Here is a 228,556-nt window from a genome sequence, read left to right on the forward strand (position 1 = left end):
GGCGACGGCGATGACCTTCGCGTAGCCCCACTCGTCGAGTTCGACCAGGTGGGGTGCGTGTTCCTGGCACAGTCCGTAGCCCTGGCAGCGGGTGGAGTCCAGCAGGAGGTTCACGGTGTTCCTTTCAGCACGGGCGAGCGGGGTACGGTCCTGTCGCCCACGGCCGTGCCGGTGATCTCCGGTACGGCCACGGTGAGGCGGCGCCCTTGACCGCCCGCGGGGGAGGAGACGGCGGCGCAGCCGGGGCAGGGCCCGCGCAGGTGGGACCGGACGGGTTCGGGGAAGGAGCGCAGCAGGCTCCCGGCGATGCCCGCGGCGGCGTCGAGCAGGCCGCACGCGCCGCGCCCGGGCAGGCCCCGCGACCACCGGTCCAGGTGGAGGAGGGTGTCGGGGCCGGCGGTCCCCGTGGCGAGGGCGTACACGGCGTCGCGGACGGCCGCGGTGCCCGAGACGCAGACCCCGCACTGCCGTGCGCTCTGCGCCGCGAGGTGGCCGACGGCATCGGCGGCGGTGCTCACCGGGCAGGCTCCGGCGGCGAGGAAGCGGATCGCCCCGCAGCCCAGTGCCGTGCCCGCCGCGGTGAGCGCGCCGGGTTCGAGGGGGAGATCCAGGGCGCGGGCGTCGATGAACCCGCCGAACAGTCCGCCCATCAGGGCCCCGGCCGCGTCCGGGACGCCGAGAGCGGCGGCCAGTTCACGCAGGGGGACGCCGTAGGGGACCTCGGTGAGGACGGGGGCGGCGCCGCCGCCGGACAGGGTCACCAGGGTGGAGCGGGCGATCGACTGCCGCAGGCCGGGGCTGGTGGCGATGAGGGCGATTCGGGCGAGGGTCTCGACGTTGGAGACGAGGGTCGGCGCGCCGCCGACGCCGCGCTCGAAGGGGCGGGGAGGCTTGGCGGTGGGCAGGGCCGGCCCGCCGTCGATCCGGCGGACGACCGCGCTCTCCTCCCCGGCGACGTAGGTGTGCGCGGTCTCGACGACCTCGACGGGAAGGTCCGGCTCCCGTTCGGCTAGGGCCCGGCGGACGCGGTCGGCGGCCACCGGGTCCGAGAGGTAGACGTAGCCGCGTACGGCGCCGGTGACCGCGGCGGCGCGGGCGAGGCCGTCGAGGACCAGATGGGGCCTGGCCCGCAGCAGCCAGCGGTCCTTGACCGAGCCGGGCTCGCCCTCCTCGCCGTTCGCCACCACCACCGGGACGCCGCCGCGCTCGCGGACGGCACGCAGCTTGACGGCGGCCGGGAAGCCGGCCCCGCCGCGCCCGCGCAGACCGGATGAGGCGAGGTGGCCCAGCAGCTCGTCCGGGCCGGTGGCTTCGGCGTAGCCGCCGGTGGCGAGGTACGCCTCGACGCCTTCCGGCGCGCCCGGAGCGGCTCCGAGTACGGAACCCGGTGGCTGCCCCGCAGGGAGTCGAATCGCGGTCATCGGATGCTTTCTGTGCGGGAGTTGGAGTGCAGTGTCCGAACGGCACGCTCAAGTGCGGCGCGGTCCGAGGCGGTTCGGGCGTATCCCGGTCCCGAGAGCCCGACGAGCATGCGGTGGTGGTCGAGGACCACCTCGCCGGCGAGCAGGGCGGCCGGGTGGTCGCCCTGCCCGGCGCCGTCGGCGGCGGCGGTCACCAGCGCGGCGACTTCGGCCAGGTAACGCAGCCAGTCGCGCCGGCCGCCCCGCAGGATCAGGTGCTCCAGGCGGCGTCGCTCGGAGGCGACGAGCTCGGCCGGTGGCGGCGGTGCGGGGTCTGTGGGCCCCGTGGGTTCCGTAGGGGGATGGTGCGAGGAAGCGCGCAGGGCGGCGACCGCAGCGGGCAGTTCCCGCTCCGGTTCGGGGGTGAGCCCGAGCCAGTCCAGACGCCGACGACCGCTCATGCGTGCCTCCGGGAGGAGTGGGGGTGCCGTGAGCGACCGGGCCGGATGCGGGGCCGGGGGCGGTGTGGGGATGCCCGGGGCTCACCGCGGGGACGCCGATGGCGTGCGGCAGGAGATGGGGGGAGGGGGGGAGGGGTGAAGGGGGTGCGAGCCCGGGCGGGTGCCGGGGCGGCGGGGCCGCATCGGGTCAGACAAATGGCTCAGAAGAGGATGAACTCCGGTGCGGCGACGAGAATTACGCTAGCTGACCGATCGGTCAGCGTACAAGTCTTGACCCAGCGGAAATCAGCCAGCAATCTGACTGTCCAATCGGTCAGCAAGGCCTCGGCGTCCGCCCGGCCCGCTGCCCGCCGCCGGGTCGTCTCGCTGCCCTTCGCCGAGACCGATCGCCGCACCGCCGGTACGGAGGAGTCACCCGATGCACTCCAGAGCACCCGAAAGGCCCCCGGCCGACCAGCCGGTCCCGCACCTCCCCGGGCCCGCCCTGTCGGCCCGCTACTACACCGATCCCGACATCGCCGCCGAGGAGATCCGGCTCGTCTTCGCCAAGTCCTGGCAGCTCGTCTGCCACGAGTCCGACCTGCCGAACCCGGGCGCCCGGCTCGCCGCCACCGTGGCCGGCCGCGAGGTGCTCGTCGTCCGTACCGAGGACGGTGCCCTCGCCGCCCACCTCAACGTGTGCCGCCACCGAGGAACGCGCCTGGTCACCGCCCCCGAACCGGCCGGCAAAGCGATCCGCTGCCCTTACCACGGCTGGACCTACCGCCTCGACGGAAGCCTGGTCGGAGCCCCGGAGGCACGGCAGATCCCCTGCCTCGACAAGCCCGCGCTCGGCCTGTTCCCGGCCCGAGTCGAATCGTTCCTCGGCTTCGTCTTCGTCAACCTCGACCTCGATGCGGTACCCCTGGCCGAGCAGTGCGCCGGGCTCGCGGAGGCCGTCGGCCACTACGCCGGGGCCGGCCTGGTGCCGGTCGGCCGCGCCCGGATCCACGACCTGGCCGCGGCCGAGGTGCAGGAGGCCAACTGGAAGGTGACGGTCGACAATTACCTGGAGGGCTACCACGTACCGGTGGCCCACCCGGGACTGATGCGGCTGCTCGACTACCAGGGCTACACCTGCGAGATCGAGGGGTCCTACGCGCTGTTCGCCTCGCCCCTGCGGGACAAGCCGTCCTCGAACTGGGCCGAACGCCTCTACCAGCGCATCGCCGCACCCATGCCCGGCCTCACCGAAGCCGACCGGCGGGTCTGGCGGTACGCGGTCATCTACCCGAACACCCTCATCGACTTCTACCCCGACCACGTCCTGGCCTGGACCGCGATCCCGACGGCGGTGGACCGGGTGGCGGTCCCCGGCGCGTTCTACACCCGCCGCGGTACGAGCCTGCGCACCCGCATCGCCCGCCGCCTGAACATCCACATCGGCTGGATCACCAACGACGAGGACGTCGAGCTGGTCGCCCGCGTGCAGAAGGGGCTCTCCACCCCCGGTTTCGAGCCCGGCCCGCTGTCCCGCCGCGAGTCGGCGGTCGGCTGGTTCGCCGGCCGTATCCGAGCGGAGCTGGACGCCGTCGCGGATCCCGACACGGCCGACGCCGAGCACTGAACCGCGCCTGAGACACCTTTCGTCCCCCACGGCCCCCCACGGCCCCCCTACGGAGAGGACCCCGCATGTCCCCCGAGGCACACCCCCTGTCCAGACGCTCCCTCCTCCGCGCCGGCACCGCCGCCGCACTCGGCCTCGCCGCGGCCGGCTGCGGGTTCGCGGCCGGTGAGGACCCGGCCGGCGAAGCGGCCGCGCAGACGCCGATCGACGTCAAGGTCGACGGCGACCTCGTCTACTTCAACTGGGCCGACTTCGTCGACCCGGCCGTCTTCGAAGGCTTCGAGAAGGAGTACGGCGTCAAGGTCGTCCAGTCGAACTTCGACTCGATGGAAGGCATGGCCGCCAAGCTCAACTCCGGGAACCGGTACGACATCATCTTCCCCACGGCGAAATGGTCCCAGCGCCTCGCCACCGGGGGGAAGCTGCGGACGATCGACCACACCCGGCTGAAGAACGCCGAGGCGGTGTTCGCCGGCTACGACTACTTCGCCGACCCCTGGTACGACCCCCGCTCCCGGCACACCGTGCCCTTCACCATGTACAAGACCGGCATCGGCTGGCGCCGCGACCGGCTCGGTGACCTGACCGGTTCCTGGGACGACCTGTGGAACGAGCGGGCCAAGGGCAAGGTCTTCGTACTCGACGACCGTGACGAGGTGCTCGGCGTGGGGGCGCTGAAGCTCGGCCTCGGCCTCACCACCGACGACCAGGACGAGCTCGCGCGCGTCACCGACACCCTGCGCTCGCTCCGCCCCCGCCTGCGCGGCTTCTCCAGCGACAGCTACAACAACCTGCTCAACGGCAACGCCGACATGACGCAGGCGTGGAGCGGGGACATGGCCGCCATGCTCGCCCAGGCCGAGGACCCCGCCGTCTTCGGCTTCGAGGTCGCGCGCGAGGGCGCTCCCCTCAACTCCGACTGTTACGCGATCCCCGCCAACGCGCAGCACCCCGGCACGGCGATGCTCTTCATCGACTACATGCTCCGCCCGGAGAACGCGAAGAAGAACATCGAGTACATCGGCTACCCCATGCCGGTCCGCGGCACCGAGGACACCTACACCGCGCTCGTGGAGCCGTTCCCCCAGTGCCAGGTGACGGCGGCCGACCTCAAGGACGACCTCTACTTCCGCAACGGCACGGCCAAGGGCGAGCAGCACCGCGACGCCGCCTGGACCGATGTGAAGGCCGGCTGACATGCCACGACCTGATCTTCGGGGTCCGCGGAGCCGATCCCTCCCGCCCCCTCCGCCACGCGCAGGACGTGCGGGGCAGGAGGCGAGGCTGTGGACCTGGTTCATGCTCCCGGGCACCCTGTGGATGACCGGGTTCCTCGTCGCGTCCCTGCTCCTGGTGGCCACCCTCGCCCTCGGCACCACCGACCCGCTCGGGAACCCGCGCTTCGGGCTCAACTTCGAGAACTTCGCCGCGCTCGCCGATCCGGCCTACCGCACCGTCCTGCTGCGCTCGCTCGGCTACGCGCTGATCACCTGCCTCATCTGCCTGGCCGTGGCCTACCCGGTCGCCTACGCCATCGCCCTGCGCGGCGGCCGCTTCAAGAGCCTGCTGATCGCCGCGATCGTCGTGCCGTTCTTCGCCAACTACCTGGTACGGATGTACGGCTGGTCCGTGGTGCTCTCCGATGACGGGCCGGTGCTGAAGGCCCTGCGCGCGATCGGCCTCGCCGACACCGACACCAAGATCCTCCAGACCGCCCCGGGAGTCATCGCCGGCCTCGTCTACGGCTTCGTCGTCTTCATGATCATCCCGCTGTACGCGGCCATGGAGCGGATGGACACCTCGCTCATCGAGGCCGGGCGGGACCTCTACGGCGGCCCCTTGAGGACCTTCCTCTTCGTCACCGTGCCCGCCACCCGCCAGGGCGCGGCGGCGGGCTGCGTCCTCGTCTTCCTGCCCGCCATGGGCGACTTCGTCAGCGCACAGCTCATGGGAGGCCCCGACCAGATCATGATCGGCAACCTGATCCAGGACAAGTTCTTCCAGGGCCAGAACTGGCCGCTCGGCTCGGCCCTGACCATCCTGCTGATGGCGGTCCTGCTCCTCGGGATGCTCGGCTACCTGAGGCGCACCCGCAAGGACGAGGCGGAGGCGGTCCGATGACCCCGCGCCCGGTCCCCCGTACGGCACCTTCGCTTCGTACGGCACCGTCACCCGGTACGGCTCCGTCACCCGGTACGGCTCCGTCACCTCGTACCCCGCGCGGCAGGCGGCGCCGCGGCGCAGACCGCCGGCCCCGGTTCGCCATCGCCGTCACCGCGGTCTTCTTCGCGCTGCTCTACCTCCCCGTCGGCGTCGTCGTCCTCTTCTCCTTCAACGCGCAGAAGTCCCTCACCGTCTTCGACGGCGCGAGCCTGCGCTGGTACCGCGCGTTCCTCCGCGACGACGCACTCGTCGGCTCGCTCGGCATGAGCCTGAGGGTGTCCCTGGTCGCGATGGCCGTCTCGCTCGTCCTCGGAGTGCTCCTCGCCCTCGGACTGGTCCGCGGCCGCGGCCGCCTCGGCTCCTTCGCCGGCCTGGTCATGCTCGTACCGCTGGTCACCCCGGAGATCGTCACCGGCGTCGCATCGATGATGCTCTTCAAGGGCCTCGGCATCACCCTGTCCACCACCACCGTGATGCTCGCCGAGGTCACCTTCTCCATCTCCTACGTCACGGTCATCCTGCGCTCCCGCATCGCGGCCCTCAACCCGGAGGTCGAGGAGGCGGCGATGGACCTCGGAGCCACCCGCCGCCAAGCCCTGCGCCTGGTGACCCTGCCCGCACTGCTCCCCGGCATCCTCGCGTCCGGGGTACTGATCTTCGCCCTGGTCTTCGACGACTTCGTCCTCGCCTACTTCACCACCGGCGTCGACCCGCAGCCGCTTTCCGTCCGCATCTACTCGGCGATCCGGTTCGGCGTCCAGCCCACCATCAACGCCGTCGGCACCCTGATGCTCGTCGGGTCCATCGCCCTCATCGCCTTCGCCCTTGCCATCCCGCGCCTCTTCGGCCGCCGGGGCGGCCTCGATCTGCTCCCGGGGAAGTGACACCGATGCACCACCCGAACCCACAGCCCGCCGTCCGGCTCGACCGGGTCGCCAAGCGGTACCGCACCACGGACACCTACGCCGTCCACGACGTCACCCTCGACATCGCCCCGGGCGAGTTCTTCTCCCTCCTCGGCCCCTCCGGCTGCGGGAAGACCACCCTCCTGCGCATGACCGGAGGCTTCACCGACCCCACGGAGGGCAGCGTCCTGCTCGGCGGCGAGGACGTCACGGGTCTGCCGCCCAACAAGCGCGACGTCAACACCGTCTTCCAGAGCTACGCCCTCTTCGACCACCTCTCGCTCGCCGACAACGTGGCCTTCGGCCTCAAGCGCAGCGGCGTGCCCCGCGCCGAGATCCGCCAACGGGTCGGCGACATGCTGGACCTCGTACAGCTCGGGGAACTGGCCGGCCGCAAACCGCCCACCCTCTCCGGCGGCCAGCGCCAGCGCGTCGCCCTCGCCCGCGCCCTGGTCAACCGGCCCCAAGTGCTGCTCCTGGACGAGCCGTTGGCCGCCCTCGACCTGAAACTGCGGCGCCGGATGCAGGTCGAGCTCAAGCAGATCCAGCGGGAGGTCGGCATCACCTTCGTCTTCGTCACCCACGACCAGGACGAGGCCCTGACCATGTCGGACCGCCTCGCCGTCATGAACGAGGGCCGCATCGAGCAGTGCGGCACGCCGGAGGACGTGTACGAGCGCCCCACGAGCAGCTTCACGGCCACCTTCATGGGCACCTCCAACCTGGTCCCGGGGACCTACCGCTCCGGTCGCGTCGTCCTCGACCAGGGGCCGGCCCTGCCCGTCGGTCCCCGGTCCGGCGTCCCCGACGGCAGCCGGGTCAGCCTCTCGATCCGCCCCGAGAAGATCTGGCTCTCCGGATTCGAACCGGGCATGGCCAAGGTCGGCGGAGTCGTCCGGGAGACCGTCTACTCCGGCCCGACCACCACCTACCTCATCGAACTGGCCCCCGGCGTCACGGTGTCCGTACTGGAGCAGAACACCGTCCGCTCCCGCATGGAGGACCGCTGGAGCGGCGGCGAGCAGGTCGAGATCGGCTGGAACCCCGAACACTGCCTGGTCCTCGACTGACCGGCGTCCTCGACTGACCGGTCAGTCGAGGACCGGTCCTCCCCTCGCTCCCGCCGCCATCCGGCACCGACCGAAGGAAGCACACCCCATGAACCACGACGTCATCGTGCTCGGCGCCGGACTGGCGGGTCTCGCCGCCGCGCGCGACCTGGCCGCGGGCGGGGCCGACGTCCTCGTCGTCGAGGCACGCGACCGCGTCGGCGGACGCGTCGAACAGACCACCCTCCCCGACGGCCGGCTGGTTCAGCTCGGCGGGGAGGTGGTGGGCCGCGCCCACACCGCCTACACCGCCCTGGTCGCGGAACTGGGCCTGACCCTGGTCCCCAGCTACGTCTCCGAGCCCGGCGCCCTCGTCCGCGCCACCGCCGAAGGAGTCTCCGCCACGGATCCGCCCCACTGGTTCGGCCCCGGTGACGACTCCTGCCACGCCAAGGTCACCGCCGCCTTCACGGTGCTCGCCGCGACCGTCGACCCCGCCGACCCCTGGTCCCACCCCGAGGCCGCGCACCTCGACCGGCTGTCCGTCGGCACCTGGCTCCGTGCCCAGGGCGCCACCCAGGCCGTCGTCCGCCTCTGGGAGATCGGCCAACTCGCCCTCGCCGACGGCTCCTGCGAACGGACCTCCCTGCTCGCGGCCCTCCGCAAACACGCCGCCGTACCCGGCACCGGCCACTACGAGTACGAGGCGTGGGAGGGCCTGCGCGTCGCCGAGGGCTCGGCCACCGTGGCCCTGCGCATGGCCGAGGCCCTCGGCGGCCGGATCCGTACGGGCTCACCCGTCGAGGCGGTCGCGATACACCGGCCCGGCCGCAGCTCCGTACGCCTGGCCGGTGGCGAAACCCTCACCGCCGCCGCCGTGGTCAGCGCGCTCCCGGTGGGGCCGCTCCGGGCGGTCGCCGTCACCGGGGTCACGGACGAACGCCTCTCCTCCCTGCACCGCCAACGCCACGCCCTCGCGGCCAAGTTCACCGCCGCCTACGCCCGGCCCTTCTGGCGCGACCGGGGCCTCAGCGGCCTCTCCGAAAGCGAAGGGATCCTCGGCAGCACCTGGCCGCAGAGCGAAGGCATCCTCTCCGCCCTCGTCCCGCCCGAACGCTACGGCGTCCTCCTCGGTACGCCCGCACCCCTGCGCACCCCCGAACTGCTGGCCGACATCGCGCGCCTCTACGGCGACGAGGCCAACCGGCCGCTCGCCGCGTTCATCCGCATGTGGGGCACCGACCCGTGGACCCAGGGCTACGTCACCCAGTGGACCCCCGGCGACGTCATGGCCGTCGGCCCCCGCCACGGCACCCACGAACCCCCCTTCTACGTCTGCGGATCCGACCAGTGGGTGGCCGGCTACATGGAAGGCGCCGTCCGCACCGGACGAGCCGCCGCCGAGGAGGCCCTGCGCCGTGGCTGACACCCCGCACCACCGCACGGGACCCGTGGACCACCACACCGGGCCCCTCCACAACGACACCGGGCCCCTCCACAACCACATCGGGGGAGTGGACCAGCCGGCTGCCTCGGGCGAGACCATGCCCCTCACCGACCCCGCCACCGGCCGCGTGCACGGCCACGCCCCGCGCTCGGGCCCCGCCGACACGGACGCGGCCTGCCTCGCGGCAGCGGCCGCGTACGGACAGTGGTCCCTCACCACCCCGGCGATCCGGCAGCGCGCCCTCCTCGCCGTGGCCGATGCCATCGAGGCGCACGCCGACGCCTTCACCGCCGCCGAGACCGGGGACACCGGCAAGCCCGCCGAGCGGTTCAGGGACGACGAGCTGCCCGCGATCGCCGACGCCGTCCGCTACTTCGCCGGAGCCGCGCGGAACCTCCCGGGCGCCGCCGCGGCCGAGTACACCGAGGGCCGCACCTCCCTGCTGCGCCGCGAACCGGTCGGCGTCTGCGCCCAGATCACCCCCTGGAACTACCCGCTGATGATGGCCGCGTGGAAGATCGCTCCGGCCATCGCCGCCGGAAACACCACCGTGCTCAAGCCCGCCGACACCACCCCCTCCTCGTCCGTGCTCCTGGCCCGGATCGCCGCGGAGCACCTGCCGCCGGGCGTGCTCAACGTCGTCTGCGGGGACCGCGACGCGGGCCGCGCCCTCACCGCCCATCCGGCGGTCGCCCTGATCGCGGTCACCGGCAGCGTCCGAGCCGGACGGGAGATCGCGGCGGCCGCCGCGGCCGGCCTCAAGCGGGTCCACTTGGAGCTCGGCGGGAACGCACCCGTCATCGTCCACGAGGACGTGGACGTGGAAGCCACCGCCGCCGCCCTCGCCGCGGTCGCCTACTACAACGCCGGCCAGGACTGCACCGCGCCCACCCGGTTCCTGGTCCACCGCCGGATCCACGACGCGTTCCTCGCGGCCTTCGCCGCCGAGGCGGCCGGGCTCCGCGCCGGCGCCGACTTCGGTCCCCTCAACAACGCCGGCCAACTCGCCTCCGTACGAGGACTGCTGGACCGGCTGCCGCCCCACGCCCGAATCGTCACCGGCGGCAGCCGGTTCGCGGGCCCCGGCTTCTTCCACGAGCCCACCGTGATCGCGGGCGTCCGCCAGGACGACGAGATCGTGCAGGAGGAGATCTTCGGACCCGTCGTGACCGTCCAGTCCTTCGCGGACGAGGCCGAGGCCCTGCACCTCGCCAACGGAGTGCGCTTCGGCCTGGCCGCGAGCGTGTGGACCACCGGCCACGAGCGCGCGATGCGCGCCACCCGCGCCCTGCACACCGGCATCGTCTGGGTGAACACCCACGGCACCACGGTCTCCGAGATGCCGCACGGCGGAGTCAAACACTCCGGCTACGGCAGCGACCTCTCCCTGTCAGGCCTCCTGGACTACACCCAGGCCAAGCACGTCATGCTGTGAGCGGGTCGTCGGCGCCAGCGGGGTCGTCCAGGGCCAGGAGCGTCAGCGGTACGTTGCCGCGTACTGCCTGCGAGTAGGGGCAGACCGCGTCCCCCGGTGCAGCAGCGGCTGGAGGTCTGCCGCCCGCCACCCGGGCAGGCTGACGGTGAGGGCCACCGCCAGACCGTAGCCCGCAGGCGTGTCCGTGGTGCCGAGCTGCACCTCGCACGCCACGCGTGCGGCGGAGGCGTCCGCCCCGAACTCGGCGGCGACCTCCGCGAGCGCGGAGGTGAAGCAGGCGGCGAAACCGGCCGCGAACAGCTGCTCGGGGTTGGTGGTGCCGGGGACGTTCTTGCGGGGCGGGGCGAGACGGACGTCCACGCGGCCGTCTTCGGTGCGGACGGATCCGGTGCGGCCCCCGGCGGCGTGCGCGGTCGTCCGGTACAGGCTGCGGGTGAGTGGCACGGTCATGGCGTTCGGCCCATCTTGCTCGACGAGGACGCTGCCCGGGTGCGGACAGCGGAAGGCGCCGCTGGTGCGGCACCTCGCGCGTCGTCGTGCGTAACCGGGTACGGCGCATCTCGTCCGGGGCCTGGGTTCGGCCGCCGGACAATCTAGCAACGGAGACGGCCGGCCGGGGCGTCGCCCGCGGTGACCCTCCTCACCCGTGGCAGGCCGCGTCGCGCTCCTCGGCCCGGGGCCGTTGCCGGCTGCGGTACGCCCCCGGAGGCATGCCCTCCCACCGGTTGAAGGCGCGGACCAGGGCCGTCGCACCGCTCAGGCCGACGAGCGGCGCGATCCGGTCCAGCGGCAGGTCCGTGGTCTCCAGCAGCCGCCCGGCCCGGCCGTGGCGGGCGGTGTCGAGGAGCGCGCGCCACGACGTGCCCTCCGCGTGCAGGGCCCTGCGCAGGGTACGGACGCTGAGGCTGAGCTCCTTGGCGGGGCCGTCGGGGCCCGCGTCCGCGAGCGGGGCCTCCTCCAGCCACTGCCGTACGCGCTCGGCGACGGTCGAGGTCACGGCCGTGGACAGCCGGCGCAGGAGCCGGTCGGCGTAGGCCCGGTGCAGGGCGTTGAGCGCCGGGTCGTAGAGCGGGCGGCGCCGGTCGAGGTCGTCGTCGGCGACCGTGATCGCGGTCTCCGGGGCATCGAAGACGACGGGGCAGCCGAGGACGTCGGCGTACGGCTCCGCCGAGCCCCTGCGGGGGTGGGTGAAGGACACGGCCAGGGGCGCCCAGCCGTCGCCGGCGATCCAGCGGCCCGCCCGCACCATGCTGCTGACGACCGCCTCCACCTGCTGCGGGTGCATGGCCTCCGGCGCGACGTTCGGCCGGTAGCAGACCCGCCCGACGCCGGCGCGGCGCTGCAGGGTCACCGCGCCCGCCTGGCTCACCAGGGGGTGGTAGCGCTCGGCCGCCCGCGCGGCGTCCGCGAGGCTGGCACACGTGAGGACGAGGTGGCCCAGGATGTGCAGTCCCTCGGGCCTGATGCGGTCGCCCACGAGGAGTCCGGTGTGCGGGCCGGCGCCCACGGCGCCCAGTACTTCGTCCCACAGGGCACGCATCTCGCCGAACTCCAGCCGGTCCGTGGGCAGGGCCCGGGCGGCCGACCCGCCGGTGCCCTCCGCCGTGGCGCTCAGGACGGCGAGGGCGTAGCACGCGGCGACTGAGGGCGGCTCGATGGCTGACACATCGGTCAGTCAATGCGGACGCGCCGCCCGCGTCAACACCGCCCGCGTCACCGCGGCCCCGGCACGGCGCCCCGGCACGGCGCTCCGCGGCACCGCCCGCGGGACGACGCCGGGGCCGGTCCGGAGAGTCAACGGGTTGGCCGCCGAAGTCAATGACGGCGCCGGGGGCTGCTCCTAAGGTCGGCCTTCGGGCACCAAGAGCGGCACGCTCCAGCGCCCCCCCGCTCGGGGAGCGTGCCGCTCTTGCTGTCGCGATCGCCACCGCTCAGAGGAGTACGCCGTGATTCTCTTCCTGCTCCCCGCGGGAGACTACGACCCCACCGAGGCGGCGGTGCCCTGGGCCGCCCTGCGGAAGGCCGGCTTCGAGGTGCGGTTCGCGACCCCGGGCGGCAAGGCCGCGTACGCCGACCCCCGGCTCACGGACCTCGGCTTCTCCTGGCTGTCGCCCTGGCTGATGACCCGCCGCGCCGAGCTCGCCGCCTACCGGGACCTCACCGAGGACCCCCATTTCCTCGCCCCCTCCCCGTACGAGGAGGTGGACCCGGCCGACGTCACGGGCCTGTTCGTCCCCGGCGGCCACGCCCCGGGCATGCGCACCCTGCTCGAGGACGCCACCGCCCAGCACCTGTTCGCCCGGGTCTTCACCCAGGGGCTGCCGATGGGGGCCGTCTGCCACGGAGTGCTCCTCGCCGCCCGGGCCAAGGATCCCGCCACCGGGCGCTCGGTCCTCCACGGCCGGCGGACGACGGCCTTGACGTCCCTGCTGGAGCTGACCGGGTGGAACCTCACCCGGTTCTGGCTGGGGCGCTACTACCGGACCTACCGCACCACCGTGCAGCAGGAGGTCACCGCGGCGCTCGCCGATCCGGCCCACTTCCTCACCGGCCCGCCGCTGCCCCTCCGCGACACCGCCGCCCGGCCCGGACGCGGCTTCACCGTCAAGGACGGCAACTACGTCTCCGCGCGGTGGCCAGGCGACTGCCATCGCCTGGCGGCCGAGTACCTGGCCCTGGTCCGTACCCATGTCATGTCATGAACGCACTGTGAAGGAGAAGGAGAAAGGGATGGGGATGAACCGTCGAAGAGCCCCCGGGCGAAGCCGGTACTTGTTAGCCGGCCTGGTCCTCGCACTGGTCACCCTGCTGCTCGGCCCCCCGGCCGTCGGCGCGGCGGCGGGCCCGCAGTGGTGGGAGCCCGTGGCGCGCCCGGCCCCGGACTCGCAGGTCAACGTCACCGGGGAGCCGTTCACCGGCACCGACGCCCAGGGCCGGGTCCGCGGATACGTCGACGGGCACGTCCACCTGATGTCCGACGAGGCCTTCGGCGGACGGCTGGTCTGCGGAAAGACCTTCTCCGCGGCGGGGGTGGCGGACGCCCTCAGGGACTGTCCCGAGCACTACCCGAACGGTGTCCTCGCCCTCTTCGACATGATCACCAAGGGTGGTGACGGCCGGCACGACCCGACCGGCTGGCCGACGTTCCGCGACTGGCCGGCCCACGACTCCGCCACCCACCAGCAGACCTACTACGCCTGGGTGGAGCGGGCGTGGCGGGGCGGCCAGCGGATCCTGGTGAACGACATGGTCACCAACGGGGTCATCTGCTCGATGCACTTCTTCAAGGACCGCGGCTGTGACGAGATGACCGCGATCAGGCTCCAGATCCAGAAGACGTACGAACTCCAGAACCACGTGGACACGATGTACGGCGGCCCCGGCAAGGGCTGGTTCCGGGTGGTCACCGAGCCCGACCAGGCCCGCAAGGTCATCCAGGAGGGCAAACTGGCCGTCGTCCTCGGGGTGGAGACCTCCGAACCGTTCGGCTGCAAACAGGTACTGGACGGCGCCCGCTGCACCATGGCCGACATCGACCGCGGCCTCGACGAACTGCACGCTCTGGGCGTGCGCAGCATGTTCCTGTGCCACAAGTTCGACAACGCCCTGTGCGGCGTCCGGTTCGACTCGGGCACCCAGGGCATGGCCATCAACGCCGGCCAGTTCCTGTCGACGGGCACCTTCTGGAGCACGGAGCCCTGCCCCGGCGCCGAGCACGACAACCCGATCGGCTTCGGACTGGCCGCCGAGGGCCATGCGGAGGCGGGGGCCGCCGTGAAGGCCTCGGACCCCGGCACCTCCGAAGCGCAGGCGCAGGCCGAGGCCGAGGCCGAGGCCCGGATTCGGGAATCTCTGCCGGAAGGCGTCGAACTTCCCCAGTACGAAGCCTCCTTGCAGGCCGCACAGTGCAACCGCCGGGGCCTGACCGCGCTGGGCGAGTACGCGGTACTGGGCATGACCAAGCGCAACATGATGCTGGAAATCGACCACATGAGTGTCAAGGCGGCCAACCGGGCGCTGCGCGTGCTCGAAGCCGAACGCTACTCCGGCGTGCTCTCCACCCACGGCTGGATGGACGACAACTGGACCGAGCGGGTCTACCGCCTGGGCGGCTTCATCACGGGCCACATGTACGAGGCGCCCGCGTTCACCGCCGAGGCGCGCAGGCATGCCGCGCTGCGCGCCGAGTACGGCGCCGGGTACGGGATCGGCACCGACATGAACGGCTTCGCCTGGCTCCCCGGCCCCCGGGCCGCGGCCGGGAACCCCGTCCGCTACCCCTTCCGCAGCCCCGACGGCGGCTCGGTCCTCGACCGGCAGGTCACCGGCTCGCGCGTCTGGGACGTCAACACCGACGGCGGCGGCACCCATTACGGCCTCGTACCCGACTGGATCGAGGACATCCGGGTCACCGGCGGCCAGGACGTGGTGGACGAGCTCATGCGGGGAGCCGAGGGCTACCTGCGCACCTGGGAGGGAGCCGGTCGCCACACCACCCCGTACGTACCGCTGGTCCGCGGCCACCGACCCCACGCCGGGCACGTGGCGTCCTCGCGCTCCCTGCCCTCCGGGTTCACCCACGAAGGGGTCTGGAAGGTGCTGAGGGACCCCGCGCCCGGCACCGTCCGCCTCTACGAGTGCAAGGTGGCGAACCACTCGCTGCTGACCGCCGACCCGGGGTGCGAGGGCCAACAGCCCCTCGGCGCGGTCGGATACGTGTACACCAGGGCGGTGCCGGGCTCGGTGCCCCTCTACCGGTGTTACGCCCCCTCCGTGTTCGACCACTTCGTCTCCAACAGGGCCGACTGCGAGGGGCCTTATACGAAGGAGGGCCTGCTCGGCCACGTCATGCCCGTGGCCGCGTCGTAGCGGCGTACACAAGGAGCGTCCGTCACGGTCCTGCCGCGCGATGATCTGCCGATGGTGCCTGGCCTGGGGAAAACGCCAGGTCAGGCACCATTTCTCGTGCCTCTAGAAGAAGCCGAGCTTCTGTGGCGAGTACGACACGAGGAGATTCTTGGTCTGCTGGTAGTGCTCCAGCATCATCTTGTGGGTCTCGCGGCCGATGCCCGACTGCTTGTAGCCGCCGAAGGCGGCGTGGGCGGGGTAGGCGTGGTAGCAGTTCGTCCAGACGCGGCCCGCCTGGATCGCGCGGCCCGCGCGGTAGGCCGTGTTGATGTCGCGGGTCCAGACGCCGGCGCCCAAGCCGTACGCCGTGTCGTTCGCGATGCGCACCGCGTCGTCGAAGTCCTGGAAGGAGGTCACCGACACCACCGGGCCGAAGATCTCCTCCTGGAAGATCCGCATGCGGTTGTCGCCCTCGAAGATGGTCGGCTGGACGTAGAAGCCGCCCGCCAGTTCCCCGCCGTGGTCGATGCGCCCGCCGCCGGTCAGGAGCTTCGCGCCCTCCCGCTGGCCGATCTCCACGTAGGACAGGACCTTCTTCAGCTGCTCCGCCGAGGCCTGTGCGCCGATCATCGTGTCGGTGTCCAACGGGTGCCCCGGCACGATCAGTTCGGTGCGGGCCACGGCCGCGTCGAGGAAGTCGCCGTAGCGGCCGCGCTCGATCAGGGCGCGCGACGGGCTGGTGCACACCTCGCCCTGGTTGAGGGCGAACATCGTGAAGCCTTCCAGGGCCTTGTCCCGCAGGTCGTCGTCGGCGGTCCAGATGTCGTCGAAGAAGAGGTTGGGGCTCTTGCCGCCCAACTCCAGCGTGACCGGCTTGAGGTGCTCCGCCGCGTACTGCATGATCAGCCGCCCGGTGGAGGTCTCCCCGGTGAAGGCCACCTTCGCCACGCGCGGGCTGGACGCGAGCGGCTTGCCCGCCTCCTCGCCGAAGCCGTTGACGATGTTCACCACGCCCGGCGGCAGCAGGTCCGCGATCAGGCTCATCAGGTAGTGCACCGACACCGGGGTCTGTTCGGCCGGCTTCAGGACCACCGTGTTGCCCGCGGCCAGGGCCGGCGCCAGTTTCCACACGGCCATCAGGATGGGGAAGTTCCACGGGATGATCTGGGCGACCACACCCAGCGGCTCGTGGAAGTGGTAGGCCACCGTGTCCTCGTCGATCTGGCTGAGGGCTCCCTCCTGGGCCCGCAGCGCGCCCGCGAAGTAGCAGAACTGGTCCACGGCGAGCGGCATGTCGGCGGCCAGGGTCTCGCGGATCGGCTTGCCGTTCTCCCAGGTCTCCGCGACCGCGAGTGCTTCCAGGTTCCGCTCCATGCGGTCCGCGATGCGCAGCAGGATCGTGGACCGCTCGGTGGTCGAGGTGCGTCCCCACGCGGGCGCGGCGGCGTGCGCCGCGTCCAGCGCGCGCTCGATGTCCTCGGCCGTTCCGCGCGCCACCTCGGTGAAGGTCTCGCCGGTCACGGGGGAGGGGTTGGCGAAGTACCGCCCGAGGGCGGGTTCGACGTACTCGCCGCCTATGAAGTGGCCGTAGCGGGACGCGTACGACATCAGCGCGCCTTCGGTACCGGGCGCAGCGTAACGGGCCATGGAAGGTCTCCCCTTGCCGGGCGCCGGCCGCCATCGGCCGGTGCTCGCCGTGAGGCTAGGGGCGGGCAGGTTGCCGGTACGTTGCACGGCCGCGCGGTGAACGGCCCGCGGGCGGCGGTGCGGTGGGGGCCGTGGCGCTCCCCGCCGGGGTGTCGCGGCGCCGCGCCGGTGATCCGGGGACCGGGACGTGCGCCGGTGGCGTCCCGAGTTCCGCGTCGATGGCCCGTACGCGGGCCAGCGCGGCCGTCCGGCCGGCAGGCGGGAGGACGGCCGCCAGGGCCCGCCAGACTTCGGCGTCCTCCGTGCCCCACGGGCCGCACACCCAGTCCGTCAGCAGCCCGGGGTCGGCCCGCGCGATCACCGCGGCCCGCGCCTGCTCCTCGATGCGGCGCCGGAGCCGGACGATGCCGGGCGCCGTCGAGGCGGGCAGGAGCGGGCCCGGGTAGCCGGCCAGGGCCGCCGAGACGGCGCCGGAGGCCAGGTGGCGGGTGACGGCGGTGAAGTCGGCCTCCAGCGGGGCCGCCGTGCGGTACGGGCGGGAGAGCGGGGCCCGGGGGCCCAACAGGCCGCGCAGCCGTGACATTTCGGCGCGCAGGGTGACCGGTGACACCGACTCGTCCTCGTACAGGGCGATCGCCAGTTCCTCCCCCGACAGCCCCTCGGGGTGGTGCGCGAGCAGCGCCATGATCTCGCTGTGCCGCCGCCCGAGCCGGAGCTCACGGCCCCCTCCGGTCAGCAGCGCCTCCTCACGGCCCAGTGCCGTGAGGCAGTCCCCGGGTGCCCCGGGCCGCGGATCCAGCAGGGCGAGCCGGGCCTCCGCCGCGCACGCCACCGCACGCACGAAGGCCAGGGAGTGCGGATGGGCCAGCCAGTCGCCACCGGTGACGTCGACGGCGCCGAGCAGCCTTCCGGTGTGCGGATCGCGGACCGGAGCCGCCGCACAGGTCCACGGGTGCACCCGACGGCTGAAGTGCTCGGCGCCGAAGACCTGGACCGGCTCCCCGACCGCCACCGCCGTGCCGGGGGCGTTGGTGCCCATCGCCGTCTCCGCCCAGCGGGCCCCCGGCACGAAGCCGAGGCCCTCCGCACGCCGCATCGTGGCGGGTTCGCCCTCCACCCAGAGCAGGCTGCCCCGGGCGTCGCACACCGCCAGCAGGTGGGCCCCGTCCGAGGCGAAGGCGCCCACCAGGTCCCGGAACAGCGGCAGCACCCGGGCCAGCGGATGCTGCTCCCGGTACGACCGCAGTTCCGCCCCGGCCAGCTCCAGACGGGGCGTGCACTCCGGGCTGACCCGGGCCCGGGCGCAGCGGCGCCAGGACCTCGCGATGACCGCCCGCACCGGGGCCTCGAGCCGCCCGTCCCGGGTGAACGCGGCGTGCGCCGCCCGTAGTTCCCGCGTCCGCTCGGCGGGGTCGGCCCCGCCCGGCAGAGCCACCGAAGGATCGTCCATGTCGCCCTCTCGCGGTGCCTTGGTACCCGGAGCGCCCCATCGTCGTACCGGCCCGCCGCCCCGGCAAGCGGTGCGTCGGCCAGTGCGGGACGAACTCGGCCGGTCCCGATCGGTGCGAGCCCCGGGGAGGCCGCGCTAGGCCGTCTCCTCCGGGTCCAGCGCCGCCAGCGCGGCCGCGGGGTCCGGGGACGGTGGGCCCGCCGGGAGCCAGTGGTCCGCCGCGCAGCGGTACGGCCACCAGCGGCCGTCGCGGCCCAGGCGGAGCTGGCGGTCGCCGCCCGGTTCGGTCCAGCGGGACCGGATCCGGCGCAGCACCGGGGCGTCGACGTCGGGGCCGGCGTCCGCGGTGGCTTCCGCGGTGGCTTCCGCCCCGTCGGGCCATGCCGACGCCAGCGCGGCCCTGGCCCGGGCGAGCGACGCCCGGTCCGGGGTCCAGTCCTCCTCCAGTACCGCGACGGCCTGTGCCCCGCCGAAGCCCCAGGCGAGTACGGCCCGGTCCATGGCGGCCCGGTCCCTGTCGGAAGCCGCCGACAGGCGGGAGCGGACCCGAAGGTCGTGAGCCTGCGCCGTGAGCCGTACGGCGTCCTGCGCGAGCGTGGGACCGGGCCGCGGGGCGCGCTCCGCGTGGGCCGGAGCGAGCGCCTCCGCGAGCAGCCCGTACGCCTGCGTCGCGGCCGCCTGCGCCAGGAACTCCACCCCGTCCACATCCAGGCCCGGCGGCTCCGTCCCCGACTCCGTGTCCAGCGTCGGAGGCTGGCCCGGCGCGTCCGGCAGCCGCGCGGGCGGGGGCAGCGGGGGCAGGGCGGAAGCCGCCGCGTAGACCTCGGAGGCGGGGACACCGGCGTCGGGCGCGGAGCCGGGGGATCCCGCGCCCGCTTCCGCGCCCGCTTCCGCGCCCGCTTCCGCTTCCGCCGTGCTGCGCTCCTCCAGCTCGGCCACCAGGCCGGCCTCCGCCCGCCCGCGGAGCAGCAGCAGCACGAAGGGGTCCTCGTCCAGCAGCCGCGCCACCTGGTAGCAGAGCGCCGCCGTGTGCGGGCAGTGGTCCCACTCCTCGCAGTCGCAGCGCGGGTCGAGGTCCCCTATCCCGGGCAACAGGTCCACCCCGGCCGCCGCCGCGTCCTCCGCCAGCTCCGGCGGAACCTCCCGGTCGAGCAGCGCAGCGATGTGGCCGGACTCGGCGGCGGCCATCCCGAGCAGCCGGTCCCATTCCGCTTCCGTGAACTCCTGCACCAGCACGTCGGTCCGGTGCGCCGTCCCGTCCGGGTCGCGCACCACGGCCGTCAGCCCGCCCGGGCGTACGGACACGGCCCCGACCGCGCCCGAACGCGCGTACCGGCGGCCCTGCTTGACCTGCTGACCGTCGATCGCGCTGTCCTCCAGGGCGCGCAGCCAGGCATGGCCCCACCAGGTATGGGCGAAGCCGCGGCCCGGGGAGGGCGGGAACGGCGGGAAGGTCTTCTCGTACGGGTCCCGCTCGTACGGGTCCCGCTCGTAGGAGTTCCTCTCGTAGGAGTCCTGCGTGTTCATCCGTGTCACTCCCCGGAGGCGGTCGGGCGGAGGGCGACGAGTTCGGCCAGCTCCGCGTCGCTCAGTTCGGTCAGCGCGGCCTCGCCGCCCGCGAGCACGGCGTCGGCCAGCGCCCTTTTGCGTGCGAGGAGTTCGGCGATGCGGTCCTCGACGGTGCCTTCGGCGATGATCCGGTGGACCTGGACGGGCTGGGTCTGGCCGATGCGGTAGGCGCGGTCGGTGGCCTGTTCCTCGACGGCCGGGTTCCACCAGCGGTCGTAGTGGATGACGTGCCCGGCCCGGGTCAGGTTGAGGCCGGTGCCGGCCGCCTTGAGGGAGAGCAGGAACACGGGCACCTCGCCCGCCTGGAACCGGTCCACGAGCTCCTCGCGACGCGGCACGGGCGTCCCCCCGTACAGCAGTTGGGACGCGACGCCGCGCGCGGTCAGATGGCGTTCGATGATGCGGGCCATCGTCACGTACTGGGTGAAGACCAGAACCGAGCCGCCCTCGGCCAGGATCGTGTCGAGCAGCTCGTCGAGGAGCTCCAGCTTGCCGGAGCCCGTCCCGGTGGACTTCTTGGGGCCGTACTGCTCCTTCGTATAAGGCTCTTTCGTGTACTGGGCGGGGTGGTTGCAGATCTGCTTGAGCGAGGTCAGCAGTTTGACGACGAGTCCGCGGCGCTCCATGCCGTTCGCCCCGGCGATCGCCGCGAGGGTCTCGCGCACGACCGCCTCGTACAGCCCGGCCTGTTCGCGGGTCAGGGGCACGGCGTGGTCGGTCTCGGTCTTGGGCGGCAGTTCGGGCGCGATCCCCGGGTCGGACTTCTTGCGGCGGAGCAGGAACGGCCTGACGAGCGCCCCGAGCCGGGCCGCCGCCCGCGGGTCGCGGCCGCTCTCGACCGGATCGGCGTACCGCGTGCGGAAGGTGCCGAGGCGGCCGAGGAGGCCGGGCGTGGTCCAGTCGAGGACGGCCCACAGCTCGGACAGGTTGTTCTCGACCGGGGTACCGGTGAGGGCCACGCGGGCGGCCGAGGGGATGGTGCGCAGGGCCTTGGCGGTCGAGGAGCGCGGGTTCTTGACGTGCTGGGCCTCGTCGGCGACGACCATGCCCCAGCGCACGGCGGCGAGTCGGGGCGCGTCCAGGCGCATGGTGCCGTAGGTGGTGAGGACGAATCCCCCGACCCCTCCTACGCCTTGGCCGGTCACCCCGTCGAGCTCGCGGCCGGCGCCGTGGAAGCGTTGCACCGGCGTACCGGGGGCGAACCTCTCGATCTCCCGCTGCCAGTTGCCCAGCAGCGAGGCCGGGCAGACCACGAGCGTCGGTCCCTCGTGCCCGTGCTCCTGGCGGTGTAGGTGCAGGGCGATCAGCGTGACCGTCTTGCCGAGGCCCATGTCGTCGGCGAGGCAGGCGCCGAAGCCCAGCCCGGTGAGGCGGGCGAGCCAGCGCAGGCCGCGGAGCTGGTAGTCGCGCAGGGTCGCGCGGAGGGCGGCCGGAGCTTGTACGTCGGCCCGCGCCTCGGAAGGCCCCGGGTCGCCGGGCCCGGGACCCGCCTGCTCGGGGTCGGTGGTGAGGAGCGTGCGGAGCCGTTCCAGCGGACCGGTGGCCTCTACGTCGTACCGCGTGCCGTCGAGCTCCGCGGAGCCGGTCAGTACGGCCGCCAGCGCGTCGGCGGCCGTCACCTCGCGGAGCTGGCGGGCGAGGGCACGGGTCCGGCGGGCCGCGGCCGGATCGATCAGGACCCACTGGTCGCGCAGCCGGACCAGGGGCCGCTTCGCCTCGGCTAGCCGGTCCAGCTCATCGGCGGTCAGATCGCCCCGGCCGCCCAGGCCGTAGCGCCAGCCGACGGGGTGCGCCGAGGTGGCGGAGGGCGGCCCGGACAGGCCCGGCGGGCCGGAGCCGGTGGCGGGCCTGCCCACGACGGCCCGCGCGGTGAGCGTACGGGCGAGCCCGCGCGGCCAGTGCACCTGCACCCCGTCGGCCGCCAGGGCTCCGGCGGCCTCCCCGAGCAGCTCCACGACCTCCTCGTCGGCGAGGTCCACGGCGTCGGGGACGGCGGCGCCGAGCAGGGGCGCGAGCGGCGGCCACAGCCGGGCGGCGCGGCGCAGGGCCCGGAGCGCGTCCAGGCGGGCACGGGGCGGGAAGGCCGCCGCGGCGGGTCCGGAGCCGGCCCAGACGTCTGCGGCGTCCGCGACGAGGGTGGCGTCGGCGAGGCCGTGCATCTGCAGGACGGCACGGAAGGCGGGGGGCTGGGCGTCCGGGTCCACCTCGATGCGGAGCGAGACGCGGACCCCGGCGTCGTGCCCGGCCGCGACCTCCGCGGCCCAGTCGCGCAGTTCGGGGTGGAGCCGGGCCGGGCGGGCGGCGTAGGCGGATCCGCCGGCGGCGGCGGGCGCGGCGGGGGAGCGGGGCAGGGTGTCGGCGACGGCGTCGAGGAAGGCGCGCAGCAGCGGCTCCGGAGCGGGCAGCCGCGGGGGTGCGGCGGTGCCTCCACCGGCCCGGTCGTTGCCGTCGGTGTCGGTGTCGGTGTCGGTGTCGGTGTCGGAGCCGGCGCCTGGGCCGACCGGTACGCAGTGCGCGGCGGGCGGCATCGCCGCCGCCAGCTCCCGGACCTCCTCCAGATCGGCGGCTTCCAGCGGCCCGAGCCGCCAGGCGTCGTACCCGGCGGGGCTCAGGCCGGGCAGCAGCAGCCCTCGGGCGGCGAGGCGCAGGGCCAGCAGGGCCGCGGCGCCCCAGAAGGGAGCGGCCCCGGCCGATGCGGCGGACCGGACCCGGGTGAGCAGGGGCAGGGCTTCGGCGAGGGGCAGGACGAGGGCGGTGACGCTGGTGTGCCGCAGGTCGGGCGTGACGACGGTGAGCTGCTCGGTGGTGCCCCGGCCTTCGAGGTGGAGGACCTCGTCCGGGTCCGGCGGCCAGAAGGCGATGCGGCCGTCGCGGGCCGGCTCGGCGGGGAGGAAGACGGCGGAGCAAGGGATGAGACCGGAGATCGTCGGGAGCACACATTCCTCAAACTTGACTACCGAATACGGGGTGGCCGAGAGTAACCCACCCGCGGCCGCCCCGGCCCGTGGCGACACCGTGACCCGGGTCACGTCCTTTCTCCGTCCGTGCGAGCGGGAAGCGGGGAGCGGGGGGCAGGGGGCAGCGAGCAGCGAGCGAGAGGACGGGGACGGGGACGGGGACGGGGACGCGATACTGCGGGGCCGGGAAGCCGGGACGGAAAAGTGAGAGCGGGACGGTGGGGCGGGAACGCGGGGGTGGGAGCACGCGTTGTGTGGGGTAGTGGCCGACGGAGAAAGAGGGTGCCGCAGATGTCCACGAGCGGAAAGATCGCGGTTGCCGGTGTGGTGGCAGCCATCGTGCTGTTCTGGGCGGTCGGCTTCTGGGCCGGGTTGCTGGTCCTGATCGGCGTCCCCGTAGCCGCCTACCTGCTGTTGGACTCCTCCCAGCGTCGTAGGCTGCGGGGTATATCCAGGAAACAGATCGGCCGCTGACGGCGGCAGGGGGGTCAACCATGAGGACGGGGATTACGACCGGCGCGGCGCAGGTCGCGGCGGTCAGCAGCAACGGGGTCTATTCGTTCACCAAGCCCACGCGCGAGAGCATCACGCTCCTCGAAGGGCTCGGGGTCGAGGGAGACGTCCATGCGGGAGTCACGGTCAAGCACCGTTCGCGTGTGGCCCAGGACCCCACGCAGCCGAACCTCCGTCAGGTGCACCTGATCCACCGGGAGCTCTTCGAGGAGGTGGCCGAGGCCGGCCACCAGGTCGAACCGGGCCAGCTCGGGGAGAACGTCACCACCGCGGGCATAGACCTGCTCGCCCTGCCGACCGGCACCTTGCTGCGCCTCGGTGCGGACGCGGTGGTCGAGGTCACCGGGCTGCGCAACCCGTGCCTGCAGATCGACAACTTCCAGCACGGGCTGCTCAAGCAGGTGGTGAGCAGGGACGACGAGGGCAACCTGCTCCGCAAGGCCGGAATCATGGGCGTGGTCCACCGGGGCGGCACCATCCACCCCGGCGACACCATCGAGGTCACGCTCCCCCCGACCCCTCACATCCCGCTCGAACGGGTCTGACCCACCGGGCCAGGGGCCCGGCCCGGCCACACCATGGACCGGGCGGTCCCTCTCGGCCGGTCCTAGTTGGTCGCGGCCGGTCTCCGTCGGTATCGGTCGGTATCGGCGGGTGTCTCAGCCGATCCACGCTCGGAGACGCTCGCTGAGCACCACGTCATGGGGCAGCCGCTCCAGCTCGCGCGCGGGCACGTCCACCCCGTGCTGCCCCAGGACGCCGGCCAGGTAGCCCCAGTGCCCGGCCGCCATCTGGTCCCGTGTCCTGTCGCCGAAGGGCTCGTCCGGACCGACCACCGTCCGGGCCGTCTCCGCGATGTCCTCGGCGGAGGTGCACGCGGGGATGCCTGCCGGACCGGAGGTGCTCCAGCCGCGATCGTCGAGCAACACCACGTTGCGGCCGTCGGCGAGTACGGCCTCCAGCCGTGCCGACACGGCCAACTGCCGAGCGTCCGTATGGCCGGCGTCCAGATCGGTGTAAGTGACCAAGCGAGTCACCACGGTCATGCCGCACTCCTGTCGGCTCGTCCCAAGCCCGGCCCTGTTCCTCGAGCGCCCCACTACGGTCTGCGGACCTGCCGACGTACCGACCTGCCGACGTACCGACCTGCCGACGTACCGACCTGCCGCGCGTGCTCAGGGAATCCCGGAGCCTACACTCGGCGCCCCGCCCCGCCCCGCCCCGCGCGACTCAGTAGTAGTCGCGCATCAGCTCCGTCGCCCACTCCGGCTGGCGGTGTTCGCCGCGCGGGCCGAATTCCGTCATGTACGGCTTGAGGTCGAGCACCGGCGTGCCCGCGACCGCGTCCAGGCCCTCCACGTGCAACTCCGGGCCGTCCGCCGCCCGTACGTCCACCTTCAGGACGCGACAGCGCGAGAGCCCCAGCCGGTTGGGCCGGTTCTTGCCGCGCTGGGCGAAGATGCCGACGAGCGGCCAGTCGGGATTGCCCCGGGGGCGCCGCGCACCCGTCTCGATCCTGTCCTCGGGCACCCGGTCGAAGTGGAAGACCACCTCGACGTGCGAGAAGTCCTCCAGTCCGTAGAGGGCTTCCGGACCGAACCGCTCCCGGTCCAGGCGGATCACCGCGACCTCCCGCCCCCAGTCGTCGTCGACGACCTCTACACGACCACCCACCACCGTGCCCACCGGGACCAGTTCCAACGGGACCACTTCCACGGGATCCATCAGCGTTTCCTCCCCCTCCAGCCCAGCCCAGCACCGCAAGCGCTCACCCGCGCGAGCAGACCCCGCTCAAGCAGGCCGCACGGCGACCCGGTCCAGCGCCGCCAGCAGCTCCGACAGCTCCGGAAGCTCTCCGTGGGCCTCGTGCGGTACGGCCAGCACCTCGCTCGGCTCTTCGTCGAGCAGGACGAAGGCGGCCCCGTCCGTACGGGCCACCAGCGACCACCCCGGCCCGTCGACGCGCAGCGTCCGCGCCTCGTCGCCCGCGAAGGCCGACCGCACCCTGCCGGGTGGCGGCGGGCTCTGCGTGTACCCCAGGGCCTCCTCCAGGGCCCGCGCCAGCCCCGGGTGCGCGGCCGCCGCGGCCCCGCCGTCCGTCGCCACGCGCTCGCTCCAGTCGGTCCACTCCCGGGCGATCTGGTCGGCTCCCATGCGCCGCTGCACCGGACCCCAGGCCTCGGCCGACGGCGGGGCCAGCGGCACCCGCCCCGTGCCGTCCGCGCCCTGCTCGGGGTCGTGTGGATCGGGTATCCCGGCCGTGGCCACCGAGAGGTCCAGCGGCCAGCCCGCCAGCGAGACCACGATGGACCGTTCGTCGGGGGACAGGTCGTATTCCATCCCGCAGTCCCACGAGGCGATGGCCACGGCCACGAGCGAGACGTCGTCGACCACGACCGTCCAGCGCGCGCCCTCCTCGTCCTGTCCCAGCACCAGGCCGTACCCGGCGGCCGTCGGCGACACGCCCAGCAGCGAGCAGGCCTCGGGGTAGTCGTCACCCAGGATGCTCGGGAACTGCGCGGCGGTCAGCAGCACGGCGGTCAGCACGTACAGCGAACCGCCGTCCTCCTCTTCGGACACGTGGCCTCCCGGTCGTTCTCTCGTCGGCGCACCCTAACCAGCGAGTAACCACCGCGTCGAGAGCTGACGGGAGCCGATTTCCGAGCCCGCCACCTGCACGGAGGGCCGGCCGCCCCGGCACGGACACGGTTCGGCGCACCGGCGGCGGCGTGCCCCGGTGCTCGGGAGTCGTGCCGCGCCGCTCAGGGCGTACGGACCGCCAGCGCGAGGAAGCGGGTGTCCTCGTCGGCGTACGAGGTCAGCTGCCAGCCCGAACCGGCGAGCAGCGGGCCCAGGTTGTGCTCGGCACGCATGTCGTCCGGGGTCAGCTCGCGGCCGTGGCGCGCCGCGAGGGCGGCCCGGCCGATCGGGTGGAATAGTGCGAGCCGGCCGCCCGGGCGGACGACCCGGGCGAGCTCGCGCAAGTTGGCCCCGGGGTCGGGAAGATGGGCGACGAGGCCGGCGGCGAACACGGCGTCCAGCACCCCGTCGCGCAACGGCAGCAGGGCCACGTCCGCCAGCAGCAGGGAGCCCTCCGCGTCCCGGCCGGCCTCGCGCGCGGCGGCGAGCATCTGCGGGGTGACATCGGCGCCGAGCACCGTTCCCGACGGACCGACGGCCGCGCGGAGCGCGGTCAGTGCCCGCCCGGTGCCGCAGCCCGCGTCGAGCACACGGTCCCCGGGACGCAGTCCGAACTCACCCACGGCGGTCGCGAAGGCGGGCCCGTCCCCGGGGAACTTGCGGTCCCAGGCGGCGGCGCGCGCCCCGAAGAACTCCTGGACGTGGCCGCGGTCCCGCGTCTGATCCCGGGGCCGGTCCCGAGCAGGGTCCTGAGTCCGATCCTGAGCCGGGTCCGGAGCGGGGCCCTGAGCCCGGTCCTGCGACCCGTTCCGGGTGTGGTCCTGTGTGCGGTCTTCGCTCATGTGCCCATGATCCCTCACCGACGCTCCGGCACTTGCCTGCGGAACGTGTGCAAGGTGGTACGTGGCGTGATCGAAGATGAACGTATCTCTGTCATATTCCAGCAGTTCCAGTGGCTTTCGAAATGCGGCCCGTGTTCGCTCCCTCACCCGGACTAGCTTCCGTGGCCATGGGACACCTGGACCACGCCGCCTACGGCTGGCTTACCCCCGCGCTGTCATACGTGATGGCTTCGATCGGCGCCGCCCTCGGCCTGCGCTGCACCGTTCGCGCGCTCGCCGCGACGACCGGAGCCTCCCGCCGCAACTGGCTCCTCACGGCGGCCTCGGCCATCGGCACGGGGATCTGGACGATGCACTTCGTCGCCATGCTCGGCTTCCACGTCACCGGGACCGAGATCCGCTACAACGTGCCGCTGACCATCCTCAGCCTCCTCGTCGCGATGATCGTCGTCGGCGCCGGGGTCTTCGCCGTCGGCTACGGGAAGGACCGCGGCCGGTCCCTCGTCGTCGGCGGCCTCACCACCGGCCTCGGCGTCGCCAGCATGCACTACCTCGGCATGGCGGCCCTGCGCCTGCACGGCTCGGTCTCCTACGCGCCGCTCACCGTCGGGCTCTCCGTGGCCATCGCCGTCGTCGCGGCCACGGCAGCCCTCTGGGCGGCCCTCAACATCAAGTCCCCGGTGGCCGTGGCCGTCGCCTCGCTCGTCATGGGCGCCGCCGTCAGCAGCATGCACTACACCGGCATGCTCGCCGTCGCCGTCGAGGTCACCCCCTCGGACGCGGCCCTGCCGGGCGCCACCGCCATGCAGTTCATCTTCCCGCTCGCCGTCGGCCTCGGCTCCTACCTCTTCATCACCTCCGCGTTCGTCGCTCTCTCACCGACCGCCGACGAGCGGGAGGCCTCGGCGGCGGCCTCCGCCGACCTGCGCCTGAAAGAGCGGGCCGCCGCTGCCGCCGCCCCCGCGCCCACCGGCTGAGGCGCGGCCACCCCAGGCGCCGCCGCGCCGCACCACCGCCCCCGCGACCGTCACGTACGTACGCACCGCCCGGAACGAGGAGCCCATGCGCAGACCCCGCAGAACACCGGAAGCAGCGGCGTCGCGGCCGCCCGCGCCCGCGCCGGCGGGTGGCCGCGGCAAGGGTCCGGGCCGCCGGGCGCACGCCGGACCGCCCGCCGAGGAGCCGGCGGAGCGCGCGGCGTCCGACGCGCTCGCGGCGATATCCGGCGCCGCCGGGGGCGGTGGCGGCGGTCCGCGGCTCCGCCTGCGTCCCGCCACCGTCCGGGCGAAGATCGTCTCGCTGCTGATGGTGCCGGTGGTTTCGCTCCTCGCCCTCTGGGCCTTCGCCACCGTCGACGCGGCCCAGGACGTCGCCCGCCTCGGCCGGGTCCAGCGCGTCGACCGGGAGCTACGGGCACCGGTCGAGGCCGCCATCACCGCGTTGCAGGCCGAACGGCGCACGGCCGTACGGTTGCTGGCCGATCCCACCGGCGGTCAGGCGGCCGCCGCACAGGCCCCCGGTCAGGCCGCCGCCCTGGAGGAACAGGCGCGCCGGACCGACGGCTCGCTACGGGCCCTGCGGCTCGGCGACCGCAACACCGTGGCCGACTCCGGCGACTACCGCACCGACATCGTGATCCGGATGCGCGCCTTCGTCGCCGGCGCCGAGGGACTGGGCCCGGTCCGCAAGGACGTCGCCGACCACCGGGCGACCCCGGAAGCGGCGTACGAGACGTACAGCCGGGTGATCGACGCGGCGCTGGAGGTCGGCGGAGCCCTCTCCGGAGGAGGCCAGGACGCCGAACTGGGCGTCGACGCCAGGATCCTGCTGGAATTCGCGCGGGCCGCGGAGCAACTGTCGCGGGAGGACGCCCTGCTGACGGCGCCGGGGCCGCGCACCGCCGAAACGCTTCGCCGCCTGACCGGCGCGGTCGAGACCCGGCGGGCCCTGACCGCCTCCGCCGCCCGGGACCTGCCCGCCGCACAGCAGGACGCCTGGCAGTCCGTGGCCAAGAGCGCCGCCTACGCCGACCTCACCGGTGCCGAGGACCGGGCGCTGGCCGCCGCGGCCGGTGCCGGGACCGCCGGCCCGCCCGCCGGCTGGGAGGCCGCGTACACCTCGGTCGCCGGTTCGATGCGGGAGATCGGGGACGCCGCCCACGCCGCCTCCGCGGACCGCGGCGACCCGTTCGGCGCGGGCGCGCTGAGTCCCGCCGGAGCGGCCGTCCTCCTGGGCCTGGCCGCCGTGGCCGCCTCGCTCGTCATCTCGGTCCGCATCGGCCGGGCCCTCGTCGTCGAACTGGTCTCGCTGCGCAACACCGCGCTGGAGATCGCGCACCGCAAACTCCCGCAGGCCATGGACCGGTTGCGGGCCGGACAGGACATCGACGTGGCTGCCGAAACCCCGCGGGGACCGGCCGCCGACGACGAGATCGCCCAGGTCGGCGAGGCCCTGGACACGGTCCACCGGGCCGCCCTCAGCGCCGCCGTCGAACGCGCCGAACTGGCCAGCGGCGTGAGCGGGGTCTTCGTCAACCTCGCCCGGCGCAGCCAGGTCCTGGTGCACAAGCAGCTCACCCTGCTCGACTCGATGGAGCGGCGCGCCGACGACCCGAACGAGCTCGGCGACCTCTTCCGGCTGGACCACCTCACCACCCGGATGCGGCGGCACGCGGAAAGCCTGATCATCCTGTCGGGAGCCGCTCCCGGGCGCGCCTGGCGGATGCCGATCCCGCTGACGAACGTCGTACGGGCCGCCGTCTCCGAGATCGAGGACTACCCGCGCGTCGAGGTCCGCCAGCTCGCCGAGGCGGCCGTCGTCGGCGGAGCGGTCGCCGACCTCACCCACCTGCTGGCCGAACTCATCGAGAACGCCACCCAGTTCTCCCCGCCCCACACCAAGGTCCGGGTCAGCGGAGAACCCGTCGGCGCCGGCTACGTCCTGGAGGTCGAGGACCGGGGGCTCGGCATGGGCCGCGAATCCCTCCAGGAGGCCAACCGGCGCATCGAGCAGTCCGAGGCCCTGGACCTCTTCGACAGCGACCGGCTCGGGCTCTTCGTGGTCAGCCGCCTCTCGGCCCGCCACGGTGTGAAGGTGCACCTGCGCATGTCACCGTACGGCGGCACCACCGCCGTGGTACTCCTCCCCAACTCCCTGCTCCAGGGCGCCCTGACGGCCGCCTCCCCACAGCCCGAGGAGGAGCGCACCGCCGCTCCGGCCCCGACCCCGGCTCCGGAGCCGGTCACCGAGCCGGTACGGGAGCGGTTCCGGGAGACGTCCCAGGTCATCAGCGTCGTACGGGACGACGCGCGCGGGGTGCCGGTCCCGGACCGGAGCCCCGTACGGGAGGAACCGCGGCCTTCCCCGGTGGCCCCGCTGCGGCCGCGCGGCTCCGCGGGGGCGGCCCCCCGTACGCCCGCCACGGCGGTCGCGCCCGCCCCGGCGGTCACGGCGGCGCCCTCGGGCCCGTCGGCATCCCCGGGCCCGGCCGCCTCGGTCACCGAACTGCCGCGCCGGGTCCGGCAGGCAAGCCTCGTCCCACAGCTGCGCGAGGCTCCCGCTCCCAAGGCCCCGGCCGGTGTCCGGGGGGCGGAGGGGCCGCCCGGCCGGAGCCCCGAGCAGGCGCGCGAGCGGATGGCGGCGTACCGGGCCGGCTGGGTGCGGGGCACGCAGGCGAGCGGCGAGTCCCGCGCGGACGGTCCGGGCGGCGAAGGCGCCGCGGGGTCCGCGGGCGGTACGGGCGGCACAGGCAGTACTGGCGAAGGTGAAGGAGCACGATGATGATCGAACATCAGAGGATCGACCTCGACGGCGTCCGCAGGTCGGGCGAACTCGACTGGCTCCTGGACGACCTCGTGGTCCGGGTGCGCGAGGTCCGGCACGCCGTGGTCCTGTCCAACGACGGCCTGGCGGTGGGTGCCTCCAGCGCGCTCAGCCGGGAGGACGCCGAGCACCTGGCGGCAGTGGCCTCCGGCTTCCACAGCCTGGCCAAGGGCGCGGGCCGGCACTTCCACGCCGGAGGCGTGCGCCAGACGATGGTGGAGATGGACGAGGGCTACCTCTTCGTGGCGGCCGCCGGAGACGGCTCCTGCCTGGCCGTGCTCAGCGGGGCCGGCGCCGACATGGGGCTGATCGCCTACGAGATGGCCAGGCTGGTCAAGCGGGTCGGCGAGCACCTGTACACCCCGGCCCGGTTCGCGGCGCGGCCGCCGGCCGCCGGTTGAGGGCGGCGGCCTTGAGCACGAACGGCCGGTGGTACGACGCCGACGCGGGCCCGCTCGTCCGTCCGTACGCCATGACGGGCGGGCGCACGAAGCCGGGACCCCACGGGGTCCGGTTCGACCTGATCGCGCTGGTCGCCGTGGACCCGGCGGGAACGGACGAGGCTGCCGAGTCGCTGCTGGGCCCGGAGCACCGGGCGCTCCTCGGCCTGTGCCGGGACGAGACCCAGTCGGTGGCCGAACTCGCGGCGGACGCGGACCTGCCCGTGGGCGTGGTGCGCGTGCTGCTCGGGGACCTGCTGGAGGCCGGGCACGTCAAGGTCAGCCGGCCGGTGCCGCCCGCACAGCTGCCGGACGAGCGGATTCTGCGTGAAGTCATCGAGGGATTGCGAGCGCTGTGATGGGACTGCACGACAACGGGCCGGCGCCGGCCGCCGAAGGCGGCGAGGAACTGGCCGCGCTCGCCCTGAAGATACTCGTGGCGGGCGGCTTCGGAGTCGGGAAGACGACCCTCGTCGGCGCCGTCAGCGAGATCCGGCCGCTGCGGACCGAGGAACTGCTCAGCGAGGCCGGGGAGCTGGTCGACGACACGGGAGGGGTCGACCAGAAGACGACGACCACCGTGGCCATGGACTTCGGGCGGATCACGATCAGGTCGGGGCTGTCGCTCTACCTGTTCGGGACCCCGGGGCAGGACCGGTTCTGGTTCCTGTGGGACGAGCTGTCACAGGGCGCGCTGGGCGCGGTGGTCCTCGCCGACACGCGACGGCTGGAGGACTGCTTCCCCGCGGTGGACTACTTCGAGCACCGCAAGATCCCGTTCGTCGTGGCCGTCAATTGCTGGGCCAACGCGCGGCGGTACGCCTCGAACGAGGTCGCGCGGGCGCTGGACCTGGATCAGGGGACGCCGGTGGTGCTGTGCGACGCGCGGGACAAGGACTCGGGGAAGGAAGTGCTGATCCGGCTCGTGGAGTACGCGGGGCGGGTGCACACGGCGCGGCTGCTGGAGTCGGTGGAGCCGCGGGCCGACTCGGTGTGAACCGGCCCGCGGTGAAGGGGTGTTGCGGCTATGGGTCTGTGTGCAGACGGCGGAACGTCAGTCGGCCACGCCGGCGGCCGAGATCACCTTGTCGATGCGGACGCGCACGAGGAGCTCGCCGGGGACCGCGTTGCGGCGGCCGAAGGCCTCGCCGTGCTCCGCTCCCATGTAGCGGGCGCCGATCCGGGTCGACCAGGGGAGCATCGCGTCCAGGTCCTCGCTGATCTCCGCCCGGCCCTGGAGGACGACGTAGGAGAAGGGCGGCCGGTCGTCGTCCACGCAGAGGGCGACGCGGCCGTCGCGGGCCAGATTGCGCCCCTTGACGGTGTCCTTCCCGGTGTTGAACACGAAGGAGTCGCCGTCGAGAACGAACCAGATGGGAGCGATGTGCGGGCTTCCGTCCTCGCGGACGGTGGACAGCTTTCCGGTGCGGGTGGAGTGGGAGACGAACTCCCGCCATTCCTCTTGAGTCATCTTCTTCACCATGGGCCCATCCTCCTTGCCGGAAAGCCCCTGGTGGGGAAGGCTGGCGGCACGACCATGCGGGGTGGGGCGCGGCCGGACCGGCCGCGTCGACGGGGAGGGACTGTATATGGCGCTGGACAAGCAGCTGGACTGGCTGCTGGACGACTTGACGCGGCGGGTGCAGCAGGTGCGGCACGCCGTGGTGCTCTCCAACGACGGCCTGGTGACGGGCGCGAGCGCGGGGCTGGCACGGGAGGACGCGGAGCACCTGGCGGCCGTCGCGGCGGGGCTGCAGAGCCTGGCGAAGGGCTCGGGGCGGCACTTCCGGGCGGGTGAGGTCCGCCAGACGATGGTCGAGTACGACGACGGGGTCCTCTTCGTCATGGCGGCGGGCGCGGGCAGTTGCCTGTGCGTGCTGAGCGCCTCCGAGGCCGATATCGGGCACGTGGCGTACGAGATGACGCTGCTGGTGAACCGGGTGGGGGAGCACCTCGGGGTCGCGGAGCGGCGGATCACCGGCGGCTGAGGTGGACGGCCAAGGCGGGCGGCGGGTTCGGCCTTTCCGGGTTGTCCACAGCCCCTGCGGGGTGTCGTAGCTCTGAGTTACGTTCTTCACACACAGTAATCACTCTGGTGGGGAGAGCGCGATGACACAGACGGTTCAGGCGCCGTGGACGACGGCTACGACGGCTACGACGGCGGCGACGGAGGCGACGGAGGCGACGGCGACGGCGGAGTCCGTGGTGGCGGAGTGCGGCGAGGTCGCCGGACTGCTGGGCGGCGGGCGCGCCGCGGGGGAACTGGGTCTGACCCGAGTCGAGTTCGCCCGCGCCGTGCAGCTGGGCCTCGTACGGGCCGGCCCCCCAGGGGTCGCCGGAGCGGCTCGGTACACCCGGACCGAGCTCGACCGGGTCCGGTCGGCCGAGGGGTTCCCGCAGACGCTGATCGAGCGCGTGGAGACGGTCGCGGGAGCGGAGGCCGCGGCGGCCGTCCTGGGGGTCGGCCCGAGCCGGTTCACCCGGCTCGCCCGCTGCGGACACCTCACCCCGGTGGGATATCGGATCAACCGCTACCGGGCGGTGGTGTGGCTCTATCTGACCGCGGAGCTACGGGACTTCGCGGCCCGCGAGCCCGCGATGCTGACGGGGAGCGCGCCCCCGGCGGACCGGGAGCTGATGGCGGCCAGGGCCGACCTGCGCCCCCGGAAGTGGCGCGAGCGGCACGTCGGGCTGTTGCTGAGACGGACCGCCGACCCCTGGGAGCGGGCCGCCGTACTGGCCTCCGTGCTGCCCGGGGACGACGTGCGCGCGACCGTGCCCGACCCCGCGGAGCGGATCCTGCTCTGCGCGCTGGCCCCGCCCCCGCCCTACGGGCACCCGCAGGTCCCGGCGGCCGCCGAGGTGGCGGCCCGGCTGCTGAGGGCCGGGCCACCGGACGAGATCGGGTGGTACCGCACCAGCCTCGACTTCGCCCTGACCGGAGCGAGGGGTCAGTCGAAGTCGACGGGGGAGAGGGGGCCGACGTAGACCCAGGCCCCGTTCTCCCGGGCGAAGGAACTGTGTTCGTGCAGCGAGCCGGTGTGCCGGCCCTCGCGGTAGTGGGCCCGGAACTCCACCGAGCCCTCCGTCTCGAACATCCCGCCGCGCTCGGTGGCCAGGATCTCCAGCCGTTCCCAGCGCTGCCCGGGATCCAGGTCGAGCACGCCCGGCCGGGTGGACGGGTGCCAGGAGCGCAGGAGATAGGCGGTGTCGCCGACGGCGAAGGCGCTGAACCGGGAGCGCATCAGCAGCTCGGCGGTGGGCGCCTGCCGCTCGCCGGAGTGGAAGCGGCCGCAGCACTCCGGGTAGGCGGCGGGCAGCCCGCAGGGGCAGGGAACGGCTGGAGCGGGAGCCGGGCTGGGCATGGAAGCACTCAGTTCTTCGGGGAGGTGAGGGACTACTGCGGGGAAACGGCCGGCTTGGAGGCCTTGGCGCCGTACGGGCGGAAGAGACCTTCCTGGACCACCGACACCAGCAGCTTGCCTTCGAGGTCGTAGATGCGGCCGCGTGCCAGGCCCCGGCCGCCGTGCGCGATGGGCGACTCCTGGTCGTACAGGAACCACTCGTCCGCCCGGAACGGCCGGTGGAACCACATGGCGTGGTCCAGGGAGGCCATGTCGAAACCGCGCATGCCCCACAGGGGCTCCACGGGGATGCGCACGGCGTCGAGGAGGGTCATGTCACTGGCGTAGGTGAGGGCGCAGGTGTGCACGAGCGGGTCGTCGCCCAGCGGGCCGACGGCGCGCATCCACACCGCGCTGCGCGGATCGGCGTCCTTGAGCTCCTCGGGGGTCCAGCGGAGCCGGTCCACGTAGCGGATGTCGAAGGGCTGGCGGCGGGCCATCCGTTCCAGCGCCTCCGGCAGCGTGCCCAAGTGCTCGCGGATCTCGTCCACGACCTTCGGGAGCGTGTCCGGGTGCGGGAAGTCGAGGCGGGGAGGCAGCTGGTGCTCGATGCTGCCCTCCTCCGGCTGATGGAAGGAGGCGGTCAGATTGAAGATGGTCTTGCCCTGCTGGACCGCGGTGACCCGGCGGGTGGTGAAGGAGCGCCCGTCGCGCACCCGCTCCACCTGGTACACGATCGGCACTCCGGGGATGCCGGGGCGCAGGAAGTACGAGTGGAGGGAGTGGACGGGCCGGTCGCCCTCCGTGGTGCGGCCCGCCGCCACCAGCGCCTGGCCGGCGACCTGGCCGCCGAAGACGCGCTGGAGGGACTCCTGGGGGCTGGCGCCCCGGAAGATGTTGACCTCGATCTGCTCCAGGTCGAGCAGATCGACCAGCCTCTCGGCGGGGTTCGTCATCAGAGGATCTCCACTGTCGGGCCCGGCCGCCGCGGCGGCGCCGGTCGGTTGCGGGTCGGGGTTCGGTGGCGGGTGGGGTGCCCGCCCGGGCGGAACCGGAGGGGGGTCAGAGCTGTCCGAGTTCGCCGACCGAGGTGACGCGCAGGACCGCGCGGCCCTCCTCGTCGGAGGCGGCGAGGTCCACCTCGGCGCTGATGCCCCAGCCATGGTCCCCGTTCGGGTCGGCGAAGGTCTGGCGGACGCGCCACAGGCCGTGCGCCGCGTCCTCCTCGATCTGGAGCAGCTTGGGGCCGCGCGCGTCGGGACCCGTGCCCAGGTCGTCGTACTCGTCCCAGTAGCCGTCCATGGCCTCGCCCCAGGCGTCGGCGTCCCAGCCGGAGTCGCCGTCCAGCTCGCCCAGGACGTTGACGTGGTCCAGGGCCGCCAGCTCCACCCGGCGGAACATGGCGTTGCGGACCAGGACGCGGAAGGCGCGGGCGTTCGCGGTGACCGGCTTGACCTGGTCGGCCTTCTCCTGGGCCTGCTCCGCCGTCTCCACCTCCGGGTTCGCCAGTTGCTCCCACTCGTCGAGCAGGCTGGAGTCGACCTGGCGGACCAGCTCGCCGAGCCACTCGATCAGGTCCTGGAGGTCCTCGGACTTGAGGTCGTCGGGGATGGTGTGGTCCAGCGCCTTGAAGGCGCCGGCCAGGTAGCGCAGCACGATGCCCTCGGTGCGCGCCAGCTCGTAGTACGAGGTGAACTCGGTGAAGGTCATCGCGCGCTCGTACATGTCGCGGATGATCGACTTCGGCGAGACCGGGTGGTCACGGACCCACGGGTGGCTCTTGCTGTACACGTCGTACGCGTGCAGGAGGAGCTCTTCGAGGGGCTTGGGATAGGTGATCTCCTGGAGCCGCTCCATCCGCTCCTCGTACTCGACCCCGTCGGCCTTCATCGCGCCCACGGCCATGCCGCGTTCCTTGTTCTGCTGGGCCGCGAGGATCTGGCGCGGGTCGTCCAGCGTGGACTCCACCACCGAGACCATGTCCAGCGCGTAGGAAGGGGACTCCGGGTCCAGCAGGTCGAAGGAGGCCAGCGCGAAGGTGGACAGCGGCTGGTTCAGCGCGAAGTCCTGCTGGAGGTCGACGGTCAGCCGGATCGTGCGGCCCTCGGCGTCCGGGGTGTCGAGCTTCTCGACGACACCGCCGTCCAGCAGCGAGCGGTAGATGGCGATGGCCCGGCGGATGTGGCGCAGCTGGGCCTTGCGCGGCTCGTGGTTGTCCTCCAGCAGGTGGCGCATCGCCTTGAAGGCGTCGCCGGGCCGGGCGATGACCGACAGGAGCATGATGTTGGTGACCTTGAAGCGCGAGGTCAGCGCCTCCGGGTCGGCGCCGATGAGCTTCTCGAAGGTGATGTCCGACCAGGCCACGAAGCCCTCGGGGGCCTTCTTGCGGACCACCTTGCGGCGCTTCTTCGGGTCGTCGCCGGCCTTGGCGAGGGCCTTCTCGTTCTCGATGACGTGCTCGGGCGCCTGGGCGACCACGTAGCCGGCGGTGTCGAAGCCGGCCCGGCCGGCGCGGCCGGCGATCTGGTGGAACTCGCGGGCGCGCAGCGTGCGGACCCGGGTGCCGTCGTACTTGGTCAGCGCCGTGAACAGCACGGTGCGGATCGGGACGTTGACGCCGACGCCGAGGGTGTCGGTGCCGCAGATGACCTTCAGCAGACCGGCCTGGGCCAGCTTCTCCACCAGGCGGCGGTACTTGGGCAGCATGCCCGCGTGGTGCACGCCGATGCCGTGGCGGACGTAACGGGAGAGGTTCTGGCCGAACTTGGTGGTGAAGCGGAAGTTGCCGATCAGCTCGGCGATCTTGTCCTTCTCCTCGCGGGTGCACATGTTGATGCTCATCAGCGACTGCGCCCGCTCGACCGCCTGGGCCTGGGTGAAGTGCACGATGTAGACCGGCGCCTGCCGGGTCTCCAGCAGCTCGGTGATGGTGTCGGTGATCGGCGTGGTGACGTACTCGTACGACAGCGGAACGGGCCGGGTCGCGGAGCGCACCATCGAGGTGGGCCGGCCGGTGCGCCGGGTCAGGTCCTCCTCGAACCGCTTCATGTCGCCGAGCGTCGCCGACATCAGGATGAACTGCGCCTGCGGCAGCTCCAGGATCGGGATCTGCCAGGCCCAGCCGCGGTCCGGCTCAGCGTAGAAGTGGAACTCGTCCATCACGACCTGGCCGATGTCGGCGTACTTGCCGTCGCGCAGCGCGATCGAGGCCAGCACCTCTGCGGTGCAGCAGATCACCGGGGCGTCCGAGTTCACCGATGCGTCGCCGGTCAGCATGCCGACGTTCTCGGTGCCGAAGAGCTTGCACAGGTCGAAGAACTTCTCCGAGACCAGCGCCTTGATCGGCGCGGTGTAGAAGGTGACCTTGTCCTGCGCCAGGGCCGTGAAGTGCGCGCCGGCCGCCACCAGGCTCTTGCCGGAGCCGGTCGGGGTGGAAAGGATCACGTTCGCGCCGGTGACCACCTCCATCAGCGCTTCCTCCTGAGCCGGGTACAGGGTGATGCCCTGGTTCTCCGCCCACGAGGAGAAAGCCTCGAAGAGGGCGTCGGGGTCGGCGTTCGGCGGGAGCTGATCAATGAGGGTCACACCCCCCATCTTGCCTGGCTTCGCCCCGGATCAGGGAACCGGAGGACAGAAGGAAGATCATCGGCGGTACGCTGTGCCGTCGATGCGGCCCGAACGACACCGTCAACAGGGTCCGACCAGCACACCACCGGGGCGGGGAACGACCATGATGGGTCCGGCGCACTCACTGTCCGGGGCGGCGGCCTGGCTGGGGGTGGGCGCCGCGGCTGCGGCCGCCGGGCACCCGATGCCCTGGCCCGTCCTCGTCGTCGGCGCGCTCATCTGCGCCGGAGCGGCCCTCGCCCCCGACCTGGACCACAAGTCGGCGACGATCTCCCGCGCCTTCGGCCCGCTCTCCCGGGTCCTGTGCGAGGTGGTCGACAAGATCTCCTACGGGGTCTACAAGGCGACCCGCTCGCCGCGCGACGCCCGCCGCACCGGAGGTCACCGCACCCTGACCCACACCTGGGTCTGGGCCGTCCTGATCGGCGCCGGTTCCTCCGCGATCGCCGTCACCGCGGACCGGTGGGGCGTCCTCGCCCTCCTCTTCGTCCACCTGGTCCTCGCCGTCGAAGGCCTGCTGTGGCGGGCCGCCCGCATGTCCAGCGACATCCTGGTCTGGCTGCTCGGCGCGACCAGCGCCTGGATACTGGCCGGCGTGCTCGACCAGCCCGGCAACGGCTCCGACTGGCTCTTCACCGCCCCCGGCCAGGAATACCTGTGGCTCGGCATCCCGATCGTGCTCGGCGCACTGGTCCACGACATCGGCGACGCCCTGACCGTCTCCGGCTGCCCGATCCTGTGGCCCCTGCCCATCGGGGGCAAGCGCTGGTACCCGATCGGCCCGCCGAAGATGATGCGCTTCCGTGCCGGCAGCTGGGTGGAGCTGAAGGTCCTCATGCCCGTCTTCATGCTCCTCGGCGGAGTGGGCGGAGCCTCGGCCCTCGGCTTCTTCTGACAGGCGGGCCCGCTCGCCGGGCCGCCGGCCGATCCCGTTCCGGTCACCGGACTACGTCAGGACGAGAGGCACGGTGATGGTGAGATGGCCGTCGCTGGTCGCCGCAGTGGCGGAAAGAGCGTTCATACGTGCCGCGAGGTGGCCGATCACCCGGCTGGTCAGCTCCTCGTCCCAATGCGCCGTGCCTTCCGGCGGCAGGCGCATCTCCTCCACGGCCGGCGGGCTGCCACCCAGATAGCGCGCGGTGTCCTTGTTGACGACCCAGCAGGACAGTGCGATCTTGACCTGCCCGGGTGCCGCCCACTGCGCCCGCACGTGGGCGCACATGCTGAAGTCGTCCCCGCCGAGTGAGACCGTGGTGGAGAACGACCTGCCCCGGGGGTATCGCCGCACCAGCTCGAGTACCGCTGGTTCCACAACGGCTCGCGCCATGGGTTCCGTGAACACCGTCCGCCCCCCGTCCGACCCGGCCTTCAATATCCCAGATGGGTCCCGCGTCGGATAGACCCGGCCAGGAGCCCCCGGCAGGCCCCACGTGGGGCCAGTAGGTCCGGTTCCTCACCACGCGCAGCGGGGCCGTCCGCCGGCCCTGGACCACGTAGGCGGGTCCAGGGCCAGGCGGCCCGGCGCCGGTCAGCCGTGCCAGGAGCGCCACAGAGCGGCGTACGCGCCGTCGGCCTCGACCAGGGCGTCGTGCGAGCCGAGCTCGGTGATGCGGCCGCCCTCGACCACCGCGATCACGTCCGCGTCGTGCGCGGTGTGCAGCCGGTGCGCGATCGCGATCACCGTCCGGCCGTCCAGCACCCGGGCCAGCGAGCGCTCCAAATGCCGTGCCGCACGCGGGTCCAGCAGCGAGGTGGCCTCGTCCAGCACCAGCGTGTGCGGATCGGCCAGCACCAGCCGGGCCAGCGCGATCTGCTGCGCCTGCGCCGGGGTCAGCGCCGAGGCGCCCGAGCCGACCTCGGTGTCCAGACCGGCGTCCAGCGCCCGCGCCCAGCCCTCCGCGTCGACCGCGCCGAGCGCCGCCCACAGCTCGGCGTCACCCGCCTCCGTACGAGCCAGCCGCAGGTTGTCCCGCAGGGAGCCCACGAACACGTGGTGCTCCTGGTTGACCAGGGCCACGTGCTCGCGCACCCGCTCCGCGGGCATCTGCGACAGTCGCGCCCCGCCGAGGGTGATCTCACCGGTCCGCGGCGCGTAGATGCCCGCCAGGAGCCGCCCCAGCGTGGACTTGCCCGCGCCCGAGGGCCCCACCAGCGCCATCCGGGTGCCCGGCGGCACCGACATCGACACCTGGTGCAGTACGTCGACGCCCTCCCGGTATCCGAAGTGCACCCGGTCGGCCCGGACGTCCCGGCCGTCGGGGGAGACGCCGGCGTCGCCCGCGTCGGGCTCGATCTCCCGCACGCCCACCAGCCGGGCCAGCGAGACCTGCGCGATCTGGAGCTCGTCGTACCAGCGCAGGATCAGACCGATCGGGTCGACCATCATCTGCGCGAGCAGGGCGCCCGTGGTCAGCTGCCCCACCGACATCCAGCCCTGGATCACGCAGTACCCGCCGATCATCAGGACGGAGCCGAGGATCGTCACGTAGGTGACGTTGACGACGGGGAAGAGGACCGTGCGCAGGAACAGCGTGTACCGCTCCCACGCCGTCCACTCCTTGATCCGCCGCTCCGACAGCTCGATCCGGCGCCCGCCCAGGCGGTGCGCCTCGATGGTGCGGCCCGCGTCCACCGTCTCGGTGAGCACGGCCGCGACCGCCGCGTACCCCGCCGCCTCGGACCGGTAGGCCCGGGGCGCCCGCTTGAAGTACCAGCGGCAGCCGATCACCAGCACCGGCAGCGCCACCAGCGCGGCGAGCGCCAGCGGCGGCGCGGTCAGGGCGAGCGCCCCGTAGAGCAGGCTCGCCCACACCACACCGATGGCCAGCTGCGGTACGGCCTCGCGCATGGCGTTGGCCAGCCGGTCGATGTCCGTGGTGATCCGCGACAGCAGGTCACCGGTTCCCGCGCGCTCCAGCACGCCCGGCGGCAGGCCCACCGACCGCACGAGGAAGTCCTCGCGCAGGTCGGCCAGCATCTCCTCGCCTAGCATCGCCCCGCGCAGCCGGACCAGCCGCACGAACACGGTCTGGATCCCGAGCGCCAGGGCGAACAGCAGCCCCACCCGGCCCAGATGGAGGTCGCGCGCCCCTTCCGAGAGCCGGTCCACGACCTGGCCCAGCAGGTACGGGCCGACCATGGAAGCGATCACCGCGACCGTGTTGACCCCCACCAGGACCAGGAAGGCCCGCCGGTGGCGGCGGAACAGGCCGCGCACGTAGTCCCGTACCGTCGCGGAGCTGCCCACGGGCAGGGTCGCGGCCGTTTCCGGGGCGGCCGGATCGTAGTCCGGCGGCGCCACGCCGATCATGCGGATTCCTCGATCTCTGTCAGTACGGATTCCAGCCGCGGGAGCCGCTGTTCTTCCTCGGTGCGCTGTTCTTCCTCGGTCTGGCGGGTGACGACCGACCGGTAGCGGGGGTCGCCGTGCAGCAGCTCGCGGTGCGTGCCGCTCGCCGCCGCCTTGCCCCCGTGGATCAGGACGACCAGGTCGGCGCGGTCCAGCAGCAGCGGCGAGGACGCCAGCACCACCGTCGTGCGACCGGAGCGCAGGGCGGAGATCCCGTCCGCGATCCGGGCCTCGGTGTGCGAGTCGACCGCCGAGGTCGGCTCGTCCAGCACCAGCACCTCGGGGTCGGTCACCAGGGACCGCGCCAGCGCCAGCCGCTGTCGCTGCCCGCCGGAGAGCGAGCGGCCGCGCTCGGTGATCCTGGCGTCCATCGGGTCGTCCACCCCGTCCGGGGCGGACTGCAGGAGGGCGTCCAGTACGTCCGCGCACTGGGCCGCCGCGAGCGCCGCCGGCGGTGCGACCGCACCGGACGCCGGTACGTCGAACAGCTCGCGCAGCGTCCCGGACAGCAGGACCGGATCCTTGTCCTGTACGAGGACCAGCTCGCGCGCGGTGGCGAGCGCGAGCTCGTCCAGCGCGACCCCGCCCAGCAGGACGGAGGGCCCGGTCGCGGCGTCCATCGGGTGCCCGCCCAGGCGCTCGGCGAGCCGGCCCGCCAGGTCGGGGTCCCCGCACACCACGGCGGTGAGCCGGCCCGCCGGGACCAGCAGCCCGGTCTCGGGGTCGTACAGGTCAGCGCCGGGGGCCGGGGCCCGCGGCACCTCGGTGGCGACGGCCGGCTCGGCGGCGACCACGGACTGCGCGCCGACCTCCGCCTCCGCACCGACTTCCGCCTCCGCACCGGCATCCGCCATCGCGCCGGTCCGCGTCAGCGACAGCACCCGCGCCGCCCGCTTGGCGGAGGGGCGGGAGAAGGAGTACGCCATCGCGATCTCCTCGAAGTGCCGCAGCGGGTAGAGCATGGTCGCCACCGCGCTGAACGCGGCGACGAGTTCGCCGACGTCCAGCCGGCCGTCCAGCACGAGCGAGGATCCGTACCAGACCACCGTGACCAGCAGGCCGCCCGGCAGCAGCACCTGGATCGCGGAGATCAGCGCCCACATCCGGGCGCTGTGCACGGCGGCCTCGCGGACCTGCTGCGAGGCCTCGCGATAGCGGCCGAGGAACAGTTCCTCGCCGCCGATGCCGCGCAGCACCCGCAGCCCCGCCACGGTGTCCGAGGCCAGCTCGGTGGCCTTGCCCGCCTTCTCCCGCTGGACGTCCGCGCGCCGGGTGGCGCGCGGCAGCAGGGGAAGGACGGCCAGGGCGAGCACCGGCATGCCGACGGCCACGACCACGCCGATCGTCGGCGCGTAGAAGAGCAGGACGACACAGCCGATGACCAGGCTCAGCGCGGCGGCCAGGAAGCGGGAGACCGCCTCGACGAACCAGCCGATCTTCTCCACGTCGCCCGTGGACACCGCCACCACCTCGCCCGCCGCTACCCGCCGGGTCAGGGCGGAGCCCAGCTCGGCGGTCTTGCGGGCGAGCAGCTGCTGGACCCGCGCGGCGGCGGTGATCCAGTTGGTGACGGCCGTACGGTGCAGCATCGCGTCGCCGAGCGAGATCGCGACGCCGAGCAGCGCGATCAGTCCGCCGACCCACAGCAGCCGGCGGCCGTCGCCGTCCACGACGGCGTCGATGCCCAGGCCCACGGTGTACGGCAGCCCCGCGATGCCGCCGAAGTGGAGCAGCCCCCAGCCCAGGCTTTTGGCCTGTCCGCCGAGTTGGCCCCGCCCCAGCCACCAGAGGAAGCGGGGGCCGGAGCGAGCATCGGGTACCCCTGGGTCCGGATACGGAAGATCGCTGATCTGCATGACGCCCCATGACTGGTCGAGAGTTCCAAACCGTGCAAGGTTCGCGTTCCGGACCGGTACGGGGCAATCGATTTTCCGTCGGCCGGAGCTCTGCGCCGCAGGCTCTGCTCACCCGGCGAGCGCGAACCGTCCTTCATTGCGGCCGTGTTGCAGGTTCATGGCCATCCGGGCGAGGAGGTTCCCGCAGGTGGGGCCCGGCTTCTACGGTCCGTCGGGAATCACGACCAAGGAGTGTCCCGCCATGCCCCTCGACCTGTCGGACGAGAGCCAGTACGACCGTGCGCGCCTGCGGCAGTGGGCGCGTGGCCGCGCCCGCTCCTCCGGGGTGGACCGCCGCGACCTGCTGAAGCTGTTCGCTGCGGGGGCCGCGGCCGGATCCCTGGGCCTGGGCGCCGCCGGAACCGCCGAAGCCTCCGCAACGGGCGCGGCCGAAAAGGGCGGAGCCGCCGGAGCCGCCGCCGCGCCGACCGCCGCCGCGCCCGGGACCGTGAAGCCGCTGCCGCCGGAGCTGTTCACCATCCGGGGCACCAACGCGGAGACGAACTTCGCCGCCCTGCGCGACACGGGCCCCCTGACCCCCATCGACCGGTTCTTCGTACGCAACCACACCGTCACCCCGCGCCTCGACGCGCACGACTGGCGGCTGAAGGTGTGGGGCGACGCCCTGACCGGCGGGCCGGTCGAGTTCTCCTACGACCAGCTGCGCGCGCTGCCTGCCGTCGAGCGGACCCTGTTCATCGAGTGCGCGGGCAACGGCCGGAGCTTCTACACCACCCAGCAGGGGCAGCAGGTGACCGGGACCGCGTGGACCCTCGGCGCGATCGGCGTGGCGCGCTGGCGCGGCGCCCGGCTGTCCGACGTCCTCAGGCGCGCGGGCCTGGCCCGCGGGGCCGTGGACGTACTGCCCCGCGGGCTGGACGACGAGGTTGTTACGAACGGGGTGAACCTGGGCCGGGTGCGGCGCCCGCTGCCCGTGTCCAAGGCCCTCGACGACGTGATCCTCGCGTACGAGATGAACGGCGAGCCGCTGCCGCCCGACCACGGCGGTCCGGTCCGGGTGGTCGTACCGAGCTGGATCGGGATCTCCTCGATCAAGTGGGTCGGGGACATCGAGGTGAGCGGGCAGCCCCTCTACACACCGTGGAACACCGACCTGTACCGGCTCTTCGGGCCCGACCAGCCTCCGCAGGGCAGCGCCCCGCTGACCCGCCAGACCCTCAAGAGCGCCTTCGAGCTGGAGCACGGTGCGACCGTCCCGGCCCACCGGACGCGGCTGCTGACCGGGCGCTCGTGGTCGGGCGCGGCGGCCGTGCACCGGGTGGAGGTCAGTACCGACGGCGGGGTCCGCTGGCAGCGGGCCCGGCTGCACGATGCCCCGCACCGGGGCGGCTGGGTGCGCTGGTCACTGCCGTGGACCCCGCGGGCCACCGGTCCGACCGCGCTGCTCGCACGGGCCACCGACACCACCGGACGGACGCAGCCGGCGACCACGCCCCACAACACGCAGGGCTACCTGTTCGACGCGGTGGTGCACCACCAGGTCACCGTGGTCTGACCGGAACGGCCGAGCGGGCCGCGCCACCCGCCCCTACGGGCGGGTGGCGCGTTCCAGTTCCAGCAGCGCCGAGTAGTAGCTGCGGCCCGTGGCCCGGTCCATGCCCACCTCGCACATCCGGTTCGCCGACAGGTGCGCGTCGAACTCCCGCGCCGTCACCTCGGCGGCCTCGCGCGCCGTCGCCGACTCCGTCAGCTCCGGGTGCAGCATCCCGCGGTCGCCGGCGAAGGCGCAGCACCCCGCGTCGTACGGGACCACCACCTCGTCGGCGCAGGCCTCGGCCACCGCCCGCAGTTGCGCCTCGTCGTCCAGGTGCCGCATCGAGCAGGTGGGGTGGAGCACCGCCGAGCCGACCGTCCGCCGTACCTCCAGGTGCGGCAGCAGCTCCTCGGCGGCCCAGACGATGGAGTCGACGATCCGCAGCTCGGAGTGGAGCGAGCGGTTGTCGTCCGTCAGGTAGGGGACCACCTCGTGCGCGATGCCCAGGGTGCAGGAGGACGCGTCGACCACCAGCGGCAGCCGCCCGCCGGCCGTCCAGCCCCAGGCCGCCTCCACGATCCGGTTGGCCATCACGCGGTTGCCGGCGTCGTACCCCTTGGAGTGCCAGATCGTCGCGCAGCAGGTGCCCCGGACGTCCCCGGGGATCCACACCGGCCTGCCGGCCCGCTCCGACACCGCCACCACCGCCTCGGGCAGGGAGGGCCCGGACCCACCGTCGGGGCCGCCGAAGATCCGGTTGACGCAGGCCGGGTAGTAGACCGCGGCGGCGCCCACGCGCCGGGTGTCGGGGAGCTCGCGGGCCGCCGCGCCCGGGATCTGCGCAAGCCACTCCGGAACCAGGTCGGGCCGTACGGCCTTGCGCGCGGCCCCCGTCACGGCCCGCAGGATCCCGTCCCCGACGGCGTCGGTGATCTTGTCGGCGGCGGCCACGGCCAGCCGCGCGGCCACCTCGACCGCGCCGAACCGCAGGGCGGCGAGCTCGGCGGCGCGCTCCTCGCGCGGGCTGTGCCGGCGGTGGCGGAAGTCCTTCATCAGGGCGCCGGTGTCGATGCCGACGGGACACGCGAGCTTGCAGGTGGAGTCGCCGGCGCAGGTGTCCACGGCGTCGTACCCGTAGGCGTCGAGCAGGCCGTCGAGCACCGGGGAGCCGGGCTGCTGGCGCATCATCTCCCGGCGCAGCACGATCCGCTGGCGCGGGGTGGTCGTCAGGTCCTCGCTGGGGCAGGTCGGTTCGCAGAACCCGCACTCGATGCAGGGGTCGGCGACGGCCTCCACCTGCGGGATCGTCTTGAGGCCGCGCAGGTGTGCCTTCGGGTCGCGGTCCAGGAGGATCCGCGGGGCGAGGACCAGGTCGGGGTCGATGACCCGCTTGGTGCGCCACATCATCTCGGTGGCCCGGGGCCCCCACTCCAGTTCCAGGAAGGGGGCCATGTTGCGGCCGGTGGAGTGCTCGGCCTTCAGCGAGCCGTCGAACCGCTCCACGGTGAGCCGGCAGAAGGCGTCCATGAACGCGGCGTACCGTTCCACGTCCGCGGGCCGGGCGGCGTCGAAGGCGAGCAGGAAGTGCAGGTTGCCGTGGGAGGCGTGGCCCGCGACGGCGGCGTCGAAGCCGTGCTCCGCCTGGAGTTCGAGGAGGGCCTCGCAGGCCTCGGCCAGCCGGGACGGGGGGACGGCGAAGTCCTCGGTGATCAGGGTGGTGCCGGAGGCGCGGGCGCCGCCGACAGCCGTGACGAAGGCCTTGCGGGCCTTCCAGTAGCCGGAGATGGTCTTGGCGTCGCGGGTGAAGGCATTGGTCACCGAGGCCACCGGGGCCACCAGGTCCAGCCCGGCCAGCACCCCGGCGGCCAGCCGCTCGTACTCCGCGCGGCCGGCCTCGTCGGGGGCCCGGAACTCCACCAGCAGCGCGGTGGTGTCCTTGGGCAGCTCGGCCCAGTCGGCGGGGACGCCCGCGACGCTCACCGAGGCGCGCAGGGTGTTGCCGTCCATCAGCTCGACGGCCAGCGCCCCCGCGTCGTTGAAGAGCGGTACGGCGGCGGCCGCGGCGGGCAGCGAGGGGAAGAAGAGCAGGGCGCTGGTGAGCTCGCGGTCCAGCGGCAGGGTGTCGAAGACGACCTCGGCGATGAAGCCGAGCGTGCCCTCGGAGCCGACCATCAGCCCGCGCAGGATCTCCACCGGGGTGGCGCCGTCGAGGTAGGCGTCGAGTCGGTAGCCGGTGGTGTTCTTGATCTCGTACTTGGCCCGGATGCGGGCGACGAGTTCCGGATCCGCCTCGATCTCCTTCTTGATCTCCATCAGTCCGTGGCAGAGGGAGGGCTCGGCGTGCGCCAGCTCCTCGTCGGCGAGCGGGTCGGCGGTGTCCACGACGGTGCCGCTCGGCAGGACGAAGGTGAGGGAGGACAGGGTGCGGTACGAGTTCCTCGTGGTGCCCGCCGTCATGCCCGAGGCGTTGTTCGCGACGACTCCGCCGAGGGTGCAGGCGATGGCACTGGCCGGGTCCGGGCCGAGGACGCGGCCGTGCCGGGCGAGCGCGGCATTGGCGCGCACGACGGTGGTGCCGGGCTGGATCCGGGCCCGCAGGCCCTCCTCCAGCACCTCGACCCCGGCCCAGTGGCGGCGGACGTCGACGAGGATGTCCTCGCCCTGGGCCTGACCGTTGAGGGAGGTCCCGGCGGCCCGGAAGACCACCTCGCGCTGTTTGCCGTGGGCGTAGGACAGGACGGCGGAGACGTCGTCGATGTCCTCGGCGATCACGACGACCTGCGGCAGGAACCGGTACGGGGACGCGTCGGAGGCGTAGCGGACCAGGTCGGAGACGCCCGAGAGCACCTTGCCGGCGCCCAGCAGTTCGGCCAGCTCGCTCCGCAGCGGCTCGGGGGTGCCCGTGGACCTGCGGTCCGGCACCCGGTCGGGGGCGGGACCGCTGATGGTGCGCGGGCGCAGGGCCCCCGGCTTCGGTTCCAGCAGTGGCATCTGCAGCCCCTCAACTCGCGCCGTGTCGGTCGTTCTCACTCGTTCGGCGCAGCCCCGGCCCGGTCCCGGCCGGACCGTCGCCCGTCAGCAGCCGTGCTCCGCCGGAGCGTCCGCCAGAGCGTTCAGCAGCCCGCCGAGCACCTCGCGCTGATCGGCGGTCAATGGAGCCAGGATCTCCTCTGCGGCGCCGGTTCGCGCGTTGCGCAGACGGCGCAGCGTGGCGCGGCCGGTGTCGGTGAGCTCGATCCTTATGACGCGGCGGTTCTCCGGGTCGGGCACGCGGCGGACGCAGTCTGCGCTCTCCAGGCCGTCGACCAGCGTGGTCACGGCGCGGGGCACCACCTCCAGGCGGGCGGCGAGATCCGCCATCCGGGGCGGCCGCACCGCGGAGAGGTGGGCGACGGTGCGCAGCAGCCGGGACTGGGCCGGGGTGATGCCGAGCGGCTCCAGATGGCGCTTCTGGATGCGGTGCAGCCGCCGGGTCAGGCGGAGCAGCTGCTCGGCGAGCACGCCGTCCGTGGTGTCGGTGCCATCGGCGCCGGCGCCCTGGCTGCTGTCGGTCTCGGAAGCGGTGCTCATGCTGCGGTCCTCATAATGGGAACGATATCAGGACCAGATTCATTGTGAGTATAGGTAACAATGAGCTATGCTCATTCGAGTCTCGTCACCTGTCATGAAGGAGGCCCATGCGCCCCAAGGAACCCGAGTGGGAGCCCTCGAAGGAATCCCTGGACCCCAGCGGTCCCGCCCCGGACGAGCGGCCGCGCGAGCTGCGCCGCATCGTCGGCCTGTTCCGGCCCTACCGGGGCCGCCTCGCCGTCGTCGGCGTACTGGTCGCCGCCTCCTCGCTGGTCGGGGTCGCCACCCCCTTCCTGCTGAAGGAGATCCTCGACGTCGCGATCCCGCAGGGCCGTACCGGGCTGCTCAGCCTGCTCGCCCTCGGCATGATCGCGACCGCCGTCGTCACCAGCATCTTCGGCGTGCTCCAGACCCTGATATCCACCACCGTCGGCCAGCGCGTCATGCACGATCTGCGCACCGCCGTCTACGCACAGCTCCAGCGGATGCCGCTGGCCTTCTTCACCCGTACGCGCACCGGCGAGGTGCAGTCCCGCATCGCCAATGACATCGGCGGCATGCAGGCCACGGTCACCTCCACGGCGACCTCCCTCGTCTCGAACGCGACGGCCGTCATCGCCTCCGTCGTCGCGATGCTCGCGCTCGACTGGCGGCTCACGCTCGTCTCGCTCGCCCTGCTGCCCGTCTTCGTGTGGATCAGCCGCCGCGTCGGCGGCGAGCGCAAGAAGATCACCGCGCAGCGTCAGAAGCAGATGGCCGCGATGGCCGCGACGGTCACCGAGTCCCTGTCGGTCAGCGGCATCCTGCTCGGCCGCACCATGGGCCGCGCCGATTCGCTCACCAGCTCCTTCGCGGAGGAGTCCGAGAAGCTCGTCGACCTCGAAGTGCGCTCCAGCATGGCCGGACGCTGGCGGATGTCCACCATCGGCATCGTCATGGCCGCCATGCCCGCGCTCATCTACTGGGCGGCCGGCATAGCCTTGCAGACCGGAGCCCCTTCGCTCTCGGTCGGCACCCTCGTCGCCTTCGTCACCCTCCAGCAGGGCCTGTTCCGGCCCGCCGTGAGCCTGTTGTCGACCGGCGTCCAGATCCAGACCTCCCTGGCGCTCTTCGCCCGCATCTTCGAGTACCTCGACCTGCCGGTGGACATCACCGAGCGCGAGGATCCCGTCCGCCTCGACCGCGCCAAGGGCGAGGTCCGCCTGGAGGACGTCCACTTCGCCTACGACGCCAAGAGCGGCCCCACCCTCACCGGCATCGACATCACGGTCCCGGCCGGCGGTTCCCTCGCGGTGGTCGGCCCGACCGGATCAGGCAAGAGCACGCTGAGCTACCTCGTGCCCCGGCTCTACGACGTCACCGGCGGCCGGGTCGTCCTCGACGGCGTGGACGTGCGCGACCTCGACTTCGACTCCCTGGCCCGCTCCATCGGCGTGGTGTCCCAGGAGACCTACCTCTTCCACGCCTCCGTCGCCGACAACCTGCGCTTCGCCAAGCCGGACGCCACCGACGAGGAGATAGCGGAGGCGGCCCGCGCGGCCCAGATCCACGACCACATCGAGTCCCTGCCCGACGGATACGACACCCTCGTCGGCGAGCGGGGCTACCGGTTCTCCGGCGGAGAGAAGCAGCGCCTGGCCATCGCGCGCACCATCCTGCGCGACCCGCCGGTGCTGATCCTCGACGAGGCCACCAGCGCGCTGGACACCCGCACCGAGCACGCCGTGCAGCGGGCCATCGACAATCTCTCCGAGGGTCGCACCACCATCACCATCGCCCACCGTCTCTCCACCGTCCGCGACGCCGACCAGATCGTCGTCCTCGACGGCGGCCGGATAGCGGAGCGCGGCACCCATGAGGAACTGCTGAAGGCCGACGGCCGCTACGCCGCCCTCGTGCGCCGCGACCGGGAGACCACGCTCAAGCCGGAGACCCCCGCGTCCGGAGGGCTGCTGTCCGGGGCGCCCGGTTCCGCGTTGCGCACGGCCGGCCTGCTCAAGCCCGGGACGTTCAAGCCGGACACCCTGCGCGGCACCGAGCCGACCCCGGTGAACGTGTGATCGTATGACCGGCACACGGGTCGGATGTCGGGAATCCGACGGTTCGCGGGTTAGCGTGCCCGCATGCGTCATGAGAACCGGCCGCCGTCACCGCGCCGTTCCCGGCTCACCCGCCGGGGCAGGCTGGCGCTCTTCCTCGGAACCGTCCTGGGGCTCGGGGCAGCCCTCCTGATCCCCCTGATCCCCGGGGAGCAAGCGCCCGAGAAGCCGCGCCAGTTGCTGATCCCCGAGGGCTGGCGGGCCCCACAGGTCTACGCCGCCATCGACCGCGAACTGAAGCTCCCCGCCGGCTCCGCCAAGGCCGCGGCCGCCACGACCGCCCTGCCGCTGCCCGCCGAGGCGAAGGGCAACCCGGAGGGGTACCTCTTCCCGGCCACCTACCCGGTGACCTCGAAGTCCACCCCGGCAGCACTGCTCACCTACATGGTCGAGACGGCCAACAAGAGCCTCGCCACCCAGGCCGTCGCGGACGGCGGCAAGGCCCACGGAATGACCCCGTACCAGACGGCCACCCTCGCCAGCATCATCGAGGCGGAGGCCGAGACCCGCGGGGACATGGGCAAGGTCGCCCGGGTGGTGCACAACCGGCTGGCGAAATCGATGCCGCTCCAGATGGACTCCACCATCAACTACGCGCTGAACCGTTCCACGGTGGACACCAAGCTGAGCGAGACGAAGATCGACAGCCCCTTCAACACGTACGAGCGCCAGGGCCTGCCGCCCACCCCGATCGACAGTCCCGGCCTGCAGGCCATGGCCGCCGCGGTGGCCCCGACGCCCGGAAACTGGCTCTTCTTCGTCACGGTGAAGCAGGGGGATACCCGCTTCTCGGCGACGTACGAGGAACACAAGCGGCACGTGGCCGAGTTCAACCGGCTCCGGTCGGCCTCGCGCGCGACTTGAGCAGGCCGCGCGCTCCGGCCCGGGGCAGGCCGGCCTAGCGGATACCGGCCCCGGTGCGGGCGAGCAGGCGGCGGATCTCACGGACCGCGGCGCCGCCGGCCCGGTTGGCGCCGATGGTGGAGGCCGAGGGGCCGTATCCGACCAGGTGGATCCGCTCGTCGCGGACCGCCCGGGTGCCGTCGAGGCGGATGCCGCCGCCCGGCTCGCGCAGGCGCAGCGGAGCCAGGTGGTCGATGGCGGGCCGGAAGCCGGTGGCCCACAGGATCACGTCGGCCTCCACCCGGCTGCCGTCCGACCAGGCGACCCCCGTGCTCGTGAGGTGGTCGAACATCGGGAGGCGGTCCAGGACCCCCGACTCCAGCCCGCCCCGGACGGCCTCGTTCAGCGGCAGCCCGGTGACGCTGACCACGCTCCGGGGCGGCAGGCCCTGCCGTACCCGGTCCTCCACCAGGGCCACCGCCGCACGGCCCTGCTCCTCGCCGAAGCTCCCGTCGCGGAAGACCGGAGGCCGGCGGGTGACCCAGGTGGTGCGCGCCGCCACCTCGGCGATCTCCAGCAGGTGCTGCACCGCCGAGGTGCCTCCGCCCACCACGACGACCCGTGCTCCGGCGAATTCCGCCGGGCCCGGGTAGTTCGCCGTGTGCAGCTGGCGGCCCCGGAAGAGCTCCTGTCCCGGGTAGCGCGGCCAGAACGGTCGGTCCCAGGTCCCGGTGGCGTTGATCAGCGCCCGCGCCGACCAGGTCCCCGACCGGGATTCCACCAGGAGCCGGCCGTCCTGCCCGTCGCGTACGGCGGTGACGTCCACGGGTCGGCGTACGCGCAGGTCGAAGCGGTCCTCGTAGGCGGCGAAGTACTCCGCGATCACCTCCGAGGACGGCCGCAGGGGATCGGCGCCGGTCAGTTCCATCCCGGGCAGGGCGTGCATCCCGTGGACCTTGCCGTAGGTGAGCGAGGGCCAGCGGAACTGCCACGCACCGCCCGGGCGCGGCGCATGGTCCAGGACCGCGTGGCCGATGCCCGCCCGCGCCAGGTGGTAGGCGCTGGACAGTCCCGCCTGTCCCGCGCCCACGACCACCACGTCCACCACGTTCAGGTCCTGCACCGCGAATTCGTTCACGGTTCTACCAACTGGGAGCGGCGCCGAGATCTTCCCGTCCCCGGCTCAGCGCGCGAGCAGGCCGCGCGCCGCGAGCTCCGGGGTCACCCCCTCGCCGAACCAGTACGCCTCCTCCAGGTGCGGATAGCCCGACAGCACGAAGTTCTCGATCCCGAGCGCGTGGTACTCCTCGATCCGGTCCGCCACGTCCCCGTGGCTGCCGACCAGGGCGGTGCCGGCGCCCCCGCGTACCAGGCCGACCCCGGCCCACAGGTTCGGCGAAATCTCCAGCTTGTCGCGCGAGCCGCCGTGCAGGGCCAGCATCCGCTGCTGGCCGACCGACTCGCTCGCGCCCAGCGCCGTCTGCGCCGCGGCGATGGACGCGTCGTCCAGGTCGCCGAGCAGCCGGTCCGCCGCCGCCCAGGCCTCCTTCGCCGAATCCCGGGAGATGGTGTGCAGCCGGATGCCGAACTTCACCGTCCGGCCCCGCTCCTCGGCCAGCGAACGGATCCAGTCGATCTTCTCCTTCACCTCCTGCGGCCGCTCGCCCCACGTCAGGTACACGTCCGCGTGCTCGGCGGCCACCGGACCCGCCGCCGCCGAGGACCCGCCGAAGAAGATCTCCGGCAGCGGGTCGGGCGGCAGCGCCGTCAGTCCGCCGTCGATCCGGTAGTGCTCGCCGTGGAAGTCGAAGGGCTGCCCGCCCCAGACGCCGCGGACGACCGAGAGGAACTCGGCCGTGCGCGCGTAGCGCAGATCGTGGCCGAGGTGGTCGCCGAAGCGCCGCTGCTCCGCCGAGTCGCCGCCCGTCACCACGTTGAGCAGCAGCCGGCCGCGCGTGATCCGCTGGTACGTCGCCGCCATCTGCGCGGCCAGCGTCGGCGAGATCACCCCCGGCCGGAAGGCCACCAGGAACTTCAGCCGCTCGGTGTGCTGCGCCAGCGCCACCGTCGTCAGCCAGGCGTCCTCGCACCAGGTGCCGGTCGGGGTCAGCACCGCCTCGAAGCCGAGCCGCTCGGCCGCCTTCGCGATCTGGGCGAGGTACTCGATGTCGGGCTCGCGCACCCCGGCCGCGGCGTGGTTGTTGGCGTAGGCGTGCCGGTCGACCAGGGTGCGGCCGTCGCCACCGGTCGGCAGGAACCAGTGCAGTCGTACCGTCATCAGGAGTCCTTCCCGTACGTGCGCGCGGGGGTGGTGGAGGGCGGCAGGTTCTTGTTGAAGCGGGTGTCGACGAAGTCCTTGAAGACGACCTTGCCCGGGATCAGCTTCAGCTCGGTGAAGGTGTCGGCGATCTTCTGCTCGGAGGCCACGGCCGCGTCGTCCACGGCGACCGGCACCCGGGTGCCGTTGCTCCGCTTCACCGCGTCGAAGGCCACCTCGTACGGCAGTCCCGTCTCCTTCGACCAGACCTTGGCCCACTCCTCCGGGTGCTTGAACACCCAGTCCTGGGCGCGCTGGAGACGCTCGAGGTAGTCCCCGATGGCCGTGCTCTTGGCCTCGTCGGCCAGCGCGCCGGGCGCCGCCACCTGGAAGCCGAGCCCGTTGACGATTCCCTCGCCGCTGGTCAGGACGCGGGCGCCGGAACGCAGCACCTGGGAGGTGTACGGGTCCCAGACCGCCCAGGCGTCGACCTTGCCGCTGTTGAAGGCGGCCAGCGCGTCGGCCGGCTGGAGCAGGGTGATCTGGACGTCGGCCGGGGTCAGGCCGGCCTGCTGGAGGCTCGCGATCAGCTGGAAGTGGGCCGAACTGCCCTGCGCCACAGCGATCTTCTTGCCGCGCAGCTCGGCGGGGGTCTGGAGGGCGGAGCCCTTGGGTACGAGGATCGCCTCGCCGGTGGAGGACCCGTGGGTGGCGCCCACCACCACGATCTTCGACTTGGCGGCGGCGGCGAAGACGGGCGGGGTGTTGCCTACGCCGCCGATGTCGACGGCCTTGGCGTTGACGGCCTCCAGCAGCGGCGGCCCGGAGGTGAAGGTGGACCACTTGATCTGGTAGTCGAGCCTGTCCAGTTCACCGGCGGCCCGCAGCAGCGACTCGTAACCGCCCTTCTGGTCACCCACGTTGAGGGTGACCTTGGCGCCGCTCTTGGCGCCGTCCTTCGAACCGGAACCGGTGTCGGCGGCCGAACTGCCGCCGCAGGCGGTCAGGACCAGCGACAGCGGAAGCAGCGCGGCGAGCAGGGGCAGGGTGTGACGTCTCATGTCGCTTCTCTTCGATCTCTCGTACGGGAATCAGGGCGGGGAAGGCGGAGGGGGTCGGTCGGAGCTCAGCTGACGCCGAGCTCGGCCAGCAGCCGGGCCCGCAGCGCGGCGAACCCGGGGTCGCCGACCGAGCGCGGCCGCTCCAGCTGGACCTCGGTGTCGTGGGCGATGCGGCCCTCGTCCATCACGAGCACGCGGTCGGCCAGCAGCACCGCCTCGTCGACGTCGTGCGTGACCAGCAGCACCGCGCAGCCGCGCCGCTGCCACAGCTCGGCGACCAGTCGCTGGGCATTGATCCGGGTCAGCGCGTCGAGCGCGCCGAACGGCTCGTCCAGCAGCAGCAGATCGGGCTCCCGGACCAGGGCGCGGGCCAGGGAGGCCCGCTGCGCCTCGCCGCCGGACAGGGTCTTCGGCCAGGCATCGGTCCGGTGTTCCAGCCCGACCTCGGCCAACGCCCGCTCCGCTCGGTCCCGTTCGGGGCGCCCGGGCAGGCCGAGCAGTACATTGCGCCAGACCTTCTTCCAGGGCATCAGCCGGGGAGCCTGGAAGGCCACCGCCCGGCGCTCGGGCACCAGGACCTCGCCCTCGATCTCCCGGTCCAGACCGGCGAGCACCCGCAGCAGGGTGGACTTCCCGCAGCCGCTGCGGCCGAGGAGCACGGTGAACTGACCGGCCCGCAAGGTCAGATCGAGTCCGTCGATGGCGGCCCGGCCGTCGAAGGACCGGGTCAGGCCCCGGACCCGTACGGCGGTATCGGCCGGGTCGCTCGGGTTGGTCGGGTCGGTCGGGTCCGCCGTGACGGTGCCGGTGGCGGCGGCAGCGGTCACTGGCCGGTGAAGGTCGGTCGCCATTGCAGCAGCAGCCTTTCGAGAGCGCGGACGATGAGGTCGGCGGTGAGGCCGAGGAAGGCGTAGACGACGAGGCAGACGACGATGACGTCCGTGCGGAAGAACTCGCGGGCCTGGTTCATCAGGAACCCGATCCCGGCATCGGCGTTGATGGACTCCCCGAACACCAGGGCCAGCCAGCCGGTGGCGAGGGAGTACCGCAGCCCGGTCATGAACCCGGGCAGCGCGCCGGGCAGCACCACGTGCCGTACCAGGCCCCAACGGCCCAGCCCCAATGCCCTGCCCGCTTCGATGAGTTGCTCGTCCACTCCGCGGATTCCGGCGTACACGTTCAGGTACAGGTGGAAGGCCGTTCCGAGGGCGATGAGCGCCACCTTCGGCGCCTCCCCGATGCCCATCCAGATGATGAACAGCGGGATGAGCCCCACCCAGGGCACGGTGCGCAGCATCTGCACGCTCGCGTCGATCAGGTCCTCGCCCAGCCGCGAGAGCCCGGACAGCAGCGCCAGTACCGTCCCCACCGTGCCGCCCAGGACCAGGCCGATCGCCACGCGCTGGAGCGACACCCCCATCGCGGCGGGTAGGGTGCCGTCCCCGATCAGGCCGGCGGCGGCGCGCGCGATGGTCGAGGGCGGTGCGAGCACGTCGGCGGGCAACCAGCCCAGGCTGCTGGCCAGTTGCCACGCGGCCAGGAGCAGGAGCGGTCCGATGGTGCGCCGTACCCAGCGGGGCGGGGAGCGCCGTTTCGCCGAGGCGGGTACGACGGGTACGAGTACGGGGGCGGCGCCGACCGAGTGCACGGATGCTCTTTTGACGGATATATCCGGTCGAGCATGGCTGGTGAGAGTCATGGGTGCTCCACGGAAGGGGAGAGGGAGGGGAGGTCCGGGGGGTGGGGCAGGAGGAAGCGCACGCCCGTCGGCCTCCACGCCCATCGGCCCCACCCGCCGTGTACGGCGGCGGAGTTCGTGGGGCAGCGGGGGTACGGAGGGCCGGAGCCGCCGGAGGCGCCGGAGCCCGGGCCGCGGAGGGCCGGGGCTCAGGGGATCAGCGGATCAGGGCGTGCGAAAGGAGAGCGCGGAGCGCTCGTGTCACAGGTGAAAGGGCGTCAGCAGCCGCGACAACACGCGGCGGAGGCCACCCGCAGCAGGTCGATGTGACCGCGCGTGGTGAGCATGACTGAACGCAACATGCGGCGAAACTTAGCCATTCGCCCGCGCCGGGTCAATGGCGTCTCGCGCTCTGGGACGGCGATCTCTCCCGCCGGGACGAGATCGGTCAGGGGCGGTGTGCGCGGAGGGTGGCCAGGACCGGGTCGCGGGGCTGGAGGGTGAGGCCCGGGAGGACCCTCGCGCGGGTCGGGCCGCTGTCCAGGTGGAAGCGCTGGGCCACGACGGCCAGCACCAGAGCGGCCTCGACGAGGGCGAAGCGGGCGCCCAGGCAGGCGCGCGGGCCGCCGCCGAAGGGGAACCAGGCGTGCTCCGGGATCTGGTGGGCGGCGGTCCCTTCGGCGGACCACCGCTCGGGGCGGAAGGCCTCCGGCTCCGGGAACCAGCGCGCGTCCCGGTGCATCGACCACGGGCTGATCCACACCGACAGGCCGGCCGGGATCGGACGGCCGCCGAGCGTGGCGCCTTCCCCGGCCACCGCGGAGAGCAGCCAGATCGGCGGGTAGATCCGCAGCGCTTCCTTGACCACCTGCTGGGTCCAGGGCAGCCGCGCGTAGTCCTCGTACGTCGGCAGCCGGCCGCCGAGCACCCGGTCCAGCTCCTCCGTCAGCCGCGCGCGGGCCTCCGGTGCCCCCGAGAGCAACTGCCAGGCCCAGGTCAAGGTGGTCGACGTGGTCTCGTGGCCGCCGATGTAGAGGGTGATCGACTCGTCCCGCAGCTCCGTGCGCGACAGTGGCGCGCCGTTCTCGTCGCGGGCGGAGAGAAGCCTGCTGAGGAGGTCGTCCCGCTCCTCGGCGGCCGCCGAGGCCGCCTCGTGCTCCCGTATGACGTGCTCGATCTCGCGGTCGAGCACGTCCACGGCCGCCCGCATCCGGCGCCGGCCCGGAGTCTGGACCCAGGGCGGCAGGAACATCGTCACGCCCCGGAACTCGGCGCTGAGTTCGCGCTGCGCGGTGGCCATGGCCGCGCTGATGGGCGCCTCCCGGCCGGCGGCGTCGCTCCCGAACAGGGTCCGCACCGCGATGCGTTGGGTGAGTCCGGCCATCTCCCGGTGCACATCGATCCGCGCGCCGTCGCTCCAGCGGGAGACCAGCGCGTCGGTGCACTCCACCATCGTGCCGGCGTACGAGCGCACTTGGCGCGGGCGTACCGAGGGCTGGACCAGGGCCCGCTTGCGCCGCCAGTCCTCGCCGGTGGCCACGACCACCCCATTGCCCAGCAACTGACGGAACGCCCAGCCCAGTTCGGTCGGGCTGAAGGTGGACTCCACCGCGCCGAGCAGCTCGCCGGCGTGCTCCGGCCGCGAGACCAGGACGTTGCGCTGCGGGCCGAGTGCCCAGGGCACCCAGTCCCCGTACTCGTCGCGCAGCGACTCGAAGAAGGCCAGCGGATCGCGGGCGAAGGCGGGCAGGTTCCCCACCAGGGGCCAGCGGCGCGGTCCGCGCTCGGAGCCCGGGGGCGTCAGGGTGGCGGTCACCCCGGCATGGTGACAGCGCCGCCGCCAGGACGCCAGAGCACGTCAGGGCGCGCCGAAGCGTGCCGGGCCCCGGGCCGTCGGCGAAGACCGTCGGCGACGACTGGCGGCGAAGACCCCCGGGCCCGGGGCCGTCCGGACGGCTCAGGCCGCCTGCGCGGCGGTCAGCCAGCTGTAGGCGCTCTCCGCGCTGAACTCCGCCTGCCCGGAGGGGAAGAGCAGTCCGGCCGCCGCGAAGGCCGGGTCGTCGGCCATGGCCGCCACGTACGGGATCGCCACGCACCGCATGCCCGCCGCCCGGGCGGCCAGAGCGCCCGGCGCCGCGTCCTCCACGACCACGCAGTCGGCGGGCTCCGCGCCCAGCCGGCGCGCCGCCTCCAGGAACACGTCCGGGGCGGGCTTGCCCTGCGCGACCTCCTCGGCGGAGACCACCGTGGTCAGCAGCGCGTCCAGCCCGGTGCCCGCCAGGACCGCGTCGATCGCCTCGAGCGAGGAACCCGAGGCCACCGCCATCGGGACGCCCTCGGAGTGCAGCCGCCGCACGAACGCGCGCATCTCGGGGTAGGCCTCGGTGTGGGTCCGGGCCAGCTCCAGATAGGCGGCGTTCTGCTCGGCGAGCAGCTGCTCCACCGGCGCCGTGATCCCGTACTCGTCCCGGAGGATCTCCAGGGTTTCCAGGGTGCCGATGCCGATGTACCGGGCGTGCTGCTCCCAGGTGAAATCGGGGACGCCGTGGCGCTCGAGGGTGCGCCGCCCGGACTCGTAGTAGTTCGGCTCGCTGTCCACGAGGGTGCCGTCGAGATCGAATATGACGGAGATCATCCGTTGTGCCCGTCCTGCCGGTGCCGGTCCTGCCGGTGCCTGTCCTGTTCCTGTCCCGTCCATCTTGTCAGCATTTCTAGCGTTTCCGCGCCGCCCGTCCCACGGACTCGACCAGGGGGAGGAGCCGGTGCGGGACCCGCTCGCGCAGTGCGACCTCGGTACGGGTGCGCACCACGCCGGGCAGCCGGATCAGCCGCTGGATGACGTCCTCCAGATGCGCGTTGTCCCGCGCGGCCACCCGGGTCAGCAGGTCCCCGCCGCCGGTGATGGAGAAGGCCTCGATGATCTCCGGTACGGAGGCCAGCGCGTCGCCGACCTCGTCCAGGTGCCCCTGGGTGACCTCGATGTGCACGAAGGCCAGGACCGGATGCCCGAGGGCGGCGGGGGAGAGCGCCGGCCCGGTCCCGGTGATCACCCCGGTGCGCTCCAGCCGGTCGATCCGGGCCTGGAGGGTGCCGCGCGCGACGCCGAGGATCCGGGCGTACTCCCGGACGCTGGTGCGCGGCTGCTCGATCAGCAGGCGCAGGATCCGTGTGTCGAGCTCGTCCACCGCCATGCCGCGACTGTACCAACGCGTCCCGATATCGGTAGGTGGCCGATCACACCCGCTCCGACCCGCCATGACGGCGCGGCCGGCGGGGCGGCAGCGGCAGGAAACCGCTGGTACGGGCCCGGTAGGCGGCGTAGCCGGGCCGGTCCGCCATGTGCCGCTCCAGCAGCCGCTTCCCGCTGCCGCCGATCAGCAGGTACGACATCACGAGCGGGGAGACCACCGACACCGCCACCGCGCCGCCCGAGGTCCAGGCGGTCAGCGACAGCCCCCACCACACGCAGAAGTCGCCGAAGTAGTTCGGGTGCCGGGTCCAGGACCACAGGCCCCGGTCCATGATCCGCTCCCGGTTCGCGGGATCGGCCTTGAAGCGGGCCAGCTGGTGGTCGCCGACCGCCTCGAAGAGCAGCCCGCACAGCCACAGCGCCGTGCCCGCCACCGCCAGGGCCCCGGGCCGCCCGGTCGCGTACGCGGCCGCCTGCACGGGCAGCGAGACCAGCCAGACCAGGCCCGCCTGGAGCAGGTAGACCATGCGCAGCGCGTACAGGTCGCGGCGGCCCGGAGCCTTGGCGAGCATCCGTTGGTAGCGCGGGTCCTCGCCGTGGCCCCGGCCCCGCCACGCGATGTGCCCGGCCAGCCGCAGGCCCCACACCACCGCCAGGACCGCCGGGAGCGGGTGCCGGCCGCCCGACTGCGCGTACGTGGCCACCGCGACGGCCACGAAGCCCAGGCCCCAGGCCACGTCCACCCCGCGGTGCCGGCGCAGCCGGACCCCGACGGCGAAGGCGGCCAGCATCACGGCGAGGGCCGCCCCCGCCGAGACGGCCAGGTTGAGCCCGAAGGCGCCCCAGTTCACCGGGCACCACCGCCCGCGGCGAGCCCCTCCGGGGCCGAGCGCGTCAGCAGGAACTGGTGCACGTCCAGGTAGCCCGAGGCGAAGCCGGCCTCGCAGTAGGCCAGGTAGAAGGTCCACATCCGCCGGAACGTGGCGTCGAAGCCCAGCTCCGCCACCCGGTCCGCCCGCTCGGCGAAGCGCTCCCGCCACAGCCGCAGCGTCTGCGCGTAGTGGGCCCCGTAGGCCGTGGAGCGGGTCACGCGCAGTCCGGTGTGCGAGCGCGCCGTCTCCTCCACCACCCGCACCGACGGCAGCATGCCGCCGGGGAAGATGTACTTGTGGATCCAGGTGTACGTGTCCCTGGTGGCGAGCATCCGCTCGTGCGGCATGGTGATCGCCTGGAGCGCGACCCGCCCGCCGGGCGCCAGCAGCCGGTCCAGCGTGGCGAAGTACACCGGCCAGTACTCGGCGCCGACCGCCTCGATCATCTCGACGCTCACGATGGCGTCGTAGCTCCCCTCGGCCTCCCGGTAGTCGCACAGCCGCACCTCGACGCGGTCGGACAGCCCGGCGGCCGCGATCCGGCGCAGGGCCAGCTCCCGCTGCTCCCGGGAGAGGGTCAGGGTGACCACGTGCGCACCGCGCCGGGCGGCCCGGACGGCCAGCTCGCCCCAGCCCGTGCCGATCTCCAGCAGCCGGGTCCCCGGACCGGTCTCCGCCAGGTCCAGCAGCATGTCGATCTTGCGGTGCTGGGCCTCGGCGAGCAGCTCCGGGGAGGCGGGCAGGGCGGCGAACACCGCCGAGGAGTAGGTCATCGTCGAGTCGAGGAACTCGGCGAAGAGCTCGTTCGACAGGTCGTAGTGGCGCTGGATGTTCGTCCGCGAGCCGTCCGGGGTGTTGCGGTCCGAGGCCGGGTGCCGGGAGGCCCACAGGCCGCGCAGCCGCTGGAGCGGAGCCGGCACCAGCCCCGTCACGTGCCCGGCCAGGACCGTCAGGACGGCCACCGGGTCGCGTGCGTCCCACTCCCCGGCCAGGTACGACTCGCCGAACCCGATCAGCCCCTCGGCCGCGATCCGGCGCTCGAACGCGTCGGGGTCGTACACCGCCATCGCGGGGCCGCCCCGCCCCAGGGTCCCGTCGGGGCCCATCCGGACCTGGAGCGGCAGCCGGTCCAGGGCCCGGCGGATCAGCAGCCGCCCGACGGCGGCCCTGGCCCGGGAACAGGGCGGCACCGCCGGTGCGGTGGCGGTGGTGGTGCTGGTGGTCGACGTGCTCACTTCAAGCCCTCCTGGGGTACGTGTATGGGGCGCGGCCGGACGGGCTGACCGCGCAGCCACAGCCGGACGCCGTGGAAACGGATGCCGACGCTGACGGCGGCGGTGGACCAGGGCCGGCGCAGCGCGGCGCGCAGCAGCCCGCGGGCGCCGGCGGGGCGGCGGTCGCCGCGGACGGTCGCGGTCAGGCGGGCACCGTCGGTCCCGCCGGCCAGCCGGACGGTCAGTGCGAGGTGTTCGCCCGGTTCGGGCAGCCGCATGCGGTAGGCGCCTTCCACGGCGAGGAAGGGGGAGACGTAGAACTCCTTGGCGACGGGGGACACTTCGAGATCGCCGCGGTCGCCGCGCTCGCTGAGGTCACCGCGCTCGCCCCTGTCGCCCCTGGCGGTCTCCGGCGGGAGCAGGTAGCAGTGCCGTTCGCCGTAGGTGTTGTGCACCTCGGCGACCACTTGGCGCAGGGAGCCGTCCGGGCCGCGGCACCAGTACACGGTCAGCGGGTTGAAGACGTGGCCGAGGACGCGGGCGTGCGCCAGCATCAACACCCGGGAACCCGGCGGGAGTCCGGCGCCGCGCGCCGCCAGGAACGCGTCCAGTCCGGCCCGGATCGAGGGGGCGCCGCCGCCGAAGTGGTCACGCGCGTCGAACCGGGCGAGCGACCGCAGCGGTCGGGGGAGGTCGGGCAGCCGGTCGAGGTCGACCAGCCACAGGTACGTACGGTGCCGCAGCCGGTAGCGGCTCCCGCCCGACCGGACGTGCCGGATGTCGGCCAGGTAGAGGCAGGGCTCTGCCGGACGGGGCTCTGCCGGACGGGGCTCCGCCGGACGGGGCTCTGTCGGACGCGGGTCCGCCGGGTCGGGGCTCACCACGACACCCCCAGCGCGGCGGCGGCTTCCACGCCCGAACGGCAGCCGTCCTCGTGGAACCCCCACCCGTGATAGGCCCCGGCGAAGGCCGTCACCGGCCCCGACAGGGCCGGCAGGAGCCGCTGGGCCGCCACCGACTCCGTGGTGTAGACGGGATGTTCGTACTCCATCTCGGCCAGGACCGACCCCGGCCGTACGGCCTCGCCCGCGTTCAGCGTGACCACGTACGGCTCCGGCCCGTCCAGCCCCTGGAGCCGGTTCATGTCGTAGCTGACCCGTACGTGCGCGTCGTCCGGCCGGCACCCCGACAGCCGGTAGTTCCAGCAGCCCCGGGCGCCGGGCGCGCTCGGCAGCACCGAGGCGTCGGTGTGCAGCACGGTCCGGTTGCGGGAGTAGCGGAAGGCGCCGAGCGCGGCGCGCTCCGCGTCCGTCGGATCGGCCAGCAGGCGCAGCGCCTGATCGGCGTGGACGGCGACGACCACCGCGTCGTAGAGATCGGTGGCCCCGCCGGCGGTGGTGACCGACACGCCCCGCGGGGTGCGCGCGAGGGCCCGTACGGGCGTGGCCGTGTACACGGCGTCCAGCCGCTCGCGGACCCGCTCCACGTAGCGCGCCGAGCCGCCCTCGACCGTACGCCAGGCCGGCGAGCCGCCCACCGACAGCAGGCCGTGGTGGTCCAGGAACCGGAACAGGTACCGGGCCGGGTACCCGAGCGCCGTGTCCGGCGGGCAGGACCACACCGAGGCGACCAGCGGGATCGCGAAGTGGGCGGTGAAGTAGGCCCCGAAGCGGCCCTGTTCGAGGAACTCGGCGAGGGTGATCTCGCCGCCGCCCGCCGCTTCCGTTCCGGCGGTGCCGGCGGTGCCGACGGTGCCGGCCGTGGCCAGCAGCCGCCTCGCCCGCCGGTGGAACGCCGGGATCCGTGCCAGCATCCGCAGGTACCGCGGGTTCACGGCGGACCGGCTCCCGGCGAAGAGCCCGCGCGGCCCGCGCGCACCCGCGTACTCCAGCCCGCACCCCTCGCAGTGGACCGACAGGCTCATCGTCGTCGGCCGGGTGGCCACCCCCAGCTCGCCGAAGAGCCGCAGGAGATGCGGGTAGGTGCGGTCGTTGTGCACGATGAACCCCGAATCCACCGCCCGCACCACCCCGTCCGGCCCTTTGACCTCGTGGGTGTGCGCGTGCCCGCCCAGCCGGTCGTCCGCCTCGTAGACGGTCACCTCGTGCGAGCGCGCCAGCACGTACGCCGCCGTCAGCCCCGATACGCCCCCGCCGATCACGGCCGTCCGCGGGCGCGGCGCCCCTCGCTCGGTCATCGTGTTCCCCTCTCGTCGCCCGCCACCCGTCACCCCCTCTTCGGAGCCGAGGGGGGTCTTGGATGTGCCGTACGGGGGAATCCCGCATCCGATCCGGCGCGCCGCGGGGAACCGGAGGCAGGGGGTCGGGGTACCGAAGGACAGGGATCGAGGAGCGGAGACAGCCATGACGGGCAAGAACTGCCTGGTCACCGGGGCCAGCGGATACATCGGCGGACGCCTCGTACCGGACCTCCTGGAGGCCGGGCACCGGGTCCGCTGCCTGGCCCGCACCCCGGAAAAACTGCGCGACCACCCCTGGGCCGGGGACACCGAGATCGTCCGGGGAGACGTCACCGACCGCGCGTCCCTCGCCGCCGCGATGGACGGCATCGACGTCGCCTACTACCTCGTGCACTCCCTGGGCACCGGATCCCGCTTCGAGGAACGCGACCGGGAAGCCGCCCGGGCCTTCGCGGACGAGGCCCGCGCCGCCGGGGTCGGCCGCATCGTCTACCTCGGCGGGCTCACCCCCGTGGACGTCCCGCCGCGGAACCTCTCACCGCACCTGCGCTCCCGCGCCGAGGTCGGGGAGATCTTCCTCGCGGGCGCCGTTCCGGCCACCGTGCTGCGCGCCGCCGTGGTCATCGGGTCCGGGTCCGCGTCCTTCGAGATGCTGCGCTACCTGACCGAACGCCTGCCCGTCATGGTCACCCCCAGCTGGGTCGGCACCCGCTGCCAGCCGATCGCCGTCCGCGACGTGCTGCGCTACCTCGTCGGCAGCGCCGGCATGCCGCCCGAGGTGAACCGGCCCTTCGACATCGGCGGGCCCGACGTGCTCACGTACGAGGAGATGATGCGCCGCTACGCCACCGTCGCGCACCTCCCCGCCCGCCTCATCCTGCGGGTCCCGATGCTCACCCCGAGGCTGTCCAGCCACTGGATCGGCCTGGTCACCCCCGTGCCGAGGGCGCTGGCCCGGCCGCTCGCGGAATCCCTGCGGCACGAGGTGGTGTGCGCGGAGCACGACATCGCCGCCCACGTCCCGGACCCGCCGGGCGCGCCCATCGGCTTCGACGAGGCCCTCGCGCTGGCCCTCCGGCGGATCCGCGAGGCCAAGGTGACCACCCGCTGGTCCTCCGCCGCCGTCCCCGGCGCGCCGAGCGACCCGCTGCCCACCGACCCCGACTGGGCGGGCGGCAGCCTCTACACCGACAGCCGGGAGCTGGCGGTCGAGGCCCCGGCCGCGGAGCTGTGGCGGGTGGTGGAGGGCATCGGCGGGGAGAACGGCTGGTACTCCTTCCCGCTGGCCTGGGCCGTACGGGGCTGGCTGGACCGGCTCGTCGGCGGAGTCGGCATCCGGCGCGGCCGCCGGGACGCGGCGCGGCTGCGGGTGGGGGACTCCCTGGACTTCTGGCGGGTGGAGGAGATCGAACCGGGCCGGCTGCTGCGGCTGCGCGCCGAGATGCGGCTGCCGGGGCTGGCCTGGCTGGAACTCCACGCCGATCCGCCGGCCCCCGGGGAGACCGGATCTCGCTACCGCCAGCGGGCCCTCTTCCATCCGCACGGCCTGCTGGGCCACCTGTACTGGTGGAGCGTGTCACCGTTCCACGCCGTCGTCTTCGGCGGCATGGCCCGCAACATCGCCCGCGCGGCGAAGCGAGCGGACACCGAGCGCACGGGTGCGACGTAGCCTCCGTCGGGCGGGGGACCCCCGCCGCCGACCGCCCTGCCGGCGGTAGCCGGTGAGGTCGGGGCGAAGCCCCGGGGGCTCGCCACTACCCGGGCGCCGCGCGCCGGCGCCACCGCATCCAGGACGGTGCGGCGTCGGTGACCCCTCGGGGGGCGAGGCGCGCCCGCCGCGCCGGGCCCCGGGCGGCCCAGGCGGCCCCCGTGCGGGACCCCGGAGCCCCACCGCATACGGCCCCCGGGCGGCCCCCGGGAGCCCCACCGCATACGGTCCCGGGTGGCCGAGCCCGTGCGGCCCGGGGCCCAACCCCGTACGCCCCCCGGGCCGAACCCCGGTGCCATCCCCGCGGCGGAGCCGGTGCGGTCGGGGCGAAGCCGGGGGGTTCCCGGCGGCTCCCGGGCACTGCGCGGCAGTGTCATCGCATCCGGGACGGGGTCCGGGGGCGAAGTAGCTCGTGAGACCCAGCCCGTACCCCCATCCCCACGCGGAGCGAACCCCATGAACGTCGCGGTGGTCCTCTACACCTCCGACCTCCGGCTGCACGACCATCCGCCGCTGCGGGCCGCCCTGTCCTCCTCCGGGCAGGTCGTGCCGCTCTTCGTGCGCGATCCGGCCGTCGACGCCCCGCCCAACCGGCTCGCCTTCCTCGCCGACTGCCTCGCCGGCCTCGACGACGGGCTGCGCGCCCGCGGCGGCCGTCTCGTCGTACGGTCCGGCGATCCGGTCGCCGCGGTCATGGCGGTCGTACGGGAGGCCGACGCCGACGAGGTGCACATGGCGGCCGGGGTGAGCGCCTACGCCCACGCACGCGAGGCGCGGCTGCGCGAGGCCCTCGAAGCGGAGGGCCGGCGGTTCCACGTCCACGACGCGGTGATCACCGCGGTCGCCCCCGGGGCCGTCACCCCCTCCGGGTCGGGCGCCGACCACTTCGCCGTCTTCACCCCGTACCACCGCCACTGGTCGGAGCACCCCCTGCGGGCCGCCGCACCCGCGCCCCGCGGCGTCCCGGTGCCCGACGCGATCCGCTCCGAGCCCCTGCCCGAGCGCGCCGCCGTCACCGGTACCTCCCCGGGCCTCGCCCCGGGCGGCGAGCCCGAGGCGCGCCGGCTGCTCGCCCGGTGGCTGCGCTCCGGCATCGACCGCTATTCCGAGACCCACGACGACATGGTCGGCGACGCCACCTCCCGGCTCTCCCCGCACCTGCACTTCGGCACGCTCTCGCCCACCGAGGCCGTCCACCGGGCCCGCGCCGCCGGTGGTCCCGGTGCGGAGGCCTTCGTACGGCAGCTGTGCTGGCGCGACTTCCACCACCAGGTGCTCGCCGCCCGGCCGGCCGCCGCCGCCGCGGACTACCGGGACCGGGGCGACCGCTGGCGCACCGGCGCCGCCGCCGAGGAGGAGACCCGGGCCTGGAAGGAGGGCCGCACCGGCTACCCGGTCGTGGACGCGGCCATGCGCCAACTGGCCCACGAGGGCTGGATGCACAACCGCGGCCGACTGCTGGTCGCGAGCTTCCTCACCAAGACCCTGTACGTCGACTGGCGCGTCGGAGCCCGCCACTTCATGGACCTCCTCGTCGACGGGGACCTCGCCAACAACCAGCTCAACTGGCAGTGGGCGGCGGGCACCGGCACCGACACCCGCCCCAACCGGGTCCTCAACCCCGTGCGCCAGGGCCTGCGTTACGACCCCGACGGCGGATACGTCCACCGCTGGGTCCCCGAACTGGCCGGACTGCCCGCGCCGCGCGTGCACGAGCCCTGGCGGCTCCCCGGCCTGGAACGGGCCCGCTACGACTATCCCGACCCGGTGGTCGGCCTCGCCGACGGGCTGGACCGCTTCCGCCGGGGCCGCGAGGCGGGCGAGGGGCCCGGGTGACCCCCCGACGGCCCGCCGCGCCGTACGGTGGAACGGTGGAGTCCGGACCCCCGCAGCCCCAGACGCAGCGCCAGCCCCAGCAGCCCCAGCCCCAGCCCGAGCCCGAGCCCGTCGCCCTCGGCACCGGGGCGGTCGCCCGGCGCCTCGGGGTCTCGCCGACCACGCTGCGCTCCTGGGAGCGCCGCTACGCCATCGGCCCGGAGGACCGCCGCCAAGCGGGCCGCCACCGGCGCTGGACGCCCGCCGACATCGCCCGCCTGGAGCTGATGTGCCGGCTCACCGCCCAGGGCGCACCCCCGTCGGAAGCCGCCCGGGTGGCCCGGGGAGCCCCCGCGGACGGCCCGGCCGCTTCGGCCGCCCCGACCCCCGGAGGGCCCCGCGAGCTGCGCCTCGGGGACGTCCGCCCGGAGTGCCGGGGGCTCGCGCGGGCCGCCGTACGACTGGACGCGGCGGCCGTGGAGGACCTGCTGGCGTCCGTGCTCGCCGAGCTGGGCCCGGTCACCGCCTGGGAGGAGGTCATCGCGCCGACGCTGCACGCCGTGGGCCGCAAGTGGGCTTCGGCGGGCGAGCGTTACGTTGAGGTCGAGCATCTCCTGTCCTGGTACGTCTCCGCGGCCCTGCACCGGATCCGGCCCGCTACTCGTCCGCTCCCGGCCCCGCCCGTGCTGCTGGCCTGTGCGCCCGGCGAGCAACACAGCCTGCCGATGGAGGCGTTGGCCGCGGCCCTCGGCGAACGGGCCCTGCCCGTACGGATGTTCGGAGCGGCCCTACCCGCCGACGCCCTGTGCGAGGCCGTCCGGCGGACGGGTCCGCGGGCCGTCGTCCTGTGGGCGCAGTCCCGTACCACCGCGGACGCCGCGCTCGCCAGGGCGGTTGCGGGCATCGAGTGGGGTCCGCGCGGCGCCCGCGGCCACTCGGCGCTGCTGCTCGCGGGACCCGGATGGGGCGCGGGAGCCGCCGCCCCGCCCGCCCGCGCCGAGCGGCTGTTCGGGCTCCGCTCGGGGCTGGCCGTCATCGAATCGGTTGTGGCACGGCCCCGGCCTCCCGGGACTGCTCCAGGGAATGCCGCATGACGTGCAGCGCCCGCCGCATGTGGCTCTTGACCGTGCCCAGCGGGAGCCCCGTGCGGTCCGCGATCTGCGACTGGGTCAGGTCCGCGTAGAAGGCCAGCCGCAGCACCCGCTGCTGCGCCGACGGCAGCCGGGCCAGCTCGCCGAGCAGCACCACCCGTTCCACGGCCCGCTCCGGTCCCGGCTCCGGTTCCGGCCGGACCTGGGCGCAGACCCGTACGGCGGCCTCGACCGCCCGGGCCCGCCGGGTGCGGGCCTCCAGGGCATCGGCCACCTTGTGCCGGGTGATGCCGGTCAGCCAGGCCCCGAGGCCACCCGGCCCGGGCCGGTACCCGCCGCGGCCCCGCCACGCGGCGAGGAAGACCTGCTGGGTCACGTCCTCGGCCTCCCGCTCGTCGCCGAGCGAGCGCCGCGCGAGCGCGTGCACCAGCGGCCGCCAGCGCCGGTAGACCGCCGCCACGCACTCCTCGTCGCCCGCCGCGAAATCCGCCGCCAGCCGGGCGTCGTCCTGGTCGTCCATGCCCCGAGCCTCGCGAGCGCGCGGGCGCCGGCCAAGTTGCACCGCTTCCGCATCGATTCGACACCGACGCGTCGATCGATTCCACGGCACGGTCCGCGGGGCCCCGCGGACCGCGCCGCGATGCCGCGCGGACGTGCAGGGACTAGGGTCCGGAGAGTGAGCGATCTGCTGCTGGTGAGGCACGGCGAGACCGCCTGGAGCGCGACCGGACGGCACACCGGGCGCACCGACGTCCCGTTGACCCCGCACGGGGTCGAAGAGGCCATCTCCCTCTTCCCGTACTTCCAGGACAAGCACCCCGCCCTGGTGCTGACCAGCCCGCTCCGCCGGGCCGCCGCCACCGCCGAGCTGGCCGGCCTGAGCGGGGGCGTCACGGACCCCGACCTGTACGAGTGGGACTACGGCGGCTACGAGGGCGTCACCACCGTCGAGATCCAGCGCGAGCACCCCACCTGGTCCCTGTGGACCGACGGGGTACCGCCCGGGGACGCGGAGCACCCCGGCGAGAACGCCGCCCAGGTCGGCGCCCGCGCGGACCGGGTGCTCGCCCGGGTGGCCGGAGTGCTGGGCGAAGACCGGGGCAATGTCGTCCTCGTCGCCCACGGGCACCTGCTGCGCGTGCTGACCGCCCGCTACCTCGGTCTGCCGCCCGAGGCCGGACGGCTCTTCATGCTCCGGACGGGCACCTTCAGCGCGTTGTCCACGGAGCACGGCCTGCCGGTCATCGCGAGCTGGAACTCCCGCCCCTGGGGCACGCGGCCCGCGCCCGTCCCTCCCGCCTCGCCTGCCCTGTCGCCTCCCGCCTCGCCTCCCGCCTCGCCTCGCGCGCGGCCGCCTTCTGCGTGACGATGCGTACATGGCGCACCATGGCTCGGACGGCGTGCCCCCTGAGCCCCCGGAACCGGTTCCGGGAGCGAGGGCCGTCACGGACCCCGCCGACGCCGCGGGGGAACCCGGGCTCAAGGCCAACGCGATCGGCTTCCTCGACGCGCTCGTCATCGGCCTGAACTCGACCTCGCCCGCCTACTCCCTGGCCGCGGTCATCGGGCCGATCGTCGCGCTCGCCGGCATCTACGCCCCCGGCGTCATGCTGGCCTCCTTCGTCCCGATGCTGCTGATCGCCGCCGCCTTCTACTACCTGAACAAGGTCGACCAGGACTGCGGGACCACCTTCTCCTGGGTGACGCGCGCCATGGGCCCCTGGGCGGGCTGGCTCGGCGGCTGGGCCATCGCGATGACCGGCGTCCTCGTCATCGGCTCGCTGGCCGACGTGGCCGTCCACTTCGGACTGCTGGCCGCCGGACTCGACGGCTGGGCGGCGAACGAGGCACTGCGCCAGACCCTGACCGTCGTCGTGATCCTGGCCATGACCGCCGTCTGCGTCATCGGCACCGAGATGTCGGCGCGGCTCCAGGACGTCCTGATCCTCGCCCAGGTCTTCTTCCTGCTGGTCTTCGCCGTGGTCGCCCTCTACCGCGTCTACGCCGGCACCAGCAGCCTCGACGGCACCAGACCGGCGATCGAGTGGCTCAACCCCTTCGGCGCCGGCGGCGCCGCCCTCACCGGCGGACTGCTGCTCGGCGTGTTCATCTACTGGGGCTGGGAGTCGGCGGTCAACCTCACCGAGGAGGTCGAGAACTCGGCCACCGCACCCGGCAAGGCCGGCATCTGGTCCACCGTCGTCCTGCTGGTCACGTACCTGTCCGTCGGCTTCGCGGTCGTCGCCTACGCCGGTACGGAGTTCCTCGCCGCGAACGCCGGCGAGGAGGAGGCCGTCTTCGCGGTCCTCGCCCACGAGGTCATGGGCGGCTGGGACTGGATCGTCCTGCTCGCCGTCTGCACCTCCGCCCTCGCCTCCACCCAGACCACGATCATCCCCGCCTCCCGTACCGCCCTGTCGATGGCCCGCCGGCACGCGCTGCCGCCGAAGCTCTCGCACATCCACCCCCGGTTCCGGACCCCGGACGTGAGCACCTGGTGGGTGGCCGCCATCGCGATCGTCTGGTACCTCGCCGTCAACCAGATCAGCGAGAACGCCCTCCTGGACTCCCTGACCGCCCTGTCCCTGCTGATCTCCTTCTACTACGCGCTCACGGGCCTGGCCTGCGCCGTCTACTACCGCCGCCACCTGCTGGAGAGCGTGCACAACTTCCTGTTGATCGGACTCGGTCCGGTGCTCGGCGCCGGTCTGCTGACCTGGCTGCTCGTGCAGTCGGTCGGTGACATGTCCGACCCGGAGAACTCGGCCGGCGGCGTCTCCTGGTTCGGACTCGGCCCGCCGCTGGTCATCGGGATCGGCATCGCCGTCGTCGGCGTGCTCGTCATGTGCTTCTGGCGGATCAGGGACGGCCGCTTCTGGCTGGAGCGCCGCGGCGTCGCCGACCCGGCCCTCGTGCACGCGGTCAGGAAGCCCTGACCCACGGAATCACCGAGAGGAGCCCCGATGTCCGTCGTCCTCGGGTACGACGAGTCGCCCGGCGCCGAGCGCGCCCTGCGCGTGGCCCTGGAGGTGGCCACCGCCTTCGGCGAGCCGCTCGTCCTCGTCTACGGGGCCGCCGCCCCGGGCCTCACCGGCGAGGAGTACCGCGCGCACCAGGCGGCCGTCCGGGAGGCCGGCCGCAGCGCGCTCGCCCGGGCGGTGGAGGCCGCCGACGAGGCGGGCGTGCCGTCCATGGTCGAGGTGGCCGACGCGAAACCGGCCCAGGCGCTCCTGGACGCCGCCGAACGGCACGACGCCCGGGTGATCATCGTGGGGAGCTGGGGCGACAGCCCGATCCGCGGCGCCCTGCTCGGATCCACCCCGCACAAACTCCTGCACCTCTCCCCGGTCCCGGTCCTGTGCGTCCCGACGGAGCACGCTCCCGGGGACTGAGCCGCCGCGGCGGGTCCGTTGGCCTCCCCGTGGCCGAAGATCGCCGTTTCCTCCTGTACCAATGGCCCACTCAGTACGGCCCGAGTTGAGCCATTGCCCCTGTGGATGCTTATCTGTGTCCTATCCATGTATCTACGGCGCCACGCAGCGCCGGACGGCAACGAGGCCGCTCCGGACCGTGGCGCCTTCGCCGTGCCCGTGTGCCGCCCACCACCCCCGGGCGGACGCGGGTCCGGCGTGCTCCATCGCAAGGGGGGCGGCACACCGCCGTGAAGAGGATGTTCGTGGCTCCGGATCCGGGGCGGGCAAGACTCAGGAACGCGTCGCGGGCCGTCATCGGCGTCGCCCTCGCGGTGGCCGTGGCCGAGCTCTGCGGGCTTTCGCTCGTCGCGTCGATCACCGGGGGACTGGCGGCCCTGCTCGCCCTGTTCACGGTGACCGACTCGACCGTGCGCGCCCAGCGGGTGACCACCCTCCTGCTGCCGGCCGCCGGTTTCCCCGTACTGGCCCTGGCCACCACCCTGCACGGCGTACCGCTCGCCCGTGACGCGGTGTTCGTCGCGGTGGTGTTCGCCGGCGTCTACGCCCGCCGGTGGGGGGTGCGCGGCCACGCCCTCGGCATCTTCGCGTTCATGAACTTCTTCATCACGCAGTTCCTGCACGCCCGGCCCGCGCAGCTGCCCGAGCTCTACGCGGCCGTCGGACTGGCCCTCCTGTCGGCCGGCGCCGTGCGGTTCGTGCTGTGGCCGATCGAGCGCCGCGTACCGCCCGCCGCCGTACCGCCCGCGCCGCCCGGGACCGGGCTGGCCCGGCCGACCACCCGCCAGGCCTTCCAGGCCACCGCGGCCTGCGCGGTCGCGCTGGGCATCGGCCAGAGCCTGTCGGAGGACCGCTGGTACTGGGCGGTCGGCACCGCCTGGTGGATCTTCGTCAACACCGCCTCGCGCGGCGAGACCCTGGTCCGCGGCTTCCGCCGGGTCCTCGGCACGGTGTTCGGGATCGGCGCGGGCCTGCTGATCGCCATCCCGCTGAACGGGGCGCCGGCGCCCACGGCCGTCCTCGTGGCGCTCTGCGTCTTCGGGATCTTCTACACCGCCGCCGTGTCCTACAGCTGGATGATGCTGGCCGTGACGGTGATGGCCGGCCTGCTCTACGGACTGCTGGGCGTGCTCGACCCCGGTCTGCTCGTGCTGCGCCTGGAGCAGACGGCCGTCGGCGCGGTGTGCGCCGGGCTGGCCGTGATCCTGGTGCTCCCGGTGACCACCCACGCGACCAACGACATGTGGATCCAGCGCGCCCTGCGCTGCGTGCGGACCTGCACCGCCGAGGCCGCGGCCCGGCTGGCGGGCTCCCCGGTCGCCGACCCGGCGCCGCACGCCGCGGAACTGGAGCTGTTCCTGGGCCGGGTACGGCTCTCCCTGGCTCCGCTGGTCCACCCGCTGAGCCCCTACCGGGGCCGCAAGGCCAGGGCCCGCCGGGTGCTCGCGCTGCTCGACGAGTGCGCCGTGGAGGTCCGCGGGCTGGTCTCGGTGGCGGCGGACCCGGACGCGAGCCACGACGCCCGGCTCGCGGCGGCGTGCTGGCGCGTGGAGGCCGCCGTGGAAGCCCTGCTGGCACCGGAAGCGGAGCGCGACACGGAGCACCGCCCGGCCGCTCCGTCGGTGAACCCGGCGCGGGCCGCCGCGGAGCCCGCGCTGGCGCACCTGCACGGTCTGGAGCGGCTCCTCGCACAGCTCGACGGACCGCTGCGCAGTGCGTCACGCTCTTCGCTGGTCGGCGCCTGACCCCGGCGTTCCGGGCACGTCCCGGCCGCCGTCGAGGACCCCGGCCTTCGCGAGGCTGAAACCGAGTTCGGCCCGGCTGCGGCTTCCCAAGCGGGTCGAAGCGCGTTTGATGTGCGCACCGATGGTGCGGGTGCTCAGGCCGAGCCGTTTGGAAATGGCCTCGTCCGTATGCCCCCTCACCATGAGTTCGAGAATCGCGTACTGGATTTCGTCGGTGAGCCGGGGAGGACGTTGTCCCGTCGTGTCGAACTCGACGGGGACCGCCCGTTCCCACACGGCCTCGAAGGTTTTCGTGAGGTATTGGATCAGGCCGGGTTCGCGGATTTCCAGGGCGTACGCCTCCTTTCCGCTCTCGGTGAGCACCGCGATGAACGCCGCCGACCGATCGCACACGATCAGCCGCTCGAACCTCTCGCCCACCGTCCGCACCTCGGCGCCCTCCTGGGTGACCCGCTCGATGTGGGCGAGCGTCGGGCCGTGCGCGCGGACGGTGTGTCCGTAGACCGTGCGCTGGCGAACTCCCCGGCCGGCCAGGGCGAGGTCGCGGGGCAGCGCGTCCGCCAGCGCCCCGGAGGGGCGGCCGCCCTCGGGGTGCGCGCTGAGCAGCTCCTGCGAGCAGGTCTCCAGGGCTCCCTGGACGGCGGTGTCGATGACCTCGCGGCCGATCAGCGGCTGTACGTGGGCCTTGTGGCGCTGGCGTTCGTGCCGGTAGACGGCGTCCAGCGGGGAGAGGGAGGCGATCAGCGTGTCGAGCGCCGCCCGCTGGTCCAGGATGGCCTGCTTGATCGGCCGCGCGAGGGTGATCGCGGCGACCGAGGGCGGTACCGGGAGGTGTTCGGGGGAGCCCTCCAGTTTCCGCAACAGCCCGAAAGCGACCAGGCACTTCGGAACGGTCCCCGATAAGCCGCCTTCGCGCAATGCCCTGCGGTAAGCGGCCGCGCAGTCGCCGCAGACCGACGTGCAGCCGTCCATGTCGGGATGTGCGGTGTTGGTGTTCATCTGGACCCCCTTCTTGTTCCGGCAATGCAAGATCAGGATGCCCCGGCCCGTTGGTCGCGGGGGAGGGGAACGGCAGGATCCTTCCTGCCTGGTGATCGCGAAATGACCTACATGACCGGTGGCGGGAGTGGCGACGGTGAAGCGAAACATTCGTTCCGAGCGCAGGGTTCCGCCGGCGGGACTGACCGAGGCGCTGGACATGCTGGCCCGGGCGCGCAAAGCCGTGGACGACGCGTACGGCTCCGAGGAGCAACTCGCCCGGGTGGCATTGCACTTGATCGACTGCGCCGCCGACGCCTCGGCCCTGCTCTCCGGCGAAGGCGGCCTGGAGGCGGCCCGCGAGGCGCTGGGCTCCGCCCGCTCCGCGGTGGTCGCCGCCACCGCCGCGGTCCACGTGATCCACGACGCGACGCGCGTCGTCGTGCCCACGGAAGCCGTCGGTGAGGCACAGGGCCCCACTGGTGCAAACTCCAAGTTTTAGGCATGGGTTGTAGGCGAGCATAGGGATATGGCGGGATGGGCGAGAGCGTGCTGGTGGGGCCTGTCGGTCGTCGAGGTCGTCGCGGCGGTGGGGTTGGTGGTGTGGGCGTCGGTCGGACACCCTGAGGGGTCCGATCAGGGCTGGGGCATCGCCGGGGGCGACGTCGATGGATCCGGCGCCCACCGGGGCCCGTGAAGCCCCGCTGGTGGCGGCGCGCGGCCGGCTCTGCCGACGCCGTCCCGACACCCCCCGAAGTCGATGGGCCTCCCCGGGCCGACGGCCTCCCAGGGGTCGATCTCGGCGAGCCGCGACGTCGTCAACTCGGTCGCGGTGTAGGCGGAGCGGGTGCTGCCGGCCGAGGCGTACGGGCCGATCCCCGCGAACGCCGAGGGCCACGGGGTGTCGAACATTCCGGCGGCCGCCGGGTTCGTCGGCCGCGGCGCGGCGCTGGACGCGTTGGACGCGGCATTCGCAGACGGTGCGGGCGGCGTGGTGCTGCACGCCGTGCACGGGCTGGGCGGGGTCGGGAAGTCCGCGCTGGCCGCGCACTGGGCCGCGCACCGGGCGACCGAACGCGTGCGGTGGTGGATCACCGCGGACGGACCGGACGCGGTCACCGCAGGACTGGCCTCACTGGCACGTGCGCTCCAGCCGGGGCTGGAAGAGCTGTCCGCCGAGCTCCAGACCGAGCGCGCGGTGCAATGGCTGGCCGCGCACGGCGACTGGCTGGTCGTCCTGGACAACGTCGACCGGATCGACGACATCGGCGCGGTTCTCGACCGGGTCGCGGACCGGGGCCGGTTCCTGGTCACCACGCGACGTGCGACCGGATGGCACCGTTACGCGGCCACCGTCCGCCTGGACGTCTTCGAGCCGGCCGAATCGCTCGCGCTGTTCACCCGGGTCCTGACCCACCACGGTCCGCGCGACACCGACGGCGCCGACGCGCTGTGCGCGGAGCTGGGGCACCTGGCCCTCGCCGTCGAGCAGGCCGCCGCGTACTGCGCGGAGACCGGCACCAGCGCCCGTACCTACCTCGACATGCTGGCCCGATGGCCCGCCGCGATGTTCGCCGCGACCGCGGAAGGCGGCGACTTCGAACGCACCGTCGCGAGGATCTGGCGTCTGACCCTCGACCGGCTGACCGATACGCCGCCCGCCGGCAACCTCCTGCGGATCCTGACCTGGTACGCCCCCACCGGCATCCCCCGCAATCTGCTGTACGGCACGGCCACGCCTGATCTGGCGGCCGCGCTCGGAAGGCTCGTCGCCTACAGCATGGTCACCGACCACCACGACGGCACCCTGGCCGTGCACCGCCTCGTCCAGGCCCTGGCCCGCACCCCCGACCCGGAGGGCGCGCTCGCTCCGGCCATCGAGTCCTGCGAACGCGTACGCGCGACCCGGGAGCGGGTATTGGGCGTCGACCATCCCAACACCCTGGTCGCCGTCAACAACCTCGCGTACGCGTACGCGACGGCCGGGGACCTCGGCCGGGCGGTACGTCTGTACGAGCGGACCCTCAACGGCTGCGAGCGGGTGCTCAGTCCAGGTCATCCGCTGACGGCGAAGGTGCGGAAGAATCTGGAACGGGCGCGGTCCTCGTAGCCTCCCGGCGCTGCCGCGGATGGTACGACCCCTCAAGTCCCCTCCGCAGGCAGATCGATGAAGATCACACGGAGGAGTGTTCCGGGCGCGCCTTCCGTACGCCGCTGACCTGCGACGTGTACAACGGGTGATTGTTCATTGCACATTCATCCGGCAGGGCGCCGCTTCCCGGCGCGCGGGGTGGACCTGGTCGGACAGGGGGTAACCGCCCGGAATGGAAATACTTCAAGAGCGTTCCAGCACCGCTCAGGTGTGGGAAGCGGCCGAGGAGTTCATCCGCCTGTTCCACAGGGAGAATCCGGCCGCGGGTGATCCGCGCGAGCGGCTCGCCGCCGTACGGGCCGAGCTCGCCGGGACGGACACGTACCGGCACACTCCCGAGGAACTGGAGCACGGCGCCCGCGTCGCGTGGCGCAACAGCAACCGCTGCATAGGCAGGCTGTACTGGAACTCGCTGCGCGTCCGCGACCGCCGCGGGCTCACCGACGCCGACGGGATCGCCGAGGAGTGCTTCGAGCACCTCCGGGAGGCCACCAACGGCGGCCGGGTCCGGCCCACCATCACGGTCTTCGCCCCCGACACCCCGGACCGCCCCGGCCCGGTCATCTGGAGCGAGCAGCTGGTCCGGTACGCCGGGTACGGAGACCACCACTCGATAACCGTCGGCGATGCCCGCAACGCCGAGCTCACGAGCGCGTTGCTCGCGCTGGGCTGGTCCCGCGGCCCCGGCACCCCCTTCGACCTCCTTCCGCTGGTCGTGCAGGGGGTAGACGACAAACCCCGCTGGTTCGACGTCCCCCCGGACGCCGTCCTGGAGGTGCCCATCGAGCACCCCGACGGAGCGGCCGGCGGTGACGGCTGGTCGGACTGGGGCCTGCGCTGGCACGCCGTACCCGCGATCTCCAACATGTGCCTGGAGATCGGCGGCATCCACTATCCGGCGGCCCCCTTCAACGGCTGGTACATGGGCACCGAGATCGGCGCCCGCAACCTCGCCGACACCGACCGCTACAACCTCCTCCCCGCGGTCGCCCGCCGCATGGGCCTCGACACCGCCAGCGACCGTTCCCTCTGGAAGGACCGCGCCCTCGTCGAGCTCAACCGGGCGGTGCTGCACTCCTTCGACCGCGCCAAGGTCACCATCGCCGACCACCACACGGAGTCCCGGCGCTTCCTGACCCACCTGGAGAAGGAGGAGCGCAAGGGCCGTGACGTGGGCGCGGACTGGTCCTGGATCGTGCCGCCCATCTCCGGGTCCGCGACCCCGGTCTTCCACCGCACCTTCGAGGACCGGCCGAGCTCGACCGCCTACGTCCACCATCCCGGCGCCCAGGAACGGGCCCAGGGGCGGGACTTGGTCTAGACCTTCTGCTACCGTCGCTCACAGGGGGTACCTCCCAGCGTTAGCTGGGGGAGGATCCGGAACGGCGGAGAGGGGCCTCCCGTGGGCGACGCGGACAGTGGTGTGGGCGGTACGGACCGTACGGCCGACAGCGGCGGACACCTGGCCTGGATCGGCTCGTTCACCTCGGGGGGCGGCCGCGGTGTCACCACCGCGGCCGTGGATCCGGCCACCGGAGCGCTGACCCCGCTCTCGGCCACCGACGCCGTCGCGGAGCCCTCGTACCTGGCCCGCGACCCCGCGACCGGCGTGCTGTACGCCGTGAGCGAGGCCGAACAGGGCGCCGTGGGCGCCTTCCGGACCACCGTCGCGGGGCTCGTCCCCCTCGGGGCGGCCGTCCGCGTCGGCGGCGCCGGCCCCACCCACCTCAGCGTGGCCGGGCGCAGGCTGCTGACCGCCAACTACACCTCCGGCAGCGTCAGCAGCCTGCCGCTCGCCGCCGACGGCTCGATCGGGGAGCCCGCCGCCGTCCTGGCCCACCGGGGCTCCGGCCCCGACTCCGGCCGCCAGAAGGGCCCGCACGCCCACCAGGTGCTGCCCGCCCCCGGCGGCCGCTGGGTGCTCAGCGTCGACCTCGGCACCGACTCGGTACGGGTCTGCGCGCTCGACCCCGCCACCGGAGCCCCGGTGCTCCACGCCGAGACCGCGCTGCGCGCCGGGACCGGGCCCCGGCACCTCGCCTTCCACCCCTCCGGCGAGGTGGTCTACGTCCTGCACGAGCTGGAGCCGCAGCTGACCGTCTGCCGCTGGAACGGGGAGTCGGGTGACCTGGAACCGGTCGCCGAGGTTCCGGTCGCTCCCACGGGCGCTCCAGGGGCTCCGACGCCCTACCCCTCGGCGATCGTGGCTTCCCCGGACGGCCGTTTCGTCTGGGCGGCCGTCCGCGGAGCCGACACGATCGTCACCCTCTCCCTCGCCGACGGGGCGGAGAAACCGCAGCTCACGGGCACCGTGCCGTGCGGGGGCAGTTGGCCGCGCGATCTCGCCGCCGACCCGTCGGGCCGCCGGCTGTACGCGGCCAACGAGCGCTCCGGCGACGTCACCTGGTTCGACGTGGACCCCCTGACCGGCGAACCGCGCCGGGCCGGCGCGGTGTCCGTCCCCGCCGCCACCTGCGTGGTCTTCGGCTGACACCGGGGCCGCCCCCGTTCCGGCGCCGTACGTACGAGGGCCCGCGCCCCGGACCGTTCCGAATCGAACGAGCCGGGGCGCGGGCCCTCGTACGTACGGCATGAGCCGGGGAGGTCAGTGGGCGGCGGCGCCCTGGGTGATGCCGAGGGCGGCGGAGTACTGCGCGACGGCCAGCTTGCCGAGCGCGGAGTACGCGCCGAGCACGTCGGCGGAGCTGCAGCCGGCCTCCTTGCAGGCGGTGTCGAGGAGCCCCTCGGCGGCCTCCGGCCCGACCAGGTACGGGGCCAGCGCGAGCTGCGTCGAACCCTCGCGGCGGAGCTGGTCGGCGATGGCGGCCACCGAACCCTCCTCGTCCAGCGCGGCGGCCATCACCGGCACCGCGAGGCGGGCGGCCAGCAGCATGCCGGTGATGCCCGCGGCCTGCACGGCCTCCTCGCCGCCGGTGGTGACCAGGACGATGCCGTCGGCGGCCGTGGTCACGCTGAAGAGCCTGGCCCGGTCGGCGCGGGCGAGACCGGCCTCGGACAGCCGCACGTGCAGGCCCTCGGCGAGCAGCGGGTGCGGACCCAGCGGGTCGGCGAGCTCGGCGGCGGCCGAGGAGTCCATGAGGGCCTGGCGCATGCGGCGCAGCAGGTCCCCGTCGGGGCCGGCCAGCAGCGGAACGACCACGGCGTCCGGGCCGGTCGGCGCGGGCACCTCCTGCCCGGCGGCGCGGGCGGACTCCGCGCGCGCGGCGCGGTCCTGGGCGACGGTGGTCAGCACGCCCGACAGGGACGGGAACTCGGTGGCGTCGTCACCGTCGAGGAAACCGACCCGGGCGTCCAGGCCGGGCAGCTCGGAGCGGCCGATGCTGATGATCTCTTCCGCGACTCCCCGCGAGGCGGCCGAAGGGGCACCGGGCACGGCGAGCACCAGCGCGGGCGCGCCCTCGGGCGCCACCGCGGGCTCGGGCCGGCGGTGCCGTCCGGTCTGGCGGGGTCGCGGCATTCGTACGGGCAGGCCATTTGCGGGCCCAGTGGGGGAGCTCATGGCGCCGCATGCTACTGGTTTATCGAAACCGGGTGTTCGGGCAGGGCCTTCTCCGGCGGCATCTGTCCGTATTTATCCGGTGAATGTCAGATACCGTTCGGCTCTCCGGTCACCCGGTCGGTGACGCGGCCGGTCACCCCGTGGCGGGAAGCCGCCAGTCCACGGGCTGCGCGCCCTGGCGGACCAGTAGGTCGTTGGCCTTGCTGAACGGCCGTGACCCGAAGAACCCGTTGTCCGCGGACATCGGGGACGGATGCACCGATTCCACGGCCGGCAGATCGCCCAGCAGCGGTCGCAGGTTGCGCGCCTCGCGCCCCCACAGCACCGACACCAGGGGCTTGCCGCGGGCGGCGAGCGCGCGGATGGCCTGCTCCGTCACGGCCTCCCAGCCCTTGCCGCGATGGGCGTTGGGCTTGCGCGGGGCCGTGGTGAGCGAGCGGTTCAGCAGCAGGACGCCCTGCCGCGTCCACGGGGTCAGGTCCCCGTTCAGGGGCTTGCCCGTGCCGAGATCGGCGTGCAGTTCGCGGAAGATGTTGTCGAGGCTCGGCGGCCACGGACTGACGTCGGGGGCGACGGAGAAGGACAGGCCGATCGCGTGCCCCGGCGTCGGGTACGGATCCTGCCCGACGATCAGCACCTTGACCTCGTCGAAGGGCTGTTGGAACGCGCGCAGCACGTTCGCCCCCGCGGGTACGTAGGTCCTGCCCGCCGCGATCTCCGCGCGCAGGAAGTCGCCCATGGCGGCGATGTGCGCCGCCACCGGCTCCAGAGCCCGGGCCCAGCCCGGCTCGACGATCTCGTTCAACGGTCGTGCTGCCACGGTGGATCACTCTACTGGCCCAGTCCGCCGCCCGCCGCCACCCGTCACGGGACCGGCCTCAGGCGTTCTCGACGCCGCGGCCGGGGGCGCGCATGTCGCCTGTTCCGGGAGTGCCGTCGGCGAGCCCGTAGCGCAGGTACACCGTTCCCTTGGCGCCGGTGGCCGGGGGTGCGAGCAGCGCGAGGTTGGTGGGCACGGCGCCGTCGTCGAACACCTTCTTCCCGACACCGAGCACGATCGGGTGCACCCACAGGTCGAGGCGGTCGAAGAGCTTCTCCCGCAGCAGCGTCTGGACGAGGTTCAGGCTGCCGACGACCTTCACGTGCTCGTGCCGGTCACGGATCTCGCGCACCGCGCCGGCCAGGTCCGGGCCGAGGTGGGTGGACCCGGCCCACGCGAGGTCGGGCCTGCCGCGCGAGGCCACGTACTTCGGGACGCTGTTGAAGAGCGTGGCGATCTCGCCGTCCTCGCCGCCCTTCTGGTGCGGCCAGTAGGCGGCGAAGATGTCGTACGTCCGCCGGCCGAGCAGCAGGGCGTCCGTGCCCTCGTACGCGGCTGCGACCTGCGCCCCGGTGACCTCGTCCAGCAGGGGTGCCTGCCAGCCGCCGAAGGGGAACCCCGCCGGGTCCTCGTCGGGGCCGCCGGGGGCCTGCCCGACGAGGTCGAGGGTCGAGAACAGCTCGATGTGGATGAGGCCCATGGCGTACTCCCGGTGCGTTGGACGGTGTCTTCACAGGGATAGACCCTCCGGCGTGCGAAAACTCATCGCCACGACGGAGCGGTCCTGCCTTCGGCGGCGGGAACCCCGGCCCCCGTTGTCGCTTCGATACCTGTTCGCAACAGGTTCGATTGCTCCAACTCCACGTCCCGGGCGTCCCATTCAGCACCGATGACGTTCGAGGGAGACCGTATGGAGCCCCACGAGGACCGCACGCACAGCGCACCCCGCACGCCCGGAGCACCCCGCGGAGGCGGCCCGGGACGGCGGAGAACCCGCGGCAGACTGGCCGCCGCGGTCCTCGCCGGCGGCCTCCTGCTCGCCGGCTGCGGAAGCGGCGGCTCGAACCGCAGCGCCGACGGGGGGTGGAACGGCGGCGACGCCGGGCCGCGGCCGTCCGCCACCCGCCCCGGCGGAGAAGCCACGGAGGGCGAGAGCGACGGGCGGCGCCCGACCGGACCGCCCGCCGACTACCTCTCCACCTTCGCGCTCGACGTGGACACCGCCAGCTACGGGTACGCCCGCCGCACCCTCGCGGACGGCAAGCTCCCCGACCCCGCCACCGTCCGCCCCGAGGAGTTCGTCAACAGCTTCCGGCAGGACTACCAGGAGCCCGACGGCGACGGCTTCTCCGTCACCGTGGACGGAGCCCGCACCACCGAGCCGAACTGGTCGCTGGTCCGCGTCGGCCTCGCCACCCGGGTCGGCAACGGCGGGGCGGACGGCGCCGAGGCCCGGCCGCCCGCGGCGCTCACCTTCGTCGTGGACGTCTCCGGTTCCATGGCCGAGCCGGGCCGCCTCGACCTCGTCCGCAGCTCCATGGGCCTGATGACCGACCAGCTCCGCGAAGACGACTCGGTCGCCGTCGTCACCTTCAGCGGCAAGGCCCAGACCCGGCTGCCGATGACCGGTGTCGAAGGCAACCGCGACCGCATCCACGAGGTGATCTCCGCGCTGCGCACCGCCGACTCCACCAACGTGGAGGCCGGGGTCACCACCGGGTACGAGGTCGCGGTCGCGTCGCTGCGCCCCGGGGCCACCAACCGGGTCGTCCTGCTCTCCGACGCCCTGGCCAACACCGGGGCCACCTCCGCCGACACCATCCTGAAGCGGATCGGCGAGGCCCGGACCAAGCACGGGATCACCCTGTTCGGGGTGGGCGTGGGCAGCGAGTACAACGACGCCTTCATGGAACGGCTCGCCGACAAGGGCGACGGGCACACCGCCTACGTCTCCGACAAGGAGGGCGCCCGCAAGGTGTTCTGCGAGGACCTCCCGGCGCAGGTGCAGCTGCGGGCCCGCGACGCGAAGGCCCAGGTCGCCTTCGATCCGGGGACCGTCGAACGGTTCCGGCTGATCGGCTACGACGACCGCCGCGTCGCCGACGGCGACTTCAGGAACAACGCGGTGGACGGGGGAGAGGTCGGCTCCGGCCACTCCGTGACCGCCCTGTACGCGGTACGGCTGCGCCCCGGAGCCGCCGGACACCTGGTGACGGCGACGGTGCGCTGGCTGGACCCGCGCACCCGGGCGCCGCACGAGGAGTCCGGCCGGATCGAGGCGGAGGCCCTGTCCGGCGACGTGTGGACCGCGGCGTCCCCGCGGTTCCAGGTCACCGCGGTGGCCGCCTACTTCGCCTCCGCCCTGCGCGAGCGCGACGGCGGCTGGGAGCGGGTGCCTGGCTCCGTACCGCTGGCGAGCCTGGCCGGGCACGCGGAACGGCTGGCCGGGAGCACCGAGGATCCGGCCGTACGCGACCTGGCGCAGGCCGTGTACCAGGCCCGCGGGCTCACCGGCTGAGGTCACCGGCCAGGGTCCGGGTCCAGCGCCCGGCCCCGGGCCGCCGCCGCTAGGTCGTCTCTTTCGGATCTTGTCGGCCGAGTCCGCGGCGTCTGGTGCCGTGCCTGGGCGTGCTGTCGGGGCGCTCGCGTGCTGGGTGTACGTGGTCGCCTCGGCAGTGCGGCCAGGCGCGGTGCCAGGCGTCGCGGGCCCGGCAAGATCCGAAAGAGACGGCCTAGCCGTTCAGCACGGCGGCCCGTACGCACAGGACGTCGGGCAGGTGCTCCGCCAGCAACTGCCAGCTGTCGCCGTCGTCATGGCTGGCGTACAGCTCGCCGTTGCGGTTGCCGAAGTAGATGCCGGCCGGGTCCGCGTCGTCGGTGCAGAGCGCGTCGCGCAGCACGGTGCCGTAGTGGTCCCCGGCCGGCAGCCCCTTCGTCAGGGGCTCCCAGGTCGCGCCCGCGTCCCGCGTCCGGAAGACCCGGCAGCGGTGTTCCGCCGGGACGCGGTCGATGTCGGCGTTGAGCGGGAAGACGTAGGCGGTGCCGGGCCGGTGCGGGTGGGCGGCCACCGCGAAGCCGAAGTCGGACGGCAGGCCGGCGCCGATGTCCGTCCAGCGGGTCCCGGCGTCGTCGCTGCGGTACACGCCCCAGTGGTTCTGCAGGTACAGCCGGTCGGTGTCGCCCGCGTCCTGGGCGATCTTGTGCACGCACTGGCCGAACTCGGGATCCGGATCGGGCAGGAACACCGCCGAGACCCCGCGGTTGGACGGGGCCCAGCTCGCCCCGCCGTCCGTGGTCCGGAACACCCCGGCCGTGGAGACCGCCACCGTGACCAGGTCCGGGTCGCCCGGGTCGGTGATCACCGTGTGCAGGCCCTCGCCGCCGCCGCCCGGGACCCACTTGTCCCGGGTCGGGTGCTCCCACAGGGGGCGGACCAGCTCGAAGGACTCGCCGCGGTCGGCCGAGCGGAACAGCGCGGCCGGCTCGGTCCCCGCGTAGACCACGCCGGGGGCCTCGGGGCCGGCCGGATGGAGCTGCCAGACCCGCTCCAGGGAGGCTCCGGTGTCCTCGGGGAACTTGACGGCGGCCGCGGCGGGCTCCTGCCAGGTCGCGCCCAGGTCGTCGGAGCTGAAGACGGAGGGACCCCAGTGGGTGCTGTCCCCGGCGACCAGGAGCCGGGGCGCGCCGCCCCGCCGGTCGATGGCGACGGCCGAGACCGCCTGGGCGTTGAAGTGCGGATCGCCGAACTCCCAAGTGCCGCCGGAACCCCGGCGGCCGATGAACAGTCCCTTGCGGGTCCCCGCGAGCAGTAGCACGTCGGTCATGGCCGACACCTCCGGACGTCTTTGTCCTGCACGACAGCTTTTTTGTCAGTCTGCACCCGGCCACTGACAGCGGCAGGTCGCCGCGCGCGGGCCCGCTGCGGGCCCCCGCCCGGTCATACGAAGGGTCTCGTACTACGAGAGATTTCGTAGTACGGTGAATCTCGTACTTAGCGGCGCCGATTCCCCGGTGCGCTTCCAGTCGCCTCTGGAGACCCCTCATGAGTGCTGCCCCCGTTTCCTTCGCCGCGCTGTTCCAGCCGTGGACCATCCGCTCGGTCACCGTCCCGAACCGGGTGTGGATGGCCGCGATGTGCCAGTACAGTGCCGAGCCCTCCGGCCCGGACGCGGGCGTGGCCAACGACTGGCACTTCGCGCACTACGCGGCCCGGGCCACCGGCGGCACCGGCCTGATCATCCAGGAGGCCACGGCCGTCGCTCCCGAGGGGCGGATCTCGCCGTACGACCTCGGCATCTGGAACGACACCCAGGTCGAGGCGCTGCGCCGGATCACCTCCTTCGTCGCCGGCCAGGGCGCGGTTCCCGGCATCCAGCTCGCCCACGCCGGCCGCAAGGCCTCCACCGACCGCACCTGGAAGGGCGGGCAGCCCGTCGGCCCCGAGGCGCACGGCTGGCTGCCCAGCGCCCCGAGCCCCGTGCCGTTCTCCTCGGACCACCCGGTCCCGCACGAACTGACGATCGGTGAGATCCGGGACGTCGTCGGGCAGTTCGCGGCCGCCGCCCGGCGCTCGCTCGCCGCCGGCTACCGGGTCGTCGAGATCCACGGCGCCCACGGGTACCTGATCGGCGAGTTCCTCTCCCCGCACAGCAACAAGCGCACCGACGAGTACGGCGGATCCTTCGAGAACCGCACCCGCCTCGCCCTCGAAGTCACCGACGCCGTACGGGCGGTGTGGCCCGAGGAGCTGCCGCTGTTCTTCCGGATCTCCGCCACCGACTGGCTGGAGGAGGACGGCTGGACCGCCGACGAGACCGTCCGGCTGGCCGGACTGCTCCAGGAGCACGGAGTGGACCTCCTCGACGTCTCCACCGGCGGCCTCGCCCCCGGGGTGACGATCCCCGTCGGCCCCGGCTACCAGGTGCCCTTCGCGGCCCGGGTCAAGGCCGAGACCACCCTCCCCGTCGCCGCCGTGGGTCTGATCACCGAGCCGGAGCAGGCCGAGAAGATCCTGGCCAACGGCGAGGCGGACGCCGTCCTGCTGGGCCGCGAGCTGCTGCGCGACCCGTTCTGGGCCCGCCGCGCGGCCGCCGAGCTCGGCGCGCGGATCCGTACACCCGAGCAGTACCACCGCTCCTGGTGAACCGGTGCGGTGCGGGGACGGGGGTCCCGCACCGCACCCACCGTTCGGATCCGCTCCTACGATGGTTCTCGTACGATGGGGCACAGCAGCAAGCGCGGCATCACCCAGTGAGTGGAGTACGGACATGACGGAACGTGAAGCGGCCCGTGTCCTCGTCCACCCCGAGGCCGCCGAGATCCGGCTCGAAGGGGTCCTGCACGCCCTCTCCGACCCGGTCCGGCTCTCCATCGTCCGCGATCTCGCGGCCACGGAAGCAGAGCTGGCCTGCTCGTACTTCGAGCTCCCGGTCACCAAGTCCACGACCACGCACCACTTCCGGGTCCTGCGCGAGAGCGGTGTCGTGCGCCAGTGCTACCGCGGCACGGCCAAGATGAACGGGCTGCGCCGCGCGGAGCTGGCGGAGCTGTTCCCCGGGCTCCTCGACGGCGTCCTGGCCGCGGCCGCCGCCGAGCAGGCGCGCGACGACGGCTGAGCCGGCCGGACCCCGGCCGGGGAGTCAGTCCGTGCCGCCCGCCGCGCCCAGCAGCCCCGCCCAGTCGGGGATCTTGACGGAGCGCCGGCCCAGGGAGCGCCCCAGTTCCGCCTCCGCCGCCTCGATGGCCAGCCACCCCGGCCACCGGACGGGTCGCAGCCCGGCCTCCCGCAGGGCCTCCAGCGGGTCCCGCTCCCGGTCGCGCCGGGCCAGCGCCCCCGCGTCCTGGAGCAGGGAGGAGGCCGTCTCCTTCGCGCAGGGCCGGTTGGTGCCGATGACCCCGGTCGGGCCGCGCTTGATCCAGCCCGCCACGTACTCGCCGACGGAGGCGCGGCCCTCCCTGAGCACCCGCCCCGCGGCGTGCGGGACGGTACCGCGCCGCTCGTCGAAGGGCAGCCCGGCCAGCGGCACGCCCTGGTACCCCACCGAGCGCAGCACCAGCTGCGCCGGCACGTCCTCGTAGACCCCGGTGCCCGTGACCCCGCCCAGGCCGTCGGGGGCGGTCCGCTCGAAGCGCATCCCGCTGACCCGGCCGTCCGGGCCGCCGAGCACCTCCACCGGGCGCAGGAAGAACCGCAGTGCGATCCGCCGGTCCCCGCCGCTCGCCGGATCCGCGGCCCAGCCGCGCAGCACCTCCACGTTGCGCCGGTTCACCGCGGGCAGGGCCGCGCCAGGGTCCGCGTACGCCGGGTCGAGGGCCAGTTCCGCCGGGTCGGCCCCCGCGTCCACGCCCGGCAGGGTGGCCAGCTCGCGCAGCTCCTTGGTGGTGAACTTGCCCTGGGAGGGCCCGCGCCGGGCCACCATGTGGACCGTGCGCACCCCGCTCGCGCCGAGTGCGCCCAGGGCCGGCTGCGGCATGTCGGTGGGGGCCAGCTCCGGTACGCCCCGGGCCAGGATCCGCGTCACGTCGACCGCCACGTTCCCGGCGCCGACCACGATCGCCGCATCCACCCCGGGCAGCCCGAACGCCTCGGCCGCGGCGTCCGGATGGCCGCTGTACCAGGACACGAAGGCCGTCGCGGAATGCACCCCGGCGAGGTCCTCGCCGGGGATGCCGAGCATCCGGTCCCGGGCGGCGCCGACGCAGTAGACCACCGCGTGGTACAGCTCCAGCAGCCGGGCGGTGGGCAGGGCCTCCCCGCCGACCTCGACGTTCCCGAGGAAACGGATCCGCTCGTCCTCCAGCACGGTGCGCAGGCTGCCCTGGAGGGACTTGATCTTCTCGTGGTCGGGGGCCACCCCGTACCGCACGAGCCCGTACGGAGCCGGCAGCCGGTCGATCACGTCGACCCGGATCCCCGGCACCTCACGCTGCTGTACGAGTGTCTGTGCGGCGTAGACCCCGCTGGGGCCCGATCCGACGACGGCGATACGAAGCACGGCGGAGCTCCTCCCGCAGGTGTTCCCAGCATGACACCGGGTGCCGGGGCCGTCAGCCCATCGCGCGCATCCGGTGGATCTCGGCGCTCTGGGTGGCCGCCACCTCGTTGGCCATCTCCTCCACGGCGGCGTTGTTGCCCGCGGCCAGCACCTCGCCGGTCATCTTCAGGGCGCCCTCGTGGTGGGCGGTCATCAGGGCTAGGAAGAGCCGGTCGAAGTCCGGCCCCCTGGCGGCGGTCAGCTCCTTCAGCTGCTGCTCGGTGGCCATCCCGGGCATCGCCGCGTGGTCGTGGCCTCCGGGGGCGCTGCCGGGCGCCGGGTTGCGGGCGGTCCATCCCTCCATCGCGCCGATCTCGGGCCTCTGCGCGGCCGCGATCCGCTCGGCGAGCCGTTTGACCCCGTCGGCCGAGGCCCGGTCGGGGGCCAGCGCGCTCATGGTCAGCGCCTGCCCGTGGTGTTCGATCATGTTCCGCACGTACGCTCGGTCCGCCGCGTTGGGGCTGTCGTCGGGCAGTTCCTTCGCCGCCTGTTCGGGGGAGAGGGTGCGCGCCTTCTCGCCGGGTTTGCCGGGAGCGATGACCGCCTGCCCGCCGCCGGCCGCCGCGTCCGCGGCGCCGCCGTCGCGGCAGCCGGTGAGGGGGAGCAGGAGCCCGAGGGCCAGGGCCGCTCCGACGATTCGCCCGAGTGAGACTTTCGCCATGTCCATGCAAAGGACCATACTGCCGGGGTCCGCGTTCCGTTCCCACCACGGGCGGAACCGACCGGACCTTTGGGAGGGCACAGTGACCTCGATGCACACCAGCAGAGCGCGGCGCACATCCCTGGGAGTGGCCGTGGCAGCGGCCGGACTCCTCACCTCGTTACTGGCGGCCGGACCCGCGGCCGCCACCCCGGACCCGGGCGACCTCGTCCCGGGCGCGGGTGCGCCGCAGAGCGCCGCCACCGCGGCCGGCGCGGGACGGGAACTGGCACCCGGCGAGATACCCGGCCAGGACGAGATCGTCCACAGCCGCAACATCAAACCCCTGGCCAACATCCCGAGCACCGACCCGAACCAGATCAACTCCGACATGACGTTCCAGGGCAAGTACGCCTATGCGGGCAACTACAACGGCTTCGTGATCTACGACATCGGCAACCCCAAGGCGCCGAAGAAGGTCACCGAAGTGCTCTGCCCCGGCGGGCAGAACGACGTCTCGGTCGACGGGGACCTGCTCTTCCTGTCCACCGACTCCTCGCGCAGCGACGACTCCTGCACCAGCGTCTCGCAGCCCGCCACGGAGAAGTCCTCGTGGGAGGGCATCAGGATCTTCGACATCAAGGACAAGAAGAACCCCAAGTACGTCAAGTCCGTCGAGACCCCGTGCGGCTCCCACACCCACACGCTGGTGCCGGGCGGCCGGGACGACTACCTCTACGTCTCCTCGTACAACCCGAGCGACGCCTTCCCCGACTGCAAGCCGCCGCACGACGGCATCTCGGTCGTGAAGGTTCCCAAGAAGAACCCGACGCAGGCCGCGGTCGTGGCCTTCCCGATCCTCTTCCCCGACGGCGGCAACCCGGGCGCGCCCACCAACCCGGGCGTCTCCAAGACCACCGGCTGCCACGACATCACCGTGCTGCCCTCGAAGGATCTCGCGGCGGGCGCCTGCATGGGCGACGGCATCCTCTTCGACATCAGCAAGCCCGAGGAGCCGCGCGTCATCGACCGCGTCCAGGACAACGTGAACTTCGCGTTCTGGCACTCGGCCACCTTCAACGAGCGTGCGAACAAGGTGGTGTTCACCGACGAGCTGGGCGGCGGTGGCGGCCCCACCTGCAACGAGGCCACCGGACCCACCCGGGGAGCCGACGGCATCTACGAGATCACCGGCCGCGGCGACCAGCGCAAGCTCGTCTTCAAGAGCTACTTCAAGATCCCGCGCATGCAGGCCGACACCGAGAACTGCGTGGCCCACAACGGCTCGCTGATCCCCGTCGGCGGCGGCCGCGACATCATGGTCCAGGCCTGGTACCAGGGCGGCATCTCCGTCTGGGAGTTCACCGACTCCACCCGCCCGAAGGAGATCGCCTACTTCGAGCGGGGCCCGCTGACCACCGACAAGCTCGGTCTCGGCGGCTCCTGGTCCGCGTACTACTACAACGGGCACATCTACTCGAACGACATCGTCAAGGGCCTCGACGTGCTGCGGCTCGACGACTGGCGCACCGACAGCGCCAAGTGGGTGTGGCTGGACCGGCTCAACGTGCAGACACAGCCCGACTACCGCTGACGCGGCCCGACTTCCGCTGAGGCACCCAGATCACCGCTGACGCGGTGAGGGAAACGTCCCGCCGGGCGGCCCACCGTCCGGCGGGACACCCAGCTCCCAGTCCAGCCCGTACCGCTGGAACAGCTCGGCCCGCAGCCGGGCCGCCGGCATCGGCGCTCCCGGCAGCAGCACCGCCACCACCGCGCCCATCAACAGGGCCCGCAGCAGCGGATAGTCCGTGTCCACGTCGGCCGATCCGTACCGTACGACGGTGTCCCGCAGCAGCTCCGCGAGCCGCTGCTGCTCGGCACACTGGACGAAACCCTCCGCCTGCAGGATCCCCGCCATGTGGGTCCGCATCAGCCGGGGCCGCTCCATCGCCAGTCCGAGGATCGCGTCGATGGCCCGTGCCATGAGTTCCCGGCCGGCGTCGGGCCCGTCGGGGCGCGGCTGCCGCTCCAGGGCCGCTTCCAGCGTGAGGTGCATCAGCCGGTGCACGGCGGACTGGAGCAGCTGGCGCTTGCCCGGGAAGTAGTAGGACACCAGGCCACGGGCGGTTCCCGCCCGGTCGGCGATGTCGCCGAGGGTGGTGGCCTCGAAGCCGCGCTCCGCGACGAGCTCGACCGTGGCCTGCAGCAGTCGCTCCCGGGAACGCCTGCGCAATTCTTCATTGACCGATGCGCTGCGCGGGGACATGCTTGCTCCTGCGTTGACTGGCTCGCGGCCAGTATACTCAGCGCGCCGGACCGCCTGCTCTGGGCGACACGGGGGATCGCCCAGAGCAGGCACCGTCCGAGACGGCGAGCGCCACGAGCACCGCGCCCAGCAGCCAGCCCGCCAGGACGTCCGAGAACCAGTGGACGCCGAGGTAGATCCGGGTGAAGCCGACCCCGAGGACCGAGACCGAGGCCAGGGCGCCGAGCAGCGCCGGGCCGCGGCGGGGGCGGGTGAGCGGGTGGGAGGACGGCCGCGCCGGCCCGCGTGCGGCCAGCCACACGAGCAGGCCGCAGACCACCGTCGCCGTCAGGGCGTGCCCCGACGGATAGGCGGCGTAGTCCGCGGAGACGACCGGATCCGGCCAAACCGGCCGCTCCCGCCCCACCAGGAACTTCAGCCCCTGACTCACCGCCGAGGCCGCGAGGGTGGCCAGCGCGATCCGCACCGCGCACCGGACCTCGCCCCGCCACCACAGCCACAGGCAGGCCGCGCCCGCCAGGGCCCGCATGGTCCACGGGTCCCAGACCCAGTCGCTGAGCACCCGTACCGGCCGGGTGACCCCGGGGTGGGAGACGGCGTAGGAGTGCAGCCCCCGCGCGATCCGGCCGTCGAAGGACATCAGGGGACCCCAGCGGACGGCCACCAGGACCGTCAGGACGGCCGAGGCGACGAGGAGAGCGCCCAACAGTCGGCCCACAGGCGGGTTCCGCAACCGCACGCGATCGTTCCGCATGCGGTGATCCTTGCACGGGAGCCCCGTACCGGGACGTCGTCCGGCCGCGGGTCAGTCCACGAAGTCCAGGGGCACGCTGCGGTACCCCTTGACCTCCTCCGGTACCTGGAGCTGCTGCACGCGGGCGGAGGCGACCAGGGAGTTCAGGAGGCTGCTCATCGCCTCGGACAGCGCCTCGCCGGTGGACTGGGCCTCGTCCTCCGCGAGGTAGGCGGCCACCGTGGCCATGCTGCGCAGCATGGACTCGGACGCGGCGCCGAACCCGTACGTGATGACGTGCGGGCGGGGTTTCCAGGCGGGGTCCCGCAACGCGTCCAGGTCCTGGTGCCAGATGCCCGTCGGCGCGTCGGTGGGGGCCCCGTCGGTGAGCAGGAAGACGACCGGGCGCAGCACCTTGACGCCCTTCGCCGACAGCTTCTCGACGTCCTCGGTGATGCGGGTACGGAGCAGCCGCAGCATCGGCCCTACGTTGGTGAGGCCTTCGCAGGTGACGGTCGGCAGGCTCTCCATCTCCTCTATGTCCGTCATCTCGGTGACCACGTGCGGCTGCGTGTTGAAGGAGATCACGGAGAGGTGGATGAACTCCGAGAGCAGCGGGCTGGTGTAGAGCGTGTCGTAGATCTTGAGCAGGGTCGCGTTCAGCAGCGGCTCGTACTTCGCCATCGAACCTGACGTGTCGAGCACGACGTACGCGGGCAGCCCTTTGGAGCCGAACCCGGGCGGCCGGGTGTCCTGGGTCTCGGTCATGGTTGTTCCTCTCTGCTCCGGTGTGTGGGTCACACCAGGCCGTAGCCGAAGTGCGTGATGCAGTAGACGATGGCCAGCAGGGCCAGGAGCCAGCCCGTCACGGCACGGGCCCGGCGTCCGCGCGGGCGGGCGACGGGCGGGCTGTACGACGTCGGTCGCCACGGCTCCCCGGCCGTCGGCTCGGCGGCTGTCGGTCCGGCGGTTGTCGGTCCGGCGGTTGTCGGTCCGGCGGTTGTCGGACGGCCGCGCGGAGCAGTGGTCCCTCCGGCCGGTGCGGTGCCCGGGGAAGGGGCCGTCGGGGCCGCCGCACCACGCGTCGGTGTCGTGCCCGTCCCCCGGGCCGCGGCCGGGCCCACCTTGATCCGCCCCGTGACGTTGCTGCTCGGAGCCCGGCCGGCGGGCGCGGTGGCCGCGGCGCCGGTCCGCTCCCGCACGGTCAGCAGCAGCGCGTGCATCAGCTGCTCCGGGCTCGGCCGGCCCGTCTCGTGCACACTGGTCAGCGCCTGTTCGAGTGCCGAGGTGAAGTGGCTCACCCCGTGGGCGGCCACGAGCCGGGCGTGCGCCACCAGAGGGTCGTCGCGGACTCCGGTGAGGCAGCGCACCGTCAGCATGGCGATCTTGTACCGGTCGCTGTACGGGGTGAGGGGCCGCCCGGGCGCGGCGAAGAGCGGGTCCTCCCACTGGGGAGACTCCACCCAGTCGCGCGTTCCGATGCCACAGGTGTCCATGTCGATGACGAACGGGTCACCCGTGCGCTCGTCCCAGAAGGCATTGCGGTAGGACCAGTCGGCATAGACCACGTCGTGACGGGCGAACAGGGACGCGACGGCGAGGAGTTGGTGCATGGTGCGGAGCCGCACCTGCTCAGAGGCAGGGGTGATCCCGCGTTTGGCGCAGGCCTCGTCGTCCTGTACCAGCCAGTCGAGCAGGAGCGGGGCCGGCTCGTGCACACCCCACGGAGTCCGCAGCCGGGCGTAGAAGCGCTCGGGCGCCTTCGCCATCACCACGCCGACGACCTCGCCGCCGTCGATGATCCGCGAGACGGGCCAGGACACGCACCGGTCCACGAGGTCCAGGTCCGCCGGGGACATCAGGCCCGGCATGGCGACGATCCTGCTCAAGGCCTCGACCTGGGCGGGTCTCGGCGGAGACTTGTACAGCTTGGCGAGCCAGCCGGGACGGCCGTCGATCTCGTGGACGAGCCGCGATTCGCCGTTCTCCTTGGCGACGGTCGCCCCCTCCGGTACCCCGGAGAGCGGGACGGCCGGCCCGAACGGGTTCTGCGACCAGGTCTTCACGCGGTCTCCTCGTCCGCGCACCAGACGACCACGGCGGTGCGGTCGTCCTGCATCTGAACCTGTTCGAACCCCACGTCCATGAGGAACCGGCCGACCTCGGGCGGGCCGGCCCAGCGGTCGGCGAACCACTCGCGGGCCGTCGGCCCCGATTCGAGGGCGTCACCCACCCCGTCGGTGGTGACGGCCAAGGCGCTGCCGGAGCGCAGTTCGACCGTCTCGTACGTGGCCAGATCCGGTGTGTGGGGGAGGAAGCTCGACACCGAAGAGGGGTCGTAGCCGCTCTTGCCGTCCCCGATGAGCCGGTCCCACGCGCCCTTCTCCAGCCGCCACGCCGTCGCGTCGGCGATCGCGCCCAGCCAGACCCGGCGCGCGGTCCCGGGCTCCGCGGCGGCCGGAATCACGGCGACCGCCGCCACGGCCCGTACGTCGTCCGCCGTCCAGCCCCGGGCGTCGGCCGCCGCGTACATCTGCTTGGCCGCGGCGAGGAACACCTGCACCCGGGCGAGCGACTCCGGGTCCGTGCCCGAGTCGAGCGCCTCGCGCACCGCGCCGACCAGCGCGGACACGGCGACCTGGGCTCCGATGTCGGAGTGCGGGCTGTCGGACATGCCGTCCGCGACGGCCACGATCAGATGGTCTCCCGAACGGTCGCGGCCGATCCGGTAGGCGTCCTGGCGCGGGCGGGCGAGGGCCCGGTGCCCGGGGCCGATCACCGAGGCCGCCCGCAGGACGAGTCCGCCGAGTTCGGCCCGGTCGGCCACCAGCCCGTGCGGTGCCGGCTGCTCCGGCAGGAGCCAGGACGCGTGGAACGCGCGCGAGGGCGTCGCCAGTACGGGGAACCCCTCGATCTCCGTCCGGGGCCGCTCGTGCGGTACGGGTTCGGGCCCGGCCGGTGCCCCGATGCCGGTGTCGGGGCTGGTGCCGGGGTGGGGACGGGGAGCGGGCTCCGGGCGGCGGGCCGGCCCGGATGCGGACCCGGGGCCCTCGGCCTCCGGGTGTGCGGAGCCGCCGGTGGAGGAACCGTCCGGGCGGAACTCCGGCCGTGGTGCCCGGAGTACGAGGTCACGGGAAGGCGTTCGGCCGGTCCCCCCGGAGCGGTCCGCCTCCTGCGCGGGGAGCGGCGACCGGCCCTGCTCGTACGGACCGCTGCCGCCACCCGCGCCCCGGTCGGACATGTTCCGGCCGGACATGTTCCGGCCGCCAGCGCCCGGACCGGCCGCGTCCGCGCCCGCGGTGGCCGCGTCATCGGCGTGCGCGTTCCGGACCTCTTCGCCCGGCGTCCGGGCGAGCCGGTGCCACGCCGCCGTGACCAGAGCGCCGCCCACTACGAGGGCGCCGGCGAATCCGCTGGCACCGAACATCAGGGTCCCTCCCGAGAGCAGTGCGGTGAAGACGATCGTGAGCGTGAGCGCCAGCCGGCCGAGCCGGCCGGTCCGGCGGGCGCGGCGCGCCGGACCGGCCGGGGGCAGGGCCCGGTGCTGACCCCGGCGCCCGCTCACCCGGCCCCGCCGCGCGGTCCGCGCCGCCGGACACCCACCGCGGTCGTCCCCGTGACGTTCGAGCCGGTGTCCCGGTCGGGAGCGGAGCCGGAGCCTTCGTCGGCGACGGGTTCCGGAGCCGGGGTGGCGGCCGGTTCGTACTGCGCCGGGTGCGGCGGCTCGGCGGCAGCGGGTGCCGGGTCCGGAGCGGGTGACCGCGGCGGTTCGGGCACGGGCACGGGCACGGGTACGGGCCCGGGAACGGGTTCGGGCGCGTGCGTGGGAGCGGGAGTGGGAGCAGGAGCGGGTACCGGACCGGCCGCGGCGGGCTCCGCGGCGGCAGTGTCACCGCCCTGCGGGCGATGGCGCGGCCGGGGCGGCGCGGTGGCCGTCGCCTGCGGCACCAGCAGGCCCGGAATCACGGAGGGCGTGGCGGCGCCGTTCTGGTGCGGCGCCGGACCGCCCGGCTGGGCGGCCGTGGTCAGAGCGGTCTGTCCCGACGGTTCACCCGTCTGCGGTCCGAACAGCGGCGCCGGGCGGTGCATCTCCTCCCACATCCGCTGCGCCTCGGCCGGCTGGATCAGACCGGCGTCGATCATCTGCTTGAGCATCTTCGACTTCTGTTCCACCGCGATGTCGTTGCGGTTGCCGACCTCCACCATGATGTCGTGGAGCTTGGACGGGTCCTGGCCGATGAGGTGGATGAAGAGGCCTCCGTCCCCGCGGGCCGCCGCCAGCAGGGCCTCCTCCCGCTTCGTCTGGCGTACGGCGGCCAGGTCCTGGGAGGTGGTCTCCTTGACGTGGACCGCCTGCACCATCACCGTGTCGAACTCGGTCTGCTTCAGGGCGCGAAGGTGCTCGGTCGCCTGCGCGTCGAGGGAGAGCCGGACGATCAGGGCATCGACGGTGATCCCCGTCGGCAGTTCCCTCGGCTGTGCGCAAAGGATGCCGCGCACGAACTCGTCGAACTCCATGAGCTGTTCAATGCCGTACCGAGCCGCGCAGGGCCACAACACCGTGCGCATCGCGACGGACACCTCGTTGTGCGCCTTCGCCACGGTCTCCATGCGGCGCCGCACCACCTCGGCCGGGTCGGTCACCCGCCAGCGGGCCTCGAAGGTGGCCTGGAAGGGGAAGCCGCCGGTCGCGCTGGGCAGCGCCGCGTGCCACGTGATGGTGTGATCGCCGAGGTCGACCTCGTACCGGTAGCGGTACTTCTTGATGCTGATCAGCGAGGGCACGCGGTCGAGGTGGACGAGCCTGCCGTCCTTGGTGCTGTACAGCAGGGCCTGACCGGGTTCCGCGGTGAGTCCCCGGTCGGCCATGCCTATGGGCGCCGGGCCGGTGAAGAGCCGGTGTGACTGGAGATCGCTCACGGCGACGGGTTCCTTCCGTCCAGATGGGCCAGGACTGCTTGTCCGGTGAGGGGTGCGCTGCGGCCGTCGGTCCCCTTGACCCACTGCTCCGCGCGGTGGCGCAGGAGCAGCAGGGTGCGCGGATCGGACGCGATCTCGCCGATCAGCAGGGCCAGTACGGCGCGTCCACGGGGGAAGTTCTCGACGAGCTGAGCCCATTCGGTCAGTGCCTCGTGCGCGAGCTCGAACAGCACGGATCCGATGGCCGCGCGCCACAACCCGGCTATTTCGCCTCGGAGTTCACCGTCGAACTCGGTGACGGCGAGCAGGGTGTGCCACAGCGCGGTGGTGCCCGTGTCCGGTTCCGCGGCGGGCCGGTGTTCGACGAGGTCCGAAGTGGCGCAGAGGAACGCCACGATGCCGGTCAGGCGGCGTTCGGTGCCGTGGAATCCGGAGATCCACTGGTCGAGCAGGTCCAGCGCGTCCCGCCGGTGCCGGCCGTCGTCGAACGCGATGTACTCGGTGATGCTCCGGCAGAGCGCCGCGATGACCGGGACCTCCTCCACCTCCGCGAGCTGGTGCATCCAGTCCCAGGTGCGATCGACGCCGTCGCGCTCGAAGACGACCCGCCAGGCGCGGGCGGCCGTCGCCTGGAACTCGGGTTCGCTCCGGCTCCAGGCCATCACCAGGTTGTAGGCCGCCTGTGCGTGTCCGCTCTCACGGGCGGCCACGCCCAGTGTGATCGCGGCGGCGTCGCGCAGCTCCGAGTCCTCGGACTCGGCCCAGGGCAGCAGGATCTCGGCCCGCACGGTCTCGAACGCGTGCTCGGCGAGCACTCCGGCGGTGACGGCCGCGCGTACGCCCACCGTGGAGAGCGGGCCTCCGGCGGAGTCCCGCAGCCATTCGGGCAGGGCCGTACGCATCTCGTCGTACTCGTTCCACACGTGCTCCAGCACCTTGAGCGCGGTCTCGGGATCCTGGAACCGGACCACCTTGCCGCGGGCTCCGCCGTGCCGCGTGGAGACCTCGGATTCGACGAGCGCGCCGTCGACGGTGGCGAGCCGGGCGGTCCGGGTGCCGCCGAGGGCGGTGCCGCGAGGACGGTCGGGATTGTCCGGGCTCTCCTCGGTCTGGAGCCTGTCCTCCAGGTCCCGGGCGAGTGCGGCGACGATCTCGTACGCCTCGCCGCCGAAGACGGAGACCGCGACGGCCAGGCACTGCTCGGTCAGCTGAGGCATGCGCTCCAGCCAGGTGGCCAGGTCCTGGCCGCTCCGCCGTTCCCGTCGTTCCCGTCGTTCCCGGACCCTGGCGGCGATGTCCTCGTCGGGCAGGGCGGACGCGGCGTCCGCGATCTCCCGTCCCAGCTCGGCGGCGACCGTCAGGTGTGTGCCGTCGAGTTCGTCCAGGAGCTCGGCGATGTCGGGACGGGCCAGGATCCGGCGGCCGCGGGCGGTGGCCGCCAGTCCCAGGTGCCACAGGCAGTGGGACTCGGCGACGGCCGGTCCGTGGGCGGTGTCGCCCAGCCCGACGGCATCGCGCAGCACCTCGTGGTCGGGGACGTGCGTGTGCTCTCCGAGGGTGATGACGAGCCGGCAGTTCCGGGCGCGCAACTGGGCTTCAAGGCGGCGCAGTTCGAAGGCGCTGAGCCGATCGGCCGAGGACTGGGGCAGGTCGGCGAGGACCAGTCCGGCGCCCTCGGCGAGATCGGCCGCCTCGACGCGCCACAGCTCCGTTTCGCCGGAGACCATCAACAGGACGCGGTGGCCCAGCTGGTCGAGCGAGGCGAGGGCCGCGGCGGCCTTGCCCGAGCCCGAGCCCGCACGCAGCAGGAGGAGGGAACGGTTGCGGACGGCGGAGACGAGGGGATCGAAGCCCGCGGGGCGGACGAAGGCGCTGCGCACCTCGTCCAGGGCCTCGTCGGAGAGCCGGTAGGAGCGTAGTGCGGCTCCTTCGGGCGACAGGTTGTACACGTTGTTGTCGCCGCCGAACACCTGGGTGGCCTGCACGCGCAGGCTGTTGACGGCGTCGCGTTCGGCATCGAGGCGTTCGCCGGAGGCCCCCCGGGTGCCGCGCAGCCCGGAGAGTCCCTCGCGCAGACCGTGGCGGGCGTCGCCGGCCGCCGCGTCCCCGCCGCCGGGTGCCGGTGCGGGGGCCGCGACCGGGGCCGCGGCCCGGGGAGCGGCTGGGGGAGCGGCCGGGGGGGCCGCCGCTTCGTTTCCCATCACTCACCCCTGTCTTCGGTCTCAGCACGGCGGGGACCGCCGGAGCCGCCGGTCCCCGGTCCACCGGTGAACTCCCCTCCGGCGGCGTCCGGCAGGAGGTCGGCGAAGTTGAAGGTCTGCGGGCTGTGGACGTGCTGGTCCCCGCCGAAGACCTGGCCGACGCGTTCGAAGGTGGCCCCGGCGAACGGGCCGCCCGTGGCAGGGCCGCCCCCGGCAGGGCCGCCGCCCCCGGGCGCCCCACCCGGTGGGGGCCCGCCGTCGCCGGTCGAGGGCGGCTCGCCGTCGATGCCGGGCGGGACGCTGTAGCCGGGGACCCGGACCCAAGCGCGGGCCCCCTGGATCTCCTTGGCTTCGAAGGCCACCCGGCGGAAGGACTCCCGTACGACCGAGGGGTCGTCGTGCCGCACCACCCGGCGGTACCACTCGTCCGAGACCGCGAGCGCGAGTCCGGAGCGGACCCCCTCGGCGAGCGCCGTCCGCAGCGGTGCGATGTCCGCGAGCCGGCAGGCCGTGTTCAGCTCCTCCCCGACCCAGCCGTGGCCGTCTGCGGCCACGTCGCCGTCGTGCAGGGCGACGCGCAACCGCATCGCGCCCTCGTCGCTGCTCAGCACGGCGTGCTCGCGAAGGCGGTGGTGCAGCAGCTCGACGAAACGGCCCGTCAGGTCGGTCTTGTCGACATCGGCGGGCAGCAGCCAGAAGAAGCCGTCGCCCCGGTCGACGGGCGGCGGACCGCTCTCGTGGTCGATGCCTGCCTCGCGGAACGCGGAGTCCACGAGGGCGTAGAGGGCGGATCGCAGCCGGACCTGTACCGGATTGCGCCGCTTGCCGAACTTCTCGATGTCGACGACCAGGATGCAGTAGTGCTGGGACTTGGGTCTCATGTGCTCCGTCCTTCTCTGTCCGTACGGCGCCGCGGACGACCGGCCCCCCTCCTGCCGGTGGTCCGCGGCGCCCACCGTCAGGTCTACGCGCCGTCGGCGGGGGCCACAGCGTCAGATGGCGCACAGGGCGCACGGGACGCACAGGATGCGACGGGCGTAGCAGGCGTTCCGTGCGTGCGGGGTGGCCCGCGGTGGGGGACCGGCCGGGTCACTCCTGTGACCGGAGCCGCATCCCCTGGAGATCGAGGACGAGGGTGCGCCCCCGGCTGGTGCTGACGAGGCCGGAGCTCTGCAACGCGCGCAGGCAACGCACCACCGATTCCCTGGAGATGCCCGCGGCGCCCGCCAGCTCCTGCTGGTTCATCCTCACCTCGATGGCTCCCGGCGGTTCCGGTACGCCGACGCCGTGCCGCACGGCGGTTTCGAGGAGTACGCGCGCGAGCATCGCCGCGGCGGTCCGGGCCCCGTGCTCGGCGCGCAGGCCGTCGGAGTGGCGGAGCCGGGCGATGACGCTGCGCAGGACGGCCAGGGTGAGCGTGGCGTGCAGGCTCAGGACGCGCTGGAAGGCCTCGGCGCCGATGACCACGCCCTCGAGGCGTTCGAGCGCGGTGACCGTGGCGGAGCGCACGGTGCCGTCCAGGCAGGAGAGTTCACCGACGAGTTCGCCCGGTCCGCGCAGCGCCAGGACACTGGTGTACCCGTTGTCCGACTCCGCGGTGATCTTGGCGAGTCCGCTGATGACGAGGACGACGGAGTCGGGAGGTCCGCCCTCCCGCATGAGGCGGTCGTGGCGGTTCCATACGCGGACCCGGCCGGCTCCGCGAAGGAGCAGCAACTCGTCCGCCGTGAACGGCTCGTACGCTCCGGACCGGCCGTTTCCGGCTCCGTGTGGTGCCACTGGTTCTCCCCCCTCGGGCCCAGGCGCTCGAACGGTAGTACGTGGATCGGGGGGTGGGCCGCTCAACCGCCCTTCTGAGTCGGCTGACGCAGATCATTGCGCCGCGCGGCGCAATACTGCGGCGTGGTACCGGACCTTCGGTGAGGAGAGGTAAATGTCTGATCCAGCCCCGGTTTCGCCGCCGCCGCAGGCTCCTCCCCAATCGGCGCAGAACGCTACAGAGACGGCGTGGCGCGTCCACGCCGCGTTGATCGACTGGACCGGAAAAGTTGACGCGAAAGCGGCGTTCGCGCTGACCATCGAATCGGCCGTGCTGGCCCTGGCCGCGACCCTGTCGCGCCCCCTCGCCGACCTCGGCGGCAGCCGGCGCGCCGTCTTCCTCGCGGGTGGGGCGGTGGTCGCCGCGGCCGCGCTGTTCGCGATGGTCGCGGTCTTCCCCCGGATGAACGGGCGTACGGTGCGCCGCGTTTCAGCCGGTGACCTCGTCTACTTCGGCCACATCCGGCACTGGGATCCGGCCGAGCTCGCCCTCACCCTGAGGACGACGGACCCGCTCCCCGCCCTCAGCCGTCAGCTCGTCGCGATGGCACGGGTCGTGTGGCGCAAGCACCGCTGCGTGCAGGCGTCGTTGTGCGCCGCGGCGCTCGGGGCCGCGCTCCTCGCGGTGTCCGTGGCCGTTCCCTGAGCCCCGCGAAGCCCGGGGCGCGGCCCTCAGGACAGCGCGCCGAGTCCCGGTCCGAACGCCACCAGCAGCGGGATCGCCGGAGCCAGGGTCGCCAGGGCCGTCAGCCGCATCCGGCGCACGGCCGACAGCCGGGGGGCGGCCGCCAGCAGCCGCCGGACCCGCTGGGGGACGTGTGCGTGCGGCGCGGGGGACGGGCCGAAGACCCCGCGGTCCTCGTTCAGGCCGATCAGGGCGAGGGCGGTGGTCAGGCGCCCGTACCGCCGCGAGGCCACGTCGTCGGCCGCCAGCTCCACCAGCCGGTGCATCTGCGCCTCGAACGCGGCGAAGACCGGGACCCGCGGGAACCCCCCGGACAGCGCCCGCGAGCAGTGCAGCAGCCAGTCGTGCCGGGCCGCCGCGTGCCCCTGCTCGTGGGCCAGTACGGCGTCCAGCTGACTCCCCTTGAGCCGGCCCAGCGCCGCCGTCGTGACCACCAGCTGCGGCAGCGGACCCGGCAGCCACCAGCTGTCGGGCCGCTGCCCCTCCAGTACCACGAGCCGCGCCCCGGTGGCCTGCTCGCCGGGCAACAGCGGTGCCCGCAGCAGCAGTTCGGCGCCCTGCGCACGCCGTCGGGCGCGGGCCCGCAGGATCTCCCGGGCCAGCATCGCCCCGGTCCACAGCCCGCCGCCGGCCAGCGCGACGGCGGTGCCCGCGGCCCAGAGCCCGCCCGCGGCGTCCAGCGCGTAGGCGTCGACCACGCCGTGCGGGGCCGGGGCGAACAGGCGGCCCCGCACGGCGTGCCAGGCGGCGGCCGCGCTCAGCAGCATCGACAGGGCGAAGCACAGGAGCACGGCGCCCACCACGCACTGCCACGCCCAGAGGGCCACGACGGGCTCGCGCTCGGGCCATTCGGCCCGAGCCAGCAGGCGGGGTGCGAGCACCGCGGTCAGGGCGCCGAGCAGCAGGAGAACGGCGGGGACCATCATGGGTCCAGCCTAGGAGCGTGCGACTACCTGCGGGTATGGTCCGGGCCAAGGGTGACGCAGGACACGTTTGGCCGTCCCGCTCCGTCCCCCTCCGTTCCGTCCGTGGCTCCGCGGCCTCACATCGTGAGCAGCATCGCCAACATGCCGATTCCCATGGCGAGTCGGCAGGCCCGGATCACTTCCGCCGGTCCGGCGGGAGCGCCGGCGCCGACCGCGCCGACCGCGGCACCCCCGGCACCCGTGGTGCCTGCGGCGCCCGAGGCGCCGACGGTGACCAGCCGGGCGCCGCCCAGCACCACGTACCCCGCGTAGTAGACGAGCAGCAGGCCGGTGAGCAGCGGCAGCCCGGCGCCCTGCCCGTGGGCGTGGCCCGAGGATCCCGGCGCCGCGCCCGCGCCCGTCCCGGCGGCCAGCGCCATGTAGACCATGGTCAGCGAGCCCACCAGATGGTGCGCGTGGTGCGGGCCCCCGCGCAGCAGCCACAGGGCGTGCAGCGCCGCCCCGCAGAAGACCGCGCCCAGCACGGGCGCCTGCCAGCCGCCGCCCAGCCGCAGTGGCACCGCCATCAGGGCCATGCCGAAACCCATCGCCGCCTCCCCGGCCGCCGCTCCGCCGCCGGCTCTCCCCGCGCGCCGCAGACAGTACGCCCCGCTCACCGCGCAGAGCAGGACGAGGAGCCAGGCGGAGACGGTGGTGGAGAGGGACGTGGCGGGACCGTGCACGGCGGAACCTCCCGGTTCGTCGGCTTCACCGGAAGAGATGCCCCCTTCACACGGCCATCACGCCGGGCGAGGTTAGGCTCTGTGCGACCACCGGAAGACGCATATCGCATGACCTCGCGTGACCCAGCGCAGAACGGAGCCCTCGATGCCGAGCGCCGCCCCCCAGGCCTTGACCTACCGCAGTGCCGTGGAGGCGGACATCCCGGAGCTCGTGGAGCTCGTGGAATCGGCGTACCGGGGGGATGCGAGCCGCGGCGGCTGGACCACCGAGGCGGACTTCCTGGACGGACAGCGGACCGACGCCGAGGACGTGGCCCGGATCGTCGGCCACCCCGACGGCATGCTCCTCGTCGTGGAGCGTGCCGGCGAGATCGTTTCCTGCTGTCACCTCGAACACCGCGGTGACCACGTCTACTTCGGCATGTTCGCGGTCCGTCCCGGGCAGCAGGGCGGCGGGCTGGGCAAGGCGGTCATGCTGGAGGCCGAGCGCCGCGCGCGTGAGCAGTGGGCGGCCAAGGAGATGCGGATGACCGTGATCAACGTACGGGAGGAGCTCATCGCCTTCTACGTGCGCCGCGGTTACGAGCGCACCGGCGAGATGAGCCCCTTCCCCTACGGGGACGAGCGGTTCGGCGTTCCGCTCCGCGACGACCTGGCCTTCGAACTGCTGGTCAAGACGCTGTAGTCGCGGGGGCGGGGGCGGGGCCCACGGGACGGGCCGTCCGTGGGCCGACCGCCGTGCGTGCCGGTCTCGCTCCGGGGGGTCAGGCGGTGAAGCGGCCCGTGGAGCGGATCTCCGGGAAGTCGGTGAGCACGCCGTCGAGTTCGAGGGCCCGCGCGAGGCGCAGCCGCTCCAGCGTGTTGACCGTCCATCCCGTCACGCGCAGTCCGGCCTCGTGCGCCGCCTCCACGGTGTGCAGGGTGAGGTGGCCGATGTTCAGGGCCACCGTCTCCGCGCCGGCCAGCGCGGCCCGGGCGACGACCTCCGCGGCGTCCGCCGGGGTCTGGTTCGCGTAGAGCACGGTCCGTACGCCCGGCACCAGCCGGGCCGCCTCCACGAGCACCTCGTCGCGGAAGGAGGCCACTTCCACCCGGCCGGTCAGGTCGCGGCGCTGCAGCAGCTCCGCGAAGGTCCCGACGGCGGCGAGGTCGTGGACCTGGATCCGGAGCGGGGCGCGGACCGCGTCGAGGACCTCGTCCAGGACCGGCACGTGCTCGCCGTCCCCGGCGTCCAGTTCGCGCAGTTCGGCCAGGGTCAGGTCGGCCACGGCTCCCGAACCGTCGGTGGTCCGGTCGACCTCGGCGTCGTGCAGGACGACGAGGGCGCCGTCCTTGCTGAGCCGCACGTCCAGCGCGACGACGTCCATGCCGGAGCGTTCCGCGCGGACGAACGAGCGCAGCGTGTTCTCCGGTTCGACACCCATGACCCCGCGGTGTCCGATGGTGAGGAAAGTCAAGGTTCTCATCCTTCCGTCGACGGCGGCTCCCCGCGCGGTCGCGGTGTCCCGACCGGCCGCGCGTGATGTGAGGCGCATGCTAGTGCGCCCCGCATGCGATGAAACCGCCTTTGCGGGGCCTCGGCAATGCCGTCCGGCCGCTCCCCGACGGGCCCGCCGGGGGTTGGGGAGCCCCCGGCGCGGCCCACGTGGTCACCCGGGCGTGGGCGCGTCCCCACCGGCTTGACGTTCCCGCGCGTGCGGGCCCTGCGGACCGTCCAGGTCCGCGAGCAGGGCGCGCGTCAGCTCCAGTTCGGCCAGGTGCTGGCGTTCGCTCCAGCGCAGGGCGAGCACGGGGAACGCCCAGTCGGGCTCGGTGGCCGCGTGCGCCATGGCCTCCCGTACGGAGGCCAACTCCTCGGTGGTGCGCTCCAGATGCTCCGTCACCATCGTGCGCAGCCGCTCCGGCTCGGCCAGGTGCCCGAGCCAGACCCGCAGCAGCAGACCGTGTTTGAGCACCGGGGGGCCCGCCTCGGCGACGTCGGAGGCCCAGCCGGCCAGCGCCTCGCGCCCGGCGGGGGTGATGCCGTAGCGGCGCTTGGCCCGCGCCTCTTCGGGTCCGGAGCGCACGGAGGCCGCGTAGCCGAGCTCCTCCAGGCGGCGCAGTTCGGCGTAGATCTGGCTGATGGCCGGGGACCAGTAGAAGAAGCGCAGCGAGGAGTCCGCCCACTTCTTCAGCTCGTAGCCGGTCCGCTCCCCGGGGAAGGAGAGCAGACCGAGGACCGCCCACGCGGTCGGTGGAAGCTCTTGCTTCTTCGACGTCTGACTACTAGTCATATTCCGAATAGAAGTGAGACCGGGTACGGGACGCAACCCTGGGGGCACCGTGAAATTCTCCGTGATCTTCGAAGCTCAGCTCGCCGACCCGACCGTGGAACGGGAGCACCAGGTCATCCGGGACTGCGTCGAGCAGGCGGTGCTCGCCGAGCGGATGGGGTTCGACCGGATCTGGGCCGTGGAGCACCACTCCTTGAAGTGGTACGCCCACATGAGTGCTCCCGAGATCTTCCTGACCTGGGTGGCGGCCCGGACCAACACCATACGCATCGGCCACGGCGTCGTGTGCATGCCCTTCGCCTTCAATCACCCCGTCCGGGTCGCCGAGCGCGCCGCGATGCTCGACCTGCTGTCCGGCGGGCGGGTCGACCTCGGGGCCGGTCGGGGCGGCACCGTGCAGGAGACCTCGCTGTGCGGGGTGGACAGGGACCGCACCACGGCGGAGGTGGAGGAGGCGCTGCGCATCATCGGGAAGGCCTGGCAGGAGGAGGAGCTGGAGTACCACGGGGAGCTCATCGACATCGATCCGCACCCGATCCTGCCGCGGCCGAGCCAGCGGCCCCATCCGCCGCTGTTCCTCGCGTGCAGCCGGGCCGAGACCCTGGTGCAGGCCGCGGAACTGGGCGTCGGAGCGCTCGTCATGGGATTCGCCGGGCCGGATTCCATCGCGGGGATGCGCTCCGTCTACGACGCCGCGATCGCCGGCCGGGACGGCGGCCGGTTCGTCTCGACGGCCGTCAACGACCACTTCTCGGTGCTCTGCCCGACGATCGTGCTCGACGACCCGGAGGAGGCGCGGCGGATCGGGATCCGGGGGCAGCGGTTCTTCGCGCAGTCGATCGGCCACTGGTACGGCGGGGCGGGGGTGCCGGACGAGGCGGTGGTCGCGGGCGCCGACGAGGGGGCGGAGATGCGCAGGGCGGCCGAGCAGGTGGTGGCCCGGCTGCACGAGCAGGACATCCCGGTACGGCCGACCGCGACGGCCACCTTCAACGCGGACCACGCCTACGGCAGCGCGGACGAGGCGATCGCGTACGTGGAGCGGCTCCGGGAGGCGGGGGCCGACGAGATCATGTGCCTGATCCAGATGGGCACCGTGCCGCAGGAGGCCTGTCTGGAGACCCTGCGCCAGTGGGGCGAGAAGGTCATCCCGCACTTCGCGGACCAGCGGGCGTAGGGCCGCCGCGATGGCCGCCGGGGCTGGTAAAGCAGATCGGGTCCACGGGGCCGAGGGGGCCGACGGGTCCCACGGGTCCCACGGGGCAGGCAGGGCCCACGGGGCTGGTGGGCTCGCCGGGCGGGCCAGGGGCGATGGGGTCAACGGGCCTGATGGGGGCGTAAGGGGCACGGGGGCCGCCGGGCCCGGCCGGCCCGACCGGCTCGATCCCGGCGCCCGGCCCTACGCCGACGCGCTCGCCTCCCTCTTTCCCGACCTCGGCGGGCGCGTCACCGATGCCGACGAGGCCCGGCGGATCCTCGCCGCGGTGCCCGCGACGGCCCGGCCGGCCGTCGTGGGGGCCGTGGAGGACCGGGAGGTCCCCGGCCCGGCCGGGGCGCCGCCGGTCCCCGTACGCGTCTACTACCCGGACCCCGAGCGGTGGCCCGGGCCCCGGCCGACCGTGGTGTTCTGTCACGGCGGCGGCTGGGTCCTCGGCGACCTCGACGGCTACGACGCCACCGTGCGGGCGCTGTGCCGGGCCTCCGGCGCCGTCCTGCTCTCCGTGGACTACCGGCGGGCGCCCGAGGCCCGATTCCCCGCCGCGGTCCACGACGCGTACGCCGCCCTGTGCTGGGCGGCCGCGCACCTCGACGAGCTCGGCGGGGATCCGGACGCCCTGGTCGTGGCCGGCGACAGCGCGGGCGGGAACCTCGCCGCCGCCTGCTGCCTGCTGGCGCGCGACCACGGGGGCCCCGCCGTCGCGCTCCAGGTGCTGATCTACCCCTGCCTGGACGCCGGGCAGGACACCGGGTCCTACCGGAGCAACGCCGAGGGGTACTTCCTGACCGCCGCGCACCTGCGCTGGTTCTGGGAGCAGTACCTCGGCCCCGGCGGCGACGGCGGCCATCCGCTGGCCTCCCCGCTCGCCGGGGACCCGCAGGGGCTGCCGCCCGCCCACGTGGTGGTCGCCGGCTGCGATCCGCTGCGGGACGAGGGCGAGGCGTACCACCACCGGCTGCTCGGCGCCGGGGTCCGTTCGGCCCTTGACTCCCACCCCGGGATGTTCCACGGATTCCTCGCGCTGGACGGAGTGCTCCCCGAGGCCCGCCAGGCCTTGGCGCGCCTGGGCGAAGCAATCGCCTCCACGCATGACAACGGGAAGACTTCCCGTGAAACTGGGGGTGACGCAGGATAATTTCCCGGATCTCCTCTTGAGTGGAAGAGCCTCACCCGCTTACGCTGTGCCGACGTGAGGTTCTCCTGTGGAGGAAGTGACATGACGGAAACTCTTGTGCCGGGTATCGGCGGTGCCGTGATAACCGCCGGTGTACGGGTGGTCGACTACCCGGCGTGGCCCGAGCTCAAGGCCGCCGTGGAGGAGATCCGGCCCTGGCAGTCGGCCGACGGCTCCATCGACTTCGAGGCCGAGGGTGAGCACGCCCGTGCCACCGTCCAGGCCGCGGTCGAGCGCGTGATCGAGGGCATCGAGGCGCTGTCGCCGCTGCTCCCGCACGCGGCCGCGTACCACCGCGCCCTCGTCGGCGACCTGCGCAAGTGGGCCGACGGCGGCTTCGGCGTGCCGGACTTCCTCGACTCCCTGCTGGCCTTCGCCCCGGCCGCCGAGCGCGCCGACGGGCTCCAGCACCTCGTGGTCTTCCCGATGTACACCCAGAACGGCAACCCGGACCGCAACCTCGAAGCCGTCGTGCTGAAGATGGTGTGGCCCGAGTGGCTCTCCGAGCTGGAGCGCACCCGGTACGACAACCCGCTCTTCCTCGGCATCACCTTCGAGGACTTCACCCCGGGCTACGACACCCACTCCGCGGTGCTCTTCCCGGAGACCATCGCGGTGCGCGAGGCCCCCGAGCGCTTCACCTGGGGCGGCATCTTCTGCGACCGCGAGGCCGCCCGCTACCGCAAGGTCACCGAGGCCGCCGTCGACATCCTGGGCATCGACCTGCCCGAGGACATCGCCCGGATGGTCGAGGACCAGGAGCGCTGCGAGAAGGCCTTCGTCCTGTGGGACATGGTCCACGACCGCACGCACAGCCACGGCGACCTGCCGTTCGACCCCTTCATGATCAAGCAGCGCCAGCCGTTCTGGATGTACGGCCTCGAAGAGCTGCGCTGTGACCTCACCGCCTTCAAGGAGGCCGTGAAGCTGGAGTCCGAGGGCAACGAGCACGGCCGCGACGTGCAGTACGCCGTCCTCTTCGACCGGATGTTCCGATTCCCGGTCTCCGGCGACCGCAACCGCAACTACGACGGCCTCGGCGGCCAGCTCCTCTTCGCGTACCTCCACAAGCACGACGTGGTGCGCTGGACGGACAACAAGCTGAAGATCGACTGGATGCGTGCCCCGCAGGTCACCAACCAGCTGTGCGCCGACATCGAGGACCTCTACCGGGCCGGCATCGACCGCCCGAAGCTCGTCCACTGGTTCAAGGCGTACGACCTGGTCGCCGAATACCTCGCTCCCCACCCGGGCTCCAAGTGGGCCAAGGGCCCCGACGCCCTGGACCTGACGCAGCCGCCGCGCAAACTCGTGGACGACGTGCTTCCGGACGAGTTTCCGCTGAGCATGTTCTATGAGGCCCTGGCCAAGAAGCTCAAGGGCGTGATCGCCTCGACCAAGGGCATCACGGCAGGGAACGCCGCGGAACGCGAGACCGCCGCGCGGGTCGCCGCGTGAGCGCTCGCCCACAGGAGGCTGCACAGATGAACGGCTCCGGTAACGGAAACGGGAAGCTCCACGGGGCGGTAGTGGCGGTGGCGGGGGCCGGCGGGCCCGCGGGCCGCGCCACCCTGCTCCGCCTCGCCGAGGCGGGAGCCGTGGTCATCGCGTCCGACGCCGACGCGGCCCGCCTCGCCGAGGCGGTGGACGCCGCGCGCTACGCCCACGGCGGCGCCACCATCACCGGTGACACCGTGGACCTGCTCGACCTGGAGGCCACCAAGGCCTGGGCCGAGCAGACCGAGAAGGAGTTCGGCCGCATCGACGGCGTGGTCCACCTCGTCGGCGGCTGGCGCGGCAGCAAGACCTTCACCGACGTGGACCTCGCGGACTGGGACTTCCTGGAGAAGCTCCTCATCCGCACCGTCCAGCACACCTCGCTCGCATTCCACGACGGGCTGCTGCGCAGCGACCGCGGACGCTACGTCCTGGTCAGCCAGTCCGGTGCGCACAAGCCGGTCGCCAACAACGCCGCGTACAACGCGGGCAAGGCGGCGGCCGAGGCCTGGACGCTCGCGATGGCGGATTCCTTCCGCAAGGCGGGTGGCGAGGACGGTCCGCAGGCCGCTGCTGCGATCCTGGTGATCAAGGCATTGGTACACGACGCGATGCGCGCCGAGCGTCCCACTGCGAAGTTCGCGGGCTTCACCGACGTCAAGGAGCTGGCCGAGGCCATCGCCGGCGTCTGGGAGCGGCCCGCCACCGATGTGAACGGACAGCGCCTGTGGCTCACCCCCCAACCGTGAAGACCGGTGCCGCGAAGGCCGGTGCCGTGAAGACCGCGATACGCAAGTCCGCCGCGCGGACCGACGCCCGCCGGCACCACGACCCGGCGGTGCGCGGTTTCGCGAGCGACAACTACGCCGGGATCCACCCGGAGATCCTCGCGGCCATCGCGCTCGCCAACGGCGGCCACCAGGTCTCCTACGGCGACGACCAGTACACCGAGAACCTGCGGCAGGTCTTCCGCGGCCACTTCGGCGCGGACGCCGAGGCCTACCCGGTCTTCAACGGCACCGGCGCCAACGTGACCGCCCTGCAGGCGCTCACCGACCGCTGGGGCGCCGTGATCTGCGCCGAGTCGGCGCACATCAACGTGGACGAGGGCGGTGCGCCCGAGCGGATGGCGGGCCTCAAGCTGCTCACCGTCCCCACGCCGGACGGCAAGCTCACCCCCGAGCTCATCGACCGGCAGGCCTGGGGCTGGGAGGACGAGCACCGGGCGATGCCGCAGGTCGTCTCGATCACCCAGAACACCGAGCTCGGCACGGTCTACACCGTGGACGAGGTCCGTGCCATCTGCGAGCACGCGCACGCCAAGGGCATGAAGGTCCACCTCGACGGTGCCCGGATAGCCAACGCCGCGGCCTCGCTCGACGTACCGATGCGCAGCTTCACCAACGCGGTCGGCGTGGACGTGCTGTCCTACGGCGGCACCAAGAACGGCATGATGGCCGGCGAGGCCGTCGTGGTGCTGAACCCGGACTCCGTCCGGCAGATGAAGCACATCCGCAAGATGTCGATGCAGCTCGCCTCCAAGATGCGCTTCGTGTCGGTACAGCTCGAAGCGCTGCTCGCGAAGGACCTGTGGCTGCGCAACGCCCGCCACGCCAACGCGATGGCGCAGCGGCTGGCGGCCGGAGTGCGGGAGACCGACGGGGTGGAGATCCTTTACCCGGTGCAGGCCAACGCCGTGTTCGCACGGCTCCCGCACGAGGTCTCGCGACGGCTGCAGGAGCGCTACCGCTTCTACTTCTGGGACGAGATCGCGGGCGACGTCCGGTGGATGTGCAGCTACGACACCCAGGAGGAGGACGTGGACGGCTTCCTCCAGGCCCTCAAGGAAGAGCTGGCCCGCTAGACTCGCCGGCCTTCCTCGAATCCTGCGTCATAAATCTATAGGCATGCAGTCGAATGCATCAGTATGCTCCTGGATCATGGAATTGATCCAGGAGCATACTGATCTTGCCGCCTATCTGGCCGCCGATGACGTGGTCGATCACGGGCATCCCCTGGTCGAAGAGACCGCCGACGCCCTGTGGACCGCCACCGGCGATGCATATTCATACGCCAAAGCGGCCTTCGAATTCGTCCGTGACACCATCCCGCACTCCGCCGACTCCGGCGACGACCGCGTCGCCTGGCGCGCCTCCGACGTCCTCGGTACGCGCAACGGGATCTGCTACGCCAAGGCGCACGCGCTGACCGCGCTGCTGCGCGCCCGGGGCATCCCGGCCGGCCTCTGCTACCAGCTGCTGGGCGACGACGACGGAACCAACCTCGTCCTCCACGGCCTCGTCGCACTGCGCCTGCCCGGCGGCGAGGGCTGGTCCCGGGTGGACCCCCGGGGCAACAAGCCCGGTGTGGACGCCCAGTTCACCCTGGACCGCGAACAACTCGCCTTCCCCGTGCGCCCGGAGCTCGGCGAGATCGATTACCCCGGGCTGTACGCGGCCGCGCACCCGGCCACCCTCAAGGCGCTCCAGGAGTCCGCGGACCGGGCGCGGTTGTGGCGGAACCTGCCGACGGGGCTGTAGCCGACGGGTCCAAGGCCGACGGTCCCGTAGGCGACGGACCCGTAGGTGCCGGCCCGGTAGGTGCCAGTCCCGCGGCCGCCAGTCCTGCGGCCGCCAGTCCTGCGGCCGCCGGTTCGGCGACCGCCGCCGGGTCGGCAGCCGCGGAGCCGGCGGCCGTGGCCGCGTCCGGCCCCCGGTCGGGGCCGCGCGCCGCCACGGCGGTGTGCAGCAGGGCCGCGGCCAGTTGCAGGGCGGCGATCGTGAGGACCAGGATCCAGGGCGGCGCGTCGGCGGCGAGCCCCACGAGGGCGGCGCCCGTGGACGCGGCCGTCACCTTCAGTCCGGCGCCGAGCGTGAACACCTGGGTCCGCGTCCCGTCGGGTGCGAACTCCGAGCGGATCCGCAGGGTGGCCGTCAGCAGCGGCCCGTCGCACACCCCCGCCGCGGCGAACGCGACGGCCGCGAGCGGGAGGGACGGGGTGAACGCCGCCACCGTGAGCGCCACCCCGGTCGCCGCCATGGCCCAGCGGGCGAGCCGGCCCGGGGGGACGGTCGTGATCCTGCCCAGCGTCAGGGAGCCGGTGAGGGCGCCCAGGGCGAATGCGGTCATCAGTACGCCGCCGCCGCCCGGGCTGCCGAGTGAGGTCGCCAGGAGGACCGAGGTCACGGTGAGCGCCCCGAGGCCCAGGAAGGCCAGGGTCGTGGCCGAGGTGATGGCCCGCAGCTGCCGGATCCGCCACAGGGCGGCCAGCCCGGCGCCCATCCCGACCCGGGGTGCGCCGGGGCCCGGTTCCCGGCTTCCGAGCGGACTCCCGTACGGAAGGGTCGCCGCCAGCGCCGCCGCCAGGGCGCCGGACGCGGCCAGGAGCCCCATCGCGGGCCCGGCCGAGCCGAAGGCCGCGACGAGGCTCACGGCCGCCGGGGCGGTCACCGCCGCGCCGTTGTAGGTGGAGGCGTCCCAGCCGTACGCCCGGTCGCGCTCGGGGCCGGCCGGGACCAGCCCCGCCACCAGGCTCGACAGCCCGCCCGTCACCATCGGCCCGCAGGAGCCGCCGAGCACCGCCACCGCGAGCACCACGGGCGTCGGAGCCCGCCCGAGCAGCAGGGCCAGGGCCGCCACGGCCGTGGTGAAACCCGCCAGGGCGCCCACGTGGAAGAGGCGGGGCCGGCGCGACCTGGCCGCGGCGGTGCCCGCGAGCGGAGCCGCGAGCACGTGCGGGGCCAGCCAGGCGGTCAGGACGAACGCGCCGTGGGCGGCGCTCCCGGTGCGCTGGAGGGCGAGCAGCACGACGGCCATGCCCATGCCCTCGGAGGCGAAGCGCGCCGCCAGTGCGGCGGCCAAGTACCGTCCGAGCCCCGGCATTCCGGCCCCTTTCGCCCTGTGTCCGGATGACGTGGCAGAAGGATGTGAGGTTACGTCATACGGGTGTAGGGCGAAAGCATCGCGATTTTCGGTCAATAGGAAACTTTCCTGTCTGACATCGTTGTCAGCGTGGCGTGGGCATGCGTATCTTCGGCCGCAGGATTCCCCCCACGGAACCCCATGGAACCCCCCGATCCCCCCACGGACCCTCCGAAGGAAGGCGCTTCATGCGTTACGGAGTCCCCGCCGGGCTGCTCGCCGCGGCCCTCGGCCTGGTCGCGGCGCTGACCCTCGCCCCCACCTCCGCCGCCGTCACCCCGGACACCCCCACCCCCGCCGTACCCGCCGCCGCCCCCGCGGCCTTCGCCCACCCCGGAGTCCTGAACAGTCGCGCCCAACTGGACTTCGTACGGGCCAAGGTGCAGGCCGGGCAGCAGCCGTGGAAGGCGGCGTTCGACGACATGCTCGCGAGCCGGTACGGCTCGCTGTCCCGGACGCCCAAGCCGCGCGAGATCGTCGAATGCGGCTCCTACTCCAACCCCAACCTCGGCTGCACCGACGAGCGGGAGGACGCGATAGCCGCGTACACCGACGCGCTCGCCTGGTACATCACCCGCGACGCCCGGTACGCGAAGAAGTCCATCGAGCTGATGGACGCCTGGTCCGCGCGGATCAAGGACCACACCAACAGCAACGCCCCGCTGCAGAGCGGCTGGGCGGGCTCCACCTGGCCGCGCGCGGCCGAGATCGTCAAGCACACCTACTCCGGCGGCTGGCCGAACCAGGGGCGCTTCGCCACGATGCTGCGCGAGGTCTACCTGCCCGAGGTGATCGGCGGCAAGCCGAACAGCAACGGCAACTGGGAACTGATCATGATGGACGCCGCCGTCGGCATCTCCGTCCACCTCGACGACCGCGCGAGCTACGACAAGGCGCTGGCGGTCTACCTAGGCCGGGTGCCCGCCTACTTCTACCTGGCCTCCGACGGGCCGCAGCCCGCGTACCCCCCGCGCTCCACGATCGACACCAGGAGCGAGCTGATCGACTACTGGCACGGCCAGAGCACCTTCGTGGACGGCCTGGCGCAGGAGACCTGCCGGGACTTCGGCCACACCGGCATGGGCATCGCGGCGGCCATGCACGTGGCGGAGACCTCGCGCATCCAAGGGCGCGACCTGTACCCGGAGTTCAAGGACCGGTTCCGGCACGCGCTGGGCTTCCACGCCAAGTTCGAACTCGGTGAGGCCGTGCCCTCCTGGCTGTGCGGCGGGAGCCTGACCAAGGGCCTGGGTCCGGCCACCGAGGTCGGCTACAACGCCCTGCACACCCGGCTCGGCGTCACGATGGAGAACACCCGGCGGCTCACCGAGGGCCGCCGACCGGCGGGAACCGAGAACCACTTCGAGGCGTGGGAGACGCTGACCCACGCGGACAACCCGAACTGACGCACCCGCGCCACCGCGGAGCGCGGTACGGCGGAGTGCGGCCCCGCCCGATGGGCGGGGCCGCACTCGCCGGCGGTGCGAACGGGCCTCAGCCGGCGTCCTTGACCTGCGCCGGGGTCGGCGCGGTGCCGCCGAGGTGGGCCGGCAGCCACCAGGAGTCCTCGGCGCCCTTGGGCTTGGCCGGATAGGCGGCCTGGGCGGCGTCCAGCAGCTCCTGCACGCGCTCGCGCAGCCGGCGGGTGATGGCCCCGGCGTACTGGTCGGCGGGCGCCTCCAGCGGTTCGCCCACCCGCATCGTCACCGGGATGTGGCTGCGCTTGAGGTCCTTGGGGCGGCCCTTGGTCCACATCCGCTGCGTTCCCCACAGGGCCACCGGGATCAGCGGGACACCGGCCTCCTGGGCCATGCGCGCCGCACCGGACTTGAAGCTCTTGAGGGTGAAGGACTGGGAGATCGTCGCCTCCGGGAACACGCCGATGATCTCGCCGGAGCGCAGCGAGTCGAGCGCGTGCTGGTAGGCCGTCTCGCCCTGGGCGCGGTCCACGGGGATGTGCTTCATGGCGCGCATCAGCGGACCGGACACCTTGTGCCGGAACACCGACTCCTTCGCCATGAAGCGGACGAGCCGTTTCTGCGGGCGCGCGGTCAGCCCGGCGAAGATGAAGTCGAGGTAGCCGATGTGGTTCGACACCAGGACGGCCCCGCCCTTGCGCGGGATGTTCTCGGTGCCCTTCATGTCGATGCGGACGTCGAGCGCACGGAAGAGGGTGTGCGCGGCACCGATAACCGGGGGGTAGACGAGCTCAGCCATGGTGGGGAGACCCCGCTTTCTGCCTGGAGGTGCTCCCGGCCGGAAGTTACGGCAGCGTAGGTACGCGGCCATGGGGATCGTGCCCCATACGGGAGCCGCAGGCCAGCCCAGACGCCCGTGCCCGGCGAGATTCTCGTCACGCCGGGAATGCGGCGGGTCCGCGGAGCGCTCCGATCAGCGTACGACCGTACCGGGATGATGGACGAGCGGCCGGACGGGCCGGGTGACGGCGGAGACGGGGGACCGGGTGCGCGCAGGTGAGCGGGACGATGGCTTGGGCTCGGGCTCGGGTGTGGGTGTGGGCTCGGGCGAGAGCGAGACCGTGAGCGAGAGCGCGAGCCGGCTGGGCGTCGCCGAGCTGGGTGCCGAGCCGGGGGAGCGGGCGACGCTCGTGCAGTTCTTCAGCGCCTTCTGCCAGCCTTGCCGGGCCACCCGGCGGATCCTGGACGAGGTCGCGGCCATGGTCGGGGGCGTTCGGCACATCGAGATCGACGCCGAGAAGAACCTGGACCTCGTACGGGTCCTGGGCATCGAGAAGACCCCGACGGTACTGGTCCTGGACGCGGCCGGCCGGATCGTTCGGCGGGCCGTCGGCATGCCGCGCAAGGCGGACGTGATCGCCGCCCTGGGCGCCGCCGTGTGACGCGGGGCGCGTCCGGTGGGCCGGTACGCGCGTCCGCACGCAGCGTGACGCGCCCTACATCTGACCGTTGAGGCTTGACTGTGTACACGAGAGATCGCCAGGCTTGCGATATGCGGTATGAACTCCTGCTTTACGGACGGGGCACCTTCTGATGACGGCTCCGACAGCTCCGTCCCCACGGGCCGGCGCAGGCCTGCCCGGCTCGCCCGCGCTGTTGCGCTCGGTGTTCCGCCGGCACGCCGCGGGCGTCGCCGTGATCACTGCCGAGAGCGGCGGCCGGCCGGCCGGTTTCACCGCCACCTCGCTCAACTCGGTCTCCGCCGACCCCCCGCTGCTGTCGTTCACCATCGGCACCGGGTCCTCCAGCTGGCCCGCGGTACGGGACTCCGAGCACCTCGGGGTCCACATACTCGGCGAGCACCAGGGGGAGTTGGCCGGCCTGTTCGCCCGCAACGGAGCCGACCGCTTCGGGCCCGCCACCGACTGGGCGCCCGGCCCGCACGGTGTGCCGGTGCTGGGCGGAGTCCTGGCCTGGCTGGTGTGCCGGGTGGTGGCGCGGGTTCCGGCCGGCGAGCACCGGGTGATCATCGCGGAGGCGGTCGCCGGGGACCCGGCGGGGGACCCCGTGGGGGATCCGGGCGGCGAGGGCCGTCCGCTGCTGTACCACCAGGGGCGCTTCAACGCGTTGCGGGACTGAATCGTCCCTGCTGGGGCCGGTTCCGCCGGCGTTGGCCAGATCACAGTTCACCGGCCTTGCAACCTGGCGGCACCCGCTGTGTACTGACGAGTAACATTCCTGACGGGGCGCGGGTCGCCCCGGCGGGAACGGCCCGAGATGGCGCCTATGCTGCCTGAACAAGGCGGTACCAGAAATGTCGATGCGGTAGGAGAGCCGGCGTGAGCCTGAGGATCGTTGTCTGTGTGAAGTACGTGCCCGACGCCACTGGCGACCGGCAGTTCACCGAAGACCTGACCGTCAACCGTGACGACGTCGACGGCCTGCTGTCGGAGCTCGACGAGTACGCCGTCGAGCAGGCGCTGCAGATCGCCGACGAGGCCGACGACGCGGAGATCACCGTCCTGACGGTGGGACCCGAGGACGCGAAGGACGCGCTGCGCAAGGCGCTGTCGATGGGTGCCGACAAGGCCATCCACGTCGAGGACGACGACCTGCACGGCAGTGACGTCATGGCCACCTCGCTGGTGCTCGCCAAGGCGATCGAGAAGGCCGGTTACGACCTGGTCATCACCGGCATGGCGTCGACCGACGGCACCATGGGCGTCCTCCCGGCGATCCTGGCCGAGCGCCTGGGCGTCCCGCAGGTCACCCTGCTCTCCGAGGTCAAGGTCGAGGACGGTGTCGTCACCGGCCGCCGCGACGGTGACACCGCGAGCGAGCAGCTCCAGGCCTCCCTCCCGGCGCTCGTCTCGGTGACGGACCAGTCGGGCGAGGCCCGTTACCCGTCCTTCAAGGGCATCATGGCCGCCAAGAAGAAGCCGGTGGAGTCCTGGGACCTGGAGGAGCTGGAGATCGAGTCCGACGAGGTCGGTCTCGAAGGCTCCTGGACCGCGGTCGACTCCGCGACCCAGCGTCCGGCCCGCACCGCCGGCACGATCGTCAAGGACGAGGGCGAGGGCGGCAAGTCGCTGGCCGAGTTCCTGGCCGGCCAGAAGTTCATCTAAGAGCTTCGGCCATCCCTCGACAGTCCCCCTGACTACTTCGCATTCGCAGGAGCATCCCCATGGCTGAAGTCCTCGTCTACGTCGACCACGTCGACGGCGCCGTTCGCAAGCCCACCCTTGAACTGCTGACCCTGGCCCGCCGCATCGGCGAGCCCGTCGCCGTCGCCCTCGGCGCCGGTGCCGAGGCCACCGCCGCCGTGCTCGCCGAGCACGGTGCCGTCAAGGTCCTCACCGCCGACGCCCCGGAGTTCTCCGACTACCTCGTCGTACCGAAGGTGGACGCGCTCCAGGCCGCGTACGACGCCGTCTCCCCGGCCGCCGTACTGCTCCCCTCCTCCGCGGAGAACAAGGAGATCGGCGCCCGCCTGGCCGTCCGCATCGGCTCCGGCATCATCACCGACGCCACCGACCTGGAGGCGGGTGACGAGGGCCCGGTCGCGACGCAGGCCGCGTTCGCCGCGTCCTTCAGCACCAAGTCCCGCGTCTCCAAGGGCACCCCGGTCATCACCGTGAAGCCCAACTCGGCCCCGGTCGAGGCCGCCCCGGCCGCCGGCACCGTCGAGGCGCTCGCCGTCACCTTCGGCGCCCTGGCCACCGGCACCAAGGTCACCTCCCGCACCCCGCGCGAGTCGACCGGCCGCCCCGAGCTGACCGAGGCCGCGATCGTGGTCTCCGGCGGCCGCGGCGTCAACGGCGCCGAGAACTTCCACATCATCGAGGCCCTCGCGGACTCCCTCGGTGCGGCCGTCGGCGCCTCGCGCGCCGCCGTGGACGCCGGCTGGTACCCGCACTCCAACCAGGTCGGCCAGACCGGCAAGTCGGTCTCCCCGCAGCTGTACATCGCCTCCGGCATCTCGGGCGCGATCCAGCACCGCGCCGGCATGCAGACGTCCAAGACGATCGTCGCGATCAACAAGGACGCCGAGGCCCCGATCTTCGACCTCGTCGACTACGGCGTGGTCGGCGACCTCTTCGCGGTCGTCCCCCAGCTGACCGACGAGATCAAGGCGCGCAAGGGCTAAAACCCTGCCGCAGGCGTTGACCTGCGGGTAAGTGGTCTCCGGGGCCGTGTGGTGTTTCTCACCGCACGGCCCCGAGTCGTTTGTCCAGGACGGCGGAGGGACCATTGACTGAGCGGAACCCCGTGACTAAATTCTGTAATGCGGATCTAAGATTCCGTGAAGCGGAAAAGAGGAGAGTGCACGATGGGTCAGCAGGAGAAGGTGGCGACGAGCCTCGCAGGCGCGGTCAGCGAGGGCATCAGCGCTTCCCTCAAGCCGGTGGACGCGGAACTCGCGCGCCACTACCCGGGCGACCCCGGCACCCGTCAGCCCATCCACACGGTCTACGTGCCCGGTGACGTCTTCGCCGCGGACACCATCCGTACCTGGGGCGACCAGGCCCTCGCGGCCCTCGACGAGCACGCCCCGGACGCCGCCACCTTCGCCAAGGTGCTCGGCATCTCCGACGAGCTGGCCGTACCGGTCTACGACCGCGTCCGCGCCAAGCTCGCCTCCGAGCCCATCGAGGACCTGCGCGTCGACTTCGAGGACGGCTTCGGCGTCCGCTCCGACGAGGAGGAGGACCAGGCCGCCGCCCGCGCCGCCCGCCTCGTCGCCGAAGCCTTCTCCAACGGCACGAACGCCCCGTACATGGGCATCCGGATGAAGTGCATGGAGTCCAACGTCCGCGACCGCGGCATCCGGACCACCGACATCTTCCTCTCGGGCCTGCTCGCGCACGGCGGCCTGCCCGAGGGCCTGGTCCTGACCCTGCCCAAGGTCACCTACCCCGAGCAGGTCACGGCCTTCGTGCAGCTGCTGGAGGCCTTCGAGACCGCCCGCGGCCTGCGCCCGGGCCGGATCGGCTTCGAGATCCAGATCGAGACCAGCCAGTCCATCCTGGCCTCCGACGGCACCGCCGCGGTCGCCCGGATGATCGAGGCCTCCAAGGGCCGCGCCACCGGCCTGCACTACGGCACCTTCGACTACAGCGCCTGCGTCGGCGTCTCCGCCGCGTACCAGTCGAGCGACCACCCCGCCGCCGACCACGCCAAGGCGATCATGCAGGTCGCGGCCGCCGGTACCGGCGTACGCGTCTCCGACGGCTCGACCAACGTCCTGCCGATCGGCACCACCGAGCACGTCCACGAGGCCTGGAAGCTCCACTACGGCCTCACCCGCCGCGCCCTGGCCCGTGCCTACTACCAGGGCTGGGACATGCACCCGGCGCACCTGCCGACCCGCTACGCGGCGGTCTTCGTCTTCTACCGCGAGGGCCTCGAAACGGCCGCCGCGCGCCTGAAGGCGTACGTCGCCAAGATCGAGGGCGACGTCATGGACGAGCCCGCCACCGCGAAGGCCCTGGCCGGCTACCTGGTCCGCGGCCTGGACTGCGGCGCCGTCGGCGCCGACGAGGTCACCGCCCTGACCGGCCTGACCCGCGCGGAACTCGACGCCTTCGCCATCCCGCGCCGCTCGGCGACGCTGACGGCGACCGCCTGAGGCGAGTAGCCCCCGCACGAGGCCCGGCCGGCCTGCCCCCGGCCGGGCCTTCGGCGTCCGAGGGCCCGGCCTCGGATCACCGGGGCCGGGCCCTCGGGGTGTGCGGGGTCGGCAGGAGCCAGCAGCGCAGGGTGCCGTCGTCCCCGGAGGCGGCCAGGAGGCTCGCGTCGGGGGAGAAGGCGACCCCGCGGACGGCTCCGCCGTGACCGGTCAGCGGCAAGCCGGTGATGGCCTCACCCGTGGCAGGGTCCCAGAGCTGCACGGTGCCGTCCGCACCGGCGCTGGCCAGCCGGTCTCCCCGTGGGGAGAACACCAGGCCGTACACGGGACCGGTGTGCCCGGGGAGACGACGGCAGCGCGGGGCGGGGGCCTTCACGTCCCACAGCAGCAGGTTCCCGTCGGCGCTGCCAGTCGCCAGCAGACGGCCGTCGGGTGAGAAGGCCATGGCGCTGACGGCGCTAAAGCCGACCGCCAGTTCCAGGTCGGATGTTTCCGGGGCCGTCGGATTCCACAGCACGACCCGCTCGGCCATGGCGGCGGCCAGCACACCCCCGCTCGGGGCGGCGGCGAGGGCGAACACGTCCGACAGCCCGTCAGGAACGCGTGCGGCGGCCCTCCGGCCCTCGGACCAGTCCAGGACGAGTACCCGCCCTTGTGCCCCGATCACGATCGCCTGCCGCACAGCGGCGCGGAACGTGACGTGCTGCAACAGGGACAGGGGACGGTTGGGCGGTCCGGCGGGGGTCCACACCGTGGCCGGTCCGCCATCGGCAGGGAACTCCAGCCCCCAGGGGGCCTTACCGGTCGATGCGGGCAGGGACTCGGACAGCTGGACGCGTGCCGCCGGATCCCAGGTGAGGATCCGGTCGTCCTCGGTGTGGACCAGGAGGCGGGTGCTGTCCGGCGAAAAGGCCAGCCCGCGCAGAGCCACTCCGTCGGCCGTCGACAGGGCGGGCAGGGCTACGGCCTGTGGTGTGCGCAGGGTGGATTCGAGGGCGCGCGCCGCCAGCAGTGCGGAAGGCGGGGGTGGCGCGTACGCCTCGCCGTGGTAGATCACTAGGGTGTCGGACTCGCCGCAGACCGCGAGCATGCCGCCGTCGGCGGACATGGCCAGCTGGTCGAACGGACCCTTGTACCCCGCCAGGGGCGGACCCAGGGGGGCGCCGGTCGAAGGGTCCCAGAGGCGTACGGTGCCCTGGTCGCTCATGGTGGCCAGCAGGCGGACGTCCCGGGAGAAGGCCACGGTGGCTCCAGGGGCGGCCGCTTCGGACAGTCTGTGCGCGACAGTGCCGGTCGCGGTGTCCCACAGCAGGGTCTCATTCCAGACGGTCGTGGCCAGCAGGGTTCCGTCGGCGGAGAACACGGCCCTGAGGGTCTCGCTGCCCTTTTCGACGAGAGGCTTGCCGATGCTCGAATCGGTCGTCAGGTCCCACAGGCGTAGCACGTGTCCGCTCCTGACCGCGGCCAGGATGCTGCCGTCGGAGCGGCAGAACATCGCTTTGGCCTCGCCGCTGACAGGTGACCCGGCGGGCTCGCCGGTCGCGGTGTCCCACCGGTGGACGACGTCTGCGTCGGCTGTGACCAGTGTCCGGTCGTCTGCTGAGAAGACGACCAGGTCGATGGGGCCGTCGTGCCCGCGCACGGGCGGCCATGACCGCTCAAGCGTCTCGGTGTCCCACAAGGTGACCGTGCCGTTGTCGTCTCCGACGGCCAGCATGTGGCCGCTGGGGGAGAACGCCATTGCATAGGCCAGGGATGTGCCTTCGAGCGTGTCCAGGGGAACTCCGAGGACGGGATCCCATAGTTGGACCACTGCAGTCTCCGGGTTCGTCTCGTTCACCCCGGATACGGCGAGGATCCGGCCGTCGGGCGAGAACGCCGCGCACCAGTTGTTGTTCACCAGGGTGGTGAGCACGTGGGCCAGGACGAAGTCGGTCCCGCCGACGGGAGGGATCGGGGGCTCCGGAGGGGCGGCTCGCCCCGTGATGAGGGGTCCGGGTGCCGACGGGCGGCGGACCGGATCCAGGGCGGCCAGTTCGCGCCAGCGTCGCCGCCAGGGTTCCAGCTCGGGGGAGTTGTGGGGTGGGACGGGCCGCTCCTGCCCGAACTCGTCGTACGAGTGGAGGATCCGGACCAGGCCCATGAGGCGGTCCAGGCCCGGAAGGCGGTCCCCGCGGAACGCGTCGCTCTGGGTGGACACGGGAAGCCGGATGCCGGTCTGGGACTTCGCCGCACGCGCGGCCAGTTCGCGGTAGGACGGCTTGCCCCGGTCGAGTCGCAGTCGACGCAAGTCCGCCGCGAACGACTCCAGTTCTTCGCTGAATGCACGCACGCTGTCCATCACCGCACAGGTTAGGGCCGTGCCGGGCGCTCCGCCGGACAATCCCGAACAGCGCCGGTCAGTGCCGGTCGGCGCTGGTGTCCGGCGGTGTTCGGAGGCGGTCCGGGTCGTTCGGTCCGGGCGGTGCGTGGGGACGCAGGGCGGTGCAATCGGGGCATGACCACACCTTCGGACACCGAGCCGTTCCTGACCCTGCACACCGCAGTCGTGCTCCTCGGCGCCCTGTTCGCCGGCCTCGTCACCGGCGGGCTGAGCTACCTCGGCGGCGTGCACCCCGCCCTGTCCGTCCTTTCCGGGTTCACCGCCGTCGGCGGCGCCGTGCTCGGGCTGCGGTCGCTCATCCGGTGAACGGCGGGATCTCGCCCGAGCCGCGGGGGATCAGGCGGGTGGGGAGTTCGATGCGGGACGGGGGGAGGTCGGCGCCCGACAGGCGTTGGAAGAGGCGGTCCGTGGCCACGCGGCCCAGGGCCGCGGCGTCCTGGGCGATGACGGTGATGCCGGGCTTCAGCAGGTCGGCGAGTTCGAAGTCGTCGAAGCCGACCAGGGCCACCGGGCGGGGCAGGGACGCGAGGACCCGTACCGCCGTGACCGTCACGCGGTTGTTGCCGGCGAAGAGGGCCGTCACCGGTTGCGGGCCCGACAGCATCGACCGGGCCGCGGCCGAGACGCGTTCCGGGGCCGTTGCCCCGAGGGAGACCCAGGAGGGATCGACCGGCAGGCCGGCGTCGGCCATGGCCGCGCGGTAGCCCCGTAGCCGCTCGGTCGCCGTGTGGATGTGCGGCTGGTCGCCGATGAAGCCGATCCGGCGGTGGCCGCCCGCGATCAGGTGGGCCACCCCGCCCCGGGCGCCCCCGAAGCTATCGGACAGCACGACGTCCGCGTCGATCCGGCCCGCCGGGCGGTCCACGAACACCGTGGCCACCCCGGCCCGGATCTCCGGTTCCAGATAGCGGTGGTCGTCCCCGGCCGGGATGACGATGAGGCCGTCCACCCGGCGGGCGCACAGCGCGAGCGCCAATTCCCGCTCGCGGTCCGGGTCCTCGGCGCTGGAGCCGTTGATGAGCAGGGCGCCGTGGGCGCGGGCCACCTCTTCCACGGCCCGGTTGAGCGGCCCGTAGAAGGGGTCGGAGAGGTCCTCCAGGACGAGGCCGACGGTGGCGGTGCGGCCCTTGCGCAGCACGCGCGCGCTGTCGTTGCGGCGGAAACCGAGGGCGTCGATGGCCTCCTGGACCCGCTGCTCGGTGTCCGGGGTGACCCCGGGCTCCCCGTTGACGACGCGGGACACCGTCTTGAGGCCCACGCCGGCCCGGGCCGCCACGTCCTTCATGGTCGGCCGGTTGCCGTAGCGGGGTTCGGACGGGCGGCGGGTGTGCGGCACGGTGTCGGACCTCCGGGAGGGCTGGGTGCTGGACGGTGCGGGCCCGGCGCTGCCGACAGGCCCCTGACCTTGAGGATAAGCACTCGGCGGGGCGCCGGGGTTTCCGTGGCAGGGTGGTGCGGGCAAGCCACTGGGGGCATCGGGAGAGGGGTAGTCGTGATTGTCTGGATCAACGGCACGTTCGGCGCCGGCAAGAGCAGCACAGCGCGCGAGCTGACCGGCCTCCTGCCGGAGAGCACCTTGTTCGACCCGGAGTTCATCGGTGACGCGCTCCGCGTGCTGCTGCCGCGCAAACGCCTCGCGGAGGTGACCGACTACCAGGACCTGCCGAGCTGGCGGCGACTCGTCGTGGACACGGCGGCGGCCATGCTGGCGGAGCTGGGCGGGGTGCTCGTGGTCCCGATGACGCTGCTGCGCCAGGACTACCGCGACGAGATCTTCGGCGGGCTCGCGGCGCGCAGGATCGCGGTGCGGCATGTGCTGCTGGCCCCGGAGGAAACGATCCTTCGGGAGCGGATCGCGACCCGTGAGGAGCCCGGGGCGCCCGCGGACGTGGACCTGCGGGTGAGGAAGTGGGCCTACGACCACATCCCCGCCTATCAGCACGCGCTGGGCTGGCTCGCGGCCGACGCGCACGTCATCGACAACGGAGCCCTGACCGTACGGGAGACGGCCGAGCGGATCGCCGAGGCCGTACGCACCGACGCGGCCCGTGTCTGCGACATCGTGCAGACTCCGCAGCCGACGCGCGAGACCGTCGCGGCCGGGGTGCTGCTCTTCGACGACGCGGACCGGGTGCTGCTGGTGGATCCGACGTACAAGCCGGGGTGGGAGTTCCCCGGCGGGGTCGTCGAGGCCGGGGAGGCACCGGCGTGCGCGGGGGTGCGGGAGGTCGAGGAGGAACTCGGTCTCGTACTCGAGCGCCTGCCGGAGCTCCTGGTCGTGGACTGGGAGCCGCCGGAGCCCCCGGCGGGCTACGGCGGCCTGCGGCTGCTGTTCGACGGGGGCCGGCTGTCGGCGGCGCAGACCGGGCGCCTGCGGCTGCCCGGTCCGGAACTGCGGGCCTGGCGGTTCGTGTCGGAGGAGGAAGCGGCGGACCTGCTGCCGCCGGTGCGGTACGAGCGGCTCCGGTGGGCCCTGCGGGCGCGCGAACGGGGACGGGCGGCGTATTTGGAGGCGGGGCGGGCGGTCCCGTAGGGGTTGGGTGGGGCCGGGGGGGCCGGGGCCTGGTGCGGCGGGCGTGGGGCCGGGGCGGGCCCGGCCCCGGCGCCACGGTCGGCGTTCAGCCCGTCGGGGTCGGCGGAGCCTGAGCGGCGGGCGTGGCCCCGGCCTCCGCCCCGGCTTCCGGTTTCGTCGCCGTCTTCGCCGCCGCGAGGAGGCCGGCCGCGGTGTCCGCCGTGAGGGGGTCGCCGTGGCCGAAGCAGGCCACCGAGGGGGCCAGCGCGGCGAGCCGGAGCATCGACTCGACGGCCCGGGCGCGGTCCACGTTGAAGACGCCGAGCATCACCTGGCCGACGCCGGCGACGCAGTCGCCCGTGAACAGCACCCCGTGGTGCGGGAGATGGACGCCGATGCTGCCCGGCGTGTGACCCGGAGCGTGGACGACGACCGCCCCGTCGCCGAAGGGGAGCGTCTCGCCGTCCTTCACCTCCCGGTCCACCCGGGTCGGCGGGGCCTCCGGGACCGTCAGGCCGTGTGCGTACAGGGGGAGTTCCCAGTCCAGCAGGACCGGTTCCGGGACCGGCCGCTCGCCGCGGATCACCGGGGCGTCGAGCCCGTGCGCCAGTACCTCCGCGCCCCAGCGGGCGGCGAGTTCGCCCGCCGCGCCGACGTGGTCGCGGTGGCAGTGGGTCAGGACGATCCGCTCCAGCCCCTCGGGCCGCAGCCCGAGGGAACGTATCGCCCCCTCGATCGCGGGCGCCGCCCCGCTGTGGCCGGCGTCGATCAGGGTGAGGGCCTCTCCATCGCGCCAGAGGTAGGCCTGGCCGATCGGGAAGCGGAGCATGTGGAGCCGTTCGGGGATCACTTCGACAAGGTCCATCCCCCGAACCTACGAGGGTGCACCCCGCTGCCCGGCGGTGATACGCCGGGAGCGGAGTTCACCCGTAGCGGAGCGTCAGGAGCGCTTGGACTCCGCGTAGTTGAGGAGGAACAGCGCCTCCGTGACCGACAGGCGCTCCAGCTCCTCCGGGGAGACGCTCTCGTTCACCGCGTGGATCTGCGCCTCCGGCTCGCTCAGGCCGATGAGCAGCATCTCCGCGTCCGGGTACAGCTCGGTCAGCGTGTTGCACAGGGGGATGGAGCCGCCCATGCCGCTGATCTGCATCTCCTGGCCGGGGTACGCCACCTTCATGGCCTGCGCCATGGAGGCGTACGCGGGGCTGTCCGTGTCGGCCTGGAACGGCTGTCCCTGGCCGACGACTTCGAGCTCCAGACGCGCCTTCCACGGGGTGTGCGCCACCAGGTGCGCCTCCAGCAGCTTGATCGCCTCGGCCGTGTCCACGCCCGGCGGCACCCGCAGGCTCACCAGCGCGCCCGCGCTCGCGTGCACCGAGGGGGTGGCGCCGACCAGCGGCGGGGAGTCGATCGCCAGCACCGTGACGGCCGGCCGGGACCACAGCCGGTCCGCGATCGTGCCCGCGCCGATCAGCTCGACCCCGTCGATCACCTTCGCGTCGGAACGGAAGTCCGCCTCCGGGTACTGGAGCCCCTCCCACACCGCGTCCGAGGCCAGCCCGTCCACGGTGGTCGAACCGTCCGGCGCGCGCAGCGAGGCCAGCAGCTGGATCAGGGCGGCCATCGCGTCGGGGGCGGCCCCGCCGAACATGCCGGAGTGCAGGTTGCCGCCCAGGGTGTCGATCTTGACCTTGAGCAGGCACATGCCGCGCAGGGTCGCGGTGACCGTCGGCAGGCCCGTACGGAAGTTGCCCGCGTCGCCGATCACGACGGCGTCGGCGGCCAGCAGTTCGGGGTGGGCGGTCGCGTACTGCTGGAGACCGCCGGTGCCCTGCTCCTCCGAGCCCTCGACGATCACCTTCACGTTCACCGGGACGCCGCCGTTGGCCTTCAGGGCGCGCAGCGCGAGCAGGTGCAGGATGAACCCGCCCTTGCAGTCGGCGCTGCCGCGGCCGTACCAGCGGCCGTCGCGCTCGGTCAGCTCGAAGGCGGGGGAGATCCACGCCGCGTCGTCCAGCGGGGGCTGCACGTCGTAGTGCGCGTACAGCAGGACCGTCGGCGCGTCCGCCGGGCCGGGCAGGAACCCGTACACCGACTGGGTGCCGTCGGGGGTGTCGAGCAGCGCCACGTCCTGGAAGCCCTCGGCGCGCAGGGCGTCGGCCACCCAGTTCGCGGCCGCCTGGCTCTCGCTCTGCGGGAACTGGGCCCAGTCCGCCACCGACTGGAAGGCCACCAGCTCGGACAGCTCCTGCTTGGCGCGGGGCATCAGCGAGGCGACGGTCTCGGCGATCGACTGAGACGGCATGGGCACGCTCCTCTTGGGTGCGACGTTGGTGTACGTGTACGGGGTACGTATACGCGACCCGCATGCGCGGGGTGAGCGTATGCGGGCTACGGCAAAGGACTCTTCCGATCCTCGCACAACGGGGCAGTCGATCTCGCGCCGTAGGATTTCCCCGGCATCGGAGCAACGGCATGAACCGCATGATCAGGAGCAGCAGCACATCGTGAGCAGCGACGAGAGCGACAGCGGCGACGTACGCGACGCGGCGGCAGGACAGACCGCTCAGGGGGCGGACGCGCAGACGGCCGGGGAGACCGGCGAGGTGTGGGACGTGGTCGTGGTCGGGGCCGGGCCGGCCGGATCCTCGGCCGCGCACGCGGCGGCCGCCGCGGGGCGGCGCGTTCTGCTGTTGGAGAAGGCGGAACTGCCCCGGTACAAGACCTGTGGCGGAGGCATCATCGGCCCCTCGCGCGATGCGCTCCCGCCGGGTTTCGTGCTGCCCTTCAAGGACCGCGTCCACGCGGTCACCTTCTCGCTCGACGGGAAGTTCGCCCGGACCCGGCGCTCGAAGCAGATGTTGTTCGGGCTGATCAACCGGCCCGAGTTCGACGCGGCGCTGGTCGCCGAGGCGGAGAAGGCGGGGGCCACGGTCCGCACGGGTACGGCCGTCGCGCGGGTGGAACAGCACGGGGCGTCCGTACCGGACCGGCGGACCGTCGCGGTGATCCTCGCCGACGGCGAGACCGTGCTGGCCCGGTCCGTGGTCGGCGCGGACGGCAGCGCGAGCCGGATCGGTGCGCACGTCGGCGTCGAAATGGACCAGGTCGACCTCGGCCTGGAAGCGGAGATCCCCGTCCCGGAGACGGTCGCCGCGGACTGGAAGGGCCGGGTCCTCATCGACTGGGGTCCGTTGCCCGGCAGCTACGGCTGGGTCTTCCCCAAGGGCGACACCCTCACCGTCGGGGTCATCTCGGCGAAGGGCGAGGGCGCCGCGACCAAGCGGTACCTGGACGACTTCATCGCCCGGCTGGGCCTGTCCGGCTTCGAACCGGCGGTCTCCTCCGGGCACTTGACTCGCTGCCGCAAGCCCGGATCGCCGCTTTCGCGCGGGCGGGTCCTGGTCGCGGGCGACGCGGCCGGACTGCTGGAGCCGTGGACCCGGGAGGGCATCTCCTTCGCGCTGCGCTCGGGGCGGCTCGCGGGGGAGTGGGCCGTGAAGATCTCCGAGGCGCAGGACCCGGTGGACGCGCGCCGCCAGGCCCTCAACTACGCCTTCGCCGTCAAGGCGGGGCTGGGTGTGGAGATGGGCGTCGGCAAGCGGATGCTGGAACTCTTCGAGGCGAAGCCGGGCCTGCTGCACGCGGCGATCACCGGCTTCCGGCCGGCCTGGCTGGCCTTCGCGCGGATCGCGCGGGGTTCGCTGACGCTGGCCGAGATGGTGCGTACGTACCCGCTGGCGCGCAAGGCCCTGCACGTGCTGGACGCACGGCAGGCGCGGGTCCGGGGCGGGGCCGGCGCTGAGGCCGGCGCCGAGGTCGGCTCCGGGTCCGATTCCGGGTCCGATTCCGGGTCCGGGGAGCAGGGAGGGGCCAAGGGCTGAGCCCGAGGCTGATCCCAGGGCTGGACCCGGGGTGAAGTCGCCGTCTCCGGTGGAGAACGGTGGCGGTGAAGTGCGGAATGGGGCGGTCTTGCCGGGGGTAGTCGGCGAGGCCGCCGCCGCGTTGCGGTTGCCGGTTGCCGGTTGCCGGTTGCCGGTTGCCGGTTGCCGGAGGGTCGGGGGCCGGAGGGTCGGAAGCCGGCGGACGGGTGCTGGAGGGCCGGGGGCTGGCGGCCGGAGGGGCGGGCGCCGGGTGCCGGGGGTCGGAGGCCGGCGGACGGGTGTCGGAGGGTCGGGGGCTGGCGGCAGGAGGGGCGGGGTGGGTGCGCGGGACGGGTCAGGGGGTGATCGTGATGCGGAAGACCGGGTGGTCCTGGGCGGCGGCCCGGAGGTCGGCGTCGGAGGACTTCGCGGTGACTCCATTGAAGAAGCGGTTGACCTCCCAGCCCCACTTCTTCAGGTAGCCGCGCAGGACCACGGCCTGCTCGGCCGGGTCGGTGAGTTCGGTGACGGTGAAGGTCTGCACGGTGCGGCCCAGCCGGAGTTCGCCGCCGCCCGCGGCGCGCATGTTGCGGACCCACTGGGAGTGGCCGCGGGCGGAGACCAGGTACCGGGTGCCGTCCTGGAGGTAGGGGTTCACCGGGATCCGCTGCATCGTGCCGGAGGTGCGGCCGCGCACCGACAGCTCGGCCGTTCCGGCCAGGCTCATGCCCGAGCGGGCCAGCTTGCCGATGAGGGCGTTGAAGCGGGTGCCGAGCGGGCCGGCCTGGACGTAGTACGGCTTGGGCGCGTTCATGGTGGCCTCCGGGGCGTTTGGGAGAGCACTGCTCTCGCTTGAGAACAGTGTGCACGGATCGACGCTCCAAAACAAGAGCAGTGCTCTCGAAATGGTGCACCGCTCTTGTTGGTGGGCGGTGCTCTGGCCGCGTGGCACACTGGCCCCCATGAGCACCGTGCGAGGGGCGAGGGAACGAGCCCGCATCGAAGTCACCGCCGCCATCAAGGACGAGGCGCGCCGCGCACTCGCCGCGGAGGGCGCCGCCAAGCTCTCGCTGCGCGCCGTCGCCCGCGAGCTGGGCATGGTCTCCTCCGCCCTCTACCGCTACTTCCCCAGCCGCGACGAGCTCCTCACCGCCCTCATCGTCGACGCCTACAACAGCGTCGGCGCCGCCGCCGAGGCCGCCGACGCCCGCTCGCTCGCCGCCGGCGGCACCCCCCGCGCCCGCTGGGCCGCCGTCTGCGCCTCCGTACGCGCCTGGGCGCTGGAGCGCCCGCACGAGTACGCCCTCATCTACGGCTCGCCCGTCCCCGGCTACACCGCACCCATCGACACCGTCGGCCCGGCCTCCCGCGTGGGCAACACCCTCATCGGCATCGTCCGCGCCGCCTACGAGGGCCGTGGCATCGCCCTCCCGCCGCTCCCCGCCGAGCTGCGCCCCGAAGCCGCCCGCATGGCCGCGGACTTCGCCGAAGGGCTGCCCCCCGAGGCCGCCGCGGCCCTGGTGGCCGCCTGGGCACAGCTCGTCGGGCTGATCTCCTTCGAGCTGTTCGGCCAGTTCAACCGGGTCGTCGAGGACCGGGACGCCTTCTTCGCGCACGCCGCCGGGCAGTTGGCGCACGGGGTCGGACTGCCCGCCGTATAGGGCGGGGCCGGGCGGCAGCGGCGGGGTCGGGGAAAGTTCGCTTGTCAGTTCCTCCTACGGAAGCCGGGGAATCGGCCCTGGTGCGCCCGGCGGCCCGTCTAGTGTTCCTCGGGCCGGGGTCCGCCCCGGTTGCCTTCCCCGGCGCCCGGCCATCGCCCCGGCGCCGGCCCCTCCGTCGCTCTGCCGTCGCCCCGAGGAGCAGTCATGACCCGCGCCGCGAAGGCCGTTTACGCCGTCCTGGCCACCCTCTTACTCGCCGCGCCGGCGCCGGCCGTCACCGCGTCGGCGAGTTCGGAGCCTGGCCGGTCCCAGGCCCGGGACCGTACCCCGGCCCTCGCCCCGGCTCCGACCCCCGAGGTGAGACCGACGCCCCGGGCGGCCGGCGTACGGGGCCTGGAGATAGCCGTCCCGGCGTACGTCTGGGCCAACGATCCGATGCTCGTCGATCTCACCGCCACCAGCCCGGCCGCCTCGGTGGTGGTCCTCAACCCGGGCAACGGCGACTCCCCGTTCGACGCCCCCTGGCGGGCCCGAGCCGACGTCCTGCGCACCGGCACCACCGCCACCGGCGAGAAGACCAAGGTGCTCGGCTACGTCCACACCGATCACGGCAACCGCGACATCGCCGCCGTGAAGGCCTCCGTGGACAACTACCTGAAGACGCCCGACGGCCTCCACGTGGACGGCATCTTCTTCGACGTCGTCAGCCGCGACTGCGGCCCGGCCAACGCCACCCGCGACCACTACGCGGAGCTGCGCCGCTACGTGCAGGACACCATGGAGGCCGTCGCCCCCGGCACGCCGGAACTGGTCGTCAACAACCCCGGGACGGCCATCGCCGACTGCTTCCTGGAGCCCGGCCGCCGCACCGCCGACGTCTTCGTCACCTTCGAGGACACCTACGCGGCCTACGCGGGCGCCGGCTGGCTCGGCGGCAACGTCTTCAACGCGCTCACCGGCTACCGCTCCGGCGCCGAACTCGACCCGAGCGGCACCGCGTTCTGGCACCTCGTGCACGACGTCCCGGACGCCCCCGCGATGCGCGCGACGCTCCGTACGGCCTTCGAGCGCGGCGCGGGATACGGTTACGCCACCAGCGCGCAGATGCCGAACCCCTGGGACGCGCAGCCCGGTTGGAAGTACCGCGCCCAGACCTCGTACGCCTCAACCCTGGGCTGAGCCGGCCTCCGTCGGCCCGACGGCGGTGATCTCGACGGTACGGCCGTCGGGATCCACGAGCCGCTGGCGCCCCGGCGCGAGCCGCGGCCGCGTGGCGGAGCCGTCGAAGGCCGGGACGGCCAGGCCCAGCCGCAGGGCGCCGGTGAGACGGTCGTCCCGGGCCGGATAGAGCTCGATGACCATGCCGTCCGGGAGGACGGCGGCGTAGTGCTCCGGTCCGCGGCCGTGGCGTTCCGGGGTGAAGGCCAGGCCGAGGTCCCCGTAGAACCGGCGGCATTCCTCCAGCCGCGGTGTGTACAGCACCAGGAGCGACACCCGCACCGCGGACGCCCGCCCTGCACGGCCGGGGACGTCAGGGATCACGCCGGGCCGCCGTCCCTTCCCGGGCGGCGGGCGAAGCGCCACAGGACGTGGGTGATCCGGAGCAGGAACACCGTCGCGGCCAGGACGCCGCCCACCATCGCCAGGGTCCGGTCCGTCGTGGAGGAGAGGTCGAAGGCAAGGGCGGGACCGTACAGCGCCGCGAAGACGAGTCCGGCGGCGAAGGCGCCGCTGACGAAGGCGAACACGATCTCGATGGTGACCGCGTCCCGGTCGGCCTGGCTACGTCGTTCCATGTGCGCAGTCTCGCCGCCCGAGCCGCACCACGACAAGGGCGCTCCCGGTGCGCCCGGGGGTTAGATTCCGGCCGTGTCCACCCAGAGCCGGGCCAGTTCCGCGTCGCCGGTCACGCCCGGCCCGGTGAGCGGCTGCCGGTTCCACAGCGCCGAGTAGAGCCAGGCGGCCTCGCCCGTCAGGGTGCAGTCGGCCTCCGCGCCGTCCGCGCCGTGGGCGTCTGCGCGTACCGTGCGGGCGGGCTCCTGCGACAGGTGTACGGTCCACACCGCGCCCGTGTCGCAGGCCCGTACGCGCAGCACCCGCGGCTCCGCCGTCCGTACCCGGCTCTGCGGCCGCGCGTGGAACCCGGTCAGCAGCTCGTCCACCCCGTCCTCGGCGAAACCGGGGTCCACGGCCCCGAAGGGCACGCCGAGCGCGGCTTCCGCGTCCATCCGGTGCACGGTGGTCTCGTGCGCCTGGCGGCGGGCCCAGAAGGCCAGCGGCGAAGGCGGCGCGGTCGGCAGGAAGGTCCAGCACCGTGCGTCGGCGGAGGTTCCGGTCAGGGTCCGTACCAGCGTCGCGTGGCCCTCGCGGAACCAGGCCAGCAGGTCCGCACCCACCAGCTCCGGCGCGTCCGGGAAGGGAGCCCGCTCGCTCAGGCCCTGCGCCACGTATCCGGTGGCCCAGCGGTGCACGGAGCCGGTGTGGCGCAGCAGATCGGCGACCCGCCACTGCGGACAGGTGGGCACGAGGGCGTCCGTACCGGCCCGTTCGGCGAGGTCGGCGAGCTGCTCGCCCTCGCGGGCCACGGTCTTCACATAGCTGATGATCTCCATGGCGGGAGTCTCTCAGCCGCCCGCGGGCCCGCACAACGAAGGATGATGGAGGGCACGGGGAGAGGCCGCCGAGGGGACGAAAGAGCAGGTGGTGGAGGTCATGGGCAATCCGGACGGCGAGCTCTTCCCGCGCGAGCGCACCGAGATCGTGCCCGGCGCCGTGCACGTGCCCGACTGGCTGGGGCCGGGGCGGCAGCGGGAGTTGGTCGAAGCGTGCCGGGGGTGGGCCCGGCCGCCCGCCGGGCTGCGCACGGTGCGCACCCCGGGCGGGGGGACGATGAGCGCCCGACAGGTGTGCCTGGGGCTGCACTGGTACCCGTACGGATACGCGCCCACGGCCGTCGACGGGGACGGCGCTCCGGTCAAGGCGATGCCCGACTGGCTCGCGCAGCTGGGCCGCGGCGCCGTGGCCGACGCGTACGGGCGGGCTCCGGATCCGGCCATCGCCTACGACATCGCGCTGGTCAACTTCTACGAGGGCGACTCCCGCATGGGCATGCACCGGGACGCCGAGGAGGCCTCCGATGCCCCGGTGGTCTCGCTGAGCCTGGGTGATTCCTGCCTCTTCCGCTTCGGCAACACCGCCTCGCGCGGGCGTCCGTATCGGGACGTTGAGCTGCGCAGCGGGGATCTGTTCGTCTTCGGCGGGCCGGTCCGACGGGCCTTCCACGGGGTGCCGAAGGTCCTGCCCGGCACCGCTCCGCCGGGCCTCGGGCTGACCGGGCGGCTGAACATCACGCTCCGGGTTGGCGGGCTCGGATAGCGGGCGGCGTCCTCGGCGCTCCGATCATGCGAGGATCGCTGTCATGAACGGCAACGGGGCCCCGCGGCGGGTGGGGGATGTGACCGCGGTGTCCGCGGGGACGGACGGGACCGCAGGGGCCGGCACGGATGAGGGATCCGGCAGTGCCGGGGGACCCGCCAGGGCCGACGCGTCCGACGCGTCCGTCGCGCCGAAGGCATCCGCCCCGGGGTCCGCTTCGGCGTCCGCCTCCGGGTCCGCCGCGGCTCCCACGGCGGCAGCAGCGGCGGCAGCGGCAGCGGCAGCCGGTTCCGCGCGGACCAAGCTGGAGCGGGGCCGCGGCGCGCTCGGCCCGGCGCTGGAGCTGGTCCACACCGGCCGGGCCCCGACCCGTGCGGTCCTGACCGCCGAACTCGGCGTCACCCGCGCCACCGCCGGCGCCGTCGCCGCCGAACTGGAGGCGCTCGGCCTGATCCGCGTGGACTCCCGCCCCGGTGGGGCCGGCGGCACCCAGGGCCGTCCCTCGCACCGGCTCTCCGTGGACGAGAACGGCCCGGTGGCCCTGGCGGCGCAGGTGCACTCGGACGGGTTCCGGGCCGCCCTGGTCGGCCTCGGCGGCCGGATCGTGGCCACGGCTCCCGGTCGGGTCCCCGTGTCGGCCGACCCCGCGCAGGTGCTCGGCGCGGTCGTCGAAGCCGGGGCCGCGCTGCTCGCGCAGACCGGCCGGCGCTGCATCGGCGCCGGCCTCGCGGTGCCCTCGGCGGTCGCGGAGCCGGAGGGGACGGCGCTGAACCCGCTGCACCTGGCCTGGCCCGCCGGTTCCCCCGTCCGGGCCATCTTCGCCGACTGCGTGAAGGAGGCCGGCATCGACGGCCCGGCGCTGACCGGCAACGACGTGAACCTCGCCGCGCTCGCCGAGCACCGCCACGGCGCCGGCCGCAGTGCGCAGCACCTGCTGTGCGTGGCCACCGGACACCGCGGGGTCGGCGGCGCGCTGGTCCTGGACGGCCGCCTGCACAGTGGGAGTTCGGGCCTGGCCCTGGAGGTCGGCCACCTCACCGTGAACCCCGAGGGGCGGGCCTGCCACTGCGGCAGCCGCGGCTGCCTCGACGTGGAGGCCGACCCGCTGGCCTTCCTCACCGCCGCCGGGCGCACCCCGGGCCCCGAGGTGTCCCTGCTCCAGCAGGCCCGCGACCTGCTGCGCGAGGAGTCCGCGGACCCGGGGGTACGGGCGGCCACCGAGGAGCTCATCGACCGGCTCGGCCTGGGCCTCGCGGGCCTGGTCAACATCCTGAATCCGGACCGGATCATCCTCGGCGGACTCCACCGCGAGCTGCTCTACGCGGACCCCGAGCGGCTGCGCGCGGTGGTAGCGGACCGCAGCCTGTGGGGGCGCAGCGGCGGCGTGCCGATCCTGCCCTGCACGCTCGACCACAACAGCCTGGTCGGCGCCGCCGAGCTGGCGTGGCAGCCGGTGCTGGACGACCCGCTCGGGACCCTGGGCACGGCGGCCTGACCGCTGTTCCCACGGCTCCGGGCGGGTTCGGCGACCGGAGGCTACCCGGGCCGGGCGCCGACCGAGGCCGTCACCGACAGGCCGGCGGAGACCGGCTCGGGGGGTGCGGCGACGGACGGGGCCGGCGCGGGTTCCCGTACGGGCTTCTTCGCGACCCGGTGCGCCGGTTTCTCCGCCAGGAGCACCGGGTGGTGTTCCGGCGCGGCCGGCCCGGGGGCGGCGCGCAGGGAGAACCACACCACCTTGCCCGGGCAGTCGTCCTGCTGCCGGGCCCCCCACGCCTCGCTGAGGGCCTCCACGAGCGCGAGCCCGCGGCCGGAGGTCTCCAGGGCGTCGACCGGGGCGGCGGCCGGGGAAGCGGCCGCGGGCAGGGTGGCCCCGGTGGCCGCGGAGTCCCTGAGCTGGGGGAGGCGGGGATCGCTGTCGTAGACGGACACGGTCAGCCGGCCGAGGCGCAGCTCGATCTCGACCGTGCAGGTCTTGTCCGGCTGCGCGTGACGGTGGACGTTGCTGAGCAGCTCCGTCACGCCGAGCGCGGCCCGGTCGATGAGCGGGTCGAGCTGCCAGTGGCGCAGTTGCGCCGAAACGATTCGGCGGATCTGTCCGATCCGCAAGGGCAGGGCCTGCAGTTCGACGACGCAGTGCCTGCGGGAATGACTGATCACGGCTGCGACTCCCCGACATCAGTGTTACGGGTGCTGCACCCTCGGTGACGCCTCCCCAGGGTCACCCACTGTGGGGCGGTATGCAACCGAACGCGATCGAAAGGGATTCGCATAGATACCCAAAGTGACCGTTTGTGCAGGTGGGCGGAGTACATTTCGAAAGCGGGCGGTGGGCTGAGATGCCCGGCGCGCACTCGGGACATCGAGAAGTACGAAGGAGCACGGCGCATGAGCACCACCACCGGTACGACCGCCACGACCATCGACGTCGACCGCAGCGACGCGGACTACCGAGCTTGGCTGAAAGAGGCCGTCCGCAAGGTGCAGGCGGACGCGAACCGATCCGCCGACACGCACCTGCTGCGCTTCCCGCTCCCCGAGGCCTGGGGCATCGACCTGTACCTCAAGGACGAGTCCACCCACCCGACGGGCTCCCTCAAGCACCGTCTCGCCCGCTCCCTGTTCCTCTACGCCCTCTGCAACGGCTGGATCCGGCCCGGCCGCCCCGTCATCGAGGCCTCGTCCGGGTCCACGGCGGTCTCGGAGGCTTACTTCGCCAAGCTGATCGGCGTTCCGTTCATCGCCGTCATGCCGCGCACGACGAGCCCCGAGAAGTGCCGGCTCATCGAGTTCCACGGCGGCGAGTGCCACTTCGTCGACGACTCGATGAAGATGTACGAGGAGTCGGCCCAGCTCGCCGCCCGCACCGGCGGCCACTACATGGACCAGTTCACGTACGCGGAGCGGGCGACCGACTGGCGCGGCAACAACAACATCGCCGAATCGATGTACCAGCAGCTGCGGTTGGAGCGTTACCCCGAGCCCGCGTGGATCGTGGCCACGGCCGGCACCGGCGGCACCTCCGCGACGATCGCCCGCTACGTGCACTACATGCAGCACGACACCCGCATCTGCGTCCCGGACCCGGAGAACTCCTGCTTCTTCGACGGCTGGACCCTGGGCGACCCGCACGCGACCAGCGACTGCGGCTCGCGGATCGAGGGCATCGGCCGGCCCCGGATGGAGCCGAGCTTCGTCCCCGGGGCCATCGACCGGATGATGCGGGTCCCGGACGCCGCCAGCGTCGCGGCGTGCCGGGCGCTGGAGCGGGTGATCGGCCGCAAGGCGGGCGGTTCCACCGGTACCGGGGTGTGGAGCGCGCTGAAGATCATCTCGGAGATGGTCGCGGAGGGCCGCACGGGCAGCGTCGTGACCCTGCTCTGCGACGGCGGCGAGCGCTACCTCGACAAGTACTACTCCGACGCGTGGCTGGCGGAGCAGGGGCTCGACATCACCCCGTACGCGCGGACGCTCGAGACCATGCTGGAGACCGGCGTGTGGAGCGAGCCCATCGGCTGAAACGTTTGCCCTGGCCGCCTGGTCCGTGCCCGGTCCGCTGGCTACGCTGTGCTGACTTTGGGCGGGCGCGGCGCGGCGCGGGGCGGGGCGGGGAGTCATGGCGGAGTTCACGGACGGCGACGGCAAGGGCTTACGGGGCCAAGGCGTGGGCGGCGAGGCGGGGTTGGCCTGCCCCCGGTGCGGCCGGGAGGACCAGGTGCTCGGCGTGTCCGCCGCGTACCTGCGGTCCAAGGCCAAGATGCGGGTGGAGCGCGGGGGCGGCGAGGACGACAGCGTCACGCTCCGCGAGGAGAACTCGGCGCTGGCCAAGGCACTCGCCGTCGCCCCGGAGGAGCCGGACGGCGACACCAAGGGCTGCCTCGGCGTGCTGTCCGTCCTGGTGGCGGTCGGCGCGTTCATCTGGGGCGGAATCGCGGGGAAGTGGTTCCAGGGCGACGGGTTCCCGCGGTTCTACGGGGGCGACGGTGACCTCCCCCTGGGAGTCGAGGACCCCACGACCTACCTGGGCTGGATCTCGGCGGCCTCGCTCGTCCTGGCCCCCCTCCTGCTGGCCCTGTCGGGCCGGGCGGAACGGGTCTGGCGCCGCCGGACCGAACCGGGCCGGGTGGCCGCCGACCGGGTCTGGGCCGACGGCTGGTACTGCGGCCGCTGCGGCACGGTGCACTTCGCCGGAGAACGGGCCATGACCTTGCAGGAGTTCCGCACCCGGGTCTGGTCGGCGGGCGGCTACGGGGACCTGGCCGTGCGGCACCCCGCGGTCTGAACCGGGACGGGCGGGCCCGTAGCGAGAAACCCGTAGGCAGGGCGGCGCCGACTGCTTACGCTGTGCGGACTTCGATCACGGCGGCCTCGGGGGGACCACGGACCATGGCAGGCATCGAGTACGACAGGCCGGACCGGGAGGCGCGCTCGCTCCCCGTGTGTCCCGGCTGCGGCGCCTGCGACGAAGTACGGGCGGTGCAGGCGGTGTTCCTGGAGGGGCACCGCGAGGTCCGCGAGGAGACCGGTGCCGGCAGCGACCGGCGGACGGTCAACCGGGAGGTCGTCTCGCGCCTGGCCCGGGCCCTGGCGCCCACCCCGCCCACCCCGTCCGTCCAGGGGCGAGGCTGCCTGGGTGCGGTCCTGGTGCTCGTGTCGATCGGCACCTTCCTGGCAGGCTCCCTGGCCGGACACTGGTTCACGACGGAGCCCGGGCCGGAGTATCCGTACCCGGGATGGGACGAGGCCCCCGGGACGGAGTCGGACCTGCTCCTCCTCGGCGTGATCTCGGCGGTCGCGCTCCTGGGCGCCGTCTGTCTCTTCGCCGCGATCGCCCTGGCGAACCGGGCGTACAGCGCCAAGGTTCGGCCCGGCCTGCCCGCCGCCGAGCGGCTCTGGCTCCAGGGCTGGTACTGCGCACGCTGCGCCAGGGTCCACTTCGACGGTGAAGGGGCGGCCCTGACCTTGCACGAGTTCCGCCTCCGGGTGTGGACGGCCGGGGGCTACGGCGATCTGGCCGAACGGTACCGGGGGATCGACCAGATCGTCGGCATCCGCCCGGACGGCTCCTCCGGGCGGCTGGCCCCCTACTGATCCGCCCCGCGCCGCCGCTGCGCCAGCCGAAGGTCCAGCGCGCGGACCGCCGAGCGGAACGAGTGCCCGAGTGCGGGCCGGGCGGCGGTGAGCGCGAGGCGGACCGCGGTCGGGCCGTCCGCGGCGAAGGTCCACTGGACGTGGGTGCCGGAGCCGGAGGGGGACAGGTGCCACTCCTCCAGCAGGGCCCGTATGCCGGGGGCGTTGGTCTCGTCGACCCGGTACGCGTAGCGGCGCTCGGGATCCGCGGCCATGATCGTTTCCTGGAAGCGGACCCCGCCCGCCAGCCTGATCTCGCGCCCGGCGCCGCCGTGGGTGGGCCGGGCCAGGGTGACGGCCCGGAACCAGCTGGGCCAGCCCTCCAGCTCCTCGGCCAGCGCCCGGTACACGTCCTCGGGAGCGGCCGTCGTACGGCCGGCGAAGACCAGCCGGACGGGGGCCACCTCGATGAAGTCCAGCCCTACGGGGCGGAGTCGGCGGGCCATGGGGAACTCCCTCGGTTCGACGGCCGGCCGGCGGCGTCCGGCGGCGGGCTGTCACCTTAGCTGTCGGACCGTCAGTTGTCGCTCGGCGTCCGGGGAGGAGGCGTCCGGTCAGAGTTCCGGGAGGTCCGCCGGGTAGAGCAGGGTGAGATCGTCCTTGCTCGGTTCCGACAGCTGTGCGACCCGTCCCGCGTGCCGCTCGACCATCGACTCGAAGGTCTGGCGGGCCGTGCGGCCGTTGCCGAAGGCGGGGCCCTTGGGCAGGTCCGTGAAGTACGTCAGCAGTGCCTCGGAGGTCTTCTCGCCGAGCAGGTACTCGTGCTCCTCGGCCTGCTGCTCCACGATCCGCAGCAGCTCGCCGGGCCCGTAGTCCCCGAAGGTGATGGTGCGGGAGAAGCGGGAGGCCACCCCCGGGTTCACGGTGAGGAAGCGGTCCATCTCCGCCGTGTACCCGGCGACGATCACCACCACCGCGTCCCGGTGGTCCTCCATCAGCTTCACCAGCGTGTCGATCGCCTCGCGTCCGAAGTCGCGGCCCGAGTCCTCGGGCGCCAGCGCGTACGCCTCGTCGATGAACAGCACCCCGCCGCGGGCCCGGTCGAAGGCCTCCTGCGTGCGGATCGCGGTGGATCCGATGTGCTCGCCGACCAGGTCGACCCGGGACACCTCCACGAGGTGGCCGCGCTCCAGCACCCCGAGGGACGCGAGGATCTCCCCGTACAACCGGGCCACGGTGGTCTTTCCGGTGCCGGGGGAGCCGGTGAAGACCAGGTGGCGGCGGACCGAGGCGGCCTTGAGCCCCGCCTCCTGGCGGCGCCGGCCCACCTCGATCATGTCGGTGAGCGCGCGGACCTCGCGCTTGACGCTGTCCAGTCCCACGAGCGCGTCGAGGTGCCCCAGCACCTCGACCGAACCGCGGGCCGCGCTCTGCCCGGCCGCGGCGTCGTCCGCCTCGTCGGCCGGCCGCTGGGCCGGCACCCGCTCGGCCGTGGCCGTGGCCGCGGGGCCGGGCGCCGCCGATACCGTACGGATCCCCGTACGCTCCCCGGCCGCCGCCGAGCCCACGCCCGTGCCCGGACCCGGGCCGGCGCCCGCACCGGAGGCCGACCGGGCCGCGAGCCGCGGTCCGGACTCGTCGCTCGTGCAGTCCTCGGCGACGGGGCCGTCCTCCGCGAACTCGTAGCCCCCGCGCGCGCAGCGCTCGGTGTGGCAGCGGTGCAGGGAGGTCCGGCAGCCGTCGATGACGTGGAAACCGAAGCCCGCGCTGCCCGTGACCCGGCACGCGGTGAAGGTGCCGCGCCCGCCCGCGGACACGTAGAAGCCGGCTTCGGCGGGGGAGCTGACCGTGCACCGCTCCAGCGCGGGGTCCGCTCCCTTGGTGACGATCACGCCGGTCTGGACGGAGTCGATGGAGCAGTTGGCGAGGGTGCCGCCACTGCCGTGGTCGCGGAACCAGGCGCCCGTGGCGGCCTCCCGGATCCGGCAGTCGTCCAGCTGGGCCGTCGCCCCGTCGCTCACCGAGACGGCGGTGTTGCGCACCTGGGAGATGTCGCTGTCCACGACGTCCACCCGGGAACCCCGGTCCAGGACGAACAGCGCGTCCGGTACGTCGTGCACCCGGCAGGAGTCCAGCGAGACGGCGGCCCCGTCGCTGATCCAGACGGCGGGGTAGTCGCCGGTGCTGTCGTGGATCTCGCAGGAGTCGGCGACGACGCGGGTGCCCGGATCCCACACCGACAGACCGTTGCGGCCGAAGCGGCGGACGGTGGTGCGGCTGAGGGTGAGCACCGAGCGGGAGCGCAGGTCGACCGCGTTCTCCGGAATGTCGTGGATGTCGCAGCCCGCGAGCGTGAGGACGGCGTCCGTGTCGAGGGTGACCCCGTCGGCCGTGGTGCGGTGGACCGCGCAGTCGGTGAGCACGGCCGTGGCCCGGGCGGCGACCTGCACGCCGGCGCCCTTGATCTCGTAGACCTCGCAGCCCAGCGCCTCCAGGCCCGAGCCGTCGCCGGTCACGGCGATGCCCGCGCCCGTGGCGTGGTGGATCCGGCAGCGCTCCAGCCGGGGGCGGCCGCCTCCGCGCACGGAGACGCCGGTCTGGCCGGCGGCCACCACCTCGCAGTCGGCGAACACCCCGCCGCCGCCGTCCAGTACGGCGATGCCGGTTCCGGCGGAGTTCTCCACCGTGCAGCGCCGGACCAGTGGCCGCGCACCGCTCCCGCGGACCTCGATGCCGGCCGCCGAGCGGGTGCTCACCCGCAGGTCGGTGAGCTCCGGGGAGCCGTCCTCGATGAGGAGCGCGGGCGCCGTGGGGTCCTGGCCCTCCAGATGGAGGTCCTGGATGACGGCCGAGGCGCGGACGGTCAGCGCCACCCCGTCGAGCGGTGCGATCCGCACCGAACCCAGCGAGCCCTCCGGGCCGCGCAGGGTCACGGCGTGGTGCAGCACCAGATTCTCCCGGTAGGTGCCGGGCGCGATGGACAGGACGTCGCCGTCGCCCGCCGCGGCCAGCGCGGCGGTCAGCGTCGGATAATCACCGGAGCGGCGACGCCACCGCGAAGAACCGCCGTGCGTCACCTGGACCGTGCCCTGAGCCATGGTGCTGTCGTGCCCCCACCCTCGTGTTCCGTGTGTCCGGTTCCGTGTGCCCGGCTGCTGGTCGTGTCCGGCCGCTGGTCGGAGCAGCCGCTCCGGCGCTCCACCGTAGCGCGCGCGGAGCCGGTGAGTTGCCAGGTCAGTTGCCCGCGTCCGCCCGGCCCCAGTCAGGTCCCGCCGCGGCCCACGCGCGGTCCAGGCGGATGTACCGCCGATGCATGAGCCTTCGTACGACCAGACGGCGAAGCGTCTCCACGAGCGCGGCGATGCCCAGGGCCGCGGCGAGCCCGGCCGTGCCCGCGTGGAAACTGGCGGAGGAGGGATCCAGGGGCTGCCCGACGAGCCGGCCGTGCGTATCGGTCCATATCCGGAACCGGTCGCCGGGATGCGGCGGTTCCTCCGCGGCCGGTACCGTGCCCTGGTGGTTGCTGCCGTCGGGCGCCGTCCACGAGGCGACGATCTGCGTACGCTGCGGGGCCTGGCGCTGCGCCGCCGGTTCGGTGGCCGCGCCGAGGAGCGGATCCGGTGTCGGCCGGACCACCACCGCCGGTACGAGATGGCGCTCCTGGCGCTGTTCGCGCACGGCTCGCTGCAGGGTGCCGTCCACCCTCAGGCCGGCCGCGCAGCCGATGGCCGGGGCCACCAACAGGACGCACACCAGCGCCGCGAAGGCCACCCATGCCTCGAATAGATCCGTCTGGCGGCGCAGCGGATTGCGCCGCCAGCGCCACACTCCCATTGCTGTCCGCACGGTCCGGCTCCCCCTACTTGTGCCAGTCTGCGCCTGCCTGCCGTCCCAGCCTCCCGCATGCCCCGGCCACCCGCATTCCGGGACGCGCGAGACGTGTGTCACCCGATCCGGTACGCACGTCCCGAACGTTCCAACGGGCAGGCAGTGGCGGTTGGTTCCAGGGTGGCGCGAGAGCCCCTCGAAGGTGTCATTCCGGGTGGTCTCACCGGCCCTCTGGCGGCTCATCGGTCCCTCGCGCGCCCTCACGCCAGGACGCGTACCTCGTCGCCGACCCGCAGGGTCCCCAGCCGCACCGGCACCAGCAGCCGCCCGAAGGCCAGCGACTTCCCGATCCGCCGGTGCCTGGCCAGGGTCTGGAGGGGCTCCTTGCCCCGGAGCGCCGTCGTCTGGTCGGTGGTCGTCACGACGCAGCGCCCGCACTCGCGCGCCCCGCGGAAGACGGCGTCGCCGATCGCGACGCGCTCCCAGCCGTCCTCGGCCCACGCCTCGGCTCCGGACACCACCACGTTCGGGCGGAACCGGTTCATCGGGAGCGGACCCTCGTCCGGATGGCCGCCCCGGGCGATCAGCGCGTTGAGGGCGTCCAGCGAGGCGAGGGTGGTGATCAGCAGCGGATAGCCGTCGGCGAGGCTCACGGTTTCGCCGGGCAGCGCGTACTGGGGATCGACCGGCCGGCGGACCGCCGGGTCGTCCAGGTGGACCAGGTGGGCCGGAACGCCCAGGTACGCGGTGAACCAGTCGGCGGCGGACCGCGCCGCCTCGACGGTCTCGATCTTCTTGCCGAAGAGCATCACCGGCTCCAGCGGACCCCGCCCCGGGACCTCCACCGTCAGATCCGGCATGCCCGGCGCCGAGACCTCGAACCCGCCGCCCCCCAGCGGGCGGGCCCGTGCCAAGGCCAGCCTCGGCTGCTGGCGTTGGGTGATGACCGCGCCCTCCGCGTCCACCACCGCCCAACGGCGGTCACCGGACAGACCCCAGGGCTCCACGGCCACCTCATCGGGTGCCGTCCCCGCCACCGATTTGACGGGATGGACGTGGAGCGCCTGGACACGCAGTTTCACCATGGGCAAATAGTGCCAGCCTCCCTCACGGACTCCGCGGCGACCTCGTCGCGGGGGGCCGGCCCGGCGCGGCGGTCAGTAACCGCGCCCCTGCGGCTGGTACGGACGACCGTACGGGTCCTCGAACGAGGCGGCCGGTACGGGCGCGGGCTGCGCCTGCATCGGACGTGGCGCGGCCGGGCGCATCGCCTCGTACCCGGTGCCCGTGGCGACCGGGCGGGGCTGCTGCGGCTGGGGCTGCGGAACGTACCCCGTGCGGGCCGCGAACGGCTGCGGCTGCTGCGGCACGTACGGCACCGGCGCCTGCTGGAGCGGCATCGGCATCGACATGGGCTGCGGCATGGGCGGCATCTGCTGCATCTGTTGCATGTGCGGCATCTGCTGGGGCGCGGCCTGCTGCTGGTACGGGTACCCGTACGCAGGGGCCTGCTGCTGTTGCGGCCGGGCCGGCGGCAGTGCCGCCGGGAGGGCGGGGAGCGCGGACGCGAGGGCCGGGAGGTACCCACCGCTCGAGTAGCCGGAGCTCGGGGAGTCGTAGGCGGCGGGGACCCGGATCGGGGCGATCTGCGGGGTCCCGCGTTCGGCGACGAGGGAGTCGTAGATAGGGGTGTCCGGGAAGGAGGGCGCGGAGTAGTAACCGCCGCCATAAGTGGAGCGGGGGGAGGTCATGGACCTAAGTTAAGCCCACGACTTCACCGGGTCCATAGCGAGGTTCCGTCAACACCGCCCTGACCTGCATATTCGCAGGTCAGGGCCACAGCTTTCACTTCTTGTTCACGTGCACGATTTGGCCACTTCCGCCCCGTCTTGCTCCTACTCGTACTGACCGGTTGGGTGTTGCACCGATGGTGCGCCGACCTCGCGCTGACGAAGCGTCACAACCCCGTGACCTCGAAGGACGTGAAGTTGAAGGGTGGGGTCCGGTTTCAGGCATCACTGGGGCGGGCATAGGTACGGCCCTTCCACGCCGCTCCGCGTCCGCGGTAGTGCTGCACGGCCGAGTCGACGGTCATCAGGAGGTAGAGCAGCGCGGTGACCGGGAGGAGCGGCGCGAGGACCGCCGGCTGGCGGTAGTAGCGCAGCATCGGCAGGTAGGTCCCGGCCATCAGCAGCCAGGCCAGACCGCCGGCCCAGGCGACGGCGGGCCGGCCGGCGGCGAGGCCGGCGAGGAGCGCGGCCGGCGGCACCAGGTAGACCAGGACGAGCCCGGCCACCGTCCCGGCCAGGAGGAGGGGCTGGTGGCGCAGTTGCGCGTAGGCGCTGCGCGAGACCATCCGCCACAGGTCCGCGAGGGAGCTGTACGGGCGCACGCTGTCCACCCGCTCCGCGAGGCCGAGCCAGATCCGCCCGCCGGTGCGCCGGACCGCCCGGGCGAGCGAGACGTCGTCGATGACGGCCTGGCGGATCGACTCCGGGATCCCGGCCCGCACGGCGGCCTCGGTGCGCAGCAGGACGCACCCTCCGGCGGCTGCCGCGGTGCGGGAGGCGGGGCGGTTGATCCAGCGGAAGGGGTAGAGCTGGGCGAAGAAGTACACGAAGGCCGGCACGATCAGCCGCTCCCAGACGCTGACGGCGCGCAGCCGGGCCATCTGCGAGACCAGATCGAGGTCGGCGGAGGTCGCGGCGGCGACGAGCTCGCGCAGGCTGTCGGGTTCGTGGGCGATGTCGGCGTCGGTGAGGAGCAGGTACTCGGGGCCGGGGCCGGGGCCGGGGCTGGGGTGGGGGTCGGGGCCCGGGCTGGAACCCGGGCGCGAATCCGGGCCGGGACCCGGGCGGGCGGCCGGACCCGGGCCGGTGGCCGGGCCCGGGCGGGCGCCGGAGCGGGCGTGTGCGATGCCGTGCCGGAGGGCCCAGAGCTTGCCGGTCCAGCCGGCGCCGGGCTCGCCGGGGGAGAGGACCGTCAGGGGCAGCCCGGCGTGCGCGTCGGCGAGCCGCCGGGCGAGCTCGCCCGTGCCGTCCGTACTGCCGTCGTCGACCAGGATGACCTCGGCTGCGCCGGGATAGTCCTGCGCGAGGAGCGAGGGCAGGCTGTACGGCAGCACCTCGGCCTCGTCCCTGGCCGGGACCACGATCGCGACGGACGGCCAGCGGGCGGGGGCGTGCCGGGGAGGCAGGCGCGTATCGGTCCGCCAGAACATGCCTTGGCCGAGGGTGAGCCAGAGCCAGACGGCGAGCGAGGCGCACGCGGCGACGAGGAGATAACCCATCCCGGCAGTGTGCCGCGAGCACGGCCGCGGGGACCGGCGGGACACCGGGGTCCGGCGGCCGGGTCCTGCGTGCGCGGGGGTGGTGGGCCTGTTGCCTGGGGTGGGGGTGGGGGGATCGATTAAGGTGACCAAGTGAAGATCGCCCTCATGGACTCCGGTATCGGCCTCCTCGCGGCGGCCGCCGCGATGCGGCGGCTGCGGCCGGACGCGGACCTGGTGCTGTCCTGTGACCCCGACGGGATGCCCTGGGGTCCGAGGACCCCGCAGGACCTCACCGGGCGGGCCCTCGACGTCGCGCGGGCCGCCGCCTCGCACCGGCCGGACGCGCTGATCGTCGCCTGCAACACCGCTTCCGTACACGCCCTGCCCGCGCTGCGCTCCGCACTGGAGCCCGCGATCCCGGTCATCGGGACCGTACCGGCGATCAAGCCCGCCGCGGCCGCCGGAGGGCGCGTGGCCATCTGGGCCACCCCCGCCACCACCGGCAGCCCCTACCAGCGCGGCCTGATCCGTGACTTCGCCGACGGCGCGCGCGTCACCGAGGTGCCCTGCCCGGGGCTGGCCGACGCCGTCGAGACCGGCGACGAGGCCGCCGTCGTACGGGCCGTCGCCGCGGCCGCCGCGCTGACCCCGCCCGACGTCACCGACGTGGTGCTCGGCTGCACCCACTACGAGCTGGTCGAGGCCCCCATCCGGGCCGCGCTCGACCGGCGCACCGGCGGCGGCGCGTACGTCTTCCACGGCTCCGCCGAGCCCGTCGCCGTCCAGGCCCTGCGCCGGCTCGGAGCCCGCCCGGAGCCCGGCCTGCCGGCCACCGGCAGCCTGACCGTCCTGCTCAGCGGCCGCCCCGGCGGGCTGCCGCAGCCGGCCCTCGGGTACGCCGAAGGCCGTCTGCTGGCCGGGCGGAGCACCGGCGTCGGGGAAGTCGTCGGGGGACCCGTCACCGGGTGACCCGCCACCGGGTGACCGACCTCCGAGGGATCGGGCGTCGCAGCGCCCGTGCGGGAGCCGTCCCGCACCCAGGTGGGCCGGGAGGCGCGGAGGTCAGCTGAACGCGCGGCGGTAAGCGTGGGGGCTGACCCCGGTGGTGCGTTTGAAGCGGTCGCGGAAGGCGGTGGGCGAGCCGAAGCCGACCTGGGCGCCGATGCGTTCGACGGAATGCCGCGTGGTCTCCAGGAGGTGCTGCGCCTGGCGGATGCGGGCGCGGTGCAGCCACTGGAGCGGAGTGGTCCCGGTCTGTTCGCGGAAGCGGCGGATCAGGGTCCGCGTGCTGGTTCCGGCGCGGGCGGCGATGTCGGCGAGCGTGAGGTCGGAGGCCAGGTTCTCCTGCAGCCAGGCCAGCAGGGGTTCCAGCACGGAACCCCTGGGGGTGGGCGCGTGGTCGTGCACGATGAACTGCGCCTGCCCGCCCTCCCGCTCCAGGGGCATGACGGACAACCGGGCCGTGTCGGCGGCGACCGCCGAGCCGTAGTCCTTGCGGATCATGTGCAGGCACAGGTCCAGGCCCGCGGCGGCGCCGGCCGAGGTGAGGATCCGGCCGTTGTCGACGTACAGGACGTCCGGGTCGACCTCGATCTCCGGATAGGTGGCGGCGAGGAGGTCGGCCGCCATCCAATGGGTCGTCGCCCGCAGGCCGTTCAGGAGCCCGGTGGCGGCCAGCGGGAACGTGCCCGAGCAGATCGAGGCGATGCGCGTGCCCCGCGCGGCCGCCGCCAGCAGCGCGGCCCGGACGGCGGGAGGGAGCGGGGCCGTGGGGACGTCGGTACCGGGCACGATGATCGTGTCCGCGCCCTGGAGCCCCTCCAGTCCCCACGGCGCGCGCAGGGCGAAGGAACCCGCGTCGACCTCCGGCCGCTCCGCGCACACCCGGATCTGGTAGCCCGGGCGGCCGTCCGGCAGGCGGGTACGGGTGAAGACCTCGATCGGGGTGGACAGATCGAAGGGGATCACCCGGTCCAGGGCGAGGACGGCGACGGTGTGCATGGCCAGAACATACCCGGGAACTGGTCTCGATGAGCGGCCGTAGAAGCCTCCGAACGCATCTTTGGGCAGGTCGGAGGAGGTTTACAGGGTGATGGCGTTATCCCGTTGGAAGGTGTCGTTAATGCCACTGGGACGGTGGCCGCGGGACCCATAGCGTCAAGGGCGAGCCCGGCACGGACCGGACCGCCGCACGCGGAGGAACCCTTCATGCACGCCCAGATCGTCCTGTTCGACGGCTTCGATCCCCTCGATGTCATCGCCCCCTACGAGGTGCTCCACGCAGGGGGCGCCGCATCCGGCGGCGCGGTGAGCGTGGAGTTGGTCTCCGCCGAAGGACCGCGCGAGGTGGTCAGCGGCACCGGGGGACTGGTGCTGCGCGCCACGGGCGCTCTGGACCCCGGCCGGGCGGGCCTGGTGCTGGTTCCCGGCGCCTCGGGCCGTGTCGGAGAACCGGGTGAGGTCGCGGACCTCGAAGCGGGCGAGGGGGCGTGGCGGGAGGAGGAGTTCATCCCCGTCCTGATCGGCCGCACCCTGACCACCGAACTGCCCGCGCTGCTCAAGGCGGCGATGGCGAATCCGCGGATGACGGTCGCCGCCGTGTGCGGCGGCTCGCTCGTCCTGGCCATGGCCGGCCTGCTGGAGGGCCGCCACGCCACCACCCACCACCTGGGCCTGGACATGCTCGACGCCACCGGCGCGCACGCCGTGCGCGCCCGCGTCGTCGACGACGGCGACCTCGTCACCGGCGCCGGTGTCACCTCCGGACTCGACCTGGGCCTGTACCTGCTGGAACGCGAGGTGGGTCCGAGGATCGCGCAAGCCGTCGAGGAGCTGTTCGCCCACGAACGCCGAGGCACCGTCTGGCGCGATCGGGGCCCGGCCCCGGTCGGCTTCTGACCGAAGCGTCCCTGCCCTTCCCGCCCCCTCCCCACCCGCGTGCCCGCTCGCCCCGCACCCCGAGGAAAGAACCACAGCATGTCCGTTGAAGGAACCTGGGACCTGACCGTCTCCACACCCATCGGCCGGATCAACGCCGTAGTCGAGCTCCTGCGCCGGGCCGGCCGCCTGCCGGCGTCCAAGGTCACCGGCCGGCGCCGCGCCACCGGCGTCCGGACGGAAGCGGAGCCGCGCCCGTGACCAAGCTCTTCCTGTCCCTCCACGTCCTCGCCGCCGTCCTGGCCATCGGGCCGGTCACCGTCGCCGCGAGCATGTTCCCCGCGGCGCTGCGCCGCGCCACCGGCGCCTCGGCCGCCGGTGCCCCGGCTGACCGTGACGCCCTGGCGAACCTGCGGCTGCTGCACCGCGTCTGCCGTGTCTACGCGGCCGTCGGGACCGCGGTTCCGGTCCTCGGGTTCGCCACGGCGAGCAGCCTCGGAGTGCTCGGCAGTGGATGGCTGATCGTCTCGATCGTGCTGACCACCGCGGCGGCCGCCGTCCTCGCCCTGCTGATCCTTCCGGGCCAGGACGCCGCCCTCACCACACTGCAGGAGCAGGAGCAGGAGCAGGAGCAGGAGCAGGAGCAGGAGCAGGAGCAGGAGCACGGGCCGCAGCAGGGATCCGATTCCGGTCCCCGCCCCGGTGCCCGGTCCGCCGCTCGCCTCGCGATGCTCACCGGGGTCTTCAACCTGCTGTGGGCCACGGTGACCGTCCTGATGATCATCCGCCCGGGCTCCACCACGGGAGCCTGACGATCGCCCGACGGTTCCGCACCCGCCGCCCGGGGACTACGCCTCCCGGGCGGCAGCCGCGGCCCCGGCCTCCGCGAGGCGCCGGGCCAGGTCCCGTAGGCCGGCGGCGTCCAGTACGTGGTCCCCGTAGCCCGGCACGGGGACGTGCAGCGGGGCCGTCCAGGGCTCCGGGACCGCCGCCGCGCCGTACCGCGCCCCGGCCAGGGTCCCGGTCACCGCCGCCACCGTGTCGGTGTCGCCGCCCAGGTCCACGGCGGCCCGTACGGCGTCCGCGAAGCCCGAAGTGGTGCGCAGCGCCCACACCGCCGAGCCCAGGCAGGGCCACACCGCCCCGTTGAACTCGGTGGCCAGGTCAGGGTGCCAGTCCGGGGCCAGGACCCGTGCGTACCGCTCGCGGTGGTCCGGATGCACCTGCGCCAAGGTCGCGGGGAGCGCGGCGAGGGGGTCCCCGCCGTCCAGGGCCACCCGTACGAGTTCGTGCAGGACGGCCGTGCCCTCCCACGCGGCCCGGTCCCCGTGGGTGAGCGCGGCGATCCGCCGGGCGGCGGTCATGGTCGCGTCCCGTCCGCGGGGGGCGAAGTACACCGCCGAGGTCGAGGCGCGCATCAGGGAACCGTTGCCCGCCGCCCGCGCGTTGACCTGGAAGTGCAGTGCGGCGGCCAGGTCCCACGGGTCGCCGCTCGTCAGCACGATCTCCGTCTGCAGCCCGATGTCCTTGGGGTCCCCCGCCGCCCAGCGCCGGAACCGGGTGAAGACGTCGGGCAGTTCCAGTCCGCCGCACTCCAGCAGGGATTCGCCGACCAGCACGGCCATCTGCGTATCGTCGGTGGCTTCGCCCGGATCCCAGCCGCCGCCCCCGCGCATCTCCTCGCCGCGGGTGCTCAACTGCCCGGCGAGCCCGAACTCGTAGGGCGCACCGAGCGCGTCCCCGGCCGCCGAGCCGACCACGGCTCCGACGGCACGGTCTATGCGGCTGGTCACGAGCCCGACTCCTTCGGTCCGGGGGAGGGGGACGCGGAGGCGGACGTGGACGCGGATGCGGATGCGGATGCGGAGTCCAGCAGACCGCGGGCGAAGGCGTCCAGGTCGTCCAGCCCGGCCGCGACCAGGGTGGCCGGGGCGCCCGTCAGGAGGTGGAGGACGGCTCCGTGCAGCGCGAGGGTGAGTGCGCGGGCCCGCTCAGGACCGGCCGGCAGTCCGGCGGCGGCCAGCAGGTGCCCGAACGCCGCGAAGTCCGCCGCCGCGATCGGGTCCAGCAGCGCGGCCAGCCACGGCCGCCGGGTCGCCTCGGTCTGGAGCTCCATGTACGCCACGACGCGCGGCCGACCGGGTCCGGCCGTATCGCGGAGCAGTCCGGCGAGCAGCGCGGCGAGTCCGTCCCGGTCGCCGGGTCCGGGGCCGGCCCCGGCGAGCCGGGCGGCGAGTTCCCGGTACTGCTCCAGGCAGCGCTCGGCGACCGCGCGCAGCAGCGCGTCGCGGGTCGGGAAATAGTTCTTGGAGGTGCCGAGCGGCACGTCGGCCGCCGCGTCGACGGCCCGGTGGGTCAGGCCCCGTCCACCCGCCTCGGAGAGCACCTCGATGGCCGCGTCGCGCAGCCGGTCCCTGCGGTCCTGGTTCACCTTGTCAGCTTAACCACATCCGTGGTACCACAGGTGTGGCACCACAGGTGTGGTGGTCGAGTGGGGACGGCTCGAACGAGGGGGTGCGCCATGGGCGCGAGCGCAGTGGGCAAGGGCGCGGAGCGGGGCTCCGCGGTGGTCGTCGGCGCCGGCGTCGGTGGTCTCGCCACCGCCATCGGCCTGCGCCGGGCCGGATGGGAGGTGGCCGTTCTGGAGCGCCGGGCCGAGCCGGAGCGGTACGGAACCGCCTTCGGCATCCACCCCACCGCCCAGGCGGCGCTGGACCGGCTCGGCCTCGGCGGGGCGCTGCGGGAGCGCGCGGTCCCGTACCGCGACGCGCTGATCCGGCGCCCCGACGGCCGGGTGCTGGCCGCCCTCCCGCTGGAGCGGATCGAACGCAAGGCGGGCCGCCCCGAACTCCTCATCTCACGGCCCTACCTGATCGACGCGCTCCTCGCCGAACTCGCACGGCTCGGCGGCACGGAGATCGCGTACGGCCGGGCCTACGGGGCTTCGGCCGTGCGGGACGCCGACCTCCTCGTCGGCGCCGACGGGATCAACAGCGCGGTCCGCACCGCTCGCTTCGACGGCGGGAGCCGGCCGCACGAGCTCGGCACCACGGCCTGGATCGGCACCGCCGGTTTCGAGACCGGCGTCTACGGCGAGACCTGGGGCCGGGGCCGCTTCTTCGGGATGACACCGGTCGAACCCGGTCGCACCAACTGGTACGCCACCGTCCCCGAGGCCACCACGGCCGACGAACTGCGGGCCGCCTTCGCCGACTGGCACGACCCCATCCCGCGCGTGCTCGCCGACACCGACCCGCAGACCTGGATCCGCTACCGGATGCGCCACCTCCACCCAGCGCTGCCCGCTTTCACCCGCACGGCCGGACCCGGACCGGTCGCGCTCGTCGGCGACGCGGCCCACGCCATGACCCCGAACCTCGGCCAGGGCGCCTGCACCGCGCTCCTCGACGCGGAGGCCCTCACCCGGGCGGTCGCCGTCCACGGTCCCGGTGGACTGCCCGCCGCCCTGCGTGCGTACGAGGGCGAGCGCCGCCGCAGCGCCCAGCGGGTGGCATTCGGCTCCCGGACCCTGCACCGCTTCATGACCGTCCGCCGCCCGGCCCTGCGCGACGCGCTCGTCGGCCTGCTGCCGGGCCCGTAGTACCTCGCGTGCGATTCGGGTCGAGAGGTCGGTGGCGTCCCTGCGGAACGTGAGTACGCTGCTACACATGACGGGTCACCCTGCGGGGCCGCTCTGGACGGGCCGGGCCTCCAACCGTGTGCAGTGGCTGCTCGCCGGAGCCGGTGCGGCCTTTCTGGCGCTCGGGATCGAGATCGCCGTCGACTACGCCTGGGACGCCGGCATCGTCGCGCTGCTCATGGCGGTGATCGGCTGTCTCGCCGCGGGCCTGCTCATCCTCTTCGGCACCCTCGCCTTCGTGCACGCCGCCGTCACCGTCGATGCCGAGGCCGTCGAGGTGCGCTGCGGGCACATCGGGCTGCCGCGCCGCAGGATCCGGCTCACCGAGGTGGAGGCCGCCGAGTACCTGCCCCGGATCACCCCGCAGCAGTGGGGCGGATGGGGCTACCGCTGGCGCCCCGAGCGCGGCACCGCCGTCATCGTCCGGCGCGGCGAAGGCCTGGAGCTGCGGCTCGACGACGGCAAGCTCTTCACCGTCACCGTCGACGACGCGCAGAACGCGGTCCTCGTGATCCGCGCCCATCTGCGTGCCCTGGCCCACTGACACCGCCGCCGGCACAGGCAGGGGACGTACACTCCGCCAGATGAGCAGCAGTGCGACCCGCGCGGCCGGGAACGAAGCCGGGAACGACAGCGGGACCGATGCCGGGACCGAAGCCCCGAACGACGAAGGACGGGCATCGGTGCGGGAGCCCGTGGCGGCTTCCCCCCTGAGGCGCCTGGCCGGCCGGCTCGCGCGGCCCGCGCTCGCCGTCCTCTCCGGAGTGCTCCTCTACCTCAGCTTCCCGCCCCGCCCCCTGTGGTGGGTGGCCCCCCTCGCCCTCGCCCTGCTCGGCGGGTGCCTGTACGGGCGCCGCGCGCGGGCCGGGTTCGGCCTCGGCGTGCTGCACGGGCTCGGATTCCTGCTGCCGCTGCTCGTCTGGACCGGCGAGGGCGTCGGCCCGGTGCCGTGGCTGGCGCTCGTCACCCTCGAATCCCTGCTGATCGGCCTCACCACCCTCGGCATCGCCCTCGTCAGCCGGCTCCCCGCCTGGCCGCTGTGGGGCGCCGCCGTCTGGATCGCCGGCGAGGCACTGCGCGCCCGCGCCCCCTTCGGCGGCTTCTCCTGGGGCAAACTCGCCTTCGGCCAGCCCGACGGGGTCTTCCTGCCGCTCGCCGCGCTCGGCGGCACGCCGCTGCTCTCCTTCGCCGTGGCCCTGTGCGGATTCGGGCTGTACGAGGCCCTGCGCGTCGGCGCCGACACCCGCCGGGCCACCGCCGCGCTGCTCGCCGCCACCGCCGTGGCCGCCCCGCTCGCCGGGGCGCTGGCCGCCCGGCCGCTGGTCTCCGACGCGGCCGAGGACGGCACCGTGGTGGCCGCCGTCATCCAGGGCAACGTGCCCCGCGCCGGATTCGACTTCAACGCCCAGCGCCGCCAGGTCCTGGACAACCACGCCAACCGCACGATCCAGCTCGCCGAGGACGTCAAGCTCGGCAAGGTCGCGAAGCCGGACTTCGTCGTCTGGCCGGAGAACTCCTCCGACATCGACCCGTACGCCGAGCCCGACGCCTACGCCGTCATCGACAACGCGGTCAAGACCATCGGCGTGCCCGTCGCCATCGGGTCCGTACTGGCCCCGGAGACGGGCCCGCTGCGCAACACGATGATCCTGTGGGACCCGGTCAAGGGACCCGTCGACACCTACGACAAGCGCAAGATCCAGCCCTTCGGCGAGCGCATCCCGATGCGCTCTTTCGTCCGGCTCTTCAGCTCCGACGTGGACCGGGTGCGGCGCGACTTCGGCCCCGGCAAGGAGCCCGGGGTCTTCGACATGGCGGGCAGCGGAGTCGGCATGGTCACCTGCTACGAGGCCGCCTTCGACGACGCCGTCCGCTCCACCGTCCGGGCCGGCGCCCAGGTCCTCGCGGTACCCAGCAACAACGCCACCTTCGGTCGCACCGAGATGACCTACCAGCAGCTCGCCATGGACCGGGTGCGGGCCGTGGAGCACAGCCGGACCGTCCTGGTGCCCGTCACCAGCGGGGTCAGCGCCGTGATCCGCCCCGACGGCGAGATCGTCCAGCAGACCAAGATGTTCACCGCCGACGCTTTGGTCGCGGAGATCCCGCTGCGGTCCGCCGAAACGCCCGCCACCCGCTTCGGCCCGCTCGCCGAGTACCTCCTGCTGGCCGTCGCCGCGGGCGGACTCGGCTGGACCTTCGTACGCCGGATGCGCAGGGCCTCGTAAGGTCCGTAGGGTCGGGGAATGACCACACCTGACTTCATCCGCACCCTGCGCGCCACCGCCGGAAACCAGCTGCTGCTGTTGCCCGGGGTGACCGCCGTCGTCGTCGACGACGAGGGGCGGGTGCTGCTGGGCCGGCGCGCCGACACCGGACGCTGGTCGGTCGTCGGCGGGATCGCGGAGCCGGGGGAGCAGCCGGCCGACACGGCGGTGCGCGAGGTGTACGAGGAGACGGCCGTGCGGTGCGTACCGGACCGGGTGGTGCTGGTGCAGATGCTGCCGCCGATCACCTATCCGAACGGGGACGTCTGCCAGTTCCAGGACATCACCTTCCGCTGCCGGGCCACGGGCGGCGAGGCGCGGGTCAACGACAACGAGTCGCTGGAGGTGGCCTGGTTCGCACCGGACGCGCTGCCGGAGCCGCTGGAGTCCTTCGCGGTGGACCGGATCCGCCAGGCCCTGCGGGACGAGCCGACCTGGTTCGCGGCCCCCGCTCAGCCGTTGTCGGACGCCTCGCGGTAGAGCTCCACCGCCTGGTCGCCCATGACCGCGCTGTACGAGACCTCCGGCACGGTCCCGCCCCCCTCGTAGCCCCCGAGGACGCCCGCCAGGGCGCCGTCGACGAGCCAGGGGCTGCCGCTGGTGCCGCCGCTGAGGTCCGGGCACTCGATGCGGCGCTGGGTTCCGGAGAACAGGGTCGTGGTATTGGCGCAGTACAGCGGGGACTCGTCGCGGCTCGGGTAGCCGACGACGGCCACCGTGGCGCCGGCCGGCTGCACCGCCGCGACGGGGAAGCCCCCGACCAGGTCCTCGATCCGCCGGTCGTCAGCCTGCTCGCCGTCCGCCCGCTCGCCGTCCACCGGGGCCACCGTCGCGAAGGCGATGTCGGCGTCGGGGTCCTCGCCGTCCGTCCAGCCCGGGGCCACGTAGGTGCCGGTGAGCTTCCACAGGCCGTACGGAGCTTCGCCGTCGCGGTAGCCGGGGGCGAAGTAGGTGGTGTCCAGACTGCCCAGGCAGTGCGCGGCCGTGGCGATCACATCGCGGTCCTCGCTCCGCACCACGGACGCGGTGCAGAAGTGTCCGCCGTCGAGGCCGCCCGCGAACAGCGCGCCGACCCGCGCGGACGTCGCATCGGCCGTGGCCGTGCTCGTGACCCCGAGCGGCGGTTCGGCGAGCGCGTCGGGGAGGTCGATGCCGATCAGGGCCGTCATCACGGCCAGCGCGAGCAGGACCCTGGAAGCGCGCCGGCCACGGGCACGGGCGCGGGGGCGGCGGTCCGATCGGGAGGGGAGGCGCTGGATCATGCTCGGAGCCTCGCCGGGGAACCTGTGACCGGGGCCGGGAAATCCTTGTGGATCCGCTGTGAATCGGGGCATCACCGGGTCACCGGACCGGCGGCGGGGCCGGGCTCCGGGGCGGCCGTGACCGGCCGCCGACCGAATGGGCGCCGCCCGTTGGCCGCGGGCGCGGGGATATGAGGTAGTCGGGGGCACGGGGACCTGAGGTGGCCGGGCGAGACCGTCGCCCGGCGGGTCACTGCGAGGCGGAGGGCGCAGCGTGCGGGTGGTCAGCTCGGTCGCCGGGTTCCTCGTGGTCCTCGGTGCCTTCGTCTCGGTCACCCAGGCCCTGGTGACGCCCCGGGCCATGCGCTCGAAGCTGCCGCGGATCGTGCGCGTCCTGGCCCGCGAGGAGGGCATCGCCTACGACCCGGATCCGCTGCCGGAGGACCCCATCGAGCTGACCTACGAGGAGTTCCTCGACGGGGTCGTACGGATGCGCGAGCGCGGGGTGACCATGGCCCGCGACCCGGAGCAGGCCTGGCCGCACTTCCGCGGCTGGCGCGTCAACTACGAGGCGGTGGCCTACGCCCTGGCCTACCGCATCGACGCGGTGCCCGCGCCCTGGTCCGGACCCCGCCGCCGGGGCGGCGGCCCCCTCGAGGTCCCCACCCCGGTGGACCGCAAGCCGGCGGCCTAGGCGGTCTCTTTCCAGACGACCTGGGCCTGTCGTCGCAGGGTCAGCCGCGCCGCTCGTACACCGTCACCCGGCGGCCGCGGACCTGCCGGTCCTCCACCACGGTGAACTCCGCCCGCAGCACGGCCGCCTTCGCCCGGTCCGCCGGGGAGCCCGAAGGTTTCGCCTTCTTCCCCGAGTCCGTCACCAGGAGGACCCGCCGCTGCTCCCGCAGGGCCGCCGAGATCTGTGCCGGGGCGGCTTCCTCGCCCTTGAGGGTCCCCGACTCCGCAGGGCTCCGGACCAGCGCGATGTCCTTGAGGCCGGCGAACGCCCCGGGCGAGACCAGTGCGGTGTCCCGCCGGGCCGCCGGGACGAAGAGCACGGCGTCGCCGTCGCGCTTCAGGGCGGACACCTCCCCGGCCACCGCCAGGACGTCGTCCACCCGGCTGGCCGCAGACCGGTCGGCCAGCGCCACGGGCAGCAGCGCCACCGCCGAGACCGCGACCACGACCGGCACGAGCGCGCCCGACGCCCTCGGGTACCGGGGCGCGAGGGCCCGTACGGCCGCGCCCAGCGCCGCTCCGATCAGCAGGGCCAGACCCAGCATGGAGAACAGCACGTACCGGTCGAGGAACAGCGGCTGGATCAGGGAGGCGGCGGCGAGCCCCAGCAGGGGCACCGCCAGCAGCGGCAGGCCGACCGAGGCCGCCGTCAGCCGGGCCGGGAGCCGGGTGCGCGGCCCGCCCCGGAGGTCCGCCCGGGCGGCCAGAGCGCCGACCGCCAGCAGGACGCCCGGGCCGATCATCATGTGCCAGGTCAGCGGCGGTATCCAGGAGACCTGCCCGGCCTGGGTCCGGCTGAACAGGATCAGCGGCAGCGCCCCCGCCACGGCCGCCGCCGAGGCGAGCAGCCAGGGCGCCACGACACGGCGCCCGGCCCGCGCCCACCACAGGGTCACCGCGTGGGCGGGCAGGATGAGCAGGGAGAACCAGTTCAGCAGGGCGCAGACCAGCACGAGGGCCCCGTACGCCGTCCAGCGCGGCCACGTCCGCCGCCCGGGACGGGCTCCGGTGCCGGCTCCGGCGGCCGTAACCAGCGAGACGAGGAGCAGCGTCGACAGTCCGGCGCCGCCCGCGATCAGCGCGTACGACCGGCCCTCCTGGAGCTGGAACTGCACGGCCGGCAGCAGCCCGAGCGCCAGCCCGCCGGCCAGCCCCGCCCACGGGCCCGCCAGCCGGCGCCCGATCAGCGCCACACAGCCGGCGGCGACCGCCACCGCGAGCACCGAGGGCAGGCGCAGGGTGGTCGTGCTCGCCCCGAACACCTCGAAGAGCGCGTGCATCAGCAGGTAGTACAGGCCGTGGACCGCGTCCACCTGGCCGAGCAGGTGCCAGATCTCACCCGGGGAGCGCTCCGCCACCTGCCAGGTCGCCGCCTCGTCCCGCCACACGCTGTTCTGCCGGGAGAGCCCCCACACCCCGAGCGCCAGGGTCCACAGGACCGGAACCAGCCACACGAGGTACGGCCGACGGGCGCCGGCGGCGCTGGATATGTGGGAACTCATGAAAGCTTGACGATCCTCGGGCAGCGGTTCGGGCGGAAAGCACCAGTCTATGGACGATACGGAGGGTTCCCGGACCGGGTGTTGTGCACGACGGAGCGTGATCAAGCGGCCCGCCCGCCCCTAGCCTCGCGGCAGCAAGGTGCGCAGCTGGCACGCAGGAGCACGAACGAGGGGCGGTACCCGGTGAACTGGCTGATCCACGACTACCGCGAGAGCGATCTCGCGGCCGTTGTCCATCTGATCGACACCACGGCCGAACTCGGCCAGGAGTCGGTCTTCTCACTCGCCGAATGCATCAGCGCCCTCACCGACCGGCAGCCCTGCGTGGTCGCCGTCCACCAGGGCGTCCCCATCGGCGCCGCCCTCGCCTGCGTCAGCGGCGAACGCGCCTGGGTCATGCGCATCGCCATCGCCGCCGGCTGGCGCGGCCGGGGCCTGGCCAGCGCGCTGCTCGTGGAGCTGGAGCGGCGGCTCATCGCCGCCCGCGTCGGGCGCATCGCGTACGTCCTGCCCGAGGAGGACCTGCTCGGCGAGGGCCTGCTCAACGCCGGCTACACGCGGCAGCCCGCCGTCGCCTACTTCGAGAAGACCGAGCCGCTGCACGGTCCGGCCGCCGGTCTCCTCGACGACCTCGGCGGCCGCTTCCTGCCGAACGACCTGTGGACCAAGGTCGCCGGCATGGAGACGGAGAAGGACCTCATCGAGCGGCGCGTGGTGCTGCCGCTCGCCGAGCCCGAGCGGGCCGCCGCGCACGGGGTGCGGCCGCCGCGCGCCATCACCCTCTTCGGCCCGCCCGGCACCGGCAAGACCACCTTCGCCCGGGCCATCGCCTCCCGGCTGGGCTGGCCCTTCGTGGAACTGCTGCCCTCCCGCCTCGCCGACGAGGGCAACCTCGCGACCGCGCTGCGCGACGCGTTCGCGCGCATCGCCGAGCTGGAACGGGTCCTCGTCTTCATCGACGAGGTCGAGGAGATAGCGCCCGTGCGCACCGAGCCCGCCCAGCCCGGCGGGATCCACGGGGTGACCAACGAGCTGCTCAAGCTGATACCCGGCTTCCGGGAGGGCGACGAACGGCTGCTGGTCTGCGCGACCAACTCCATCCGCTCCCTCGACCCGGCCTTCCTGCGCCCCGGCCGCTTCGACTACCTGATCCCGATCGGCACCCCCGACGCGGGCGCCCGCGCCGCGATCTGGGCCCGGTACACGGCCGGCCGTCCCGATGTGGACGTGGCGGCGCTGGTGGCGGCGAGCGAGCTGTTCACCCCGGCCGACATCGAGCACGCGGCGCGGATCGCGGCGCAGGTGTCCTTCGAGCGGGACCTGGAGGCGGTGGGCGCGCGCGGCGCGGCGGCCGCCCAGCTGGGCGCGAGCACGGAGGACTACCTGGAGGCGGTGGCGCAGGGCCGGCCGACGGTGACCCCGGCGATGACGGGGGAGTTCGCGGCGGACATCACCGCGCACGCCCGCTTCTGAGGAAGGAGCGGGAACCGAGCCGCCGCCCGCCACGGACGGGCAGGCGGAAACGGCCCGCAGCCACTCCCCAAAGCGGCTGCGGGCCTCCCGCGCGGACTTGGCATCCGTGCGGGACGGCCACGTTCCGTTGGGGTGTATCGCCGGCTGGAACGTGGCAGCAAGGGTGCCGTGAGGGCCGCATCCCTGATGCCCTCGCCAACACATTCGAGTCAACCAGGAGCGGGGGTGGCGGCGCCTCGGCCGCACGGCCACGATCGCCCCGGCCGTAAGGACGGGCGGGCGCGCCGGGGCCGTTGGCCGAAAGGAGGACCGGGGTTAGGCTCGGGCCATGGCCTTCGTCGTCTTCATGACCCTCCCGGGGCTCGCGCTGCTGCTCACGGCCATCGCCTTCCTCGACCTCACGCTGGAGCGCGCGGGCCGCGCCGGCCTGCTGCCCTGGCGCTGGAACGGCCGCAAGGGACAGATGTCCTCGACCGGCTTCGAGCAACTGCACGCCAGCTTCTCGCCGGGCAAGCAGAACGAGCTCAAGGAGCGGCAGAGCGCGCTGATCATGCGCGACGACGAGGAGGACGGCGCCCCGCCCCGCTCCAGCGTGGACCTCGACGGCGGGCTCGCGGTGATCCGGCTGCCCGCCGCCGGCTCCCGCTAGGGACGGCCTGGGAACGGCCTGGGAACGGTCTAGGAACGGCCTAGGGACGGCAGCGGTACGTGAACTCGACGGCGGCCGTCCGCCGTTCGGGGGAGACGAGCTGGAGCTCGGCCTTCGCGGGGTAGGTGCCCGCGCCCTGGAAGGTCCACAGCAGGTGCAGCCGGGCCTCCCTGCGGCCGCTCGGCACCCGCTCGCTGAGCTGCTCCGAGCGCGTCCCGTCACTGCGCAGCCAGCGGTACGTGAGCACCCCCGGCCGCCCGTTGGTCCGTACGACGGCCACCACATCGGCGGTCCCGTCACAGCCGGGCCCCCCGGCGTCGGCCGCCCCGGTGGACACCACCACGTCCCCGACCTCCAGGGCCGGGCCGTAGCGCTGCCAGCCCAGGTAGCAGAGGACCCCGATCAGGACCACGGCCGCCAGGGTGTAGCGCCGCCACTCGCGCCGTCGGCGGGGGGCCGGGGCCGGGTACAGCGGGAACGGCGCGGGGAGCGCGGCCGTCACCCCCGGTCCGAAGCGCAGGACCGAGCCCTCGACCCGGTCCGGCACGGCACCGACCGGTACCCCGAACCGCGCGGTGGGGCCGGTCCGTTCGGCCCCGCCGACGGGGACGAGCCGCTCGGTGCCGTCGAGCCGCGCCGTCGGCTCCGTGCCCGCGGGGGGTCCGGTGATCCAGTGGCTGCCGAGCACGGTGGCGCTGTAGTCGTCGTCGCCCTGCGGGGCGTGGGGATCGCTCATGCCGGCTTGCACCCCCGGATGTAGATGCTCTGGACGGAACTCTGGTTGGCGGCGGCCGGCTTGGTGGTGGCGCGGACGCTCCAGTAGCAGCCGGCGCCCTGCGCGAAGGTGTGCGCGAGGGTCTGCGTGCCGGGGCTTCCGGCGGCGAACTCGACGGTCTGGCGACCGTCGGGGACGGTCAGGGCGCCCTCGGTGTCACCGGTGAACCACTCGACGACCAGGGTGTACGGGCCCGCGCCGTCGCTTTCGACGGAGAAGGAGGCCGCGGTGGTGCCCGGCGCCGTCTGCCGGAAGGAGGTGACGCTCACCGCGGAGATCCTGACGGACGGGGAGGGAGACGGGGTCGGCGTGGGGGTCGGGGTCGGCGGCTTCGTCACCGTCCAGGTCGGCTTCGGCGTGGGTGTGGCTGTCGGCGTGGGCATCGTGTAGCGCGGACTCGGGGTGGCCGACGGCGACGCGGACGGGCTCGGGGACGGGCTCGGGCTCGGCGTCGGTGAAGCGGACAGGCTCGGTCCGGGCGCCGGCGCGGGCGCGCCCGGCGCCGACGCGCTCGACGTCGCGAACGCGTTGAGCGCCAGCGCGCCGCGCGGCTCCGAGCCCACCGCCTGGTAGCCGAGTACGGCCACCAGCCCGAGCACCAGCGCCGCCCCCGCCGCGAGCAGACCGCGCCCGCCCGGGGCCCAGCCCGGCGGCGGCGCCGGCAGGACGGTGGTGGCCAGGGCGGTGGTGCCCTGCGCCGGGGCGCCCGCGGAGGGGAACAGCAGGGGCAGCAGGGCCGCCAGCGCGGCCAGCTTGCGCTGTCCGCGTTCCTCCCACTGGGGCCCGTACGCGGCCAGGGCAACCGACTCCAGTTCCGTGACGAACGCCTCGGCGTTCTGGGGCCGTTGTTCGGGAGCCTTGGCCAGTCCCCGCCGGATCAGCGGCCGCACCGGCTCGGGCGCCTCGGTCTCGGGTACCGGAGCTTCGATGTGCTGGACCGCGAGTTCGGCGAAGTTCTGCCCGTCGTAGGGCTTGCGGCCGGTGAGGCATTCGAAGAAGGTCGCCGTCGCCGCGTACACGTCGGCCTCGGGCGACGCGGGCCGGCCCTGCCACTGCTCCGGGGCCATGTACGCGGGCGTGCCCGCCGCCCCGGGCGTCGTGCCCAGGGGGGTGGCGATCCCGAAGTCCACCAGCTTGGAGGTCCCGTCGGCCGCGACCAGCACGTTCGCCGGCTTGTAGTCCCGGTGGACCACGCCGGCCCGGTGGGCGTCGGCCAGGCCCAGCAAGGAGCCCTTCAACAGCACGAGCGCCGCCTCCGGGCCGGTCCGTCCGCACTGCTTCAGCAGGGCGTTCAGCGGGATGCCGTCGACGAGCTCCATGACGATCGCGGCGCCGCCGGGCGCCTCGACGTACTCGTACAGCCCGACCACGTAGGGGGAGCGCAGGGCGCCGAGCAGTTGGGCCTCCGCCCGGAACTCCCGGACGAAGACCGGGTTTTCGAGCATCCGGTCGTTCAGGTACTTCACCGCGACGGCCGTACCGGTGCCCCCGTGGACCGCGAGGACGACACGGCCGCTGGCGCCCGAACCGAGCTCGCGGACCTCCGAGTAACCGGGAACCGACCACACGCCGTTCATGCCTTCCCCCTTGCCGTGGCGTGACCGCGCCCCGGAGCCGGTCGTTCCGTGGACCGGCCATCACCTGGGACACATTTCCGCCACGGCCGGTTCCCTGTCGGAGGCCCCTGTCGGAGGCCCCCGTCGGGGGTGCTTCCGCGGCGGGGGTCAGGCCGCCGCGGCCCGTGCTCCGATCATGGAGTGCAGCCGGTCGGCCGCCGCCCGCCCGAAGTCCGGGTCGTTGATGTGGGTGTCGTAGTCGTAGATCCGGGCCGCGCTGCCCCGCAGCCCGTCGCGCAGCGCAGAGAACAGGGCCCCGTCGGCTTCGGGGTCGTGGTAGGGCCCGCCCGGAGCACCGAGCGTGGACAGCCCGCGCAGGGGCACGCAGACGGCCGTGGGACCGGTGGCCGTACGGAGTTTGGCGGCGACCCGGCGGCCGAGCTCGGCGCACTCGGCCCCGGTCGTACGGATCACCGTGATCGAGGGGTTGTGGACGCGGACCCGGCGGTAGCGGACCCGTTCGGGCAGGCTCTCCATCGGGCCGAACTTCACCATGTCCAGCGCCCCCAGGCTCACCACCTGCGGGATCCCGGCCCGCCCGGCGGCGCTGAGCCGGTCGGGACCGGCGGTGAGGATGCCGCCGCACAGGTCGTCGGCGAGCTCGCTGAGCGTGAGGTCGAGGACGCCCGCGAAGATCCCCTGGCCTGCCAGGGTCTCCAGGGTCCGGCCACCGGTGCCGCTGACGTGGAAGACCAGGACCTCGTAGCCCAGCTCGGTCAGCCGTTCCCGGGCCGCGTCCACCCCGATGGTGGTCACGCCCGCCATGCTCGCCGCGATCAGCGGCCGGGGCCCCGAGCCCAGCCGGGCCGGGCGGCGCAGCTCCAGGGCGGAGCGTGCGAAGGCCTCGGCCATCCCGGCGACGGCCGCGACGGCATTGGCGAGGACCGGAGCGGAGACGCTGTTGATCCCCGCGATGTCCACGACGCTGTACATCATCGTGATGTCCGCGGATCCGACGTACGGGGCCACGTCCCCGGACGCCATGGACGAGACCATCACCTTCGGTACGCCGAGCGGCAGGGCGCGCATCGCCCGGGTGGCGATGGAGGTCCCGCCGCTGCCGCCGATCGCGAGGACTCCGTGCAGCCGGCCTTCGGCGTGCAGGCGTAAGAGGGTCGCTTCCGCGCCCCGGGCCATCGTGGTCACGGCCGCACCCCGGTCGGCGGCGGCGCGCAGTTCGGACAGTTCCGTTCCCGCGGCCCGCGCCACCGCTTCGCGCGGTATGTCGGCGGGGACCCGGGGCTCGTCCATGATTCCTGTGTCGACCGTGATCACTTCGACGCCGGCGCGCAGCAGCCTCTCGCGCAGCCAGCCGTACTCCACACCCTTGGTGTCCAGGGTTCCCACCAGCACGACGTTCGTCATACGTGCAATGTCCATGCAGGTGGGGTTTGTTGGCAAGTAAAGGTCAGGTCAACCCTCGTTCGCCAGAACGTCCAACAGCCTCTCCACGAAAGGAATCTGAGACACCACCAGCTTGGTTCTGGCCACCTGGGGCGTGAACCACTCCACCCGGTCCAGCTCGGGGAACTCCTCCATCCGCCCCGACTTGGGCGGCCACTCCATGGTGAAGGTGCCGTGCACCGCGAGGGCCGGATCCAGGTCCGCGCGGACCGCCCAGATGGTCACCAGTTTCCCGCTGGTCATCCGCACCTCGCCCAGCGGCAGGTACGGACCCTCGGGCGGCGGCAGCCCGACCTCCTCCTCGAACTCCCGGCGGGCCGCGTCGCGCGCGCTCTCCTCGGGCCCGTACTCGCCCTTCGGGATGGCCCAGGCGCCCGTGTCGCGGCGCTCCCAGAGGGGGCCGCCCATATGGCCGAGCAGGATCTCCACCCCGGCCCCGGGACGCGAGCGGAACAGGAGCAGTCCGGCGCTGCGCTTCGTGGTCATGGCCCGATCCCTACCCCGTCCGGGCGCGGCTCAGGCCGGCGGCGGGCCGGGCGGTGGCAGGCCCGCCGCCCGCGCCGCGGCTCAGTGGTCGTGCGGGCCCTGGCGGTGGACCGGGCCGTGGGCGTCCGCGCAGTGCGAGTCGGGCTCCCGGTCCTCGCCGGGGCGGCCGACCGTGAGCAGGGAGTCCTGGGCGTGGTCCACCTGGAGGGTGGTGTGCGTGATCCCGTACTCCTTCGCCAGCAGCGCCTCCAGGTCCCGGCGCACGGCGTGGCAGTCGCCCTCCGGGGCCACCAGGACGTGCGCGGACAGGGCGGCCTGCCCGGAGGTGATGGTCCAGATGTGCAGGTCGTGGACCTCGGTGACGGGCGGCTGCGCGACCAGCCGGTCGCCGACGGTGTCCGGGTCCACGTGGGCCGGGGCGGCCTCCAGGAGGATGCGGCCGGACTCGCGGACCAGTCCGTAGCCCGCCTTGACCATCAGGACGACCACGACGAGCGAGGCGATCGAGTCGGCCTGCCGGAAACCGGTGGTGAGCACGATGAGACCGGCGACGGCGGTGCCGATGAAGGCGAACAGGTCGTTGAGGATGTGCTGGTAGGCGCCCTCGACGGCCAGCGAGGTGCGGTTCGCCTTCGAGATGCACCAGGCCGCCACGATGTTGACGACGATCCCGGCCAGCGCCGTCACCAGCACCAGCCCGCCCTCCACGGGCGGCGGATCGAGCAGCCGCCGTACGGCCTCGTACGCCAGCCAGACCGCGAGCAGCAGCAGGGTGAGGCCGTTGGCCTGGGCGGAGAGTATCTCCGCACGCTTGAGACCGTACGTGAAACCGCCGCGGGCCGGCCGGGCGGCCAGCCGCATCGCGATCAGCGCGAGGACGATCGAGACGGCGTCCGTCAGCATGTGCGCGGCGTCGGAGATCAGGGCCAGCGAGTGCGCCAGGACGCCGATGACCACCTCGACGGCCATGAAGCCCGCGATGAGCCCGAGGGCGATGCCGAGCCAGCGCCGGTCCGCGTCGGCGGCGACACCGTGGCTGTGACCCGCGTGGCCGTCGCCGTGGCCGTGGCCGTGACCATCGGGGCCTTCGTGCCCCTGGTGGCCGGCGGTGACGACGCCGGCGGCGGCGTGGTCGTGCGGCGCGTGATCGTGATCGTGCGCGCTCATGGTGTCCCCCGTGAGTCGTGGCGAGTCGCTTGCGCGTTCCGCTTCGCCTGAAGTGAAGCGCACCTCGAGGCGATGGGCAAAGGCTGCAACGGGGACCGTTGTCATTACCCATAAGCCCAGCCTGACCTGCGGTTATGCCGGGTGCTCCGGATCGTGGGAAAATCGCCCCATGGCCCAGCGCCCCGGTGTGCCGACCGCGCCAGAGCTCCTCCTGGAAACGGACAGGGGCTCCACCGAGATGAGCCCCCGCCGGACGTACCACGTCGGGCGGGACCCCCTCTGCGAGATCTGCCTCGACGACGCCCGCGTCTCCTGGCACCACGCGGTGCTGCGCCCGGACGGCGACCACTGGACGCTGGAGGACGAGGACAGCACCAACGGCACGTGGGTCGACGGCCACCGCGTCCACGAGTGGGCCGTCGGCGTCGGCAGCGAGCTGCGCTTCGGCAGCGCCGCCGACGGACCGCGCGTCCGCTTCGCCGAACCCGCCACCACCTCCCGGCCCTCCTCGGTCTCCCGCCCGGACATGACCAGCACCTTCCGGCAGCCGACCTCGGTCCGCCCGCTGGCCGACCGGGCCGAGGTCCGCATCGGCCGCGCCCCCGACAGCGACCTCGTCATCGACGACCTCGTCGTCTCCCGCCACCACGCCGAACTGCGCGCCCGCCCCGGCGGCGGGTACGAGATCGTGGACCTGGGCAGCCACAACGGCACCTACCTCAACGGCGCCCGCCTCACCGGGGCCGCCGCCATCGGCGAGGGCGACATCGTCGGCATCGGCCACTCCGCCTTCTGCCTGGTCGGCGACCAGTTGCAGGAGTACGTGGACACCGGCGAGGTCTCCCTCGACGTCCAGGACCTCGGCGTGGCCGTGGACAACGGCCGCAAGACCCTCCTCGACCACGTCTCCTTCCCCGTCGGCGCGACCTCACTGCTCGCGGTGGTGGGCCCCAGCGGCGCCGGCAAGTCCACCCTGCTCGGCGCGCTGACCGGCCTGCGCCCCGCCGACCACGGCACCGTCTTCTACGACGGCCGCGACCTCTACCGGGACTACGCCGAACTGCGCAGCCGCATCGGCCTCGTCCCGCAGGACGACATCCTGCACGCCCAGCTCACCGTGCGCCGCGCGCTGGCCTACGCCGCCGAGCTGCGCTTCCCGCAGGACACCGCCAAGGCCGAACGCGAGGCCCGGGTCGACGAGGTGATCGGCGAACTCGGCCTCCAGCAGCGCGCCGACCAGCCCATCCACAGCCTCTCCGGAGGCCAGCGCAAACGGGTCTCCGTCGCCCTGGAACTGCTGACGAAGCCCTCCCTGCTCTTCCTGGACGAACCCACCTCCGGGCTCGACCCGGGCATGGACCGCTCGGTGATGAACATGCTGCGCGGCCTCGCCGACGACGGCCGCACGGTCATCGTCGTCACCCACAGCGTGCTCAACCTGAGCGTCTGCGACCGCCTCCTGGTCCTCGCGCCCGGCGGCCGCATCGCCTACTACGGACCTCCCGACGAGGCGCTCGGCTTCTTCGGCTTCGACCAGTGGCCCGAGGCCTTCGAAGCCTTCGAGAACGAGCGCGAGCGCGACTGGGCCGGGGAGCACCGGGCCTCACCGCTGTACGGCCGCTACGTCGACGTCGCCGGCCGGGTCCCGGCCGCGGGAATCGACGCATGGGCCGCGGGCATCCCGCCGAAGCCGCCGCCCAAGGCACAGAGCTGGGGTTCACAGCTCTCCACCCTGATCCGCCGGTACGCCGCCGTGCTCAGCGCCGACCGCACCTTCCTGATCATCATGGTCGCCCTGCCCTTCGTCATGGGCGCCATGGCCAGGGCCCTGGCCGGCAGCGAACTCAACGCGGAGACGGCCCTCAACGCCCTGTTCATCCTGTGCGTGGGCGGGGTCCTGACCGGAGCCGCCAACGCCGTCCGCGAACTGGTCAAGGAACGCGTCATCTACCAGCGCGAACGCGCCGTGGGGCTCTCCCGGTCGGCCTACCTGATGTCCAAGGTGGTGGTCCTCGGCGCCATCACCGTGGGGCAGGCCGTGGTCCTCACCCTGGTCGGTCTCGCCGGGGTCAAGACCAACGCCCCCGGCGGCAAGGGCCTCTTCATGCCCCCGCTGATCGAGATCACCCTCGTCGTCGCCCTGCTGTCCGTCACCGCCATGGTGCTCGGGCTGCTGATCTCCGCCCTGGTGACCAAGGAAGAGGTCACCATGCCGCTGCTGGTCCTGCTCACCATCGTGCAGGTCGTCTTCTGCGGCTCCCTGCTGAAACTCACCGGGGTCCCCGTCATCGAACAGTTCGCCTGGTTCGTGCCGGCCCGCTGGGCCATGGGGGCGATGTCGGCCACCATCGACATCGGCGCCATCGTGCCCGGCAAGATCACGCAGGACCCGATGTTCGACCACAAGCGCGGTCTGTGGCTCACGGAGGTGGCGGCGCTCGCCGGCCTGGCCGTGCTCTTCGGCTTCCTCGTGGGCCGGGTGCTGCGCCGCCACGAGCCGGCCGTCATGCGGAAGTAGCCGCGATGACCAGCCCCGGCCAAGCCGCGGAATTCCGGCCCACCCACATCGTCCCGCAGGACGGACTCCCCGCGTGGGAGACCCCGGACCTGTCGCGTCCCACGGTGCCCCTGGACGCCTTCCTGCCCGTACGGCTGCTGTCCCGGCGCGGGGAATGGGGGGAGATCCTGTGCGCCAACGGCTGGTCCGCCTGGGTGGACGGACGCCTCCTCCTCGCCGTGCCGCAGCCCCCGCCGACCGGCGGGCGCCCGCTGACCCGCGTCGAGGACCCGCAGCCGCTGCTCACCCGGTGCGCCGAGGAACTGGAGCGCTACCGGCGGGCCGTCACCGACCTCGCGGCCGGGCGGCTCGACCCCGAATCCTTCCGGCGGTCCCTGCGGGGACTGCGCGTCGGCGTCGTCGTCGACGGGGAGTCCGTGTGGCTCTACGACGAGACGGCGGGACGGTGGATGTACGGGGACGGGAGCCGTCTGGCCACCTACGCGGTCGTCGCGGGACCCGGTGCCTCACCCGCGCCGCAGTCACCGCCGCGGGAAGCCGACACCGAGGGCCAGGGCGACGTAAGAGACGTTCCGCGTGCTCCGGATGCTCCGCATGCTCCGGAGGTTCCGCACGAGCCCACGAAGATCGTGCGGCTGCCCGGGCCCGAGGCGCGCTGATGGCCTCCGATCCGGCCGCGGAGCCGTTCCGCGGGCGCGAGTCCGACCTGCGGGGGCGGCGGATCGCCGGGTACGTGGTGGAGGCCGAGATCGGGCGCGGGGGGATGGCGGTCGTGTACCGCGCGCACGACGTACGCCTGGACCGGACGGTTGCGCTGAAGCTCCTCGCGCCCGAACTGGCGCGCAACGACGTCTTCCGGCAGCGGTTCGCGCACGAGTCGAAGGTGGCGGCGGCCATCGACCACCCGCACATCGTGCCCGTCTTCGAGGCGGGGGAGACCGACGGGATGCTGTACATCGCCATGCGGTACGTGCCCGGACAGGACCTGCGGGCCATGCTGGACCGGACGGGCCCGCTGCCGGTGGACGCGGCGGCCCGCATCGCCGGCCAGGTCGCCTCGGCCCTGGACGCGGCGCACGCCCACGACCTCGTGCACCGGGACGTGAAACCCGGCAACATCCTGGTCGCGGGCGGTACCGACAGCGAACACCCCGAGCACGTCTACCTGACGGACTTCGGCCTGACGAAGAAGTCGCTGTCGCTGACCGGGTTCACGAGCGTCGGACAGTTCGTCGGCACCCTCGACTACGTGGCACCCGAGCAGATCGCCGGGAAGCCCGTCGACGGGCGGTGCGACGTCTACAGCCTGGGGTGCGTGGTCTACGAGATGATGGCCGGCGTCCCGCCGTTCCAGCGGGACGAGGACATGGCGCTGCTGTGGGCCCACCAGTACGATCCGCCACCGCCGCTGACCTCGCTGAGGCCCGATCTCCCGCCGGGGGTGGACGAGGTGCTGGCCCGCGCCCTCGCGAAGGCGCCCGAGGACCGGTGGGGGAGCTGCCTGGAATTCACGGGGGCGCTGCGCCGTGCGGGCGCGGGCGAGGGCCCGGGCGTCGGTGTGGCGGCCTTCGTCCGCGCGCCGGCCGCGGGGGCGTCGGACGGGCCGCCACCGCCACCGCCCCGGTGGGCCCTTCCGGTGTTCTAGGCCTAGTGACCTGAGTCAGAGATTCGGTGGCAGTAGGCGGCGACTTTGTCGAGGATCTCGTCGGCTGTCTTCGTCCAGAGGAAGGGCTTGGGCTGGTCGTTCCAGTCGGCCAGCCATGAACGGATGTCGCGCTCGAGAGCCTGGACGGAGCGGTGGACTCCACGCTTGAGCTTCTTCTGGGTGAGCTCGGCGAACCACCGCTCCACCAGGTTCAGCCACGACGCACTCGTCGGTGTGAAGTGCAGGTGGAACCGCGGGTGTGCCAGCAGCCATTTCTTGATGTCCGGCGTCTTGTGGGTCGCATAGTTGTCGAGGATCAGATGGATCTGAAGATCCGCCGGCACTTCTTTGTCGATCTTGGCCAGGAACTTCTTGAACTCGGCGGCCCGGTGGCGGCGGTGGAGAGACCCGATGACCTTGCCGGTGGCGACCTCCAGGGCCGCGAAGAGGGTGGTTGTGCCGGCGCGGATGTAGTCGTGACTGCGGCGCTCTGGAACGCCAGGCATCATCGGCAGGACCGGCTGGGACCGGTCCAGGGCCTGGATCTGCGACTTCTCGTCCACGCAGAGGACCAGAGCCTTCTCCGGCGGGTCCAGGTAGAGGCCGACCACGTCGCGGACCTTGTCGATGAACAGCGGGTCCGTCGACAGCTTGAACGTCTGCGAACGATGCGGAGCCAGCGCGAACGCCCGCCAGATCCTTGAGACGGTCGACTGCGACATTCCCGTGGCCGCGGCCATCGACCTCGTCGACCAGTGCGTCGCGTTCTTCGGCGTCTCTTCCAGTGTTTTGACGATCACCCGCTCGACATCAGCGTCGGTGATCTTCCGCGGGACACCCGGCCGCGGCTCGTCGCCCAGCCCGTCCAGGCCGTGCTCCAGAAACCGCCGCCGCCAGGTGCGGACCGTGTCCGGCGCGATCCCAAGCCGCCGCGAAACTTCCATCACCGAATGCCCGCCCGCGCACTCCAGCACGATCCGCGACCGCTGAGCCAGAGCCTGAGCTGTCGAACGACGACGTAACCAGCCCTCCAGCACAGCACGCTGGGCATCAGTCACCGACAACGGCGGAATCTTCGGACCGGGACGACTCATGCCGAACTAACGACAAACCTCAGACTCAGGTCACTAGCCTAGGCCGTCTCTTTCGGATCTTGCCGGCCGAGTCCGCGGCGTCTGGTGCCGTGCCTGGGCGTGCTGTCGGGGCGCTCGCGTGCTGGGTGTACGTGGTCGCCTCGGCAGTGCGGCCAGGCGCGGTGCCAGGCGTCGCGGGCCCGGCAAGATCCGAAAGAGACGGCCTAGTCCTCCGCCGGGGACGGCGCGCACACGACGTGGGCCGTGATCTCGGCGTGGGCGGCGGAAGCGTACCAGCCCCTGCGGCCGTCCTCGGCCACGACGGGGTGGGAGGCCAGGACGGTGTGCCGGAGCGTGCCGTCGCGGCCGTGGTCCCAGTGGGTGGTGGAGTACCCGCCGGACTGCACGGCGGTGCCGCGCGGACAGAACACCCTGCTGACGGAGACGGCCTGGGCGGAGGCGTCCTTGCGGCCGGTGTCGCCGGAGAGGTGGCGGGCGCCGGGGCCGGTCGCCTGGGTGGGGAGGGCCGTGCAGAGGGTCAGGGCGAGCGCGGAGAGGGCGATCAGGCCAGCGGCGTGGAGCGGCCGGAACAGGCCTTTGGTCATGTTCACGGAGACGAGCGTGTCATGCGGAAACGATCCCCCGATGAGCCGATTTGCGACTGTTCACTCGAACGGCGCAACGGGTGGGGGAGGGAGGTGGTGGGCGCGGGCAGGCCGGTCGGCGGCCTGTCAGCGGCCGGTGGGAGTGGTGGGGCCGGCGGGCCGGGCGGGCTCGGCGGGGGACCGGCGGCCGGGTTCGTTGCGGCGGCGCCGGGGGAGCAGGGCGCCGAGGAAGCCCGCGACCGCCCCGGCCAGGAAGGCGAACCCGACCGTACGCCAGAGCAGCGGGCGGAGCTCCACCTCGCCGAGGTCGCTCGCGTCGCCGATGCCCAGCAGGGAGAGCCCGAACTGGGCCTGGATCCGGGCCAGCAGGCACACCACCAGGGTGCCCAGGGCGAGCGCCACGGCCAGGTGGAGCGCGTGCTGCCAGGGGCGGACGTGCGCGGGGGAACGGGTGGCGGCCAGCGCGCCGGCGCCGAGCAGCAGGACGACGGCGAGCACCACGAGCCACCACGCCCGGGAGTCCCGCTCCGCGAGGGAGGCCACGTCGATGGTGGACAGGTCCGGGGCGGAGCCCTGGCCGGTCGCGCGCAGCACCTCGTCCAGGACCTTCGGTACGGGGAGCCCGAACGGCCCCTCGGCCTGGCCCTCCCAGGCCCCGCCGAAGCCGAGGGTCAGGGCGGGCCAGACCAGGTTGGGCAGGCCCAGCAGGACCACCGCCAGGGTGCGGTCCGCGTGCCCGCGGGTCCCCGCCACCACCAGGCCGACGCCGATCCCGATCACGACGTACGCGAGGAGCAGCGCGACGACCGCGAAGGCCGCGGGGCGCACCGCCGCGTGGAAGCGGACCAGACCCGCCGGGAGCGGCGCGCGCCGGGACACCAGCAGGGAGATCAGCAACAGGCCCAGGATCCAGAGCAGTCCGAAGCCGAGACTGGCGGGGATCGCGGCCTCGAAGCCCACCGTCGGGCCGGCGTCGAGGACTTCGCCGATGTCGCCGAGGACCGAATCGCCGGTGGAGACCGCGAAGTTCTGGCGGGACAGCAGGGCGACACCGGTCAGCGCCACCAGCCACAGGAGCACCAAGGGCACCGCGCGGGCGAGGAGTTCGCGGGCCCCGGCCACGGCCCGGTTGTGCAGGGGGCGCAGGAAGAGCCAGCCGACGGTCAGTGCGCCCGCCAGGCTGACGGAGAGGGGGAGCACGGACAGGCTCGCGTCGGCATCCGCCAGGAAGCCGGCCCCGCCCGTCACCTCGACCGAGCCGCCCGCCGCCATCAGGACGACGACGGCCACCACGTGCGGGAACGCGCCGCCGGGCAGCTCACCGGCGCCGGCCAGGGCGAGCCCCGCGGAGGCCACCACGGCCATCACCACGAAGCCCGCGAGGACCGCGACGAGGGCGTCGCGCCAGGCTCGCGCGACCGGTGCCGTTGTAGGGCTCACACTGCCACCGTAGGCAGCTCCGCTTGCGGCCACCACCCGGACGGCGCACACAATGGTCGCCAGGAGTGCATGAAATCCGGAGATTTCCGCTGATGACCCGCGGAAGTTCCATAACGGAACGTCCGCGGAGCACCGTACGAAGGACACGAAGGGTCCGCAGCGGAGCATCCACAGGGGACCGGAACCCCTCCGCCTGGGAAGAAGAGCCCGTGACCACTCAACCCTCCGGCCAGCAGCCGCCGTGGCCGACACAGCCGTCACAGCCGCCCTCGCAGCCGCCGTCGTCCTCGTCCGGGCGTCCCACGGGCCCGCCTTCCGGGCCCCTCTCCGGGGGCCGGGAAGGGCCCCCGCCCCCGCCGCCGCCGGCCCCTCCCGGAGGATCCGGGGGCGGGGTGCCCCCCGGGCCTCCGGAGCCCCCGCACAAGGCCTGGTGGCGGTCCGTTCCCCGGCTCGCCACCACGATCGTCGCCCTCGCCGCCGCCGTGACCCTGGCCGTCGTACTGACCAGGCCCAGCGGCGGCGGGGGCACCACCACCTCCGCGGGCAACGAGGTCTTCCTGCAGCCCGCGGCGGCCTCCGGGCCCGACCCCTTCACCGAGTCCACCGCCGCCAAGCAGGCGACTCCGCCACCCGAGAGCCCGCCGCCCTCGAAGCCGGAGGCGAAGCCCGAGTCGAAGCCCCCGTCGAAGCCGGAGTCCAAGGTCCCGGCGCCCACGGGAACCACGGTCACCCGCAGCGTCAGCGGCGCCTCGCCCGAGCTGTACGGGGGCACGCCGGCCGTGCCCGCCTGTGACGTCGAGAAGCAGATCCGGGTGCTGTCGGCGCAGCCCGCCAAGAACGCCGCCTTCGCCTCGTCGCTCGGCATCGCGCCGACGGCCGTGCCGGGGTACCTGCGCTCCCTCACACCGGTCCAGCTCCGGGTGGACACCCGGGTCACCAACCACGGCTACGTGGACGGCCGCTCCACCAGCTACCAGTCCGTCCTCCAGGCCGGGACCGCCGTGCTCGTGGACGACCGGGGGGTGCCGCGGGTGCGGTGCGCCTGCGGGAACCCGCTCGGGCCGCCGGTGGCGCTGAAGGCCAACCCGAAGCGGTTCGGACAGCCCTGGACCTCGTACCAGCCCTCGCAGGTCGTGGTCATCGCCCCGTCCGTGACCATCGTGAACAAGTTCGTGATCTACGACTACCACGACAGCCGCTGGTTCGAGCGCGACCGGGGCGACCACCACGGCCGCCACGACCGGCCGATCCCGCCGCCGGTGATCCCGACCCCGATCTTCACGACCCACCCGCCGTCGCCGACGTTCACTTCGCCGTCGCCGACCTTCACCTCACCGTCCCCGACGGTCACTTCGCCGACGCCGACGCTGACCTCACCTTCGCCGACGCTGACCTCACCCTCACCGACGGTCACTTCCCCGTCGCCGACGCTGACCTCGCCGTCCCCGTCCGTGTCCCCCTCCGACTCCTCTTCCGCATCGACCTCGGTGTCTCCGTCCACGTCGCCTTCGCAGTCCCCGTCGGAGTCGCCGTCTCAGTCCCCGTCACAGTCCCCGTCGGTGTCGCCTTCCGAGTCGGTTTCGGCGTCGGCGACCGGGTCGGAGTCCCCCTCGAAGTCACCGTCGCAGTCGCCGTCCCTGTCGGCCTCACCGTCGCCCTCGAAGAGCGCGGTGGCGCCGTCGCCCTCACGGAGTTCGCAGGAGCCGAAGCCGACGACCCCGCCCAGGACCTCCTCGGCGGCGCCGCCGCCGGTGACCTCGGTGCGGCCCGAGCCGCCGAAGCCGACGCCTCCGCCGCTGGTGTCGGCGCAGCCCGAACTGCCGCCGCCGCCCCCGCCGCCGCCCCCGCCGTCACCGAAGCCCGTACCGGCCACCTCGCTGATCGCGCCGCCGCCGGCGCCCTCCCCGATCGGGCCGGGAGCCGACACCGACCAGCAGGGTTCGGACGCAGGTCAGGACGGGGGTAACGGCAACCAGTAAGACCCCGCCCGACACGAAGACCTCCCCGAGGGCCGATGGCCCTCGGGGAGGTCTGGTCCTGCCGTCGTGCGGAGGCGGCTGCTAGCGGACGCGCCCGTACAGGTTCGGGTTGTACGCGCTGAAGCTGGAGACACGGACCTGCTTGCCCGGGCGCGGGGCCTCGAGGTACTTGCCGCCGCCGAGGTAGATGGCGACGTGGTGGATGCCCGAGACGCTGCCGTTCGAGGTCCAGAACACCAGGTCACCGCGGCGCAGGTCGGAGCGGGAGATCGGGGTGGTGGCCCGGTACTGGTCGGAGGCCACGCGGGGGAGGGTGATGCCCGCGGAGCGGTACGCGGCCTGGACCAGGCCCGAGCAGTCCCAGCCGCGGGGGCCGTTGCCGCCCCAGACGTACGGGTCGCCGAGATGGCCGTTGGCGAAGGAGATGGCGCCTTCCGTGCCCTGGCGGATGGGCGTACCGGAGGAACCGGACGACCCCGAGGAAGAGCCGTAACCGGACGAGCCCGAGGAAGAGCCGGAACCCGATCCGGAACCCGATCCGGAGCCGCCGGCGAAGCGGAGGTACTTGTCCTTGTGCTGGGTCCAGCGCCACCAGCCGGTGCCGTCCTTGTACCAGTACACGCGGTCCGTGGCGTCCCAGCCCGCACGGCCGCGGAAGGTCGGCTCGGTGGTGCGTACGGAGGAGGACGCGGAAGAAGACGAGGGCGGGGCGCCGGCGGAGGAACTGCCGCTGTTCGCCACGTACTTGCTGTAGTGCTGGGTCCAGCGCCACCAGCCGGTCGCGTCCTTGTACCAGTACTTCGAGCCGTCCCAGCCGGCGTGCGCCGGTGCGGGCTCGGCGGAGGCGGTGCCCACCCCGGTGCCCATCAGCAGCGTGGCGCCGACGGCCGCGACCACGGCGCCGCGCAGGGTGCAGCGACGGCGGCGGGCCACGGCGGCGGTCATGGCCGTCGTGCCGCGCGCGCAGCCGGTGCAGTCACAGCCGTCGGGTATTTCTTCGGTGAACTCGGGCGTGCGCATGCGTGGTTCCTTATCCATCGGGGGTGTTTTCAGCGGGCGTCGGCGGCAGGGCCGCGCGCCGTGTAGAAGGCCACGGTCAAGTCCTTGACCAGGGCCTTGCGTTCGTAGTCGTCCAGGCTCACGAGCCCGCGGTCCGACATCCGGTGCACGGTGTCGTCGACGGCGTCGAGCACGGAGGTGAGGACGGAATCCCGGTGCCGGGCGTCGATCGAGGCGACCCGGCGGCGCTGCATCGCCGCGGCGACCTCGGGGGCGTACTCGACGTTCAGCGGCCGGGCGGAGAAGACTTCGACGCCGACGACCCCGCACTCGGCTGCGAGGAGACGGGTCAGTTCGTCGCCGACGGCCTCGGTGTCGCGCAGGGTGTCCGGTCCGTCCGGCCCGTCGGGCTCCGGGCCGAAGGAGTCGGCGGGCATCCGGGAGAGCACCCGGGCGGTCGCGGACTCCACCTGTCCGCGCAGGTACGCGGTGTGGTCGTCGACCGCCAGGAGTGCGCGGGCGGTGTCCTTGACCCGCCAGACGACGAGGACCACGGACCGCAGCGCGGTGCCCTCGGAGTCGACGACGCGGAGCGGTTCGCTACGCCAGTGGCGCAGCCGCACGTCGACGCGGGTGTGGCGGGGCACCGGGTTGGACCAGATGAGGCCCGTACGCCGGATCGTGCCCCGGTAGCGGCCGAAGAGGGTCAGCGACCAGGCCTGACCGGCGCGCCCGCGCCGCAGTCCGCAGAGCGCGGCGAGCGTGAGGAGCGCGCAGCACACGACGGCGGCCAGGGGCCAGGCCTCGGCGGGGGAGGTGGAGGGGCGGAGCTCCTCCAGCCGGGCGAGGGCGGCGGCGCCGCCCGTGGCGAGAACGCCGGTGAGCAGCGCCCACCAGCCGGAACAGGCTCGCGCGGGGTGTTCGGTGAGCTCGGGGTCGAGCACGGCGGGAAGGGTGCGGGGGTGGGGCGGAGCCGGGGCCGCGGCAGCGGCCGGATGGGCGGGCTGGGGTATCGCCGCGCGGACGGGGGCCTGCCGAAGGGTGTCGCGGTCCGCCGGCGGACCGCCGGGCCGGCGTGGCCCGCCCGGGCCCGCGGTGCGGGTGGCGCCGCCGGGGGCGGCCGGGCCGGCGGTGCGGGGGCAGTCGGCTGTGACACGGGCCCCGGCGGGCCCCTCGTCGCGGAACAGGGGCCCGAGGACCAGCGGATCCCGGTACGGCCGCACGACCAGACTTCCGCGCCCGGTGCGGGCCCCGGAGGCCGAGGCGGAGGTTGGGCCGCCCCCGGGAGCGGAGACGTCGGAGGCCGAGCTGACGTCGGAGGTCGAGCCGACGGCGGAGGTCGAGCCGACGGCGGAGCCGGATCCGGAAGGCGAGCCGACGGCGGAGCCCGCGCCCGAACCCGAGCGCCGGCCGGAGCCCGTGGAGCCGGGTGCGCCGGTGTCGAGGTGCGCGGAGCCGGTGAGTGGGGCGGATATCCGTCCGGGGGTCCGGGCCGCTTCCTGCGCGCCTTCCTCCGTCCGCTCCTCCGCTCCCTCCGCCCCTCCCTCCGGTATTCCGGCCGGTTCTCCGGTCCTCTTCGGCGCTTGCGACAAGCCACACCCCACACAGCCGTGGGCGTCAACGACCCCGTGCCGGGGGGTTGCTGACGCCAGCAAAGATGATCATGAACGGATCGATCTTCGCGAAATCGTACAAGTCGCCTATTAGGCGAAAGTCGCGACAGGCCGGGACTTTGGCCCTTTTTCGTCCCGATTTTCGGCGCCCCGAGGGGGCGCTAGCGCACGAGGGCGGCCGGGGTCCGGTCGCCACGCCGGATCCGCTCTTCGCGTACCGCGAACCCGCGCCCCGTCCCGTACCGCCCCGGCGGGGGGCCCGCGGACCGGCGCGGACCGCGCGGGAGTGAGACCCTGAAGGTGTGGCCGAAAGGGGAGTGACCCCCCAGGTCGAGTGGCCTGCCCGGACGGACACGAGCCTCGCGCTCAACCACATGGGCACCTTCGACTGGGACCTCGACAGCGGGCGGATGTTTCTGGACACCACCGCCCTCGGGGTCTTCGACCTGCGCCCCGAGGAGTTCACCGGCACCCCCGCCGGCCTGCGCGTCCGCCTCGCGCCCGGCGAGGACGCCCGGCTCGACGCACGCATCGCGCAGGCGCTGAAGGCCGGCCGCAGCCACTACGGGGCCTACGTGCGCAGCCGCGACCGGGACGGGGCCCCGGGCTGGACCCATGTCCAGGGCCGCATCCTGCGGGACACGCACGGGCGCCCGTACCGGATCATCGGGATCATCCGCGACGCCGTCCACGACCCCGGCGAGCCCGGCGCGGCCGGTGAGCGCGACGAGGGCCGGCGCCGGATGACCGGGGTCGTCGAGCGGACCACGGCGATCCTCGCGCACGCCCGCACGGTCAACGACGTCACCGACGTCCTCAAGGACCCCGAGGCCCTCGGCCACCTCGGCGCGGTCAGCGTCATGCTCGGCGTGGTCGACGGCGGCCGGATCCACCTGGTCGCGGAGGGGCAGATCGGGGCCTACGTACCGGAGACCGAGTACACGCGGATCGACGCACCCCTGCCGATGAGCGAGGCGGTACGGACGCTGCGGCCGGTGTACCTCGGCTCCCGCGAGGAGTTCCAGCACCGCTACCCGGAGCTGTGGCCGTACATCGAGCCGCTGGCCGTCCGCAGCGGGGTCTACCTGCCGCTGATCGCCCAGGGCAGGCCCGTCGGCGCCCTCGGGCTGCTCTACACGCGGGAGGGCGACTTCAACGCCGAGGAGCGCAACGTGCTGATGGCGCTGGGCAGCGGCATCGCCCAGAGCCTCCAGCGGGCCATCCTCTTCGAGCAGGAGCACGACCTCGCCGAGGGCCTCCAGAAGGCCATGCTCCCGCGCCGCATCCCGGACGTGGCGGGTGCGGTGATCGCCGTGCGGTACCGGGCCGCCCGGATGGGGCGGGACATCGGCGGGGACTGGTACGACGTGGTGCCGCTCGGCGAGGGCCGGGTCGGCGTGATGATCGGCGACGTGGAGGGGCACGACACGGACGCCGCCGCCGTCATGGGCCAGCTGCGCATCGCCCTGCGCGCGTACATCGCCGAGGGACACACCCCCGGCGCGGCCATGGCGCGGGCCTCGGCCTTCCTGCGGGACCTGGAGACGGAACGCTTCGCCACCTGCACGTACGCCGACATCGACCTCACCAGCGGCATGGCCCGCATGGTCCGCGCCGGGCACCTCGACCCCGTGGTGCGGCGCGGCGACGGCAGTTGCCACCGGGTGCAGGTGGCGGGCGGGCTGCCGCTGGGGCTGCCGGCGCGCGAGCCGGACGCGCCCGGTGCGGGTGGCTCCGGTCCGGGCGGATCCGGCGCTCCGGGTGCTTCCGCCGCCGACGCCGCCGGGGCGGGATACCCCGTCACCAGCCTCGAACTGCACCCCGGGGACACCCTGCTGCTGTGCACGGACGGGCTGACCGAACGACCCGGCCGGGATCCCGACACGGGTGTGCGCGAGCTCATGGAGGCGGTCCGGGACGGCCCGGCGGACGTGGAGGAACTCGCCGACGTGCTGTGCGACCTGGTCGGGGACTCGGGCGGCGGCGACGACATGGCCCTGCTCCTGCTGCGCCGGCGCGGCACCCCGCTCCCGCGCGGCGGCGGCCCGCTGCGACACCGCCTCACCCCGGGTGACCCGGACGCCCCGGCGCTGGCCCGCCACCTGATCCGGGCGGCCGCCGCGGCGTGGGGCGCCTGGGACCAGGCCGACGAGATCGAGCTGGCCGCGGACGAGCTGATGACCAACGCACTGGTCCACACCGACGGAGTCGGCGCCGTCAGCATGCGGCTGACCCCGGCGGGCCGGATCCGGATCGAGGTGGAGGACACCAGCAGCGCCCTGCCGCGGCGGCGGGAGGCCGACGACTGGGCGGTGTCGGGGCGCGGCCTGATGCTGGTGGACCGGCTCGCGGACGCCTGGGGCGTGGAGCCGCGGGGCGGCGGGAAGTGTGTGTGGTGCGAGTTCGCCGTCCAGGCGCCGGCCGTCCCCGACCCCGACCCCGTCCCCGTCCCCGACCCCGACCCCGAGGTCCGGGCTCCGGGCGACCAGGATCCCGCGCTCCGGGATGCCGCCGACCAGGATTCCGCGCTCCGGTCCCGGGATCCCGGGACCGGGTAGGCGGGGGCCCGCCGGGGTGGGGTGTTCGGCTGGGTGCCGCCGTCCCCGGTGCCCGCGTCCGGGTAGCTCCTGGCGCGCAGGGCCGAGCCGAGGTACGGGCCGGCTCCGGCCAGGAGCAAGGCGTACAGGCCGGCCAGTGCGAGCAGGACGCTCGTGGCCGTCGCGAGCCCCGGGCGGGCGCAGCGGGGCGACGGGCTCCGGGGCGGGCTCCGGCAACGGCGCGCCCGGACGGCTTCTGGGCCCCGGTGCGGGCGAATGGCTGACAGTCACCGGACTCGCGCTGTGTTCATGTGCTCATATGCGCGGAGCTGGTCGATCCTGCCTGGATGTCCCCCCTGCGTCCCCTACGTCCCCTGCGTCCCGTGCACCCCCCGGGCCCGCTGTCGCCCGTCCTGCTGTCGGCCCTGCTCGCCGTGCTGCTGCTCGTGGCGCCGGCGCCCCAGCCGGCAAGCGCCTCCGGGAGCGGCGGGGGAGAGGGGATCGAGACGGCCCGTACCGCCCGGCAGATCGCGCCCGGGGTACGGCTGGAGTCGTACGACCGGCTCGAAGCCGACCGGTGGCTGCGCATCGACGAACTCGACGTGCGGCTGGCGGGCGCCGGCTCCGGCGTGCGTGCGGAGTACCTCGGCGGCCGGGGCGTCGCCACCGTCTCCGACTCCGCGGCCCGTCACCCCGCCGGGCCGGGCCGCCGCGTGGTCGCCGCCGTGAACGGGGACTTCTTCGACATCCGGGGTACGGGCGCCCCGCTCGGCCCCGGCATCGGCGCCGGACGGCTGCTGCACGCGGCCTCGGGAGACGCCGGACAGGCCGTCGGCTTCGGCGCCGACGGGCCGGGCCGGGTCCTGCGCCTGGCCCTGGGCGGGAGCGTCACCCTGCCCGGCGGAGCGGTCCGCCCGCTCGCCGGTTTCAACACCGCGCGCCCGCCCGCCGAGGGCTTCGCCGCCTACACCGCCGACTGGCCGGCGGACGGACTCCCCGCCACCGGACCGGCGGTGGAACTGCGCGACGGCCGGGTCACGGCCGTGCGCGCGGCGGTACGGGGGCCCGCGCGCCGGGAGCGTCCCGCACCCGGAACCACCGTGCTGGTCGCGGCGGGCGCGGCGGCGCCGGAACTCGCCGCCCTGCGCCCCGGGGACGCGGTCGCCGTGGCGGCCCGGCCGGTGGCCGCCGGGGGCGGGCCGCTCCCGGCGAACGCGGTCGGCGGCCGGGAGGCGCTCGTGGTGGCCGGGGTTCCGCAGAACCACGACGGCGAGCCCAACAACGCGGCCGCGCCGCGCACCGCCGTCGGCTTCTCCCGCGACGGCCGCCGGGCCCGCCTGGTCACCGTCGACGGCCGCCAGCGCGACAGCGGAGGCCTGACCCTGACGGCGCTCGGCCGCATGATGCACCGGCTCGGCGCCCACGACGCCCTCAACCTGGACGGCGGCGGCTCCTCGACCCTGCTCGCCGCGCTCGCCGGGCAGGCGGCGCTGACCGTGGAGAACTCCCCGTCCGACGGCCGCCAGCGCCCGGTCCCCAACGGCCTGGCCCTGACCGCGACGGCCGGCGACGGCCGCGCCGCCGGCTACCGGATCGAACCCGTCGGCGGCGCCGCGCGCGCCTTCCCGGGCCTGGCCCGGACCCTCGGGGCCACCCCGTACGACGCGCACCTCGGTCCGGTGCCCGCACGGGAGAACGCGGCGCCGGGCTGGTCCCTTCCGCAGGGCCGGGGCCGGATCGATCCCGGCGGGATCCTGCGCGCGTCGGGCCCCGGCCCGGTGGAGGTACGGGCACGCCTCGGAGCGGCGAGCGGGGCGCTGCGCCTCGACGTGCTCGGCGCCCTGACCCGGATCCGCGCGGTTCCGGACCGCATCGGGCTCGCGGAGGCGGGCGAGACCGCGCGCTTCGTCCTGACCGGCTACGACGCGCAGGGCGCCGCCGCCGTGGTCGAACCCCGGGACGTGGAGCTCGACTTCGACCGTTCCCGCTGGAGGGTGGCCGACGACGGCCACGGCGCGTTCACGGTGACGGCCCGCGTCCCGAACGCGACGGGCCAACTCCGCGCCACGGTACGAAGCCCTGCGGGCGCAGCGGCTGCGGCGCCCATCTCCGGTGCCGCCCCGGCCCCGGCCTTGGCCCCGGCCCTACTGGCCCTCGGGGTGGGCCTGTCGGACGTGCCGCTCGCGGATCTGGAGGACGCCACCCGCTGGACCGGCCCCGGCGCCGCGCCCGGGCAGGGCCTGCCCGGCCGGGGGCTCGTCCTCACGCCGCCCGCCGGGGGAGGGACCGCCACAGGGACCCCGCCCCGGCCCCTTCGGGTCCCCGAACTGGCCCGGTCGTTGTCCCTCTGGGTGAACGGCGACGGCTCCGGTGCCCGGCCCGCGGTGGAACTCGCCGACGGCGACGGGGCCGCCGCGGTCCTGCGCGGGCCCGCGGTGGACTGGACCGGCTGGCGGGAGATCAGCCTGTCGCTCCCGGCGATGGCGGAGCGCCCCTTCACCGTGACCCGGCTCTCGGCCACCGCCCCCGCACCCACCCGCGCCAAGGCCCCGGCCAAGGCCCCGGCCAAGGCCCCGGCCAAGGCCCCGGCCAAGGCCCCGGCCAAGGCCCCCGTCAGGGTTGGCGTCGTACCGCGGCTGGTGTTGGACGGTCTGGTGGCTCGGACGCCGCCGACCGGGGTGGTGCGTACGGGCGGCGTGCCGGATCCGATCGTGGTCACGGCGGCCCGGGTGGACTCGCGGCCCTGGCGGTTCGCGGTCGCCCCCGCCGGTGCACGGCCGGCCTCCGCCTCGGCCTCCGCCTCCGGCGTCGACTTCGCGCTGACCGGCGTCGGCCGCCCGGCCTTCGTGCACCGGGGCGTACGGTTCCTCCCGCTCGGCTCCACCCGCCCCACCCTCGCCGGTGGTGGGCTGGACCGGATCACGGCCCTGCGCGCGGCCCTCGCGGCGGCCTCCCGGGAGCGGGGCACCGGCGCGCTGGCCGTCGTAGAGCCGTACGCGCCCCAGGCCGTCGACCGCAAGGAAGCCGCCCTGCGGCTGCGGCTCCTGGCGGAGTTCCGCCGGGCCACCGGCAAGCGGGCCGTGGTCATCACGGTCGGCGTGCCCCGCTTCGCGGCCGGCCGCACGGAGGGCGTGCTCACCGTCGCGGCCCCGCGCACCGGCCGCACCGTGATCGGCGCCGACGCCTTCGCGGCGGGTGACTGGCTCTCCGTACTCCCGGCCGGCCGCCGGTGAACCCGGCAGGGGGGCGTCCCGTGGAACCCGTCAGGAATGGAGAAGCCCCCGCCGGCCCCCCGCCCGTAGCGTGAAACCCATGGACATCAGCCTTTCGCAGTGCTTCATCGCCGTCGACGACCACGACACGGCGCTCCCCTTCTACCGGGACGTCCTCGGGCTGGAGGTCCGGGGCGACGTCGGCTTCGGGGGGATGCGCTGGGTGACCCTCGGTTCGCCCGCGCAGCCGGATGTGGACATCGTCCTCGAACCGCCCGTCGCGGACCCGAACGCCTCTTCCGCCGACCGCGAGGCCATGGCGGAACTGCTGGCCAAGGGCCTGCTGCGCGGTGTCATCTTCGGCACCGAGGACTGCGACGCCACCTTCGACCGCATCCGGGCCGCCGGCGCCGAGGTGCTCCAGGAGCCGATCGACCAGCCGTACGGCGTCCGGGACTGCGCCTTCCGCGACCCGGCCGGCAACATGCTCCGGTTCCACCAGCCCCGCACGCGCTGAGATCCACCGCACCACTTACCCGGCGCCGCTCACCGGCGGCACCGCCGATCGGGTAGACAGGAAGGCGTTGCCGCGACCGCGCGGGCGGCGCCGGTCCGACCCGGCGGCGCCGGCCGAACAGTATGGAGACACGATGAGCAAGGTCACGAGGACGGGCGCGCAGTCACCCGAGCCGCACGCCGCCGACGTCCACGACCTGATCCGCGTACACGGCGCGCGGGTGAACAACCTCAAGGACGTCAGCGTCGAGATCCCCAAGCGCCGGCTCACGGTCTTCACCGGCGTGTCCGGCTCGGGCAAGAGCTCCCTGGTGTTCGACACCATCGCCGCCGAATCGCAGCGGCTGATCAACGAGACCTACAGCGCCTTCCTCCAGGGCTTCATGCCCACCCTGGCCCGGCCCGAGGTGGACGTGCTCGACGGGCTGACCACCGTGATCACCGTCGACCAGCAGCGGATGGGCTCCGACCCCCGCTCCACGGTGGGCACAGCCACCGACGCGAACGCGATGCTGCGCATCCTCTTCAGCCGGCTCGGAAAGCCGCACATCGGCTCGCCCAAGGCCTTCTCCTTCAACGTGGCCTCGATCAGCGGGGCCGGCGCGGTCACCATGGAGCGCGCCGGGCAGACCGTGAAGGAGAAGCGCACCTTCAGCATCACCGGCGGCATGTGCCCGCGCTGCGAGGGCCGGGGCTCGGTCAACGACATCGACCTCACCGCGCTGTACGACGACACCAAGTCCCTCAGCGAGGGCGCCCTCACCATCCCCGGCTACACGATGGAGGGCTGGTACGGCCGCATCTTCAGCGGCTCCGGCTTCTTCGACATGGACAAGCCGATCCGCAAGTACACCAAGCGCGAGCTGAGCGACCTGCTCCACAAGGAACCGACGAAGATCAAGGTCGAGGGGATCAACCTCACCTACGAGGGCATCATCCCGAAGCTCCAGAAGTCGATGCTGTCGAAGGACGTGGAGGCGCTGCAGCCGCACATCCGGGCGTTCGTGAAGCGTGCGGTGACCTTCACCGTCTGTCCCGACTGCGAGGGCACCCGACTCAGCGCGGGGGCGCGGTCCTCGAAGATCAAGAAGATCAGCATCGCCGACGCCTGCGCGATGCAGATCAGCGACCTGGCCAAGTGGGTCCGTGACCTCGACGAGCCCTCGGTGGCCCCGCTCCTGGCGTCGCTGCGCCAGACCCTGGACTCGTTCGTGGAGATCGGGCTGGGCTACCTGTCCCTGGACCGGCCCTCGGGCACGCTGTCGGGTGGCGAGGCCCAGCGCGTCAAGATGATCCGCCACCTCGGCTCCTCGCTCACCGACGTCACCTACGTGTTCGACGAGCCCACCGTCGGCCTGCACCCCCACGACATCCAGCAGATGAACCGCCTCCTGCTGCGGCTGCGCGACAAGGGCAACACGGTGCTCGTCGTGGAGCACAAGCCGGAGACGATCGCGATCGCCGACCACGTCGTCGACCTCGGCCCCGGCGCGGGACAGGGCGGCGGCACCATCTGCTTCGAGGGCACCGTCGAGGGGCTGCGGGCGGGCGACACCATCACGGGCCGGCACTTCGGAGACCGCGCGAGCCTCAAGGAAACGGTGCGCGAGCCCAACGGGAAGCTGGAGATCCGCGGCGCGAAGACGCACAACCTGCGGGGCGTCGACGTCGACGTACCGCTCGGGGTGCTCGTCGTGGTCACCGGCGTGGCGGGCTCCGGCAAGAGCTCGCTCGTGCACGGCTCGATCCCGGCCAGCGAGGGCGTCATCTCGGTGGACCAGGGCGCGATCCGCGGTTCGCGCCGGAGCAACCCGGCGACGTACACGGGCCTGCTCGAGCCGATCCGCAAGGCCTTCGCCAAGGCCAACGGCGTGAAGCCGGCCCTCTTCAGCGCCAATTCCGAGGGCGCCTGCCCCGGCTGCAACGGTGCGGGGGTCGTCTACACCGACCTGGCGATCATGGCCGGCGTCTCGACCGTCTGCGAGGAGTGCGAGGGCAAGCGCTTCCACGCCTCGGTCCTGGAACACCACCTCGGCGGCCGCGACATCAGCGAGGTCCTCGCGATGCCGGTCACCGAGGCCGCCGAGTTCTTCGGCGAGGGCGAGGCGCGCACCCCGGCCGCGCACAAGATCCTGGAGCGGCTGGCGGACGTCGGGCTGGGCTACCTCAGCCTCGGGCAGCCGCTGACCACCCTCTCCGGGGGCGAGCGGCAGCGGCTCAAGCTGGCCACGCACATGGGGGAGAAGGGCGGGGTCTACGTACTGGACGAGCCGACCGCGGGCCTGCACCTCGCCGACGTCGAGCAGCTCCTCGGGCTCCTCGACCGGCTCGTCGACTCCGGCAAGTCGGTGATCGTGGTCGAACACCACCAGGCGGTCATGGCGCACGCCGACTGGATCATCGACCTCGGCCCCAGCGCCGGTCACGACGGCGGCCGGATCGTCTTCGAGGGCACACCGGCCGCCCTCGTCGAAGGCCGCGCCACCCTCACCGGCGAGCACCTCGCGACCTACGTGGGCGCCTGACCGCGTCCGCCGGCGGGTTCCCCGTCGCTGCGGCGGGGTGCCTGCCCCCATGGCGGACGCTCCGAGGCCCTTCCGGACCGGGTCGGCGTCCGCCAGCGCGCGACCTCGGAGGCGTACCAGGTCAGGGTGCGCACACCTCGCCCGGCCCGGGGAGCGGTCCCTCAGAGGCTCACGACGGTGACCTCGGTCGCCTTCACGCTGGTCCACACCGCGGCGCCGTCGACGATGCCCAGTTCGGCGGCGGCCTCGGGGGTGATCTCCGCGACCAGGTCGGGTGCCTGGTCCGAGCCGACCAGTACGCGCAGCCGGCTGCCGACCGCGGTGATCTCCCGTACGGTGCCGGGCCATACGTTACGAGGGCTGCCGCCCGGGCGGTCCCGGTGCACGGACACCGCCTCGGGGGCGATGATCGCGAGCGCCCGCACCCCTTCGGGCAGCGCCTCGGCCACCACCAGGCGGCCCCCGGCGGCGAGTTCCAGACCGTCGGCCGTGGCCGTGCCGGGCCAGGCGTTGCGCCCCAGCATCCGGGCTACCCACGGGGACCGCGGATGCCGGGTCACCTCGGAGGGCGGGGCGTCCTGCAAGGTCCGCCCGTCGGAGAGTACGAGGACCCGGTCGGCCAGGGACACGGCCTCGACGGGGTCGTGCGTGACGATCAGGCAGACCCCGCCGAAGCCGGCCAGATGGGTGCGCAGGGTGTGCCGGACACGGGCGCGGGTGGTCTGGTCGAGGGCGGCGAGGGGCTCGTCGAGCAGGAGCAGCCGGGGCCGGGCGGCCAGCGCGCGGGCCAGCGCCACCCGCTGGGCCTGCCCGCCGGAGAGCTGGGCGGGCTTGCGGTGGGCGAGGTGCCCGACGCCGAGCCGGTCCAGCCAGGCCTGCGCCTCCGCCCGGGCCGCGGCCCGGGGCACCCGACGGGCGCGCAGCCCGTACGAGGTGTTGGCGAGCGCGCTCAGGTGCGGGAACAGCGCCCCGTCCTGGGGGACCCAGGCGACCTGGCGCCGGTGCGGGGGCAGGTCGGTCACGTCGGCGTCGCCGAGGCGGAGTTCGGCGTGGGCGCGGGGGGTCAGTCCGAGCAGGGCCCGGAGGAGGGTGGTCTTGCCCGCGCCGTTCTCGCCGACTACGGCGATGGTGGTGCCGGGTTCGGCGTCGAGGGTGAGCTCGTTGAAGCCGGTCACGGTGGCGTGCAGCGGCCAGTGCCCGCCGTCGGCCGGAGCCTCGGGGGACACCGGGGTCCCGGGGGAGCCGGGAACCGGGGACGGTACGGGGAGCACCGGGACCGCGGACGGTAGGGGGAGCACCGGGACCACGGGGACCAGTGGGGCCGGGCCGGCGGTCTCCTCGGAGTCCACCGGCGCGCCGGATTCCTTGCGGGCGGCGGGGGCTCCCGTCCACCGCCCGCGCAGGGCGATGAGTACGGCCATGGCGATCGCGAGCAGCAGCAGGGACACGGAGGTGGCGGCCTCGGGCTGGTCCTGGAGCAGCAGGTAGACCTGGAGCGGCAGGGTCTGGGTGGTGCCCGGGAGGTTGCCCGCGAAGGTGATGGTGGCACCGAACTCGCCGAGCGCCCGGGCCCAGGTCAGCGCGGCTCCGGCGATCAGGCCCGGGGCCACCATCGGCAGCGTCACGGTGAAGAACACGCGCAGCGGCGTGGAACCCAGGGAGGCGGCGGTCTCCTCGTAGCTCGGCTTGAGCCCGCCGAGCGCGCCCTCCAGGCTGATCACGAGGAAGGGCATCGCGACGAAGGTGGCCGCGATGACCGCGCCGGAGGTGTGGAAGGGCAGCGTGATGCCGAAGGTGCCCTCCAGCCAGGGTCCGAGCAGCCCGCGGCGGCCGAAACCGAGCAGCAGGGCGACACCGCCGACCGTGGGCGGCAGCACCATGGGGAGCAGGACCAGCGAGCGCACGAGCGCCTTGCCCGTGAACTCGACGCGGGCCAGCAGCCAGGCCAGCGGCACCCCGAGGAGGAGGGAGAGGCCGAGGGCCCACAGGGACACGACCAGCGAGAGCCGGAGCGCCTCGACCACACCGGGGCTGGTGAGGTGCGCGCCGAGATCGCGCCACTGGGTGCGGCTGAGGATGCCGACGAGCGGCATCAGCAGGAACGCCACGGCGAGCAGCGCGGGGAGCGCCAGAGCCACGGGGGGCCGGGCGCGGCGGGTACGGAGTCTGCTCATGTGGGTTCCTGGCCGGGGATGTCGGGACGTCGCCGGGGCGAGGTCGGGACGCCCGGGCCGCGTGTGAAGGGTAATGCGCGGACGGCGAACGGAGGGGGACCGCCCGTCCCCCCGGACCGGGCGGTCCCCCTCCGTTCGCCGCTGCCGGCAGGCGGTTACGGCTTCTGGAAGCCCGCGTCCTGGAGGATCTTCTGGGCCTCCGGGGTGCTCAGCCACGCCACGAACGCGGCCGCGGCCTCGGCGTTCTTGGAACCCTTGAGCGAGGCGGCCGGGTACGAGGCCACGGCGTTCTCGGCGTCCGGGATCTCCACGACGGCGACCTTGTCACCGGACTTGAGGGTGTCGGTCTTGTAGACGAGACCGGCGTCGGCCTCGCCCAGCTCGACCTTGCTCAGCACGGCGCGGACGTTGGGCTCCTGGGAGACCGGCTTCACCTCGATCTTCTGGGCGTCGAGGATCTGCTTGCTGTAGCGGCCGACCGGAACCTCGGGCGCGGCCAGTACGACCTTGATCTTGGTGTCGGCGAGGTCCTTGAGGCCGGCGATCTTGAACGGGTTGCCCTTGCCGGTGGCGATGACCAGACGGTTCTTGGCGATGATCGCCGGGTCGTTGGTCTCGCCCAGCAGGCCCGTCATGGTCTTGGTGTCGGCGGTGACCAGAGCGTCGGCCGGGGCACCCTGCTTGACCTGGGCGGCGAGCTCCTGCGAACCCGCGAACGAGAAGGTGATCTTGGTGCCGGGGTGTGCCTTCTCGTACGCCGCGCCGGCGGTCTTGAACACGTCGGTGAGGGAGGCCGCGGCCAGGACCGTCAGGTTCGCGGCCTTGGGCTCGGCGGACGCGGGCGCGGAGGCGCTCGGGGAGGCGGCCGTGTCCTTCTTGTCGTCGCCGCTGCCGCAGGCGGCGAGCGCCGGCACGAGCAGGGCGGCGGAGAGGGTGAGCGCGGCGGTGCGGCGGTTCAGGGGCAGGAACGGGGACATGGGCTGGTGCTCCTCGGTGGGGTCGGCGGCCGGCCTGGTGCCGGATCCGCGCGGTGGTGACCCGCGCCGGTGACGGGCGGAGCGGGTGGGGGCGCGTCGTACTGAGCGGTGGTGCGGAGCGGGGTCAGGCGCGGTCGATGTGCACGCTGGTCGACTTCACGCGGGCGGTGGCCCGCATGCCGACCCGCAGGCCGAGTTCGTCGACCGCCTCCCGGGTCAGCAGGGAGACCAGGCGGTGGGGACCGGCCTGGATCTCGACCTGGGCGGCCACGTCGCCGAGCTTGACGGCGGTGACGATGCCCGGGAAGGCGTTGCGGGCCGAGGTGTGGGTCTCGCCCTCCTCGGTGTGGGCCCCCTGGCCCGCCTCGATGGAGAAGGCGGCCAGGGCACGACCGTCGATCAGCCGGCGACCGCTCTCGTCGCGATGGGTCGCGACACGGCCGGCGTCGGCCCAGCGGCGGGCGGTGTCGGGGCTGACGCCCAGAAGGCGGGCCGCCTGACCGATGGTGTAGGACTGCATGTGCGACAAGGTAGGGGCACGTGTGCGGCATTTGCAATTCCATTGGGATGATATCCATGGCAGGTGCCAATGTGTTGTCGGAACTGCCAAAGGGTGCTCCGTTTCCGCGGGCTCGGCCCGCCCGGCTCGTCTCGCTAGAGTCGGTGCATGGCTGAAGAGGGAACCGCGGGTGCGGGGTCGGCGCGGGTCGACGTGTGGATCTGGTCGGTCCGGCTGACGAAGACGCGCGCGATCGCCGCCACGGCGTGCCGGGCGGGACACGTGCGGGTCAACGGGGAGCGCGCGAAGCCGGCCCAGGCGGTGCGGGCCGGGGACGAGGTGCGCCTGTTCCATGCGGGGCGCGAGCGCATCGTGGTGGTCCGGCGCCCGGTCTCCAAGCGGGTCGGCGCCCCGGCCGCCGCGGAATGCCTGACGGACAACAGCCCGCCGCCGCCGACCCCGGTGGAGGCGGCGGTGGTCGGCATCCGCGACCGCGGCGCGGGCCGCCCGACGAAGCGCGAACGCCGCGAGATCGAAACCCTGCGCGGCGGCCGGTAGGGCGGCAGCGGGCGCACCGCCTGCCCCGGGGGTCCGGAGGGCCCGGCCGGTCCCGGCTGGCCCCGGAGGCCTCCGCTGCTCCCGGCCGGTCCGCGTCGGGCCCGCCGGTCTCCGCTGCTCCTGGCCGGTCCCGCTGGTAAGCGGCGCTCCCCGCCGGTCCCGGTGGGGGCTCGCTGGAACCTGCCGGTCTCCGCCGGTCCCGGTGGGGGCTCGCTGGAACCTGCCGGTCTCCGCCAGCCCCGGTCGGTCCCCGTCGCCCCTGCTGCTCCCCGCTGCTCCCGGCCGGTCCCCGGCCTCCGCCGGCCTCCGCTGGTCCCCGCCGGTCCCCGGCAGCGAGAGGCGGCGCCCGGGGTGCCCGGGATGTCGGCCCGGCGGGCGTGCCTGCGCCGTATGTGTCGGCTTATCGATATCCCAGCGCAGCCGCCGCGCGGCCCCGCTCGCCCGGGGAAAATTTCTGCAAGCGATTGCGCCGCTTCTCTCCATAAAGGGTCCATGAGTGCTGCCCCGATGTGTGCGGTGGCGAGATTTCCGGTTCACAAGGGCTTCACGTGCTGGTGACAGCCCGCTAACCTCCCCGCAAAACCTTGCGGCAAGTTTTCAATGCCGCGGAGCCGCAGGGCTGTTGGGCCCCGCTTCGAGGAGCAGACCTTGAGATCATGTACGCGCTCACACCCCAGAGGGCGGTCCACCGCCCTGGCCCTGGCCGTCGCGGGAAGTCTGGCGGCCGCGCTGCCCGCCGCCGGGGCCTCGATCGCCGAGGCGGCCCCCGCCGCCGTGACGGCGGCCGGCGACGGCACGGCGACGGTCTTCTACTACACCAAGACCCGCAACTGGACTGCCTACAACCTGCATTGGGCACCCGACGGCGGTAGCTGGACCACCGCGCCCGGCACCGGGATGGAAGCCGCCTGTACCGACTGGGTGAAGAAGACCGTCAGCCTCGGCTCGGCCGCCGGCCTTCAGGCGACCTTCAACAACGGCCAGGGGACCTGGGACAACAACGGGGGCAAGAACTACGCCCTGGGCACCGGGGTCATCACCGTCAAGGACGGGGTCGTGGCGCACAGCGACCCCTGCGCCGCGGACCCGGGGGGCGGCACGGGCACCGGCGCGAGCGCCACCGTCTACTACGCGACGACGACCGTCGGCTGGCCGACCGTCAATCTGCACTGGGCCCCGACCGGCGGCGCCTGGACCACCGCCCCCGGCACCGGAATGGACCCGGCCTGCACGGGCTGGGTGAAGAAGACGGTGTCGCTCGGCTCGGCCGCCGGTCTCGCCGGGACCTTCAACAACGGCAACGGCACCTGGGACAACAACAACGGCAGGAACTACGCCCTCGGCACGGGCCTGTCCACGGTGAAGGACACCACGGTCACCGCGAACGCCGCGGACCCGTGCGCCGCCGCCGTCCCCGACACCACCGCGCCCACCGTGCCCGCCGGCCTCCGGGCGGCCGCGACCGACGTGTCCACCGTCGTGACCTGGGACGCCGCCACGGACGACCGGGGAGTGACCGGCTACCAGGTCACCCGCTCGGGCGGCACCAAGGGCACCGTGGTCACCTCGGTCACCTCCACGGTCCTCACCGAATCCAGCCTGGAGGAGCGCACCGCCTACTCCTACACGGTCAAGGCGGTGGACGCGGCCGGGAACGCCTCCGCCTCTTCGGCCGCGGCCGTCGCCACCACCGGAACCCGGCCCCCGGCCCCCGCCGGATCCGCGCCGCTGGGCGGAGACCCGCGCAAGGACCCGATCTACTTCGTCCTCACCGCCCGCTTCAACGACGGTGACGGCGCCAACAACCGGGGCGGCAGCCAGGACGTGAAGTCCGGGAACGCCGCCAACAACGACCCCATGTTCCGGGGGGACTTCAAGGGTCTGGTCGAGAAGCTCGACTACGTCAAAGCCCTCGGCTTCTCCGCGATCTGGATCACCCCGGTCGTCCTGAACCGCTCGGACTACGACTACCACGGCTATCACGGCTACGACTTCTACAAGGTCGATCCCCGCCTGGAATCGGCGGGCGCCTCCTATCAGGACCTCATCAACGCCGCCCACGCCAAGGGCGTCAAGATCTACCAGGACGTGGTCTACAACCACAGTTCCCGCTGGGGCGCCAAGGGCCTGTTCACCCCCACCGTCTACGGCGTGCGCGACGCGCAGTGGTCCTGGTACTACGACGAGAAGCAGGCCGGCTTCGAGTACGACGGCCTCACCGTGGACCCCAAGAGCGGAAAGTCTTACTACAACGGCGACTTGTGGTCGACCGCCGAGCCGTCCGGCAACACCTGCGTCAACTGGGGCGTGGCCACGCAGTACAAGAGCGCCGAGGGCTACACGATCTACAACTGCCAATGGCCCAATCCCACCTCGGGCATGTTCCCCAAGGCCCTGTTCCACCAGTGCTGGATCGGCAACTGGGAGGGTGAGGACGCCCGCTCCTGCTGGATCCACGAGGACCTCGCCGACTTCAACACCGAGAACGCGGCCGTCCAGAACTACCTCATAGGCGCCTACAACAAGTACATCGACATGGGCGTCGACGGCTTCCGCGTGGACACGGCCGTGCACATTCCCCGCGTCACCTGGAACCGCCGCTTCCTGCCCGCCATCCAGCAGCGCTTGGCCCAGCAGTTCGGCGCCCAGAAGGCCCAGGACTTCTACGTGTTCGGCGAGGTCGGCTCCTTCGTGAACGACAAGTGGAACCGTGGATCGGCCAACCAGTCGGCCCAGTACTACACCTGGAAGGAATCGGCGACGTACAGCGCGGACGACGCCACCGCCGCGGTCCAGCAGTACACGACCGACAACGATCCGGCGAAGCAGCCGACCAGCACCAACGCCTTCCTCAACGGGAACCTCTACCACGCCCCCGACCACAGCAAGTTCTCCGGCATGAACGTCATCGACATGCGCATGCACATGAACTTCGGCGACGCGAACAACGCCTTCCAGAACGGCAAGGACTCCGACGACAGCTACAACGACGCCACCTACAACGTCGTCTATGTCGACAGCCACGACTTCGGCCCCGGCAAATCCTCCACCCGTTACGCGGGCGGCACCGAGGCCTGGGCCGAGAACATGTCCCTGATGTGGACCTTCCGCGGCATCCCGACCCTGTACTACGGCTCCGAGATCGAGTTCCAGGCCGGCAAGCAGATCGACTGCGGCCCGACCTGCCCGCTCGCCGGCACCGGCCGCGCGTACTACGGGGACAAGATCGCGGGGACGGTCACCGCCTCCGGCTTCTCGAAGGTCGCCACCGCCACCGGGCCGGTCGCCACCACCCTCGAAGCTCCCCTGGTGAAGCACCTCCAGCGGCTGAACGAGATCCGCCGCGCCGTGCCCGCGCTCCAGATGGGCCAGTACTCCACCGAGGGCGTCTCGGGGGGCATGGCCTTCAAGCGCCGCTACACCGACACCGCCACCGGAGCGGACAGCTTCGCCCTGGTGGCCGTCACCGGCGCCGCCACGTACACGGGCGTACCCAACGGCACGTACAAGGACGCCGTCACCGGCGACGTGAAGACCGTCTCCAACGGCACCCTGTCCGTCCCGGCCCCCGGCAAGGGCAACCTACGGGTCTACGTGCTCGACCTGGGCGGCAGCAATGCCGCCCCCGGCAAGGTGGGCACCTCCGGCCCCTACCTGAAGTAGCGGGGGAGCGGCGGGGCGGGGCGCCATCCCGCCCTGCCGCTCGTGCAAGTGTTCGAATGGCGCGTTATCCTGGACCCATGCACGCACTCCAGGGTTCGCTCTTCGATCAGGGTGACGAGGTCCGGGTCGGCCCGCCGGTGGGCGTCCGGCGCACCGAGCTGGGGGCCGGGGCCTGGGTCGATCACCTGCCGGGCTGGCTGACCGGCGCCGACGCGCTGTTCGAGCGGCTCGCTGCGGACGTCCCGTGGCACGCCGAGCGGAGGCGGATGTACGAGCGGGAGGTGGCGGTCCCGCGGCTGCTCGCGCACTACGGCGAGGCCGACCCGCTGCCGCACCCCGCCCTCACCGAGGCGCGGGACGTGCTGAGCCGTCACTACGCCCCCGAGCTGGGCGAACCCTTCGCCACGGCGGGCCTGTGCCTCTACCGCGACGGGCGCGACAGCGTCGCCTGGCACGGCGACCGGACCGGCCGCTCCGCCACCGAGGACACGATGGTCGCCATCCTCTCGGTGGGCGACCCCCGCGACCTGGCCCTGCGCCCCCGCGACGGCGGCCCCACCCTGCTCCGCCTCCCCCTGGGTCACGGCGACCTGGTGGTGATGGGCGGCTCCTGTCAGCGCACGATGGAGCACGCCGTTCCCAAGACGGCCCGTCCGGTCGGCCCCCGCGTCAGCGTCCAGTTCCGCCCGCGCGGGGTCAGCTGAGCCGGAGGGCCCTACGTCGCGTCGAGTTCCTTGGGCGGGCGGGCCGCCGAGGCCGCCGCGTGGAGGGAGCGCAGGGCCAGGAGCAGGACGCCGATGTCGTCCAGGTAGACCGGGTCGGGGATCAGGTCCACCGGGGAGACCGTGTACGCCACGGCGACCCAGAACAGGGCCTTGTCGCGCAGGGGGATGCCCGCGTCGCGCAGGAGCTTGCGGGCCGCGAAGACCCGTACGAGGAGCACGGCCGCGGTGACCGCCAGGCCGGCCGCCACCACCCCCGCCACGACGAGCCAGACCGTCGTCGCGTCCATCAGGCGCCCTGCGTCCGCAGCCGGCGGCTGACCTCGCCGAGCCCGTCCGCGAGCGCGTCGAGCTGCTCGGGGGTGAGGACGTCCACCAGGACCTCCCGCACCGTGGTCACGTGCCCCGGCGCGGCTTCCGTCAGCCGTGCGCGGCCCGCCTCGGTGAGGACGGCGTAGATCCCGCGGACGTCGGACGGGCAGGTGCGGCGGCGGACCAGTCCCGCCTTCTCCATCTGCGTGACCTGGTAGGTCAGGCCGCTCTTGGAGTTGACGAGCCCGTTGGCGAGTTCCGTCATGCGCAGCTCGCCCTCCGGCGCCCGGGCGAGCCGTACGAGGATCTCGTACTGCGGGTGGGAGAGTCCGGAGTCGTCCTTGAGCTGCTGATCGAGGCGGCGGCCGACCAGGGCGGAAGCGGCCAGGAACCCCTGCCAGGCACGCATTTCGCGGTCGTCCAGCCATTTCGTTTCAGCCATGGATCCAGGCTACATGTGCCGTTCCAATTTGAATCAGCGGTGGATGCGGGGTTAGGGTCACTGCATCGTTCGAATTTGAACAACCTGCCCCTCGGGCCGCCCGACCGGAAGGACCTTCCCATGACCAGCCCCTCCGTCACCACGCCGAAGCCGCGAACCGGCGAGCAGGCCGCGCCCCTCGCGCGCGCCTCCGCCGCCGCGCTGTCCACCCCGGCCCACGACGTCGGCCTGCTCCTCCTGCGCGTGGTCCTCGGTCTGACCATGGCCGGCCACGGCGTCCAGAAGCTCTTCGGCTGGTTCGGCGGCGGCGGCATCAGCGGCACCGGCCAGTTCTTCACCGCCAGCGGATACCCGGCGGGCGACGCCATGGCCGTCCTCGCCGGCCTGACCGAAACCCTCGGCGGGCTCGGCCTCGTGCTCGGGCTGCTCACGCCGCTGGCGGGTGCCGCCCTGGTCGGCACCATGATCAACGCGATGGCGGTGAAGGGCACCGGCTCCTTCTTCGCCCCGCAGGGCATCGAGTACGAGCTCCTGCTCACCGCCGGCGCCGCCGCCCTCGCGCTCACCGGTCCCGGCCGGTACGCTCTCGACCGTTTCCTGCCCGTCCTGCGCGGCCACCGCCTCGCCCACGGCGCCCTCGCGGTCGGCCTCGGCGTCGTCACCGCGGGCGTGCTGCTCCTCGTGCGGAGCTGAACGGAATCGAGCCGTCCCGGGGGCGGCTCGGCGCGGGGACCCGTACGGGCTGATTGAGTGCGCGCATTCGGGGGAAAGTGCCCTAAATGACACAACCCATCGAAGACTACGCACTCATCGGCGACCTGATGACCAGTGGGCTGGTCGGCCGCGACGGGTCCATCGACTGGCTGTGCCTGCCGCGCTTCGACTCGGCCGCCTGTTTCGCCGCCCTCCTCGGCGACGAGGAGAACGGCCACTGGCGCATCGCCCCGTCGGCCGCCCCCGATTCCGCGCGCTGCGCCCGCCGCGCCTACGTCGACGGCACCCTCGTCCTGGAATCCTTCTGGGAGACCGAGGACGGCGCCTCGTTCAAGGTCATCGACTTCATGCCGCAGCGCGACACCGCGCCCGACCTGATGCGGATCGTCGAAGGCCTCACCGGCGAATCGACCGTGAGCAGCACCCTGCGCCTGCGCTTCGACTACGGCCACGTCGTGCCCTGGGTGCGGCGCGGCGGCAACCGCGAGGGCGACCGGGTCGCCGTCGCCGGGCCCGACGCCGTGTGGCTGCGCAGCGAACCCTCCGTGCACACGTGGGGCGAGGGCATGAGCACCCGCTCCGAGTTCACCGTCGCCGCCGGCGAGCGCGTCGCCTTCGTGCTCACCTGGCACCCCTCGCACGAACCGCGCCCCGAGCCCCTGGACCCGTACGCCGCCCTGGAGCAGAGCCTCGCCGACTGGCGGGAATGGACCGGCCGGTGCACGTACGAGGGCCCCTACCGCGACGCGGTGATCCGTTCCCTGATCACCCTCAAGGCCCTCACCTACGCCCCGACCGGCGGGATCGCCGCCGCCGCGACCACCTCCCTGCCGGAGGAGCTCGGCGGCGTCCGCAACTGGGACTACCGCTACTGCTGGCTCCGCGACTCCACCCTCACCCTCGGCTCCCTGCTGGCCACCGGCTACCTCGACGAGGCCCGTGCCTGGCGGGAGTGGCTGCTGCGGGCCGTCGCGGGCGACCCGGCCGACCTGCAGATCATGTACGGGATCGGCGGCGAGCGGCGCATCCCGGAGAGCGAGCTGCCCTGGCTGAAGGGGTACGCGGCCTCCGCGCCCGTCCGGGTCGGCAACGCGGCCGTCGACCAGCTCCAGCTCGACGTGTACGGAGAGGTCCTCGACTCCCTGTACGTGGCCCGCTCCGCCGGACTCCCCGCCGAGTGGCACTCCTGGAAGATCCAGCTCGCGCTCCTCGACTTCCTGGAGCAGAACTGGCACCGCCCCGACGAGGGCCTGTGGGAAGTGCGCGGCCCGCGCCGCCACTTCACCCACTCCAAGGTGATGGCGTGGGTCGCCGCCGACCGCGCCGTGCGCACCCTGGAACTCAACCCCAAACTCCCCGGCGACGTGCGGCGCTGGCGCACCATGCGGGACGCGGTGCACCGCGACGTGTGCGAGAACGCCTACGACCCGGAGCGGGGCACCTTCACCCAGTACTACGGCTCCCGCGAGCTGGACGCGGCCACCCTCCTCATCCCCCGCGTCGGCTTCCTGCCGCCCGACGACCCCCGGGTCGTCGGCACGGTCGACGCCGTCCGCGAGGAGCTGGGCCGCAGCGGCCTGGTCCGCCGCTACAGCACCGAGGGGCTCTCGGTGGACGGCCTGCCGGGCGACGAAGGGGCCTTCCTCGCCTGCTCGTTCTGGCTGACCGACGCCCTGTACCTGACCGGACGGGAGAAGGAGGCGCGGGAGCTCTTCGAGCGGCTGCTGTCCGTACGCAACGACGTCGGACTCCTCGCCGAGGAGTACGACCCCGTCTCCGGACGCCAACTCGGCAACTTCCCCCAGGCGTTCAGCCACGTCGGCCTGGTGAACACCGCGCTCACCCTGAGCGGTGCCAGCCTGGCGGCCGGCCAGGTGTGAGGAGCGCCGGGTGAGGAGCGCCGGGTGGAGGAGCGCGGCCCGCTGACCGGCGCTGGGTGAGGAGTGCGGCGGGTGAGGGGCGGCGGTCAGCCCGGGCGCAGCGCCCGGGCCAGTCGGCCGCGCAACCGCGCGAACTCGGGGGAGGCCCGCAAACCCGCGACGTCCGTGGCCGGGTCGCGGGGGAGCGGCACCGGCAGGTCCTCCACCACCCGGCCGGGCCCCGCGGCCATCACCAGGACGCGGGATCCCAGCAGCACCGCCTCCTCCACCGAATGCGTCACGAACAGCACCGTCGTGCCGAGCCGCCCGGCCAGGGAGCGGACCTCCTCCTGGAGGCGCTCCCGGGTCAGCGCGTCCAGTGCCGCGAACGGCTCGTCCATCAGCAGGAGTTCGGGCTCCGCGGCCAGGGCGCGGGCCAGCGCCACCCGCTGCTGCTGGCCGCCGGACAGCTCCCAGGTGCGGCGTCCCGCCATGCCGGGCAGTCCCACCCGGTCCAGCAACTCGGCCACGCGGTCGGGCCGTTGGGAGCGCGGCACCCCGTGGCGGGCCAGCGCGAAGCCGAGGTTCCCGCCGACGGTCCGCCACGGGAACAGCCTCGGCTGCTGGAACACCACCCCGGCGCCCCGTCCCGGGCGCGGAGCGGCGCCCCGGACCAGGGCGGTACCCGAGGCCGGCTGCGCGAAGCCGGCGATCACCCGCAGCAGGGTGGTCTTGCCGCAGCCGGAGGGGCCGACGAGGACGACGAACTCGCCTGCGCGGACCCGTAGATCCACCGCGTCGAGCACCGTCACGGGCTGCTTCGCCGGTCCGTAGCGGACCGACACCCCGGAGAGGTCCACGGCGAATTCCTCATCCACGGAGACGGCGACGGAGACGCCGGCGGCGGCGGCGGAGGGATCGGGCTCAGTGCGCGGCACGGCCGAGCTCCTCCACCGCGAGGGCCCGGCCGAAGACGGCCTGGTCCGGCACGGAGTCGACCTTCTTCTGCTCCTTCAGGAAGACGGCCGCGTCGTGCAGGGTCGCCGCCAGCTTCCCGGGGGCGCCGGGAGTGCCGAGGTAGTCGGGTCCGGTCTGCTCCTTCGCGCTCAGCAGCACCAGCTCCGAGAGCTGGCGCTTCGCCTCCTCCGGCGCCAGTCCGAGCTCCGCCCCGATGGACTTCGCGGCCTGGTCGGGGGCCGTACGGGCCTGCCCGACGGCCTGGTCCTGCGCCTTGATCCAGGCCGTGACCACCTCGGGGTGGGCGGCCGCGAACGTGTTCGTCACGACGCCCAGGTCGGCGGTGGGCTTGCCCTGCTCGGCGAGCTGCCGGCTCGTGATGAGCACCTTCCCGTCCTTGGTCAGCTCGCTCAGCGTCGGCGTCCACACGTACGCCGCGTCGATGTCCCCGCGCTTCCACGCGGCGAGGGCGTCCTGCGGCTGGAGGTCGATGGTCTGCACGGCCGCCGCGTCCACCCCGGCGGCCTTCAGCGCGGCGAGCAGCGAGTAGTGGGCGGTGGAGCCGAAGGGCGTGGCCACCTTCTTCCCGACCAGGTCCTTGACCGAGCCGATCGCCGGCTTGGCGACCAGCGCCTCGTTGTCGCCGATCAGGTCGTGGATCCACACCACCTTGTACGGGATGTTCAGCGGGGCCGACAGTCCCTTGGTGACGGGGCTCGACCCGGCCAGGCCCAGGTCCACCGATCCGGCGATCACGGCCGTGTTGACGTCACCGCCGGACTCGAACTTCACCCACTTCACGTCGGCTTCGGGTAGGGCCTTCTCCAACAGCTTCTGGTTCTTCACGATCAGGTCGGCATTGGGTATCGCCTGGTAGGCGATCCGTACGCTGATCCGCCCCGGCCCGGCCGCCGAGTCGTCCCCGTCCGCGCCGCACGCGACGGTGGTGGAGGCGGTCAGGGCGACGGCGGCGGCCAGCAGCAGGGCGCGGCGGGAAACGTTTCTGGGCACGGTGGAACTCCAGTATTGAGAAAGGGTGTTGGGGAGAAGTGGGGGAGGGGGCGGGCGTCAGCCGCGGCCGCGCCAGGGGACGGCGAACCGCTCGATTCCCCGGAGCAGGGCGTCGAGCACGATTCCGGACAGTCCGATGGCGAGGATCCCGGCGATCACCAGGGCCGTCTGGTTGTAGCGCTGGGCATCGCGGATCATGCCGCCGATGCCGGGCACGCCGTTGATGGTCTCCGCCGCCACGACCGAGGTGTACGCGACCCCGACGGCGATCCGGATGCCGGTGAGGATCTCCGGCAGCGCGGCGGGCAGTCGCACCGACAGCAGCAGGGATGCCGGACCGGAGCCCAACGCCTTTGCCGCTTCCACGAGTTCGTCCGGGACGGTCCGTACGGCAGCCGCCGTGGCCGCGGCGATCGGCGGCAGTGCGGCGATCACCAGCAGCCAGATCTTCGGGGCCTCGTCGATGCCGAACCAGATGACGAGCAGCGAGAGGTACGCGAGCGGCGGCAGGGTGCGCAGGAAGGTCACGGCCGGCTCCAGCACCACCGCGAGCGGCCGGACGGTGCCGATCAGCAGCCCCAGGGGCACCCCCGCCAGCACCGCGTACGCGGAGCCGGTGCCGATGCGGCCGAGGCTCACCCAGAGGTGCTCGATCAGCAGATGGCCGCCGCAGCCGCGCACGCCGTCGTGCGTGGTGGACGCCAGCAGGAACTGCCGCCACACCTCGCCGGGCGAGGGGACCAGCACCCTCGGCCACAGCTCGGCCGCCACCGCCGCCTGCCAGGCGGCGAGCAGCACGGTCAGGGCGAGGAGGCGCAGCGCGGTCCAGCGCAGTGCCTCCAGGATCCGGGCCCGGGACCGCCGCGGGGCCGTGTCGGAGGTGTTCGCCGTATCCGCCGTATCCGCCGTATCCGGCGTGTCCGGCGGGGCTTCGGACGGGGCGGGTCGGAGCCCGGCCTTCGTGGTCGGGGCGGTCACGCGGTCGCCGCCCCGGTCAGGGCGCGCAGGCGCGGGGCGACCTCTTCGCCCACCCGGTAGGCCTCTTCGAGGTGCGGATAGCCGGACAGGATGAACTCGTCGACGCCCAGGGCCCGGTACTCCGCCAGCCGCTGCGCGACCTCGTCGTGCGAGCCGACCAGGGCCGTCCCGGCACCCTCGCGGACCAGCCCGATGCCCGCCCACAGATTCGGCGCCACCGTCAGCCGTTCGGCGTCCGCGATTCCGCCGTGCAGGGCCGCCATCCGGGCCTGCCCGGTGGAGTCCATGGCGGCGAACCGCTCCTGGCTCGCCCGGACGGCCGCCGGATCCAGCCCGGCGAGGATCCGGTCGGCCTCCGCCCAGGCCTCGGCCGCGGAATCCCGGCTGATGACGTGCAGCCGCAGCCCGAAGCGGACCGTACGGCCCGCCGAGCGGGCCCGCTCGCGCAGCCGGTCGATGCGCGCGGCGATGGCCGACGGCGGCTCGCCCCACAGCAGTTGGACGTCGGCCCGCCGGGCGGCGACCTCCTCGGCGGCGGGCGAGGCCCCGCCGAAGTAGAGCGGGACCGGGTGGCGCAGCTCCGGATCGGTGAGACGGGCTCCCTCGATGTGCAGATGGGCGCCCTCGTGGTCCACCGACTTCCCGTCCAGCAGATCCCGCAGCACGGCCATCACCTCGTCGGTGCGGGCGTAGCGCTCGTCGTGCGCCAGGCCGTCCCCGTAGGCACGCTGTTCGGCGGGGTCGCCGCCCGTCACCACGTTCAGTCCGAGCCGGCCGCCCGCGAACCGGCGGAAGGCGTCGGCCTGTTGGGCGATCAGCGTGGGGCTCGCGAACCCCGCGCGGAACGCCACGAGAAAGCCGATCCGGGTGGTGTGCTGGGCGAGCGCGGACGTCAGGATCCACGGATCGACGCAGCCGAGTCCCACAGGTGTCAACAGTGAGTGAAATCCGGCCTGTTCGGCGGCGCTGGCGACTTGGGCGAGGTACGGGACGTCCGCGGGCCGGCGGGTGGCCGTGCGGCTGCGCCCCTGGACGGCGGTGACCCCGCCGGGGTCGCGGCCGTCCCCGCCCGTGGGCAGGAACCAGTGCAGCAGGAGCGGATTCTCGGGCATGGCGAAACCTCGTCGGAGCGGCGTGACGCGACGCACCGCCGCGGCGAGGATCGGCTGCGGGGCGGCGGTGGCACGGGTACGGGGAAGTGCGGGCAGGAATGCGGGAGTCCGCGCGACCGGAAGCGTGGCCGGTCCGGCCCTGAAGGCAGGATCACGGCCGCCGCGAACGGCGCGGTGAAGGGAGGGGTGGTGAAGGGTGCGCCGAGAGGCGCGGACTCATCCGTACGGAGTCAGATACGGCGGATCGGTGAGATCAACAGCCGTGCGTACGGGAGGCGGCGGCCCGACAGAGCATGGTCGACACGCGCAGCAGATCTACGTGACGACGCGAGGTGAGTACGGGGGCCATGGGGTGCATCCTGTCGGTGTCCGGGCGGTATCGACAAGCGGAGTCCGGATGATGGACGAAATCGTCCCAGATGCCGGGCAAAGAGGGGGCGCGCGGGCTACCGGCGGCGGTTGAAGGGCAGCCGGCCGAGGACCAAGGCCATGCCGCAGGTGTCAGTGAGGGCGGAGAAGACGAGCCCGGCCGCGATCCCGGCGCTGAGCAGTTCGAACGCCGGGTGCACCAGCAGGCCGAGGAGCAGACCGAGGAGGACGAGCGCGCCCGCGGTCAGCCGGACCTGGCGCTCCATGGCCCAGACCCGGCGGGGCCCCTCGGCGGGGTAGTCCAGCGGGTGCCCGTGCGCCGACCACGAGCTGGTGCCGCCGGTGAGGCTGGTGGCCGCGATGCCGTGCCCGGCCAAGGTCCGCGCCGCGTTCTGCGAGCGGGTCCCCGAGGCGCACACCAGCAGCAGCTCCCGCTCCAGCGCGGCCTCGCGCAGCTCGGGCAGGGAGCGGCCGATCCGGTCGAGGGGGATGTTCTGCGCGCCGGGCAGGTGGCCGGAGGCGTACTCGCCGGGGGTGCGGACATCGATGATCCGGAACTCGGTGTGACGGGCGTGGACCTGGCGGACATCGAGGAGGGCGAGGTTGCTGCTCATGGCGAACGGGCTCCTTCGGGAAGGGCAAAGGGGGTGCACGCAGGTGCGGGGGGTGGTGGGGGGTGCGGTGGGGCCGTGGGACCACGGGGGGCGCCGGGGCGACGGGGACGTCGGCGGTGGCGGGGCGGGCGGTCCGGAGCAGGCAGGCGTCAGCGGGGACAACAGGAGCGCGACAGGAGGCGCTGGGTGACGGCCATGGCGCGGAGCATAGACGAAGTGGCGGAGCGGGCAAGACACCCGTTCCACCATTCGGGACGGCGGTACGGGACTCAGCGCCGGGGGCCGGGCCCGGTGCGGGCGTCCTCCCGGCGCCGCAGCAGCTCGGCACTGGCGGCGTCGGCGGGCAGGAAGGCCTCCAGATGCAGCTCGGCCAGGGTTACGTCCACGGCCGTCGAGAACGAGGTGAGGGTGGTGAGCAGCCGGAGCTCCCCCTCGGAGGTCCGCAGCCGCAGCGGCACGGCGAAGCCGAGGTGCTCGGCGGGGCCGGAGTCGCCGACGGAGCCGGAGCCGTTGCCCGAGCCGGAGCGGTCGCCCGATCCGTCGTCCGTGGCCGGCAGGTACTCGTCCAGCTCCTCCACCAGCGCCTCCAGTCCCGGATCGGGGTGCGCCGAGGCCCGGATGCGCAGGCTCTCCGTGATGTGCCGGCCCCAGGCCGCCAGGTTCACCACGCGCGGCCCCATGCCCTCCGGGTGCAGGGCGAGCCGCAGCACGTTCACCGGCGGAGCGAGCAGGTGCGCGGCCGCGCCCTCCGTCAGCACGTCGAACGCCGCGTTCGCCAGGACGAGTTCACCGCGGGGACCGGCCACCACCGCCGGATACGGAAGGTGCCCGGTCAGGATCGACCGCAACGCCTCCATGGCCGGCCCGATGGTCTCCGCGTCCCGCGCCGATTCGGCGTACAGGGGTGCGTAACCGGCACTGAGAAGCAGGGAGTTGCGCTCCCTGAGGGTCAGCCCGAGGGATTCGGCGAGCCGTACCACCATCGCCCGCCCCGGCATCGAGCGGCCGCTCTCGATGAAGCTGAGGTGGCGCTGCGTGGTCCCGGCGAGGGTGGCCAGTTCCAGCTGGCTGATGCGCCGCAGCGCCCGGCGGCGGCGCATCTCGCGGGCGAAGGGGGTCGGCTCGGCAGGAGCGCTGGCGGTCATGTCCCCCTTTCTAGCCGCCGTTTCCACGGAGCCATCGATTCCCCGGAGGGAATTGCCGGTCGTGTCCGGGGGCCGCAGCATCGGGGTCATCGGAAGCATCGCAAGCAGATGTCGGCAGATGACGGACGACCGGCCGGAGGCCACCATGCGCGCGTACCACCTGGAGACGTTCGGCAGGATCGAGGGCATCGTCCCGCGGGACCACGGCGGCCCCCGCCCGCTGCCGGCCGGACCGACCGGGATCGTGGTCCGCGTCCGGGCCGCCTCCCTCAACAAGCGCGACCTGCTCATCCTGCGCGAGCGCTACCCGCTGCCCGCCGTGCCCGGGGTGGTCCCGCTGAGCGACGGCGCGGGCGAGGTGGTCGCGGTCGGGGAGGCGGTGACCCGGTTCGCGGTCGGCGACCGCGTCTCCTGCACCTACTTCCCGCACTGGCGGGACGGCAGGATCACCCCCGCCATGGTCGACCAGCCCGGCTGCACCCTCGACGGGATGCTCGCGGAGTACGCACTGCTCGACGAGGAGTGGGCGGTCCGCGTCCCGGACCACCTGACCTGGGAGGAGGCCGCGACCCTGCCGTGCGCCGCGGTCACCGCCTGGAACGCGCTCACCGGCGGGGAGGGCGGAGCTCCCCTGCCGGGTCAGAGCGTGCTGACCCTCGGCACCGGTCCGGTCGCCCTCTTCGCGGTGCAGTTCGCGAAACTGCTCGGCTGCCGGGTCGTCTCGACCACGTCGAGCGAGGAGAAGGCCGACCGGCTGAAGGCGCTGAGGGCCGACGCGGTCGTGAACTACGTGCGCACGCCCGAGTGGGGTTCCGCCGTACGGGAGTTGACCGACGGTGGCGCCGACCTGGTCGTGGAGACGGGCGGCCCGGACACCATCGAGCAGTCGGTGCGCGCCAGTTCGCTCTACGGGCAGATCGCCCTGCTGATCACCGCCAGTGCCACGAAGTCCGGGATAGAGATCTCGCACGCCGCGTACGCGGCGAGCCTCGCGACGATCCGGCGGGTGTTCGTCGGCAGCCGGACGCAGTTCGAGTCGATGAACCGGGCCGTCGCGACCCACGAGCTGCGGCCCGTGATCGACCGGGTGCTCCCCTTCGAGGAGGCCCGCGAGGCCTACCGCGGCTACGCCGAGGACGCGCCCTTCGGCAAGGTGGTCATCCGCGTGGGTGCGTGACCCGGTGCCGGGGCCGTACGGAAAGAGGTGCGGGGCCACGGGATACGACCCCGTGGCCCCGCACCTCACCTCTGCCGGACGGACGCTACACCGAGACGGCGGGCGCCGCGGCAGGGGCCGAAGCCGGGTCGTCCTCGTCCACCGGGATGGTGACCAGCCAGCGGGTGTCCTTGTGCGGGCGCAGGTACAGCGCCCAGTACACGGTGGCGACGGCGGTGATCCCGCCGGTCCACAGCAGGTACTGGGTCTCCTGCTGGGTGAGGATGTACGCGAACACCAGGATCAGCACGATCGGCACGGCGGGCCACAGCGGCATCCGCCAGGCGGCCGTCTCGCGGTGCGCCCCGCGCCGGCTGGCCAGCGCGGCCACGGCGACCAGCAGGTACATGCCGGTCACCGAGACGCCGGTGACCCCGTAGAGGGTGTCCAGGTTGACGAAACACATCGCCGCGCCGGGGAGCCCGACGAGCAGGGTGGCCACCCACGGGGAGCCGAACCGGCCGAGCCGCGAGAGGGCGGCGTTGACCGGCGCGGGCCAGGCCTTGTCGCGGGCGGAGGCGAACAGCACCCGGGAGTTCTGGATGACCATGACGATGCCCGCGTTGACGATGGCGAGGGCCACGCAGAGGCTGACGAAGGTGCCGACGGCCGAGTTGGACCAGGCGGTCACCATCGTGCCGAGGTCACCGGAGGTCAGGGCCTCCAGGTCGGGGGCGCCCAGGGTGATGGCGATGACCGGGACCAGGATGACGGCGGCGGAGATGGCGAGCGTGGCCAGCACGGTCCGCGGGACGTTGCGGCGCGGGTTCTCCAGCTCCTCCGAGAGGTAGACGGCCGTCGAGAAGCCCTGGGTGACGAAGAGCGCGATGGCGAGCCCGGAGACCACCATCATCGCGGTGACGGTGGAGGTGCCGCCGCCCTCCGCGGCCACGGTGCCGTGCACGAGGGCGCCGGCGCCCCGCTCGCTGTGGGCGAAGCCGAGGACGGCGACGAGCCCGGCCGCGACGACCTCCAGGACGAGGAAGATGCCGGTGATCCAGGCGTTGGCCCGCAGGTCGAGGAGACCGGCGAGGGTGGCCAGCAGCATCACGCCGGCGCCGGCGGCCGGGGCCGGTATGTCGACGACGGGGGCGAGGTAGTCGGCGGTGCCCATGGCGATCACGGGCGGCACGATCATCACGACCAGCAGGGACAGGACGAAGACCAGCCAGCCGGCCAGTCGGCCGGACAGGGTGGACACCATCGCGTACTCGCCGCCGGCGCTGGGGATGAGGGTGCCCAGCTCCGAGTAGCAGAACGCGACCCCGATGCAGAGCAGGGAGCCGATCGCGATGGTGAGCGCGGTCCAGGTGCCGAGGCTGGAGAAGAGGTCCGGGACCACGACGAAGAGGGTCGAGGCCGGCGTCACGCACGAGAGGGTGAGCAGGGTTCCGCCGACGACGCCGATGGAACGCTTGAGCTTCTGGGGCACGGGACCGGTGGCGGGGGAGAGGGCCTGAGGGGCGCTGATCGTGTCAGACATCGGTGCGGTGTTCCGATCGGCAGATGCGGTGAGTGAGCGCGGGAGCGGTATCGCCTCCGGGGCGGTGGTGGGCAGATCTGATTCGGTGGCTCCCGGGCCGAATGGAATCTCCGCGAGATCCGCAGGTCAAGAGCTGTTCACCTGCGGATTTCGTCGTCCGGAGGCGGGTCGGCGGCCCTGCACGTGGTGAACGCCGTGTGAACGCTGCGCGATCACCGTGTGCGATAACCGCATGTGACCGCGGGTAAATTTTCTTCCGCTTTGCCGACCCGCCGCCCTCCCGTGTCACGGAAGGGCGGGGGCGGCGGGGACTGCGGGGCGGGCAGGGAGGGCGGCGAGGGCGGGGAGGGCGGCGAGGGCCGCCGCCGGGATCCGCTCCAGGACTCCGCCCGCGAAGACGTCGTAGAGCGGGAGCGTCTCCAGGTGGACGTAGCCGATGTGGCAGTCGCAGACCGCCAGCGGGCAGGCGCGCGGCCGCAGCGCGGCCCGGTACGAGCCGTCGTAGAGGTTGCCCAGCTCCGCCTTGACGAAATGGCAGCGCCGGACCGTGCCGGAGCCGTCCACCGAGATCACCGAGGCGCCCGTGCGGCACGGCAGGCCCGCCGAGCGGTGGGGGTGGCGGCTGAACGGGAAGAGCGGGTCCAGGGCGGTCCAGTCGGCCGCCTCCGGGTCGGTGTACGCGTGCCCCTCCGCCGCGTTGACCCACAGGTACACCTCGGGCGGCAGCGCGGCGCGCAGCCGGCGGGCCTCCGAGAGGTGCTCGGGCAGGCCGACCACGCCCACGCTGAACCGCACCCCGGCGGCGGCCAGTTCCCGGCACTTGCCCAGGAAGCGGTCGTACGGGGTCTGCCCCGGGTGGTACGTGCACCACAGCGCGAGCGTGTCCGGGTCCGCGTCGGCGGTCCAGCCGGTGCGCCCGCTCAGGTTGGTCTGGATCGCGACCCGGCGCACCTGCGGCAGGTGCGACAGCTCCACCAGGGCGCGCCGGTACCAGGAACGGACCAGGCCCTCGCCCCACGGGGTGAACAGGACGGACAGCCGGTCGCCGGTGTTCGCGGCCGCCCAGCCGGTGAACCGTTCCAGCGCGGCCCGGTCGGCGGTCAGCAGTTCCCGGCTGTCCCGCCGCTTGGCGAACGGGCAGTAGGGACAGTCGTAGTCGCAGGAGGACAGCGGCCCCCGGTAGAGCACGGTCAGGTCCATCGGCGACCCCTCCGCTCCTCGCCCCGCCCCCGTCACTTGCGCTCGTACGCGGCCATCGCGGCCCGTACGTCCGCCGAGAACAGGGCCGGGCCCGCCGCGTCCGAGTGCGCCAGCCCCTCCGGCGTCAGCCGCAGCAGCTCCGCGTCGTCCTCGAGCCAGCCGCGCTCCGCGAAGGCCGCCAGCTCCGCCGGGAAGTCCTCCCACGGGCCGCTCCCGAACCGCTCCCGGTACTCGCCCACCGGCATCCCGCGCGCCTGGAGCAGGGACTGCAGCAGGTGTCGGCGCCGCGCCTCGTCCGGGTCGATCCGGCGGCCGTGCCCGGCCCGCGCGAAGTCCTCCCCGGGGCGGCTCACGTAGTCGTCGATGATGCCGCGGATCTCGCTCATGCCGACCGCGTAGTCGAAGGAGTAGTGCAGCCCGGCCGTGTAGGAGCGGGCCCCGCAGCCGAGGCCGATCATGCCGTCGGTCTGGCAGGCGCCCGGTTCGAGGCCCTGATCGGCGCCCTCCCCGGGGGCCCCGGCCCGGCGGAACATCCGCATCGACACCTGCTCGTACCCGGAGGCCAGCAGGTGGTCCCGTCCGGCCCGGTAGAGCCGCAGCCGCTGCTCGTCCCACCCGGCGGCCGTGGACTCGCCCGGCCTGCGCCCCAGGCCCGTCAGGGGGCGCACGTACAGCGGGTAGAGGTAGAGCTCCTCCGGGCGCCAGGCGAGGGCCGCGTCCAGCGAGTGGCGCCAGCTCGCCTCCGTCTGCCCGTCGATGCCGTAGATCAGGTCGATGTTCAGCACCGGTATCGCCGCGTCCCGGACCCGGGCCAGCGCCGTCTCCACGTCCGCCCGCTTCTGCGGACGCACGGCGGCACGCGCCTCCTCGGGCACGAAGCTCTGCACGCCCAGGCTGAGCCGGGTCGTGCCCCGGTCGGCCAGGACGGCGAGCCGGTCCGCCGTCGCCGTGGCCGGCGAGGCCTCCACGGACAGCGGCACCGCACGCAGGTCGGCGCCCGCGGCCTTCTCCGCGATGTCGCAGAGCCGTTCCAGCTCGGACGCCGTCAGGAAGGTCGGCGTCCCGCCGCCGAAGGCCGCCGCCGTGAACCGTACGGGCTCCTCGTCGCCCAGCGCGTCGCGGACCGCCTTCGCCTGCCGTTCCAGCGCGTCGAGGTAGGCCGTGGTCAGCCCCTCCGGCGCACCGATCCGGGTGAAGAGGTTGCAGAAACCGCAGCGCACCTCGCAGAAGGGGATGTGGAGGTAGAGCGACAGGGCGTCCTTGGGCTGCCGCGCCCACTCCCGGCTGAGCTCGGCGGGCTCGGGCAGCGCGCGGTACGCCGTCTTGTGCGGGTAGGCGTAGACGTAACTCTCGTACGGAGTGGAGCTGATCAGCGGGGTCATCGTGCTCATCGGGGGCCGGGCTCCTCGTGGTTCAGGTGGAACTGTGCGTACGGGACCGTCCAGACGGCCTCGTGGGCGAGCCGGTGGCCCGTGTACCCGTCGTCCCCGTACGTGGTCCCGTGGTCGGAGCAGACGATCGCGAAGCAGCGGCGCCGCGACCGCATCGCGTCGAAGAGCCGCCCGATGTGCCGGTCGACGTACTCCAGCGCGGCCGCGTGCGTCTCCCGCGAGTCCCCGTCCGCCGCGGTCGCCCCGGGGGAGTGGAACCAGTTGGGCTGGTGCATGGCCGATACGTTCAGGAAGAGGAACAGCCGCCGGTCGTGCGGTAGTTGCTCGACGATCCGCTCGGCGCGGGACACCTGGGCCTCGAAGGAGACCGGCGAGGCCACCCCGAACTCCGGTTCCCAGTGCGACTCCTGGAACATCCCGGGCAGTACGGAGCCCAGCGCGGCCGCCTTGTTGAAGAAGCCGACGCCGCCCACGCACACGGTCCGGTAGCCCGCGCCGGCCAGCCCCGACACCAGGTCTGGGGTGTCGAACACCCAGGTCCGCCCGGCGGTGGTCTCACTGCCCGGGAACCGGGCGGCGAACAGCCGCGGATGCGGGCCCGGACCGTCGGGGGTGGGCAGGAAGCCCGCGAACATGGCCTGGTGGGAGGCGTAGGTGAAACTCCCCGGCGCGTGCCGCCGCTCCCACGCCCCGCCGGGCAGGTGCGCCGCCAGGTTCGGGATCCGGCCCTCGGCGGCCAGCCGCGCGGCCACGTCGTGGCGCAGGGTGTCGAGGGTGACGAGCAGCAGGTCGTCCCGGCCGACGACCTCGTTCATGTCGGGGCCGGGGCCGGGGCCGGGATCAGCTCCGGGATCAGGTCTGGACGGGGGCGTGCGCATGCTGTTCCTGTCGTACGGCGGCCACTTGGGCCGCGTAGGTGTCCTGGCCCTCGGCGGGCGAGCCGGGCAGTCCCGTCAGCCGGGGCAGCAGATCCCCGAAGGCGTTGACCTCGCCCACGGCGAAGCTCCGCCAGCCGAGGGCGGGCAGCAGATCGACCCCGACGCACAGGGTGCGGGGGAAGGCGGCCGCCGCCCGCTCGCAGACGGCGAGCGCGTCCGCCTCCCAGCGGCCGCCCGCCTCCGTCACGGCGGCGACGGCCGCGTCGAGATCACCGCGGGCACCGCCGAGGTGCAGGTTCGTGAGCGGACCGGCGGCCGTGCGGACCACGGCGTGGGTGGCCCGGCCGCCGATGACGACGACCCGCAGATCGGCGGAGCGGCCCCGCTGGGAGGCCTTCGGCAGCCACCGCTCGATGTGCAGGCCGTCGGGGGCCAGCGCGTCGACGACGGCGCCGATCACCCGCTCGTCCTCGTACCGCCGCAGGCGCAGCGAGTTGTGCAGGGCTCCCGAAGGGGCCCGCTCCACGGAGGTGGTGGCCCGGATCCGGCCGCCCGCGCCCGTCTCCACCGCGAGCACCCCGGAGGCCGAGGAGCCGTGCGCGAGCTTCACGAACGCCCGGCGGTAGCCGGGGAGGGCGAGGACCGCGCGGACCTCCTCCCAGCCGCGCACCGGCGTGCGGACGGCGGCCGGGCCCGAGGTGGGCGAGGCGGGGACGGGCGTCCCCGCGGCGGCCAGCACCCCGTGGCAGAGCCGCTTGTCGAACAGCACCGCCAGGTCGTCCGGATCGCACGTCAGCGTGCCGCCGGCCGACCGGACGTCCTCGGCCACCGCACGCACCGCCTCGGTGAACCGGCGGTACCAGCGTCCGGTGCCCTCGACCCGGGTGGTGTCGGCGGCCCCGCGCAGCAGCCGCTCCACCTCGGGGTCCTCGCCGGGGGAGTCGATCCGTACGCACTCGCCCGCCCGGAACACGGCCCGGCCGGTCAGCACGTCCAGCCACGGGATCACCCGCGCCGCCGGCAGTCCCGCGGCGCGTACGGCGTCCTGGAAGAGGGCGACCCGGCGGTTGCCCGGATTGCCGACGACGGCGAAGGCCGCGGGAGCGGTACGCGTCACTCCGCGACCGCGACGTACCGGTACACGGCGTCGTCATCGACGTCCGCGGTCTGGGGGTCGCCCAGATCCACCTCCACGCCGTGGGGGACGAGCGCCGCGCTCAGCCGCTCCCGGAGCGGTTCGGTGACGTAGTGGTGGTGCAGGTCGAGCTTGGTGAGATGGGTGAGGGGGCGCCCCGCCAGCAGGGCTTCGACGCCTTCGTCGGTCAGGACGCCCATGGAGAGGTCGAGCACCTCCAGCCGCTCCACGACCGGAGCGGTGGCGAGCGCCGCCGCGACCGCGTCCTGGATCTCGCTGTTGCGCAGCGCGAGCCGGCGCAGGGCGGGCAGCCGCGCTCCGCTCAAGAACGGCTCCAGGTCACCGACTTCGGCATCCCCGCCGTAATTGGGGGTGCCCAGCCACAGGTCGAGCCCGGTGAGGGCGGGGAACTCGCTCCGCGCGACCCCGGCCACCACCTCCTTCGGGAGCCCGCCGGCCTCCAGGCGCAGTACGCGCAGCGCGCCGTGCTTCACGGGCGGGAAGGCCAGCCCCTCGCCCCCGCGCACTGCGAACTCCTCGAGCGCGGGGTACGCCGGCAGCAGCGGACCCACGTCCGATTGCTGGATCCAGGAGATCTCGCACTCCTCGAACGTGATGTCGCCGACGAACAGCGCTCGCAGAGCGGGGAACTTCGGAGCGGCTTCGACCAGCGCCTCGACGATCCCGGCGCTGGAGGCCTCGTACGCATCGGACCAGCCGCCCACGATCAGGGCCCGCACCTGCCGGGTGTCCACGGACTCGGTGAACCGGCCGAAGGCCTGCGCCCACTCCTCGTCGGCGTCGTAGGTGGCCACCGAGATCCGCCAGGCCACGTCCCCGGGCTCGGGCAGCGCACGGGTGTCCTTGGGCCCCGGGAAGTCGAAGGCGGGCAGGCCGCCGAGCTCGCTCAGGTGGGTCCCGATGGTCATGTGCCCAGCTCCTGACGGTATGGCGGGCGGTGGTGCCCGGCCGCGCGGTGTCGTGCGACAACAGTTCTACCAAGCCCCACCGACAGCCCCGGCGGCCGACCGGGGGCGGCTCAGGGCCGCCCGGCTTTCCCCCACCGTGCCATCCGGAACTCCCAGGTCTCCCGGGCATCGCATTTCCGGGGGCAGCCGCAGGCGCCCTCGGCGAGGAGCTCGGCGCGCAGGGCCGGCGTGGCCCCCGGGTGATGGACGACGAGACGGCGCACCGAGAAGTCCGGCCGTCTCCAGAACCGACGGGGGGAGGCGGCCCGCTCCGCTTCGGCCATGGCGCGGAGCACCGGTTCGTCCGCCGCCGGGTTGAGCAGGACGCTCGACCGGACGCAGGCCTCCTCGTCGCGGGCCAGCAGGAGCAGGACGTCGGACGGAGCCGCGAGGCTCTGTGCGGTGTACAGCCGCACGGGCACGATGTCGTCTCCGGCGAACTCGCGCAGCCGCTCGGCCGTGACCCCCGGGTCGCGGGCCTCCTTGACCCGGGCATAGCCGAGCATCCGCTCGGCCGGGCCGCGGATCTTCCTGGGTGTCATGCGCCCGATGCTGCCACGGCGTGACGTCCGGTGGCCACGAAGTCCGGTGGCCGCGAATGCGGGTGGGCGCGACTGCCGGTGGGCGGCTCTCCCGGGGGAGGGCCGCCCACCAGGGTCCGGCGTCCGGTCAGCGCTTGCGGTAGCCGCGCGCGTCCTCGGCGGCGGCCAGGACGGCGTCGATGTCGCCGCCGATCGCCGAGGTCAGCGTGATGGCGACGGCGCCCTCCAGGAACGGCGCGTCCACGATCCGTGTGCCGTCGGGCAGTTGCGAGGGCTCCTCCCCGAGCAGGGCGTTCACCGTCAGTACCGCGCTGCCCATGTCGCACAGCACGGCCACGCCGCGCCCCTCGTCCACCGACCGGGCGGCGGCCGTGATCAGCTCCGCGCTGGTGCCGATCCCGCCGTCGGGGGTGCCGCCCGCCACCGCGAGCGGAGCCGGCTCCACCGAGCCGATCAGCGCGCCGGCCAGCGCGGCCACGGACTCCGCGACCGCCTTGCTGTGCGAGACGAGCACGATGCCGACGCGGCCGGTACGGGTCTTCGGCGCCTGCTCCCGCACCTGCGCGGGCTCCTCGGCGGCGGCCGGCTCCTCGGTGACGAGTTCGGCCTCGGGGGCGTCGACCGCGGCGCGCAGTGCCTCCATGAGCAGGGCCACGGAGTTGGCCCCGGCGTCCTGGTGGCCGATGCTGCGCTCCCCGAGGTAACTGGCCCGGCCCTTGCGGGCTTCGAGCGCCTCGGTGGCGTCGGCGCCCGCGCGGGCCGCCCGTACGGCCTCGTCCAGGGCCTCGCGCAGCGGCCGGTCCGCCTCGCCGGCTTCGGCCAGCGCCGTCACCGCGGGGGCCAGGGCGTCCACCAGCGTGGCGTCGCCGAGCTCGGCGCCGCCCAGCTTCTGCACGGACTTGAGCCCGGCACCGAGCGCGGCCCCCAGCTCCGTCACGGTCGGCGTCCCGGTGTCGCCGAGCACCTTGCCCGTGCGGCGCAGCGCGGTGCCGAACAGCGGGCCGGAGGCGCCGCCGACGGTGTTCGTCAGGGTGGTGCCGGCCAGCGTCAGCAGCGCCCCCGGGGTGGTGGGCCGCTGTTCGGCCACGGCGGCGCCGACGGCGCCGAAGCCCCGTACGAGATTGGCGCCGTGGTCCCCGTCGCCGATAACCGCGTCCAGCTCGGTGAGGCGCGCGCTGTCCCGCCGTACGAGCCGGTTGGTCTCGGCGATCCAGCGGCGGAAGTAGGCGGTGTCCAGTGCCGCTTCCGGCGCGGTGTCCAGCACGGCGGCCTCGGCGGACGGGGTCGGGGAGGGCGTGGAGGTGGTCGGGCTGGCGGGCGTGGCGGTCATGGGGAAAAGCTCCTGGAGAGTGTCGGGAGGGGAAGAGCGGGCGGGGTCAGCAGCCCCAGCGCAGGGACGGGGTGTCCACCGGCGCGTCCCACAGGCGCAGCAGTTCGTCGTCGGCGCGGCACAGGGTGAGGGTGCAGCCGGCCATGTCCAGGCTGGTGACGTAGTTGCCGACCAGGGAGCGGGCCACGGTGATCCCGCGTTCGCCGAGCACCCGCTCGACCTCGGCGCGCATGATGTACAGCTCCACGGGAGGGGTCCCGCCCAGGCCGTTGACGAGGAGGATGACGGGTGCGCCGGCCGCCTCCGGAAGGTCGTCGAGGATGGCGTCGAGCATCGCCTCGGCGGTCTCGGCGGCCGTCATGATCTTCCGGCGCTCGCGGCCGGGCTCTCCGTGGATGCCGATGCCCAGCTCGATCTCGTCCTCGCCGAGCGTGAAGTTGGGGCTGCCCTTGGAGGGGGTGGTGCAGGAGGTCAGGGCGACGCCGTAGCTGCGCGCGTTCGCGTTGACCTTGCGGGCGACCGTGGCGACCTCGGCGAGCGGAGCGCCCTCCTCGGCCAGCGCGCCCGCGATCTTCTCCACGAACAGGGTGGCTCCGGTGCCGCGGCGGCCCGGTCCGTGCTCCGTGCGGGCGACGGCCACGTCGTCGTCCACGACGACCCGCTCGACCTTGACGCCCTCGTCCTCGCAGTCCTCCGCCGCCATCGTGAAGTTGAGGATGTCGCCCGTGTAGTTCTTCACGATGTGCAGGACGCCCGCACCGGCGTCGACCGCGCAGGTCGCCGCCGCGATGTTGTCCGGCACCGGGGAGGTGAACACCGGGCCGGCCACGGCCGCCGCCAGCATGCCGCGCCCGACGAACCCGGCGTGCAGCGGCTCGTGCCCGCTGCCCCCGCCCGACAGCAGCGCGACCTTCCCGGCCGGCTCCCCGGCCGCCCCGGCGGCCCGCGTGACGATGCCCTTCTCCGCCTCGACGCGGAGCCCCGGGTGAGCGGCGGCCATTCCGCGCAGTGCGTCGGCGACGACACTTTCGGGGGAATTGATGAGCTTCTTCACGGGGGCCTCTTTCCTGGAAAGGGGAACGCGGAACGGTTAACTCGTCACGCCGGTTCGGAGCGGAAATAGGAATTACGGGACGGCATGAAGTCGGCGCCGTCGCCGATCCGCCACCGTTCCCGGGGCACTTGGCTGGAACTTTACCCTGGCAAACCTGCGGAACAGCTCGGGTCCTTGGTCCCGGATCCGGGCGCGAAAAGGCCCGTCAGTGAGGGGACCGTGCATCTCTCGGGGTGTCGTAGGAATCCGTGATAGGGATGAATAAGCAAGCGCAATTGAATTCGCAATGAGGAGGATTCACGTGAAGACCGTCGGTACGCGCATGATGATCAGCCCGCCGAAGTACGTGCAGGGCGCCGGGGCGATGAACGATCTGGGCGAGCACACGGCCCGCCTCGGGACGAACGCCGTGGTCCTCGCGGACATGGGCGTCTGGGGCTTCGTCGACACGGCCGTCACGGATTCTCTCTCCGCGGCCGGGGTCAAGCTGGCCAAGGAGGTCTTCGGCGGGCTCTGCACCCAGAAGGAGATCGACCGGGTCGCCGCCGCGGCCGAGGCCGCCGGCGCGGACGTGGTCATCGGCATCGGCGGCGGCACCGCCATCGACACCGCGAAGGCCGTCGGCCACGCGCTCGGCGACATCGCCGTCGTCTCCGCGCCCACGGTGGCCTCCACCGACGCGCCGACCAGCGCGCTCGCCGTGATCTACACCGAGTCCGGTGCCTTCGAGCGCTACTCCTTCTTCCAGCGCAACCCCAACCTGGTGCTCGTGGACACCGCGCTCGTCGCCGGCGCGCCCAGCCGGTTCATCGTCTCCGGCATGGGCGACGCGCTCGCCACCTGGTACGAAGCCCGGGTCTGCGTGGCCGCCAACCGGGTCGCCATGGCAGGCGGTCTCGCCACCGAGGCCTCCCTCGCGCTCGCCCGGCTGTGCTGGGAGACGCTGATGGAGTACGGCCCCCAGGCCCGGCTGGCCGCCGAGGCGCACGTGGTGACCCCGGCGCTGGAGAAGGTCACGGAGGCCAACACGCTGCTCTCCGGCCTCGGTTTCGAGTCCTGCGGACTCGCCGCCGCCCACGGCATCCACAACGGGCTGACCGTCTCGCACAAGGTGCACGGCATGATGCACGGCGAGAAGGTCAACATCGGCACCCTCGCCCAGCTGGTCCTGGAGGGCGCCCCGACCGACGAGCTGGACACCTACCTGCGCTTCAGCCGCACCGTCGGCCTGCCCACCACCCTCGCCGAGATCGGCCTCGGCGACCCGGACCGCGAGGAACTCCTCGCCATCGGACGCGCGGCCACCGCGGAGGGCGAGACCACGCACAACATGCCCTTCCCGGTGACCCCGGAGATGGTCGCCGACGCCCTGATCGCGGGCGACTCCTACGCACGGGCGTACGCCAAGCGGTAGCGGGAGGAGGCAGGCCTGTAGGTGGGTAGGTAGGCAGGCAGGGTGCGGGCGCCGCAAGGGCCGCCGGCGTCCTACTGGGCCGTCCTACGGGGCCGTCCTACGGGGCTCCGGGCGCGGGCCGTCCCCCGCGCCCCGGGCCTCGTGGGGGACGGCCCCGTCCGGGTCCGCCGTGGTGGCCGCCGCGAGGGGGACCTCGGGGGCGGACGTGCGGGACGCCAGCAGCAGGGCGATGTCGTCCGGGCGGTCGGTGGAGTGCCCCGCCTCGGCGACCAGCCTGTCCGCCGTCTCGGTCAGCGGCGCGGGACCGGCGTCCGCCAGCGCGGCGCGCAGCCGCTCCACCCCCACGTCGATGTCCGCACCGGGAATCTCGACCAGCCCGTCGGTGTAGAGGGCGAGCACCGCCGCCGGCTCGATCCACAGCCGGGTCACCGGGTACACGGCCTCGGCGTCGATGCCGAGCACCATCCCGCCCGGCAGGTCCAGCACCTCCGTCCGGCCGCCCGGATGCCGCAGCAGCGGCTGGGGGTGCCCGGCCCGGACGGCCAGGGCGAGGCCGGTCGCCGGGTCGAGGAGGACGTAGCAGCAGCTCGCGAACTGGCCCGGGTCGAGGTCGATGAGCAGTTCGTTCGTGCCGCGCATCACCTGCTCCGGCTCGTTGCCGCTGAGCGCGAAGGCCCGTACCGCGCTGCGGAGTTGGCCCATCGTGGCCGCGGCGGCCACCCCGTGGCCCTGGACGTCGCCGATGACCAGCGCGAGCCGTCCGCCGGCCGTCTCGATGACGTCGTACCAGTCGCCGCCCACGTCCATCCCGGCGGTGCCGGGCAGGTACCGCCCCACCGTGACCACGTTCTCGCGGACCGGCAGCCGGTGCGGGAGCAGGGCCGCCTGGAGCCCGCGGGCCAGCGCCGCTTCGCTGTCGTAGCGCCGGGCCCGCTCCAGCGCCTGCGCGATCAGCCCGGCCAGCGCCGTGAGGACCGTACGCTCCTCCGGGCTGAAGCCGCGCGGGGCGTCGAAGCCGAGGATGCACGAGCCGACCGGCCGGCCGGAGGCGATCAGGGGGAGGAAGGCCCGGGCGCCGACGGCGGAGTCCAGTTCGATCCCGGGATAGGCGGCGGCCAGGTGCTGCATCGACTCGAAGAACAGCGGGCGGCCCGAGGTGAGGGTCTCCACCCCGGGCAGTCGCACGTCCAGCGCGACCCCGTCGAACCGGTCGAGGAATCCCTGGGGGAAACCGGTCTCCCACGCCAGGTGCAGATGCCCCTCACCGAGCAGGTAGATCGCCAACTGCCGCCCGCCGAAGGCCGGGAGCAGCTCGTCGGTGACCACCATCGACACCTGGCGGGCGGTCACCGCCTCGGTCAGCGCGATCGCCAGCGCCACCGGCCGGTACAGGGCCGAGGCCCGGTCGGCGGGCGAGCCCTGGCCGGAGGAGCCGAGCCCCGTGCCCGGCCGCACGAGTGACTCGGGTGCGTACGTGGGCGGTTCGGAATGGGCGATGGTGACGGTGACCCCGTCGATCGAGGGATGCAGCCCCACCGACAGCCAGTGCGGGGAGGGTCCGGCTCCGCGCGGGGCGGCTTGGAAGTGCACCGGAGCGGGGGCGAGGAACGCGGCCCGGAAGTGGTCCTCGTAGGCGGGGTGTCCGAGCCAGGGCAAGGCCTCCCAGAGGACCCGCCCCGAGAGTTCCGCCCCGTCGGAGCCGAGCAGGGTCGTGGCGGTGGAGCGGGCGCGGGAGTTGGTGAAGCCGATCACGCCCTGCCGGTCCACGGACAGGACGGCCAGGTCCAGCCGGTCCACGGCGGCGCGGGCGCCGGTGGCGGGGTTCTCGGCGGTGCTGCCCGCGGCGCTGCCGGTGGCGTCGCCCGCCCTCCTGCCCGCCGCCCTGCCCGCCGCGTCGCCCGCCGCCCCGCCCGCACCGCCGCGCCCCGCGTCGCCCGCCGGGCCCGGACCGGGGAAGCACACCGGGTCGCCCTCCCAGGTCACCTCGGCCCCGCCCGCGGTGAGCGCCGCGAGCTCACCGGCCAGCCGGGTGGCCACCGCGCGCAGCCGCTTCCGGTCGCCGGGTCCGACCGGGACCCCGGGGGTCGCGGGGCGCAGCACGAAGAGGACGCCGTAGCGCTCGCGGCCCCGGGTCACGGGCTCGTAGAGCGAGCCGAAGGGGAACGGCAGCCCGGCCATCAGCTGGGGGAAGCGCCGCATCGCCGACTCCGCGTCGGGCAGGTGCACGGACTGGCCGGACCGGTAGGCCTCGGCGACGGGGTAGGGCCGGTTCACCTGCATCCGCCACCAGGGGCGGAACAGCGGACCCGGGAGCCCGGTCACGGCCGCCATCAGCATGAGCCCCTCGGTGCCGGAGCGCAGGTAGATCCCGCCCGCGTACCCGCCGGCGGCCCCCACGGCATCGAGAGCGGCCCGCGCGAGCACCTGGGCCGTGGCGTCGGTGACGGGGCCGCCAGTGTCCGGTCTGGCCGTCACCCCTCCAGAATGCGCTCGGGCCGCTGCTTCCGCACACCCCGTGCGGGCCGCCTTCCGTCATGGCCGCCGATCATCGGACGGATGGCGGCGCGATCACCGCTCCGTGACCCGGCACGGACTGGTGGGAACCGGCTCCACGGCACGGCTGCTCAGATCGGAACTGGGCTCGCGGATCGGGTCCGTTGGGTCCGGCCCTCCTTCGAAGGCCGCCCCGTCCCCCTGGCCGCGTCGGGCGCCGGCTCCCACTAGGGCGCCTCTTGCTCCCTTCCCCTGGCGTGGCCGATCGGCCGAGGGGCGGGGCGGGACCGGGGGGCTGAAAGGCCCTGTCGATCAGGGTCTTTGCCCGGGTTCCGGTGCTCCTCGAACTGCTTAGGTTTGCCTAAGTGAATTCGAACAAGGAGGTCCGGTGCCGTCGCTCTACGACAGCCGTCCAGGGACGACCGTACGCATCACGGGGATCGATCCCGGTCAGGCAGGGGGGAGCAGGCGCCGGCTCCTGGAGTTCGGCTTCGTGCCCGGCGCGGACGTCACCGTGATCGCCCGGGGCGCCACCGGCGGCCTGCTCGTCGGGCTCGGGGACACCCGGGTCGCGCTGGACACCCGTACCGCCGGCCGGCTGAGGTGCGCCGGATGAGCTGTCACGCCACGGGGGCCGGGGCGGGTGCCACCGCCACGCCGGAGCGGTGGACCGGTCTGCCGTTCGTCGCCCTCGTCGGCAACCCCAACGTCGGCAAGTCCACCCTCTTCAACGCCCTCACCGGCGCCCATCAGCGCGTCGGCAACTGGCCGGGCAAGACCGTCTGCGTCGCCCAGGGCGACTGGCGCACCGCAGGGGGCCGCCCGCTGCGCGTCGCCGACCTGCCCGGCTCCTACAGCCTGCTGCCCGACTCCCCGGACGAGGCGCTGGTGCGCGACGTGCTGACGGCGCCGGAGGGGGAGCGGCCCGACGCCGTGGTCTTCGCGCTCGACGCGGCCAACCCGGCCCGCAACCTCTACCTGCTCTCGCAGATCCTCGACACCGACATCCCCGTCGTCGTCGCGCTCACCATGACCGACGTCGCCGCCCGGCGCGGCGCGCCCCCCGGCCCGGAGGCGCTGGCCCGCGAGCTCGCGCTGCCCGTCGTACGGGTGGAGGGACGCTCCGGGACCGGGCTGGACCTGCTCGCCGACGCGGTGTGCGAAGCCCTGGACGCGGAGGCCCCGCGCCGTGCGCGCACCTCCGCCTGGGCCGTCGGCTCGCCGGTGGCGGCCGAACTGGCGGAGCTGGCCGCGGCGGCCTCCGGGCTGACCCCGCACCCCGCGCGGTGGCTGGCCGCCGGCCTGCTCTGCGGCGAGGAGCCGCCCGAGGTCCCGGCGGAGCTGGCCCGGCGGGCCGGGGCGGCGGCGGACCGCCTCGCGGAGGCGGAGGCGGAGGCGGGGGAGGGCGCGGACGCGGGGGAGGGCGACATCGACGCCGAGCTCCTCGTCGCCGAGGCCCGCTACGCCTGGGCGCACGCGGTCATCGAACGCGCGGCGCCCCGCCCGGCCGGGGCCCGGCCCACCCTCACCGACCGGGTCGACCGGCTGCTGCTGTCCCGGGGCTTCGGCATCCCGTTCTTCCTCGCCGTCATGTGGGGCGTCTTCGAGGCCACCACCGTGCTGGCCAAACCCCTCCAGGACGGCCTCGGCGACTTCGTCTCCGGACCCGTCAGCGGGGGAGCCGACCGGCTGCTGGAAGCCCTCCACGCGCCTGGCTGGCTGACCGGACTGCTGGTCGACGGCCTGATCAACGGGGTGGGCCAGCTGCTCACCTTCGTGCCGCTGATGATCATCATGTTCCTGTTGCTGGCCCTGCTGGAGGACTCCGGCTACTTCGCCCGAGCCGCCTTCGTCGCCGACCGCCTGATGCGCACGCTGAAGCTGCCCGGCCGGGCCTTCCTGCCGCTCGTCGTCGGCTTCGGCTGCAACGTCCCGGCCCTCGCAGGCACCCGGATCCTCAACCGCCGCTCGCACCGGCTGCTCGTCGGCCTGCTCATCCCGTACATGAGCTGCACCGCCCGCCTCGCCGTCTACGTGATGATCGCGGGCGTCTTCTTCGGCTCGAACAGCGGCACCGTCGTCTTCTTCCTCTACGTGGCCTCCGTGCTGCTGGTCCTCGGCATGGGGCTGATCCTGCGGCCCCTGCTGTTCCGCGGCATGAAGGAGGAACCCCTCGTCCTGGAGCTGCCCCCGTACCGGCTGCCCACCCTGCGGGTCACCGGCGCGCAGGTCCGGCAGAAGCTCGCCGCCTTCCTGCGCACCGCCGGCGGCATCATCGTCGCGACCGCGGCCGCCGTCTGGCTCCTCATGGCGATCCCGGCCGCGGCCGGCCACGGAGGCTTCGGCAAGGTCGACGTCGAACAGAGCGCGTTCGGTACGGTCACCCGCGCCACGGCGCCCCTCGTGGCCCCGGCCGGCTTCGGCGACTGGCACGCCACGGCGGCGCTCGGCACCGGCCTGATCGCCAAGGAGGGCGTGATCTCCACCCTCGCCCAGACCTACTCGGCCGAGGAGGACGGCGATCCCCAGCTCACCGCGAGCCTGCACGCCACCTTCGAGGAGTCCTCCGGCGGGCACCAGCGGGCGGCCGCGCTCGCCTTCCTGGTCTTCATCCTGGCCTACACCCCCTGCTTCGCCACCCTGGCCGCGCAGCGGGCCGAGATCGGCACCCGGCTGACCGTCATCGGCTTCGGTATCCAGCTGACGGCGGCCTGGCTGCTGGCCGTCGGGGTCTTCCAGATCGCGAGGCTGGTGTGGTGAGCGGGGCCGGTGGGACCGGCGGGGGTGCCGGACCGGGCATGCTGCGCCGCCTGCTGCGGGCCTTCGAGGAGGCGGCCCCGGGCGAGGGGCTGGCGCAGATCGCGGACCGGCTGGGCCTCAGCCGGGCCGAGGCGGCCGACATGGCCGGGTACTGGGTGCGCAAGGGGCGGCTGCGGCGCGAGGAGATCGGCGCCGTGGACTGCTCGGGCTGCTTCTTCGCCTCGCGCGGGTGCACGGCCTGCCCCGACGGCTCCACCGCCGTCCCGCGGCCGTCCCTGGTCGCCCTGACCCCCGTACGCCGAGATCCGAAAGGGACGGCCTAGCTCTCACCGGGCCCGGGCCCGGGCCCGGGCCCGGTGCCGCTTCGCGTACGACCAGGTCACCGCGGTCATCAGGGCCGGTACGGCCAGGAGCGGGGCGAAGACGAAGCCCCACACGGTCTGCGGCGTACCGCTCGCCAGGTAGCTGTGGCTGTCGACGGTGAAGAGGACCGACAGCGCCCCCAGGACCAGGACGCCCGAGGCGGTCCAGGCCAGTGGGGCGAGGACTCCGGGGCGCAGCGGCCGCCACCGGTCGCTGACGAGCAGCACCGGTGACAGCGCGGCCAGTTCCGCGAGGACGGCGAGCCCGACCACGTAGGCGATGCCCCGGCCCGGGATGCCGTAGACCTCGCGCAGCACCTGGTCGCCGTAGCCCACGTAGACCCCGGATGCCATGGCGATGCGCCACAGGCCGGACGGGACGGCGCAGAGGGCGATGGCGTGCGCGGCCCGGCGGGCCCAGGCGGGCGCGGGTGCGGCGGCGGGCAGAGGGCTGATCGCTGTCGTTGTCATGCACACCATGCTGGCCGCGGACGGGGCGGCCGCGCGTCACCCGTGACGGCGGACCGTATCCGCCCGGCAGACGAGGGCGCGGCCCCGTAAGCCGTACGGACTGATCCGAACGCATCCCCCGTCCGGGGGAGGTCCGGGGTGGGGGGCCGTCGGCCGGGGCCGCGGCCGGGCAGGCTTGCGGGCATGCGACAGCCGTACGACTCGTCCACGCCCCCGCCGGCCTTCTCGGTCGCCGACGCCTTCACCCTGCGCACCGCCCTGGACGCCCTCGGCGGCGTCCGCGGGCTCGACACCCTCGACATGGCCTGCGGACACGGCACCACCACCCGGCTGCTGGCGAGCGCCGGGGCCCGCCGGACGGTCGGCGTGGACAGCTGCCCCGAGCGCATCCGCCGGGCCCGGGAGACCGGCGCGGACCTCTCGCACGCCGTCGAGTACGTCGTCGCGGACGCGGCGGCCGGCCTGCCGGCCCTGGGTCCGTTCGACCTGGCCACGGCCGTGTACCTCTTCAACCAGGCCCACGACCGCACCGCCCTGCACGCCATGTTCCGCGCCGTCCGCACCACCCTGCGCCCCGGCGGTCGGCTGCTCGCCATTGTGCCGAACCCGGGGGCCTTCCCCTACGCGGACTGGGAGCCGTACGGGATCAGCGTCGTCGAGCGATCTCCCGGCGGGGACGCACCGCTGCTGCGGGCCCGGCTGGAGACCGACCCGCCGGTGCCGTTCGAATGCCGCGAGTGGGCCCACGCCGACTTCGCGGAGGCCGCGGCCGACGCCGGCTTCGCCACCGTGACCTGGCAGCCGACCCGGACCCCGCCCGCGTGCGAGACCCGGGACGAGACCTACTGGGCCCGCTACCGCACGGCCCCCGTCGGCTCCCTGATGAACTGCGTGGCCTGAGCGGCCGCCGTCGTGGCGTGTGTGCCCGGCGGCCGCGGCTCAGGACTCCGCCGCCGCCGCGCGGACCAGCTCCACGATCCGGTCACGGGCCGCCCGGCCCTCCGGGAGCGGCATCAGGGGATAGTCGTGCGGCAGCCCCGGCTCCTCGATGAACTCCACCTCGCCGCCGGCCGCCCGCGCCTTGTTCAGCAGTTCGCGACTGTCGGTCGTCAGGACGTCCCGCGTGCCCGTGAACACCGTCAGCGGGGCCAGCCCCGCGAACGACCCGTGCAGCGGGCTCACCCGGGGATCGTCGGCCGCCAGGTTGCCCGCGTACAGCCGCCCGGCCTCCCGCAGGCCCGGGCGGGCCAGCATCGGGTCGCCCGCCTCGATGGCCGCCTGGTCGGGGTGGCTCATGGACACGTCCAGCCAGGGCGAGATCAGCACGATCCGCGAAGGCTGCGCCCCGTTGCGGTCGCGCAGCCGCTGCGCCGCGGCCAGTGCCAGCCCGCCGCCCGCCGAATCCCCGAGGAGCACCGTGCCGCCGGCGCCCCCGCTCGCGATCAGGCCGCTGAGCAGATCGGCGGCGACCGGGACGGTCCGGTCGGCGGTTCCGCGCGGGGCCAGGATGTACGCCGGCACCACCACCCGGGCCTGCGCCTGCGTGACCAGGGTCCGGATCAGCGACCAGTGCGGCCGGACCAGTTCGTTGATGTACCCGCCGCCGTGCACGTACAGCACCCGCGCGGCCGGTTCCACGCCGAGCGGCGAGACCTCGTACACCGGCCAGGCCCCGACGAACGTCCGCGAGACCTCCGCCACCCGGCCCAGCGAACGCGGCGGAAGGTGCGACGCGGGGCGCCGCATCGACTCCGCCACATGGGTACGGACCGCCTCGGCGCTCCCGAACCGTCTTCGCCGTCCCGCCGCGATCAGCGCGACCGAAAGCGCCCTGCTGCGCAGACTCGGCACGCCCCTCACCTCCCCATACCCGGCCCGGCCCACTCCCCGGCCCCTGCCCGTCACCCCAGGAGCATAGGCGTGAAGCTGCGCTGTGGACCCGCTTAAGAAATCCTCGATGGACTGATCACCCGCAGGTCGGCAGATTGGTGCCGTCCGAACGCTGCCCGGCCCGCACGCCCCGTAGCGCTTCCTTCCGCATGCCTGGAGCCACCCCCATGAAGGCACTCGTCAAGCACAAGGCCGAGCCCGGTCTGTGGCTCATGGACGTTCCCGAGCCCGAGTACGGCCCCGGCGACGTGCTGATCAAGGTGCTGCGCACCGGCATCTGCGGGACGGACCTGCACATCCGGTCCTGGGACGGCTGGGCCCAGGGGGCCGTCAAGACCCCGCTGGTGCTCGGTCACGAGTTCGTCGGCGAGGTGGCCGCGCTCGGCGCGGACGTCCACGAGGACATCGAGGTCGGCGCGCTGGTCAGCGGCGAGGGCCACCTGGTGTGCGGGAAGTGCCGCAACTGTCTGGCCGGGCGCCGCCACCTGTGCCGCAGCACGATCGGGCTCGGGGTGGGCCGCGACGGCGCCTTCGCCGAGTACGTCGTCCTGCCCGCGCAGAACGTGTGGGTGCACCGGGCGAAGGTTGACCTCGACGTCGCGGCGATCTTCGACCCGTTCGGCAACGCCGTGCACACGGCGCTCTCGTTCCCGCTGGTCGGCGAGGACGTACTGATCACCGGCGCGGGCCCGATCGGCATCATGGCGGCGGCCGTGGCCCGGCACGCGGGAGCGCGCAACGTGGTCATCACCGACGTCAGCCCGGAGCGTCTGGAGATCGCCCGCAAGGCCGGCGCCACCCTCGCGCTCGACGTCTCGAAGGCGACCATCGCCGACGCGCAGGCCCAGCTCGGCCTGCGCGAGGGCTTCGACATCGGCCTGGAGATGTCCGGCCGCGGCGAGGCCATGCGCGACATGATCGACAACATGACGCACGGCGGCCGGATCGCCATGCTGGGCCTGCCGGCGCAGGAGTTCGCCGTCGACTGGGCCAAGGTCGTCACCTCGATGATCACGATCAAGGGCATCTACGGCCGCGAGATGTTCGAGACCTGGTACGCGATGACCGTGCTGCTGGAGGGCGGGCTCGACCTCAGCCCCGTCATCACCGGCCGGTACGCCTACGGGGACTTCGAGGCCGCCTTCGACGAGGCGGCGACGGCCCGCAGCGGCAAGATCATCCTGGACTGGACCCAGGCGTAGCCCTCCGGGCACAGCCGCCCGGGCGGGCGGCCCCCACAGACCATCTCCCTCCGGCCGGGCCCCGCATCACCCCCCTCCGCGGGGCCCGGCCCCCTTCCTCTTCCCCCTTCTCCCCCTCCCCCTCCTCCTTCCGCCGCACCAGGAGAAAGAGAGCACCGCACATGTTCGAGACCGTCCGCGCGGACCTCCGTACCACCCTCGACGAGATCCGCGCCGCGGGTCTGCACAAGCCCGAGCGCGTCATCGGCACCCCGCAGAACGCCGCCGTCGCCGTGACCTCGGGCGGCGCCGCGGGCGAGGTCCTCAACTTCTGCGCCAACAACTACCTCGGTCTCGCGGACCACCCCGAGGTGGTCACCGCGGCGAAGGAGGCCCTGGACCGCTGGGGCTACGGCATGGCCTCCGTGCGCTTCATCTGCGGTACGCAGGAGGTCCACAAGGAGCTGGAGGCGCGGCTCTCCGCCTTCCTCGGCCAGGAGGACACGATCCTGTACTCCTCCTGCTTCGACGCCAACGGCGGAGTCTTCGAGACCATCCTCGGCCCCGAGGACGCGGTGATCTCCGACGCCCTCAACCACGCCTCGATCATCGACGGCATCCGCCTCTCCAAGGCCCGCCGCTTCCGCTACGCCAACCGCGACATGGCGGAGCTGGAGGCCCGGCTCAAGGAGGCCACCGAGGGCGGCGCCCGCCGCAAGCTCATCGTCACCGACGGCGTGTTCTCGATGGACGGGTACGTCGCCCCGCTCGCCGAGATCTGCGACCTCGCGGAGCGCTACGACGCCATGGTCATGGTCGACGACTCGCACGCCGTCGGCTTCGTCGGCCCCGGCGGCCGCGGCACCCCCGAACTGCACGGGGTCATGGACCGCGTGGACATCATCACGGGCACCCTCGGCAAGGCACTGGGCGGAGCCTCCGGCGGCTACGTCGCGGCGCGCGCCGAGATCGTCGAGCTGCTGCGCCAGCGCTCGCGCCCGTACCTCTTCTCCAACTCCCTCGCCCCGGTCATCGCGGCGGCCTCCCTCAAGGTCCTCGACCTGCTGGAGTCCGCCGACGACCTGCGCGAGCGGCTGGCCGCCAACACCGCGCTCTTCCGCACGAAGATGACCGAGGCCGGCTTCGAGATCCTGCCCGGCGACCACGCCATCGCCCCTGTGATGATCGGCGACGCGGCGGAGGCGGCCAGGATGGCGGAACTCCTGCTGGAGCGCGGGGTCTACGTGATCGGCTTCTCGTACCCGGTGGTGCCGATGGGCGCGGCGCGGATCCGCGTCCAGCTCTCGGCCGCACACTCCACGGCCGACGTGGAACGCGCGATCGCGGCGTTCATCGACGCGCGGGCGGCCCTGGCGGGCGCCGAGAACTGAGCGGGGGCGTCCCTGGTGGGCGCCGAGAACTGAGCCCGGGCCGGCCCCCGTGGGGCGAGTGCGGCGCCATTGCCGGGGGCCGGCCCCCGGACCCCTGCTCCTCAAACGCCGGAGGGGCTGGATTTGGCCGGAGCAGGCTGGCACGTGATCGTCGGCGGTCCGGAAAAGTCAGCCTCGCCGGCGTTTGAGGCGCGGGGGCGGGGGCGGAGCCCCGGGGGGTCCGGGCGGAGCCCGGTACCCCTGCTCTTCAGCCCGTCCGGCGTTTGAGGACCGGGTCAGGGCGGAGCCCTGGGAACGGTGGAAGGGCGGGTAGGGGACAACACCCGCGGCGCACGGCAGACGCGTACGGGCGACCGATCGGGGCCTCCGCCGACGCCACGAGCCGGGGCCGGCCGGAGGGCAAGCCACCCGACCCGGTCCGCGCCGGCCCCGGCCCCGTCCGTTCGGTCGGCCCGGCAGGGCCTCGTGGGCTGCGAGAATGGCAGCGTGATCGACCCCCGGAGGCTGCGCATCCTGCGGGCCGTCGCGGACCACCGTACGGTGACCGCCGCGGCCGCCGCGCTGTACCTCACCCCCTCCGCCGTCTCCCAGCAGCTCGCGGCGCTGG

At 73.4% G+C, this 228,556-nt stretch carries 202 protein-coding genes, 2 pseudogenes and 1 riboswitch (2 of these 205 cut by a window edge); of the genes and pseudogenes, 94 read left to right on the top strand and 110 right to left on the bottom strand.

Annotated elements, in window-relative coordinates; genetic code table 11:
• The 3 genes in view from OG730_RS35655 to OG730_RS35665 are tightly spaced (each overlapping or abutting the next) and all read right to left on the bottom strand, a layout consistent with a single transcriptional unit that may run on beyond the window.
• Positions 1–114, bottom strand: the 5' portion of a protein-coding gene (locus tag OG730_RS35655; RefSeq protein WP_327308112.1) for a ferredoxin. It extends 78 nt beyond the left edge of the window; 114 of the gene's 192 nt are visible here — the first part of the coding sequence; the start codon lies at positions 112–114; its stop codon lies off the left edge, out of view.
• Entirely contained in the window at positions 111–1,421 is a 1,311-nt protein-coding gene (locus OG730_RS35660) for an NADH-ubiquinone oxidoreductase-F iron-sulfur binding region domain-containing protein (protein WP_327308113.1), read from the bottom strand. Before OG730_RS35660 ends, OG730_RS35655 begins: the two co-directional genes overlap by 4 nt.
• Positions 1,418–1,861, bottom strand: a complete 444-nt coding sequence (locus OG730_RS35665) for a hypothetical protein (protein ID WP_327308114.1) — start codon at positions 1,859–1,861, stop codon at positions 1,418–1,420. The genes OG730_RS35660 and OG730_RS35665 overlap by 4 nt, the downstream gene beginning before the upstream one ends.
• A 418-nt stretch (positions 1,862–2,279) precedes the next feature.
• Between OG730_RS35665 and OG730_RS35670 the strand changes: the two genes are divergently transcribed.
• The 7 genes from OG730_RS35670 (at position 2,280) to OG730_RS35700 (ending at position 10,466) form a co-directional block, all read left to right on the top strand.
• Complete coding sequence (locus OG730_RS35670) at positions 2,280–3,467, top strand: aromatic ring-hydroxylating oxygenase subunit alpha (protein WP_327308115.1); 1,188 nt, start codon at positions 2,280–2,282, stop codon at positions 3,465–3,467.
• Positions 3,468–3,532: 65 nt separating this feature from the next.
• A complete protein-coding gene (locus OG730_RS35675) occupies positions 3,533–4,663 on the top strand; it encodes a polyamine ABC transporter substrate-binding protein (protein ID WP_327308116.1) in 1,131 nt (376 codons plus the stop codon).
• Positions 4,664–4,766: 103 nt separating this feature from the next.
• Entirely contained in the window at positions 4,767–5,588 is an 822-nt protein-coding gene (locus OG730_RS35680) for an ABC transporter permease (RefSeq protein ID WP_327308117.1), read from the top strand.
• Positions 5,585–6,514: an ABC transporter permease gene (locus tag OG730_RS35685; protein WP_327308118.1), complete on the top strand. Its 930-nt coding sequence runs from the start codon at positions 5,585–5,587 to the stop codon at positions 6,512–6,514. The genes OG730_RS35680 and OG730_RS35685 overlap by 4 nt, the downstream gene beginning before the upstream one ends.
• A gap of 5 nt (positions 6,515–6,519) precedes the next feature.
• Positions 6,520–7,605 carry an ABC transporter ATP-binding protein gene (locus OG730_RS35690; RefSeq protein ID WP_327308119.1) on the top strand — a complete coding sequence of 362 codons (1,086 nt, stop codon included), beginning with the start codon at positions 6,520–6,522 and terminating at the stop codon, positions 7,603–7,605.
• Between the two features lie 88 nt (positions 7,606–7,693).
• Complete coding sequence (locus tag OG730_RS35695) at positions 7,694–9,010, top strand: flavin monoamine oxidase family protein (protein ID WP_327308121.1); 1,317 nt, start codon at positions 7,694–7,696, stop codon at positions 9,008–9,010.
• Between the two features lie 118 nt (positions 9,011–9,128).
• Positions 9,129–10,466 (top strand): aldehyde dehydrogenase family protein, encoded by a 1,338-nt coding sequence (locus tag OG730_RS35700; protein ID WP_327309555.1) that lies wholly within the window; start codon positions 9,129–9,131, stop codon positions 10,464–10,466.
• 42 nt (positions 10,467–10,508) lie between these two features.
• On the opposite strand, the gene OG730_RS35705 is transcribed toward OG730_RS35700, so the two are convergent.
• Together OG730_RS35705 and OG730_RS35710 are read right to left on the bottom strand one after the other, a co-directional pair.
• Positions 10,509–10,916, bottom strand: coding sequence for an Ohr family peroxiredoxin (locus OG730_RS35705; protein ID WP_327308122.1), 408 nt, complete (start codon positions 10,914–10,916; stop codon positions 10,509–10,511).
• A 75-nt stretch (positions 10,917–10,991) separates the two neighbouring features.
• A riboswitch (guanidine-III (ykkC-III) riboswitch) is annotated at positions 10,992–11,054 on the bottom strand.
• Positions 11,055–11,106: 52 nt separating this feature from the next.
• A complete protein-coding gene (locus OG730_RS35710; protein ID WP_327308123.1) occupies positions 11,107–12,132 on the bottom strand; it encodes an AraC family transcriptional regulator in 1,026 nt (341 codons plus the stop codon).
• A gap of 280 nt (positions 12,133–12,412) precedes the next feature.
• Here OG730_RS35710 and OG730_RS35715 point away from each other — a divergent pair, with 280 nt between their 5' ends.
• Positions 12,413–13,168, top strand: coding sequence for a type 1 glutamine amidotransferase domain-containing protein (locus OG730_RS35715; RefSeq protein WP_327308124.1), 756 nt, complete (start codon positions 12,413–12,415; stop codon positions 13,166–13,168).
• A gap of 28 nt (positions 13,169–13,196) precedes the next feature.
• Positions 13,197–15,335, top strand: coding sequence for a discoidin domain-containing protein (locus OG730_RS35720; RefSeq protein WP_442815233.1), 2,139 nt, complete (start codon positions 13,197–13,199; stop codon positions 15,333–15,335).
• A 102-nt stretch (positions 15,336–15,437) separates the two neighbouring features.
• Here OG730_RS35720 and exaC read toward each other — a convergent pair whose 3' ends face one another.
• From exaC to OG730_RS35740, 4 genes are all read right to left on the bottom strand, one after another.
• On the bottom strand, positions 15,438–16,961 hold the full coding sequence (gene exaC, locus OG730_RS35725; RefSeq protein ID WP_327308125.1) for an acetaldehyde dehydrogenase ExaC: 1,524 nt from the start codon (positions 16,959–16,961) through the stop codon (positions 15,438–15,440).
• Between the two features lie 55 nt (positions 16,962–17,016).
• On the bottom strand, positions 17,017–18,411 hold the full coding sequence (locus tag OG730_RS35730; RefSeq protein WP_327308126.1) for a sigma-54-dependent transcriptional regulator family protein: 1,395 nt from the start codon (positions 18,409–18,411) through the stop codon (positions 17,017–17,019).
• Between the two features lie 135 nt (positions 18,412–18,546).
• Positions 18,547–19,938 carry an SWIM zinc finger family protein gene (locus OG730_RS35735; protein WP_327308127.1) on the bottom strand — a complete coding sequence of 464 codons (1,392 nt, stop codon included), beginning with the start codon at positions 19,936–19,938 and terminating at the stop codon, positions 18,547–18,549.
• A 5-nt stretch (positions 19,939–19,943) separates the two neighbouring features.
• Positions 19,944–22,916 (bottom strand): SCO1167/SCO6262 family helicase, encoded by a 2,973-nt coding sequence (locus tag OG730_RS35740; RefSeq protein ID WP_327308128.1) that lies wholly within the window; start codon positions 22,914–22,916, stop codon positions 19,944–19,946.
• A 312-nt stretch (positions 22,917–23,228) separates the two neighbouring features.
• On the opposite strand from OG730_RS35740, the gene OG730_RS35745 reads away from it, so the two are divergent.
• Positions 23,229–23,411, top strand: coding sequence for a tail-anchor membrane protein (locus OG730_RS35745; protein WP_266875995.1), 183 nt, complete (start codon positions 23,229–23,231; stop codon positions 23,409–23,411).
• Between the two features lie 20 nt (positions 23,412–23,431).
• Positions 23,432–23,995, top strand: a complete 564-nt coding sequence (locus OG730_RS35750; protein WP_327308129.1) for an MOSC domain-containing protein — start codon at positions 23,432–23,434, stop codon at positions 23,993–23,995.
• 114 nt (positions 23,996–24,109) lie between these two features.
• On the opposite strand, the gene OG730_RS35755 is transcribed toward OG730_RS35750, so the two are convergent.
• From OG730_RS35755 to OG730_RS35770, 4 genes are all read right to left on the bottom strand, one after another.
• On the bottom strand, positions 24,110–24,496 hold the full coding sequence (locus tag OG730_RS35755; RefSeq protein ID WP_327308130.1) for a hypothetical protein: 387 nt from the start codon (positions 24,494–24,496) through the stop codon (positions 24,110–24,112).
• A gap of 184 nt (positions 24,497–24,680) precedes the next feature.
• The gene (locus OG730_RS35760; RefSeq protein WP_327308131.1) at positions 24,681–25,175 is read right to left on the bottom strand and encodes an SAM-dependent methyltransferase; all 495 of its coding nucleotides are present in this window, start codon (positions 25,173–25,175) and stop codon (positions 24,681–24,683) included.
• Between the two features lie 66 nt (positions 25,176–25,241).
• A complete protein-coding gene (locus OG730_RS35765; protein WP_327308132.1) occupies positions 25,242–26,030 on the bottom strand; it encodes a hypothetical protein in 789 nt (262 codons plus the stop codon).
• A gap of 182 nt (positions 26,031–26,212) precedes the next feature.
• Positions 26,213–26,932 carry a class I SAM-dependent methyltransferase gene (locus OG730_RS35770; RefSeq protein WP_327308133.1) on the bottom strand — a complete coding sequence of 240 codons (720 nt, stop codon included), beginning with the start codon at positions 26,930–26,932 and terminating at the stop codon, positions 26,213–26,215.
• A 167-nt stretch (positions 26,933–27,099) separates the two neighbouring features.
• Here OG730_RS35770 and OG730_RS35775 point away from each other — a divergent pair, with 167 nt between their 5' ends.
• The 5 genes from OG730_RS35775 (at position 27,100) to OG730_RS35795 (ending at position 32,191) form a co-directional block, all read left to right on the top strand.
• A complete protein-coding gene (locus tag OG730_RS35775) occupies positions 27,100–27,909 on the top strand; it encodes an MHYT domain-containing protein (protein WP_327308134.1) in 810 nt (269 codons plus the stop codon).
• An 85-nt stretch (positions 27,910–27,994) separates the two neighbouring features.
• Positions 27,995–30,712, top strand: coding sequence for a sensor histidine kinase (locus OG730_RS35780; protein ID WP_327308135.1), 2,718 nt, complete (start codon positions 27,995–27,997; stop codon positions 30,710–30,712).
• Entirely contained in the window at positions 30,712–31,155 is a 444-nt protein-coding gene (locus tag OG730_RS35785) for a roadblock/LC7 domain-containing protein (protein ID WP_112449851.1), read from the top strand. Before OG730_RS35780 ends, OG730_RS35785 begins: the two co-directional genes overlap by 1 nt.
• A gap of 11 nt (positions 31,156–31,166) precedes the next feature.
• Positions 31,167–31,553 carry a DUF742 domain-containing protein gene (locus OG730_RS35790; RefSeq protein WP_274547500.1) on the top strand — a complete coding sequence of 129 codons (387 nt, stop codon included), beginning with the start codon at positions 31,167–31,169 and terminating at the stop codon, positions 31,551–31,553.
• Positions 31,553–32,191 carry a GTP-binding protein gene (locus OG730_RS35795; protein WP_327308136.1) on the top strand — a complete coding sequence of 213 codons (639 nt, stop codon included), beginning with the start codon at positions 31,553–31,555 and terminating at the stop codon, positions 32,189–32,191. The genes OG730_RS35790 and OG730_RS35795 overlap by 1 nt, the downstream gene beginning before the upstream one ends.
• Positions 32,192–32,248: 57 nt before the next feature.
• Here the strand turns inward: OG730_RS35795 and OG730_RS35800 are convergent, their stop codons facing one another.
• A complete protein-coding gene (locus OG730_RS35800; RefSeq protein ID WP_266875986.1) occupies positions 32,249–32,677 on the bottom strand; it encodes a PPOX class F420-dependent oxidoreductase in 429 nt (142 codons plus the stop codon).
• Between the two features lie 106 nt (positions 32,678–32,783).
• Here OG730_RS35800 and OG730_RS35805 point away from each other — a divergent pair, with 106 nt between their 5' ends.
• On the top strand, positions 32,784–33,182 hold the full coding sequence (locus OG730_RS35805; RefSeq protein ID WP_243340556.1) for a roadblock/LC7 domain-containing protein: 399 nt from the start codon (positions 32,784–32,786) through the stop codon (positions 33,180–33,182).
• Between the two features lie 121 nt (positions 33,183–33,303).
• Positions 33,304–34,182 carry a DUF6397 family protein gene (locus OG730_RS35810; RefSeq protein WP_327308137.1) on the top strand — a complete coding sequence of 293 codons (879 nt, stop codon included), beginning with the start codon at positions 33,304–33,306 and terminating at the stop codon, positions 34,180–34,182.
• On the opposite strand, the gene OG730_RS35815 is transcribed toward OG730_RS35810, so the two are convergent.
• From OG730_RS35815 to OG730_RS35825, 3 genes are all read right to left on the bottom strand, one after another.
• Positions 34,146–34,559, bottom strand: coding sequence for a YchJ family protein (locus OG730_RS35815; protein ID WP_327308138.1), 414 nt, complete (start codon positions 34,557–34,559; stop codon positions 34,146–34,148). The genes OG730_RS35810 and OG730_RS35815 overlap by 37 nt on opposite strands.
• 32 nt (positions 34,560–34,591) lie before the next feature.
• On the bottom strand, positions 34,592–35,494 hold the full coding sequence (locus OG730_RS35820) for an acyl-CoA thioesterase (protein ID WP_250745037.1): 903 nt from the start codon (positions 35,492–35,494) through the stop codon (positions 34,592–34,594).
• 106 nt (positions 35,495–35,600) lie between these two features.
• Positions 35,601–38,123: a DEAD/DEAH box helicase gene (locus OG730_RS35825; RefSeq protein ID WP_327308139.1), complete on the bottom strand. Its 2,523-nt coding sequence runs from the start codon at positions 38,121–38,123 to the stop codon at positions 35,601–35,603.
• 145 nt (positions 38,124–38,268) lie between these two features.
• Between OG730_RS35825 and OG730_RS35830 the strand changes: the two genes are divergently transcribed.
• A complete protein-coding gene (locus OG730_RS35830; RefSeq protein ID WP_327308140.1) occupies positions 38,269–39,060 on the top strand; it encodes a metal-dependent hydrolase in 792 nt (263 codons plus the stop codon).
• A 51-nt stretch (positions 39,061–39,111) separates the two neighbouring features.
• Here OG730_RS35830 and OG730_RS35835 read toward each other — a convergent pair whose 3' ends face one another.
• The 3 genes from OG730_RS35835 to OG730_RS35845 form a co-directional block, all read right to left on the bottom strand.
• Positions 39,112–39,453: a hypothetical protein gene (locus tag OG730_RS35835; RefSeq protein ID WP_327308141.1), complete on the bottom strand. Its 342-nt coding sequence runs from the start codon at positions 39,451–39,453 to the stop codon at positions 39,112–39,114.
• Positions 39,454–39,693: 240 nt separating this feature from the next.
• Positions 39,694–41,475: an ABC transporter ATP-binding protein gene (locus OG730_RS35840; protein ID WP_327308142.1), complete on the bottom strand. Its 1,782-nt coding sequence runs from the start codon at positions 41,473–41,475 to the stop codon at positions 39,694–39,696.
• Positions 41,472–43,370, bottom strand: a complete 1,899-nt coding sequence (locus OG730_RS35845; protein ID WP_327308143.1) for an ABC transporter transmembrane domain-containing protein — start codon at positions 43,368–43,370, stop codon at positions 41,472–41,474. Before OG730_RS35845 ends, OG730_RS35840 begins: the two co-directional genes overlap by 4 nt.
• Positions 43,371–43,611: 241 nt before the next feature.
• Here OG730_RS35845 and OG730_RS35850 point away from each other — a divergent pair, with 241 nt between their 5' ends.
• Positions 43,612–44,925: a sulfite oxidase gene (locus tag OG730_RS35850; RefSeq protein ID WP_327308144.1), complete on the top strand. Its 1,314-nt coding sequence runs from the start codon at positions 43,612–43,614 to the stop codon at positions 44,923–44,925.
• A 33-nt stretch (positions 44,926–44,958) separates the two neighbouring features.
• Here OG730_RS35850 and OG730_RS35855 read toward each other — a convergent pair whose 3' ends face one another.
• Together OG730_RS35855 and OG730_RS35860 are read right to left on the bottom strand one after the other, a co-directional pair.
• The gene (locus tag OG730_RS35855) at positions 44,959–47,895 is read right to left on the bottom strand and encodes an FAD-binding and (Fe-S)-binding domain-containing protein (protein WP_327308145.1); all 2,937 of its coding nucleotides are present in this window, start codon (positions 47,893–47,895) and stop codon (positions 44,959–44,961) included.
• Between the two features lie 84 nt (positions 47,896–47,979).
• Positions 47,980–48,474: a MarR family winged helix-turn-helix transcriptional regulator gene (locus tag OG730_RS35860; protein WP_327308146.1), complete on the bottom strand. Its 495-nt coding sequence runs from the start codon at positions 48,472–48,474 to the stop codon at positions 47,980–47,982.
• A 107-nt stretch (positions 48,475–48,581) separates the two neighbouring features.
• Here OG730_RS35860 and OG730_RS35865 point away from each other — a divergent pair, with 107 nt between their 5' ends.
• The gene (locus OG730_RS35865) at positions 48,582–50,534 is read left to right on the top strand and encodes an ABC transporter ATP-binding protein (protein WP_327308147.1); all 1,953 of its coding nucleotides are present in this window, start codon (positions 48,582–48,584) and stop codon (positions 50,532–50,534) included.
• A 63-nt stretch (positions 50,535–50,597) separates the two neighbouring features.
• Positions 50,598–51,437 (top strand): endolytic transglycosylase MltG, encoded by an 840-nt coding sequence (mltG, locus tag OG730_RS35870; protein ID WP_327308148.1) that lies wholly within the window; start codon positions 50,598–50,600, stop codon positions 51,435–51,437.
• Positions 51,438–51,471: 34 nt separating this feature from the next.
• Here mltG and OG730_RS35875 read toward each other — a convergent pair whose 3' ends face one another.
• From OG730_RS35875 to OG730_RS35930, 12 genes are all read right to left on the bottom strand, one after another.
• Positions 51,472–52,530, bottom strand: coding sequence for an FAD-dependent oxidoreductase (locus OG730_RS35875; protein ID WP_327309557.1), 1,059 nt, complete (start codon positions 52,528–52,530; stop codon positions 51,472–51,474).
• A gap of 69 nt (positions 52,531–52,599) precedes the next feature.
• Positions 52,600–53,694, bottom strand: coding sequence for an LLM class flavin-dependent oxidoreductase (locus OG730_RS35880; protein WP_327308149.1), 1,095 nt, complete (start codon positions 53,692–53,694; stop codon positions 52,600–52,602).
• Entirely contained in the window at positions 53,694–54,734 is a 1,041-nt protein-coding gene (locus tag OG730_RS35885; RefSeq protein WP_327308151.1) for an ABC transporter substrate-binding protein, read from the bottom strand. The genes OG730_RS35880 and OG730_RS35885 overlap by 1 nt, the downstream gene beginning before the upstream one ends.
• Positions 54,735–54,799: 65 nt before the next feature.
• Positions 54,800–55,585 (bottom strand): ABC transporter ATP-binding protein, encoded by a 786-nt coding sequence (locus OG730_RS35890; protein WP_327308152.1) that lies wholly within the window; start codon positions 55,583–55,585, stop codon positions 54,800–54,802.
• Positions 55,558–56,433, bottom strand: coding sequence for an ABC transporter permease (locus OG730_RS35895; RefSeq protein ID WP_327308153.1), 876 nt, complete (start codon positions 56,431–56,433; stop codon positions 55,558–55,560). The genes OG730_RS35890 and OG730_RS35895 overlap by 28 nt, the downstream gene beginning before the upstream one ends.
• Positions 56,434–56,860: 427 nt before the next feature.
• Positions 56,861–58,228: a cytochrome P450 gene (locus tag OG730_RS35900; protein ID WP_327308154.1), complete on the bottom strand. Its 1,368-nt coding sequence runs from the start codon at positions 58,226–58,228 to the stop codon at positions 56,861–56,863.
• Positions 58,229–58,369: 141 nt separating this feature from the next.
• Complete coding sequence (locus OG730_RS35905; protein WP_327308155.1) at positions 58,370–59,047, bottom strand: HAD family hydrolase; 678 nt, start codon at positions 59,045–59,047, stop codon at positions 58,370–58,372.
• Between the two features lie 76 nt (positions 59,048–59,123).
• On the bottom strand, positions 59,124–59,603 hold the full coding sequence (locus OG730_RS35910; RefSeq protein WP_327308156.1) for an Lrp/AsnC family transcriptional regulator: 480 nt from the start codon (positions 59,601–59,603) through the stop codon (positions 59,124–59,126).
• A 43-nt stretch (positions 59,604–59,646) separates the two neighbouring features.
• Complete coding sequence (locus tag OG730_RS35915) at positions 59,647–60,393, bottom strand: DUF1295 domain-containing protein (protein WP_327309558.1); 747 nt, start codon at positions 60,391–60,393, stop codon at positions 59,647–59,649.
• A 56-nt stretch (positions 60,394–60,449) separates the two neighbouring features.
• Entirely contained in the window at positions 60,450–61,709 is a 1,260-nt protein-coding gene (locus OG730_RS35920; RefSeq protein ID WP_327308157.1) for a class I SAM-dependent methyltransferase, read from the bottom strand.
• Entirely contained in the window at positions 61,706–62,476 is a 771-nt protein-coding gene (locus OG730_RS35925) for a DUF1365 domain-containing protein (RefSeq protein WP_327309559.1), read from the bottom strand. The genes OG730_RS35920 and OG730_RS35925 overlap by 4 nt, the downstream gene beginning before the upstream one ends.
• Positions 62,477–62,565: 89 nt before the next feature.
• Positions 62,566–63,885, bottom strand: coding sequence for an NAD(P)/FAD-dependent oxidoreductase (locus OG730_RS35930; RefSeq protein ID WP_327308158.1), 1,320 nt, complete (start codon positions 63,883–63,885; stop codon positions 62,566–62,568).
• A gap of 166 nt (positions 63,886–64,051) precedes the next feature.
• On the opposite strand from OG730_RS35930, the gene OG730_RS35935 reads away from it, so the two are divergent.
• The 3 genes from OG730_RS35935 to OG730_RS35945 all read left to right on the top strand — a co-directional run bounded on the left by OG730_RS35935 (position 64,052) and on the right by OG730_RS35945 (position 68,505).
• Positions 64,052–65,557, top strand: a complete 1,506-nt coding sequence (locus OG730_RS35935) for an SDR family oxidoreductase (protein ID WP_327308159.1) — start codon at positions 64,052–64,054, stop codon at positions 65,555–65,557.
• A gap of 495 nt (positions 65,558–66,052) precedes the next feature.
• Positions 66,053–67,432, top strand: coding sequence for a cryptochrome/photolyase family protein (locus OG730_RS35940; protein WP_327308160.1), 1,380 nt, complete (start codon positions 66,053–66,055; stop codon positions 67,430–67,432).
• Positions 67,433–67,467: 35 nt separating this feature from the next.
• Positions 67,468–68,505: a MerR family transcriptional regulator gene (locus tag OG730_RS35945; protein WP_327308161.1), complete on the top strand. Its 1,038-nt coding sequence runs from the start codon at positions 67,468–67,470 to the stop codon at positions 68,503–68,505.
• On the opposite strand, the gene OG730_RS35950 is transcribed toward OG730_RS35945, so the two are convergent.
• Positions 68,444–69,022 carry an RNA polymerase sigma factor gene (locus tag OG730_RS35950; RefSeq protein WP_327308162.1) on the bottom strand — a complete coding sequence of 193 codons (579 nt, stop codon included), beginning with the start codon at positions 69,020–69,022 and terminating at the stop codon, positions 68,444–68,446. The two genes, OG730_RS35945 and OG730_RS35950, sit on opposite strands and share 62 nt — an antisense overlap.
• A 156-nt stretch (positions 69,023–69,178) precedes the next feature.
• Between OG730_RS35950 and OG730_RS35955 the strand changes: the two are divergent.
• From OG730_RS35955 to OG730_RS35970, 4 genes and pseudogenes are all read left to right on the top strand, one after another.
• Positions 69,179–69,769, top strand: a pseudogene (locus OG730_RS35955) (histidine phosphatase family protein); the annotation flags it as partial.
• Between the two features lie 109 nt (positions 69,770–69,878).
• The gene (locus OG730_RS35960) at positions 69,879–71,438 is read left to right on the top strand and encodes an APC family permease (RefSeq protein ID WP_327308163.1); all 1,560 of its coding nucleotides are present in this window, start codon (positions 69,879–69,881) and stop codon (positions 71,436–71,438) included.
• Between the two features lie 27 nt (positions 71,439–71,465).
• Complete coding sequence (locus tag OG730_RS35965; RefSeq protein ID WP_327308164.1) at positions 71,466–71,894, top strand: universal stress protein; 429 nt, start codon at positions 71,466–71,468, stop codon at positions 71,892–71,894.
• Between the two features lie 278 nt (positions 71,895–72,172).
• Entirely contained in the window at positions 72,173–73,678 is a 1,506-nt protein-coding gene (locus OG730_RS35970) for an FUSC family protein (protein WP_327309560.1), read from the top strand.
• On the opposite strand, the gene OG730_RS35975 is transcribed toward OG730_RS35970, so the two are convergent.
• Positions 73,652–74,677: a LuxR C-terminal-related transcriptional regulator gene (locus OG730_RS35975; protein WP_327308165.1), complete on the bottom strand. Its 1,026-nt coding sequence runs from the start codon at positions 74,675–74,677 to the stop codon at positions 73,652–73,654. The genes OG730_RS35970 and OG730_RS35975 overlap by 27 nt on opposite strands.
• 136 nt (positions 74,678–74,813) lie before the next feature.
• Between OG730_RS35975 and OG730_RS35980 the strand changes: the two genes are divergently transcribed.
• The 4 genes from OG730_RS35980 (at position 74,814) to OG730_RS35995 (ending at position 79,299) form a co-directional block, all read left to right on the top strand.
• Complete coding sequence (locus OG730_RS35980; RefSeq protein ID WP_327308166.1) at positions 74,814–75,158, top strand: hypothetical protein; 345 nt, start codon at positions 74,814–74,816, stop codon at positions 75,156–75,158.
• A 345-nt stretch (positions 75,159–75,503) separates the two neighbouring features.
• Positions 75,504–76,766, top strand: a complete 1,263-nt coding sequence (locus OG730_RS35985; protein WP_327308167.1) for a tetratricopeptide repeat protein — start codon at positions 75,504–75,506, stop codon at positions 76,764–76,766.
• A gap of 214 nt (positions 76,767–76,980) precedes the next feature.
• The gene (locus OG730_RS35990) at positions 76,981–78,129 is read left to right on the top strand and encodes a nitric oxide synthase oxygenase (RefSeq protein WP_327308168.1); all 1,149 of its coding nucleotides are present in this window, start codon (positions 76,981–76,983) and stop codon (positions 78,127–78,129) included.
• A gap of 81 nt (positions 78,130–78,210) precedes the next feature.
• Complete coding sequence (locus tag OG730_RS35995; RefSeq protein WP_442815135.1) at positions 78,211–79,299, top strand: lactonase family protein; 1,089 nt, start codon at positions 78,211–78,213, stop codon at positions 79,297–79,299.
• Positions 79,300–79,413: 114 nt separating this feature from the next.
• Here the strand turns inward: OG730_RS35995 and OG730_RS36000 are convergent, their stop codons facing one another.
• The 3 genes from OG730_RS36000 to OG730_RS36010 all read right to left on the bottom strand — a co-directional run bounded on the left by OG730_RS36000 (position 79,414) and on the right by OG730_RS36010 (position 81,848).
• Positions 79,414–80,328: a sirohydrochlorin chelatase gene (locus OG730_RS36000; RefSeq protein WP_327308169.1), complete on the bottom strand. Its 915-nt coding sequence runs from the start codon at positions 80,326–80,328 to the stop codon at positions 79,414–79,416.
• Positions 80,329–80,461: 133 nt separating this feature from the next.
• Entirely contained in the window at positions 80,462–81,148 is a 687-nt protein-coding gene (locus tag OG730_RS36005; protein ID WP_327308170.1) for a uracil-DNA glycosylase, read from the bottom strand.
• Between the two features lie 58 nt (positions 81,149–81,206).
• Positions 81,207–81,848 carry a dihydrofolate reductase family protein gene (locus tag OG730_RS36010; RefSeq protein ID WP_327308172.1) on the bottom strand — a complete coding sequence of 214 codons (642 nt, stop codon included), beginning with the start codon at positions 81,846–81,848 and terminating at the stop codon, positions 81,207–81,209.
• Between the two features lie 210 nt (positions 81,849–82,058).
• Between OG730_RS36010 and OG730_RS36015 the strand changes: the two genes are divergently transcribed.
• The gene (locus OG730_RS36015) at positions 82,059–83,666 is read left to right on the top strand and encodes a vWA domain-containing protein (RefSeq protein WP_327308173.1); all 1,608 of its coding nucleotides are present in this window, start codon (positions 82,059–82,061) and stop codon (positions 83,664–83,666) included.
• A gap of 214 nt (positions 83,667–83,880) precedes the next feature.
• Here OG730_RS36015 and OG730_RS36020 read toward each other — a convergent pair whose 3' ends face one another.
• Positions 83,881–84,972, bottom strand: coding sequence for a WD40/YVTN/BNR-like repeat-containing protein (locus OG730_RS36020; RefSeq protein WP_327308174.1), 1,092 nt, complete (start codon positions 84,970–84,972; stop codon positions 83,881–83,883).
• A 218-nt stretch (positions 84,973–85,190) separates the two neighbouring features.
• On the opposite strand from OG730_RS36020, the gene OG730_RS36025 reads away from it, so the two are divergent.
• Together OG730_RS36025 and OG730_RS36030 are read left to right on the top strand one after the other, a co-directional pair.
• The gene (locus OG730_RS36025; protein WP_327308175.1) at positions 85,191–86,291 is read left to right on the top strand and encodes an NADH:flavin oxidoreductase/NADH oxidase; all 1,101 of its coding nucleotides are present in this window, start codon (positions 85,191–85,193) and stop codon (positions 86,289–86,291) included.
• Between the two features lie 124 nt (positions 86,292–86,415).
• Positions 86,416–86,763: an ArsR/SmtB family transcription factor gene (locus OG730_RS36030; protein ID WP_327308176.1), complete on the top strand. Its 348-nt coding sequence runs from the start codon at positions 86,416–86,418 to the stop codon at positions 86,761–86,763.
• A gap of 24 nt (positions 86,764–86,787) precedes the next feature.
• Here OG730_RS36030 and OG730_RS36035 read toward each other — a convergent pair whose 3' ends face one another.
• Together OG730_RS36035 and OG730_RS36040 are read right to left on the bottom strand one after the other, a co-directional pair.
• Positions 86,788–88,143, bottom strand: coding sequence for an FAD-dependent oxidoreductase (locus OG730_RS36035; RefSeq protein WP_327308177.1), 1,356 nt, complete (start codon positions 88,141–88,143; stop codon positions 86,788–86,790).
• A 52-nt stretch (positions 88,144–88,195) separates the two neighbouring features.
• Positions 88,196–88,849, bottom strand: a complete 654-nt coding sequence (locus OG730_RS36040) for a DUF305 domain-containing protein (protein WP_327308178.1) — start codon at positions 88,847–88,849, stop codon at positions 88,196–88,198.
• 76 nt (positions 88,850–88,925) lie between these two features.
• On the opposite strand from OG730_RS36040, the gene OG730_RS36045 reads away from it, so the two are divergent.
• Positions 88,926–90,416, top strand: a complete 1,491-nt coding sequence (locus tag OG730_RS36045; RefSeq protein ID WP_327308179.1) for an LVIVD repeat-containing protein — start codon at positions 88,926–88,928, stop codon at positions 90,414–90,416.
• 30 nt (positions 90,417–90,446) lie between these two features.
• Here OG730_RS36045 and OG730_RS36050 read toward each other — a convergent pair whose 3' ends face one another.
• From OG730_RS36050 to OG730_RS36090, 9 genes are all read right to left on the bottom strand, one after another.
• Positions 90,447–91,091 carry a TetR/AcrR family transcriptional regulator gene (locus tag OG730_RS36050; RefSeq protein WP_327308180.1) on the bottom strand — a complete coding sequence of 215 codons (645 nt, stop codon included), beginning with the start codon at positions 91,089–91,091 and terminating at the stop codon, positions 90,447–90,449.
• 37 nt (positions 91,092–91,128) lie between these two features.
• Complete coding sequence (locus tag OG730_RS36055) at positions 91,129–91,845, bottom strand: phosphatase PAP2 family protein (RefSeq protein ID WP_327308181.1); 717 nt, start codon at positions 91,843–91,845, stop codon at positions 91,129–91,131.
• A 51-nt stretch (positions 91,846–91,896) separates the two neighbouring features.
• Positions 91,897–92,592, bottom strand: coding sequence for a vWA domain-containing protein (locus OG730_RS36060; RefSeq protein ID WP_327308182.1), 696 nt, complete (start codon positions 92,590–92,592; stop codon positions 91,897–91,899).
• Positions 92,593–92,621: 29 nt separating this feature from the next.
• Positions 92,622–93,890 carry a serine/threonine-protein kinase gene (locus OG730_RS36065; protein WP_327308183.1) on the bottom strand — a complete coding sequence of 423 codons (1,269 nt, stop codon included), beginning with the start codon at positions 93,888–93,890 and terminating at the stop codon, positions 92,622–92,624.
• The gene (locus OG730_RS36070; protein WP_327308184.1) at positions 93,887–95,389 is read right to left on the bottom strand and encodes a protein phosphatase 2C domain-containing protein; all 1,503 of its coding nucleotides are present in this window, start codon (positions 95,387–95,389) and stop codon (positions 93,887–93,889) included. The genes OG730_RS36065 and OG730_RS36070 overlap by 4 nt, the downstream gene beginning before the upstream one ends.
• Positions 95,386–96,744: a hypothetical protein gene (locus tag OG730_RS36075; RefSeq protein WP_327308185.1), complete on the bottom strand. Its 1,359-nt coding sequence runs from the start codon at positions 96,742–96,744 to the stop codon at positions 95,386–95,388. The genes OG730_RS36070 and OG730_RS36075 overlap by 4 nt, the downstream gene beginning before the upstream one ends.
• The gene (locus tag OG730_RS36080) at positions 96,741–98,945 is read right to left on the bottom strand and encodes a hypothetical protein (protein ID WP_327308186.1); all 2,205 of its coding nucleotides are present in this window, start codon (positions 98,943–98,945) and stop codon (positions 96,741–96,743) included. Before OG730_RS36080 ends, OG730_RS36075 begins: the two co-directional genes overlap by 4 nt.
• Positions 98,945–99,826, bottom strand: a complete 882-nt coding sequence (locus OG730_RS36085; RefSeq protein ID WP_327308187.1) for a hypothetical protein — start codon at positions 99,824–99,826, stop codon at positions 98,945–98,947. Before OG730_RS36085 ends, OG730_RS36080 begins: the two co-directional genes overlap by 1 nt.
• 208 nt (positions 99,827–100,034) lie before the next feature.
• A complete protein-coding gene (locus OG730_RS36090) occupies positions 100,035–100,724 on the bottom strand; it encodes a Crp/Fnr family transcriptional regulator (RefSeq protein ID WP_327308188.1) in 690 nt (229 codons plus the stop codon).
• 154 nt (positions 100,725–100,878) lie between these two features.
• On the opposite strand from OG730_RS36090, the gene OG730_RS36095 reads away from it, so the two are divergent.
• The gene (locus tag OG730_RS36095) at positions 100,879–101,409 is read left to right on the top strand and encodes a Pycsar system effector family protein (protein WP_327308189.1); all 531 of its coding nucleotides are present in this window, start codon (positions 100,879–100,881) and stop codon (positions 101,407–101,409) included.
• Positions 101,410–101,435: 26 nt separating this feature from the next.
• Here the strand turns inward: OG730_RS36095 and OG730_RS36100 are convergent, their stop codons facing one another.
• Both OG730_RS36100 and OG730_RS36105 read right to left on the bottom strand, forming a co-directional pair.
• Positions 101,436–102,374: a M56 family metallopeptidase gene (locus tag OG730_RS36100; protein ID WP_327308190.1), complete on the bottom strand. Its 939-nt coding sequence runs from the start codon at positions 102,372–102,374 to the stop codon at positions 101,436–101,438.
• Positions 102,375–102,490: 116 nt separating this feature from the next.
• Entirely contained in the window at positions 102,491–103,096 is a 606-nt protein-coding gene (locus OG730_RS36105; protein WP_327308191.1) for a DUF5134 domain-containing protein, read from the bottom strand.
• A gap of 145 nt (positions 103,097–103,241) precedes the next feature.
• Here OG730_RS36105 and OG730_RS36110 point away from each other — a divergent pair, with 145 nt between their 5' ends.
• Positions 103,242–103,781, top strand: a complete 540-nt coding sequence (locus tag OG730_RS36110; protein WP_327309562.1) for a GNAT family N-acetyltransferase — start codon at positions 103,242–103,244, stop codon at positions 103,779–103,781.
• Between the two features lie 79 nt (positions 103,782–103,860).
• On the opposite strand, the gene OG730_RS36115 is transcribed toward OG730_RS36110, so the two are convergent.
• Positions 103,861–104,553 carry a glycerophosphodiester phosphodiesterase gene (locus OG730_RS36115; RefSeq protein WP_327308192.1) on the bottom strand — a complete coding sequence of 231 codons (693 nt, stop codon included), beginning with the start codon at positions 104,551–104,553 and terminating at the stop codon, positions 103,861–103,863.
• Positions 104,554–104,745: 192 nt separating this feature from the next.
• Positions 104,746–105,369 carry a PadR family transcriptional regulator gene (locus OG730_RS36120; protein ID WP_327308193.1) on the bottom strand — a complete coding sequence of 208 codons (624 nt, stop codon included), beginning with the start codon at positions 105,367–105,369 and terminating at the stop codon, positions 104,746–104,748.
• 49 nt (positions 105,370–105,418) lie between these two features.
• Here OG730_RS36120 and OG730_RS36125 point away from each other — a divergent pair, with 49 nt between their 5' ends.
• The 6 genes from OG730_RS36125 (at position 105,419) to OG730_RS36150 (ending at position 111,799) form a co-directional block, all read left to right on the top strand.
• Positions 105,419–106,546: an LLM class flavin-dependent oxidoreductase gene (locus OG730_RS36125; protein WP_327308194.1), complete on the top strand. Its 1,128-nt coding sequence runs from the start codon at positions 105,419–105,421 to the stop codon at positions 106,544–106,546.
• Positions 106,547–106,853: 307 nt separating this feature from the next.
• The gene (locus OG730_RS36130; protein ID WP_327308195.1) at positions 106,854–107,723 is read left to right on the top strand and encodes an alpha/beta hydrolase; all 870 of its coding nucleotides are present in this window, start codon (positions 106,854–106,856) and stop codon (positions 107,721–107,723) included.
• Between the two features lie 81 nt (positions 107,724–107,804).
• Positions 107,805–109,220: a DUF6421 family protein gene (locus OG730_RS36135; protein WP_327308196.1), complete on the top strand. Its 1,416-nt coding sequence runs from the start codon at positions 107,805–107,807 to the stop codon at positions 109,218–109,220.
• Positions 109,221–109,246: 26 nt separating this feature from the next.
• On the top strand, positions 109,247–110,008 hold the full coding sequence (locus OG730_RS36140; RefSeq protein ID WP_327308197.1) for an SDR family NAD(P)-dependent oxidoreductase: 762 nt from the start codon (positions 109,247–109,249) through the stop codon (positions 110,006–110,008).
• 38 nt (positions 110,009–110,046) lie between these two features.
• A complete protein-coding gene (locus OG730_RS36145) occupies positions 110,047–111,123 on the top strand; it encodes a threonine aldolase family protein (protein WP_327309563.1) in 1,077 nt (358 codons plus the stop codon).
• Positions 111,124–111,199: 76 nt separating this feature from the next.
• Positions 111,200–111,799 carry a transglutaminase-like domain-containing protein gene (locus OG730_RS36150; RefSeq protein WP_327308198.1) on the top strand — a complete coding sequence of 200 codons (600 nt, stop codon included), beginning with the start codon at positions 111,200–111,202 and terminating at the stop codon, positions 111,797–111,799.
• On the opposite strand, the gene OG730_RS36155 is transcribed toward OG730_RS36150, so the two are convergent.
• Positions 111,735–113,141, bottom strand: a complete 1,407-nt coding sequence (locus OG730_RS36155) for an MFS transporter (protein WP_327308199.1) — start codon at positions 113,139–113,141, stop codon at positions 111,735–111,737. The two genes, OG730_RS36150 and OG730_RS36155, sit on opposite strands and share 65 nt — an antisense overlap.
• Positions 113,142–113,368: 227 nt before the next feature.
• On the opposite strand from OG730_RS36155, the gene OG730_RS36160 reads away from it, so the two are divergent.
• Positions 113,369–114,586, top strand: coding sequence for an alginate lyase family protein (locus OG730_RS36160; protein WP_327308200.1), 1,218 nt, complete (start codon positions 113,369–113,371; stop codon positions 114,584–114,586).
• Positions 114,587–114,674: 88 nt separating this feature from the next.
• Here the strand turns inward: OG730_RS36160 and OG730_RS36165 are convergent, their stop codons facing one another.
• Positions 114,675–115,397, bottom strand: a complete 723-nt coding sequence (locus OG730_RS36165; protein ID WP_327308201.1) for a lysophospholipid acyltransferase family protein — start codon at positions 115,395–115,397, stop codon at positions 114,675–114,677.
• A gap of 322 nt (positions 115,398–115,719) precedes the next feature.
• On the opposite strand from OG730_RS36165, the gene OG730_RS36170 reads away from it, so the two are divergent.
• The 5 genes from OG730_RS36170 (at position 115,720) to OG730_RS36190 (ending at position 120,227) form a co-directional block, all read left to right on the top strand.
• Positions 115,720–116,040: a TlpA family protein disulfide reductase gene (locus tag OG730_RS36170; protein WP_327308202.1), complete on the top strand. Its 321-nt coding sequence runs from the start codon at positions 115,720–115,722 to the stop codon at positions 116,038–116,040.
• A 151-nt stretch (positions 116,041–116,191) separates the two neighbouring features.
• Positions 116,192–116,737, top strand: coding sequence for a flavin reductase family protein (locus OG730_RS36175; protein ID WP_327308203.1), 546 nt, complete (start codon positions 116,192–116,194; stop codon positions 116,735–116,737).
• Positions 116,738–116,937: 200 nt separating this feature from the next.
• Positions 116,938–117,723 (top strand): electron transfer flavoprotein subunit beta/FixA family protein, encoded by a 786-nt coding sequence (locus OG730_RS36180; protein WP_327308204.1) that lies wholly within the window; start codon positions 116,938–116,940, stop codon positions 117,721–117,723.
• A 59-nt stretch (positions 117,724–117,782) separates the two neighbouring features.
• Positions 117,783–118,745, top strand: coding sequence for an electron transfer flavoprotein subunit alpha/FixB family protein (locus OG730_RS36185; protein ID WP_327308205.1), 963 nt, complete (start codon positions 117,783–117,785; stop codon positions 118,743–118,745).
• A 183-nt stretch (positions 118,746–118,928) separates the two neighbouring features.
• A complete protein-coding gene (locus OG730_RS36190; RefSeq protein ID WP_250738901.1) occupies positions 118,929–120,227 on the top strand; it encodes a DUF6986 family protein in 1,299 nt (432 codons plus the stop codon).
• A gap of 76 nt (positions 120,228–120,303) precedes the next feature.
• Here the strand turns inward: OG730_RS36190 and OG730_RS36195 are convergent, their stop codons facing one another.
• Entirely contained in the window at positions 120,304–122,568 is a 2,265-nt protein-coding gene (locus OG730_RS36195; protein ID WP_327308206.1) for a hypothetical protein, read from the bottom strand.
• A gap of 156 nt (positions 122,569–122,724) precedes the next feature.
• Between OG730_RS36195 and OG730_RS36200 the strand changes: the two genes are divergently transcribed.
• Positions 122,725–122,916, top strand: a complete 192-nt coding sequence (locus OG730_RS36200; RefSeq protein WP_327308207.1) for a hypothetical protein — start codon at positions 122,725–122,727, stop codon at positions 122,914–122,916.
• Here the strand turns inward: OG730_RS36200 and OG730_RS36205 are convergent.
• Positions 122,906–123,895 carry a LacI family DNA-binding transcriptional regulator gene (locus tag OG730_RS36205; RefSeq protein WP_327309564.1) on the bottom strand — a complete coding sequence of 330 codons (990 nt, stop codon included), beginning with the start codon at positions 123,893–123,895 and terminating at the stop codon, positions 122,906–122,908. The two genes, OG730_RS36200 and OG730_RS36205, sit on opposite strands and share 11 nt — an antisense overlap.
• A gap of 207 nt (positions 123,896–124,102) precedes the next feature.
• Here OG730_RS36205 and OG730_RS36210 point away from each other — a divergent pair, with 207 nt between their 5' ends.
• The gene (locus OG730_RS36210) at positions 124,103–125,143 is read left to right on the top strand and encodes an NUDIX hydrolase (protein WP_327308208.1); all 1,041 of its coding nucleotides are present in this window, start codon (positions 124,103–124,105) and stop codon (positions 125,141–125,143) included.
• A gap of 85 nt (positions 125,144–125,228) precedes the next feature.
• Here the strand turns inward: OG730_RS36210 and OG730_RS36215 are convergent, their stop codons facing one another.
• The gene (locus OG730_RS36215) at positions 125,229–125,987 is read right to left on the bottom strand and encodes an MBL fold metallo-hydrolase (RefSeq protein WP_327308209.1); all 759 of its coding nucleotides are present in this window, start codon (positions 125,985–125,987) and stop codon (positions 125,229–125,231) included.
• Positions 125,988–126,062: 75 nt separating this feature from the next.
• Entirely contained in the window at positions 126,063–127,427 is a 1,365-nt protein-coding gene (locus tag OG730_RS36220; RefSeq protein WP_327308210.1) for a dipeptidase, read from the bottom strand.
• Positions 127,428–127,728: 301 nt separating this feature from the next.
• On the opposite strand from OG730_RS36220, the gene OG730_RS36225 reads away from it, so the two are divergent.
• Positions 127,729–129,006, top strand: a complete 1,278-nt coding sequence (locus OG730_RS36225; protein WP_327309565.1) for a geranylgeranyl reductase family protein — start codon at positions 127,729–127,731, stop codon at positions 129,004–129,006.
• A 334-nt stretch (positions 129,007–129,340) separates the two neighbouring features.
• Here OG730_RS36225 and OG730_RS36230 read toward each other — a convergent pair whose 3' ends face one another.
• On the bottom strand, positions 129,341–129,799 hold the full coding sequence (locus OG730_RS36230; RefSeq protein WP_327308211.1) for a nitroreductase/quinone reductase family protein: 459 nt from the start codon (positions 129,797–129,799) through the stop codon (positions 129,341–129,343).
• Between the two features lie 148 nt (positions 129,800–129,947).
• Between OG730_RS36230 and OG730_RS36235 the strand changes: the two genes are divergently transcribed.
• Both OG730_RS36235 and OG730_RS36240 read left to right on the top strand, forming a co-directional pair.
• Entirely contained in the window at positions 129,948–130,646 is a 699-nt protein-coding gene (locus OG730_RS36235; protein WP_327308212.1) for a TetR/AcrR family transcriptional regulator, read from the top strand.
• A gap of 204 nt (positions 130,647–130,850) precedes the next feature.
• Positions 130,851–131,825, top strand: a complete 975-nt coding sequence (locus OG730_RS36240; RefSeq protein ID WP_327308213.1) for a spherulation-specific family 4 protein — start codon at positions 130,851–130,853, stop codon at positions 131,823–131,825.
• Here the strand turns inward: OG730_RS36240 and OG730_RS36245 are convergent.
• Genes OG730_RS36245 through OG730_RS36255 form a run of 3 tightly spaced genes read right to left on the bottom strand, consistent with a single transcriptional unit; the run spans position 131,811 to position 133,258 of the window.
• Positions 131,811–132,188: a VOC family protein gene (locus tag OG730_RS36245; protein WP_327308214.1), complete on the bottom strand. Its 378-nt coding sequence runs from the start codon at positions 132,186–132,188 to the stop codon at positions 131,811–131,813. The two genes, OG730_RS36240 and OG730_RS36245, sit on opposite strands and share 15 nt — an antisense overlap.
• A complete protein-coding gene (locus tag OG730_RS36250; protein WP_327308215.1) occupies positions 132,185–132,442 on the bottom strand; it encodes a DUF6332 family protein in 258 nt (85 codons plus the stop codon). Before OG730_RS36250 ends, OG730_RS36245 begins: the two co-directional genes overlap by 4 nt.
• Before the next feature lie 60 nt (positions 132,443–132,502).
• Positions 132,503–133,258, bottom strand: a complete 756-nt coding sequence (locus OG730_RS36255) for a maleylpyruvate isomerase family mycothiol-dependent enzyme (RefSeq protein WP_327308216.1) — start codon at positions 133,256–133,258, stop codon at positions 132,503–132,505.
• Between the two features lie 100 nt (positions 133,259–133,358).
• On the opposite strand from OG730_RS36255, the gene OG730_RS36260 reads away from it, so the two are divergent.
• Both OG730_RS36260 and OG730_RS36265 read left to right on the top strand, forming a co-directional pair.
• Entirely contained in the window at positions 133,359–134,021 is a 663-nt protein-coding gene (locus OG730_RS36260) for an alpha-ketoglutarate-dependent dioxygenase AlkB family protein (RefSeq protein WP_327308217.1), read from the top strand.
• Positions 134,022–134,064: 43 nt separating this feature from the next.
• On the top strand, positions 134,065–135,516 hold the full coding sequence (locus OG730_RS36265; protein ID WP_327308218.1) for an ROK family transcriptional regulator: 1,452 nt from the start codon (positions 134,065–134,067) through the stop codon (positions 135,514–135,516).
• 41 nt (positions 135,517–135,557) lie between these two features.
• On the opposite strand, the gene OG730_RS36270 is transcribed toward OG730_RS36265, so the two are convergent.
• Complete coding sequence (locus OG730_RS36270; RefSeq protein WP_327308219.1) at positions 135,558–136,181, bottom strand: ATP-binding protein; 624 nt, start codon at positions 136,179–136,181, stop codon at positions 135,558–135,560.
• Positions 136,182–136,409: 228 nt separating this feature from the next.
• Between OG730_RS36270 and OG730_RS36275 the strand changes: the two genes are divergently transcribed.
• The 3 genes from OG730_RS36275 (at position 136,410) to OG730_RS36285 (ending at position 139,112) form a co-directional block, all read left to right on the top strand.
• The gene (locus OG730_RS36275; protein WP_327308220.1) at positions 136,410–137,540 is read left to right on the top strand and encodes an L-cysteine desulfhydrase Cds1; all 1,131 of its coding nucleotides are present in this window, start codon (positions 136,410–136,412) and stop codon (positions 137,538–137,540) included.
• A gap of 97 nt (positions 137,541–137,637) precedes the next feature.
• On the top strand, positions 137,638–138,303 hold the full coding sequence (locus OG730_RS36280) for a hypothetical protein (protein WP_327308221.1): 666 nt from the start codon (positions 137,638–137,640) through the stop codon (positions 138,301–138,303).
• 104 nt (positions 138,304–138,407) lie between these two features.
• The gene (locus OG730_RS36285) at positions 138,408–139,112 is read left to right on the top strand and encodes a hypothetical protein (RefSeq protein WP_327308222.1); all 705 of its coding nucleotides are present in this window, start codon (positions 138,408–138,410) and stop codon (positions 139,110–139,112) included.
• Here OG730_RS36285 and OG730_RS36290 read toward each other — a convergent pair.
• The 6 genes from OG730_RS36290 to OG730_RS36315 form a co-directional block, all read right to left on the bottom strand.
• Positions 139,106–139,597: an SRPBCC family protein gene (locus OG730_RS36290; protein ID WP_327308223.1), complete on the bottom strand. Its 492-nt coding sequence runs from the start codon at positions 139,595–139,597 to the stop codon at positions 139,106–139,108. The two genes, OG730_RS36285 and OG730_RS36290, sit on opposite strands and share 7 nt — an antisense overlap.
• Before the next feature lie 108 nt (positions 139,598–139,705).
• Positions 139,706–142,189: a right-handed parallel beta-helix repeat-containing protein gene (locus OG730_RS36295; protein ID WP_327308225.1), complete on the bottom strand. Its 2,484-nt coding sequence runs from the start codon at positions 142,187–142,189 to the stop codon at positions 139,706–139,708.
• Positions 142,190–142,325: 136 nt separating this feature from the next.
• Entirely contained in the window at positions 142,326–142,937 is a 612-nt protein-coding gene (locus OG730_RS36300; protein WP_327308226.1) for an Rv1733c family protein, read from the bottom strand.
• A gap of 242 nt (positions 142,938–143,179) precedes the next feature.
• Entirely contained in the window at positions 143,180–144,004 is an 825-nt protein-coding gene (locus OG730_RS36305; protein ID WP_327308227.1) for an MOSC domain-containing protein, read from the bottom strand.
• 72 nt (positions 144,005–144,076) lie between these two features.
• Complete coding sequence (locus tag OG730_RS36310; protein WP_327308228.1) at positions 144,077–144,670, bottom strand: DUF6643 family protein; 594 nt, start codon at positions 144,668–144,670, stop codon at positions 144,077–144,079.
• A gap of 257 nt (positions 144,671–144,927) precedes the next feature.
• Entirely contained in the window at positions 144,928–146,208 is a 1,281-nt protein-coding gene (locus OG730_RS36315) for a glycosyltransferase (protein ID WP_327308229.1), read from the bottom strand.
• 132 nt (positions 146,209–146,340) lie between these two features.
• Here OG730_RS36315 and OG730_RS36320 point away from each other — a divergent pair, with 132 nt between their 5' ends.
• Positions 146,341–147,159: a glutamate racemase gene (locus OG730_RS36320; protein WP_327308230.1), complete on the top strand. Its 819-nt coding sequence runs from the start codon at positions 146,341–146,343 to the stop codon at positions 147,157–147,159.
• 93 nt (positions 147,160–147,252) lie between these two features.
• Here the strand turns inward: OG730_RS36320 and OG730_RS36325 are convergent, their stop codons facing one another.
• A complete protein-coding gene (locus OG730_RS36325; RefSeq protein ID WP_327308231.1) occupies positions 147,253–148,191 on the bottom strand; it encodes a GlxA family transcriptional regulator in 939 nt (312 codons plus the stop codon).
• Positions 148,192–148,398: 207 nt separating this feature from the next.
• Between OG730_RS36325 and OG730_RS36330 the strand changes: the two genes are divergently transcribed.
• The 3 genes from OG730_RS36330 (at position 148,399) to OG730_RS36340 (ending at position 149,879) form a co-directional block, all read left to right on the top strand.
• Positions 148,399–149,088 (top strand): DJ-1/PfpI family protein, encoded by a 690-nt coding sequence (locus OG730_RS36330; RefSeq protein WP_327308232.1) that lies wholly within the window; start codon positions 148,399–148,401, stop codon positions 149,086–149,088.
• Between the two features lie 78 nt (positions 149,089–149,166).
• Entirely contained in the window at positions 149,167–149,328 is a 162-nt protein-coding gene (locus tag OG730_RS36335; RefSeq protein ID WP_327308233.1) for a hypothetical protein, read from the top strand.
• On the top strand, positions 149,325–149,879 hold the full coding sequence (locus OG730_RS36340; protein WP_327308234.1) for a hypothetical protein: 555 nt from the start codon (positions 149,325–149,327) through the stop codon (positions 149,877–149,879). The genes OG730_RS36335 and OG730_RS36340 overlap by 4 nt, the downstream gene beginning before the upstream one ends.
• A gap of 36 nt (positions 149,880–149,915) precedes the next feature.
• Here OG730_RS36340 and OG730_RS36345 read toward each other — a convergent pair whose 3' ends face one another.
• Both OG730_RS36345 and OG730_RS36350 read right to left on the bottom strand, forming a co-directional pair.
• The gene (locus OG730_RS36345; RefSeq protein WP_327308235.1) at positions 149,916–150,860 is read right to left on the bottom strand and encodes an ADP-ribosylglycohydrolase family protein; all 945 of its coding nucleotides are present in this window, start codon (positions 150,858–150,860) and stop codon (positions 149,916–149,918) included.
• Positions 150,857–151,498 (bottom strand): TetR/AcrR family transcriptional regulator, encoded by a 642-nt coding sequence (locus tag OG730_RS36350; protein WP_327308236.1) that lies wholly within the window; start codon positions 151,496–151,498, stop codon positions 150,857–150,859. Before OG730_RS36350 ends, OG730_RS36345 begins: the two co-directional genes overlap by 4 nt.
• A 90-nt stretch (positions 151,499–151,588) precedes the next feature.
• Here OG730_RS36350 and OG730_RS36355 point away from each other — a divergent pair, with 90 nt between their 5' ends.
• The 4 genes from OG730_RS36355 to OG730_RS36370 all read left to right on the top strand — a co-directional run bounded on the left by OG730_RS36355 (position 151,589) and on the right by OG730_RS36370 (position 155,454).
• The gene (locus OG730_RS36355) at positions 151,589–152,668 is read left to right on the top strand and encodes an FAD-dependent oxidoreductase (RefSeq protein ID WP_327308237.1); all 1,080 of its coding nucleotides are present in this window, start codon (positions 151,589–151,591) and stop codon (positions 152,666–152,668) included.
• Between the two features lie 67 nt (positions 152,669–152,735).
• Positions 152,736–153,251: a hypothetical protein gene (locus OG730_RS36360; protein WP_327308238.1), complete on the top strand. Its 516-nt coding sequence runs from the start codon at positions 152,736–152,738 to the stop codon at positions 153,249–153,251.
• Between the two features lie 40 nt (positions 153,252–153,291).
• On the top strand, positions 153,292–154,935 hold the full coding sequence (lnt, locus tag OG730_RS36365; protein WP_327308239.1) for an apolipoprotein N-acyltransferase: 1,644 nt from the start codon (positions 153,292–153,294) through the stop codon (positions 154,933–154,935).
• An 18-nt stretch (positions 154,936–154,953) separates the two neighbouring features.
• Positions 154,954–155,454, top strand: a complete 501-nt coding sequence (locus tag OG730_RS36370; protein WP_327308240.1) for an NUDIX hydrolase — start codon at positions 154,954–154,956, stop codon at positions 155,452–155,454.
• Here OG730_RS36370 and OG730_RS36375 read toward each other — a convergent pair.
• Positions 155,427–156,236 (bottom strand): trypsin-like serine peptidase, encoded by an 810-nt coding sequence (locus OG730_RS36375; protein WP_327308241.1) that lies wholly within the window; start codon positions 156,234–156,236, stop codon positions 155,427–155,429. The genes OG730_RS36370 and OG730_RS36375 overlap by 28 nt on opposite strands.
• A gap of 253 nt (positions 156,237–156,489) precedes the next feature.
• Here OG730_RS36375 and OG730_RS36380 point away from each other — a divergent pair, with 253 nt between their 5' ends.
• A complete protein-coding gene (locus OG730_RS36380; protein WP_327308242.1) occupies positions 156,490–156,909 on the top strand; it encodes a hypothetical protein in 420 nt (139 codons plus the stop codon).
• Positions 156,910–156,949: 40 nt separating this feature from the next.
• Here the strand turns inward: OG730_RS36380 and OG730_RS36385 are convergent, their stop codons facing one another.
• Positions 156,950–158,452 carry a glycosyltransferase family protein gene (locus OG730_RS36385; RefSeq protein WP_327308244.1) on the bottom strand — a complete coding sequence of 501 codons (1,503 nt, stop codon included), beginning with the start codon at positions 158,450–158,452 and terminating at the stop codon, positions 156,950–156,952.
• 183 nt (positions 158,453–158,635) lie between these two features.
• Between OG730_RS36385 and OG730_RS36390 the strand changes: the two genes are divergently transcribed.
• Positions 158,636–159,925 carry an ATP-binding protein gene (locus tag OG730_RS36390; RefSeq protein ID WP_327308245.1) on the top strand — a complete coding sequence of 430 codons (1,290 nt, stop codon included), beginning with the start codon at positions 158,636–158,638 and terminating at the stop codon, positions 159,923–159,925.
• Between the two features lie 328 nt (positions 159,926–160,253).
• Positions 160,254–160,574 (top strand): DUF6191 domain-containing protein, encoded by a 321-nt coding sequence (locus OG730_RS36395; RefSeq protein ID WP_327308246.1) that lies wholly within the window; start codon positions 160,254–160,256, stop codon positions 160,572–160,574.
• 40 nt (positions 160,575–160,614) lie between these two features.
• Here the strand turns inward: OG730_RS36395 and OG730_RS36400 are convergent, their stop codons facing one another.
• The 5 genes from OG730_RS36400 to OG730_RS36420 all read right to left on the bottom strand — a co-directional run bounded on the left by OG730_RS36400 (position 160,615) and on the right by OG730_RS36420 (position 166,022).
• Complete coding sequence (locus OG730_RS36400) at positions 160,615–161,310, bottom strand: hypothetical protein (RefSeq protein ID WP_327308247.1); 696 nt, start codon at positions 161,308–161,310, stop codon at positions 160,615–160,617.
• Positions 161,307–162,926, bottom strand: coding sequence for a serine/threonine-protein kinase (locus OG730_RS36405; RefSeq protein WP_327308248.1), 1,620 nt, complete (start codon positions 162,924–162,926; stop codon positions 161,307–161,309). Before OG730_RS36405 ends, OG730_RS36400 begins: the two co-directional genes overlap by 4 nt.
• A 147-nt stretch (positions 162,927–163,073) precedes the next feature.
• Complete coding sequence (locus OG730_RS36410; RefSeq protein ID WP_327308249.1) at positions 163,074–164,330, bottom strand: Tm-1-like ATP-binding domain-containing protein; 1,257 nt, start codon at positions 164,328–164,330, stop codon at positions 163,074–163,076.
• Between the two features lie 48 nt (positions 164,331–164,378).
• A complete protein-coding gene (locus OG730_RS36415; protein ID WP_327308250.1) occupies positions 164,379–164,855 on the bottom strand; it encodes an NUDIX hydrolase in 477 nt (158 codons plus the stop codon).
• A gap of 81 nt (positions 164,856–164,936) precedes the next feature.
• Entirely contained in the window at positions 164,937–166,022 is a 1,086-nt protein-coding gene (locus OG730_RS36420) for a cation diffusion facilitator family transporter (RefSeq protein ID WP_327308251.1), read from the bottom strand.
• A gap of 169 nt (positions 166,023–166,191) precedes the next feature.
• Between OG730_RS36420 and OG730_RS36425 the strand changes: the two genes are divergently transcribed.
• The 3 genes from OG730_RS36425 to OG730_RS36435 are packed head-to-tail and all read left to right on the top strand — an operon-like array spanning position 166,192 to position 170,185.
• Positions 166,192–168,540: an FHA domain-containing protein gene (locus OG730_RS36425; protein ID WP_327308252.1), complete on the top strand. Its 2,349-nt coding sequence runs from the start codon at positions 166,192–166,194 to the stop codon at positions 168,538–168,540.
• 5 nt (positions 168,541–168,545) lie between these two features.
• On the top strand, positions 168,546–169,199 hold the full coding sequence (locus OG730_RS36430) for a hypothetical protein (protein WP_327308254.1): 654 nt from the start codon (positions 168,546–168,548) through the stop codon (positions 169,197–169,199).
• Positions 169,199–170,185: a serine/threonine-protein kinase gene (locus tag OG730_RS36435; protein ID WP_327308255.1), complete on the top strand. Its 987-nt coding sequence runs from the start codon at positions 169,199–169,201 to the stop codon at positions 170,183–170,185. The genes OG730_RS36430 and OG730_RS36435 overlap by 1 nt, the downstream gene beginning before the upstream one ends.
• A gap of 2 nt (positions 170,186–170,187) precedes the next feature.
• On the opposite strand, the gene OG730_RS36440 is transcribed toward OG730_RS36435, so the two are convergent.
• The 3 genes from OG730_RS36440 to OG730_RS36450 all read right to left on the bottom strand — a co-directional run bounded on the left by OG730_RS36440 (position 170,188) and on the right by OG730_RS36450 (position 173,303).
• A complete protein-coding gene (locus OG730_RS36440; RefSeq protein ID WP_327302643.1) occupies positions 170,188–171,279 on the bottom strand; it encodes an IS630 family transposase in 1,092 nt (363 codons plus the stop codon).
• A gap of 203 nt (positions 171,280–171,482) precedes the next feature.
• Positions 171,483–171,869 (bottom strand): hypothetical protein, encoded by a 387-nt coding sequence (locus tag OG730_RS36445; protein WP_327308256.1) that lies wholly within the window; start codon positions 171,867–171,869, stop codon positions 171,483–171,485.
• Between the two features lie 120 nt (positions 171,870–171,989).
• A complete protein-coding gene (locus OG730_RS36450) occupies positions 171,990–173,303 on the bottom strand; it encodes a streptophobe family protein (RefSeq protein ID WP_327308257.1) in 1,314 nt (437 codons plus the stop codon).
• Positions 173,304–173,512: 209 nt separating this feature from the next.
• On the opposite strand from OG730_RS36450, the pseudogene OG730_RS36455 reads away from it, so the two are divergent.
• Positions 173,513–174,835 (top strand): annotated as a pseudogene (locus OG730_RS36455) (DUF6777 domain-containing protein); the annotation flags it as partial.
• 528 nt (positions 174,836–175,363) lie between these two features.
• On the opposite strand, the gene OG730_RS36460 reads toward OG730_RS36455, so the two are convergent.
• Positions 175,364–176,302 carry a C40 family peptidase gene (locus tag OG730_RS36460; RefSeq protein ID WP_327308259.1) on the bottom strand — a complete coding sequence of 313 codons (939 nt, stop codon included), beginning with the start codon at positions 176,300–176,302 and terminating at the stop codon, positions 175,364–175,366.
• 29 nt (positions 176,303–176,331) lie between these two features.
• A complete protein-coding gene (locus OG730_RS36465; protein WP_327308260.1) occupies positions 176,332–177,873 on the bottom strand; it encodes an SPFH domain-containing protein in 1,542 nt (513 codons plus the stop codon).
• Positions 177,874–178,196: 323 nt separating this feature from the next.
• On the opposite strand from OG730_RS36465, the gene OG730_RS36470 reads away from it, so the two are divergent.
• From OG730_RS36470 to OG730_RS36485, 4 genes are all read left to right on the top strand, one after another.
• The gene (locus tag OG730_RS36470) at positions 178,197–180,452 is read left to right on the top strand and encodes a SpoIIE family protein phosphatase (protein WP_327308261.1); all 2,256 of its coding nucleotides are present in this window, start codon (positions 178,197–178,199) and stop codon (positions 180,450–180,452) included.
• A gap of 362 nt (positions 180,453–180,814) precedes the next feature.
• Entirely contained in the window at positions 180,815–183,664 is a 2,850-nt protein-coding gene (locus OG730_RS36475; protein ID WP_327308262.1) for a phosphodiester glycosidase family protein, read from the top strand.
• A 79-nt stretch (positions 183,665–183,743) separates the two neighbouring features.
• The gene (locus OG730_RS36480) at positions 183,744–184,160 is read left to right on the top strand and encodes a VOC family protein (protein ID WP_327308263.1); all 417 of its coding nucleotides are present in this window, start codon (positions 183,744–183,746) and stop codon (positions 184,158–184,160) included.
• Between the two features lie 133 nt (positions 184,161–184,293).
• The gene (locus OG730_RS36485) at positions 184,294–186,684 is read left to right on the top strand and encodes an ATP-binding cassette domain-containing protein (protein WP_327308264.1); all 2,391 of its coding nucleotides are present in this window, start codon (positions 184,294–184,296) and stop codon (positions 186,682–186,684) included.
• Between the two features lie 161 nt (positions 186,685–186,845).
• Here the strand turns inward: OG730_RS36485 and OG730_RS36490 are convergent, their stop codons facing one another.
• From OG730_RS36490 to OG730_RS36500, 3 genes are all read right to left on the bottom strand, one after another.
• Positions 186,846–188,858, bottom strand: a complete 2,013-nt coding sequence (locus OG730_RS36490; RefSeq protein WP_327308265.1) for an ABC transporter permease — start codon at positions 188,856–188,858, stop codon at positions 186,846–186,848.
• 155 nt (positions 188,859–189,013) lie between these two features.
• Positions 189,014–189,835: a molybdate ABC transporter substrate-binding protein gene (gene modA, locus OG730_RS36495; RefSeq protein ID WP_327308266.1), complete on the bottom strand. Its 822-nt coding sequence runs from the start codon at positions 189,833–189,835 to the stop codon at positions 189,014–189,016.
• Between the two features lie 124 nt (positions 189,836–189,959).
• Positions 189,960–190,355, bottom strand: a complete 396-nt coding sequence (locus OG730_RS36500) for a TOBE domain-containing protein (protein WP_327308267.1) — start codon at positions 190,353–190,355, stop codon at positions 189,960–189,962.
• Between the two features lie 147 nt (positions 190,356–190,502).
• On the opposite strand from OG730_RS36500, the gene OG730_RS36505 reads away from it, so the two are divergent.
• The 3 genes from OG730_RS36505 to OG730_RS36515 all read left to right on the top strand — a co-directional run bounded on the left by OG730_RS36505 (position 190,503) and on the right by OG730_RS36515 (position 195,259).
• Positions 190,503–190,892 carry an RNA-binding S4 domain-containing protein gene (locus OG730_RS36505; protein WP_274547381.1) on the top strand — a complete coding sequence of 130 codons (390 nt, stop codon included), beginning with the start codon at positions 190,503–190,505 and terminating at the stop codon, positions 190,890–190,892.
• Between the two features lie 648 nt (positions 190,893–191,540).
• On the top strand, positions 191,541–194,555 hold the full coding sequence (locus tag OG730_RS36510; RefSeq protein ID WP_442815138.1) for a carbohydrate binding domain-containing protein: 3,015 nt from the start codon (positions 191,541–191,543) through the stop codon (positions 194,553–194,555).
• 77 nt (positions 194,556–194,632) lie between these two features.
• On the top strand, positions 194,633–195,259 hold the full coding sequence (locus OG730_RS36515; protein WP_327308268.1) for an alpha-ketoglutarate-dependent dioxygenase AlkB: 627 nt from the start codon (positions 194,633–194,635) through the stop codon (positions 195,257–195,259).
• A gap of 11 nt (positions 195,260–195,270) precedes the next feature.
• On the opposite strand, the gene OG730_RS36520 is transcribed toward OG730_RS36515, so the two are convergent.
• A complete protein-coding gene (locus OG730_RS36520) occupies positions 195,271–195,567 on the bottom strand; it encodes a YkvA family protein (protein WP_327308269.1) in 297 nt (98 codons plus the stop codon).
• Entirely contained in the window at positions 195,567–196,031 is a 465-nt protein-coding gene (locus tag OG730_RS36525) for a MarR family winged helix-turn-helix transcriptional regulator (protein WP_327308270.1), read from the bottom strand. Before OG730_RS36525 ends, OG730_RS36520 begins: the two co-directional genes overlap by 1 nt.
• 120 nt (positions 196,032–196,151) lie before the next feature.
• Here OG730_RS36525 and OG730_RS36530 point away from each other — a divergent pair, with 120 nt between their 5' ends.
• Together OG730_RS36530 and OG730_RS36535 are read left to right on the top strand one after the other, a co-directional pair.
• Positions 196,152–196,724, top strand: a complete 573-nt coding sequence (locus OG730_RS36530; protein ID WP_327308271.1) for a DoxX family protein — start codon at positions 196,152–196,154, stop codon at positions 196,722–196,724.
• A gap of 86 nt (positions 196,725–196,810) precedes the next feature.
• Positions 196,811–198,625 carry a glycoside hydrolase family 15 protein gene (locus tag OG730_RS36535; RefSeq protein WP_327308272.1) on the top strand — a complete coding sequence of 605 codons (1,815 nt, stop codon included), beginning with the start codon at positions 196,811–196,813 and terminating at the stop codon, positions 198,623–198,625.
• Between the two features lie 86 nt (positions 198,626–198,711).
• Here the strand turns inward: OG730_RS36535 and OG730_RS36540 are convergent, their stop codons facing one another.
• The 6 genes from OG730_RS36540 to OG730_RS36565 all read right to left on the bottom strand — a co-directional run bounded on the left by OG730_RS36540 (position 198,712) and on the right by OG730_RS36565 (position 204,790).
• Entirely contained in the window at positions 198,712–199,482 is a 771-nt protein-coding gene (locus OG730_RS36540) for an ABC transporter ATP-binding protein (RefSeq protein WP_442815234.1), read from the bottom strand.
• Positions 199,483–199,528: 46 nt separating this feature from the next.
• Positions 199,529–200,572: a taurine ABC transporter substrate-binding protein gene (locus OG730_RS36545; protein ID WP_327308273.1), complete on the bottom strand. Its 1,044-nt coding sequence runs from the start codon at positions 200,570–200,572 to the stop codon at positions 199,529–199,531.
• 57 nt (positions 200,573–200,629) lie between these two features.
• Complete coding sequence (locus OG730_RS36550; RefSeq protein ID WP_327308274.1) at positions 200,630–201,550, bottom strand: ABC transporter permease; 921 nt, start codon at positions 201,548–201,550, stop codon at positions 200,630–200,632.
• Complete coding sequence (locus OG730_RS36555; protein WP_327308275.1) at positions 201,547–202,662, bottom strand: LLM class flavin-dependent oxidoreductase; 1,116 nt, start codon at positions 202,660–202,662, stop codon at positions 201,547–201,549. The genes OG730_RS36550 and OG730_RS36555 overlap by 4 nt, the downstream gene beginning before the upstream one ends.
• A 446-nt stretch (positions 202,663–203,108) precedes the next feature.
• A complete protein-coding gene (locus tag OG730_RS36560; RefSeq protein ID WP_327308277.1) occupies positions 203,109–203,645 on the bottom strand; it encodes a rhodanese-like domain-containing protein in 537 nt (178 codons plus the stop codon).
• Between the two features lie 269 nt (positions 203,646–203,914).
• On the bottom strand, positions 203,915–204,790 hold the full coding sequence (locus tag OG730_RS36565) for a helix-turn-helix transcriptional regulator (protein WP_327308279.1): 876 nt from the start codon (positions 204,788–204,790) through the stop codon (positions 203,915–203,917).
• A gap of 118 nt (positions 204,791–204,908) precedes the next feature.
• Between OG730_RS36565 and OG730_RS36570 the strand changes: the two genes are divergently transcribed.
• Entirely contained in the window at positions 204,909–205,967 is a 1,059-nt protein-coding gene (locus tag OG730_RS36570; protein WP_327308280.1) for a zinc-dependent alcohol dehydrogenase family protein, read from the top strand.
• 85 nt (positions 205,968–206,052) lie between these two features.
• Here OG730_RS36570 and OG730_RS36575 read toward each other — a convergent pair whose 3' ends face one another.
• The 9 genes from OG730_RS36575 to dhaK all read right to left on the bottom strand — a co-directional run bounded on the left by OG730_RS36575 (position 206,053) and on the right by dhaK (position 215,987).
• On the bottom strand, positions 206,053–207,489 hold the full coding sequence (locus tag OG730_RS36575) for an APC family permease (protein ID WP_327308281.1): 1,437 nt from the start codon (positions 207,487–207,489) through the stop codon (positions 206,053–206,055).
• A 285-nt stretch (positions 207,490–207,774) separates the two neighbouring features.
• Complete coding sequence (locus tag OG730_RS36580) at positions 207,775–208,689, bottom strand: STM4011 family radical SAM protein (protein ID WP_327308282.1); 915 nt, start codon at positions 208,687–208,689, stop codon at positions 207,775–207,777.
• A 32-nt stretch (positions 208,690–208,721) separates the two neighbouring features.
• A complete protein-coding gene (locus OG730_RS36585; RefSeq protein ID WP_327308283.1) occupies positions 208,722–210,080 on the bottom strand; it encodes an STM4012 family radical SAM protein in 1,359 nt (452 codons plus the stop codon).
• On the bottom strand, positions 210,077–210,895 hold the full coding sequence (locus OG730_RS36590) for an STM4013/SEN3800 family hydrolase (protein WP_327309568.1): 819 nt from the start codon (positions 210,893–210,895) through the stop codon (positions 210,077–210,079). Before OG730_RS36590 ends, OG730_RS36585 begins: the two co-directional genes overlap by 4 nt.
• 37 nt (positions 210,896–210,932) lie before the next feature.
• Positions 210,933–212,075, bottom strand: a complete 1,143-nt coding sequence (locus OG730_RS36595; RefSeq protein ID WP_327308284.1) for an STM4014 family protein — start codon at positions 212,073–212,075, stop codon at positions 210,933–210,935.
• Positions 212,072–213,022, bottom strand: coding sequence for an STM4015 family protein (locus OG730_RS36600; protein ID WP_327308285.1), 951 nt, complete (start codon positions 213,020–213,022; stop codon positions 212,072–212,074). Before OG730_RS36600 ends, OG730_RS36595 begins: the two co-directional genes overlap by 4 nt.
• A gap of 110 nt (positions 213,023–213,132) precedes the next feature.
• Entirely contained in the window at positions 213,133–213,603 is a 471-nt protein-coding gene (locus OG730_RS36605) for a hypothetical protein (RefSeq protein WP_327308286.1), read from the bottom strand.
• 127 nt (positions 213,604–213,730) lie between these two features.
• Positions 213,731–214,933 carry a dihydroxyacetone kinase subunit DhaL gene (gene dhaL / locus OG730_RS44380; RefSeq protein WP_442815139.1) on the bottom strand — a complete coding sequence of 401 codons (1,203 nt, stop codon included), beginning with the start codon at positions 214,931–214,933 and terminating at the stop codon, positions 213,731–213,733.
• A 46-nt stretch (positions 214,934–214,979) separates the two neighbouring features.
• Positions 214,980–215,987, bottom strand: coding sequence for a dihydroxyacetone kinase subunit DhaK (gene dhaK, locus OG730_RS36620; RefSeq protein WP_327308287.1), 1,008 nt, complete (start codon positions 215,985–215,987; stop codon positions 214,980–214,982).
• Between the two features lie 301 nt (positions 215,988–216,288).
• Between dhaK and OG730_RS36625 the strand changes: the two genes are divergently transcribed.
• Positions 216,289–217,401, top strand: coding sequence for a glycerol dehydrogenase (locus OG730_RS36625; RefSeq protein ID WP_327308288.1), 1,113 nt, complete (start codon positions 216,289–216,291; stop codon positions 217,399–217,401).
• Positions 217,402–217,485: 84 nt separating this feature from the next.
• Here OG730_RS36625 and OG730_RS36630 read toward each other — a convergent pair whose 3' ends face one another.
• Positions 217,486–219,876: a SpoIIE family protein phosphatase gene (locus OG730_RS36630; RefSeq protein WP_327308289.1), complete on the bottom strand. Its 2,391-nt coding sequence runs from the start codon at positions 219,874–219,876 to the stop codon at positions 217,486–217,488.
• Between the two features lie 406 nt (positions 219,877–220,282).
• Between OG730_RS36630 and OG730_RS36635 the strand changes: the two genes are divergently transcribed.
• Genes OG730_RS36635 through OG730_RS36645 form a run of 3 tightly spaced genes read left to right on the top strand, consistent with a single transcriptional unit; the run spans position 220,283 to position 222,977 of the window.
• A complete protein-coding gene (locus OG730_RS36635; protein ID WP_267039656.1) occupies positions 220,283–220,510 on the top strand; it encodes a FeoA family protein in 228 nt (75 codons plus the stop codon).
• Positions 220,507–222,654 (top strand): ferrous iron transport protein B, encoded by a 2,148-nt coding sequence (gene feoB, locus OG730_RS36640; RefSeq protein ID WP_327308290.1) that lies wholly within the window; start codon positions 220,507–220,509, stop codon positions 222,652–222,654. Before OG730_RS36635 ends, feoB begins: the two co-directional genes overlap by 4 nt.
• Positions 222,651–222,977 (top strand): helix-turn-helix domain-containing protein, encoded by a 327-nt coding sequence (locus OG730_RS36645; RefSeq protein WP_327308291.1) that lies wholly within the window; start codon positions 222,651–222,653, stop codon positions 222,975–222,977. Before feoB ends, OG730_RS36645 begins: the two co-directional genes overlap by 4 nt.
• Positions 222,978–222,980: 3 nt before the next feature.
• Here the strand turns inward: OG730_RS36645 and OG730_RS36650 are convergent, their stop codons facing one another.
• Positions 222,981–223,487, bottom strand: a complete 507-nt coding sequence (locus OG730_RS36650; protein ID WP_327308292.1) for a hypothetical protein — start codon at positions 223,485–223,487, stop codon at positions 222,981–222,983.
• A gap of 183 nt (positions 223,488–223,670) precedes the next feature.
• On the opposite strand from OG730_RS36650, the gene OG730_RS36655 reads away from it, so the two are divergent.
• A complete protein-coding gene (locus OG730_RS36655) occupies positions 223,671–224,387 on the top strand; it encodes a class I SAM-dependent methyltransferase (RefSeq protein WP_327308293.1) in 717 nt (238 codons plus the stop codon).
• A 39-nt stretch (positions 224,388–224,426) separates the two neighbouring features.
• Here OG730_RS36655 and OG730_RS36660 read toward each other — a convergent pair whose 3' ends face one another.
• Positions 224,427–225,338 (bottom strand): alpha/beta hydrolase fold domain-containing protein, encoded by a 912-nt coding sequence (locus OG730_RS36660; RefSeq protein ID WP_327308294.1) that lies wholly within the window; start codon positions 225,336–225,338, stop codon positions 224,427–224,429.
• Between the two features lie 206 nt (positions 225,339–225,544).
• Between OG730_RS36660 and tdh the strand changes: the two genes are divergently transcribed.
• The 3 genes from tdh to OG730_RS36675 all read left to right on the top strand — a co-directional run.
• The gene (gene tdh, locus OG730_RS36665) at positions 225,545–226,579 is read left to right on the top strand and encodes an L-threonine 3-dehydrogenase (RefSeq protein ID WP_327308295.1); all 1,035 of its coding nucleotides are present in this window, start codon (positions 225,545–225,547) and stop codon (positions 226,577–226,579) included.
• A gap of 161 nt (positions 226,580–226,740) precedes the next feature.
• A complete protein-coding gene (locus tag OG730_RS36670) occupies positions 226,741–227,949 on the top strand; it encodes a glycine C-acetyltransferase (RefSeq protein WP_327308296.1) in 1,209 nt (402 codons plus the stop codon).
• 486 nt (positions 227,950–228,435) lie between these two features.
• On the top strand, positions 228,436–228,556 hold the 5' portion of the coding sequence (locus tag OG730_RS36675) for a LysR family transcriptional regulator (protein WP_327308297.1). It continues 794 nt past the right edge of the window; the window shows 121 of its 915 coding nt (coding positions 1–121); it begins with the start codon at positions 228,436–228,438; its stop codon lies off the right edge, out of view.

The sequence above is a fragment of the Streptomyces sp. NBC_01298 genome (assembly GCF_035978755.1).
Taxonomy (GTDB): domain Bacteria; phylum Actinomycetota; class Actinomycetes; order Streptomycetales; family Streptomycetaceae; genus Streptomyces.

Coding starts and splice junctions, on each gene's coding strand:
- OG730_RS35660 (WP_327308113.1), bottom strand. CDS start 1,421: ATGACCGCGATTCGACTCCCTGCGGGGCAGCCACCGGGTTCCGTACTC.
- OG730_RS35665 (WP_327308114.1), bottom strand. CDS start 1,861: ATGAGCGGTCGTCGGCGTCTGGACTGGCTCGGGCTCACCCCCGAACCG.
- OG730_RS35670 (WP_327308115.1), top strand. CDS start 2,280: ATGCACTCCAGAGCACCCGAAAGGCCCCCGGCCGACCAGCCGGTCCCG.
- OG730_RS35675 (WP_327308116.1), top strand. CDS start 3,533: ATGTCCCCCGAGGCACACCCCCTGTCCAGACGCTCCCTCCTCCGCGCC.
- OG730_RS35680 (WP_327308117.1), top strand. CDS start 4,767: ATGCTCCCGGGCACCCTGTGGATGACCGGGTTCCTCGTCGCGTCCCTG.
- OG730_RS35685 (WP_327308118.1), top strand. CDS start 5,585: ATGACCCCGCGCCCGGTCCCCCGTACGGCACCTTCGCTTCGTACGGCA.
- OG730_RS35690 (WP_327308119.1), top strand. CDS start 6,520: ATGCACCACCCGAACCCACAGCCCGCCGTCCGGCTCGACCGGGTCGCC.
- OG730_RS35695 (WP_327308121.1), top strand. CDS start 7,694: ATGAACCACGACGTCATCGTGCTCGGCGCCGGACTGGCGGGTCTCGCC.
- OG730_RS35700 (WP_327309555.1), top strand. CDS start 9,129: ATGCCCCTCACCGACCCCGCCACCGGCCGCGTGCACGGCCACGCCCCG.
- OG730_RS35705 (WP_327308122.1), bottom strand. CDS start 10,916: ATGACCGTGCCACTCACCCGCAGCCTGTACCGGACGACCGCGCACGCC.
- OG730_RS35720 (WP_442815233.1), top strand. CDS start 13,197: ATGGGGATGAACCGTCGAAGAGCCCCCGGGCGAAGCCGGTACTTGTTA.
- exaC (WP_327308125.1), bottom strand. CDS start 16,961: ATGGCCCGTTACGCTGCGCCCGGTACCGAAGGCGCGCTGATGTCGTAC.
- OG730_RS35730 (WP_327308126.1), bottom strand. CDS start 18,411: ATGGACGATCCTTCGGTGGCTCTGCCGGGCGGGGCCGACCCCGCCGAG.
- OG730_RS35735 (WP_327308127.1), bottom strand. CDS start 19,938: ATGAACACGCAGGACTCCTACGAGAGGAACTCCTACGAGCGGGACCCG.
- OG730_RS35745 (WP_266875995.1), top strand. CDS start 23,229: ATGTCCACGAGCGGAAAGATCGCGGTTGCCGGTGTGGTGGCAGCCATC.
- OG730_RS35750 (WP_327308129.1), top strand. CDS start 23,432: ATGAGGACGGGGATTACGACCGGCGCGGCGCAGGTCGCGGCGGTCAGC.
- OG730_RS35755 (WP_327308130.1), bottom strand. CDS start 24,496: ATGACCGTGGTGACTCGCTTGGTCACTTACACCGATCTGGACGCCGGC.
- OG730_RS35760 (WP_327308131.1), bottom strand. CDS start 25,175: ATGGATCCCGTGGAAGTGGTCCCGTTGGAACTGGTCCCGGTGGGCACG.
- OG730_RS35770 (WP_327308133.1), bottom strand. CDS start 26,932: ATGAGCGAAGACCGCACACAGGACCACACCCGGAACGGGTCGCAGGAC.
- OG730_RS35775 (WP_327308134.1), top strand. CDS start 27,100: ATGGGACACCTGGACCACGCCGCCTACGGCTGGCTTACCCCCGCGCTG.
- OG730_RS35780 (WP_327308135.1), top strand. CDS start 27,995: ATGCGCAGACCCCGCAGAACACCGGAAGCAGCGGCGTCGCGGCCGCCC.
- OG730_RS35785 (WP_112449851.1), top strand. CDS start 30,712: ATGATCGAACATCAGAGGATCGACCTCGACGGCGTCCGCAGGTCGGGC.
- OG730_RS35795 (WP_327308136.1), top strand. CDS start 31,553: ATGGGACTGCACGACAACGGGCCGGCGCCGGCCGCCGAAGGCGGCGAG.
- OG730_RS35800 (WP_266875986.1), bottom strand. CDS start 32,677: ATGGTGAAGAAGATGACTCAAGAGGAATGGCGGGAGTTCGTCTCCCAC.
- OG730_RS35805 (WP_243340556.1), top strand. CDS start 32,784: ATGGCGCTGGACAAGCAGCTGGACTGGCTGCTGGACGACTTGACGCGG.
- OG730_RS35810 (WP_327308137.1), top strand. CDS start 33,304: ATGACACAGACGGTTCAGGCGCCGTGGACGACGGCTACGACGGCTACG.
- OG730_RS35815 (WP_327308138.1), bottom strand. CDS start 34,559: ATGCCCAGCCCGGCTCCCGCTCCAGCCGTTCCCTGCCCCTGCGGGCTG.
- OG730_RS35820 (WP_250745037.1), bottom strand. CDS start 35,494: ATGACGAACCCCGCCGAGAGGCTGGTCGATCTGCTCGACCTGGAGCAG.
- OG730_RS35830 (WP_327308140.1), top strand. CDS start 38,269: ATGATGGGTCCGGCGCACTCACTGTCCGGGGCGGCGGCCTGGCTGGGG.
- OG730_RS35840 (WP_327308142.1), bottom strand. CDS start 41,475: ATGATCGGCGTGGCGCCGCCGGACTACGATCCGGCCGCCCCGGAAACG.
- OG730_RS35845 (WP_327308143.1), bottom strand. CDS start 43,370: ATGCAGATCAGCGATCTTCCGTATCCGGACCCAGGGGTACCCGATGCT.
- OG730_RS35850 (WP_327308144.1), top strand. CDS start 43,612: ATGCCCCTCGACCTGTCGGACGAGAGCCAGTACGACCGTGCGCGCCTG.
- OG730_RS35855 (WP_327308145.1), bottom strand. CDS start 47,895: ATGCCACTGCTGGAACCGAAGCCGGGGGCCCTGCGCCCGCGCACCATC.
- OG730_RS35860 (WP_327308146.1), bottom strand. CDS start 48,474: ATGAGCACCGCTTCCGAGACCGACAGCAGCCAGGGCGCCGGCGCCGAT.
- OG730_RS35865 (WP_327308147.1), top strand. CDS start 48,582: ATGCGCCCCAAGGAACCCGAGTGGGAGCCCTCGAAGGAATCCCTGGAC.
- mltG (WP_327308148.1), top strand. CDS start 50,598: ATGCGTCATGAGAACCGGCCGCCGTCACCGCGCCGTTCCCGGCTCACC.
- OG730_RS35880 (WP_327308149.1), bottom strand. CDS start 53,694: ATGACGGTACGACTGCACTGGTTCCTGCCGACCGGTGGCGACGGCCGC.
- OG730_RS35885 (WP_327308151.1), bottom strand. CDS start 54,734: ATGAGACGTCACACCCTGCCCCTGCTCGCCGCGCTGCTTCCGCTGTCG.
- OG730_RS35890 (WP_327308152.1), bottom strand. CDS start 55,585: ATGGCGACCGACCTTCACCGGCCAGTGACCGCTGCCGCCGCCACCGGC.
- OG730_RS35895 (WP_327308153.1), bottom strand. CDS start 56,433: ATGACTCTCACCAGCCATGCTCGACCGGATATATCCGTCAAAAGAGCA.
- OG730_RS35905 (WP_327308155.1), bottom strand. CDS start 59,047: ATGATCTCCGTCATATTCGATCTCGACGGCACCCTCGTGGACAGCGAG.
- OG730_RS35910 (WP_327308156.1), bottom strand. CDS start 59,603: ATGGCGGTGGACGAGCTCGACACACGGATCCTGCGCCTGCTGATCGAG.
- OG730_RS35915 (WP_327309558.1), bottom strand. CDS start 60,393: ATGCTGGCCGCCTTCGCCGTCGGGGTCCGGCTGCGCCGGCACCGCGGG.
- OG730_RS35930 (WP_327308158.1), bottom strand. CDS start 63,885: ATGACCGAGCGAGGGGCGCCGCGCCCGCGGACGGCCGTGATCGGCGGG.
- OG730_RS35935 (WP_327308159.1), top strand. CDS start 64,052: ATGACGGGCAAGAACTGCCTGGTCACCGGGGCCAGCGGATACATCGGC.
- OG730_RS35940 (WP_327308160.1), top strand. CDS start 66,053: ATGAACGTCGCGGTGGTCCTCTACACCTCCGACCTCCGGCTGCACGAC.
- OG730_RS35950 (WP_327308162.1), bottom strand. CDS start 69,022: ATGGACGACCAGGACGACGCCCGGCTGGCGGCGGATTTCGCGGCGGGC.
- OG730_RS35960 (WP_327308163.1), top strand. CDS start 69,879: ATGGCGCACCATGGCTCGGACGGCGTGCCCCCTGAGCCCCCGGAACCG.
- OG730_RS35965 (WP_327308164.1), top strand. CDS start 71,466: ATGTCCGTCGTCCTCGGGTACGACGAGTCGCCCGGCGCCGAGCGCGCC.
- OG730_RS35970 (WP_327309560.1), top strand. CDS start 72,173: ATGTTCGTGGCTCCGGATCCGGGGCGGGCAAGACTCAGGAACGCGTCG.
- OG730_RS35975 (WP_327308165.1), bottom strand. CDS start 74,677: ATGAACACCAACACCGCACATCCCGACATGGACGGCTGCACGTCGGTC.
- OG730_RS35990 (WP_327308168.1), top strand. CDS start 76,981: ATGGAAATACTTCAAGAGCGTTCCAGCACCGCTCAGGTGTGGGAAGCG.
- OG730_RS36000 (WP_327308169.1), bottom strand. CDS start 80,328: ATGAGCTCCCCCACTGGGCCCGCAAATGGCCTGCCCGTACGAATGCCG.
- OG730_RS36010 (WP_327308172.1), bottom strand. CDS start 81,848: ATGGGCCTCATCCACATCGAGCTGTTCTCGACCCTCGACCTCGTCGGG.
- OG730_RS36015 (WP_327308173.1), top strand. CDS start 82,059: ATGGAGCCCCACGAGGACCGCACGCACAGCGCACCCCGCACGCCCGGA.
- OG730_RS36020 (WP_327308174.1), bottom strand. CDS start 84,972: ATGACCGACGTGCTACTGCTCGCGGGGACCCGCAAGGGACTGTTCATC.
- OG730_RS36025 (WP_327308175.1), top strand. CDS start 85,191: ATGAGTGCTGCCCCCGTTTCCTTCGCCGCGCTGTTCCAGCCGTGGACC.
- OG730_RS36030 (WP_327308176.1), top strand. CDS start 86,416: ATGACGGAACGTGAAGCGGCCCGTGTCCTCGTCCACCCCGAGGCCGCC.
- OG730_RS36040 (WP_327308178.1), bottom strand. CDS start 88,849: ATGGACATGGCGAAAGTCTCACTCGGGCGAATCGTCGGAGCGGCCCTG.
- OG730_RS36050 (WP_327308180.1), bottom strand. CDS start 91,091: ATGTCCCCGCGCAGCGCATCGGTCAATGAAGAATTGCGCAGGCGTTCC.
- OG730_RS36055 (WP_327308181.1), bottom strand. CDS start 91,845: ATGCGGAACGATCGCGTGCGGTTGCGGAACCCGCCTGTGGGCCGACTG.
- OG730_RS36060 (WP_327308182.1), bottom strand. CDS start 92,592: ATGACCGAGACCCAGGACACCCGGCCGCCCGGGTTCGGCTCCAAAGGG.
- OG730_RS36080 (WP_327308186.1), bottom strand. CDS start 98,945: ATGGGAAACGAAGCGGCGGCCCCCCCGGCCGCTCCCCCAGCCGCTCCC.
- OG730_RS36085 (WP_327308187.1), bottom strand. CDS start 99,826: ATGAGACCCAAGTCCCAGCACTACTGCATCCTGGTCGTCGACATCGAG.
- OG730_RS36095 (WP_327308189.1), top strand. CDS start 100,879: ATGTCTGATCCAGCCCCGGTTTCGCCGCCGCCGCAGGCTCCTCCCCAA.
- OG730_RS36100 (WP_327308190.1), bottom strand. CDS start 102,374: ATGATGGTCCCCGCCGTTCTCCTGCTGCTCGGCGCCCTGACCGCGGTG.
- OG730_RS36110 (WP_327309562.1), top strand. CDS start 103,242: ATGCCGAGCGCCGCCCCCCAGGCCTTGACCTACCGCAGTGCCGTGGAG.
- OG730_RS36120 (WP_327308193.1), bottom strand. CDS start 105,369: ATGACTAGTAGTCAGACGTCGAAGAAGCAAGAGCTTCCACCGACCGCG.
- OG730_RS36135 (WP_327308196.1), top strand. CDS start 107,805: ATGACGGAAACTCTTGTGCCGGGTATCGGCGGTGCCGTGATAACCGCC.
- OG730_RS36140 (WP_327308197.1), top strand. CDS start 109,247: ATGAACGGCTCCGGTAACGGAAACGGGAAGCTCCACGGGGCGGTAGTG.
- OG730_RS36150 (WP_327308198.1), top strand. CDS start 111,200: ATGGAATTGATCCAGGAGCATACTGATCTTGCCGCCTATCTGGCCGCC.
- OG730_RS36155 (WP_327308199.1), bottom strand. CDS start 113,141: ATGCCGGGGCTCGGACGGTACTTGGCCGCCGCACTGGCGGCGCGCTTC.
- OG730_RS36160 (WP_327308200.1), top strand. CDS start 113,369: ATGCGTTACGGAGTCCCCGCCGGGCTGCTCGCCGCGGCCCTCGGCCTG.
- OG730_RS36165 (WP_327308201.1), bottom strand. CDS start 115,397: ATGGCTGAGCTCGTCTACCCCCCGGTTATCGGTGCCGCGCACACCCTC.
- OG730_RS36175 (WP_327308203.1), top strand. CDS start 116,192: ATGACGGCTCCGACAGCTCCGTCCCCACGGGCCGGCGCAGGCCTGCCC.
- OG730_RS36185 (WP_327308205.1), top strand. CDS start 117,783: ATGGCTGAAGTCCTCGTCTACGTCGACCACGTCGACGGCGCCGTTCGC.
- OG730_RS36190 (WP_250738901.1), top strand. CDS start 118,929: ATGGGTCAGCAGGAGAAGGTGGCGACGAGCCTCGCAGGCGCGGTCAGC.
- OG730_RS36195 (WP_327308206.1), bottom strand. CDS start 122,568: ATGGACAGCGTGCGTGCATTCAGCGAAGAACTGGAGTCGTTCGCGGCG.
- OG730_RS36200 (WP_327308207.1), top strand. CDS start 122,725: ATGACCACACCTTCGGACACCGAGCCGTTCCTGACCCTGCACACCGCA.
- OG730_RS36205 (WP_327309564.1), bottom strand. CDS start 123,895: ATGAAGGACGTGGCGGCCCGGGCCGGCGTGGGCCTCAAGACGGTGTCC.
- OG730_RS36215 (WP_327308209.1), bottom strand. CDS start 125,987: ATGGACCTTGTCGAAGTGATCCCCGAACGGCTCCACATGCTCCGCTTC.
- OG730_RS36220 (WP_327308210.1), bottom strand. CDS start 127,427: ATGCCGTCTCAGTCGATCGCCGAGACCGTCGCCTCGCTGATGCCCCGC.
- OG730_RS36230 (WP_327308211.1), bottom strand. CDS start 129,799: ATGAACGCGCCCAAGCCGTACTACGTCCAGGCCGGCCCGCTCGGCACC.
- OG730_RS36235 (WP_327308212.1), top strand. CDS start 129,948: ATGAGCACCGTGCGAGGGGCGAGGGAACGAGCCCGCATCGAAGTCACC.
- OG730_RS36240 (WP_327308213.1), top strand. CDS start 130,851: ATGACCCGCGCCGCGAAGGCCGTTTACGCCGTCCTGGCCACCCTCTTA.
- OG730_RS36250 (WP_327308215.1), bottom strand. CDS start 132,442: ATGGAACGACGTAGCCAGGCCGACCGGGACGCGGTCACCATCGAGATC.
- OG730_RS36255 (WP_327308216.1), bottom strand. CDS start 133,258: ATGGAGATCATCAGCTATGTGAAGACCGTGGCCCGCGAGGGCGAGCAG.
- OG730_RS36260 (WP_327308217.1), top strand. CDS start 133,359: ATGGGCAATCCGGACGGCGAGCTCTTCCCGCGCGAGCGCACCGAGATC.
- OG730_RS36265 (WP_327308218.1), top strand. CDS start 134,065: ATGAACGGCAACGGGGCCCCGCGGCGGGTGGGGGATGTGACCGCGGTG.
- OG730_RS36275 (WP_327308220.1), top strand. CDS start 136,410: ATGAGCACCACCACCGGTACGACCGCCACGACCATCGACGTCGACCGC.
- OG730_RS36280 (WP_327308221.1), top strand. CDS start 137,638: ATGGCGGAGTTCACGGACGGCGACGGCAAGGGCTTACGGGGCCAAGGC.
- OG730_RS36285 (WP_327308222.1), top strand. CDS start 138,408: ATGGCAGGCATCGAGTACGACAGGCCGGACCGGGAGGCGCGCTCGCTC.
- OG730_RS36290 (WP_327308223.1), bottom strand. CDS start 139,597: ATGGCCCGCCGACTCCGCCCCGTAGGGCTGGACTTCATCGAGGTGGCC.
- OG730_RS36295 (WP_327308225.1), bottom strand. CDS start 142,189: ATGGCTCAGGGCACGGTCCAGGTGACGCACGGCGGTTCTTCGCGGTGG.
- OG730_RS36305 (WP_327308227.1), bottom strand. CDS start 144,004: ATGGTGAAACTGCGTGTCCAGGCGCTCCACGTCCATCCCGTCAAATCG.
- OG730_RS36310 (WP_327308228.1), bottom strand. CDS start 144,670: ATGACCTCCCCCCGCTCCACTTATGGCGGCGGTTACTACTCCGCGCCC.
- OG730_RS36315 (WP_327308229.1), bottom strand. CDS start 146,208: ATGGGTTATCTCCTCGTCGCCGCGTGCGCCTCGCTCGCCGTCTGGCTC.
- OG730_RS36325 (WP_327308231.1), bottom strand. CDS start 148,191: ATGCACACCGTCGCCGTCCTCGCCCTGGACCGGGTGATCCCCTTCGAT.
- OG730_RS36330 (WP_327308232.1), top strand. CDS start 148,399: ATGCACGCCCAGATCGTCCTGTTCGACGGCTTCGATCCCCTCGATGTC.
- OG730_RS36335 (WP_327308233.1), top strand. CDS start 149,167: ATGTCCGTTGAAGGAACCTGGGACCTGACCGTCTCCACACCCATCGGC.
- OG730_RS36355 (WP_327308237.1), top strand. CDS start 151,589: ATGGGCGCGAGCGCAGTGGGCAAGGGCGCGGAGCGGGGCTCCGCGGTG.
- OG730_RS36360 (WP_327308238.1), top strand. CDS start 152,736: ATGACGGGTCACCCTGCGGGGCCGCTCTGGACGGGCCGGGCCTCCAAC.
- lnt (WP_327308239.1), top strand. CDS start 153,292: ATGAGCAGCAGTGCGACCCGCGCGGCCGGGAACGAAGCCGGGAACGAC.
- OG730_RS36370 (WP_327308240.1), top strand. CDS start 154,954: ATGACCACACCTGACTTCATCCGCACCCTGCGCGCCACCGCCGGAAAC.
- OG730_RS36375 (WP_327308241.1), bottom strand. CDS start 156,236: ATGATCCAGCGCCTCCCCTCCCGATCGGACCGCCGCCCCCGCGCCCGT.
- OG730_RS36385 (WP_327308244.1), bottom strand. CDS start 158,452: ATGAGTTCCCACATATCCAGCGCCGCCGGCGCCCGTCGGCCGTACCTC.
- OG730_RS36395 (WP_327308246.1), top strand. CDS start 160,254: ATGGCCTTCGTCGTCTTCATGACCCTCCCGGGGCTCGCGCTGCTGCTC.
- OG730_RS36400 (WP_327308247.1), bottom strand. CDS start 161,310: ATGAGCGATCCCCACGCCCCGCAGGGCGACGACGACTACAGCGCCACC.
- OG730_RS36405 (WP_327308248.1), bottom strand. CDS start 162,926: ATGAACGGCGTGTGGTCGGTTCCCGGTTACTCGGAGGTCCGCGAGCTC.
- OG730_RS36410 (WP_327308249.1), bottom strand. CDS start 164,330: ATGACGAACGTCGTGCTGGTGGGAACCCTGGACACCAAGGGTGTGGAG.
- OG730_RS36415 (WP_327308250.1), bottom strand. CDS start 164,855: ATGACCACGAAGCGCAGCGCCGGACTGCTCCTGTTCCGCTCGCGTCCC.
- OG730_RS36420 (WP_327308251.1), bottom strand. CDS start 166,022: ATGAGCGCGCACGATCACGATCACGCGCCGCACGACCACGCCGCCGCC.
- OG730_RS36425 (WP_327308252.1), top strand. CDS start 166,192: ATGGCCCAGCGCCCCGGTGTGCCGACCGCGCCAGAGCTCCTCCTGGAA.
- OG730_RS36430 (WP_327308254.1), top strand. CDS start 168,546: ATGACCAGCCCCGGCCAAGCCGCGGAATTCCGGCCCACCCACATCGTC.
- OG730_RS36435 (WP_327308255.1), top strand. CDS start 169,199: ATGGCCTCCGATCCGGCCGCGGAGCCGTTCCGCGGGCGCGAGTCCGAC.
- OG730_RS36440 (WP_327302643.1), bottom strand. CDS start 171,279: ATGAGTCGTCCCGGTCCGAAGATTCCGCCGTTGTCGGTGACTGATGCC.
- OG730_RS36460 (WP_327308259.1), bottom strand. CDS start 176,302: ATGCGCACGCCCGAGTTCACCGAAGAAATACCCGACGGCTGTGACTGC.
- OG730_RS36480 (WP_327308263.1), top strand. CDS start 183,744: ATGGACATCAGCCTTTCGCAGTGCTTCATCGCCGTCGACGACCACGAC.
- OG730_RS36485 (WP_327308264.1), top strand. CDS start 184,294: ATGAGCAAGGTCACGAGGACGGGCGCGCAGTCACCCGAGCCGCACGCC.
- OG730_RS36490 (WP_327308265.1), bottom strand. CDS start 188,858: ATGAGCAGACTCCGTACCCGCCGCGCCCGGCCCCCCGTGGCTCTGGCG.
- modA (WP_327308266.1), bottom strand. CDS start 189,835: ATGTCCCCGTTCCTGCCCCTGAACCGCCGCACCGCCGCGCTCACCCTC.
- OG730_RS36500 (WP_327308267.1), bottom strand. CDS start 190,355: ATGCAGTCCTACACCATCGGTCAGGCGGCCCGCCTTCTGGGCGTCAGC.
- OG730_RS36505 (WP_274547381.1), top strand. CDS start 190,503: ATGGCTGAAGAGGGAACCGCGGGTGCGGGGTCGGCGCGGGTCGACGTG.
- OG730_RS36515 (WP_327308268.1), top strand. CDS start 194,633: ATGCACGCACTCCAGGGTTCGCTCTTCGATCAGGGTGACGAGGTCCGG.
- OG730_RS36520 (WP_327308269.1), bottom strand. CDS start 195,567: ATGGACGCGACGACGGTCTGGCTCGTCGTGGCGGGGGTGGTGGCGGCC.
- OG730_RS36525 (WP_327308270.1), bottom strand. CDS start 196,031: ATGGCTGAAACGAAATGGCTGGACGACCGCGAAATGCGTGCCTGGCAG.
- OG730_RS36530 (WP_327308271.1), top strand. CDS start 196,152: ATGACCAGCCCCTCCGTCACCACGCCGAAGCCGCGAACCGGCGAGCAG.
- OG730_RS36535 (WP_327308272.1), top strand. CDS start 196,811: ATGACACAACCCATCGAAGACTACGCACTCATCGGCGACCTGATGACC.
- OG730_RS36555 (WP_327308275.1), bottom strand. CDS start 202,662: ATGCCCGAGAATCCGCTCCTGCTGCACTGGTTCCTGCCCACGGGCGGG.
- OG730_RS36560 (WP_327308277.1), bottom strand. CDS start 203,645: ATGAGCAGCAACCTCGCCCTCCTCGATGTCCGCCAGGTCCACGCCCGT.
- OG730_RS36565 (WP_327308279.1), bottom strand. CDS start 204,790: ATGACCGCCAGCGCTCCTGCCGAGCCGACCCCCTTCGCCCGCGAGATG.
- OG730_RS36570 (WP_327308280.1), top strand. CDS start 204,909: ATGACGGACGACCGGCCGGAGGCCACCATGCGCGCGTACCACCTGGAG.
- OG730_RS36575 (WP_327308281.1), bottom strand. CDS start 207,489: ATGTCTGACACGATCAGCGCCCCTCAGGCCCTCTCCCCCGCCACCGGT.
- OG730_RS36580 (WP_327308282.1), bottom strand. CDS start 208,689: ATGGACCTGACCGTGCTCTACCGGGGGCCGCTGTCCTCCTGCGACTAC.
- OG730_RS36585 (WP_327308283.1), bottom strand. CDS start 210,080: ATGAGCACGATGACCCCGCTGATCAGCTCCACTCCGTACGAGAGTTAC.
- OG730_RS36590 (WP_327309568.1), bottom strand. CDS start 210,895: ATGAACGAGGTCGTCGGCCGGGACGACCTGCTGCTCGTCACCCTCGAC.
- OG730_RS36600 (WP_327308285.1), bottom strand. CDS start 213,022: ATGACCATCGGGACCCACCTGAGCGAGCTCGGCGGCCTGCCCGCCTTC.
- OG730_RS36605 (WP_327308286.1), bottom strand. CDS start 213,603: ATGACACCCAGGAAGATCCGCGGCCCGGCCGAGCGGATGCTCGGCTAT.
- dhaL (WP_442815139.1), bottom strand. CDS start 214,933: ATGACCGCCACGCCCGCCAGCCCGACCACCTCCACGCCCTCCCCGACC.
- feoB (WP_327308290.1), top strand. CDS start 220,507: ATGAGCTGTCACGCCACGGGGGCCGGGGCGGGTGCCACCGCCACGCCG.
- OG730_RS36650 (WP_327308292.1), bottom strand. CDS start 223,487: ATGACAACGACAGCGATCAGCCCTCTGCCCGCCGCCGCACCCGCGCCC.
- OG730_RS36655 (WP_327308293.1), top strand. CDS start 223,671: ATGCGACAGCCGTACGACTCGTCCACGCCCCCGCCGGCCTTCTCGGTC.
- tdh (WP_327308295.1), top strand. CDS start 225,545: ATGAAGGCACTCGTCAAGCACAAGGCCGAGCCCGGTCTGTGGCTCATG.
- OG730_RS36670 (WP_327308296.1), top strand. CDS start 226,741: ATGTTCGAGACCGTCCGCGCGGACCTCCGTACCACCCTCGACGAGATC.